Raw genomic sequence first — 230,686 nt, 5'->3', positions numbered from 1 at the left:
AAGGTCTACGAGCTCATCGCCAGCATGGTGGCCTGGTCCGACCACGCGCTGGGCGCCGGGGGGCTGCCGCCGCCGGGCGACCGCGCGAGCTGCGACGGCTGCAAGCACGAGCGCACCGGGGCGTGCGTCGCGGAGCTCGGCCCCAAGGACGGGGGCGCGTGGGACCGCCGCTGGACGGCGCTCGAGGCCACCCGCGGCGGCGGCGGCGCGCGCGACGCGCAGGAGGAGCGCGAGCGCGTCGCCGCCGGCGCGGCGGCGGACGGGCCGGCGGCCGGCGAGCCGATGGCGGACGAGCCGATGGTGGAGGACGATCCCGAGCTCGAAGAGGCGCTGGCGGTCGTGAAGCCGGCGGGCGAGCGCCCGAAGCCGGCGCCGGCGATGAGCCGTGGGCCAAAGGCGCCGGCGGAAGCGCCGCCGAGCGGTGAGCGCGCGACCCCCGCGGAGCTCGACACGAGAGCGAGGCCGCCGGGGGCCCGGGCCGCGGACGTCAGCGGCATGCTCCTCGGATTCGACGACGGCGGCTCGCCCGTCTGCATGGACCCTGCGGTGCTGCGGACGCACGTCTCGGTCGTCGGCGCTGCGGGGAGCGGCAAGACCTGGATGGCCAAGATCATCGCGGAGGAGGCGCTGCGCGCCGGTGTTCCCGTCCTGGCGATCGACCCCCAGGGCGATCTCGTCCAGATGATGGAGGCGCGCCCGCCCGCCGACGTGCCGGCGGAGCTGCGCCGCGCGTGGGAGGAGCTCCAGGAGCGCATGGAGCCGCGCATCCTCACCCCCGGGTCCTCGCACGGCCAGCGGCTCTGCCTCGACCCCCTGCGGCTCCCGAGCGCGAGCGAGCTCTCGCACATCGCGAACCCCGCGCTCCGCGCCGAGGAGGAGGAGGGCTTGCTCGTGGCGGTGGCGGCCAACCTCGTCAGCCTGTGCGCGTGCGGCGGCGAGGAGGAGTCGCAGCGGACGTTCCTCTATCAGGTGCTGCGGCACCTGCCGCGCGCGGCGCCGGTCCGGCTGAGAGACATCGTGGCTGCCGTCACCGCCCCCGAGGACCTGGGCATGGACGAGGTGGATACCCTCATCCGCAAGTCCGAGCGCGAACGGCTCGCGCGCCGACTCAACACGTTCGTGCAGGGGCCGTCGGCGCGGCTGTTCTCGGGGGGGACGCGCCTCGACTTCACCGAGCTGCTCCGGCCCTCGAAGCCGGGGCGCGTCCCGCTCAACATCGTTTACCTGAACGCGCTCAGCAACGACGACGAGAAGCATTTCTTCCTCGCGGCCCTCGCGACCGAGCTGTACCGCTGGATGATCACGACGGTGGACGCGACCTCCGGCGGCGTGAACCTGCTCTTCTACATCGACGAGGCGCGCGACTGGATCCCGGCCGGCGGCAGCAAGCCCCCTGCCAAGCAGCCGCTCATCCGGCTCTTCACGCAGGGCCGGAAGTACGGTGTGGGTTGCTTGCTGTGCACCCAGAGCCCTCGCTCGGTCGATTACAACGTGTTCGGCAACACGAGCACGAAATTCATCGGGCGGCTCGAGGCGTCCCAGGACGTGGATCGGGTGATCGACTGGTTCACGCTCGAGGGCGGGGCTCCTCCCTGGGTCGCCGCGCGCAAGGGGGCGCCGAAGGGGAGCTTCGTCGCGCGCTGGCCCGACATGCCCGCGGAGCTCGCGGGCCGCGCGTTCAAGGGGCGGACGCTCTTCACGCGCCACGCCGGCGCGTGGTCGCCCGACCTCGTGGAGCGGGCGGTGACGGCGGCGGGGCTCCGCGGGGCGGCCGGCGGGTGAAAAGCGCGGCACCGGATCATCGAGCCGCTCGGATGCCTTGGGCAGCGGTAGAACTTCGACGTCGCGCGTCGCGTGCATCACGAGAAGGTGTCTCACAGCGTCCGGCAAACTCGCGAGATCACCGGCCTGGGCAGAAGGCGCATCACGGCAGCGGGCGCTCCGGCAGAGGCGGCGGTGGGCGGCCGAAGAAGAGGTGCCAGTAGTTCCAGGACTTCGGGTCCATCACGCCCGGGGGAGCGTGCTCCAGCGCGTCCAGCAAGGCCCGATCGCCCATCGCGCGCCGCACGGCCCTCACGTCCTCCGCCGTTCCGAGCGTCATCACCTGACAGAGAAAATGATGCGGGCGGGCGAGGGTGACCGAGGGCGGTTGCCACCAGACGTACCTGGCTGCAAGCTCACGGAGCTCGGCGTCGGTGCTCACGAACCAATCCTACCGCGTTGCGGCCCATGCGGCCACTGCATGGCGGTGCTCCTGCTCCGGCCGGCAGCAGGAGACCGAGGACACGATGCGCCTGCGGGGCAGGTCCGGGTCGCCGATCTGCAACGGGCTGGGAGGACGGTCACTCGGTTGTGCAGTCGGGCGCCGCGCTCGGGTCGGCTACCCACGCCGCGAGGCGCGCGGTTCCGGCATCGCCCCACGCATCGTGCACAAGCTGGTTGAGCCGGCACCACTCATGGCGTGTCTGCTGGATCGCGAGCGACTTCGCCGCCTCATGCTGCGCCGTGCGATCCGACAACGAGCTCTTGTCCTTGCTGAGCTCGTCGTGCGTCATCGCGACCGGGGCCGGACAGTAGTCCCCTGGCTCGTAATGGACCGTGCCCGAGACGAGCCCATAGGCGGTCGTCCTCCGGTGGCGGACCGTCACGATCGCGTACTCCGGGTACGGGGCCTCCGCGTCGCGAACCAAGGCCGTCTGCCTCGGCTTGTCGCCCTGCACGACGACGAAGCCCGTCGACGGAATCACGGCGTACGGCGTGAGCCGGGGGAAAGCGGTGAGCGACTGATCCACGAGGGCGTCGCCGCCGAGCTCGACCCAGTTCGTGTGGGAGTAGAAGTCCTGCACCGCGTGCAGCGAACGGGAAAAGGCCAGCAGGGCCAGGGCATCTCCATCCAGCAGCGCGATACCCGGGCCCAGCGCTTTCACGGCCCTGGCCTGGTACTCGGCCACGAAGGCGGCGCCGCCGCTGAAGTTGCAGTCATCGAAGTGGGCGGCATTGAAGAGAAGGAATGTGGGGTCCGTGGACACGTTGCCGGCGATCAGGGCCTTGAGCACGGCAGGCTTCAGGAACGCCAGCGCCGTGCCGGTGATCTCTTCGTGGTTCGGCTCCCCCGGCGCCGTCGAAAATTCATGGGCGCTCTCTTCGAGCGCCTCGACCGTTCCAGTCTCGCCGGCGCAGCCGAGCGTCAGCGCGAGACCCATGACTCCCAATCCGAGCGCAGCGTGTTGATTCATGCTCCGCGCAATTGCAAAGCGCGATCCAGGCGTTCGAGCTGAGCGTTGGCTGGATGAAACGCACGCGAGGAGTTTGCACGAGCGCGCCGGCGGCCGATGACGGCACCTCATCCCCCGCCGTCATCTCCCACGCGCGACCTGCACACCTGCCCCACTGCGACATTTCGCCACGCGCTTCCGCGAAAGACACGATGTGTGAGAGTCGGCGTCCACCGGCGGCCCATCGCATTCGATGCGAGCATCGTGGAGCGGCTACCGTCCGCCGCGATCGACAGGACAACGCTGCGGGACGCGCTCACCTCCGACGGACGGCGTGGAGCCCGCGCGCTGCTGCGTCGGCCTCCTTGACAAACGGGGACAGCCGTAAGGTACGCTGCCTTGCCATGAGGCGTGGTGACGGCGCGACGGAAAGAAGGCGGTGGCCTCTCGCGCTGATCGCAGCGCTCTGCGGATGCCGAGGAGCGTCCATACAATCGAACGAGACGCCGGTCGCGAGCGCGACCGCCCCGGCCAGCGGTACGAGCGCCGTCGCGACGTCGCACGCTCCACCGGTCACGGGCCAGGCAGCGCCTTCCAGAGACGAGGTGGCCAGACGATTGGCCGACATCGGCCCGGGAGAGGAGCGTGAAATCGGCGAGGGCGTCCTCATGACAATGCACAGGCTGCAGGCCACACAGCCGGTCGGAGATGGATGGCACCACGCCCAGTCGACCGAAGGCTCGTTCTCCGTGGAGTTGCCACTACCTTTCAACGACTTTCGAGTGCGCTCCCAGGCGACCGACAACGTGGAGATGCGCACGCATACAGTGGGCGGAAAAACCCCTGGACTGCTCGCATGGTCCGCGAGCTGCCTGGCGCGGCGTGACGGAAAGCTCGGGCCGGAGGCTCGCGCGCCCGGGCCGGACAAGATCGCGGTGAAGGGCACGCCGCCGGTGGCACACTCTCGGTCGGTGGATTTCGACGACATGACCTGCATCCTCATCGTCGAGGCCCAGGGCTCGGATCCGCTGCCGCCCGAGGCCGATCGGCGACGCTTTCTCCATTCACTCCAGCGGACGGGAAGACCGGCCTGGTGAGGTGAGATGGTCGGCGAGACCGGCCGGCGATAGCGCTCCGGTCGGGGCGAGTGCTAAACACCTGCCCGTGACCTCACCGCTGCTCTCTCCCTTCTCCTTTCCGAACGGCCTCACCGCCAGGAACCGCGTCTGGCTCGCACCGCTCACGAACGGGCAAAGCCACGACGATGGCTCCCTGGGCGACGACGAGCTGCGCTGGCTCTCCTGCCGCGCGCAGGGCGGCTTCGGCGTCGTCGAGACCTGCGCCGCCCACGTCGCCGAGGACGGCAAGGCCTGGCAGGGCGAGCTCGGCGTCTTCGCCGACCGGCTGCTGCCCGGCCTGCGCCGGCTCGCGACCGAGATCGCCGCCCCCGGCGCCCTGGGCCTCGTCCAGCTCTTTCACGGCGGCCTCCGCGCCAATCCCCAGGTGTCCGGCGTGCCCACGTGGAGCGCCAGCGCCGTCGCCGAGCCGGACCTCCCCGTCCCCCGCGCCGCCACCGAGCAAGACATCCTCCTCGCAATGGACCGCTTCCGCGACGCCGCGGTGCGGGCGCTCTCCGCCGGCTTCGCGGGCGTCGAGCTGCACGGCGCCCACGGCTACCTCTTCGGCCAGTTCCTTTCCGCCACCCAGAACCGCCGCACCGACCGCTGGGGCGGCGCGTGGGAGAGCCGGGCTCGTCTCCTGCGCGAGACCCTCCGGGCGGTCCGCGCCGCGGTGCCCGCGTCCTTCGTGGTCGGCGTGCGCCTGTCGCCCGAGGACTGGGGCCAGGCCAGGGGGCTCGACCTCGACGAGAACCTCACGCTCGCCCGCTGGCTCGCCGAGGACGGCGCCGACTTCCTCCACCTCTCGCTGTGGGACTGGAGCAAGCCCTCGCAGAAACGCCCGGACACGCACCCGCTGCCGCTGTTCCGCGAGGCGGTGGGGGCGAGCCTGCCGCTCGTTGTCGCCGGCGGCGTCTGGACGCGCGCCGAGGCCGAGGCGCTCCTCGACAAGGGCGCCACCGCGGTCGCGCTGGGGCGCGCCGCCATCGTCAACCCCGACTGGCCGCAGCGCATCGCCGACCCCGCCTGGCAGCCGCGGCGGCCGCCGCTCACGCGCGCCGAGCTGTACGAGCGCGGCGTCTCCGAGACGTTCGCCGGGTACCTGCGGCGATGGAAAGGCTTCGTGGCCGACTGACGGCCCCCCTCACCCGAGACGTCGACCGGAGGGAGTGAGGCCCCCCCGCGCGCGATCCGCCGTCACGTCCCGCAGAACGTGTGCTGCACGCGCTCGTCCGGCTGCGGGGGCTCGCTCAGGTGGGCGTTCTCCGGCTGATCCTCGTACGGTCGCGCGAGCACCCGCACGAGCGTCTCGAAGGGCTCGAGGTCGTTCCGGAGAACGGCAGCCTGGATGAGCGCCTCGATCCGATGATTGCGCGGGATGAACGCCGGATTGACGAGCCGCATCGCGCTCGCGCGCGCGCTGTCGTCGACGCGCTCGACGTCCTCCCTGGCGAGCCGCCGGCGCCACCCCTCGGCCCAGTCGCGGAAGGCGCCGGGCTCCGCGAACAGCGAGGCCACCTGCGCGTCGGCGGCGGGGTCGGCCGCGGAAGCGCAGAGCCGGCGAAAGAAGACCGTGTAATCGACGCCGTTCGACGCGAGCCGCTCCAGCAGATCGGCGGCGAGCGCGAGGTCGTCGTCTTCCTCGCGCGCGAGCCCCAGCTTGGCGCGCAGGACGCGCTCGTGCGCCTCCACGAACAGGCCGGTGAAGCGCTCCACGCGCTCGGTCGCCACGCGGACGGCCTCCTCCTGGTCGTCGGCCAGGAGCGGCAAGAGCGCCTCGGCGAGCCGCAACATGTTCCACTGGGCGATGCGCGGCTGGTTCCCGAAGGCGTAGCGACCGCCCCGATCGATCGAGCTGAACTTCTTCGCAGGATCGTACTCGTCGAGGAACGCGCACGGCCCGTAATCGATGGTCTCGCCGGAGATCGACGTGTTGTCGGTGTTCATCACGCCGTGCACGAAGCCGACGCCGAGCCAGCGCGCGACGAGGTTGGCCTGCGCCTCGACGACGCGATCGAGCAGCGCCAGCGCGTCGTTGCCGCTGCCCACCGCCTCGGGGTAGTGCCGGGCGAGCGCGTACGAAGCGAGGGTGGCCAGCGCCTCGCGGTCATTGCGCGCGGCGAAGAACTGGAACGTGCCCACGCGAATGTGGCTCGCGGCCACGCGCGTGAGCACCGCGCCGGGGAGCACCTCCTCGCGATAGACCGGCTCGCCCGTCGTCACGGCGGCGAGCGCGCGCGTCGTCGGCACACCGAGCGCCGCCATGGCCTCGCTCACGACGTACTCGCGCAGCACGGGCCCGAGGGCGGCGCGCCCGTCTCCGCCGCGCGAGAACGGCGTCCGCCCTGCGCCCTTGAGCTGGATGTCGCGTCGCCTGCCGTCCTTGCCGACGACCTCGCCGAGCAGGATGGCCCGGCCATCCCCGAGCTGCCCCACGAAGCTGCCGAACTGGTGCCCCGCGTACGCGAGCGCGATCGGCTCGGCGCCCTCCGGCAGCGCGTTGCCCGCGAGCACCTGCGCCCCCTCCGCCGAAGCGAGCTGCTCGGCGTCGAGCCCGAGCACCTCCGCGAGCGCGCGGTTGACCTTCACGAGGCGCGGCTCGCGGACCCTGGCGGGCGAGACGCGCGCGTGGAAGCGGTCCGGGAGCCGGGCATAGGTGTTGTCGAAGGCGAACTTCATCGGCGAACCTCGTGGCGGGTGGGAGCCAGCGGCGTCATTCGAGCCGTCGTTCTACAGCAATCCGCGCGTCCGCGCCGCCCGGCAAACGAGGGAGCGCAGCAGCCCCCGCCCGCGCTCACTCGTACCACGTCGGCACGATCGCCCGCACCTCGGGCAGCGCGGCGATGCGGCAGACCTGGTCCCACGCCGCGTCCGAGAGCGCGCCATGGTGCGCGACGCACTCGGCATCTCCCGTGGGGAAGAGGTACAGCGTCTCGGCGGGCACATCGCACCCGGCGCGCCCTCGCGACGAGCCCGCCTGGATCGTGGGCGCGATGTCCCGCACGCGGGCGAGGAGCGCCTCGTCGCCCGTCGGCAAGCAAAACTCCACGGATCCATCGTTCACGCACCCCGTGTCCCTGGTGAATGCGAGCTTCTCGCTCGGACACGACGCCGCGGCGGGAAAAGGCTCCTCGGCATGCCCCTCACCCGGCGTGGACGGCGGCGCGGACGTACAGCTCGACAGGCACGTTACCAGCAAGCTGGAGATGGCGAATCGTCGCATGGCGCTCCCTCGGCGGCTGAGCATGCCACGCCTGCGCGCGCGGCGCCGGCAGGGTGTTTACCCGCCTGCCACGGAGGATCATCGCGGTCGGCCCCTGAAATGCCGAGCGCACCGCCTCGAGCGGCTCGCGGGGCGCGGGGCGCGCCCGGCGGGCGGCTCGGGGAAGCACGCCGGTGCGGTGGTCGTCAGCCGGCGCCCGGTCTGGTAGCGTACGCGTCGAGGTGCCTGTGCTCAAGCTGCCGAAAGATCTCGTCGCCGATCCGCGCCACGACGCGGTGTCCACCCTCCTCACGAAGCATGCAGGTTTGCTGTGGGAGAGCGGTCGAAACCGGGTGGCGAGCCTCCCGATGACCGAGGCGCTGGCCACCGAGCTTCGCCACGCGCTCCTGGCCGAGCACGCCTGCCACGGCCTCGAGCTCATCGCCGACAAGCTCGCGAGCGAGCAGAAAGGGCTGGATGCGCTGGCCAGGAAGGCCCCGGAGAATCCGCAGAACGCCCGCGCCTCTCGCCTCCTCTTTCTCGCGAACGACGGCAGCACCCGCTTCTATCGCGACTGCGACGCGCTCCTCTCCCGGTACAGGCAGCGCCTCATGGCCTGCCGGCTCGAACTTCCGGGCGAGGCGCTGGGCGAGAAGATCACGGGGAGCCCGAGGCTCATCCGGAGCGTGCTCGTCTTCGACAAGAAGGTCACCGCCAGGGCGCTGCTCGCCCTGCTCCCGCCAGGCTGACCCTGGGCGACGGGAGAGCGACAGGCGAGCGACGTCAGTTCGACGTGGTGACCGGGTAGCGGTAGAAGCCCTGCGCCCATTCGATGGTCCAGATGGCGGGCTCCACGTACACGTTCTTGTCCTCGCCCAGGATCATGTCGCGCTTGATCTTCGCCATCGCCGCCAGGAAGCCGCGACGGTCGTCCTCCATCTTCGGCCTCATCACGCTGGAGGGGGGGTACAGCTCCCTGACCTGCGCCACGGTCTGCTCGTCGTCGATCCACCGGTCGACCCCGCGCTCCCCGGCCGGGAGCGGGCCTCCGCGGTCCAGCCAGTCGCGCAGATCGTTATCCCCGCGGCTCACGCCGTCCGCGTGACAGCCGATGCACGAGCTGCCGACGTTCTGGCGGCGGTCCGGGATGGTATGGCCGATCTCGCTCGCCAGCTTCGCGTCCGTGAGGCCCCGGTGGAGGCGGGGATCTCGCACGGCGTTGACCATCGAATCGATCCGGCGCTGGCCGAAGCCGCCCCAGAGGGCGTACCCTTGCAAGCCGTTCGGTAGATCCCAGATGACCTCCTCCTCGGACTGCTGCATCCCCTCGGTCCCTGTGTAGTAGCGGCAGTTGGAGAACTGCGCGCCGGCGTAGCTCGGCTGCGGGTCGCACCCGGGCGGTGTTGAGTTGAACGGCTGCGCCAGCGTCGCGATGAAGCTGAACGTCTCCGCCAGCACGCCGCCGCCTGTCCCGCTGACGAACTTCGGGATCGGGTGCGCCCAGAAGGGGAATCGGATCTGCCCCGTCGCGTACGCTTCCTCGATCGTTGTCACGCCGTCCGCGAGCTGCCCGGTCCAGACGTCCCACGTCTTCCAGTAATATCCGCCGCTCGTCGTCCTGGCGCGCCAGTACATGCGGGAGTCGATGGGGTGGGCCTCCTTCGTCACCATGTACTCGTAGGACTTCATGCCCTCGTCCTTGATCACGCCGAGCTCGGCCTCGAGATCCTGCGCGTACCAGGGGATGGCCATGATCGCGCTGTACACGTCCGGACGGGTCAGCGTGAACACAAGCTGGCTGGCCTCGATGTAGTCCGTCTTGAACCCATCGACGAAGGGCGGCAGCGGCTCGCCGGTCGAGGCGCCCTCGACGTTGCCCGCGAGGACGCGCCCCCACACGAGCCGCGCGAAGCTCGGGTCTCGCTCGACCTCCGCCGTGTAGCTGTATTTCTCCTTCGTCGTGACGTCGCTGCCGACCGGCTCGCCCAGGTAGTTGACGGTCGTGTACCCGAAGAAGACGTCGTCGTCCGAGCCGCCGAAATGGAGCTTTGTGACGCCCTTGTTGTAGCCCCAGTAGTCGCGGGTATCGAAGCGGTACACGATGCCCTTGCCGTTGATGTCCGCCGGGTTCGCGACCTCGGGCGCCCAGCGCGCGGTGGAGTTCAGCGCCTTCGACAGCGCCACGCGAGCCACGTTGAGCTCGTCGGCGGAGACGCCGGCGTTGTGGAGCTCGTGCAGCGAGGCGTACTTGATGAACTCCGCGTCCGCCGCCGGGATCCCGGCTCTGTCCGCCTCGATCCAGCCCGTCACGTCCGTCTCGGAGATCTCCTCGTCCATCGGGACGGGGCGCGGTGTCTCCGGGAGGCCCGGCGCGACAGCGGCGGCCCACGCCTGGACGGCCTCGAGCATCTGCTGGTTCGCATCCATGCAGTCCGATCCGAAGCAGGCGTGCCGGTCGACGCCCATGCGGACGACGAGCTTGGAGTCCGCCGGCTGCTTGAAGTTCACGCGCGTGAGCGCGTATTCGTGCGCCAGCTTTGCGTCGACATCGGCGATGAGGGGCGCGGTGGCGCGGGTCTCGGTGCTGTGGCAGCTGGAGCAATTCGCGCGCAGCAGCGGATAGATGGCCGACGTGAAGGCCAGGAGCGAGACCGATCTGTCCACGAGCAGCGGGCAGACCTGCTCGACGTTCACACCGCCTCTTCCATCGCTGATCTCGTTGTACCCAGCCTCGCAGTCCGAGATCTCCACCGCGCCAGCGCCTGCGCTGCCTCCGGTTCCCGGGCCGCTCCGTGTGCCGGTGCCATGGTCACCGCCGCCGCCGCCGCCTCCGTCATTGCCGGCGCCATAGCCCAGGATCGAGATCCCGCACGCAGCGTTGAGCAGCGCGAGCGCCGAACAACAGCCGAGTGAAGTCAGGGCATGAAAGAGCCTCATGACAGAGCCTCCTGCCCGATCAATCTCCGAGCTTCTTCCTCGGGATCACGCTCTCGCCGCGCGCGTTGATGCCGGCTGCCGATTCGACACGATCGGCGTGAGGGCTGCCTGGATGCGCCTGGAGGAAGCGCCGCGCCGCCGCGTTTGCGCCCGCGCGATCTCCCTTGCTCGCCAGCGCCTCGACGCGGATCACGGCGGCCTCGTCGGCGAGCTGAGGGTCGGCGAACTCGCGCGCGTGGCGCGCCAGCAGCGCGAGGGCGGCCGCCGGATCGCCGCTTCGCAGCGCGCGCCGCGCCTTGTCGAGCAACGAGAGCTCGGAGGCCAGGGTCCGCGCGCTCCTCTCGCGCGCCCGGGGGCTGCCCGCCGCCGCGGCGGCGGGCGGGGGCGGCTCCTCGGCCGCGCGCTCCTCCGGGACGCGCGCCGGCTCCGTCCTGGCCGCGCCGGATGCGGGCGGCGCGGCGAGCGATGCCGGCGCGCCGAGCGCTTTCCGAGCCTGGTTCGCCGGCGCCGGCTCCGGCGCGTCGACGCTCGTCCATTCCACGACCCCGAGCGTGAGGATCCCCGCTACCGCGCCGATACCGAATGCGCTCAAGAGCCCGCCCAGGCCCGCCAGCTTCAGCGCGGAGGCCGCGCCCGCCACGACGCCGCCCGCCCCCGCAGCGCCTCCTGCCGCGACGCTGCCCGCCCCCGCAGCGCCGCCCACCCCTGCGACGCCGCCCACCCCTGCGACGCCGCCCACCCCTGCGACGCCGCCCGCCCCTGCGACGCCGCCCACCCCTGCGACGCCGCCCGCCCCCGCAGCGCTGCCCGCCCCCATCGCCGCTGCCGCGCTGCACGCGCCCGTCGCGGCGGCCGTGACGCCGAGCGCGACGAGCGTACGCCGGGTCAGGCCGATCGGCGGGCTCTCGTCGAGCGCCGCGCGGAGGAGCATCGTTTGCAGCTCACTCTCCTTCTGGTCCAGGAGGCGCTCAGGATCACTCATTGCACTCACCTCGAAAATGGGCCCGCGCCTCGAGCCGCCGCACGGCGGCCTGGAAGTGCTCGCGCGCGCGGCGAAGGCGGGAGGCGACCGTGCCCGCCGGGAGCTCGAGCATCACCGCGATATTCGCCATCGTCATCTGCTCCAGCTCGAACAGCACGAAGACTGCGCGCAGATCGAGCGGCATCGTGTCGAGGATCGCATCGAGCGCCGCGCGGGCGCGGGCGCGATCCATCATCTCCTCGGGATCCGGCGCCGGGTCGACGCTGTCGCGGGGCTCCTCCTCGAGGACCTCCCGGCGCCGCTGCTGCGTCCTCCGCGCGCGCGAGGCGACCCGCAGCGCCGTGCCGAACAGGAACGCCGACTCCCGGCCGAGCTCGATGTCCCCCAGCCTCCGGGCCACCACGAGGAAGACCTGCTGCACCGCGTCTTCCGCGTCGGCGCGCGGCACGCCGAGCCGGACAAGCGAGCGCCACACGAAGGCCGAGTGCTCCGCCACGAGCGCGGCGAGGCGCCCCGCCGCCACCCGGCTCTCGGGTGGAACGGCGGCAGGGAGATGCACCACGGTCAGCGCTTCGCCACGGCTCACAGCTCCTGCAATCTCCGGATCACGGCCTTCTGATCATCAAATCGAAAGGCCGGCGCCGATGTAGGGCGTCCAGGTGACCTCGGACACCTCCTGGACGCGCTGCGCCAGGCTCTCGACCACGAACATCGCCGCACCAGCGGCAGCGGAAATTGCGGTCCCTCTTGCGCTCTGAGCACGGACACGATCCGCCGATACGGTCTCGCATGCCGATCGTCCTCCGGGGGCGCTTGCTGAAAGCCGCCCGGGTCGACGTAGGCGAGCGGGTTGTTCAACACGTACGTGTACGGTTTCCACCTCTGCCCGAAGGCCGGAATCGACACGATCGGGTCCGTGGTCAAGAACCGCCCGATCCTGGGATCGTAGATCCTGCCCTTCAGGTTCACGAGCCCGAGCTCGTCGTCGCTCTCGTGCCCCGTGAACCCCTGCGTCGTCTCGCTGGAGAACGACGCAGGCACGCGCTCTCCCCAGACGGGGTTCCTGCGCTGCCCGAACGGGTCGTAGCTCCGTCGTTCGATCACGTCGCCGTCCTCGCACCGCTTTGCGTCACCATGTGCCGCAGGCGCTGCTTGTCGGCGAAGTAGCTCCGCTCCGTGACGGCGCCGTTGCCGAACACCTCCTCCCGGAAGCGCCCCGCGCGGTCCACGTCCGTCAAGCGCCAGTAGGCGGCGTCATAGCGGGTGATCCCGCCGGCCGCATCGGTGATGGCCTCGGTTCGCCCCAGCGGATCCTGCTCGGTCACGGTCACGTGATCGAGCGGGTCGGTGACGCGCGCGAGCGAGCCGTCGTACTCGGCCGTCGTGACCGCGTTCCACGGCGTCGTATGGCGCACTTCGCGGCCTACGGCGTCGTAGTCGTAGCGATCGTACAGGATCGCGCTCTCCGGGGTATCTTCCCTTGAACACCTGGTCATAGCCGTTCGGGTGCCTCAGCTCAGAACCCTTTCGAGGCCATCCTTGAGAGCCGTTCGACTCTCGGGCGCGAAATCAACCACGAACCCGCCCTCGACGCCAAGGGCCTCAGCAGCCCTCGCGTCGAGTAGGATTTTTAGCGAACTTTGTGTCAGAGTCCAAGACATGACGCCGCCGTAGTGCGTCGCTCCTTCCTCCGTACACAGGCAGTACGTATCTAGTCCGAGCCGCCGGTCCTGCTCGTCTGATGATAAGGGCTTCTGAATCTCCAGGCGCGCCCCGCTGCCGTCGGCATGCTCAGCTAATATCACCACAAACGTATTAATATCTGGATGCTCCGCTGATACCAGCGTTTTCGCTTCGAATCTACGCATGTTACTTTCCTCCAGCCGTCCAGCGCTGATTCTCCCAGAAGTAGTGGATCTCGGCACCCGACGACGATGCCGTGTTCCTCATTGCGCCCTTGCATGAGGGGCAAGGGGGGTACTGTCCCTGGATGATCATCGTGTCGCCAGCCTGAAGCGGAATTCGCACAGCACGCGCCTCTGTATGTGTCGCCAACGATGATCTTGGGAAACCTAGGGCGGCTTCTTCAGCGGTCATTCCGCCGCTCGACAAGGTGTCGGCGAATGTAACATGTCCGCGTCGGTAGACCGTCACATCGGCGACGTGGGGCGGCCGCCCAGAACCGAATGCTGCCCCCCTTGCGGCTCCCGCCGCAGCCGCCGACCCCTCCGCGAGCGCCCCGAGCCCCCTTCCCATACCGAACACCGTGGCCGCGCCGAGGAGGGTCGCCTTCACCCCCGCCGCCCCCGCGGCTCGGTAGTCGCCCCGGTCAATGGCGAGCGCCGTATCGGCCCCGTTGCGCCCAATCTCGTAGAGCGGGTTGACGGCGTTGACCGCGCCGAGGAAGCCGCCTTCCTGGTAGCCGTCCCACATCGCGCGGCCGAGCGCGTAGGTGCCGTAACCGCCGAGCGTCATCGTATTCAGGACCAGCGATTGCGCGAGGCCGACCGCCAGCTCGCCCGTCCCCTCGGCAGCGCCGAGCAAGGTGTCGCCGACCAGGCTGGCGGGGCTCGTGGCCTCCGCCGACGACAGCGCCGGCTCGGGCACGAAGCCCGAGCTGGTCCCAACCACGCTGACGTCGTTCGGCGCCACGGCGCCGCCCGCCTCGGCAGCCATGGTGTTGATATCGGCGTCGGCGCGCGCCTCGTGCTCCGAGGACGGGACGACGATCAGCTCGAGTCCGATCGGCGACAGGTCGAGCACTTCCAAACTGAACTCCGCGCCGGCCGGCAGCGGTGAGCGAGCCCCATCCTCCGGGAGCGCTCCCTGAAAGCCGCTCGGGTCGACGTACGCGAGCGGGTTGTTCAGCACGTAGCTGTACGGATTCCAGCTCTGCCCGAAGGACGGAATCGAAACGATCGGGTCCGTGGTCAAGAACCGCCCGATCCTGGGATCGTAGATCCTGCCCTTCAGGTTCACGAGCCCGAGCTCGTCGTCGCTCTCGTGCCCCGTGAACCCCTGCGTCGTCTCGCTGGAGAACGACGCCGGCGGGCGCTCTCCCCACACGGGGTTTCTCCGCTGCCCGAACGGGTCGTAGCTCCGCCGCTCGATCACGTCGCCGTCCTCGTCGGTGAGCGCATCGACGGAGCCGAGGTGATCGACATGCACGTAGCGCGTGCCGTCGTCCGGGCCTCCCCGGGTCACGATCGCCACCACGCGCTCCGGCGAGTGGACGTGGTACCGATGCTCTACCGTGCCCGACGCCGCCTCGGTGACCCGCTCGTACAGATCGCCGAAGTGGAGCGTCTCCTTGTCCGGCGTGGTCTTGCGGATCCGCTGCTGGTCGCCGTCGTAGGCGAACGTGACGGTGCTCGTGCCCTGCGTGATGCGCGCCGGGAGGTCGAACGGCGTATAGCGCACCGTCGTGCCGCCGGGGCGCGCGCTCTGATTGCCGAGCGCGTCATAAGAGAAGCTGTCCGTTCCCGCGCTTGTGACCGCGTGCGGGTGCACCGGGTCGTCGTAAAGAAGCGTTCCGACGTCCGACTTGAAGGTGAGATTGCCGTTCGGCGCGTAGTCGTAGCGGAGCGCGCAGGGCGCCGACGCGCTCTCCACCTCGCCGAAGTACGCGCAGGTCAGCCGGTGGATCGCATCGTACCGGAAGCGCTCCGTCGTGTTCTGAGGCTGGAGCGCGTCGGTGCGGTGGGTGAGATTCAGGCGATCGTCGTAACCATAGTCCAGGTCTTGCACCTCGCCCGCGCCGCTCTGCGTCACCATGTGCCTCAGGCGCTGCTTGTCGGCGAGGTAGCTCCGCTCCGTGACCGCGCCATTGCCGAACACCTCCTCCCGGAAGCGCCCCGCGCTGTCCACGTCCGTCAAGCGCCAGTACGCGGCGTTCGTCTGGCTGTCGCGCACGGCGAGCACATGGCCATGCGGGTCGTGGTCGTGGGCCACGACGAACGACGCCGCGCCGGAAGGCGCAGGATACGTCACCGTATCGATCCGGCCGAGATCGTCGTAGCCCAGCTTGGCTTCCAGGGGAGCGCCCTCTCCATCGATGCGGAGCGTGATCGTCTCGGTCTGGCTGAAGCGGGTGTACTCGTACGTCTTGTCGCCATCGGGGCTCGCGAGCCTGTGGAGCTTGCCGAGCCCGTGCGCGGCGGTGTCCCAGGTCCACTTCGTCGTCAGAAGCTCGGCGCCGTGCTGGTCCACGCGCGTGTCGGGTCGGCCGAGCGCGTCGTACGTCCACGTGATCTCGCGTCCGAGCGCATCGGCCTGTGACATCGGCTCGCCGAAGCCGTCGTGGACCGAGACCGTCGTGCCCCGATCGGGGTCGTCGAGCTGCCGGACGCGGCCGAACGCGTCGCGCGTCGTGCGCGTCACCGCGCCGCCTGGATCGGTGACCGTGTGCAGCATGCCGAACGGGCCGTAACCATAGCGGGTGATCCCGCCGGCCGCATCGGTGATGGCCTCGGTTCGCCCCAGCGGATCCTGCTCGGTCACGGTCACGTGATCGAGCGGGTCGGTGACGCGCGAGCAAGCCATCGTACTCGGCCGTCGTGACCGCATTCCACGGCGTCGTATGGCGCACTTCGCGGCCCACGGCGTCGTGCTCGTAGCGGTCGTACAGCCGCTCGCGCTCGGGCGTATCCTCGCTGACCGGCACCGAGCGCCGCGCGATGTGCTCGCCCAGCGCATCGTAGCCGATCTCTTGCAGGATGCGCTTCGCCTCACCCCAGCCCTGCGACGGTTCCGGCTCGGGCCCGTACCACCACGACCGGATCGGGCGGCCGAGGCTGTCGTACTCCACCGTGTCGTCGGAGCCGCCGGTCGTCGTGCTCTGCTGCATCACGCGCCAGGCATCCTGGCTCGGGCCGCCGTCCTTTGTGCGCGAGAGCGTGACCGTCGTCGTGGTGCCGTCCGGGCGCGTCTCGATGCCGAGGCGCCCGAAGCCGTCGTACTTCCACTCCGTGACGAGCTGATTCGGATCGACCCGCTTGAGGAGCACGCCGAGCGCGTCGTCGTACTCCACGATCGTCGTGTGCTCGGCCGCGTTCACGTACTTCTCGGGGAACAGGCCCTCCTCGTCGAGCTCCGTGGTGGATGTCCGCTTGTGGCCGAAGGCGTCCTCCGCCGTGACGCCGGTGATGTTCCCGAAGTCATCGTGCGTGTAGGTGAGCGACAGCTTCGTGTCGGGCAGGCCGTCGTCGCTCTCGGTCGACTCGGTATCGACCTCGCCGTAGATCGTCGTGGTCCGCGTGAGGGTCCGGCACTGCGACAGCCCCGCCGCCGCGCTGCACTCCTCCTGCGTCTCGAGCTGGCCGAGGACCCAGCGCTCGGTGTCGTTCTTGAACGTCCGCGTGACGTTGAGCGTGAGGTCGACGCCGCTCGTCGAGGCCTCCTCGGCGCGCACGTTCCCGAACTCGTCGAACTCCGCCACCTTCGACATCGAGTCGCGCAGCAGCATCGCGCCGTCGCCGCCGCCCTCGACCTGACGCACGTACGTCTCGATCGAGGGCGTCGCGCCGCTCGGGGGAGGATAGACCCCTTGCGCTCGCCTCATCCGGCGCTCGGTCGGCAGCGTGAAGTACGTCGCGCCGTCGTTCGTCGGAACGACCGTCCGCTTCACGTCGAGGAACGAGAGCTCGATCTGCTCCGGGCTGGGCTGACTCGGCAGCCCAGGAGCCCAGCGCCACGTCCGTCGGACGTGCCCTGCGAAGGGGAAGACCTGCAGCTCGTCGTCAAAGGTGACATGGTCGTAGACGTCGATCCTCGCGGCGCCCGTATCCAGATCGGTGACGATCCGCTCCCCGAACCCGAGAAATCCCCGGCCCAGCCGGTGGTAGCGCCCGTCCCGGTAGCTGACCTCGAAGCGCCGCGGTCGATCCGCGCCGCTATTGAGGGCGTACGCGCTGACCACCCGACGAGGCCCGACGACGCAGCGCCGCGGATAGCCGCAGTCGTCCGCCGCGCCGGAGCGGGCGAGGTAGAGCGCGCTCTCCCGCGACGGATCCTCCGCTGCGCCTCCGCTCGTGACCGACGCATCGCGCAGGTGGCCGTACGAAATGCTCACGTTGGGCACGAAGTCCGGCTCGGTCGGGTCGTGCGCGTTCATCCCGTCGGAGACCGCGACGAGGAGATCCTGATCGGCCGAGAGGTTCTGGAAGATGTTGAATACGCCGCCAAGCGGCAGGATCACGTCCTGGGCGCCGTCCCCATTGACGTCGCCGGTGCGCGCCCCGTGTGGATCGGCCAGCGTGACGGCATCGCCGAGGCTGGCCGCGAACGGCACGCCTGCATCGACGAGCTTGAACGGCGGCCCCGCGCGGTCGCCGGTTGCCTGCAGGACGGCCCAGGATGGGAGCGCGTCGGAGCCGCCCAGCAGCATGCCTGGTGGCACGGGCATGAGGAGATCCTGCCGCCCGTCGCCGTTGAAGTCGAGCGGCACGGCGAACCGGAAGAACGCGTCTTGATCCGACAAACCCAGCAAATCACCGAAGCTGAACGCGCTCACGGTCCGGAACGACGAGGCCACGAACGTCGGTCCGGTGTTGAGATAGGTGATGAGCTCGTGGTGGCTGAAGCCGGATTCGACGGCATCGGGTAGGCCATCGCCATTCACGTCGAGAAAGACGACGCGACCCCCGCCCCACACGACAGGGAGCTCGGTGTCGATCACCTCCCAGCGCCCGTTGCCCCGGCGCATGATCGCGTCGTAGCTCTCTCCGAGGAGGACCGTCCCGTCACCGAACCGCCGCAGGGACGGCACGAGGAGATCGATCTTGCTGTCGGCGTCGACGTCGAGCGTGTGCAGCTCCGTATCGCAGGGATACCCGGTGAGCAGCTCGATCGATTCGCCCGTGGGGTCGAAGCCCGCGGGCGTCGCGCCGCGCACAGGCCGCCAGAGGTGGACGGTCCACACGGAAGAGGCCGGAATCGGCGATTGCCCCAGTCGGTCGTGGTCCTCGCACTGGAGGAGATCCGACATGCCATCGCCGTCCAGGTCGGCGAGGTGCATCGAGCCGCCGGGGCTGCTCAGGCTCGGCGGCGCGGGCGTGACCCCGAGCGGGAACGGCCGGCGGATCCCCGTGTCATGAAGCGCGAAGGTCCGGTCCGGCCGGGACAGGAGCACATGCCACGTGGTCTTGGCATCGTAGGCATCGTGAAGCAAGACGTCCCTCCGCCCATCGTCGTCGAAGTCCAGGACCGTCCCGAGCTCGGGCTGGAGAAGGGCCGGGTCGGAGGGACCAGCCGGATCGGCGACGAACAGCCAATCCTCGAGGAAGGCGAGCTCCGCCGGTGCGAGGTAGGTCGGTGAGCTGCGCGGTCCTAGGTTTCGCGCCACCCGCCACGCGGTGATCGGATTCGACGGCGTGCTGAGCCCCGCGACCATGTCCGGAATCACCAGATCGTCGAGCCCGTCGGCGTCGATGTCGAACACCATCGGGCTCGCCAGCTCGGAGACTGGCTTGTCGACATCCGTCGTCAGCCGCTTGAATCCCGGCTTCCCATGACTGTACTGAAAGCGGGTGGGAGGCTTGCAGACCCGATCGCTCGCGCACTCCTCGACCTCAGTCAACAGCGTCCGGGTCGTCGTCGGGCTGAGCTCGTAGCGGAATCCGTAGCTCCGGACCAGCGCGTCGCCCGGACCGAGCATCTGGATCTCCTCCAGGCGAAGCGAGCGCTGGAGCGCCATGCCGCCCGAGTAGCCCGTACGAATAGCGGCCGGGTCCTTGGTGCCATACACGAAGCGCACCGCCCGGGAAGGCGCGAGCGACGGCGTGCCCTCGAAGCCCGTGTAGCGGATCTCATCCACCGCGTACTCGGCGGCATGGCCGTCCTCGGTCTCGGTCTCGGCCTCGGCGAGGCAATATGCGTACGTCATGGCGTTGCCCCGGCCGTCACGGACCTTTTCCGCGAGCCACGCGCGCGGGACGCCACCCCGCGCGAACGGCTTGCTGCCCTCGGTGCGCCCGTACTCGACGACGCGGCCATTCGGCAGGTAGGCCTCGAAGAAGAGCGCTTCGGCGGGCGCACCGCCCTCCGGAGGGTAGTGCCCGACCACCTTGACGAAGGTCTCCGGGAACGTCCGGTACTCGATGGTTCCCGGTCCCTCTCCCACGGGGACGAGGCGCTGGCCGTCGAGGCAGACCTGGTCATCACCGTCGTACCGCACGCCGCGGATCTCGCCGTCCTGCGCGAGGCTCTTCGGACATCGCGTGATCGCGGAGAGCCCTGCGATGGAGAAGCCGGCGCCGAGTACGCCGTCGCCGCCATCGCTGCGATAGGCGAGTTGGAGCCGAGGTCCCATGCCCGCGCGGGAGGGCACGGTAGCCAACTCCATGGTGTACACGGCCTCGCCGGTGCTCGTGATCGAGAACGTCCCCGGCAGGGTGCCGGCGGCGACGGTCTCGACCTCGGGCGTGGGGCGGGACGTGGCAGGGCCATGCGCGCGCTGGGTCCGGCAGGCAATGAGGCCATGAGACGGATCCATGGGCGGGTCGCCGCGCACACACTGGCATCCCCCCTGCGCGAGCACGCAAGCGAGAAACATGAAGAGCGGGATCCACGCCCGGAGAACGCGTCGCAGAACGAGCGCCATCGCAGCCTCCCTCGCACCGAGGAGGCCATGGCGCGGCGGCCCGCGTCAAGCGATGATCTGGAGTCGCTCCCGCTTCCCTATGCTGAGCTCAAGGCATTCATCAGGGTGCCTGTACGCGGCCAGCGTGCACGCGGCAACAGGGATTGCGCTGTGTTCATACGTCCAGTAACACCCGGCGGCGCGGCGCTACGATCGGTAACGCGCGGCTCGCAGCGCGTCGCGCGGCGCGGTCGACCGGCGGCTCAGGAGCGCGGCCGAGGGATACCGAGGCGCTGGCGCCGCTCCCAGAGGGCCTTGCGGCTGATACCCAGGCGGCGGGCGATCTCCGTCTCGGTCAGCTCGTGCTGGTGCTCGAGGACGAAGCGGCGGAAATAGCCCTCGAGCGAGTCGGACGGGGGCTCGCTCTCGTGCGCGGCCGAGGCGGGAGCGGGCGCGGCGGGCTGCGGCGCGTCGTCGAGCCCGAGCAGGGCCACGCCGATCTGGCTGCCCTCGGCGAGGACCATGGAGCGGTGGATGGCGTTCTCCAGCTCGCGGACGTTGCCCGGCCAGGGGGCCGCCGCGATGACGGCGCGCGCCTCCGGCGACAGCGCGAGCGGCAGGTGGCCCGTCGTCCGCGCGCGCCGCGTGAGCAGCGACTCCGCGATGCGCACCGCGTCGCCCGGCCGCTCGCGCAGCGGCGGCAGGCGGATCTCGAGGACCCGCAGCCGGAAGTAGAGATCGCTCAGGAACGACCCCTGGCGCACCATCGCCGCGAGATCCCGGTGCGTCGCGGCGATGAGGCGCACATCGACGCGCCGGGCCTGCGTCGCGCCCACGCGCCGCACCTCGCCCGTCTGCAGGAAGCGGAGGAGCCGCGCCTGGACCCGCGCCGGCAGCTCGCCGATCTCGTCGAGCAGGAGCGTCCCGCCCTCCGCGGCCTCGCAGAGCCCCGCGCGCGCCGAGAGCGCGCCCGCGAAGGCGCCGCGCTCGTAGCCGAAGAGCTCGCCCTCGATCAGCCCCTCGGGGATGGCCGCGCAGTGGACCCGGACGAACGCGAACTGCCGCCGCGGGCTGAGCCGGTGCACGGCGCGGGCGAGCGTCTCCTTGCCGGTGCCGCTCTCGCCGAGCACGAGCAGCGTCGCCTCGCTCGGCGCGACCTTGCGCACCCGCGCGAACACCTCCCGCATGGCCGCCGAGCCGCCGATCATGCCCTCGAGCTCGTCGTCGTCCGGGACGGGCGGCATGGAGGCCGACGCGGGCGGCATGGAGGCCGACGCGGGCGGCATGGAGGCCGACGCGGGCGGCATGGATGAAGGCGGGTACGAAGGCGCGGGCGACGACGGGCGCGCCGCGCTCTCCGCGGGCGCGCTCTGCCCGGAGCGCACGCCGGCGAGGTGGTGCTCGACGAGGGCGACGAGCTCGGCGTGATCGAACGGCTTCGAGAGGTAATCCGCGGCGCCGCGCTTCACCGCGTCGACCGCCGCCTTCACGGTGGCGTAGCTCGTCATGAGCACGACCGGCGCGCCGCCGCACCGGCCGACGAGCTCCGTGCCCGGCGCGCCGGGCAGGCGCACGTCGGCGAGCACCAGATCGAACGCGCGCAGATCGTCGGCCGCCTCGGCCTCGGCGATCGACCCCGCCTCGACAACGTCGTGCCCGTGGCGCGCGAGCAGCCGCCGGAGCTCCGTCCGGATGACCACCTCGTCCTCGACAAGCAGGATCCGGCTCACGGCGCCACCTCGGGCCCGCGCCGCGCCCCGGGCGCGCCCGCGTGGACGCCGCGGCGCAGCGCCTCCCGGACGAGCGGCGCGAGCTCGCGCATCGCGCCGGCGTCCGCGTCGTGTCCTCCGCGCATGCGACCCAGGCTACTCAGGACCGGAACGGCTGAACACGTGCGGAAATACGCCGCAGCGCGTCAAGGCGGAGCAGATCGGTTTCCTGCGTTACAGATCGTAGCGCGAGGTCACCGGGTGTTACCGATCGTGGCGCCACGCGAGGGCCGAGGCGCTTTCCCCGCCGGCGGAGCGGGGGGTCTTCAGCCGGACGCGCGGGAGCTCGGAGCTCCGCGCGCCCGACCGGGCTCCCCCCGCGCTCGGCCTCCGCTTTACTTGCTTGTGAACAGCGAGAGGTCGACGGCACCCGCCATCGCCTCCAGGCCAGTCGGGTTCAGGTGCAGCCCATCATCCTCGAAGTCGAGGCTATCCTGCAGCTTGGTAGGATCGCTGGGGTCGACGACCGCCGGATCCATATCGATGACGGCGTCGAACTTGTCGCTCGTGCGGATCCAGGTGTTGACCGTCTTACGGGTGGCCTCGTGCGCGTCGGAGTAGTACCCGTTGCCTTTGAACGGCAGGATGGGCACGCCGTAAACGAGCATCTCTTTCGCGTGCGCCTTGTCGATGAACTCGCCATAGGCCGCGATCAGACCGTCGGCGACGGGCGGCGCGCTATCGTTGCCGATGTCGTTCACGCCGATGAAAATGATGACCCAGCGAGCCCCGCGCTGGTCCAGGATGTCGCGCTGGTAGCGCAGTTTGGCGGTCGGCCCGAGCCCGCCGGCCAGCACGGTGCCCCCGCCGATCCCCAGGTTCAGCACGGCGACGTCCTCGGTCCCGGGATTGGCCCGCAGCCGGCGAGACAGGAAGTCCGGCCAGCGCGTGTTGCCGTCCGTGACCGAGCCGCGGCCGTCCGTGATCGAGTCGCCGAGGATGGCGATCGACGCGGCCGAGGGATCGGCCATGACGTCGAGGCCCGTGATGTAGTACCAGTGAGCGGTGCTCACCGGCGACGACAGCGTCGGCGACGAGACCCCATCGCCGGTCTGGATATACGAGTTCGTCCGTGAGCCCGGGTGCCCGGTGATGCCGGCCGGGACGCTGCCGAACCGGATGGTCACCGCGAGCTTGCTGATGGGCTTGAGCGCGTAGTCGATCGGATCGGAAAAGACGAACTTGCCCGCCGGGATGGTCACCGAATCGGCGCCCATGAACTTCAGGGCCTTGTCGGTGCTCGCGTTGATGCCATCGGCGGTCGTCGAGTCCGCGATGTGCACGGAGCTCATCGTCACCGGCCCGTCGCCGAACTCGTTCGAGAGCAGCAGCCGTACGTTGCTGCCTCCAATCGAGGTGTACACGACCTGACGCAGGGTGTTGTTGGCGAGGCCCGGCTCGGGCGGGTTGTTGTGCGTCTCGGTCAGCTGCGGACCGGTCGTCCAGGTCCCGACCCAGCGCTTCTCACCGTCGCCGCCGCCGCCGCCGCCGTCGCCACCGTCGCCGCCGCCTTCGCCACCCTCGCCACCCGCTCCGCCGGTCCCGGTCGCGGTCGAGCCGCCCCCTCCGGCGTCGTTGCCGCCAACTCCGGTGCTGCCGGAAGCCGCCGTGCTGCTGGAGCTCGCCGTGCCTCCCGAACCGGTCGTCGTGCCGCTCGTCGCCGCGGTTCCGGGCGAATCATCGCCGCAGGCGGTGATCGATAGAAACAGAAGTGCGTAAAGAATTTTCCGCATGATCCTCATCCAATGCTATGACACTTACACTCGCCGCCCACGGTGCCACAACGGGGCTCAAGCGACTACATGTTTAATTCCCGGGAGACGCGCGGCTGATCTCGATGCCACGATGTGGCGTTACGATCGGTAACACCCCGGCGAGATCGCGTTGCGCTCGGGGCCCCGCCTCGCCGGCATGTGAACGATCACGCCGCGGCGCCGCGTGACGCCGGCGCGGATGCCTGATGAGATAGGGGGATGCCCCCGTGGAACGACGACGACGCCGCAGCCACCGAGCTCCTGCCGGGGCCGATGCGCCCCGCCGCGGCCGCGGCCGAGAGCTTCGCCCTCTCCGTCATGGCGGGCCCGGACGAGGGCCTCCGGTTCACCGTGGCGCCGGGGCTGCCCGCGCGTGTGCTCGCCGGCACGAGCCCCGCCTGCGACATCCCGCTGACCGACCGGCTCGTCTCGCGCCGCCACGCCGCCTTCGAGCTCGCCGGCGCCCGCCTGCGCGTCACAGATCTCGGCTCGACAAACGGCACCTTCGTCCAGGGGATCCGCGTCGGCGACGCATACCTCCAGGGCAGCGAGCTCGTCAGGATCGGCGAGACGGTGCTCCGCGTCGAGGCGCTCGGCGTGACGCAGGCGGCGGAGCTGTCGCGCGCCGTGCGCTTCGGCAAGCTCGTCGGCGCCAGCGAGGAGATGCGGCGGCTCTATCCGCTGTGCGAGCGACTCGCGGCCTCGAGCGTCCCTGTCGTCATCGAGGGGGAGACGGGGACCGGCAAGGAGGTGCTCGCGGAGGCGATCCACGAGCAGGGGGTGCGGGCGGCCGGGCCGTTCGTCGTGTTCGACTGCACAGCGGTGCCGCCGACGCTCGTGGAGTCGGCGCTCTTCGGTCACGAGCGCGGCGCCTTCACCGGCGCGAACGAGGCCCGCCGCGGCGTCTTCGAGGAGGCGCACGGCGGCACGCTGCTGCTCGACGAGATCGGCGATCTCGATCTCGCCCTGCAGGCCAAGCTCCTGCGCGCCATCCAGCGATCGGAGGTGCAGCGCGTCGGCTCGAACCGGTGGATCCGCGTCGACATCCGGGTGCTCGCGGCGACGCGGCGCGATCTGGAGCGCGAGATCCAGGCGGGCCGGTTCCGGGACGATCTGTTCTTCCGGCTCGCGGTGGCCCGGATCGAGCTGCCGCCGCTGCGCAAGCGGCGCGGCGACGTGACGGTGCTCGCGCACCACCTCTGGCGGCAGCTCGCGGATCGCGGGGCGCCGTTCCCGCAGGGGTTCAGCGAGCGGCTGGAGGACTACGACTGGCCGGGCAACGTGCGCGAGCTCTACAACGCGGTGGCGCGCCGCGTGGCGCTCGGCGAGGCCGCGCCGATCGAGACCACCCGGGCCGGGCTGACGTCGGCGGGCGCGCCGGCCTCGTCGGCCGGGCCCGCGTCGACGCCCCAGCCGGCCCAGGCGGGCGGGCCCGCGTCGACGGCCCAGCCGGGCGGGCCCGCCTCCGCGGCGATGCCGCCGTCCACGCCCGTGCCCCCGGCGTCGGCCGCGGGCGCCGGGGCCGGCGAGGGCGCCGAGCCTGCGACATCGGACGACATCATCGAGGAGATCCTCGCGCTCGACCTGCCCTTGCCGCGCGCGCGGGAGCGGATCGTCGAGCACTTCGAGCGGCGCTACGTGCAGCGCGTCCTCGCGCAGCACGGGGGCAATGTCCGGAGCGCGGCGGCCGCGTCGGGCATCGCGCGGCGGTACTTCCAGATCCTGCGCGCGCGGCGTTCCACCTGAAGATGCGGCGCGCGCGGCGCTCGACCTGACATGTCGCCGCGGCCTCCGCCTCGGGCGTGGTATCGTCGCGTCGATGTTGCGGGCCCAGGGCGGCGCGTCGGCTGTCGTCCGCTACTTGCTCTTCGACGAGATCGGGGCCGGCGGGATGGCGACGGTGCATCTCGGCCGCCAGCACGGCGCGGCCGGGTTCCGGCGGACCGTCGCGGTCAAGCGGCTCTACCCGCAGTTCGTCCGGGATCCCGAGCTCGTGGCCATGCTGCTCGACGAGGCGCGCGTGGCGGCCCGCATCCGGCACCCGAACGTCGTCTCGACGATCGACGTCGTGTCGAGCGGGGGCGAGGTGCTGCTCGTGATGGAGTACGTGCACGGCGAGTCGCTGGCGCGCCTGCTCCGCGCGGCGACGAGGGACGGCGGCGCGCCCCCGCCGCGCATCACGTGCGCGGTGCTCGCCGGCGCGCTCCACGGGCTGCACGCGGCGCACGAGGCCACCACCGAGGACGGCGCCCCGCTCGGCCTCGTGCACCGCGACGTGTCGCCGCACAACCTGCTCGTCGGCGAGGACGGGGTGACGCGCGTGCTCGACTTCGGCGTGGCCAAGTCGGCCGGGCGCGCGGAGATCACGCGTGATGGGCAGATCAAAGGGAAGCTCGCGTACATGTCGCCCGAGCAGATCGCGGGCGAGCCGCTCGACAGGCGCGCGGACGTGTACTCGGCCGGGGTGGTGCTGTGGGAGACGCTGACGGGCGAGCGCCTGTTCGAGGGGCGGGGCGAGGCGCTCTCCATCCTGCGGCTGCTGCAGGCGGGCGTGGATCCGCCGAGCGCCCGCCGGCCCGGGGTGCCGCCGGAGCTGGAGGCGATCACGCTGCGCGCGCTCGCGCACGGCCCCGAGGACCGGTTCCCGACGGCGCGCGCGATGGCGCTCGCGCTGGAGGCGACCGGCCTCGCGGCGTCGACCTCGGAGGTGGGCGGGTGGGTGGCCTCGCTCGCGGGCGAGCCGCTGGCGCAGCGCGCGGCGCTGATCGCCGCGATCGAGCCGAGGGCGTCCACCCCGAGCGCGGCGCCGGAGCTCGGGACCGGCCCGGCGGAGGCCGCCGCAGGCCCGGCGGAGGCCGCCGCGGGCCCGGCGGAGGCCGCCGCGCCGAGCGCACCGCAGGCCGCGAGCCGGCGGCGCTGGGGCGCGGTCGCGGCGACGGGCGCGCTGCTCGCCATCGCGGCGGCGGCGATCGGCCTCGCGCGCGCCGAGGCGCCGCTGCGCATGCGCGCGAAGGCCGGCGTCGCGGCGGCGGCGGCGGCGCGGGCGCGCGGCGCGGCGCGGCCGGATGCGCTCGCGCGTCAGGCGCCGTCCGTGGCCGGCGGTGCCAGCACGGGCGTGCCGGGGGCGCGGGCCGCGGTCGTGGCGCCGGGCACGTCAGCCGAGCCGGGCACGTCAGCCGAGCCGGGCACGTCAGCCGAGCCGGGCACGGCGAGCGCGCCGGCCGCGCAGGCCGCGTCGGCCGCGTCGACCGCGCAGGCCGCGCAGGCCGCACCCGCCGCGCGGGCCGCGCCGGCCGCCCGCCCCGGCCCGCGCCGGCCGCCGCGCCGCGAGCCGGCGCGCGACGGGTGCAATCCACCGTTCGTCATCGATGGACAGGGCCACAAGCGCTACAAGCGCGAATGCTTCTGACGGAGGCCGGATGAACCAGCGCACCCCTCGCCGCTCCCTCGTCGCCGCCGCCGCCCTCTCGGCCCTCGCGTGCCTCCACCCGGCCCGCGCCCTGGCCGGCGACGCCGAGGCATGCTTCACGGCCTCCGAGGAAGGCCAGCGTCTGCGCGACGAAGGCCGGCTGCGCGAGGCGCGGGCGCGCTTCATCGCGTGCGGCGGCGCCGCCTGTCCCGACCTCGTCCAGTCGGACTGCGCGGGCTGGCTCTCCGACGTCACCTCGCGCGTGCCGACGCTGATCGTGAGCGCCCAGGACGAGCAGGGCCACGACGTGGCCGACGTGCGGCTGACGATCGACGGCGCGCCCCTCGCCGCGCGGCTGGACGGCAAGGCCGTCGAGGTCGACCCGGGCGAGCGCGTGCTCCGCTTCGAGCGCGCGGGCAGCGCTCCCGTGGAGCTGCGGCTCGTGGTGCGCGAGGGCGAGAAGCTGCGCCGCGTCTCGGCCCGGCTCGCCCGCTCCGCCGCGCCGGGCAGCGGCGCGGCCACGCCGGGAGCGGGCGCGATCGCGCCCCGCGAGGACGGAGCCGCGTCGTCGCCCGCGAGCGCGCTCTTCCTGCCCATCGCGCTCGGCGGCGCCGCGGTCGCCGGCGGGGTCGCCTACGCAGCGCTCGGCCTGAGCGCGCGCACCGACGCCGAGCGCCTGCGGACGACCTGCGCGCCGCGCTGCGCCGAGGCGGACGTCGACGCCGTGCGGACCAAGGTCCTCGCCGCGAACATCGCGTTCGGCGTCGGCGTGGCGGCGCTCGGCGGCGCCGTGGCCACGCTCCTGCTGCGCCGCCCCGACGCCGCCGCGCCCCCCGCCGCCGCCGTGCATGGGGTCCTCTTGCCCGGGGGCGCCGCCGCGGCGCTCAGCGGCCGGTTCTGAGGGGCGGCCGCTCGGCGTGCCGCGAGCCGTTCAATCGAGTTGACCGGCGGGCCACCTCCGGGAGCCAGCGCGCGTCCCATTTCAGCGGATCGACGTGGCCACGTACAGCATTGCGCTGCGGCATCGCCGATTTGCGATAAGCGGCCCGCGGCGGCTCTTCCCTGTCTTCCCGGCGGAGCCGTTTCGCCCTCTCGATCCGACCTCGGGACAACCCCTACGCGCTCGCGCGGTCACTTGCGACAAGGGAGCCGTAGCTCAACCTGATGAGCGTCGACAATGCGCGCCCTCGTCGATGAAATGCGACGTCTATCGTCATTTCCCGCCGCGCGCACCGACGATCAACAAGGTCTGTGCACAGGAGGTTCGACCATGACAAATCGATGGATCATCTCAATCGTGGCGCTTTTCTCCGCGCTGGGGATGGGCGCCGCGGGCCCCGCAGCGCACGTGGAGGAGCCGACGGCGAACAGCCCGGCATCCAGCGAAGTTCCGTCAAACGGCGCATCGGCGGACACCCCGAGCGTTGATTCGCCGATCGAGACGCCGGACCAGTCGTGCAAGCTGGACAACTGTCTCCGCCGTCATGACCCCTGCACGTGCAGCAATACAGGGTGGGCGGGATACTGCGGCACCGGCCCGCACCACCCTGGGTGTCTCTACTGCCGCTGCGATTGACAGGGGCCGGTGGGGTCGGGCGAGGGCGGCTCACTCCGCAGGGGACCGGGGCGCCTTTGACGGTCGACGCCCTTCCGGCACGATGGTTTCACCGCGCGCCAGCATCGCCACAAGATCCGCGATCTTCTTCGCGCGCCCCGCGGGCGTCTTCATGTTGCTCACGCGGAACGCCAGCGCGAACAGGTTCGGCCGCCCGAGCGTCCGAAACGTCTTGTGGGCTCGTGGGTCCGCCTCGATCGCGGCGCGAAGATCGACAGGGAGGGTGTCCTCGGTTGCGCTGCGCATCGGCGCGTACGCCGCGTCCCAGCGGCCATCGGCCTTGGCCGCGTCCACCTGCCGCTGCCCGTAGGGCGTCATGCGCCCCGCGGCGGTCAAGCGGGCGATGTTGTCGCGGTTGATCTGACTCCAGACGCTCCGCGCCTTGCGCGGCGAGTACCGCTGCAAGAACGAGGCTTCATCCAGGGCCTTTCGAATTCCGTCGATCCATCCCCAGCACAGCGCCACGTCGAGCGCTTGCGCGTTGGTCACCGTGGGCACGCCGGAGCCCTTCTTGTAGATCCTCAGCCACAGCTCCGTCTCCTGCGCGTGGTTTGCGGCCAGCCACGCCTCGAACTCGGCTTCGGTACGGAAGCTCTTGATCTTTTTCTTGTCGGGAACGATCGGCGCCATGCGGTTTACCTCGCAACGCGGCCATCCTACGGCGAAGCCGCCGAAGCGGCCAGCGCCGAGCGCGTCGAACGCCGGATCGCCCGAGCTCGTGGAGCAGGGGTGAGGCATCATCCCTGGCAAACTTTGAGCAGGAGTGGCACGACCTGCTCCGATTTCCGCGGAATTGGGAGCCTGGCACACTCGGGCTGGTCGTCGAGAGACTCCGTTTCGTCACGATCCTCCGAGCGTCCCTGCTCCGACCCGCGCGCCGCAGGGCCCGCCCGCGACGCGTCCACCCGCGTGGCCCGTCCATCGACGACCCACGGCTCGCCCCGTCAACCCCCCCAAGCGCCGGCGGCCGGGTGCCGTCGGAACGGGCGCCCGGGTCGCCGGAATCGCTGGCCGGGTGCCGTCGGAACGGGCGCCCGGCTCAGGCCGGAACGCGCGGCCGGATCGCGCCGGAATACACAATCACCGTTGACGTCGCCTTTCTGCTGGACGAACGATGCGCGCATCCGGAATCGGGAGGAAGACATGGGGTACGGCTTGAAGCTGAAGGCGAGCGCGCTCGTGCTGTGCGGCGGCGTCGCGATGATGCTCGCGTCGGCATGCGACTTGTCCTATACCTGCGAGACAGTGGAGTCGGGAAGCGCCGGTGCTGGATACCCAACAGAATCTGTAGGGGCCGGAGATTACCTCAGAGATGGGGACGAAGGCGGAGGCGAAGAAGTGGATAGCGAATCGCTCGCGCTGATGGCAGGGTGCGTTCCGGTCGCTCGATGTACCGAGATGTTCGACGCCTGCTGGGACAAGGGTGGGGCTTGCACGCGTGTAACTACTTGGGGCCACTCCTTTTGTACCGTCTGTCGGGACTTTTGCCAGAGGAATGAGCCCTATCCAACCAGAGAGTGCCACAGTTGTGGGTTCTATTGAGATCACAGATGTCGCTGCTGTTCGCGGGGCGACGCATGTCGCCTTCGACCCTTGGACGGCAGAGCGTCTCATGCAAGTCGGTGCGATCAACGTCTTGCATGAGCCGGACTGTCTCGTCATCGGACCGTCGCGTCGGGACATCCTCGAGCATGCTCGGATGCGTCAGGCGTGGTGGAATTCGACAGAACAGTGGGATCGGCTCACTCTGTCGAAGGTCCGCTGGGATCCGCCGGTTGTCGTGTGGGTGTCGACGAGTCTTTATCAGCGGGTGAACCTCTGGAGGACATGTGGCTGGTTGCGTCATCTGGGGATCTCCCACCGTGATATCCTCATCCTCGAGTTTGATCCAGTTCAGCGCCAAAGGACAAGGACCCCGGAGGAACCGACGCCGCCGTTCCACTGCTCCGCGCTGGTCTCCGAGCACCCTGATGAGGTTCTTCTGGACCGCCTCGAGAAGGCGCAACCCTGGTCGGCTGAACGCTACGATCGGGCCATTCGCCTCTGGGACAGCTACGTCGACGAGAACCCTTTGCCGCTCGTCGAAAACTGCATTCGTGGCGTTGAAGGGTTTCCAGAGCTCGCTCACATGTGGGCGTTTCTCTCGTGCTTCTTCCCAAGAAGGACCATCGAAGGAACGCTACGTCTCAGTCGATTCGACGAGCTGCTTTTGACCCTTCTGTCAACGGAATGGCAAACTCCGCTGGCATTGGCCGTCGGTGAGTCGGAAACGCGAGCAAAGCTGTGGCATCTCCTCTCCTGCACAGGCGATCTGTTTCTGCCGCGCCGGCTGGAGCACTGGGCAGACCACGTTGTGAGCGCGGCTGTGGAGCGGGCGCCTGGCCCGAGGCCTGACGTCCCGATGAAGTCGCTCGTCTATCGACTCACCGAACGCGGCATGCAGCTCCGAGACAGGGGACTCGATCAGCTCGCGGACGCGCCACGCCTGCCCATCGCCGGGACCGAGGCGTACGCGCCATCAGCCCCTTGGGCGTTGCTCGAGGAGGGGCGGCTCGTTTGCTTGTGAGGATGACCACCGGCAGATGCGGGACGGCCAGCGCCGCCTGATCGGGGGGACGCCAGTTCGTCGCCACCACCACGCCCGAAACGATCTCGGTGCCCCTGGGGGGCAACGCGAGCCGTTCAGTTGCGCGAACGTTACAGCGTCACGCAAATTATTCGATGCGACGGCGACCTGGAGCCTCCGGGTTGAGTTTCAACTCTCCCGGGAGGCTCTCGACAGCCTCCGGGTTGAGTTTCAACTCTCCCGGGAGGCTCTCGACAGCCTCCGGGTTGAGTTTCAACTCTCCCGGGAGGCTCTCGACAGCCTCCGGGTTGAGTTTCAACTCTCCCGGGAGGCTCTCGACAGCCTCCGGGTTGAGTTTCAACTCTCCCGGGAGGCTCCCAGCACGCTTTGCCCCAGATCCGGCTTCTTGGGCACCATCGCGAGGCGGGCGGGCGGCTTGTAGAGCACCGATTACGCTGATCAAGCGAGAAGTAAACCGCCAAGACACCCCCCGCGCTGCTCGGAGAGCCGGCGAGCACGGGCGTCATCGTGCAGTTCCAGGCGCGCCGCCGTCGGCGCGACCGTCGCCGCGGCGCTCTCCGAGGCGCCCACGGAACCGCCAAAGCCGAGGGCGCTCGAGTTCCCGGAGCCGCCCGCCGGGACGGTCACGGCGCCGGCCAGAGCCTTGCCGAGCGGACGCGGGTTCCCGCGGCGGGTCGGCTCCGCACCGGCTGCGCCTGTGGCCCCCACGGCGCCCGCAGCGAGCGAGCTGGAGCCGCTCCCACCGTCAGAGCCATCGCCTACGCCGGGGCCGTGCAAGAGGGTGCAGCTGCCCGGCCTCCGGTCCCCGCCGACACGCCTTCGCCTTGATCGGTTCCGTCCCGCCCGCGTAACGTCGGCATCGTGCCGATCGTGCAGAAGCGAACCGTTCTCGAACACCTCACCCGCGACGAGCTGATCTCCATCGCCGACGCGTTCGATGTCCACGTCCCGGACCGGCGGAGCAAGGAGAAGCTTGTGGAGGCGGTGGCGGCCTCCAAGAAGGCCACGCTGGCCGCCTTTCTGCCGTCGTACTCGCGGGACCGGCTGAAGGAGCTTTGCCGGGCCCTGCAGCTCGATGACGGCGGCCGCGAGAAGGCCGTGCTTGTCGCGCGGCTCGCCGGGGGGAAGGCGTCCGAGCCGCCGGCGCCTTCGCGGGCGAACGGGGCCGGGCGGGCCGTGGCCGAGCAGGTCGAGCTGGCCCTCGGGGAGAAGCTCACGATCGACCGGCTCGAACGGCATCTCTGGTCGGCCGCGGACATCCTGCGGGGGTCGATCGACTCGAGCGACTACAAGAACTTCATCTTCGGGCTCCTCTTCCTGAAGCGCCTGAGCGACAGGTTCCACGAGGAGGTCGAGGCGCTGAGGGGCGTGCCGAACGCCAATCCCGAGGACCCGGACGAGCACGACTTCTTCGTGCCGAAGCGGGCCCGGTGGTCGGAGCTGCAGAAGGTCGCGAGCCAGGTCGGCGACGCGCTCAACAAGGCCGCGTCGGCGCTGGAAGAGGCGAATCCGCAGCTCGAAGGGGTGATCGCGGGCATCGACTTCAACGACGAGCGGAAGCTCGGCGACGCGAGGAACCGGGACGTGGTGCTGGGGCGGCTCGTGCAGCACTTCTCGAAGCTGTCGCTCAAGAACGCCGAACTCTCCGAGCCGGACATGCTGGGCCGGGCCTACGAGTACCTGATCGAGAAGTTCGCGGACGACGCCGGCAAGAAGGGCGGCGAGTTCTACACGCCGCGCAGGGTCGTGCGGCTCATCGTCGAGCTCCTGGAGCCCAGGGCGGGGCTGCGGATCTGCGACCCGACCGCCGGCTCGGGCGGCATGCTGATCGAATGCGCCCATTATTTGGAGCGGCACGGGCAGAACCCGAAGGACCTGTCGCTCTTCGGCCAGGAGAAGAACCTGGGCACGTGGGCCATCTGCAAGATGAACATGCTGCTGCATGGGATATCTGCAAGGATCGAGAAGGGGGACACGATCCGCGATCCGAAGCTGCGGGACGGCGAGGGGCTGATGGTGTTCGACCGGGTGATCGCCAATCCGCCGTTCTCGCTCGACGAGTGGGGGCGGGACGTGGCCGAGAACGATCCGTACCGGCGCTTCCATTTTGGGATGCCGCCGAAGACCAAGGGGGATCTTGCGTTCGTACAGCACATGATCGCGACCACCAATGATAAGGGCAAGGTGGGGGTCGTGATGCCGCACGGGGTGCTCTTCCGCGGCGCCGCCGAGGGAGAGATCCGCAAGGGCATGCTGGAGGAGGATCTCGTCGAGGCCGTGGTGGGGCTGCCGACGAACCTGTTCTACGGGACGGGGATCCCGGCGGCGGTGCTGGTGCTCAACAGGAGCAAGCCGGCCGGGCGAAAGAAGAAGGTGCTGTTCATCGAGGCGTCGCGGGATTTCAAGGAGGGGTCGGCGCAGAACTACCTGCGGGAGGAGGACGTCAAGAAGATCGCGGCGACGTTCAAGGCCTTCAAGGACGTGGACAAGTACGCGCGGGTCGTGGGGCTCGAGGAGATCGAGAAGAACGACTTCAACCTGAACATTTCGCGGTACGTCGAGACGACCGAGGCAGCGGAGCGGGTCGAGGTGGCGCACGCGCTGCTGAAGCTGCGCGAGCTGGAGAGGAAGCGGGGCGAGGCCGAGGCGCGGATGAACGCGTATCTCAAGGAGCTGGGGTATGATGCATGACCCGCCGTGGCCTAGTGCGCGACTCGGAGAGGTCGCTCAGATTCAAACCGGACTGGCCAAAGGAAAGCAACCGGAGGAAGGTAAAGGTATCCCTGTACCTTACCTACGTGTGGCCAATGTCCAGGATGGCTACGTTGACCTAACGGAACTCAAGACTGTAATCGTAGAGCCACAAGCACTCCATCGGTATTCACTTCAGGATGGCGACGTTCTGTTCACTGAGGGGGGCGACGCCGACAAGCTCGGCCGCGGATGTGTTTGGAAGGCACAGGTTAAGCCCTGTCTTCATCAAAATCATGTATTTGCCGTTCGAGCGTCTCGGAACGTTCTGCTGCCATCGTTCTTGGCGGCATATGCGGCGGGACCGATCGGAAAAAACTATTTCCTCAACTGCGCAAAGCAAACAACCAACCTTGCGTCGATCAACTCGACGCAGCTGCGGAATTTCCCGGTTCCCGTTCCTCCCCTCGGCGAGCAGCGGAAGATCGCCACCATCCTCTCTTCCGTGGACGACGCCGTCGAGGGCACCCAGGCGGTCATCGACCAGCTCCAGGTCGTCAAGAAGGCGATGATGGCCGAGCTGCTGACGCGAGGGCTTCCCGGGCGGCACACGCGGTTCAAGAAGACCGAGATCGGGGAGCTGCCTGAGAATTGGACGGTCACGCCATGCGGCGATCTATTCGATGTTCAGCTCGGAAAGATGATGAGCGCGGAAGCGCGACAAGGCAAGGACCAGTTGCCATATCTCCGCAATGAGAATGTACACTGGCTTCGCTTCGATCTCTCCGACGTCGCCACGATGCACTTTGACACCAGGGAACGGGTGAAATTCCTCCTGCGCACAGGCGACCTGTTGGCATGTGAGGGTCGACACATCGGGCGGTGTGCTCTCTGGAGTGGTGATCTAGATGAGTGTTACTACCAGAAGGCGCTTCATCGCCTACGTGCCAGATCAGGCGCTTTGACCACAGAATACATGCAGTTCTTCATGCTACTTCGCTTTGGTCACATGAAAGATCTTGTCGCCGAAGCGAATGCGACATCGACAATACCACATCTCCCGCGCGAGAAACTTCTTGCGCTTCCAGTTTGGTATCCTCCGCGAGAGGAGCAGGATGAGATCGTCTCGGCGCTTCGCTCTTTGAAGGAGAGGCAAGATTCCGAAGAGCTCGCGTTGAACGCATACCGTAGTTTGAAGTCCGCCCTCCTCTCCGCCCTCCTCACCGGCGAAATCCGCGTCACCCCCGACCCCGATGAGGCCGCCCCGTGACCCCACCCGGTAACGCCTGGAACGAGGCCTCCCTCTCCGAGGACCCCGCCGTCGCCCTCCTCCAGAAGCTCGGCTTCCGCTATGTCGCCCCCGAGGTCCTCGAGGCGGAGCGCGAGAGCCTCAAGCAGCCGCTCCTCCCCGCCCGCCTCGCCAGAGCCCTCAAGAAGCTCAACCCCTGGCTCTCGGACGACAACCTCCACAAGGCCGTCCGCTCCGTCGGCGCCGTCCAGTCGGCGACGCTCATCGAGGCGAGCCAGGAGGTCTACAACACCCTCGTCCACACCCGCTCCTTCGAGCAGGACCTCGGCGACGGCCGCAAGAGCCACGACGTCCGCTTCTTCGACTTCGATAGCCCCACGAACAACGACCTCCTCGTCACCCGCCAGTTCGCGGTGAAGGGCGCCAAGAAGACGATCCGCCCCGATATCGTTGTCTTCGTCAACGGCATCCCCCTCGTCGTCATCGAGTGCAAGAACCCAACGCTCGGCGAGGCCTGGAAGCACGAGGCGATCGACCAGTTCAGCCGCTACCAGGAGCTCGACGACAAGTACCGCGAGCTCGGCGCGCCCAAACTGTTCGAGACCGTGCAGGTCCTCATCGCCACCTGCGGCCAAGCCGCGGTCTACGGCACCGTCACCACCCCGCATCGCTTCTTCGCCGAGTGGAAGACCGCCTGGCCGATGACCCCGGAGAAGCTCCCCTCCCTGATCGGCCGCGAGCCGACCGCGCAAGACGTCGCCCTCGCCGGGCTGCTCGCCCCGCAGAACCTCCTCGATCTCGTCCGGAGCTTCGTCGTCTTCGAGCCCGACCGCGACACGGGCCGCACCCTCCGCAAGCTCTGCCGCTACCAGCAATTCACTGCTGTCAACAAGGCGATCGAGCGCGCCCGGACGGCCAGGAAGCCGGCCGACCGCGGCGGCGTCGTCTGGCACACGCAGGGGTCGGGCAAGAGCCTCACCATGCTGTGGCTCGCGCTCAAGCTCCGCCTCGACCCGCTGCACGAGAACCCCACGCTCGTGCTCGTCACCGACCGCAAGGACCTCGACGCGCAGATCACCGGCACCTTCCAGGCCTGCAAGTTCCCCAACCCCGAACGCGCGGAGAGCGTTCGGCACCTGCGCGAGCTGCTCTCGGGCCCCCCCGGCAAGACCGTGCTCACCACCGTGCAGAAGTTCCAGGAGCTCGCCGCCGCCGGCGGGAAGCCCGGAAAGCGCGCCGCCCGACAGGAGCACCCCGTCCTCTCCGACGCGCACAACCTCTTCGTCCTCACCGACGAGGCCCACCGCACCCAGTACGGCGGGCTCGCCGCGAACATGCGCAAGGCGCTCCCCAACGCGGCCTTCTTCGGCTTCACGGGGACGCCGATCGACAAGAAGGACCGATCGACCCTCTCGACCTTCGGCACGTACATCGACACGTACACCATCGAGCAGGCCGTCGCCGACGGGGCCACCGTGCCCATCTTCTACGAGGGCCGGCTCCCCGCGCTGCGGATCCTCGGCAACACGCTCGACGCCCTCTTCGATCGCGTGTTCGCCGATCGGTCGACCGAGGAGCGCGAGGCGATCAAGAAGAAGTACGCGAACGAGCAGACGCTCGCCGGGGCGCCAAGGCGGGTCGAGACGATCTGCCTCGACCTCATCGACCACCATGCAAAGGCCATCCAGCCCGGCGGCTTCAAGGCCCAGGTCGTCGCAAGCTCCCGCGAGAACGCCGTCCTCTACAAGGAGACCCTCGATCGCCTCCACGGGCCGCCCTCGGCGATCATCATCTCGGAGTCGAACAAGGACGCCGCGCACCTCGTCCGGCACCACACGAGCGAGAAGCAACGGGAGACCCTGATCGACCGCTTCCTCGCGAAGGACGACCCGCTCACGATCCTCGTCGTCTGCGACATGCTGCTCACCGGCTTCGACGCCCCGGTCGAACAGGTCATGTACCTCGACGCCCCGCTGAAGGAGCACACGCTGCTCCAGGCGATCGCCCGCGTGAACCGGACCGCCGAGGGCAAGAGCTACGGCCTCGTCGTCGACTACTGGGGCGTCTCGGAGGCGCTCACCGAGGCGCTCGCGATCTTCGCCCCCGCCGAGGTGAAGGGCGCCATGACGCCGAAGACCGACGAGCTCCCGCGGCTTCAGGCGCGGCACGCGGCGGCGGTGAGGTTCTTCGTCCGGGTGAAGGACAAGGACGACCTCCAGGCGTGTGTCGCCGTCCTGGAGCCGGAGGACGTCCGGGCCGAGTTCGACGCGGCCTTCAAGAGGTTCTCGCAGAGCCTCGACATGCTGCTGCCGGATGCGAGCGCCCTGCCCTACGTCGCGGACGCGCGCTGGATCGGGAAGATCCGGCAGTCGGCGGCGGCCAGGTTCCGCGACGCGAAGATCGATATCTCGGACTGCGGGGCCAAGGTCCGGAAGCTCATCGAGGAGGCGGTCGCGGCGGACGGGATCGAGATCCTTGTCAAGCCCATCTCGCTCTTCGCGCCGGAGCTCGAGGACAAGCTCAAGAAGCTGAAGACCCCGGAGGCGCGGGCGAGCGAGATGGAACACGCGCTGCGGCACGAGATCCACGTCCGGCTCGACGATGACCCCGTGTTCTTCACGTCGCTGCGCGAGCGCCTGGAGCAGATCATCGAGGACCGCAAGGCCAGGCGCACCGACGCGGCCAGGCAGCTGCAGCTGTTCGACGAGATGCAGAAGAAGATACGCGGGCGCGCGGAGACCGCCGAGACGCTGGGCCTCTCGGCGACGGGGCTCGCCATCTACGGGCTCATCTCGGAGCGCAAGCCCCTGACCGCCGCGGAGAGCACGGGGAACGCTCACGCCAAGGTAGATGAGTCCAGGAAGGAGCTGGCCTCGCTGCTGGAAGAGCAGCTCGAGCCCAAGGTGTCGCTCGTCGACTGGGTGCACAAGGACGATGTGCAACGGGAGATGCGCAGACTCATCAAGCGGCAGCTGCGGGCGGCGGGGTTCGCCGACGACAAGAAGCTCGACGCGACGGCGGAGAGCCTCGTCGACCTCATGAAGCGGCGCAAAGGCCGGTGATGCGGCCGGAGCGGTCCGAGGTGACGTGGGGCACGACGCACCTCGCCTACGAGATCCGGCGGAGCGCCCGGAGATCCACGGTGTCGATCGCGATCGATCCGGCCCTCGGGCTCGTCGTGACGGCGCCCGAGGCGACGCCGGTCGCGCGCCTGGACTCGGTGGTACTGTCGAGAGCCCCCTGGATCGTCCCGCGGCTCAAGCGCCGGAGCGAGAGGCCGCCTGCCAGCAGCGCGCGAGAGTTCGTGAGCGGAGAGTCGTTCCTTTACCTCGGGCGGCAGCTCCGGCTCCGCTTGCTCCCCGAGCAGGACCCACGTCCGCTGGCCCTCCACGGCGGATGGCTGGAGCTGCCGCTGCCGCGGGGGCTCGCGCCCGAGCACCGCGGCGCGTACGCGCGCGCCGCGCTGATCGACTGGTACACCCGGCATGCCACGGAGCGCCTGCCCGCCTGGGCCGCGCCGTGGGCGCAGAAGCTCGGCGTGGCGTTCCAGCGCCTCCTCGTGACGGACCAGGCGAAGCGCTGGGGCAGCTGCTCCCGCGGCGTCCTCCGGCTCAACTGGCGCATCGTGCAGGCGCCGAGACCCCTTGTCGATTACGTGCTCGCGCACGAGCTCGCGCACCTGATCCATGACGACCATGGGCGGGAGTTCTGGGCAGCGCTCGGCAGGATGATGCCCGACTACGAGGCAAGGAGGGCCCGCCTGGGAGAGCTCGGGCCAGCGCTCCTGTGGTGATGGAGTCTGCCGCAGTCGGTGTTCTCCGTGCTCTCTCCGAGCCTCTGGGCTGCATGGAAACTCGCGCCGGAGGTGTCGATGGACGAGAGCACACGCACCTGGCGCATACCCGCTGCCCGCCGCCTCGACGTCACTGACCTCCCTGCCCGGCCGGTGATGTGTCACTTTCTTTCAACGCCCGCACGCACCGTTCCGCCAGAGTATGGATCTCTTGAGCTGCTTGACGCGCTTCGTCGCTGTCGAAGCCCGGTCCAATCAGCCGATTGATCCGCTTGACCAGCTCGAGATTGCCAGCCGAGAAGTCGGCCGTTCCGACGCCGATCTTGCCCGCCGCATGCAGTTCGATGAGTCGCTCGTACGCCCTTTGGAACGACGCGAGCCTCTCAAGGACGGCCTGGCGGTTTGCAACCACATAGGCCCACGCGGTAACGACATCGAGCGTGTGCGCCCCGTTGTAAAAATCAACCAGCAACTCCTCAATATCCATCACATTTTCCCTCAACACTGTCCCGCTTTAGATATCTCACCCAGTCCACAGCAACATGGCCAACACACACCAGCTCTAATCATCGCCGGAGTAGGAACACACCTTCGGAAACGGCAGCCCGAATGGATAATAACAATCATCACCATTTGGATAATGGTATCCGCACATAAATCCAATGGTCAAATCGTTACACGAGAACAACTTTCCAATTCCACCATCAACTTTTTTGGATGCACGGCGAGCGCAACGCATCCGATTCCTTTCGCCAAGCAGCGCTCTGAACATGTGGCGCCGTGGTCCCGCTTGGTGCAGAACACCTTCAGACCAGCTTCATACGGAGCGTCAGGCTGCGACGGAGCGTCAGGCTGCGACGAGGCGCCCCCTGGCATCGGCGCCGATCTGGATCCCGCCCACGCTCACGCCACCGCTGAACTCGAGAGCCCTTGCCGGCGCCGGAACAACGACCAGCGCACAGGCACAGCCGCACAGCATGAGCGCGCGCGCCTTCACCTTCAGCCGGTGCCTCATGTCCTCTCCCCGAATCCCGATGCTTCTCCTGCCGGACGGCGCCGTCAACAGTAATCCAGGGCACACTACGTCCCTACTGTTCTTGCGCGGGCGTGCCAAGTGCGGCGGCTCGTGTCGCTGGATCGGAGCGCCTGCCAGCAACCACGGCGCCGTCTCCGACCACAGGCTGACCGAGTACCACTGCCCGGGCCTCGCGAGGCCGCCTGCCGGCGCTTACGGCATCGACGATGATCCGGTGCCGGGGATCCACGTCCTCGCTGCCTAACGCCTCGATCTAGCGGGCACGGGCAGATGGATCGCCATGCCGCTCGACGGCTCCGGTGCCGTCGGCCCGTCTCGGACGGCGTGCTGCGGTCTTGCGTGGGACAGGCGTGTGCCAACGAGGTCGAGCCCTTCGCAACCAGCGTCCTATAAACCTAGCTTCCGCCAGGGGATCGAGCTTTTCTGGGCCTGCCGCGCTTGATCCTGTCGCTCGCGGCTACCGGCCTCTCGACACACGAGATCGCCGCCTCCCTCGCGCTCCCGCGCCCCACGGTGGCCACCCGCCTCCGCCTCGCGCGCCGCCTCTTCGCCCGCTCGCTCGCCCGCTTTCGGAGGTGGCCCCGATGAGCAGCGCCCCTGTCGACGCCCCCGCCGAGACGGCGGCCGAGATCCCGACCGCGACCGAGGCTGCCCTCATCGAGATGGTGCTCGGCATCCCCGGCGTGGCGCCGCGCATCCTCGGCGCGGCCGCCCTCCCGTCACTCGTCGTGGATCAGATACGCAAGCTGCGCCGCACGTGGGGACCGAGCGCGTGCTCTTCGTCGGGCGTCAATCGTCGTAGCTGCATGCGCTCCTCGAACACAAGGACGAGGCCGCAGACGCAGACGCAGTAGTTCCCGGGCTCGGCGTCGATCAGTCGGATGCGACCGGCGCGGGAGAACACCCGGCCGCTTGGAGCTACCCTACAAGAGGGGCAGATGGCTTGGATTCGACCGGTCATCGGTGGCACCTGCGGGTGACCATAGCCGGATCGCCGACCGTGTCGAGGTGGTACCGCGGCCATCTCGCTCAGGATGTGCCGGCTTCCGCTGCTCCGCGTGCATTACGGTGAGCGAGCTCAGTTTGCCTCGCGGATCGGCGTTCGGGACACGAGCCGCTCGCGATGCGGTAGCCGCGGGGGCATCCACCCTGTGCGTGCGCCGCGGCGCCGACGTCGCCGGCGAGCAGCGCGAGCTCGCGGCGGCCGGGCCCTTACCCGGTGCCCGGCGCCCGGCTTCGCGCGTGCTTCGGGTCCTTGCCGGCCGGGGCGTGCCGCCTCGCCCTCGTCAAGCCCGAGGGGAGCGCGGCGAGCCGCACTGGAGCTCGCCCTGCTCGCCCGCCAGAAACGAAGGAAGCGAGCGATGGCGGCGCTGCGTCAGCCGGCCATCGCTCGCTCGATTCGTCCGCTCCCCGGACAGCACGGCCGCCGCCGCGCGGCGTGCGCTCAGAACAGGTCGTACGAAGCCCCGTCGCCACATGTCGATCCTCGCTCGTCGTTTCGCGCCCATCGAGTACCGTGGTGCGCTTGCAGCGGCGTCTTCGAAGCAGTGGCAGAGCAGGCCACGTGCCTGGGGGGGCTTCCAGCGGCTTCAGCCGGACGTGGCCGAGCCGCACGTAGAGACTGCCACCGGAGGATCGTGCTACACAAGGGGACAGGCACAGGCGTTCCCAGGCCGAGCCTCCGGGCACCCCCCAGCCCGCCGCCGACCCCACCCTGATGGTCAAATTCAATCTCCTCCCCGCCGTCGCGACGCAAGCTCGCGAGCTGACCGACGACGAGGTCGCCCAGCTCCGGGAGGACCTTCGCCACGGCCCCGTGGACGACGGCACGTTCGACGCGATCTACGCCGCGCCGATCCGCGAGAAGTCCAGGCGATACTGGACCACCGCGGAGGTTGCCCACCAGGCGGCCTCGCTGTTCGCGCGCTACAACGCCCGACGGGTGCTCGACATCGGCTCCGGGCCCGGCAAGTTCTGCCTCGTCGCCGCGTGCGCCCGGCCGGACCTCGACTTCACAGGTGTCGAGCACCGGGCTCACCTCGTCGAGGCCGCCTGGACGGCTGCGCAGCGCCTCGGCCTCGACAACGTCCGGTTCTTCCGGGCCGACGCGACCGACCCCGCCTGGTTCGGGTTCGACGGCTTCTATCTCTATAACCCGTTCGCCGAGAACCTCTATTCGGCCGACGATCACCTCGACGATACAGTGGAGCTCTCCCGGCGCCGCTTCATGAACGAAGTCGGGCGAGTGACTCGCTGTCTCGCCAACGTGGCGATGGGCACGTGCGTCGTGACCTACAACGGCTTTGGCGGACCGATCCCCTCGGCGTTCGAGCTCATGCACGCCGAGCCGGCGGGCTGCGACTGGCTCCGCCTCTGGGTGAAGCAGCACGAGACGGCGGATCCCGGGGGTTACTACCTGGAGGAAGACGACGGCGTGACGCTGGTCCGTGGTGAGCTGTCGGACCTCAAGGAGAGGATCGCCGAGCTGCTGTGAGGGCGGGGCCGCCCGTGAGGCGCACGGAGCCGCGGCCCCCCGCGTGCCGCCACGTCACGCGCCGATCGTGGAGGGCTCGTAGCGCGTCACCCAGACCTTGAAGTGCAGCTCGCCGAAGATCAAACGAGGCGCCACGAGGCCTGCCTGGGCGAGGAGCGCGAAGACCTCGGCCTCCGAGGCCGGGACCCGCAACGACGCCATGGCCTTTCGTCGTTGCTCCGCCACCTCGGGCGGCAACGCGACCGCGGAGGACCGCCGCTCCTCGACGGCCATCAGCAGCGGATCACTCCCAGCCCGACAGCCGATCACGAAGGGCGCCCCCGGCTTCAGCCGCCCGGCGATCTCCCGCAAGAGCTCCAGGCGAGCCTCATCCCCCGGGAGGTGGTGCAGGACGCCGATCATCTGGGCGCCGTCGAACAAGGGCCCGCGCGCGAGATCGCGCAGCTCGCAGGCATGCAGGCTCGTCCGCTCCAGGAGGCCTTCCGCCGCGAGCCGCTCTCTCGCCACGGCGAGCATGTCCGCCGAGGGATCGACGCCGGTGAAACGAACGCCGGCCCCCACGTAGCGCGCGAACGGCGTCACCTCGCTCCCGGTCCCGATGCCGACCATCAGCAGCGACGCGGCCTCCTTGTCGGGGAGCGCCGCGACGATCACCTCGGCGACGATCTGGTGCATGGCGCCATAGCCCGCCCACATGCTGTGCACGTGGCCGTCGTAGCTCGATGCTCGCGCCCGATCGAAGGTCACTGCGTGCTTTCCGTGCTCGTCCGTCTTCATCACGTCTCCTTCGCTGGCGGCCGCACGGACCGCCTGCAGCCAAGGAGTACCGCCCTCCGTGCCGCCCCGACAGGGCGAGGCTTTCGATCCGGTCGGCGGGGCTTTCGATCCGGTCGGCGGGGCCCTCTGTCGCGATCCCCCCGAGATTTCAGGCCCTGGCGCAGGTCCCGCAGTCGAGGCTTGACATTTTTAATCGACTTGGATTTCCTTCCACTTCAGGGGTACTTTGACGTCCAACTTTTTACCCGGACAGCGCCGCGTCTCGTTCGAACCGACGCGCGTCGATCTGTAGATCTGGGAGCATGGATCTATTCCAAGTCTCGGCGGCGCTCCTCTCGCTCGCCGCGGTCTTCAGCTTCGTGAACCATCGGTTCCTGAAATTGCCGACCACGATCGGGCTGATGCTGATCGCGATGACGGCGTCCCTCGTCATGGTGGCCGTCGGAGAGCTGTTTCCGGCGGTGGAGGCCAAGGCGAGAGAGCACCTCTCGGGCATCGACTTCAACAAGACGTTGATGCAGGGGATGCTCGGCTTCCTGCTGTTTGCCGCCGCGCTGCACGTCAACCTGGCGGATCTGAAGAAGCAGCGGCTCATCATCGGCATCCTGGCCACGGGGGGCGTGCTCCTGTCCACCGTGCTCGTGGGCGGCATGACCTACGCCCTCATGACGCTGATGGGCGTGGAAGTCCGGCCGGTCTACTGCCTGCTCTTCGGCGCGCTGATCTCCCCCACCGATCCCATCGCGGTGGTCGGGGTCCTCAAGCACGTGGGGGCGCCGAAGGAGCTCGAGATGAAGATCGCCGGGGAGTCGCTCTTCAACGACGGCGTGGCGGTGGTGGCGTTCATCGGGCTCCTGGAGATCGCGTCGGGGACGTCGGGCATCGATCCGCAGAGGCTCTCGCTGCTGTTCCTGCAAGAGGCGATCGGCGGCGTGGTGTACGGCCTCGCGCTCGGCTTCGTGACGCTCGCCATGTTGCGGAAGGTCGACGACTACAAGGTCGAGGTCCTGATCTCGCTGGCGACCGCGGCGGGCGGCTACGCCCTGGCGTACGCGCTCCATGTCTCCGGCCCCATCGCCATGGTGGTGGCCGGGCTCTTCATCGGGAACGAGGCGCGCGCCGGCGCCATGAGCGAGAAGACCCGCGAGCACCTGGACGACTTCTGGGAGCTGATGGACGAGATCCTGAACGCGGTGCTGTTCGTCTTGATCGGGCTCGAGCTCCTGATCGTCGCCTTCGACACCCAGTCGCTGCTCGCCGGGCTCCTCGCGTTCCCCGTCGTGTTGATCGCGCGGTTCATCGCTGTCGCGCTGCCGGTGAGCCTCATGAAGAGGCGCAGGGTCTTCACCCCGGGGGCGATCCGCATCCTCACCTGGGGCGGCCTGCGCGGCGGCGTCTCGGTGGCCCTCGCGCTCTCCATCCCCGGAAAGCTCGCGGACGGCACGCTCGTGCCGGAGCGCGAGATGGTGCTGACCATCACCTATGTCGTGGTGGTCGTCTCCATCGTGGTGCAGGGCCTGACCATCGGCCCCTTGCTGCGCCGGACGATCGCCGCCGCCGCCGCCGTCGAGCCGGAGGAGCGGCTCCCCGCGAAGACCGCCTGAACGACCTGGAGGAGGCGCGACCTCCATCAGGGCACGCAACGAGCTCGGACGACTGACACAGCGCTACCGCGGCACGCGCACCACACGACCGCCGTCGGCCTCGTCGACCGCGTAGACACAGGCGCCCTGCACCGCCACGGCCGCGGGGCGCGTCAGGCCCTCGGCGAGCACCTCGGGGTAGCCGGGGCAGCCCGCGGCCGGGCAGCGCAGGACCGTGCCCGCGCCGCGGTCCGCCCAGTACGCGTCCGCGCCGTCGATCACGAGCGCCGCGGGCTCGCGCAGCGGCCGCGCCGGCTCGGTCTGCGGCGCGAGCGGCTCCGCGGCGCACGGTTCCACGAGGTCGCAACGGGAGACGCCGGCCGCCGACCCGTCCGGGTGGGCCCAGGTCCAGAGCACGTCGGTGTCGCCGAGCGCGATCTGGTCCGGGAAATCCAGGAGCACCGCGATCTGCGCCGCGAGGGCGCCCGGCGGAGCGCCCTTGTCGAGGCGGAGCACCTGGCCGAAGGCGGCGCCCGTGCCGTGCTGGACCCACACGACGTCGCCCGCGTCGCCCGGGGCGACCGCCACGCGGCGCGGGTGGGACTGGCTCGGCGCGAGCAGCTCCGGGGTCGCGCCGCAGCCCTCGGCGACGGGGCAGCGCAGCAGCTCGCCGGCGGTGCCGCTCGGCTCGTCGCGCGTCCAGTACACGTGCCGCCCGTCCGTCGCCAGGCCGCGCACGGCCTCGGCCTCGCCCGGCGCGAAGGCGAGGAGCGACGTCGCCCCCGCCGCGCAACCGTCGGCCGGGCACCGCCAGAGCCCGTCGGCGGCGACCCAGACGACGAGCCCGCCGGCGGCCGCGAGCAGGCCCGGCGACGGCGTGAACGACACGAGGTCCTCCACCGCGCCCGTCGCGGGATCGAGGCGGCGGACGCGATCGCCCGCGCGGCTCGTCCACACCACGTGCGGCCCGGCCGCGGCGATCGCGGCAGGAGCGCCGGCCTCCTCGGCCGCGGCGACCACGCACGGGCCATCGCAGTCCGCCGGCGCGCAGCGACCCGGCTCGCCGGGGCCGGCGCCGCCCGTGGCCCCGCCGGCGCCGCCCGTGGCCCCGCCGGCGCCGCCCGCGGCCCCGCCGGCGCCGCCCGCGGCCCCGCCGGCGCCGCCCGCGGCCCCGCCGGTCAGGCCGCTGAGATCGATGTAACAGCCGGGCAGCAGCGCGAGGAGCGCCAGCGCGGCACCCCGCTGCGCTGCGGTCGTCGAGCCGCCCCTCACCTCACCTGACCGCCCGCCCTCGACCCGACGCGTCCGGATCGAGGACCGAGGTGCGGCTGCCGCGGCCGCGCGTGTCGAACGTCCTGAGCTTGACGACGCCGCTCACCGCCACCGGCCCCTGATAGAGGGTCGAGGCGGCGTCGGGCTCGGCGCCGTCGGTCGTGTAGCGGATCTGGAGGCCCGGGAAAGCGACGTTCGCCACGAGCTGGCCGCCCTCGATGCGCGCGCCCGGCAGCGGGAGCCGGTAGTCCACGCCGCCGCCCAGGTGGTCGAGCCGCGGCAGCTCGCGCTGCCCCAGGCTGTTGGCGAAGCGATTCCACGCCTCGGCGAGCAGGCTCGCGCGCGCCGCCCCGTCGTCCTCCGCCGCCCACGCCGGGTCCGGCGCCCAGGCCCGCTCCGCGAGGCCGAGCAGCTTCGGGAAGATCAGGTACTCCATCGCTCGCTGGCCCTTGGCGTTCTCGCCCCAGAGCTGCCCCTGGATGCCGAGGATGTTCGCCCGGCCGGCGTCGGTCAGCCTGACGTGGTCCCGGAACATCGCCGCCTGATCGATCGGATTGCCCATGCGATCCGCGTGGGCGCTCCTGTAGACGTCGAACGGCACGAACTCGTAGGGCTTCCGCGTGTCCACGAACCCGGCCCAGTAATACCCAGGCTCCGAAGGATCCTTGTCGTAGGCGAGGTCGAAATACAGGTTCGTGGCGTTGGAGAGGACCACCGGATAACCCGCGTTGGCGAGCTTGTAGCCGTTGTCCTCGTCCCCCCAGCCCCAGACGTTGTTCCACACGTACGGCCTGAAACGGCTGCTCAGGAACTCGGGGTTGGCCTCCTTGTCGACGCCGCCCTCCACCTGCACCTTGCTCAAGGCGATCTCCTCCCAGCCGCCGGTCACGAGGTCGTGGGACGCGAGGATCGCGCTGACCTTGCGGAGGAAATGGCTCGCCAGATCGTCCACGGAGTCGACGCCCTCCTCCTGCGCCTCGGCGAGGAGCGCGCGGCACGAGGGGGACTGCTCCCAGACCCCCTCCGGCACCTCGTCGCCGCCCGTGTGGAAGGTGGTGAGCGGCGCGCCGGCCTCGGCGTACATGGCGACGATGTCGTCCACGACGACCTTCAGGAACCTGTAGGTCGACTCCCGGCAGGGATTCATCACGTTATCGTGCCACATCTGCACGGACATGTACCGGGACGCGTCCTCCAGATCGCCGAGCAGGAACTCCTCGGCCTTCGCGAGGTCGCCGGCGGCCGCGAGCCTCGCATGACGCGACTCCATCGCCTTGACCGCCGCGCGGGCGTGGCCCGGCATGTCGATCGCCGGGATCACCTCGATGTGGCGCGCCCTGGCATGACGCAGGATCTCCACGAACTCGGCGCGGGTGTAATGGCCGCTGCCGCTCGACGCAGGAGAATCCGGGTCCGGACCGGAGCCGAACGAGGGGACGAGCTTGTCGCGATCGTCCAGGGTATGGCCGCGCCGGGCGCCGACCTCGGTGAGCTCGGGCAAGCCGCGCACCTCGAGGCGGAACCCCTCGTCGTCGGTCAGGTGGAAATGAAGCTTGTTCAGCTTGTAGAAGGCCATGACGTCGAGCAGCTTCAGCACGGCCTCCTTGCGCTGGAAGTTGCGCGCGACGTCGAGGTGCATGCCGCGGTACGCGAAGCGCGGGGCGTCCTCCACCGTCACCGCGCCGATCGCGAGCTCCGGCTGGGCGGCCCGGTAGGCCTCGACGGGCGCGAGGGCGCGCAGGCTCTGGATCCCATAGAAGACACCGGCCGCGTCGCTGCCCACGATCTCGACGCCCTCCCCGGTGACCGTGAGGCGATAGGCCTCGTCGCCCGCCTGCTTCGGCTGGCCGCCGACGTCGAGCGCGCCCGTCGTCAACACGATCGCCGCCGTGCCCGCGGGCGGCGCGCCCTCGCGGACCTCCGGCGCGCCGCCGAGGAGGACCCCGAGCGCCTCCGCCAGAAAGGCCGCTTCGCCCTGGAGCCCCGCGGCATGAACGACGGGCACGGCAGACGACAACACAAACTCTCCGGCGCCGGCCTCGAGGAGCACCGGCGAGGGCACGATCCTGTCGACGTCGCCCGCCGGGAGCAGGCGGACCGCCTGGTTCTCGTCATGGCGAGACGCCGCCGTCGGCACGGGCGTGATGTCGCCCGGGAAACGGTCCGTCTGCTTCTCCTCCAGGAACGGCTGGACGGTCTCGGAGCCAACCGCCTCCGGCGCAGAGGCCACGCCCTCGGCGTCCGTGAATACGAAGTAATAGCCCGCGGGGGCGTCCGTCTCCTTGATGGCCCAGTACGATCCATCGAAGGGAATGACGACGCTCTGCCCCGGCTCCACCGGCTGGAACGCCTCGGTCGGCTCCATCTTGAAGAAGTCGCCGTTGATCTGGGTGACCTTCACCCCCGCCGGCAGGCTCTCGGGGAGGATCGCCCGGACGAAGTTGAAATAGAGCGTCCAGCCGCCGTTCCCGAGCGGGACCGTCCCATGGTTGGTGATCGTCAGCTCCGAGCCGAAGCTCACCGCGGGGTTCTTTGTGTTGTCCAGCACTCCCCAGCTCACGGCGAGATCGGCGCCCGACGGGCGCTGCTTCGCCGAGCCGCCCGCGCCGCCGTCCCCTCCGGCGCCACCGCCGCCGCCGCCACCGCCGCCGCCACCCTCATTGCCCGTGCTGGTGCTCATCGTGGTGCTCCCGGCGGACGAGGGCGTCCCGTCGCCGGCGCACCCTGCCACAAACAGGGCGGCGGTGAGCAGCCCAAATCGGAAAACAGGCCTTCTCATGACGGACTCCTACAGTGTTTTCGTGACCTTCTTGAGCCGCCTCGGCGCGTCGGGATCCAGCCCTCTGGCCTCGGCCAACGCAGCGGCGGCCAGATAGAACGCCTGGATCTGACAGAGCGGGTCGAGCAGCTCGTGGGGAGACGCGGGCACCACGAGATCGACCCCCGGCAGCCCGGCCGGACCGACGAGGATCACCTTCGCGCCCTGCCCCCGGAACGCCTCCGCCATGCTGGCGAGGCCGGCCTGCGCCGGGCCCCGCGGGGCGAAGATCAGGAGCGGGAACCGCTCGTCGATGAGGGCCATCGGCCCGTGCTGCACCTCGGCGACCGTGAACGCCTCGGCGTGGACGCCGCACGTCTCCTTGAACTTGAGGGCCGCCTCCAGCGCGATCGAGAAGCCCGGGCCCCGCCCGAGCACGAGCAGGCGCTCCTCGCCGGCCAGCGCGCCCACGAGCGGGCTCACGTCGCTCTCGCTCGCGGCAGACAGGGTGTCCGGCAGCGCCTTCAGCGCGTCGAGCAGGACGGCGTCCTCTCTCCAGCTCCCCACCACCCTGGCCATGGCGCTCAGGCTGGCGATGAAGCTCTTCGTGGCGGCGACGCTGCGCTCGAGGCCGGCGCGCAGGGGGATCGTCGACCCGGCCGCCTGGGCGAGCGGCGAGCCGAGCTGGTTGACGAGGGCCGCCGTCACCGCGCCCGCGGCGCCGCACGCCGAGAGCGTGGTCACGACATCCGGGCTCTGCCCCGATTGCGACACAGCGACCGCCAGGCTGCCCGGGAGCCGCAGCGGCGCGCGGTAGAGGGTCACCACCGACGGAGGCAGGCTCGCGACCGGACAGCCGACCTGCGTCATCACGAGGTAAGCGAGGTAGGCCGCGGCGTGATCCGAGCTGCCGCGGGCGATCGTGACCACGGACGGCGGCGGCGCCGCCCGCAGGCGGGCGCCCAGGTCGCGGTAGGCAGGCTCGTCCTGCGCGAGCTGCTGCGCCACGATCTCCGCGGCGGAGCGGGCCTCCTCGGCCATGATCGAGCTCGTTCGATTACTCAAGGGGCTCCCCTTCCACGAGGACCTGCCGCAGGGTGAGATCCTCGTCCAGGACCAGCAGATCGGCGAAGCAGCCCGGCGCGACGCGCCCTCGATCCTCGAGGCCGAGGTGCTCGGCCGGAAACTGGCTGCACCGGCGCGACGCCTCCGGCACGGAGAGCCCGAGGCCGACAAGGTTCTTGAAGGCCTGGTGCATGGTCAGGCAGCTCCCTGCCAGGGTCCCGTCGGGGAGCCGCACGCTGTTCTGGCACTTCGTGACGGCGTGCGCGCCGAGCCGGTACGGCCCGTCCGGCATCCCCGAGGCCGCGGTGCCGTCGGTCACGGCGTAGAGCCGGGGGATGCAGCGCAGGGCGGCCCGGATGGCGCCCGGATGCACGTGGACGAGATCCGGGATCAGCTCGGCGAAGTCGCCGTGGGCCAGGGCCGCCCCGACCGCGCCGGGCTCGCGGTGGTGCAGCCCGTTCATCGCGTTGAAGAGGTGGGTGAAGCCGCTCGCCCCCGCCTCGAGGGCCGCCACGACCTCGTCGTAGCTGGACAGCGTGTGCCCGATCTGGACCCGCACCCCGAGGGCGGACAGGTCGCGGATGAGCGCCAGGTGGCCCGCGAGCTCCGGCGCGAGCGTGAGCACGCGGATCGGCGCCACGGCGTGGAGCGCGAGCGCGACGCCGAGATCACCGCCCACCACGCTCGGAGGCTGCGCGCCCAGCCGACCCGGGTTGAGGAACGGGCCCTCGAGGTGGACGCCGAGGACGCGCGCCTCGCCGCGGCGGCGGGCGTTCATGGCGGCCCGGATCGCGCGCAGGGCGGAGACGATCTCCGGAAGGGGCGCCGTCATCGTTGTGGCGAGCAGGCTGGTGGTCCCGGTCGTGGCGTGCGCGCGGGCCATCACCCGGGCCGCGTCCCCGCCCTCCATGACGTCCCGGCCGCCGCCGCCGTGCACGTGCAGATCGATGAAGCCGGGCAGGATCCGCGGCCCCCGGGCGGGCTCGGGGGCCGGCGCGCCCTCGATCTCCTGGACCCGCGCGTCGAAGCAAACGCGCCCGCGGAGCCAGCCGTCCGGCGTGAGGAGGTTGCCTTCCAGCTCCACGCCCGTCACCCCTCGAGCTTCCGCGCGAGCGCGGCGGCGTAGTGCGGCGCTTCCGGGCCGACAAGCAAGTGGACAACCCGGTCCGGGATGCGCATCACCCCCATCACGTCCGCGGCCTCCAGCGCCGCGTCGTCGACCCGGTCCACGTCGGCGAGCTCGACGCGCACGCGCCCGCTCGAGAACCCCTCCACGGACCGGATGTTGGCGGCGCCGCCGAGCGCGGCGAGCCAGCGCTCGATCTGCATTGCCGGCTGCGCCGCGGGCGCGCCGGGCTGCATTGCCGGCTGCGCCGCGGGCGCGCCGTCCCTGAGCTCCCGCATCTCCCGGGCGATCGACTCGGCCATGGGGCCGAGGATCACCTGCAGGCTGTCGGTCCCCGGGCGCACGACGCCCTTGGCGCCGAGCGCCTTCAGATCCGCGTCCTTCACGCGATCGCGGTCGACCATGACAAGCCGCAGGCGGGTGATGCAGGCGTCGATCTCGCGGAGGTTGCCGTGGCCGCCCAGCGCCCGCAGGAGCTGCCCGGCGAGCCCGCCGGCCTCGGCCCCCTCCCCCGGCGCGCCCTCGGACGGGACCGCGGAGGGCTCCGCCGCGGCCTCGCGGCCCGGCGTGGCCAGGTTGAACCGCTCGATGAAGACGACGAAGAGACCATAATAGACGACCGCGTAGGCGAGGCCGACAGGCACGATCATCCAGCCCTTGGTCGAGAGGCCGTAGTTCAGCGCGTAGTCGATGAACCCGGCGGAGAAGCTGAAGCCGTGCCGCACGCCGAGCACGTCGAGCAGCGCCAGCGAGAGGCCCGTCAGCACGGCGTGGACCGCGTACAGCGCCGGCGCGAGGAACATGAACGCGAACTCGATGGGCTCGGTGATGCCGGTCAAGAAGGCGGTCAGCGCGGCCGAGAACATCACGCCGAAGGTGGCCTTGCGGTTCTCGGGGCGGGCGGTGCGGTAGATCGCCAGGCACGCCGCCGGCAGGCCGAACATCATCACCGGGTAGAAGCCGGCCATGAACACGCCCGCCGAGGGATCGCCGGCGAAGTAGCGGTTCAGATCGCCGGTCGCCGCCCCCTTGGCGCCCGGGAACGAGCCGACGACGAACCACGCGAGGTTGTTGAGGATGTGGTGCAGCCCGGTCGGGATGAGCAGCCGGTTCAGGACGCCGAAGCTGAAGGCGCCGATCGGCCCCGAGGCCACGACCCAGCCGCCCAGCGCGTCGATGCCGGCCTGGATGGGCGGCCAGACGAAGCCGAGGACGAGCGCGAGGGCGAGGCTCGCGCCGCCGGTGACGATGGGCACGAAGCGGCTGCCGCCGAAGAAGCCCAGGAAGGAGGGCAGCTTCGTGTCGCGGAAGCGGTTGTACATCGCCCCCGCGAGGACGCCGGCGAGTATGCCGGCGAGGACGCCCATCTTGACCTTCTCGTCGATGCTCTTCACCCCGTTCGTGATCACCAGGTAGGCGATCATCCCGGAGAGCCCGGCCACGCCGTTCATGTCGCGCGCGAGGCCGACCGCGATGCCCACGGCGAAGATCAGCGCCAGGTTGTCGAAGATGGCGCCGCCGGCCTGGGCGACGAACGCGATGTCCAGCACGTCGGGCTGCCCCAGCCGGAGCAGCAAGCCCGCGACCGGCAGCACCGCGATGGGCAACATCAGCGCCTTGCCGACGCGCTGCAGCTCGTTGAATCCTCTCATCCGAAGCTCCTTCTCCGTGAAGCGGGGCGGTTTTCGCGTCGCGCTGGCGGCGGCCCCCGGCCTGCGTGCCGCGCGGGTGAGATCATCCGGATCGCGCGCCGGGCGAGAGCAGCGCCCGCACCTCGGCCGCGGTCCCCAGATCGAGCGCGGCCCTGGCGATCTCGCGGCACCTCGCGGCGTCGAGCTCGCGGATCCTCGCCTTCACCTCCGGGATCGCCTGGACGCTGACGCTCAGCTCGGTCACGCCGAGGCCGATCAGCACGGCCACGGCCTCGGGATCGCTCGCCACCGCGCCGCAGATCGCCACGTGGCGCTCGCGCTTCTTCGCGGCCTGCACGGTCGCGTCGATGAGCCGGAGCACCGCCGGGTGCAGCGCGTCCTGCCGGCCGGCGAGCCGCGGGTGCGTGCGGTCCATGGCCAGCGTGTACTGGGTGAGATCGTTCGTGCCGATCGAGAAGAAATCGACCTCCGCCGCGAACCGGTCGGCCTGGACCGCGACCGACGGCACCTCGACCATCACCCCGAGCTCCACCGGGGGCGATCCGGCGCGCCGGCGCTCCTCCTCGAGCACCTGCCTCGCCTCGTTGAGCTCCTCGAGGCTCGCGACCATGGGCAAGAGGACGCGGTGCCCGGCCGGGGCCCGGACCGCCAGGATGGCGCGGAGCTGGCTCCGCAGGATCGTCGGGTGGAGCGCGCCGATGCGCAGGCCGCGGATGCCGAGGAGGGGGTTGTCCTCCGCGGGCAAGGGCATGTACGAGAGCGGTTTGTCGCCGCCGACGTCGAGCGTGCGGATGACGAGGGGCCGCTCGCCCAGCGCGTCGGCGATCTCCTGGTACGCGGCGGTCTGATCGGCCTCGGTCGGCGCGCTGTCGCGATCGAAGAACATCAGCTCGGTGCGCAGGAGGCCCACGCCCTCGGCCCCGAGCCGGACGGCCTTGCGGGCGTCGTCGGCGCTCGCGATGTTGGCCAGCACCGCGACGTGGACCCCGTCGCGGGTCACCGCGCGCTCCCCCGCGGCCGCCTCCTGCCGCTCGCGCAGCGCCTGGCGCGCGCCGAGCCGGCCGCGGTAGGCGTCGAGCTCGGCCGCGCTCGGGTGGAGCAGCAGCACCGCCTCGTCGGTGTCGAGCACGGCCGCCGCCCCCGCCTCGACGGCGAGCAGCGACGGCGAGGCGCCGACGAGGTACGGCACGCCGAGCGAGCGCGCCAGGATCGCGGCGTGCGAGGTGGTGCCGCCGAGCACGCTGGCCAGGCCGGCGATCCGCTGGTCGGCGAGCCGCACGACCTCGGAGGGCGTCAGGCTCTCCGCGACGACGATGCTGCCGGCCGGCACGGCCTGGGCCTCGTCGACGCCGGCGAGGTGCCGCAGCGCGCGGCCGCCCACGTCGCGCAGATCGTTGGCGCGCGCGGCGAGCAGCGGGTTCGAGAGGCGGGCGAGCTCCCGGTACGACGACATCACCGCCTCGCGCCACGCGAACGCGGCCGACTTGCCCTCCACGATGGCGACCTCGGTGCGGGTGATCATCTCCGGATCGTCGAGCATCGCGAGGTGCGCGCTGAAGATCTGGGCCTGCTCGACGCGCTTGCCCGACGCGGCGACGAGCTGCTTCAGCTCCAGCCGGGTGTGCAGCAGCGCCTTTTGCAGGCGCGCGAGCTCCGCCTCCGTGTCGGTCGCGCCCTCGTCGACCGGGGCGGCGAGCGGGTCGATCGTGCAGATCGGGCCGATGGCGAGCCCCGGCGAGGCGCTCACGCCGTGGAGGTGCCGCGCGTCGTCGCTCGGGCGCGGCGCGGCGGGGGCGGCGCGCCCGGGATCGGCCGGGGGCGATGGAGGACGCGCGGCGGAGAGATCCTCGCCCAGCCCGCTCCGGACGAGCTCGACGAGGCGGGCCACCGCCCGCGCCGCCTCGCTGCCGCTCGCGACGATGCGCAGCTCGGCGCCCGGGCCCGCGCCGAGCTTCATCAGCGCGCCGACGCTCTTCGCGTTGGCGTTGCGGCCGGCGAGCTCCACGCTGATGTCGGCGGCGAACGACTTGGCCTCGGTGGCGAGCACCGCGGCCGGCCGCACGTGCAGCCCGTGCGGGTTGGGCACCACGACGAGGGCGGACGTGATCCCGACCGTGGCCCGCGGCGGCGGCCTGGACGCGCTCGTCTCTCCCGCGCTCGACGCCCGTAGCGCTTCCCCGCCGGCCCGCCGCCTGGGGCTCACCGTCATGAGGCGGCTCGCGCCGGCTTTGGCCACGCCGCTCGCGCGCTCGACGATGGCGCTCGTCTCGCCGCTCAGGACGATGATCTGCGTGAGCAGGCTGGGCGCGTTGCGGAGGAGGTGATCGGCGTCGAACTCGATGAGCGCCTGGCCGGCGGAGACCCTGTCTCCCTGGCTCACCCGTGCCCTGAAGCCCTCGCCCTTCAGGCCGACGGTGTCGATGCCGACGTGGATCATGATCTCGACCCCGCCCGCGGCGCTCAGGGTGATGGCGTGCCGCGCCGCGTGGAGCTGGGTCACCGTCGCGTCGCACGGGGCGAGCAACGTCTGGGAGGTCGGATCGATCGAGATGCCGTCGCCGACGATCTTGTCGGCGAAGACCGCATCGGGGACCGACTCGATCGGCACGATGGGACCGGACAGCGGGGCGAGGAGCGTCAGCGGTTCGCTGGTGTGCATTTCGACCGCGATCCTATCCGGATGTGGCTCGACAGGTTCCTGGCCGAGGGGCTCGATGGTTCCATCCACGGATCCCGACAAGAGCAAGCGTCGTGCCCTGCTCCGGGGCCGCCTGCTGCGGGAGGGAGGAAGCGAAGAAGAGCGCTGCGCCAGGCGATCTCCGGGAGATCTCCCGGGGATCGCCGGGCGGCCCCGGGGGCGATCCGGGCGCTCTCCCGCGATCGGGGGGATCGCCCGGCGATCTCCCGGATCGCCCCCCGTGCGCGCCGGGATCGCCGGGCGCGATCGCGGCGAGTGTCCTCCTCTGGGAGCGCAAAACGCGCTGAGGCGGCTCATTGACATCGATCATCGAGGTCATCGCCGCGAGCGGTACGCCGATTGCTGATGAGGTTTGCAACGACCGAAACCGACACACTCAAGGAGATCTGCCATGAAGCTTTATCCTCTCACGACCCTGCCGCTCTTTGCTGTGATGGCTCTGGCCGCGTGCGGCGGCCTCGATGGCGACGACGTGGGGCGCATCGGCCCGGATGGAGCAGAGATCGAGGAGACGGAGCAAGCCGCCCTCGCCGCTGCCTGGGCGCCGTACACCGCGTATGCCGTGAACTCCGAGGTGACCTACGGCGGCGTCACGTACAGTTGCATTCAGGGGCACACGTCCCTTCCGGGCTGGGAGCCGCCGATCGTCCCGGCGCTGTGGCGGGTGGTCAGCGGCAGCGGCACCACCACCAGCACGAGCAGCAGCACCACCAGCTCCAGCACGAGCGGCGCGGGCGGCAGCGGCGGCTCGGGCGGCAGCGGCGGAGCCGGCGGCGCAGGCGGCAGCGGCGGCTCGGGCGGCTCAGGCGGCTCAGGCGGCTCGGGCGGCGAGGGAGGCAGCGGCGGCGCTGGCGGCGACAAGAAGGTGATTGGCTACTTCGCGGAGTGGGGCATCTACGGCCGCAACTACCACGTCAAGAACATCGACACGAGCGGTTCGGCCGCCAAGCTCACGCACATCAACTACGCCTTCGGCAACGTGGTGGGCAACCGGTGTGCGCTCGGCGACACCTATGCCGATTACGACAAGGCCTACAGCGCCGCCGACAGCGTCGACGGCGTCGCCGACACCTGGGACACCGGCGCGCTCCGCGGCAGCTTCAACCAGCTCCGCAAGCTGAAGCGCAAGCACCCGCACCTCAAGGTGATGATCTCGCTCGGCGGCTGGACCTGGTCCGCCGGCTTCTCCGACGCCGCGCTGCCCGCGAACCGCGCCTCGTTCGTCTCTTCGTGTGTCGATCTCTTCATCAAGGATCCCCGCTGGGCCGGCGTGTTCGACGGCATCGACGTCGACTGGGAGTACCCGGCCGCCTGCGGCAGCACCTGCAACCAGCGCCCCGAGGACACCCAGAACTTCACGGCGTTGCTCGCCGAGTTCCGCAGCCAGCTCAACGCGGTGCGCCCCGGGCTGCAGCTCACCATCGCGGCGCCCGCCGGACTCGACAAGATCGAGAAGATCCAGGTCGGCGCGATCCACCGGCACCTCGATTTCATCAACCTGATGACGTACGACATGCACGGGGCGTGGGAGCGCACGACGAACTTCCACTCGCCGCTCTACAACTCCGGCTCGAACCCCGCGAAGGCCCTGAAGTACAGCACCGACGAGGCGGTCTCGGCCTGGCTGAACGGCGGGACGCCGGCGAGCAAGCTTGTCGTCGGGGTGCCCTTCTACGGCCGCGGCTGGACCGGGGTCACGAGCGCGGGCCAGGGAGTGTGGCAGTCGGCCGCCGGCGCCGCCCCGGGCACGTACGAGGCGGGCATCGAGGACTACAAGATCCTGAAGGCCAAGGGGCACCCCGGCTACACCCACCCGGACACGAAGGCGTTCTACACCTTCAATGGCACCGAGTTCTGGAGCTACGACACCCCGGCGTCGCTCGGGGTCAAGATGCGTTACATCAAGGACAAGGGGCTGGGCGGCGCGATGTTCTGGGAGCTGAGCGGCGACACGACGAACGGCGAGCTCGTCTCGGCGGTGAAGAGCGGCCTGCGGTGACGCCCTGAAGGACCGAGGGGCGAGCTTTGCGGACGCTGGGCTAGCCAGCTCGCCCCTCCGCGAGGCACAGGCATTCAGGTCGTCGCCGGCTTGTGGGTGGCGAAGGAGAGGCCCGGCAGCACAAGCGCCGCGCCGAGCCAGTGGTGGACGGCAAACGCCTCGCCGAGCAGCAGCCAGGCCATCACGGCGGTATAGACCGGCGACAGGTAGAGCAGCAGGCCGGTGCGGCTCGGGCCGAGATGCTGGGTGATGTAGCCGTAGGTGGCGTAGGCGGCGACGCCCGGCACAAGGACCAGGGTCAGCACGGCGGCGACGGTGCGCAGGTCGAAGGTCGGCGGACCGCGGGTGGCCAGCTCCCAGCCGAGCAGCGGCAGCAGCACGATCACCCCGGCCAGCGCGATCGCGGTGAGCCGCGCGCTGACCCCCAGCGGAGCGGGCCAGCGCTTCAGCAGCACGGTGTACAGCGCCCAGGAGATCGCGGCGACGAGGATGACGAGGTCGCCGGTGCTGAAGCTGAGCGCCAGCAGCGCCGCCGGGTCGCCGCGCAGCACGATGACCAGCACACCGGTCAGCGCCAGCCCGGCGCCCAGGCCCTGGCGCCGGCTGAGGCGCTCGCCGAACATGGCCCGCGACAGCAGGAGGATGATCACCGGCGACGCGGCGTAAATCAGGCCGATATTCGTGGCCGTGGTGCTGGCGGCGCCGTGGTAGACGCCGGCGCCGCAGATGCCCATGCCGAGCAGGCCGAGCAGGGCATACCGGGCCCAGTCGCGCCGCAGCGAAGCGCGGCCGCGCCACAGCTCGCGGCCGCAGAAGGGCAGCAGCACAAGCACGACGCCCAGCCAGCGCAGCTCCGCCAGCGCCACCGGCGGAATGAAATCCGCCGTGGCGCGCGCCAGCACCATGTTGGCCGTGAACAGCGCCGGGGTGACGAACAGCAGGACCTGGGCGATGCGCTGGTCGCGGGACTCGGCGAGGCCGAGCGGGGTGGAAGAAGCCATCGGCGGCGGACACTAGGCAGGATCCGCTGCCATGGCCAGAGCTTGCCTCACTTCCAGTTGACGGTGGCCCATCCGTGGGCAGGAATGCTGAACTGGAGCTTCTTGCTCGCCACGCCGAGGACTGTCGTCTTCTCTGCATTGCCGGAGTTGTAAAGAATCGTGACGAGGGTGCCGTCAGGGTTCTTGAAGGCCAGCGCATCGCCGCCGGTCGTGCCGACGCGCACCGCGCCGGGATCGACGTATCCGGAGACGTGGCGAAAGACGTGGTAGGCGGGGGTCACGTTCAGCGTGCTCGTCGCCGTGTTCACGATGAGAAGCGCGTTCTGGGGCCACGGCCGCTGCGAGTCCAGGTTCTTCCCCGCCGTGTCCAGCACCATGTTCCAGGCGCTGTACGAGGTCACCCCGGCCTGGATCCAGTCGCGGATGAGCTTCCAGCTCTCCTCGGCGTAGGCGTGATCGTTCGGCGGCATATCCTCGTTGAACCGCGGCATGCCCGCAGGGTTCCAGGGGTAGTTGCCGCACTTGTGCTCCGTCTGCACGATCGGCAAGTCGCGCGACCGCAAACCGGAGACGCTGCTCAGCATGTTCCACTGGAGCCCGAAGCCCTTGACGTACTTCATCGCGGTGGAGTCGCCGGTCACGGCGCTGAGGATCGTCCCGTCTTTCCCGCTGTCGGCGTTGGACATCGTGCCGAGATAGATCTGGGTCGTGAGCCCTCGTTCGTCGAACGTCGGCCCGAGGTAGGAGCCGATGAACTTGGCCATGAGCGGCCCCGTCCACAGGCAGCTCGGGTACCTCGTCTCGTAGTTCGGCTCGTTCTGAGGGTGAACCGCCTCGATGGTGATGCCCTCGTCGGCGTACGCCTCCACGAACTTCGCGAAATACAGGGCATACGCCGCCAGGACGCTCGCGTCGTCCTTCATGCGGCCGCCATCCATCGCGCCGTTGCTCTTCATCCAGGTGGGGGGCGTCCAGGGGCTGGCCCAGAGGTGGAGGTCGGGCCTCACGGCGAGCGCCGCCTTGATGTACGGAATCAACCTCTCCCTGTCCCGAGCGACGGAGAAGCTCGCCATCGTTGTATCGTTCGGCGTCTCGTTGAGGGTATAGCGATCCATCGCATAGTCGCTGGCCCCGATCGGGATGCGCCCGTAGGCGAACGCCGCGCCCTCCTGCGTGTCGAAGAGCAGCTTGATGGCTCGCCTCCTCTCGGCATCGCCGAGCATCGAGAGCACGTGCCATCCCGCCTCGTTGAAGGTGCCGCCGAAGCCGTCCCATGGCTGGTACGTCGTCGCGTCGTTGACGGTCACGTCGGCATTGCCGCTCGTCACCTCCGTCGGCGCCCCTGTCTTCCAGTAGTCGTTCGGCCCCGAAGTGACCAGCACGGGCTCGATCACGGGGGGCCCGCCTCCGGTCGACGAGCCGCCAGCGCCGCCGTCTCCGGTCGGATCGCCGCCGGCACCGCCCGAACCGGTCGGACCGGTCAAACCGCCCGCCCCTGTTCCGTCCGAGCCCGTCGAGCCGCCCGAGCCGGTCGAACCGCCCGCCTCCGCCCCCGCCCCCGAGCCGCCCGCCCCCGCCCCCGCCCCCGAGCCGCCCGAGCCCTCAGGTTTTGTCGTGCTGTTCGAGGAACCACACGCCACGAAGAAAAACGCGAGCAATACGCCGGTCGTCGAACCTCGTGCCCTGTTCATCGCTGAAATCCTCAATCGTAGGGGTGCGGCCCGTGGCGGTGCCCGAAGCAGGCGCCCGCTCGCGGGCGTCTTATATGCCCGAGAGGCCCCGCGGTGATCCGAGCAGAGCCACGTTTCCTCGCAGTGCCACTCGCGCGAGCCCCGCGGGACGCGGTGCGTCAAGCAGGCGACGTGCCGGAGCGTCGCCTGCGTCGCGAAATACGTGCCGCGCGACGCCGCGAGGCACAGGTCCAACCTGCCTGCGCGCCGCCCACGAGCGGCTGTTCACCAAGATCGGCCCGCGCGGTAGCGTGGGGTGATCCCGGAGATCGCCCCCCGGAGCTGGCCGAGCCATCTCCGCCCGGGGGGGTGATCGCGCGGATCCACCCTTCATCGCGCCGCATCGCAAGGATCCGCTGAGCCGGTGCTCCGCGAGCGCACGGGCCCCGTTCGCCGGCGGCATGCATCCTGCTCTGTTCGCGAGCTGCGGGACGGCGATGGATCTGGAGCTCGAGGAGACAAGGCGCTCCACCGCGTCCATCCTCTTTCAACGTTCAACCTTTGCGGTTCGAATGAATCGCATTCGCTTCGAGGGAGACATCATGATCCGGAACCCTGCAAGCGGCTGTGTCTTTCTGCTGGTGGCGTGCGGACTGCTGGTGGGCGCCTGCGGGGCCCCCGACGACGGGAGCCCGACTGAAAGCGCGCAGAGCGATGCGGAGCCCGTCATCGTCTCGAATGTGACGGACGGCACGTACATTCTACGAGCGGTCCATGCCAGCAAGTGTCTCGACGTCTCGGGCGCCAGCAAGGCCGACGGCGCCAGGGTGCAGCAGTGGTCCTGCAACGGGACGGGCGCGCAGCTGTTCCGGGTCAGCTCGGTTGGAGGCGGCCATTTCAGCATCACGAACGTCAACAGCGACAAGGCGGTCGAGATCGCCGACGGGAGCACCTCGGAGAACGCGCAGGTCGTGCAGCGGCAGCACCACGGCGGGCAGAATCAGCGGTTTTCCTTCGTGAACCGGGGCGGCAACGAGTTCAGCATCCACGCGGCCCACACCGGCATGGCCCTCGACGTCACCTGGGGGCGCGCCGCGGACGGGACGTCGGTCGTCCAGTACCCGTATCACGGCACGAGCAACCAGCGCTGGACCCTGGACAAGGTGAGCGGCGGTGACACCGCGGGCGACGGCGGCGCGGGCGGGCCGTGGCGCACGGCCACCTTGACGTGGTTCGAGTCGTACCCCGACCCTGGCAGCGAGGAGTGCATCGAGTACAACGGATGCACGTGGGCAGGTCAGTTCGCGGCCCTCGACGGCCAGCAGCCCGAGAGCTGGGTCAGGGCGAACAACATCGCCGCTGTGCACTCCAAGGACTTCGAGGCGTACAGGCTCAAGACCCTGCGCCTTCGCAAGAGTGGCAGGGAGATCGACGTCAAGGTGTACGACATGTGCGCCGACTCCGACTGCAGCGGATGCTGCACCCGGAACGCCCGGCCGTCGGGGAACCTGATCGACCTCGAGAAGCACACGGCGGAGCGGTTCGGCGTGCCAGCCGAAGGCCAGGTGGAGTGGAGGTGTCTCGACTGCGACTGAGGGCCGCGGCTCAGGCGCCGTGGGCCGCACGCGGCCCAGGCGCGCTCGCTTCGACCCCCGGCCGGCTCACCTCAGGTAGTCGCTGATCGCGTCGTACCAGACGCCCGCCATCCGGGCGTAACCCGCCTGATTGGGATGGACCCCGTCGCCGAGCTCGGACGTGGGGAAATCCGCGAACTGGTCGACGTAAACGATGTGCGCGCCCGCGCTGGCTCGCGCCTCGACAAGCCCGGGGACGGTGGCGTTGAACGTATTGACCGCGCTTGCGCCGCTCGGAAAAGGAATGATGTTGCTCACGACGATCAGCGCGTCGGGCGCCTCGGCGATCAGCTCGTCCAGGAGAGCGCCCAGGCGGGTGTCGGCGCCGTTCGGGGATTGATACATGTCATTTGTGCCCGCGTGGAGCAGCACGATGTGCGGCACCTCATTGAGCGCCGGGCTCGGCACACGACCGGCGATCTGGGCGATGGTCTGTCCGCTGATCCCCTCGTGATTGCGGGGGAACGGCGCGCCGTCGACCATCGCCGGTCCGTTCATCTGCTGCGTGCCCGTGAAGGTGATCTCGTGGTCGTCTTTCCGGGCCAGGCGGAAGAGCTCGACCCGGTACCCGCCGTCGAAGCCGAGGCCGAAGGTGATCGAGTCCCCGAGGGGCAGGACCTTGCAGGGGCCCGTCGCGGGGCAAGGCTGGAACCCTGGATCGGTAGAGCCCCCACCCGCGCTCGAGGCTCCCGTCGCGCCGCCGCTGCCTCCTCCGTCCCCGCCCCCTCCGGCACCGGCTCCGCTCGAGCTGCTGGAAGCGGAGCCACCGGTCCCCGTCGTGCTGCTCGCTCCGCTCGTGGTCGAGACGCCTCCCGAGGTCCCGGCCCCACCCCCGCCCGTCGTGGCGCCGCCGGAGGAGGCCTGTCCAGACCCACCCGGGCCATCGGACGACCCATCCGAAGAGCTGGAACAGGCCACGGAGCCGACAAGGAGAAGGCTCGCGAGCGAGATCCCGCGGGCAAAGGCGCCGGAGGCACCACGGCGGACGAGCAGCGGAGAGGTCGAGGTAGACATGTGAGCAGAGCTCCCGGTCGCAGGCGACCGAAGGTAGAAAATTGTATTTTGAACAGAAGATTGGCGGGCGCCTGGCTCGATGCCACACCACCCGCGCGGCCTCTGTGAGGAAGTGGCCGAAAGCTATGCGGCGCTCGCGGCGACGTCGTTCGAATTCCCGGCGAAGGTTTTCAGGATCTCGACGCGCGGGCACCGATCCGCTCGACGCTGGCGCGCCGAGGTGCGGGCTGGGGCACGTCCCGTGCCTGAAAGGCTTGACCCCTGTGTTCCTCGAGGTCGACGATGCGCTGGGTCGACCCCGGGCATGACAGCGGAATTTTCAGCGAAGTACGGAGCGGCTCTCACCGGATCGGACTGGGTTGGGCTGCCTCTCCGGATCGGGTACATGCCCGAAAGCGGCCGGGTCGAGGGACTCTCCAACGAGTCGGATGCGGTCCTGGTCTGGGCGGGAGGCCCCTCGCAGATCGACATTCGCTTCGTGGAGCCGACCTCGGGGGAGGTTCGGGAGCATTCCTTCGAGCGGCTCTCGGGCATGATGGACCTCTTGCCGCGGAGGACCAGGCTTCACAGCGTCGAGTGGCGGGGGCGGCCGTCCGTGTGCACGTCGGTGAACTTTCCCGAAGCGTCCATGTCCGCTCTTTGTTCGTCTCCTTCCGCCGTCCTGGTTCCGGAGCGGGGCCCACGGTTTGGTTTGATGGACGCCCACGTTGTCGACCTGGTTCATCGCCTGCAGGCGCAGGCCGAGGGGCAGGAGTACTTCGGCGCCGTCTACGTGCAGTCGCTCTCCCTGGCGCTGGCTTCCTACCTCTCGGCTCGGTACGGCGCGGGGGCCAAGGCGGAGATCTCGCTGCGCAACGCGAGCCTCTCGAGCAGCCAGCGCGCGCAGATCGAGAAATTCGTGGACGGCGAGCTCGCCTCGAACTTCGGGCTCGTCGATCTGGCGGGGCTGGTGGGCTATTCGCCGGACCATTTCTCGCGCTTGTTCAAGCACGCATTTCACCAGACTCCCTATCAATACGTGCTCTCACGCCGCATCGAAAGGGCGATGACGATGCTCCGGGACGAGCGGCTGTCCATCGCCGAGATCGCCCTGGAGTGTGGCTTCTCCAATCAAGGGCACCTCACGACGGCGTTCAAGCGCCGCACGGGAACGACGCCCGGCGCGTATCGAAGGAAGTGATCGCCCGGCCGGTCCCGTCCCAACCCCGGTCGGGTCGCTGTTGGCCGTCCGGCTCAGGGCGGGAACGCGAGCAGATCGGTGTGGCCGACCACTCCGCCGGTACGCCTGAGCCGCGACCAGGCATCGAGCGTTCTGGCATCGAGCGCATCGAGCGCGTCGAGGGTGCCCACGTCGCTGACCGCCTGCGCGAAGCCGCTCTGCAGCTCCTCGAGGAGCGCCGCGTCGGCGGCGCCGAGCACCCAGGGGCTGTCGCCCTCCAGCACCTCGTAGCCCTGCCGCCGGAGCTGCTCGGCGAGGTGCTGCGGCGCCGCCGGACCTGCGGCCGCGCCGAAGCCCTTGTCCGTCCTCTGATGGCGATGGAACGCGGCCGCCATGGCGCTGTCCGCGGGATGGCCCGGCGACCAGCGCTGGACGCCGTTGTAGGTGAGCGCGACGTAACAGACGGCGCGGCGCGCGGCGACCTGAGCAGCGAAGTGGACGATGCGCTCCGGGGAGACGAGATCGAGGAAGGCCGACGCCGTGACGAGGTCCGGCGCGCGGCCCAGCGCGGCGGGGAGATCGGCGGCGAGGTCGGCGCGCTGGAACGAGACCGTGATGCGTCTGCCCGCCTTCTCGACGACAAGCGGATCGCCGTCCTCGACGGTTGTCTCGGCCCATCGCGTGAGCGCCGCCCGCGCCGCCGCGAGGTGCGCGCCGTCGTGGTCGACGAGCGTCCAGCGCTGCTCAGGCCCGAGCAGCGGCGCCGTCGCGCGCAAATTGGAGCCGGTGCCGGCGCCGAGATCGACCACGGAGACCTCGGCGCGCGCGCCAAGGCGGGCGGCAAGCGCGCTCGACAGGTCCCCGCTCCGCGAGCGATGGTCCACCGGCTCCCTCAAGGCAAGCCACTCGACAGCAAAGCCACGCATGCATCCCTCCCCCGGTCGATCGCGGCGACGTGGCGCGCGATCTCGGCGGAGGATCTGCCGCGCCGCGGAGACCTGTCAAGCCGGGCCCCTCCCGCGTCACGCTCCGTCGCAGCTCGCGCTGCGGCGAACGCGCGCGCCGAGCTCCTCGAGCCGCGCCATCACGCTCGCGGGGTCGAGCACGCTCTCCGGGTGGTAGAGGCCCGGGCCGACAGGGGGACCGCCCGCGAGCCCCAGCAGGCGCTCTGTCGCGATCGCCGCGCCGTACGCGCTGAGGCGCGAGAGGCTGTCCGCGTCGATGATGTCGTAACGCAGCCGCGCGACCGATCCGTCGTGACGCCGCCCCGACACCTCGACGATGAGGTCCGTCACGTGCCCCGCGCCGCTCGTCGCCCTGTCGCGCGCGGCCATGTCGGTGCGGATCGATCGCGCGTCGGTCGCCGCCGCGAGGCTGACCACGTCGAGGAGCGGCAAGGCCTGGCCGACGTGCGCCACGCCCTCGGCGTCCACGATGCGCCGAGCCGTCGCGTCGCCTCGCATCCAGGTCCATTTCCCGTCGTCGAGGAGAAGCGCGGCCCCCCCTGTCTGCTTGAGTCGCTCGAAATCGGCGTGCGCCGCGGGTCCGCCGCCGTCGTTTGCGTCGATCACGCAGGCGATCGCGATGGCGTCGACGCTCCGGAGCTCCTGCGCGAGGTGCAGCGCCGCCAGCGTCGCCGTGCCGCCGAGGGTGTGGCCCAGCATCAGGAGGGGAGCGCGCGTCGGCCGCGCGACGTAGTGGGCGACCACGGGACCGATCTCCGAGACGAAATCCGAGAAGGCGACGTACGGCACGCCGTCCGCCTGCGCGCGCTTCAACGCGTTCGACCCCTCGTCCTTGACGAACGCGACGACGGCGCTGAACGACGCGCCCCGCTCGAGGCCGAGGTCGTCCCGGCCGACGTCGACGGTCGTCGCCGTCGTCGGACCGCCGACCTCCGCGGCGACCGCCGCCGCCCTGCGCCCGTCGCGTCCGGCGATCGCGATCGGGAGGTCCGGATGCAGGCGCCGGAGCGCCGTCGCCGCGCGCGCGCCGACCTGACCTGAGCCGCCGATCAAGAGAGCTGGTGACATCGTTCGTATGGCCATTGGAATGGACTCCTCCCGCCGGGTCGCGCGAGCGCCCGAGGCGTGATTGACATAACCTACCATCAGTAAGTTACCTTTGGTAATATGCGCCGACCCGTGGTACTGTCAAGGCGCATGGCGAGGACGAACGCAGCGCGACCCGCGACCCGGCCGAGGGGCGAGGCCTCCGGCAAGCGCCTGCCGAAGGCGGAGCGCCGCGAGCAGCTGCTCGGGACGGCCGAGACGATCCTGCGCGAGGAGGGCACCGAGGCGCTGACGCTCGGCCACCTCGCCGAGCGCGCGGGGGTCAGCAAGCCGATCGCGTACGAGCACTTCGAGACGCGGTACGGGCTCCTCATCGCCCTCGCGCGGCAGATCGACGACCGTCAGGTCGCGGCGCTGCTCGACGCGCTGAAGCGGACGCGCCGGCGCCTCGAGGACGTGGCGCGCGTCGTGAGCGCCGCGTACATGCACTGTTGCGTGACGGTCGGCCCCCAGTGGCACGCGATCCTCGCGGCGCTGAAGGGCGACGAGCAGATGGACGCCGTCGAGCGGGAGCTCCTCGATCGGTACGTGACGATCTACCGGGACGCGCTCGCGCCGTGCGTCCAGCTCTCGAAGCGCGAGCTGCACCTCCGCTGCGTCGCGATCATCGGCGCCGCCGAGGCGCTCGCGGCCGAGATGTTCCACGGCCGCACCGACGAGGCCGCCGCCGCGAAGGCGCTCGAGTCGCTGATCGTGCAGTGGCTCTCGAAGGGCGGCTGAGCGCCGCGACCCGCGAGAGGCGCGCGTTCATGACAGCCATCACAAGAAGGGGCGAAACCCCGGTCAGAACCGATAGAGGACGTTGCCCTTGTCGCCGGAGACGTAGATCGCGCCCGACGCGCCGACGGCGACGCTGCTCATTCCATAGGTCGGCACCGTCCCGGTGATCGCCTCGAGCCCCACCGCGAGGTGCTTTGCCACGATCGAGGTGTGTCCCGTCGACGGGTCGACGCGCAGGAGGCGGCGCCTGCCGCTCTCCACGACGAGCAGGGAGCCGTCCAGATCGACCGCCATTCCCTCGGGCTGCCACAGGCCGGCGGCCACCTCGAGCGGCGGAGAGAGCGTCACGCCGCCGGACACAAGCTGGAGGACCGCGCCGGCGGCCCAGTCGGCGGCCCAGAGGTCGCCGCCCGCGACGGCGAGGCCCGACGGGACGGCCACCGGCGCGAGCGTCACGCGCCCGCCGCTTGTCTGGCGGACGACGCGCCCCGCGCCCGGCCCCGCGCCGAGCTCGGCCACCACGAGATCTCCCTGGAACCGGACCGCGTTGAGCGGCGTCGCGAAATCGCTGTAGGTCTCGACGACCGAGGCCGTCGTCGTGTCGTAGACCTGAACCACGCTGGCGAACCACGAGCTGAAGATCAACTCCGCGCCGTCGGCCGACACCGTGGAGGGCCCGTGCAGCTCCGAGAAGCCCAGGAACGACGGCTCGACACCGAGCTGCTCGCCCGTGTCGCCGTCGAACGTCCGGAGCGAGGCCGTGTCGCCGAGATAGACCGACTCGGCCCCTCCCTCGCTCAGCACGGCCAGGCCGCCGGGCAGGACAAGGCCGCCCCGGAGCAGCGTGCGCACCTGCCCGTCCGGCGCGATCCGGACGACGAAGCCGTCGGCGGCGCTCGAGACATAGAGGTTATCCTGCGCGTCGAAGGCGAGGTTGTCGAGGCCGACCGGGAGCACCGCGAGGACCTCCTTGTCGCCGGTCGCGACGTCGATCCGCACCACCTCGCCGTCCTGATCGATCGCGTGGAGCCGGCCGAGCCCGTCGAACTTGACCGCCGCGGGGATGAAGAAGCCGTCGGCGACCGTCTGGAGATCGCACTCCACCTCCGGGTCGACCGCGCCGGTGCAGGAGTCCACATCGATGCTGACCACCCTGCCCTGCGTCCAGATCGGCCCGTACAACCTGCCGTCAGGACCCCAGTCCATGCCGTTCAGGAAGCCGAGGTTCCCCGCGATGAAGCGCGGCGGATCCGACAGATCCGGATCGAGCTCGTAGAGCCCGTCTCCGAGGAAGTCGAGCGCCACGAAGAGCCTCCCCGTATCGGAGAAGGTGATGGGATTGACCCCCAGCGCGACGTGCTGCTGGGTGATGGCGCCCGACGGCGAGCGCCGCACGACGTTCCCGGTGAGGAGCGACGTCCAGTAGAGCGAGCCATCCGGGCCGAACGTGAGGTCGTCCGGACCGTCGACCCCGTCCGACCCGTCGAGCCGTCCCACGACGGCCCCGCTCTTGCGGTTCACGACGGCGATCTCATTGCCGAGCAGGCTCGCGACGTACAGCCGGCCGTCCGGTCCCACGTTCATCCCGTTGGCGCCGTGCAGCCGCGCCCCCTCGACAAGGACCGACGACGTCGCGTGTGCCGGCGACGAGATCCCGAGAACTACCGTACCAGCAAGCACGAATGCAAAGGACCTGAGCATGGCTCTCCTTTCACCGTGGTGTCACCGTCGCGCGTGGACCGCAGACCCCAGGATCACGATGATATCAGGCGCGGAGCCGGCGTGACGGCGCGAACCCCCGGTGGACTCTTGAATCAAGAAGGCTGACTTGACACGATAGCACGTTTCGTGAGCGAACTCCAAGGACAAGGACCCTTCAATGGTTCGCGCGGCGTGCGCCACCGGGGCGCCTCGACCCGGCCAGGCGGCGCCAGCCAACCCTCTCCTGGTCTTGTCCTGCTCTTTCCAGCGGCCACGCCTTGGCGGGCGCTGCGACAGCTCCGGCTAGGGCCCTCGATGTCCGAGCTTCCGGACGAGCCTCACGAGGTCCTCCGGGTTGACCGGCTTTCCGAGGTGCTCGTCGTAGCCCGCCTCGAAGGCGAGCCGCTGGCTCGCGCCGCCCGTGTAGGCCGTGAGCGCGATCGCCGGCGTCTCCCCCCCGGCGTCCCGCGGCATCGCCCGCACGCTCCGCAGGAACGTGTAGCCGTCTTGCTCGGCCATGCCGATGTCGCTCACGAGGACGTGCGGCCTCGCCGCGGCGAGCGCGCCGAGCGCTTCGGACGCGGAGCCCGCGACGTGCACCTCCGCCCCGCGCTGGCAGAGCACGGCGTGGATGAGCTCGCGCGCGTCCGGCTCGTCGTCCACGACGAGCACGCGGAGGCCGTCCAGCCGCGCTCGCGTCGGCTTCCGAGCGGCCGCCTCGGGAGGGGTGTCCGGGCCCTGCTCGGCGAGGGGCGCCGCCGCGCGCACGGGCAGCGTGACGAAGAAGCTCGCCCCCCGGCCCAGCCCGGCGCTCTGGGCCGAGACGCTGCCACCGTGGAGCTCGACGATGTGGCGGACGATCGACAGCCCGAGCCCCAGCCCGCCCAACCTGCGGGTGATCGAGCTGTCGGCCTGCCAGAACCGCTCGAACACGTGGGGGATCATCGCGGGCTCGATCCCGCGTCCATCGTCGTGCACGGCGAGGTCGATGCTCGCCCCGACCTGCTCGAGGCGCACGCGGACATGTCCCCCCGTCTCGGCAAATTTCACCGCGTTGGACAGGAGGTTCCACACGACCTGCTGGAGCCGCGCCGGGTCGCCGAGGAGCAGGAGGGGGCGCTCGGCGCCCTGCACCGAGAGCTCGATGCTCTTCGCGTCCGCGGCCGGGCGGACGACCTCGAGCGCTTCGGTCACGATGGCCGCGAAGCTCGTCGGCCTCGTCTCGATGCGCATCTTGCCGGTGATGATGCGCGAGACGTCGAGCACGTCCTCCACGATCCTGGCCTGCGCCTGCGCGTTTCGCCGGATCGTCTCGAGGGCCTTCGCGGTCTCGGGGTCGGTCACGCTGTCGCACAGGAGCGACGACCACCCGAGGATCGCGTTGAGCGGCGTCCGGAGCTCGTGCGAGACCGTCGCGAGGAACTCGTCCTTCATGCGATTCGCCTCCTGCTCCTGCGCGAGACGGAGGCGCTCCTGCTCGGCGCGGCGCCGCTCGGTGAGGTCCCTCGTGACCTTCGCGAACCCGACGAGCTCCCCGCCGGGGCCGCGGAGCGCCGTGATGACGACGTTGGCCCAGAACCGCGTGCCATCCTTGCGGATGCGCCATCCCTCATCCGCTACCCGCCCATCGCGGTCGGCGGTCGCGAGCTCCCACTCGCATTTGCCGGTGCGGACGTCCGCCTCCTGGTAGAACCGCGAGAAATGCTGGCCGACGATCTCGTCGGCCGTGTAGCCCTTGAGCTCCTGCGCCCCGAGGTTCCAGGTCGTGATGACGCCCTGCGGATCGAGCATGAAGATCGCGTAATCCTTCACGCTCTCGACGAGCAGCCGGAAGCGCTCCTCGCTCCGGCGGAGCGCCTCCTTGATACCGGGCTCGGGCAACGCGCTCGGCTGTAATAAAACAGACATGGCGCAGAGAGGATGCTCTATTCACGCGCCGTCGGCCACTTTCGGGAATCTCGTGAGCCGCTCGAGTGGCAACGCTTTCCCTCCGGAAGCCGTGTCCCGCGCAGCTCCCACCTCGAAGCGCCGCGGCATGCCGCAGAGCGGCAGCGGTCGCCATCAATCCGCTCTGTACAGAATATTCAACACCCACCGCAGGGCTGCGCGGCGCGCGGCCTGCAGCTCCAGCAACAGCAGGCCGGAGCGCGGAACTGGCGCCATGACGGGCGGGGAGCTCGCGGCCAGGGTGAAGCGCACAGAGAGCAGCCGCCCTCGTCAGCGCGGCTCTGGCGCCGCGACATGGACAGGAGAGGAGATCCAGACACGAGGACGCGCAGGGTGGCAGAAGGCGTGATGAAGGAGAGAAGAGGCAAGATGGAGGTTGCCGGCGTCCTCTGCTCTCATGAGGCCCGGATCGAGCGCGTCACCGGAGCGAGCGATTGTTGAGGCGACGCGGGCTCAGGTGCTGGAAACGCTCCGGGGAGAGGACGGCGTCTTCCTCCGGCCCGTCGCGCTTGCCGTCGCATCGGCGCCGCCACGGATGGCGGCTCGGTGTACCCTGCCCCGCCGTGCGACTGTTCGAGAGCGCCGTGCTCCACCCGCGCTGGCTCGCAGCCGCCGTCATGCTCGCCGGCGCCCTGGCCGGGTCCGACGCGCGCGCGGAGGTCCAGCACCTGCGCATCGTGTACGAGGCCCACGAGGGGTGTCCCAGCGCCGAGGCGTTCGTGCGCGAGCTGCGCGCGCGCACGAGCCGCGCGCGAGCCGCCGCGCCGGACGAGGCGGCGCTCGAGGTGCGCGTGCGCATCACGCGGAGCGGGGGCGCGAGCCGCGGCCGGATCACCCTTGGCAAGGAGGAGAGGGCACGCGTCCGCGAGGTCGGCGGCGCCACCTGCGCGGAGGTCGTCGCGGCGCTGGCGCTCATCACGGCCCTCCGGATCGACCCCACCGCTTCCCTCGACCCGCAGGTGCCGGCCGCGGAGCCGAGCTCGTCCGAGGCTCCGGAACCCGCCGGGGCGGTGGATCCCGCGGCGAACCCCGCCGCGGCGACGAGCCCCACGAGGGATCCCGCCGCGGCTGCAAACCCCGCCGGGGCGGCGGCTCCCGCAGGCGGTGAAGCGGCGGGACCGGCGAGCCCGCCGCGCGCCGTGCCGCCGCCCGCCGCCCCGCCGGCCCGCCCAGCGTCACCGGCCGCCGTCGCCCCGCGCTCCCCGCCGCTGCCGGTGGAGCGCCGGTGGACGCTCGGCCTCCAGGCGAGCGCGGCGTCCGGGGTCGCCCCCGAGGTTCTGCGCGGCGGGGGAGTTTTCCTCGAGCTGCGCGCCGATCTTGGCGTCAGCGCCTCGCTCCGCGTCGCGGCCGAGATGGCCGCCTCCGGCGCCGTCGACGCCGGGCCGGGCGGCGCCCGCTTCACCCGCGGCATCGGCCGGCTCGACGCCTGCGCGGACCTCTTTCGCCCGGCGCGCTGGCTCGCGCTCGCGCCCTGCGCGGGCGCCGAGGCCGGCTTTCTCCACGGTAGCGGGCTGGTCGGCGAGGCGATCGTCGAGGTGAATGAGGTCACCGTGCCCTGGGCCAGCCTCGGGCTCCTCGCGCGCGTGACCGTCTCGCCCGGCGCGCTCGTGCGCGTCGACGTGCAAGGTGGACCGCAGTTCTCGCTGGTGCGGCGCTCGTTCGTGTTCGAGAGCCCGACGCAGCTCATTCACGAGGTGCCCGCGGTCACCTGGATGCTCCACCTCGGCGCCGGCCTCTCGTTTTGATGATCAGGCCGCTTCGAGCCGGAAATTGCACGGAGCGTCCACCGTGGTGAACCGCTGATCTCGGGGCGGGTCGCCGGGATCGACGCCGCGAGGAGGCCGTCGGGGGTCCTGGAGGCGCGCCCACGGGCGCCAGGCTATCGGGCCTCGTTGCGATAGGACAGGAAGCGCCGGAGCCCGTCCTGGAGGCTCGCGAAGATGGGAACGTCGTCGAAGCCGAGATCGCTGTCGATCAGCACTTTCGCCATGGCCGGCGAGATACCGACGATGACGCACTGCGCGCCCAGCAACGAGGACGCGCGCACCGTGTCACGCAGGTGATGTGCCCCGTCCGCGTCCACGAAAGGCACGCCGGTGACATCGATGATCACGTGCTCCGCCCGCGTGTCGACGATGGCCTGGAGCAGCACGTCGAGGATGCGGGCGGCGCGAGCGGCGTCGATGCGGCCGACGAGCGGCAGCGCGAGAATGCCGTTCCAGAGCCGGAGCACGGGCGTGGACAGCGCGGCGATCGCGCGCTGCTGCTCCTCGCTCACGCGGAGTTGCTCCTCGATCCGCCGGGTACGCTCGTCCACCGCGGCCTCGAGCTGCGCGGTCTGGGCCCGCAGCTCATCCTCGGTCTGCTTGATCTCGCCGATATCCACGTGGATCTGCAGCACCTCGCGCACGCCGCCCGCCGCGTCGTGGATGGGATGGAGCGAGGAGGCGACCCAGCGGGCCGCTCCCTTCTGGAGCGGTTCCGCCTGGACCGGATCATAACGTATGGTAGGCAACGCCGTGGACTCGCCCCGCAAGAACGCTCGCTCGACGAGGGGCATCGATCCATTGGCGGATACCTGCTCATCCGCCAGCAACCGCCACGCGGTGAGATCCCCGAGGCGCAAGTTCCAGAGCTGCTCCCACCGACGATTCACCTCGATCGCGCGGCTCTCGCGGTCGTAGATCATCATGCTCACGATGCCCCCGTCGAGCAGCGCCTGATAGCGGCGCGCGGGGATCTCCAGCTCGGCAACGCGCTGCCGCAGCGCATCAATCTCGTGCTCGAGCTCGGCGATCGTCGGAGTTGTCTTCATATGAACCGCTCTGGGCAAATGACGGCACCCCCCACGTCAGGCGCGATACGAGCGCACGCCGAGGATACGAGATGTAAATATTTGCTGCAAGCGGAAGCAAGCGGCACGACTCTCGGGGTGCATTCGACCCGCCCCGAGGTGCCGTCTGGCGTCACGCGCGCGCCGTGGGCGGGCGCCGGCGTCCCCTCGCCCGTCGAGCGCCAGCCTGTCCACGTACTGTGGATGAGGACGCTGATTCCATGGATTCATGGATCACGCCGGAGGAAACCTCGTTTCGGGTAAGCTCGCCGGCCGGCATGCCCACCACGACACTGACCCGAAACGAGCTCAACCGGGCCACGCTCGCGCGACAGATGTTGCTCTCGCGGGACCGGGCCACGGCCGTCCAGGGGATCGAGCGGCTGGTCGCCCTTCAGGCCCAGCTGGCGCGGCCGCCGTTCATCGGGCTCTGGTCGCGGCTGGCGGGGTTCCGGCGCGAGGAGCTCCTCCAGCGGGTCCTGCGCCGCGAGGTCGTCCGGGCGCCGTTCCTGCGCGGCACGCTGCACCTCGTGAGCGCGAAGGATTACCTGGCGTTGCACCCGGTCATCGCGCCGGTGCTCCACGCGGCGGCGCGGTCGATCCTCCGCGCCCGCGTCGATACGCTCGAGGTCGCGCGGCTGGTCGCCGAGGCGCGCGCGTATTTCGACGAGGAGCCGCGGACCATGGATGAGCTGCGCGACCACCTGGCCGCGCTCCACCCCGAGGGCGACGTGCGGGCCATGGCCCTGGCGGTTCGCATGCACCTGCCGGTCGTCCAGGTGCCCGCCGAGACCCCGTGGGCCTACCCGGGAACGGCGGATTTCGCCCCGGCGGCGTCCTGGCTGGGCAAACCGCTCTGCGAGGACGGCGGACCTCGGGCGCTCGTGCTCCGTTACCTCGCGTCGTTTGGTCCGGCGACCGCGACCGATGTGCAGACGTGGTCCGGCCTGACCGGGATCAAGGACGTGCTCGGATCCCTGCGGGAGCGGCTCTGCACGTTCCGCGACGAGCGGGGCCGGGAGCTCTTCGATCTGCCCGACGCGCCGCGCCCGCCCGTGGACACCGCCGCGCCGGCCCGGTTTCTGCCCGATTACGACAACCTCCTGCTCGCTCACGACGACCGGACGCGGGTCATCGCGGGCGAGCATCGCGCGCGGATCGTCCTGTCCGCCAACCTGCGCATTCTGCCGACGTTCCTCGTGGACGGCTTCGTGGCCGGCACGTGGGGGATCGAGCGGAAAAAGGGCCTGGCCACGCTCGTGATCGAGCCGTTCGAAGCCCTCTCCAGGGCGGCGCGCGGGGAGCTCGCCGAGGAGGGGGAGGCGCTCCTCCGCTTCGTCGAGGAGGACGCCGGCGCGTTCGATGTGCGCTTCGAGAAGGCTGGACCCGCGAAGACGCCTGCGGCCCGGGCGAAGGGCGATGGCGCCGCGAAGACGCCTGCGGCACGAGCGAAGGGCGATGGCGCCGCGAACGCGCCGGCGGCACGGGTGAAGGGCGGAGCAAAGGAGCAGAGACGACGATGATCTTGTATCGCCCCGTGGGCCTCACCGAGCTCCGGCTGATCGCCGGGGCCGGTTTTCGGACCTTCCCGCCGCGCCTCTCGCGCGAGCGCTGAACGGGGCCCTCCGCGCGCAGGAACGCGCAGGAACGCGCAGGAAGAAGCCATGCTGGACAGGATCTGGGATCGTTACCGCGCCGCCGGGCTCGACGAGGCGGCCGCCGTCGCCGCGCCGTCGCCGGAGGACCTTGGCTACCTCGCGATGCTGGCGTTCTCCGACGAGCGCTACGCGGACGCCGCGGCCTTCGCGGCGCGCGCCCGCGAGGCCTCGCCGGAGGATCTCTTGTTCCAGGCAGCCGCGGCGCACCTCGAGCGGGTCGCCCGGGAGGGGAAGCGCAACGTCTACGTGTCCGCGGAGGGATTCGCCGCCTTCATCCGCGGGGGCGGCAATGTGCCGCTCTACCGGGAGACCAGCGCGGCGCTGGCCAGCCAGTACCCGGAGGCGCCGTTCGATCTGCTCGATATCGGCGCCGGCGATGGAATGGCGCTGCTGCCCGCGCTCACACCGGCGGTGCGACGGGTGACCGTGGTGGAGCCGGCGGCTCCGCTGCTCGAGCGATGCGCCGCGGCGCTCTCCGCGCGAGGGAGCGAGTTCGAGACCTTCGGCGGGCGACTCCAGGAGCTCGCCGCGGATCCGGACATGGCGTCGCGGCGCTGGGCGGTCGCGCAGGCGACCTTCTGCCTGCACGCGATCGCCCCGGCCGAGCGGCCGGCGCTGCTCCGCTGGGCGCGGGCACATTGCGATCGGCTGCTCCTCGCCGAGTTCGATGCGCCGCGCATGGACGAGCCGCTCGCGCCGGACACCGCGCGGCACGCGCTCGAGCGCTACCGCGATGGGCTGGCCGAGTACGCCGGCGCCGACCTCGACACGGTGGCGCAGGGCTTCCTGATGCCGGTGCTCTTCGGCTATGTGGACCGCGGCGCCACCCGCACCACGTTCGAGCACCCCATCGACGACTGGGCGGCGCTGCTGCACGAGGCCGGCTTCGCGCAGGTCGACCGCCGGCTGCTCCACCGGTACTGGTGGGCGCCGGCCTGGATGCTGGCAGCGCGCTGAGGCGCCCGGCCAGCAGTTGACCTCAGCCGGACCCAGAGACGACGGCGCTCAGCCTACGGCACCGCCGGGGCTCCGCCGGCCAGAGCAGCCCCAGGAGGGCGCGCGCCGGAGCTCTGCGCTTTTTTCTGGACTATGCAGTCCATAAATCTCATGCTCTCTCCGTGGCCCGTCCCAGGGAGTTCGATCGCGACGAGGCGCTCCGGCGCGCCATCCCCGTCTTCTGGGAGAAGGGCTTCGCCGGCACCTCGACCGAGGATCTCGTCCGCGCGATGGGGATCGGCCGCCAGAGCCTCTACGACACGTTCGGCGACAAGCGGCGGCTGTTCCTCGAGGCGCTCCGCGCCTACAACGCCGACAGCATCGCCGCGGTCATGAAGAAGCTCCGGGCCGGACCGACCGCGCTCGCGGCGCTCGAGCGCGTCCTCGTCGACCTCGCCGAGGCGCGCGACACGGCGCGATCCCTCGGCTGCATGGGCGTGAACGCCGTCTGCGAGCTCGCCCGCGACGACGACGAGGTGCGCGCGCTCACCGCGACCAGCGCCGCGCTGCTCGAGGCCGTGCTGAAGGACGTCATCGACGACGGCAAGGCGAAGGGCGACATCGGCGGCGCGACCGACAGCCGCGCCGCCGCTCGCTTCCTCGCGGCCACGCTCAGCGGGATGAAGGTGCAGGCCAAGGCCGGCGCATCGACCGATGCGCTCCGCGACGTCGCGGCCTTCGCGGTCCAGAGCCTGCGCCCGCGCTGATCGCGCGGCGCCCGCCCGGGATCGCGCCCTCGCCGCGCGCTATTTTGGACTGTTCATTCAAAAATTGGCAGCGACAACCAACGACGCAGAGGAGCTGAACATGAACGACGACATCGGGCCGCTCGCAGGGAAGAAGGCGATCGTCATCGGCGGATCGCGCGGCATCGGCGCGGCCACCGTGAAGCGCCTCGCGCGCGAGGGCGCGGCGGTCGCCTTCACCTACGTGAGCAGGCCGGATCGCGCGCGAGAGCTCGTCGCGGCCGTCGGGTCCGAGGGCGGGCGCGCCATCGCCCTCCAGGCCGACAGCGCCGATGCGAGCGCGCTCGAGCGCGCGATCGCCGAGGGCGCGAGGGCGCTCGGCGGGCTCGACGTCCTGGTGAACAACGCCGGCATCCTGATCTTCGGCGAAGTCGACGCGTACCGCCTCGAGGACTTCGACCGGATGCTCGCCGTCAACGTGCGCGGCGTGTTCGTCGCCGCCAGGGCCGCGGCGCGCCACCTCCCGCGCGGCGGGAAGATCCTCGTCATCGGGAGCAACACGGCCGAGCGCGCGATGGTCGCCGGCTCGGCCGTCTACGGGATGACGAAGGCGGCGGTCGCCCGGCTCGTGCGCGGGCTGGCGTGGGATTTCGCCCCGCGCGGCATCTCGGTCATCAACGTCCAGCCCGGTCCGACGACGACCGACATGAACCCGTCGGACGGCCCGCACGTCGACTGGGTGCGCAACGCGAGCCCCGAGAAGCGCATCGCAGACCCCGACGAGATCGCGCGCTTCGTCACCTATCTCGCCCGGCCCGAATCGACGTACATCAACGGCGCGAGCCTGACGATCGACGGCGGCTTCTCGGCGTGAGCGGGCGGCGCGGCACGCCCGCGGGCGCGGCCGCGCGCGGCGGCGGGCGCAGGCGCAGGCGGCCCTCAGCGCCGATCGGGCGCATTGCGCGCCCGGTAAGCGCGCTGCTGGCAAGCCCGCGAGCAGTAAGCCCGCGGCCGCCCTGTGGCAGGCCGGGCGATCTCGCCGCCGCACTGCGCGCACGCCGGCCCCTCGTCACGCCGAGGGACCTCGCCGGGAGTTTCGTCACGATCGCGCGCCGTAAGGCGTGACGCTTCGGGACTTTCGTCACACTGACCGGAGCGCGACCGGACGAGCGCCTCGATGCCGTCGAGCACGCGCTGCAGGCCGAACAGGAAGACGTCCTCCGCGAAGGGGTGCGCGTCGAAGGCGCCCGAGCGCATCAGCTTCGCCATCGTCGGGAGGCGGCCCGGGTCGAAGAGCTTGTCCCAGAAGTACGCGCGCTCGGACCACCACTGCTCGTCGGTGACGCCGGTCTCGTGCTCGGCCTCGACCGCGTCCACCGAGAGCCTCGCCGCGCCTCGGGTGTACCCGTCGACGAGGTGGACGGCAGCGAGCACCTCGCGGTCGGTGAGGCCGACCCCCGAGACCGCGCGGAGCTCCGCGTCGTACGCCGCCATCCCGTTCGGGCCCATCACGGGGCGCACCGGCGTCACGAGCAAGAACCACGGGTGACGGTGGTAGAGCGCCCAGTCCGCGAGCGCCGACGCCTCGAGCTTGGCCCGCCATCCCCCGGGGACGCCGTCGACGAGGGGTAGCTCCGCCGCCACGGTGTCCAGCATGAGATCCAGGAGCTCGGCCTTGCTCGGCACGTACCGGTAAAGCGACATCGTGGTGAACCCGAGCACCCCGGCGACCCGCTGCATCGACAGCGCAGAGAGCCCCTCGCCGTCGGCGAGCTCGATCGCGGCCCGCACGATCTGATCGAGGCTCAGGCCAGGCTTGGGCCCCCGGTTCGGCCGCTTCCTGACCCCCCAGAGGAGCTCGAGGCTGCGCACGGCGTCGCCGCCCCCGCTGTACTCCGTCGCCGTTTTCCGACGCCGCTTGGGTTTGACAGCCATCGCTCAACTGCGTATACCACACACGGAACCGTGTACATTATACACAGTTCAAGGAGGCTCGCTTGACGCAGCACGACTCGAGGCGATCGATGCGAACGACGACCCTGCCCCTCCACGCGCGCGGCCTCTCGGCCGTCGTGCCGCTCGCGTTTTCGCTCGGATGCGCGGCAGAGGAGCCGGAGCCGGCGCCGGAGCCGACGTTCTGGCAGGACGTCGCGCCGATCACGGCGTCCAAGTGCACCGCATGTCATCAGGAGGGCGGGCTCGCGCCCTTTCGCCTGGACGACTACGTCTCGGCGAAGGCGCGCGCCGGCGCGATCGACGACGCGGTGCAGGGCGGTCATATGCCCCCGTTCCTCGTGACGCACGACGGCTCGTGCGGCGACTTCGAGGACGAGGAGACGCTCACCGCCGAGGAGCTCGACATCCTCCATCGCTGGGCGACCGGGGCGCGCGCCGAGGGGGATCCCGCGGGCGCGCCGCCCGCCCCGCCCGCGCCCACGCTCGAGGGCGGGGTCGACTACATGACACCGCCGATAACCCCCGTGGCCGACCCTGAGAACCCCCTCGCGGCGCACGACGAGTGGAGGTGCTTTCAGGTGGACCCGGGCCTCGACGCCGACCGCTTCATCACCGGATATCAGGTGACGCCCGGGGTCCGGGCCATCGTTCATCACGTCACGATCTATCGGGTGACGCCCACGGAGGCGTCCCTGGTGGAGGGCAAGACGAACCAGGATGTGATGACGGAGCTCGACGACGCCTCGCCGGACCGGCCCGGCTGGGAGTGCTTCGGCGGGCCGGCCGAGGGGATGCCGTTCCAGCCCTTGCTCGCCTGGGCGCCCGGACAGGTCGTCGTCGATTTCCCCGGCGGCACCGGGGCGCCGGTCAGCGCGAAGGACCATTTCGTCGTCCAGGTGCATTACAACCTCCACGATCACGCGGGCGCCGGAGCCGAGGACTCGACGCGCGTCCGGCTCCGCTACGAGGACACCGTGGAGCGGCGCGCCGTGTTCATCGGGGACGACGGCTTCCTCACGACCCTCTTCGAGCCGGACGGCCCGGACTCGCTGCCGCCCGGCCAGAAGGACGCCGCCACCACGTGGCGCAGGACGCGGGCGGAGCTCGCGCTCGACCCGGCGCTGCCCCCGATCGAGGTGCTCGGCGTGATGCCGCACATGCACGAGCGCGGGCGCACCTTCGACACGCGCGTGACGTCGGGAGAGCAGGAGAGCTGCATCGCGCGCGTGGAGGACTGGGACGTCCACTGGCAGGGCATGTACTGGTACCGCACGCGGCCGCTGCTCGACCCGAGCTCGTCGCTCGAGGTGACATGCACCTTCGATACGCGCGACGCCGAGGAACCGGTCCTCCCCGGGTGGGGCACGCAGAACGAGATGTGCAACCTGAACATCCTTGTCGCGCTGCCGATGACGCCGTGACGTCGCGGCCGCCCCATCCCCCGCGGCGACCCGGAGAAGCGCAGGTCACCGCGAGGTCTGCTCAGCCCGCGCCAGCCCCTCCCCCTCCGCGCGCAGCGCGCGCGCCCCGCGCCGCCCCGGCCCACAGCAGGCCGAGCGCCGTCGCCGACATCGCCCCGCCCGCCGCGCACACCCCGAGCCACCCCCAGCGCGTCCAGGCCGCCGTGCCGAACCACGCCCCGGCCGCCCCGCCCACGAAATAGGTGGTCATGTAGATCGTGTTCATCCGGCTGCGCGCCTCGGGACGCAGCGAGTACACGCGCGCCTGGTTCGAGATCTGGTTGGCCTGCGCCCCCAGATCGAGCAGCACCACGCCGAGCGCGATGCCCCACAGCCAGGATCCGAGCCAGAAGAGCACGCCGAAGGACGCGAGCAGCACCCCGATCGCAAGGGCGTTGATCCGGCGATCGCCGCGCACGTCCGCGTACCGGCCCACGAGCGGCGCCGCGGCGGCGCCGGCCACGCCCACGAGGCCGAAGAGGCCCGCGACCTGCGGGCCGTGGCGCTCAGGCATGCTCTGGAGATAGAGCGCGAGCGTCGCCCAGAACGCGCTGAAGGCGCCGAAGGTGAGCGCGCCGAGCGCGGAGTGCAGCCGCAGCACGGGCTCGGTCCGGGCAAGGCGCCCGAGCGAGCGCAGGAGCTCCGGATACGACATCGCCGCGACCGGCGGCTGCGCCGGCAAGGCCAGGCGCAATATCGGGCCCTGGGCGAGCATCAGCCCCGCCGCCACCCAGAACATCGCGCGCCAGCCGAGCTGCGTGCCGACGAAGCCGGCCACCGTGCGCGACAGGAGGATGCCAATGAGCAAACCGCTCATCACCATCCCCACCACGCGCCCGCGCTGCTCGTCCGGCGCGAGCTGCGCCGCGAACGGCAAGAGCAGCTGGGGCACCACGCTGGTGATGCCCACCGCGAAGCTCGCCGCGATGAGCCACGGCAGATCCGGCGCGAGCGCCGCGCCGAGCAGCGCGAGGCTCGCCAGCGCCGCCATGACGACGATGAGCCGCCGCCGCTCGTGGCTGTCGCCGAGCGGCACGAGGAGGAGCATCCCCGCCGCGTAACCCACCTGCGTCATCGTGGGCACGAGCCCGAGCGAGCCGCCCGAGGCGCCGAGATCACGGCCGATGTCACCGAGCAGCGGCTGGTTGTAATAGAGGTTGGCCACGGTGGCGCCGGAGGACGCCGCCATCAGCCAGACCAGCCCGAGGCGCAGCGACCGGGGAGGAGGCGTGGAAGAGGTCTGCATGGGAAAGGAGGGCAGCGCAGGCATACGCCGCGCGCCCTCCCGGTTCAATCGCCCAGACCGCACCCACCGGTCCGGCGTTCCGTGTTCAGGCGGGGACGAGGCTCTTCGGGGGAACCCCGCGAAAGAAGAGATACAGGACCTGTCGCGTCGGCGTCACGGGAGGCGCGGCGCGGCCGGCCCCTGTCGGCGCTCGCTCACCGGCGCTCAGGGCACTCGCCGAGCAGCGCCACCGACACGCCCGCCGCGTGCGCGTTGCACTCGTTGCTGTACGTCTTGTCGTCGCAGCCGCAGACCGGGGTGTAGTCGTCCGTGACGCACACCTCCGGGATCGTCTCGCAGACGCCCGTCTGATCGGCCGCGCCGCAGAGGGCCTCCAGGCTGTAATTGCAGAACTCCCCGCGGTCGCACTCGAGGCCCGCGATGCCGCCGCAGTGCTGCACCGGAGCCGTCTCGCACTCGCCGCGCGACGCCACCGACATGCCCGCCGAGGCAGCGGAGCACGCGTTGCCGTACGTCTTGCCGTCGCAGCCGCAGACCGGATCGTACTGGAACGTGCACGCCTCCGGCATGGGCGCGCAGGTGCCCGGCTTGTCGGAGATCCCGCACTCGGCCTCGGGCGGGAAGCTGCAGAAGAGCCCGGGCCCGCACGCCTCGGCGCCGCGGGTGCCGCACACCGCTCCCGGAGCCTTCTCGCACTCGCCGGGCGACGCGACCGAAATGCCCGCCGCGTTCGCGACGCACGCGGTGCTGTAGGTGTTGCCGTCGCAGCCGCAGACGGGGTTGTACTCCTTCGTGCACACCTCCGGGATGGGCGCGCAGCTGCCCATCTGATCGGCCGCGCCGCACATGGCGTCGGGCGCATAGTCGCAGAAGAACCCGGGGTCGCACGCGAAGCCCGCGATGCCGCCGCACTGCTGCGCCGGGGGCGGCTCGCACTCGCCGCGCGACGAGACCGACACGCCCGCCGAGTTCGCGGCGCACTCGTTGCCGTACGTCTTGCCGTCACAGCCACAGACCGGGTTGTACTCCTCCGTGCACGCCTCCGGCATGCGCTCGCAGGTGCCCGTCTGATCGGCCGCGCCGCACATGGCCTCGAGCTCGTAGTCGCAGAAGAAGCCCTTCTTGCACTCGAGGCCGAGGAGACCGCCGCACGCACGGCTGCCGCCCCGCACCTCGTCGGAGTCGGAGCCGGTGTTGTCGCCGGTCATCTCGACCTGACAGCCCACCGCGAGCGGGATCATCGACAGCGCGAGCCAGAGAACGGAACCGATACGGCTGCTCTTGATGCGATTCTGAACGTTCATGATGTTCCTCCAACATGGCCTCGCCGTCACCGGCGAGGCGAAAGACATGCACGAGCCCCTCCCCTCGCGAGGAAGGGCGCCTCTGCGCCGCGCACGGGCGCGGCGCGTGATCCGTGGGTCGCTGCCCCGACCGCTCAGTCGGGGAGCGTGAGCGTCAGCGCGCGGCGCCCGGGCTCGGGCGCCGTGACGTCGAGGAAGAGCACGTCCTCGAGCTCGCCCCCGTCGCCGTCCGCGCGCACGGTGACGACGGTGGACCCGCCCGCCGGCACGACGAACGGCGCCTCCGGGCTGACGCTGAACGGCCCATCGCCGCGGCGCAGGCGCGGCGCCTCGATGGACACGTCGCCGGCGCACGCGTTGCGGACAACCACGTCGCGGGAGCCGCCAGCGCCCTCGAACGAGACCCAGGCGGCCGGCTCGACCTCGAGGCACAGCAGGTGATCGAGCGTCTTCTGGGTCCCGCTGATGGGCGACCCCGCGAGCAGCAGATCCGCCGGCTCGGACCGGAGCTCGCCCTGCTTCACCTGCATCCGCAGGACCTGCTCCGTTCGGGCGGTCAAGATGGCCACGAAGCTCCCGTCGGGGTTCACGTCGGCGAGCACCGGCGCGTCGAGCGCGTCGAGGTTCGTCACCACGATCACGCCCCCCGCCGGCGTGACCGCGCCCGCCTGGCCCACGAGCCGGATCTGGTCAGCCAGAATCATGACGTCGCCCGACACGCCGACGAGCCCCCCGTCCAGGATCGGCTCGCGAACAGGCGGGCTCGGCTGTGGGCTCACGACACAGCCGCCGAGGAGCACCGCGAGGAACGCCGAGACGACCGCGCCCCGCCGGTCCCCGTGTCTGCCTGTCGTCCGCGTCGCCATGCTTACCCCTTCAGCAAACACGATGCCGAACGCGGTTACGACGGAAAAACAGCAGAAATCATCGTGAAACCTCAGGCACAGGTGTCTCATAAACCGTCTCGCTGTCTCAGGTGGCACATTCGTGAGACACTGTGCGGATGATCCCAGCCGAGGGGACGCTTGTCGCCCGCCGCTACCGCCTGCTCCGCCCCCTGGGGCGAGGGGGCCTGGCGACGGCGTGGCTCGCGCGCGACGAGGCGCTCGGGCGCGATCTCTGTCTCAAGCTGCTCCGGCGCGCGCGCACCGCGGAGCGGGCGGCGCTCCGCGGCGAGTTCAGGATGCTGGCGGGCCTGTTCCATCCGCACCTCGTCCGGGTGCACGACTTCGGCATGCTCCGGGAGACCGGAGAGGCGCGCTTCTACTTCACGTCGGAGGCGGTGCTCGGTGCGCCGCTCGACGAGTACGTGGCAGGCCGGCGCTTCGAGGAGGTGCGCGCCGCGATCGTCGACGTGCTCGACGCCCTGCGCTTCCTCCACCGAGCGCGCATCCGGCACGGCGACGTGAAGCCGGCCAACATCCTCGTCGGCGCGTCGGGGCGCGCGGTCCTGATCGACCTGTCGTGCGCGGCGCGGGTCGGCGGGAGGACCGACGACGGCGTCTCCGGCACCCAGGGCTACGTGGCGCCGGAGGTGATCCGCGGCGAGCCGGCCGACGGCCGCGCGGACCTGTTCTCGCTCGGCCGCACCCTCGGCGCGATCGCCCCGCTGCTCGCGGAGCCGCTGCCGGAATCAGCCTCCGCGCTCGTCGAGCGCCTCGTCCGGCCCGAGCCGCGCGACCGCCCGGCCGACGCGGGCGAGGCGCTCGACTGGGTGGGCGCGTCGCCGCGGGCCGTGGCGCCGCCGCCGCCGGAGCCGCCCCACCTCGTGGGCCGCGACGCCGAGCTGCGCGCCGTCGCCGAGGCGCTCGCCGCGCTCGAGCGCGGGGAGAGCGGGCCGCGCCTCTGCGTGATCGCCGGGGAGCCCGGCTGCGGGAAGAGCCGCCTGCTGCGCGAGGCGAAGTGGAGCGCCGAGCTCAGGATGGAAGCGGTGGAGGGGTTCGCGCGGGCCGGCGCGCCGGTGGCCTCGATGCTCGGCCGGGCGACCGGCGAGGAGGCGCTCCCCACCGGCGCGCTCGGCGCCCTGCGCGCGCACGAGCGCCTCACGCGCGCGCGCGCAGGCACGGGGGCGGAGCCGCTCGTGCTCGTGCTCGACGACGCCGACGAGGTGACCGGGGCGGACCGGGAGATGCTCGAGGCGCTTGTGCGGCTGCTGGGCCCCGACGATCCGGTGCTTGTCCTGGCGGCCGAGCGCATCCCGCACGGCGGCGGCCGGGCGCCGCTCGCCGCCGTGGCCGCCGAGGCGGGGCGGAGCGCCCGCGAGGTGGCGCTGCCGCCGCTCGGGCGCGAGGCGGTGCAGCGCTGGATGGACGACATCGGGCTGGGCGACGCGACCGAGGTGGTGCTGCGGGCGAGCGCCGGGTGGCCCGCCGACCTCGTGGTGATCGCCGGGCGGCTCGCGGAGAGCGGGGACATCGCGGGGCTGGACGCGACGACGCCCGGGGCGAGCGCGCGCTACGCGCTGCGGCTGCGGGGGCTGGGGCGGCCGCTGCGCGACGCCGTGGCCACGCTGGCCGTGCAGGGCGGCGCGGTCGCCGACGAGGAGCTGCCGTCGCTCGGGCTGCCGGTCGCGCACCTGGCCGAGCTCGCCGCCCGCGGCGTGGCCGCGCGCGCCGCAGGGGGCTGGACGCTGACGCGCGCCGGGCCGATCGCGGCGCTGCTGGCGGCGCTCGGCGGCGAGGCGGTCCGCGCGGCGCACGCGCGGGTGGCGGCGGCGTTCCCGTCGCGGGTGGAGCAGCAGGTGCTGCACCTCGCGCTGTCAGGCGACGCGGCGGCCGCCGAGCGGCTGTTCCTCGGGCGCCGCGCCGAGCGCGAGGCGGACCCGGAGGTGTGGGCCGCGGCGGCCGAGGCGCTGCTCGAGACGGCGACGGGGGCGGAGACGCGGCTGGAGATCGCGTCCACGTTGCAGCGCGGGGGCCGCGCGGCGCGGGCCCGCGAGGTGCTGGAGCCGCTGCTCGCGGAGGGCCAGGCCGCCGCGCTCGGGGCGCGGCGGGGGCAGGCGCTCGTCCGGCTGGGCGCGTGCCTGCTCGAGCTGGGCGATCCGACGGCGGCGCTCGCGCGGGTCGACGAGGCGGAAGCGGCCTGCGGGGAGGCGTCGCCGCTGTCGCCGTTCAGTCCGCGCGAGCGCGCGGGCCTCGCCGACCTCGCGGGCCGGGCGCTGCTGCGGCTCGGATCCCACGCGGAGGCGCGGGCCCGCGCCGAGCCGGCGCTCGCCTTGTGCGACGACCCGGAGGTGCTGGCGAGCCTGCACGAGGACGTCGGCGTCGCGGCGAGCTACCTGGGCGAGCGGCGGCTCGCCGGGCTGCACCTCGGGCTCGCCGCCGGGCTGCACCGCGACCGGCGCGCGCCGCGGGCGCTCGTGCGGGCGCTGTCGTACCAGGCGATCGACGCCTTCCGCGCGGGGGAGGTCGAGGCGGCGCTCGCCGGCTACCGGCAGGCGCTCGCCACGGCGGAGGAGCACGGCCTCGGCGACCTTGTCGCGCGCTGCAGCCTCAACGTGGGTACGGCATGCCACCAGTCGGGCGAGCTGGGCGAGGCGCTCGCCGCTTACGAGCGCGGGGCGCGGCTCGCGTCGGCCCTGGGCCAGGCGGACCTGGTCCTCGTGCTCGACTTCGATCTGGCGAAGCTCTGGGCGGACGTGGGGGCGTTCGAGCGGGCGGCGCGCGTGGCGTCGCGGGTGGAGGCGGAGGCCGCGCGGCGGGGGGCGCCGTTCTTCGCGGCGGCCGCGGCGTCGGTGCTCGGGGACTGCGCGCTCGCGGCGGGCGACGCCGAGGAGGCGGCGCGCTGCTTCGAGCGGTCGCGGGGCGGCTTCGAGGCGCAGGGCGCGCAGCGCGAGGTCGTGGAGGAGGAGCTGGAGCTCTGCCGGGCGCACCTCGCGCGGGGCGCGCTGGGCGACGCGCGCGCCGCGCTGGCCCGGGCGCGCGAGCACGGGGCGGTCCGGGAGGCGCCCGACCTCGGCGCGCGCGCGGCGCTGCTCGAGGGGCGGCTCGCGCTGCTCGACGGCGAGGGCGACGGCAACCCCGGTCAGGGCGGCCTCAACCTGGGTCAGGCCGCCAACCCCAACCTGGGTCAGGCCGGCGCCAACCCCAACCTGGGTGGGCCCAACCCCGGTCAGGCCGGCCTCAACCTGGGTCAGGCCGGCGCCAACCCCAACCTGGGTGGGCCCAACCCCGGTCAGGCCGGCCTCAACCTGGGTCAGGCCGGCGCCAACCCCAACCTGGGTGGGCCCAACCCCGGTCAGGCCGGCCTCAACCTGGGTCAGGCCGCCAACCTCAACCCCGGTCAGCCCAACCCCGGTCAGGGCCTCGCCGCGGCCCAGGAGCTCCTCGAGCGCGCCCTCGGCCTCGCCGAGCGCGCGGCTCAGCCCGACCTCGTCGCGGACGTCCGCCTCGCGCTCGCCGACGCCGCAGAGCTCGCGGACGCGCCCGTGGCCGCGGCGGCGCAGCGGGAGCGCGCGACCGCCGCCTGGAGCGCCATGGCGCGCTCGCTCCCGGAAGCGCTCCAGCACGCCTTCTGGATGCACCCCCGCCGCCGCGCCGCCCGGCCCGCGCCGGCCGAAGCAGCGGCGCCGCCCGGGGCCGCCGACGCGCAGGCGCAGCCCGCGGCGGAGCGCGCGGCCAAGCTCGAGCGGCTCCTCGCGATGTTCCGGAAGCTCAACTCCTCCGTCGAGATCGCCGACATCCTCGCGATGGCCATGGACGCCGCCATCGACCTCACCGCCGCGGAGCGAGGGTTCCTGCTGCTCGAGCAGCCGGGCGGCGAGCTGCGCGTGACGGTCGCGCGCAACGTCGACCGCGAGAAGGTCGGCAGGAGCCACCTCAAGTTCAGCTACAGCATCGCCGAGCGCGCCATCGCGACGCAGGAGCCCGTGGTCACCGTCGACGCGCAGGACGACCCGCGGTTCCGCGAGCACGCGTCGGTGCACGCCATGCGGCTCCGGTCGGTGATCGCCGTGCCGATCCGCTCGCCGGACGGCGTGCTCGGCGCGCTCTACCTCGACAACCGCTTCCGGCGCGCGCGCTTCGCCCCCGACGACGTCGACCTGCTCCTCGCCTTCGCCGACCAGGTCGCGCTCGCGCTGCGCAACGCGCGGCTCGTCGACGACCTGCGCCGCCGCACCGTGGAGCTCGAGGCCGAGCGGCGCCGCGTCGAGGAGCTCCTGCGCGGCCAGGCCGCCGAGATCGACCGGCTGCAAGAAGAGGTGCTCGTCCGCCAGCAGGCCCTGGAGCACCGCTACGACTACGGCGCCATCGTGGGGCGCGGCCCCGCGCTCCGCGCCGTGTTCGCGACGCTCGACCGCGTGGTCGACACGCCGGTCAGCGTGCTCGTGACCGGCGAGAGCGGCACCGGCAAGGAGCTCGTCGCGCGCGCCATCCACTTCGCCGGCCCGCGCAAGAGCGGCCCGTTCATGGGGATCAACTGCGCCGCGCTCCCCGCCGCGCTGCTCGAGTCGGAGCTCTTCGGGCACGTCCGCGGCGCCTTCACGGGGGCCGACCGGGACCGGACCGGCCTCGTGGTCGCGGCGCGCGGCGGCACGCTGTTCCTCGACGAGCTGGGCGAGATGCCGCTCGAGGTGCAGGCGAAGCTGCTCCGGGTGCTCCAGGAGCGGGAGGTGCGCCCGGTCGGCAGCGCCGAGGCCGTGCGCGTGGATTTCCGCCTCGTCTGCGCCACGAACCGCGACCTGCTCGCCGAGACCGCGCGCGGGCGCTTCCGCGAGGACCTCTACTACCGCGTCGCGGTGGTGCAGATCCGCCTGCCGCCGCTGCGCGACCGGCTGGAGGACCTGCCGGAGCTCGCGCTCCACTTCGTGCGCCGCGCCGCCGAGCAGCTCGGCCGCCCGGCCCCGCAGCTCTCCCGCGAGGCGCTGCGGCGCCTCGGCCAGCACGGCTGGCCGGGCAACGTGCGCGAGCTGGAGAACGTGATCACGAAGGCGGTGGTGTTCTGTGACGGCCGCAGGATCAGCCCCGGCGACGTGGATCTGCCCCGCGCGCGGGAAGGCAGCGGCCGCGGCGCGCCGCGCCCCCTCCAGGACGAGCGCGCCGCGCTGCTCGCGGCGCTCGAGGGCACCGGCTGGAACGCGCTGCAGGCCGCGCGCGAGGCGGGCATGTCGAGGGCGACCTTCTACCGGAAGCTGCGGCGTCTCGGGATCCACCGTCCGACAGAACGTCCAGCGGACCGCTCAGCGGAGCGCCCGGCAGAGCACCCGAGCGACCGCCCGGCGAGCCCTCGCGACGACTGAGCGCCTCCGCGCAGGTCCGTGTCCGCCGCAGGCATAACAGCGCACCTCGGTTTCGTCCGAGAAGTCAAGATCTCCTGACTTGGCGCGGCCGGCACGGGGCAGTTCGCCTCACCTGGGGCAGTCCCGCCTCGATCCACGCAGAGGCCACGCATGAGGCCACGCATGAGACTGCCAGTCGCTTCGCGTCGCTGCCACGCGCGCGGGCGACGCGTCCACGGTGCAGCGCGACAAATACAACTCATGATCAGAAGTGACGGGGTTCATGGTCCGCCCCGACCGCAGCCGTGCACCGACAGGCGCCCTCTGCCCGAGGTGGCCCGGGCCTTGCGAGGGCACCGGGTCATGGACACAGTGAAACTCTTCTTCATGACGTCTCTCTCGATCGCCGCGGCGGTCGGCTGCGACAGAGCAGAAGGCACGCCTCGTTCGGACAACAACACCGCGACGGTGCCGGGTGAGGTCGCCCAGCGGGCGAACAACCCGACGCCGGCGGCCGCCGACAACACGGAAAAGAACGATCGCGATCGCGACCCGGCCGCGCTGACCCCCGGGGATCAGGGCGAGAACGAGGCCGACCGCACGATCACGCAGAAGATCCGTCAGGCGGTGGTCGCGAGCGACGCGCTGTCGATGAACGCCAAGAACGTCAAGATCATCACGAGCGGGCAGGTCGTCACGCTGCGCGGCCCGGTGAAGAGCGACAAGGAGAAGGCCGATATCGCCGCGATCGCGCAGGGGATCCCGGGCGTCCAGCGGGTCGATAACCAGCTCGAAGTTGACGTTGACTGAACCAGTCCGAAAGGAAGACACCATGGCAACAAAGAAAGCGGTCCTGGGCCTCGTGAGCACGCTCGCTCAGGCAGATAGCATCGTCGGCGAGCTCCAGCGCGCCGGCTTCATGACCAGCGATATCTCGGCGCTGTTCCCCGACAAGCACGGGACGCGGGACTTCGCGCACGAGAAGAACACGAAGGCGCCCGAGGGCGCGACCGCGGGCGCCAGCGCGGGCGGCGCGCTCGGCGGGACCATCGGCCTGCTCGCCGGCATCGGCGCGCTCGCCATCCCCGGGCTCGGCCCCTTCATCGCGGCCGGCCCGATCATGGCGGCGCTGAGCGGCGCCGCGGCGGGCGCGGCGGTCGGCGGCGTGACCGGCGCCCTCATCGGGCTCGGCATCCCCGAGGTCGAGGCCAAGCAGTACGAGGGCAAGATCAAGGGCGGCAACATCCTCATCTCCGTCCACGTCGAGGACAGCAACGAGCGCGCGCTCGCCAAGCAGGTCCTGGAGCGGGGCGGCGCGACCGACGTCGCGGTCCTCAGCGAGGAGGGCATCTCGTCGAAGCAGCGAGCGCTCGCCTGAGCGTGACGCCCTGACGCAACACGTGACCTCGGGCAGCTGCCCGCCGGACGCCCGGCCCCCCCGGAGGCGTCAGGCGGGCAGTCGCTCGAGGTCGACCTCGTCCGACGGCGTGATGTCGGCCTTGAGGAAGCGCTGCATCTGGTGGAGCGCATAGCCGTTGTCTTCCTCGCTCTCCGAGGCGATGCAGTCCGACGGGACGAGCAGCCGGTAATCGCGCATGTAGGCGTCGTTCGCCGTGAACAGGACGCAGATGTTCCCCGCCATGCCGGTGAGGATCAGCGTCTGCACGCCGAGCGACTCGAGCAGGATCTCCAGCGTGGTGCCGTAGAAGCCCGAGTGCTTGGGCTTGAGCACGAAATAATCGTCCTCTCCGGGCCGCAGCAGCGCCGCGATCTCCCGGCCGCGGGTGCCCTCCTCGAGGCAGTGCTCGATCTGCCGGTGGAAGTTGGATTGCCAGCGGCCGAAGTTGTCGTTCACGTAGACCGTGGGGATGCCGGCGTCGCGACACCGCTGCTTCAGCGCGCGGATGCGGTGCGCCATCGGGAGGGCATGGGCGAGCAGCCGGTCACCTTCCGGGAAGTCCAGGTCGTTGATGACGTCGATGAGGAGGAGCGCGGTCCGGCTGTTGTCCGGCGCAGCTCCGTGGAGGTCGTGGGCCCGGCGCGGCATGTCGATCGCTGTTTATACAGCGGGCCCAGACAAGCGGGGCAGCAATCGCCACGCCCGAGGCCCGCTGTAGCGAAACGCGACGCCGGGCCCCGGCGGCGCCGCGGCGCGGCCGACGCCGAGCGGCCGGGACGGGCGCGACGCGCGGGCTCGAGCCGTCGGCCGCCGGCTTGCATCGTCTCCTGTCACGGACCTGAAACGGACCTCTTGGGTCGCCTCTTGGGTCGCCTCTTGGGTCAAAGGAGAGCGCATGCCTCGCAGCATCTGGAAAGGGAGTATCAGCTTCGGGCTCGTGCAGATCCCGGTCGCCCTCTACGCCGCGGAGGAGCCCAACGAGCTCCACTTCACGCAGCTCGACAGGCGCAACATGACGCCGATCCGCTACGAGCGCGTGAACCGGGAGACCGGGGAGCCGGTGAGCTGGGACGATATCATCCGCGGCTATCCCTACGAAAAAGGCGAGTATGTCGTCATGTCCGACGAGGACCTGCGCCGCGCGAACGTGGAGGCGACGCAGACCGTGGATATCCTCGACTTCGTCGATGCCTCGGAGATCGACCCGATGTACTACGAGAAGCCGTACTACCTCGCCCCCGCGTCGCCGAACAGCAAGAAGAAATCGTCGGTCACGGCGTACGTGCTCCTGCGCGAGGCCCTGCGGAAGACGGGCAAGGTCGGGATCGCGAAGGTCGTGATCCGGACGCGCGAGCACATCGCCGCGGTGCGGCCGCACGGCCGCGCGCTCGTGCTGAACCTGATGCGGTTCGCGCACGAGCTCCGCTCGGATGAGGAGCTCGACCTGCCCGAGATGGATATCGAGGGCAAGGGGCTCGGCAAGCGAGAGCTCGAGATGGCGGAGCGGCTCGTGGCCGAGATGGCCACCGAGTGGAAGCCGGAGAAATACAAGGACGAGTACCGCGACGACGTGATGAAGCTCATCGAGAAGAAGGTGAAATCCGGCCAGACCACGACGCCCGCGGAGCCCGAGGAGGAGGAGGACCACCGCCGCGACACCGGCACGGTCGACCTCATCGCGCTGCTCAAGAAGAGCCTCGGCCAGAAGGGCGCGAAGCTTGCCAACGTCGCAAACGACGACAAGCGGGCCGACGACGCCGGCTCGAAGGTGCGAAAAGCAGCGACCCCGAAGAGAAAGGGGAGCGGCTCGCGCCGGGCCGCGTGAGGCCACACGGCTCGCCTCGTAACGATTCGTGAGAATTCATGACAATACCGGCCTGCGCAGGCGTCGCATGGTAGCGCGCCGCGCTGCGACGCCGAGAACGAGCCCACGTGCAGCCCGTCGGCCTGACCGGCGGCGCTCGGGATGATAGAACGAGCTCATGCGCCTCAAGTATCCTGCGGATGTCACGGCCGCATTTCTCGAGCTGCAGGAGCAGCCCGAGCTCACGGCGCAGAAGCCGGCTGGCGCCGCCAGCGTCGCCCCCGACGCGGCGTCGCCGCCCCCCTTCGCGACGGTCCTGACCGAGCTCATCGAGACGATGTTCTTCGCGTCCATGGCGACGGAAGAGGGGCGGCTGAACCCGGTCGGCATCGTGTTCGCCGAGAGCCTCGCCGACCTCGAGCTCGACGAGCCCGCGTGGGATCTCGTGCGCTTCGGCTCCGCCATGGCGTTCGACGTGGAGCACGTGGCCAACTTCGCCTCCGCGTGCGCATGGCCGCGCTCCTTCCTGTCCGTGGTGCCGCTCGACGGGTCGCTCGTGATCGCCGGCATCGCGACGCCGCACGGCCGGCGTTCGTTCGACAGCGATCAGCTCGTGCGCATCGTCGTCCCGAAGCCCGGTGTCGTGGCCGTGTACCGCGGTGAGTGGGAGATCGTCCGCTACGAGCGCGGCGCCGTGCGGACATGGATGTCCAAGAGCCGGCCACAGCTGGACTCCATCGCGAGGACCGTCCTCGGGGACCACGGCAGGCCGCTCGTCCGCCAGGTGCGCAGCTATCTCCTCCGCATCGTCGACGGGATGGTCGAGCTCGGGCGCGGCGGGCTCGTCGCCGTCCTGGGCCCGGGCGAAGGCCTGCCGCAGCTCTTCGGCGAGGAGGGGAATCAGCTCGACACCGAGGTCAAGCGGCTGGATCCCGCCCTGTGCCTCGGCGCGGCCATCCTCGACGTCCACGAGAGCCATCCGCCGAGCGAACGGCGGCAGGCGCACGGAAAGCAGCCCGCGACACCCGGGCAGGCGCGCGGCTCGGACCACGCGATCAAGGGCGCCGAGCGCATCAACCGGCTGCTCGACCTCATCGTGCGGCTGACGACCGTCGACGGCGCGGTGGTGATGAGCCATCCCCTCGACGTGCTCGCGTTCGGGGCGAAGCTGCCCCCGCCGAGGGCGATCATCTCCGAGGTCTTCGCCGCGACCCCCGACCAGAGGATGGATGCGAGCCTGAGCCTCGACGCGCGCGGCACCCGCCACCGCGCGGCGGCGGCGTTCGTGGCGGGGTACCCGGAGCGGATCGCCTTCATCGTCTCCCAGGACGGCAACGCGGCCACGTTCCAGGAGATCGAGGGAAAGGTCGTTTACTGGCCGCTGTGACGGGCGCGACGCGCGACGTCACGCGCCGTCAGAGGTGCCGCACGATGGCCGCGGGCATCTCGTCGATCGACGCCTGCGCCGCGGCGAGCCCGGCCTCCAGCACGCGGCGGGGCATGCCGTAGACGACGCAGGACGACTCGGCCTCGACGAGGATCTTCCCGCCGGCTTTGTGGATCGCCCGGGACCCCTCCAGGCCGTCGTCCCCCATGCCCGTCAGCACGACCCCGAGGACGCCCGACCCGAACTCGGCCGCGGCGCTCGCGAAGAGCAGATCGACCGACGGGCAATAAAGGGACGCCTTGGCCGCCTGGGCGAAGCGGACGCTGGCGCGCTCCCGCTGGCGCCGGACCTCGAGGTGCGTCCCCCCGCGCGCGATGACCGCGAGCCCGGGCCGGAGCTGGAGATCGTCCGATGCCTCGACGATCGAGAGCGCGCTCCCGTCGTTGAGGCGGCGCGACAGCGACTCCGTGTAACCCGGGGGGATGTGCAGCGCGACGACGAGGGGGGCCGGGAAATCGCCGGGCATCGCCGCGAAGAGCCGCGTCAACGCTTGAGGGCCGCCGGTCGACGTGCCGACCACGACGAGGCGCGTGCGCGGCAGCGCGGGGATCGCACCCGGCAGGGGCGGCGGCCGCGGGCGAGGCGCTGCCTGGTGGACCCTCGCCTCGGCCGCGGCGAGCACCTTGCGGACCAGCTCGTTCGAGAGCTCGAAGAGACGATCGGTCGCGAGCGACGTCGGCTTCTCGACGAGATCGACCGCGCCCTGCTGGAGCGCCTCGACGCCGAGATCGCTGTCCGCCTCGGAGTTGCTGACCACGACGACCCGCGGCGCGCCGTCGCGCGGCAACGACCTGAGCACGCCGATGCCGTCGAGGTTCGGCATCACGAGGTCGAGCGTGACCACATCCGGCTTGTAGCGCTCGATCTTCTCCAGCGCGTCGAGGCCGTCCATGGCCGTATCGACGACCTCGATCGAGGCGCTCGCGCCGAGGACCTGCCGCAGCACCTTGCGCACGAAGGCAGAGTCGTCGACCACGAGCACGCGGACAGCCGGGATCTTCATTGCGCGGTCTTCCGGTAGAAAAACACGCCGCCCCGCTCCTCGCAGCGGAGCGCGGTGCCGAGCCGCAGCAGCGACTCGGAGACCCCGACCAGGAGGAACCCGCCCGCGGCGAGCGCCCCCGAGAGGTGATTGACCACCCACCGCGCCGTGTTGTCGTGAAAATAGATGAGCACGTTGCGGCAAACGATGACATCAAACTGCCCGAGCGACGTGACGTCGGGCGCCGCGAGCAGGTTGATCCGCCGCCAGTCGATCGCCCCCTGGAGCTCGGGCCGCACGACGACCCGATCGGGCGTCACGTCCAGCCACCGGCCGGCGAACGGAGGCGGCCGGGCGTTGCTCCGGAGCGAGCGCGGCCCGAACACGCCGGCCCGGGCGCGCGAGAGCGCCCGCTGGCTGATGTCGCTCGCCACGAGATCGACCTTGTCACGCAGGCCCCGCTCGGCCAGGAGCATCGCGATCGTGAACGGCTCCTCGCCGCTCGAGCAGGCCGCCGACCAGATCCGCGGCCGCCCGCCCGCCGCCACGCGGGGCGCGATGAGCTCCGAGACCGCGACCTCGAGCTGCGCGAGCTCGCGGAAGAAATACGTCTCGCCCACGACCAGGGCGTCGATCAGCGCGTCCATCTCGGCCGCGCCCGCCGGGTCGTAGCGGAGGAAGTAGTAGTAATCGAGCAGCGAGTCGAAGCCGGCGTCGAGGGCGCGCACCGCGAGCTTGTCGCCGAGCAGCTCGCGGTCGCCGGCGTCGTAGTGGATGCCGATCTTCTCGGCGATGAGGGCGCTGAAGATCGCGAAGATCTGCGGAGAGATGGGGAGGCGGCTCGTCATGCCCACGGCGTCATGCCCACTGCGAGAGGACGGACGCGGCCACGCGTCGCACCTCCGGATCCGGATCGGCCCGCGAGGTGAGCTCGACCGCCGCGAAGCCCTCCCGCGTGGCCACCGCGGCGAGCGTCGTGGCCGCCGCCTTCCGCGCCGGCGCGTGCGGCAGCCGGAGCGCCTCGAGGAGCGCCGCGTGCGCCGCCGGCAGCCGCATCCGCGCGAGCGCCGCGGTCAGGACGGGCGCGAGCTCGTCGTCCGCCGCCGCGAGCGCGTCGAGGAGGCCCTCGATGCGCCCCGGCACGGGCGTGGACAGCGCGGCGGGGAGCGGTCCCTGGGCCTGCGAGGCGGCGAGCAGCGCGATGAGGCTCCTCGTCGCGTCGACCCCGGGCCGCCCCGCGATGAAGCTGGTCGCCGCCGCGCGCACGCTCTCGTCGGGGTCGCCCGCCGCGCGCACGAGCGCCGGCAGGACCTCGGGCGACGAGAAGCCGGAGATCGCCGAGACCGCGACGAGCCGGGTCGCCACGTCCGGGGACGAGAGCGCGCCGAGCAAGGTCGGCAGCGACGCCTCCCGCCCGGCGATGCCGAGCCCGATCAGCGCCGAGCGCCGCATGTCCGTGTCGCTCGCCCGGGCGGCCTGCTCCAGCGCCGAGAGCGCGAGGTCGCCCTTGATCGCCGACAGCGCCTCGATCGCCGCCACGCGCACCTGGCCGCTCTCGTCCCGGAGCCGCTCGGCGATGAGCCCGGCCGCCGCCTCCCACCCGAGCTTTCCCAGCGACTGGCACGCGTAGTAGCGGACCCACGCGTCGTCGTCGCGGAGCCCCACGAGGAGCGCCTCGACGACGCGCGGCGCCCGCTGCGACTGCCCGAGCGCCCGCATCGCCACCGCCCGGACCCGCTCCGAGGCGTCGGCGGCGAGCACGACGAGCGCCTCGATCGCCTCCGGCTGCGCGAAGGACGCGAGGCCGTGGATCGCCCGCTCGCGCGCCCGCAGATCGGGATCGCGGAGGCCGTCGAGGAAGATCGGCAGCGCCGAGGGGGGCGCGAAGTAGCCGAGGATCCGCAGCGCCGTCCGCCGCGCGGCCGGGGTCCCCTCGCGGGCCGCGGCCAGCGCGAGCGCCTCGACGTCGGGGCCGCCCAGGCACTGGATCGCGGTCGTCGCGGCGTGGACCACGCGGGGGTTCGGGTCGTCGAGGAGCTGGAACAGCGCGCGCGCCGAGCCGGGCTCCGAGATGCGCGCGAGCGCGTCGCACGCCGCCGCGCGGACCTCCGGGTCCGGATCCGCGAGGCACTGCTCCACGTCACCCGCGGCCGCGACGCCCCGGACGAGCGGCAGGAGCAGGAGCCTGCGGGAGCTGTCGCCGTCGCGCAGCGTCGCGAGCACCCGGGAGTCCGCGCTCCGGGAGAGCTGGAAGAGCGCCTCCGCCGCGGCGCTCGCGACGGGGGGATCGGCGTCGAGCAGGCGCGTCAGATCGAGCAGGACGTCCTCGCCCCCGATCGCGCCGAGCACGCTGCAGATGACGGCCTGCTCGGCCGGATCCGCCCCGGCGAGGCTCTGCGAGAGCCGCCGCGCGGCGCCGGGCGCCGGCGCCTCGCCCCGGAGCGCCTCGTCGATCGGCGCGGCCGTCCCGTAGCGCTCGCGGTACCGCTCGCGCAGCTCGGCGAGCGCCACCGCCGCGACCCGCGCGACCGCGTCGCTCGGGCGCCCGAGGAGGCGCATCAGCGGCGCCACGGCGCTCCGGCTGCAGGTGCGGCCGAGCGCCCGGGCCGCCTCGAGCAGGTAACGCGGATCGTCCAGGAGAGCCACGAGCGGGCCGATCGCGCGCGGGTCGCCGCTCCGGCCCAGCACGTCGATCGCCGGAAAGACACGGAAGAAATTTCCGCTGGTGACGGCCTCCACGAGCGCGTCGACCGCCGACCTGCCGCCGACGCGGCCGAGCGCCTCGATCGAGGCGACCGCCACGTTGTCGTCGGCGTGCGACGTGAGCTCCGCGAGCCGGGAGACCGCCTTCGCGCAGCTGCGGCGCCCGAGGACCTGCGCCGCGTCGGCGACGATCGCGGGGCGAGGGTCCCGCGTCAGCGCGAGCACGGCGTCGTCGACGTCGCCGAGCGACGCGACGAGCGCGTCGACCGCGGCGGCGATGCGCGTCTCGCTGTCGCGCCGCGCGGAGAGGCACGCGCAGAGCGGCGCCACCGCCGCGTCGCCGAGCGCGGCGAGCGACGCGACGACAGCACGCCGCACGGTCCAGCTCGGATCCGCGAGCATCTCGACGAGCGTCGGCACCCCCAGCGTCCCGGAGGCGGCGAGCCGATCCACCTGATCGACGCGCCGCCGCTCCGCCTCCGAGACCGCGAGCGCGGGCCGCCGAGAGCTCACGAGGTCTCCGGCGCGGCGTGGGGCTGCCTTCCGTTCGCCCTGAGGTGCGCGATCGCGGCGGCGACGCCCGCGACCGCGTCCACGTGCTCGGCGCTCGCGTGCCGGATCCTGCCGACCTGCTCGAGCACGTGGCCGGCGTCGGCCGCGACCGCGCCGGATTCCCTCGCCTGCCTGGCCGCGGCGGCGACGATCTCCCGGACCGGGTCGCGCAGGCGGGCGAGCGACGCGGCGTGCTGCTCGCTCCTGGCCGAGAGCTCGGCGGCCCCCCTGGCGATGCCCTGGAGCGACGACGCGTGCCGGCTCGCGCCCGACGCGAGCGCCGCGACGGACTCCGCCTGATCGGCCACCGCCCGCGCCGTCTGCTTGGCGATCCGGCGCACGGACTCCCCCTCCTTCGCGAGGGACGCCGTCGCCTTGCTCTGATCCGCCGTGGCGGCGGTCACCGCCGCCGCGAGCCGCGCGACCTGGCGGGCGGACGCCTCCAGCTGCTTCGCGGCCCGCGCCTGCTCGCCGCTCCCGCGCGCCGACTGGACCGACAGCTTCCGGATGTCATCCATGGCGCGCGACACCTCGGTCGCGCCGCCGGCCTGCTCGGCGAGGCCGGCGACCATCCGCTGCGACGCGCCCGAGACCTCCTGCGTGAGCGCCGTGATCCCGGCCAGGGCGCGGGTCTGCTCGACCATGGCGGTGCTGGTCTGATGGGTCAGCGAGCGCATCTGCGCGGCGACCTTCGCGAGCTGCGATGCGCCCGTGGCCTGCTCCTCCATCGCCCGCGACACCCGCTCGGCGCTCGACGTGAGCTGCGCGTTCACCTTCACGGCGTCGCGCAGCGCGCGCGCCTGCTCGGCGGTCGCCTCCTTCGTCTGCCGGGCCATGCGCCGCATCTCGGAGCTCGCCTGCGCGAGCGCCTGGACCGCGTTGGTCTGCTCGGCCGCGGAGCGCGCGACCGTCCTGCCCTCCTCGCTCATGCGCGACGCGGTCTGGGTGAGAGAGCCCACCGCCTGCACCTGATCGGCGTTCGCCCGGTCGATCTCGCGGATCGAGCGGCCGAGCTCCTCGACCCCCTGCAGGATGGACGCGAGCGCCCGCTCGGCGTCGCCCGCGAGCCGGGTCCCCTCGTCGGCCACCTTCACGCCCTCGGTCGAGGCGGCCACCGCCTCGCGGGCGCTCGACTGGAGCGCGCGGACGATCTTGGCGATCTCGGCGCTCGAGACGGCCGCGCGGTCCGCGAGGTTCCTGATCTCCTCGGCGACGACGGCGAAGCCCCGGCCGTGCTCCCCTGCCCGCGCGGCCTCGATGCTCGCGTTGAGCGACAGGAGGTTCGTGCGGTCGGCGATCAGGTTGATCGTCTGGACGATGTCGCCGATCTCCTCGGCCCGCTTGCCCATCTCCTTCATGACCGCCGCGGAGTCGGCCATCGCCTGCCGGATGCTCCCGAGGCCGGCGATGGACCTGCCGACCGTCACGGCGCCCTGGCGCGCGGTCGCGACGCCCTGCTCGGCGGTCGTGCGCGCGGTCTCGACGATGGAGACGATCCGCCGCGTGGAGGCCTCGACCTGCGACGAGGCGGCGGCGTTGCCGGCCGCGAGCCCGCTGATCTGCTCGGCGCTCTGCGAGACCTGCTGCGCGGTCCGCGCGAGCTGCTCGGCGGCGACCGCGTTGGCCTCGATGGTCGCCGCGTTCTTCTCGGCCGTGGCCGCGACCTCCTCGACCGAGCTCGCGATCTCGGTGATCGTGCTCGCGGTCAGCGAGGCGCTCGCGTCGAGCGCCTTGGCGCTCTCCGCCACCCCGCGGATCGACCGCGCCATCTGCTCGGCGGTCGCGGCGGTCTCCTCGACCGCGCTCGCCATCTCGACGGCGTCCCGCGCCACGCGGTCGAGGGAGCCGCTCACGCCCGCGACGGTGCCGGCCATGGTCGAGATCTGCGCCCCGACCGCCCTGGCGTCGGCCGAGAGGCGCGCGACGCCCTTCGACATCTCCTCGATGGTGGCCCCGATCTCCTCGAGCGCCGCGGCGCTGCTCTCGCCGCGGGCCGCCGCCTCGTCGGCGGCCCCGCTCGTCACCGAGACGGAGCCGAGGAGCTCCTCGCTGGAGGACGCGAGCTCCTCGGCGCTGGCGCTCACCGCCTTCACCGAGCGGGCGAGCTCCTCGAGCGCCGCCGCCGTCGTCTCCGCGGAGCCGGCGAGCGCGTCGGCGTCGCCCTTCACGCCGGCGAACGCGGGGGCGAGCGCGCCGAGGCCGCTCGTCATCACCTCGGACCCCTGCGCGACCTCGGCGACGGCGTCGCTGATCCGCTGCCCCGATCGGGCGAGCGCCTGCGCCGCCGCCCCCGCCTCCTCGAGCTCGCCGGCGAGCGCCCCCGCCGCGGCACCCTGCTGCCTGCCGGAGGTGGCGTGCTCGGCGCCGGCGGCGGCGAGCCGCGCGGCCGCCTGCTCGGCGCCGGCCACGGCCGTGGCCGCCTGACGGAGCGAGTGCTCGGTCTGCTCCGCCCGCGCGAGCGCTCCGTCGATGTCCGCGATTGCATCAACTGCCATGATCCTGCTCCTCACCGATGATCCTGCCGACGTCGACGAGCATGACGAGCCGCTTCCCGAGCTTCGCGACCGCCCTCACGAACCCGGCGCTCTCCTCCGCCATGACCTCGGGGGGCATCCGCAGCTCGTCGGCGCCGATGTGGACGACCTCCCGCGCGCTGTCCACCAGGAGGCCCACGGTGCGGCCGCCGCTCTGGACGACGATGACCCGCGAGTCCAGCGTGGGCTCCACGGTCGGGAGCCCGAAGCGGGCGCGCAGATCCACGACCGGCACGACGCGGCCCCGGATCTGGATGAGGCCGCCGACGTACGACCGCGTCCCCGGCACCCGGGTCGCCCCGGTGAACGACTCCATGTGGAGCACGTCCGCCGCGGAGATCGCGTACTCGGTGTCCGCCACCTTCAGGACCACGTGCAGATCGTTCATGAGGCCACCCGGACGAGGCCGGCGCGGCCGCCATGGCCGGAGGAGAGCCTGCCGCTGAGGTTCACGAGATCGAGGACGAGCGTGGGGCGCCCGTCGCCGAGATCGGTCGAGCCGCACACGCCCGGCACCTTGACGAGCGGGTCCTCGAGCGGCCGCACGACCACCTCTTGCTGGCCGAGCACGCGGGTCACGCCGAACGCGAAGGGCGCGCCGCTGCGCCGCACGACGAGCGCCCTGCTCGCGGACGAGGCCCCGAGCTCGAAGAGCGCGGCGAGGTCGACGAGCGGCACGACCTCGCCGCGGCGCTCGATCAGCTCGGTCCCGCCCCGGGCGCGGCCCGCGGCGGGCCCCCGGTCCCGGCCCGCGGCGGGCAGCTCCGCCCCGCCCCGGGTCGCGCCCGCGACCGGGCCGCGGAAGATGCGGGCCGCGTCGATCTCCAGGACCTCCTCCACGCCGGCGACGGGCGTCACGAACGGCTGGCCTGCGCACAGGAAAGAGAAGGCGTCCACGATGGTCAACGTGAGCGGGATCCGCAGGGTGAAGGAGGTGCCGGCGCCGCGCGCCGTGCTCACGGAGAGCTCGCCGCCGAGCTGCTCCACGGCGATGCGCCGCACGATGTCCATCCCGAGGCCGCGGCCGCTCGTCTTCGTCGCCTGGTCGAGCGTCGACAGCCCGGGCAAGGTGATGAGATCGAGCAGGGCCGCGTCGCCGTCGGGCGCGGGGCGGCCGGCCCGCGCCGCCACCCGCGCGCGGTCGATGCCGCGCCCGTCGTCGGCGACGCTGAGCTCGAGCTGGTTGTTGGAGCGCTCGAAGCAGGAGACCCGGACGACGCCCTCCTCGGGCTTGCCCAGCCGCCGCCGCTCGGCGGGCGGCTCGATCGCGTGATCGACCGCGTTGCGGAGCAGGTGCACGATCGCCGGGAAGATGCGCTCCGCGACCGCCTTGTCGAGCTCCGCCTTGCCCGCGTCGATCTCGATCCGGACCTGCTTGCCCGTCGCGCGGCCGAGGCCGCGGACCACGAGCGGCACGCGCTCGAGGAGCTCCGTCACCGAGATCATGCGCGCGCGCATGATGGCGCCGCGCAGGTCGCGCAGCTGGCGGTCGTGCTCGCGCAGGATCTCGGAGAGGTCGCGGGTGTCCACCCCGCGGGCGCGCAGCTCCGCGGCCGCCCGGGCGAGCCGGAACCGCGTGACGACGAGCGCCGACAGCTTGTCGAGCGCGTCGTCGAGGCGCGCCACCTCGACGCGGACGACGCCGCGGAGCTGGGGCTCCCGGTCCGCCGGATCGTCCGGATTGTCCGCCGTGAGGGCAGCGACGGCCAGCGGGACGGGGGGCTCCACCGTGAGCGCGCGGACGCCATCGGCGCCCGCCGCCCGCGCGAGCTCCTCGTCGGTCGCGCTCGTGAGGACGAGGAGCGCGAAGGTGATGCCGCCCGGGGCCCTGTCGCTGGCCGGGACCGAGAGCGGGACGACCTTGACGATCTCGGCGAGCTTGCCGACGCGCTCGCGGACGGTCGTGATGTTCATCCCCTCGGCCGTGCGCGCCGGCGACGGGATGAAATCGACCCGCAGCGCGCGCCGCCCGCCGGCCACGCCCTGCGCGAGCTGCACCCGCTCGCCGGGCCCGAGCTTCGCGAGGATCTCGGGATCGGCGCCGATCGTCGGCCCGGGGGGCGACGGCGAGGCGGCGAGATCGAGCGCGGAGAGCGCGTCGAGGAGCGCGGGCGCCGCGGGCGGCACCGGCTGCTTGCCGGCGAGGGCGCGGGTCCGCTCCTCGATGGCCCTGAGCCCGCGGAGCAGCACCTCGATCGACGACGTGGAGAGGCTCCCGGCCGCCCTGTCCGCCGCCCGGAGCACGGTCTCCATCGCGTGGGCGATGTCCACGATCGGCTCCACGCCGACCATGGCGGAGAGGCCCTTGATGGTGTGAAGAGACCGGAAGAGCTCGCGGATCGCCCTGGGGTTCGACTCCCCGGAGCGGAGGGCCGCCTCGACGGCGAGGAGGTTCGCGGTGGACGCGGAGAGGTGCTCTTCTACCTCGACGAGGTAGCCGGCCACGAACTCGTTGACGTCGAGCGCGTCGCTCATCCGGTGCTCGCGACGCCCTCCCCCAGGAGCGCTCGCACGCTGGCCAGGATGGCGTCGGGAGTGAAGGGCTTCGTCATGAACTCCGAGGCCCCCGCGCCGAGCGCGCGGACCCGGGACTCCTCATCACCCCGGGTGGTCACCACCAGAATCGGCAGGCTCCGCAGCTTGTCCTGGCCCCGGATGAACTCGATGACCTCGAGTCCCCCGATATCGGGCATGTTCAGGTCGAGCACCACGAGATCGAACGGCCTCAGCGAGAGCGTCTCAATCGCCTCGAGCCCGCTCGCCGCGTGCGCGAACCTGTACGGCTCGGCCCGCAGGCAGGCCACGACCATCTCACGCATCACCCGGCTGTCATCGACGACGAGGATCTCTGCCACAGCGGTACTCGGTCGAGGGAATAGCTGGCATGCACGCTGGGTGTCAATTGCCCACCGGAGCACACCCGAGCGAATCAGGGAATTCCTGTCGGATCGGCCCCGAGCGCCGCGATCGAGGCGCGGCGGAGACGCGCTCGTCGGGCGGCGCGTCCGGCCGGCGCCGGGGGTGAAAGGGCGCGTTCTGCTACGTGCCGCGCGGCGCGCGGCGGACGCGAAACGTAGCAGAACGCGACAGCACGCATTTCAGCGCATCGGGCTTGCGTCGCCGCAGGCGCTCGATCAGATGAGATTGGGCGGCCACGACTCTTGGAAAGCCAATGCCTGATCCGCGCCCCGGTTCAATCCGGAGAGCGGCTCCTCAGCGGGAGGAGGTGGAGTCTCACGGCCCCTGCTGCTCCTGGAGAACGATGAATCGGCCGACAACGATGGATTCCGTGCTCGCCGACGCGACGCGCGAAGCGAACGCCACGCCGCGGCGCCACGCGGCTCCGGCCGCGCGAGGCGCCCGGGGCGGGGGCACGGAGCCGCCTCCGAGCGAGCGCGCGCCGCGCGCGGTCGTGTGGATCCTCGACGACTCGCCGCTGGAGGCCGAGATGGCGGCGTGCTCGCTCGCGGCCGGGTACGAGGTCCAGGTCTTCACGGACGCCGCGGTGATGCTGGAGCGCGTGACGGGGAGCGATCTCCCGGACGTCCTCGTGCTCGACCAGGTGATGCCGGGCATGTCGGGCACCGAGATCTGCGGCCTGCTCCGGTCGCGCCCCGCCACGGTCGGGCTCCCGATCCTCATCTTGACCGTGGCCGGGCACGAGCAGGACCTCGTCGAGGGGCTCACCGCGGGCGCCGACGACTACGTGATCAAGCCCTGCCCCGCGGCCGCTCTGTCGGCGCGCGTCGGTGCGCTCCTGCGCTCGAAGCGGCTCCGCGAGCGGGCCGAGCGCGCCGAACGGATCGCGGCGGTGGAGCGCGATCTGCTGCGCGCGCTCATCGAGCAGAGCGGCGACGGCATCATGGCGACGGACGAGCGCGGGGCGCTGCGCATCTGCAACGTGGAGGCCCAGCGGCAGCACGGCGTGTACGCGCGCGACGCGAGCGCCGCGATCGAGGCGCTCCGGGCGAACGGGCTGCTCGCGCTGGACGGCCGGCCGCTGCGGCCCGACGAGGATCCTCTCTACCGCGCGATCCGGGGCGAGAAGGTCGAGAACGCGCGCTGGCTCGTGACGCGCCCGGACGGCTCGATCCGCGCGCTCGCCGGGACCGCGTCGCCGCTGCGGCACGCCGACGGATCGCCCGCCGGCGCCGTGCTGATCACGCGCGACGAGACCGACGCGCTCGAGGCGGAGCAAGCGCTCCGGGACAGCGAGGAGCGCTATCGCGTGATCATCAGCGCGCTCGAGGAGGGCGTCACGCTCCAGGACGAGCGCGGGGTCATCCGCACCGCGAACGCGAGCGCCGAGCGGATCCTCGGGCGGCCTCTGGCGCAGCTCGTGGGGTCGACGCTGCTGGATCCGTCGAGCAAGATCGTGCGCGAGGACGGCTCGCTGTTCCCGTTCGAGATGTACCCCGCGCAGGTCGCGCTCCGGACCGGCGCGCCCCAGTCGGCCGTCCTGCTCGGCATGGAGCGGGAGGACGGCTCGGTCCTGTGGCTGTCGGTGAACGCGCAGCCGCTCCGCAGCTCGGACGGCGCGGTGGTGGGCGTCGTCTCCTCGTTCTTCGACATCACCGCGCGCAGGCGCGCCGAGGAGGAGCGGCAAGGCCTGCTCGCCGCGGCGCAGACGGCGAGGCAGGAGGCCGAGGCCGCGAGCCACCTGAAGGACGAGTTCCTGGCGACGATGAGCCACGAGCTTCGCACGCCGCTCACGGCGGTCCTCGGCTGGATCCGGATGCTGCGTACCGGCAAGCTCGCCGAGGATCGTCGCGAGAAGGCGCTGGAGACGGTGGAGCGCAACGCGCTGGCGCAGGCGCAGCTGATCGACGATCTGCTCGACATCTCGCGCATCATGGCCGGCAAGCTCCGGCTGGAGGTCCAGCCGATGGATCTCGTGGCGGTGATCGACGCCGCGCTCGAGGTGGTGCGCCCGGCCGCCGACGCCAAGGGGGTGCGGCTGGAGCCGCTCCTCGATCCCGGGGTGGGCCCTGTCGCGGGGGACGCGGGCCGGCTGCAGCAGGTCATCTGGAACCTCCTCAGCAACGCGGTGAAGTTCACGTCGCGGGGCGGGGTCGTGCGCATCCGGCTCGAGCGCTCCGAGGCGTCGGCCGAGATCGTCGTGTCCGACACCGGTCAGGGCATCGACGCTGCGTTCCTGCCCTTCGTGTTCGAGCAGTTCCGGCAGGCCGAGAGCGGCACCACCCGCAAGCACGGGGGGCTGGGCCTCGGGCTCACGATCGTGAAGAGCCTCGTGGAGATGCACGGCGGCACGGTCCAGGCGCTGAGCGACGGGGAGGTGCGGGGCGCGACGTTCATCGTCCGGCTGCCGCTCGCGGTGGTGCCGAGCCACGCCCGGGATCGCCGGATGATGTCGCTGCCGGGCACCCCCGGCGGGAGCGATCGTCCTCCGGAGATCGAGGGGCTGAACGTGCTCATCGTGGACGATGAGGACGACACGCGCGAGCTCCTCGTCACGATGCTGGAGCAGTGCGGCGCGCAGGTGACGGCCGTGGCGTCGACCGCCGAGGCGCTGCTCGCGCTCAAGGCGCTGCGGCCCGACGTGCTCGTGTCCGACATCGCCATGCCCGGCGAGGACGGCTACGCGCTGATCCGCAAGATCCGCGCGTTCCCGGCGAGCAGCGGGGGGCGGACCCCGGCGATCGCGCTCACCGCCTATGCGCGCACGGAGGACCGCATGCGCGCCCTGCGGGCCGGGTTCAACACCCATGTCCCCAAGCCCATCGAGACGGCCGAGCTGCTCGCGGTGCTCGCGAACATCGCCGGATCGAGGGGGGAATCTTGATAGGCCCCTCGAACCCACGCCGGGCTTCACCCATCATGCCGAGCGGATCTCCCGCCCCGGTCGGCCTTCCAGGCGCTGGCGGCTCAGTCTCTCCGGCAGCTCCGCTCGATGGTGTCCATCAGCTTCAGGACATCGAACGGCTTGCTGATCACCGCGTCCGCGTCGATCCCGGCGCGGTCCGTCCCGCCGCGCGCGGTCATCACCACGATGGGCATCGAGGCGAGCATCGGGTCGCTCTTCTGCTCGGCCCGGAACTGGAACCCGTCCATGACTGGCATCATCAGGTCGAGCAGGACCAGCGAGATCGACGACGGATCGTCCCGCAGATACTCCAGGGCCTCACGCCCGTTCGCGACCGACGCGACCCCATAGCCCTCGTCTTCCAGGAGCTCGCTCAATGTCCGGCGGATCGCGGCGTCGTCATCGACGATCAAGATACGCTTGCTGGGGCGGCTCATCGTCATGCGCAGTCGCTCTCTTCCCGAAGCAGCAGGGTCCAGCGGCGCTGCGCCCGCGGGCGGGCCGCGAAGCCCGCTCGCGAAGGTCGCCTCAGCCGATCCCCGAGCCCGGCCGGCTTCGCGGGCCCGAGGCGCCAGGGCCGGCCAGCGGCAAGGTGACCTTGAAGGTCGAGCCCTCGCCCGGGACCGAGCTCACCTCGATCGAGCCGTCCAGCGCTTCGACCAGCTGCTTCGTGATGTAAAGACCCATTCCCAGACCGCCATAGTGCCGCGCCGACACGGCCCGCTCGAACCGCCCGAAGATCCGCCCGACGTGCTCGGGCGCGATCCCGATACCGTGATCCGCGATCGTGAACGTGGCCATCGAATCCGTCGAGGTGACGGCGATCTCGAGCGGTTTGCCCTGACCATACTTGAGCGCGTTCGAGACGAGGTTGTCGACGACCTGCTCGAGCCGCAGCCGATCCCAGTTGCCGGCGGCGTCGTCGTCCGCGCTCACCGTGACCCGGGAGCCCGACTCCGCGATCTCACCGCCCTCGTGGAAGCGGGACACCACCTGCCGGACGATCTCGGACAGCCGGACGGGCTCCAGCTCGAGGGCGATGCGCCCCGCGGAGATGCGGGAGATGTCGAGCAGGTTGTCGACGAGCCGCCTCAGCCGCTCGCCCTGACGGCGAACGAGCCCGAGCCGGTCCGTGAGCCACGCGAGGCGCTCCTTGTCGGGGCACAGCTCCGGCGCCCGGCGCGTCAGGATCTGGATCTGCAGCGAGAGCGGGGTGAGCGGCGTCTTCAGCTCGTGAGAGGCGATCGAGAGGAACTCGTCGCGCAGGGCGATCGCGCTCTGGGCGTCCTTGTACAGACGCGCGTTGTCCACGGCCAGCGCGCAGCGGCGCGCGAGCTCCTCCGCGGCCGAGAGGTCGTCCCGGGTGTACCGGCGCCCGGATTGCGCGGCGATGAACGTCAGCGTCCCGAAGAGCCGACCCCGCCGCGCCAGCGGGACGCACATGGACGAGCGCCCCCCCATGGCCTGGATCACCCGGAAGTGCTCCTCGTTGTGCGCGATGGCGCGCATGTCCTCGTCCGTGAAATGCTCGATGAGCAACGACTTCCGCTCCACGAACACCCGGGTCGGCGGGTGCTCGCGGCTGCCGTCGAGCCTGGGTGTGAAGCGCTTCGCCTCCTCGGCCAGGGCGGACTGCGCGGGATCCGCGCAGGCCACACCCACCCGCCGGAAGGCGCCCTCCTCCTCGTCGAGCAGGTCGACGAGGCAGAAGTCGGCGAGCACGGGCACCGCGAGCTGCGCGACCCGGGCGAGCGTCGTCGGATAGTCCAGCGAATCGGCGAGCACCACGCTCGCCGCGTCCAGGAAGCGCGGCAGCTCCAGCGCGCGCTCCCGCTCCGCGGCCTCGGCCGCCCTCCGCCGCATCCGCGCCATCTCGATCTGCGTCCGGACGCGGGCGAGGAGCTCGCGCGCCGAGAACGGCTTCACCAGGTAATCGTCCGCCCCCATGTCGAGCCCCTCGACGACGGCCTCGTCGCCCGCGCGCGCGGACACGAGCACCACGGGGACCATGCTCGTCCTCGGGTCGGCCCGGAGCTCCCGGACGAGGGCCACGCCGTCGAGCCCTGGCATCATCACGTCGCTCACCACGAGGTCCGGCGGGCGCGCCAGCGCGGCCGCGAGGGCCGCCCGCCCGTCGGAGGCCACCTCCACGCTCCACCGGGGCGCGAGGAGGTGGACGAGGTACTCGCGCATGTCCGCGTTGTCGTCGGCGACGAGGATCCGGCCCTCGCCCTCCCGCGGGCCCGGCCCCGGCGCGGCCACGGCGCGCGCGTGCGCGTCGAGCCCCGCGGGCGCCGCGCCGTCGCAGCCGCGCGGAGACCACTGCGACGCCTCGATCACGTGGAGGTTCGTGCTCGCCGGCGAGGGCGCGGGCCCCGCCGCCGCGGCGACGCGCTCGGGCGGCAGGTGCGCGCGGCCCCTCGGGATCGACACGGTGAACGCGCTCCCCCGCCCCGGCTCGCTCGAGGCGCGCAGGGAGCCGCCGTGCACCTGGACGAGCTCCTGCACGAGGGCGAGCCCGAGCCCGGTGCCCTCGATGCTCCGGCAGCGCGCGCCGTGCACACGGTGGAACCGCTCGAAGATGCGCGGGAGCTCGTCCGCCGGGATCCCGGTGCCGGTGTCGCGCACGCACAGCTCGACGTGGGCCAGCTGGGGCAGGAGCGAGACCGCGATCTCCCCTTCGAACGTGAACTTGAAGGCGTTCGACACGAGGTTCGACACGATCTTCTCCCACTGCGCCCTGTCGACGTAGACGGGCTCCGGCAGCGGCGGGCAGTCCACGACGAGCGACAGGCCCGCGCCCTCGACGAGCGAGCGGAAGGAGCTCGCGAGCTCCTCGGTGAGCCGCGCGAGGTCGGTGGGCTCGAACGACCTCTGGAGGCGCCCCGCCTCGATGCGGGAGAAGTCGAGCAGCGTGTTGACGAGCCGGAGGAGCCGGAGGGTGCTCCGGTGCACGGCGGCGAGGGCCTCGCCCGAGAGCGACCCCGCCGGGCGGGACAGGGCGTCCTCGACGCGCCCGAGGATGAGGGTGAGCGGGGTGCGGAACTCGTGGCTCACGTTGGCCACGAACTCCGTCTTGAGGCGATCGAGCGTCGCGAGCTCGTCCCTGTGCCGCGCCACCTCCCGCTCGAGCCGCCGCTGCTCGGTGACGTCGCGCCCCTCGGCGATCATGAAGACGACGTTGCCTTGACGGTCCTTGACGGGCTTCAGGTTGAAGTCGATGGTGATGATCTCCTCTCCCTCGCTGCCCCCGAGGATCTCGACGTCGTACCGGACGAACTCGCCGCGCGCCGCGCGCCGCACCGCGTCCTTCAGCCGCTGCTGGGCCTCGGGCGCGCCTTGCCACCAGCGGCAGTCCCAGAACGGCACTCCGTGCACTTCCCTCCGCTCCACGCCGGCGCCGCGGACCGAGGCATAGTTCGACTCCCAGTTCGTGCCGTCGGCGTCGAGCAGGCCCCAGAACTGGAAGGCGCAGTTCATCGCGACCCGCGCCGCGAGGAGCCGCATCAGCCCGGACTCGCGCCCTGAGCTCGCGCGCGTGAGCTCCTGCTTCAGGAGCTCGGTGTCCTGGAGGAGACGTTCCTCGGAGTCGTCCACGGGTCTCACGATCGTGAGGTCTTCCAGGCGTTCGATGAAGTCGCGCCCTTCCGCTCGTTCCTCGCTGCACCGCTGTTTCATCCCGTCGCTCATCACGCCTGCGGTCTCTCCGTACGCAGGGAACAACCCATCCTGAAACGCATAGTGGAGATGGAGAACCGCGCAAGGTCTGATCGGCTTGCTCCGGGCGGGCGAGCCTGTGTGGAGTTGGCCTGCGCCGAGGGGCGCGGGCGGACGGGGCTTCGGGGCGCGCGGGCGGGCCGGCGGCCTGGCGGGCGGCCTGGCGGAGGCGCGTAGTCCCTCGCCGCTCACGGGCGAGCGGGCTCAGTCAAGATGCGTCGGAGAGTCTTCAGGGTCGGCGCAGGGGTAGGCGCTGACCACGAGGCTCACGCCGTGCTGTCCTACCGCGCGCAGCACGCCCGGATCGAGCCGGATGGATCTCGCGCTCATGGCCTCGATGAACAGCGCGAAGTCGACCTCGGCCGTCGCCCCGGATTGCACCAAGGCAGCGATCCGTGGCGCGAGCGAGAGAAACACACGCATCGCCTCTTCGACCGCGATCAACGCATCTTCGTTGTCCGACAACAGAAGGTTGAACCCGGATGTGGCGCTGATTTTGCTGCCAACTCGCCTCTCGCCCACGCGCCAGACTGCCTCGATCGCCGTCTCTGGAATCCACGTCAGACACTGCTCCACATCGAGGTGTTCACCATCAACCCTGAGCACGACCATGGTCAACTTGGCACCTGAGCTTCGGGCGGGCATCCGCAGGAGGCAGGATTGAGCAGGCAGATCGGCGCGGGCGGGAACGGGATCAGCCAGTCGAAGAGGTCGCCGCGGCCGCCAAGACTGTCGCCGCCGTCGCGGTCACGCTTGCCGCGGGACCTCTTCCTGTCCGGACCAGGCTCGCCGAGCTCTTTCCAGTGCTTGTAGAGGTCATCCGCCTCCTCCTTGCTGAGATCCGGGAAACCACGGCCCTTACTATCCCTGTGGTCCCATTTCCAGAACTTGTTGGCCGGCGCGAGAGGGGCGCTGAGCTTCATCTGGGCCTCCGGCGTGGCGGGCGGCCCGGCGTCCGGCCGATCCGGCGGATTTCCTCCGCGGTGAGCCGTCTTGCGACGCTGCCGTGACTTCAAGGGGTCCGGTCGGCTCACGAGGCGGCATGAGGCGTTCGGTCATTTCCAGCGGAGCCCTACGATCATGGTGATGCGCGCCCGAGCCCTTGCCCCCCCTCGACGACTCGGCGTGGTCGCCTATGCGAGCGACGAGGCGCTCGTGGAGGGTCTCCGCGCGAGGCATCCTGCCGCGCTCTCCGTCTTCCACGAGCGCTTCTCCGGGCACGTGCTCCGCGTCCTCGGCCGGCTGCTCGGCGGCAGGCGCGACCTCTCCGACGCTCATCACGACGCCTTCGTCCGCGCGCTGTCCTCCCTCGACACCCTGCGCGATCCGGCCGCGCTGAAGGCGTGGATCACGTCGGTCGCCGTGTTCACGGCGCGGACCTGCATCCAGCGGCGCGCACGCCGGAAATGGCTCCTCTTCTTCGCCCCCGACGAGCTCCCACCCCTCGTGGAGCGCCCGTATGAAGGCGAAGCGCACGAGGCGCTGCGCGCGACCTATCGAGCGCTGGAGCGGCTCCCGGCCGACGAGCGCATCGCGTTCGCATTGCGGCGCATCGAGGGGATGGACCTCCAGGAGGTCGCCGACGCGTGCGGCGTCTCGCTCGCGACCATCAAGCGAAGGCTGGCCCGCGCGGAGGTCCACTTCCTCGAGGCGGCGCGAGACCAACCCGCCCTCGAAGAGTGGCTGAAATGAGGCCCGTCATGCGCGATCGTCCCTCGCTCGATCGTCTTCGTGAGCTCCGCCGCGCCCAGGACGAGGAGCTCGCGGCGCAGGATCTCGATGGCGCGCGCGAACGATTCCTGGAGAGCGCTGCCGGCGGATCCACCCGCCCCGGGGCCGCCCGCCTCGGACCCTCGCGCCCTCGGTGGATCGCGCCCGCGGCCTTCGTGGCCCTGGCAGGGGCCTGTGCGGTGCTGCTCCTCGTCCTGCTCCCCTCGTCGAGGTCGCTCTCGTTCGCGGTCGGATCGGCGCAAGGGCACGTCGGGACGTGGATCGCCGCCACCGCGGAGGCTCCTCTGCCGGTCCGCTTTTCGGACGGCACGTCGCTCGCGCTCGACGCGAACGCCCGGGCGCGCGTGGTGGCCGCCGACGCTCGTGGGGCGCGGGTGCTGCTGGAAGGCGGCCGGCTCACGGCGACGGTGACCCACACCGCGACGAGCGCCTGGAATTTCAACGTCGGTCCGTTCGACGTGCTGGTGACCGGCACGCGCTTCGAGCTGAGCTGGTCCCCGGTGAACGAGGAGCTCAAGCTTGTGCTGCGGGAAGGATCGGTGTCCGTGTCGGGGCCGCTCGTGGGGGGGCGGCGCACCGTCGTTGCGGGAGAGACGCTCGCGGTCTTCTGCAAAGAGCAGCGCTTCGAGCTCACGCGCGGGGAACCGCGCGCCGACGCCCCGCCTCCGCCGTCTTCCGCGCCCATCGCTCCGGCGGCCTCCGGGCCGGCCCAGGCGGCGACCGGCGACAGCGCGAGGGTCGCGAAGGCCGCGGACGCCTCCCCGCGCCGGCCGAGCTGGCGCGACCTCGTCGCCGCCGACAAGTACAAAGAGGCCATGACGGCCGCCGAGGCCGAGGGCTTCGACGGGCTCGTCGCCCGCGCGAGCGCGGCGGATCTGCTGATGCTCGCCGACGCCGCGCGCTTCTCCGGGAAGCCGGCGCGCGCCGCGGCAGCGCTCACCGCGACGCGGAGCCGATTCGCGGGCTCGGACGAGGCGGCGAAGGCCGCCTTCCATCTCGGCCGGATGGCGTTCGACCAGCGGCGATCGTACGCCGAGGCCGAGCGCTGGTTCGGCGTGTACCTCGGAGAGCAACCGGACGGATCCTTTGCGCAGGAAGCGCTCGGGAGGGTCATCGAATGCCGGGAGTTGATGGGCTCGGCCAGCGGGGCCCGCGAGGCTGCGCGCCGCTACCTGGCGCGCTATCCGGCGGGGCCCCACGCCGCGCACGCCAAGGGTCTTCTCGAGGAGGAGTGAGTGCGACCTCGAAGGCCGGCTCGCGCGGCGCACGGCGGTGCCTGGGCGCTCGGGCTCTGTCTCCTCATCGCATCCGAGGCGCGCGCCGTACCACCGGAGCCTTCACGCCCGAAGGTCGTCCTGATCGCCGATCGCCGGACGGACCCCATCATGGCCCGCGTCTACGCCGAGCTCGCCACGCTCGGATTCACGGTGGTGGTCGTGCGGGGCGGCGCCGATCCGCCCTCACAGGGGCCCATCGAGGCGAGCGCGGGAGAGGACGGAGCGGCGGCGGTGATCCGCGCGACGGAGGTGCCGGGTGGCGTCGATCTCTCGATCGCCGATGGTGCGACGGGCCAGTCGGTCCAGCGCACCGTGATGGCCGACGATCCCGCCACGGTCGCGATTCGCGCGGTGGAGCTCCTGCGCGCGAGCCTCCTGGAGGCGCGCTCGCCGCAGCCGTCGCGGGGCGAGGTCGACGCCGATCCGGAGGCCCGCACCGCCGTCGACGCGCAGCGACCGCCGCCGGCCAAGCCTGCGCCCGTCGCCGCCGCGCGCCCGCGAGCCGGCGGCACCTCCCACGCGCCCCCTTCTCCGCCATCCAGGCCAGGCGCGACCCGAAGAGCACCGACGACGTTCGGCGTCGGGGCGGCGCCCGCGCTGCTGTGGAGCGCGGGCGGCCTGGGCGCCTCCCCGATGCTGGACGTGTCGGGATACGCGATGATCGGGCCTCGACTGGGGCTCTCCACCTTCGTCCAGATCCCGCTCGCCAGCGTGCGCCGCGAGGGCAAGGAGGGCGCGCGGCGCGCGCGGGTGGCGCTTGCCGCCCTGGGGGTGCGCGTCCCGGTCGGCCCCACCGACGCAATGTGGCTGCCTTCGGTCGGCGCGGGGCTCGCCGCCGCCTGGCTGCACGTCGAGGGCGAAGGCCGCTCGCCCGAGTACGTCGGCACGTCGAAGGACGCGTTCGCGCTCGCGCCCTACCTGCGCGCGGGGCTCTCGTTCGCGCCGATTCCGCGCCTGCGAATCAGCGAGCACTTGCTCGCCGGGATCGCGGCGCCGCGCATCGTGATCGACGCCGCAGGTCGTGCGACCGAAACGTGGGGTCGCCCGTTCTTGGGCGCGTCTCTCGGGGTGGAGGTCGTGCTGCCATGAGCCGAAAAGGACAGCTGCCGTGACCTCAGCGCAGGACATCTTGACGCCGGGCGCTCCGGCGCTCGGCGTGGAGGACCCAATGAAGATCATGGTGACGAAGCTCTGGACTCTTGGCTTGTCGATGGCCTTCGCGTCCGCACAGGCGGCGTGCGTCGACAGCCATGTCGATCCGATCGTGGAAGTTCACCTGGCGACCTCCGTCGAGGGGGCTACCGAAGGGCCGTGGGCTGCCTGCGTTGCTCCCGGGGGCGAGGACTTCCTCCCCACCCATTGCCCGGATCCCGGACCGGGCGGCGCAGAGCGCGCATGCATGGTGTCGAGCGTGACCGAGAGACAGGACGATGGATCGACGTGGTGCGATGTGGCGGCGCTCTGCATCTACGAGTGCGAAACGGCGGAGGACTGCCCGCAGCCGCAGAGCGGAACCGCCAGCCCCGCGTGCAACTCGATCTGCTCGTTGCCCTGCGACGAGAACGCCACGTGCCCGAATGGAATGACGTGCTGGCACCAATACCACGGGTCCGGTCTCACGGACGAGCAGGGCGTCTGCATGTGGAAGTACGAATGTGACTGAAGGTCGAGGTCGACGAACCTGGCGAATCCGTCTCGGTCCGCCCGCGGACCCGCGCTCGCCCCGCCCGGCCGCGTCGTCGTGTCGCGCCCTGCAAGGGCAGCCTGGTGCGCTCGTGCAGCGCGCCCGGCTGCCGTTGCGGTCGAGGCCGGGCGTCGGCGCTCCGCGACGGCGCGCCGCGCGATGGGGCGGACGCCGCGCTGCGGCGGGCGGTCGTGCGCGGCTTGGTCCACGGCCGACGTGTCGGCGAGCGCGCGGGGGGCCGACTCGCCCCAGGATCTGCCGCAAACCCGCAAGAACGGCTCCCGGGGAGGGGCCAGTTCTGCTAAGAGCTGCCTGTCGCGCCGGAGCGCTGATCTCGCTCCGGCGCAAGCAGCGGTTTCACTCAGGCCTGCCGGCGAACGCGCCGCGCTGCTGCGCTGCGGCAGCGCGCATCTTCGGTGACGGGTCCCTTCACCTTCGAGTATTCACATGACTTTTCATCGCGAGACTGCACGCTTTGCTTCGGGTTGGATCTCCTGTGTTGCCCTCGTCGGGGCGATGTCCGTCGCGGCGGGCTGCGACGGCTCGGGCGACGGAGGGGACGGCGGCGCCGGCGGCGCTGGCGGCTCCGAGAGCGTGAGCTCGGGCACCCCCGTCGCGGGCAGCGGCGGCGGCGCCAGCAGCGCCAGCGGCAGCGGCAGCGCCAGCACCGGCACCGGCAGCGCCAGCACCGGCACCGGCAGCGCCAGCAGCAGCAGCGCCAGCGCCAGCGGCAGCGCCAGCAGCGCCAGCAGCGGCTCGGGGGGCGCAGCCAGCACGTCGAGCAGCGGCACCGGGACGCCGACCGGCGCGTGCCCGCCGAGCGCGACGTTCTGCTCCGGGTTCGAGGATGCGGGGCTCCCCGAGGGCGCCACGTACCGCCCCTCGTACCAGGCGGATCAGGCGGCGACCAACATGGTGATCGACACAGCCACCTTCCGTGCCGGCGCGAGCTCGCTGCACGTGAAGCCGGGCGTCAGCGGATACGACTGGAGGATGCTCTCCGTCGATACGCCCGGGCCGACGTTCTGGGTCCGGCTCTACGTGCGCAGCAGCGTGGATATCGGCCAGTCCGGTCACAACGCCTACTTCCAGGCGATGACCGGCGACGGCGATCCCAACGCGGGCGACAACGTGGAGATCGCCGAGCAGTTCTGCCAGATCCTCTTGAACCTGCACGACGAGCTCGTCCTCTCCGAGGGGGCCACCGCGATGTGCGGGAGCGGCACGAAGCTCCCCAAGGACACCTGGCATTGCATGGAGGCCTACTTCGACGGCCCCCAGGGCAACGTGCAAGTCTACGCCAACGGCGACAAGATCATCGACAAGGCCGGCTGGAAGAAGCACGATTTCAAGACGTTCAGCTTCGGCTACCTCGGCTTCCACGGCCCCTCGCGCTCGATGTGGTACGACGATGTGGCGGTCGCGTCGGAGCGGATCGGCTGCGCCCCCTGACCCCACACGCATAGCCTCGTGCAGCCCCTCGCGGCGGAGCAGCTCGCCGAGCTGCGTGGCGGATCACGCCTTGCAGAGGGGAGGCGCATGCTTTGGATCGGACGCGCCTTGTCGCGCGCAAGACGCAAAGGGCCGCGCGCAAGGCGCAAAGGATGCGTGTCCCCGGCGCGCAGCGCCGCAGAGATTGCGGTTTTCCTGCTGCTCGTGGCCCTGCTCGCCGGTTGCGGCGAGGAAGTCGCGCCGCCGGACCTCCGGCAGCCGGCGGGCTGGGACGACGCGTTGCGCCTGCCGGACGCCGAGGACCACGACCCCGCGCCCGATGTTGTCGAGGTGCACCTCGAGGCGAAGGCGGTCGAGCTCGAGGTGATTCCGGGGCTCACGACCGAGGTCTGGACCTACAACGGGATGCTCCCCGGTCCGACCCTCCGCGCGAAGAAGGGCGACCGCGTGGTGGTGAAGGTCCAGAACCACCTGCCCGAGGCGACGACCGTCCACTGGCATGGCCTGCGCGTGCCGGCGACGATGGATGGGACGGAGCACATGCAGAAGCCCATCGAGCCGGGTGAAGGCTTCGAGTACTCCTTCGAGGTGCACGACGCGGGCACCTTCTGGTACCACCCGCACATTCGCTCGAGCGCCCAGGTCGGCGCAGGCCTCTACGGCGCGTTCATTGTCGAGGAGACCGCGGAGGAGGCGCCGTTCGGCGACGATCTGCTGCTCGTGATGAGCGACATCAGCATCGAGAAAGACGGCTCGCTCGCCCCTGCCGACGAGAGCGGATGGTTCGGCGATTACTTCGGGCGCGAGGGCTCGACCGTGCTGGTCAACGGGAAGATCCTGCCGACGGTCGCGGCGCGGGCGGGTGTGCCGCAGCGCTGGCGCGTCGTGAACGCGGCGCGCGCCCACTACCTCCGCTTCGCCGTGCCCGGCCAGCCGCTCGTGCAGATCGGCGGAGACGGGGGCCTCCTGGAGCGCCCGCTACCGGTGGACGAGGTGACGCTCGTGCCGGGGGAGCGCGCGGAGCTCTACATGCTGCCCGTCGAGGGCGAGTCGGTGGTGCTCCCGCTCCTCGACGCGAACCGATTCCACCTGCCGATCGAGGAGCTGCCCAGGGAGCTCATGCGTCTCGATCTCGTCGACGAGCCTCCGGGGCACGGCGCGCCGCCGCTTCCCGAGCGCCTGACCGAGATTGCGTCGATCGGCACCACGGGCGCGCGAGGACAGGCGGTGGAGTTCATGGAGCAGGGCAGTCCCGACGGATCGGTGCTCGGGATCAACGGCCAGACCGACGGCTCGCTCATGCTGCTTGCGGAGACGAACACGGTCGAGGTCTGGACGCTGACCAACACCACCAACTACGATCACCCATTCCACCTGCACGGGTTCTTCTTTCAAGTGCTCGACATCGACGGCGCCGCGCCGCCCGTGCGCGCATGGCGCGACACCGTCAACCTCGTGCCTGGAGAGACCGTGCGGATCGCCATCCCGTTCGACGACCGCGCCGGCATGTGGATGTTCCACTGTCACATCCTCGACCACGCGGACATGGGGATGATGGCGATGCTCCACTTGATGCCGTGAGCGGCCCCTTCGCGGCCGCTCGAGGCGGTCAGCGCCCCTCGTCACCGCATGCCGACAGGTCCTCCGCGCCGTAGCGGAGCATGGCTGACGTGGCGGGGCTCATCACGGCCGCGCGCGCCTCGGCCTGCCCCGCCACCACCGCGCCTTCACCACGAGCACCCCGTACGCGAGCAGGAGCGGGACCACCGCGAGATACGACAGCAGCGCGAGCACGAAAAGGACGCCGTTGACGCCGTCGTCCGCGGTCTCGCCCCGCTCGCGCAACCCTCCCATGATCGAGATCACACCGTCGGCGAGGTTGAAGTACGTGAGGCCCATCACGATGAGCGCGAGGGGCAGGAGCGTCGCGACGATCACCGCCGGCCAGCGCAACCCCACGCCGCGCGAGAGATAGCGGACGAGCAGCGCGACGCGCCAGCTGGCGACCACCGCGAGGAACCCGAGGTTCACCTGGATGGCCGCGCTCATGGAAATGAAGCGCTCGACCGGGATCGCATAGAGCGCCGCCGGGGGCGCCGTCATCGTGATGAAGGTCAGGAGCTTCGTGTACGAGAGCCACGGCTCGCCCGGGCGCCGGAGCGGCGCCACGACGATCCACAGGAAGGCGCACAGGACGGCAGCATAGACGATCGAGCCGAGGCCGGATTTGCGCCAGGCGCTGGCCACCGGGTCGTCCCAGTACCGCCCGACGCCGACGAGCCAGGTGCAGGCCAGGCCGAGCGCGAGGTGCCGCCCGTCGAGGCGCGCGAGCTCCTCGCGCGAGAGCCGGAAGGTGAGCAGCAGCCCCGCGGCGCGGGCGAACGAAGGTCGATCAGGGTTGCGCATGTCGTCCTCTGCGGGCGCGCGTGGCGCGCCGAAACCGGCTCCGCCGGCGCGCGGTCTCCTCCGGACTGTAGAGCTCGCCCATCAGCCAGCGGAACCCCCGCTCGAGCTCCTCCACGCTCATCCGCGCAGGCCTGAAGGTCACGTCGAAGAGCGTGCACGCGTCCCAGAACACGGGGCGGAGCAGCCGCCCCTGCGCCGCGAGCGCGCGGTGGAGCGCGGTGCCCGGGAACGGCGTGAGCACCGTGATCTGCACCTCGGCGAGATCGCACTCGCGGGCGAACGCGAGCGTGCGCTCGAAGACGCCGCCGTCGTCCTCGTCGAAGCCGAGCACGAAGCAGCCGTTCACCGGGATCCCACGCTCCTGGATGCGGCCGACCGAGTCGACGTAGCGGGCCCGCTCGGCGGCCTTGAACCCCCGCGGCTCCGCGGCCCGGAGCGCGGCGGGGTCGGTCGACTCGAGGCCGATGAGCAGCTCGGCGCAGTTGGCCTCGGCGAGCAGGTCGAGGAGCTCCGGATCGTCGGCGACCGAGATGTCCGTCTCGGTGAACCACGCGATCGCATGCGTGCGCCGCGCGTTGTACTCGGCGAAGAGCCGCGCGAGCTCCCGCGCCCAGGGCTTCTGCACGAACGTGTTATCGTCCGCGAGCTCGATGAACGGCCGCGGCCACACCTCGACGATGGCGTCGAGCTCGCGGCGGATGAGCGGTATCGGCTTGCGCTTGTAAGGGCTGATCAGCCGGGAGGCGGCGCAGAAGGTGCAGGCGAGCGGGCACCCGCGCGTGGTCTGGAGCGTGAGCCGATTGTACCGCCCGATATCGAGCAGGTCGTAGCGCGGCGCCCGCGCGTCCTCGAGCCGGAACGCGGGCGACGCGCCGCTCCGGGCGCTGTAGCGCGGGCGCAGCCGGCCCTCGTCGAGGTCGTGGAGCAGCGCCGGCCAGAGCAGCTCCCCCTCGCCCTGGACGACCGAATCGGCGTGCTGCGCCGCCTCGTCCGGGAGCGCGGAGGCGTGCAGGCCGCCGAGGACCACGGTCACGCCCTCGGCGCGCAGCCGGTCGGCGAGCGCGTACGCGTCGAGCACGCGCGCCGCGAGCGACGAGACGGCGATGACATCGTACCGGCCGTCCACGAGCTGAGCGACGTCCGCCTCGGTCACGGCGTCGAGCTCGCGGTACTCCACCTCCCAGCCCTCGGGCGTGTGCGCGGCGAGCGTGAGCAGCCCCAGGCTCGGCAGCGACGCGATGACCTCGCTGCGCTCGACGAAGCCCGGCAGCGTCAGCCCCAGGCGCGCGAGCTCCTCGTCCTTGACCCGCACGCCGCTCATCGCGAGCAAGAGCGCGCGACGCGACCTTCGCCCCGTCCTCCGCATGGAAGGCATGTCTCGCTCCCTCCCGGCGGAGACTACGGCACAATGACGAGTGGTGATACGGTAGGTCCCCTTATGGATGTCGTCTCCGCCGGGTCGCTCCCCGTCGCCTCGCTCCTCTGGCAGGCGCGCGCCTCGACCTGGGTGCTCACCGTCGTCTGCAAGGCGACCTTCACGCTCGCGCCGACCGAGTCGCCGCTCGCGCCCGCGCAGGAGCCGATCCGCTCGCGCGACGCGCACCGGGACGACGACCCCGCGCGGAGCCTGATCGAGGCGAGCGATCTCGCGCCGTTGAAGCAGGGTGCCGACGTCGTCCTCATCGGCCACGCCCACGCGCCCGGCGGCAGGCCCGCGCGGTCGCTGGTCGCGCGGATGGTCGTGGGCGAGATCGATAAAGCCATTCAGGTGTTCTGTGATCGCCTGTTCACCCAGGAGGGCGAGCTCCAGGAGGGCGCGCGCTTCACCAAGATGCCGCTCGCCTACGAGCGCGCCGCGGGCGGGCCCGACACGGAGAACCCTGCGGGCCTCCATCGCGAAGCGCGCGACGACCGCGGCAGGGCCACCGTCCCCAACCTCCTTCCCGTGGATCAGGTCGTGGCCAGCCCGGACGACTCCATCGCGGAGGTGGGCTTCGGGCCCATCGCCCCCACCTGGCCATTGCGGCACCGCAGGCTCGGCAATCACGCGGTGGCCTGGTCGTCGGGCGCGCTCCTCTCGAACCTGCTGCCCGAGGATTTCGATCGCTCCTTCTTCAACGTGGCTCCGCTCGATCAACGCCTGCAGGAGCTCTGCGACGACGAGCGCATCGTGCTCGAGAACCTCCATCCCAGCCACCCGCGCCTCGTCACCAGCCTGCCCGGCGTCCGCCCGCGGGCGACCGTCACCGGCCGCGCCGGCGGGCCGCGCGATCTCGTCATGCGCGGCGACACGCTCGTGATCGACACCGATCGCCTCCTTTGCACGGTGACCTGGCGCGGCCAGCTCCCGCTCACGAGCCCCAAGGAGGCCGGGCAGGTGCGCGTCGAGCTGGAGCGGCCCGCAAAGCAGGCCCCGGCCGAGGCAGCCACCCCCTCTGCGCCGGGGCTCCAGGCGCCGCCGCGGGTGGCGCCGGCCGCTCCCAGGGTGAAGCCTCCCTCCCTCGGCGCATCGACGCTGACCATCGACGCCTCGGCGCCATCACCCGACGCCCCGCAGGCGCCGGTCATGCCCTTCCGCGCGGGACCGCCCACGCCGCCGCCCCCTCCCGCGCCGCCCGCTTCGCTGCCGTCCGAGCCGCCCGCGTTCCGGCCGAAGCCAAGCTCGATCGGGAAGGCGACGCGTGAGCTCACCGAGACCGTGTCGAAGGTGCCTCTCCCCTTCGTCGCCTCGCCTTCGGCGCCGCCCCCCTCCGCCCCATCGGACACCGCTCCTCCGAACACCGCTCCTCCGATGTCTGCCCCGCCGATCGCGAAGGTCTCGCCCGGCGAGCCGGTGAGCCCCTGGGCGGCCGCCGCTCCGCAGCCCGGATCCAGCACCGCGGGCATGATCCCGCACGCGCCGGCGGCGCCGCGGACCATCGGCGCGTTGCTCGCGGGCGCGGGCGCGGCAGCGGACGCGAGCGCCGCGATCGCGCCGGCGGCGACGCAGCGGGATGCGCTGGCGCTCGTCTGGTTCGACCGGAAGAGCGTGCCGCGCATCGTCCGCAAGCCGGCCTGGCAGCGCCTGCTCGACGCGATGGAGGCCGAGCCCCTCGACCCGGAGGCCGACGATCCGGCCCTCTCCGACGAGCCCGCCGAGATCGAGGATCGAGCGCAGATCTTCGAGATCCTCGATCGCGGCGCGGCCATCAACGTCGAGGGCGTGCACGCGGCGTTCGCCCGCGCCGGCGGCAAGCGCGGCACGCCGGTGCCGCCGCTCGAGCTGGTCGAGGGCGAGCTCTCGTTGTCCTTCGACGAGGTCGAGGCGCTGAAGGCGCTGATCTCCACCGCGACGCCGCTCGCGGCCGGCGACGAGGCGCTCGCGACCGCGCTCGGGGTCGCCGAGAAGTTCCTCGGCACGCCGGGCGTCTCGAGCGCGCCCGCCGTCGCCGAGGCGCTGTGCGGGAGGATCCGCGAGGCGCTCGCCCACGGAAAGAAGGGCCGGGCGGAGCTCGCGAACGAGCAGGTGGAGCGCGCGCTCCTGGAGCAGCGCCATTACCAGAAGCGCAGGGTGCTCGGCGGACCGCACCTGCGCGCCCTCCTGCACGTGACGGGAGAGAAGCAGCCGCTCGTGATCTACCTGCCGGCCTCGATCGCCGAGGATCTGCCGCTCGCAGCGCGCTTCCGGGCGCGGGTCATCGCGGCGGTGCACCCGGCGATCGACGAGCGGGAGGCCGAGCCGGCGGCGCTCCAGGCGGCGGCGCTGGGGCGGGTGGTGCAGGTCAGGCAGCGGCGCGCCTCCTGAGGGTTCGACAGCGGGAGACGCGCGCGCGGCGGGCGGCCGAAGAGGAGCGCGAGCAGCGCGGCCACCGCGCGCACATCGGAGCGGCGAGCGCGGACCGCGCCGCCAAAGTCGACAACGCGCGCGCTCGCTGGGCTACCATTCGCGCCCCCGCCCGGCCCTGCGCCCTGCGGCTCCACCGAGGAGCGTCCAGCATGCCGACCTTCGATCTCGCGTTCGAGTCCGGCGAGACCTCGCTCTCCGTCCGGCGGTTCGCCGTGCAGGAGGCCGTCTCCGAGCTGTTCACCGTCGCCGTGCTCGCGATGTCGAAGCGGCCGGACCTGGACATGGATTCCTTCATCGGCCAGACGGCGTCGCTGCGCATCGAGACGGGGATCCTGCACGCGACGCTCGACAAGCGGCTCTGGGAAGGCGTGTGCAGCCAGGTGGAGCAGGTGCAGCCCGAGCCGACCGGGCTCTCGACGTACTCGCTGACCATCGTGCCGAAGCTGTGGCTGCTCACGCAGCGACGCGGGCAGCGGATCTACCAGCACCTGTCGATCCCGGAGATCGTGGACAGGCTCCTCGCCGAGTGGGCGATCGTCCCCGTGTGGAAGGTGGATCGCGCCGCGTGCCCGAGGCTCGAGATCCGGATGCAGCACGGCGAGAGCGACTACGCGTTCCTCTCGCGGCTGCTCGAGGAGGCGGGGATCGCGTTCACGCTGCCCGACGACGGCGGGACGAACACGACGCTCACCTTCAGCGACAAGCTCCACGTCGAGCCGCCGCAGCGGGCGCTGCCGTTCGTCGACAACCCCAACGAGACCTCCGGGAAGGAATTCGTGACGAAGGTCCGGCTCACCCACGAGGTGCGGCCCGGCCAGGTCACGATGCGCGACCACGAGTTCCGAAAGCCGAGGCTCGAGCTCTCGGCCAGCGCGCCGCTCGCGCCGCCGGTCGGACCGGAGGCGAAGCTCGAGCAGTTCCGCTTCGAGCCCGGGTCGTTCCTGGCGCTCGGCGCGGGAGGCGGGACGCCGCTCGCCGACGACAAGGGCCCTTACCGGCACGAGGAGCGGCACGGGAAGGACCTGTCGGCGCGCGTGCTCGCCGCGATGCGATGCGACAGGCGCGTCGTGAGCTTCGAGACCAACGTCGTCGATCTCGCGCCGGGCCGCGTCTTCACGATCGAGCCCCACCCGCACACCGAGATCGACGCGGGCCGGCTGCTGGTGACGGCGCTCGCGATCACCGGCTCGCCGGACGAGGAGTGGACCGTCCAGGGACGCGCGGTCTTCGCCGACGTGAAGGTGCCCTACCGCCCGCCGCGCAAGACGCCGAAGCCGCAGGCGCTCGGGCTCCAGAGCGCTGTCGTCGTGGGCCCGCCGGGCGCCGAGATCCACACCGACGAGCACGGGCGCGTGCGCGTGCAGTTCGCGTGGGACCGAGAGGGCCGCTTCGACGACAACAGCTCCTGCTGGATGCGCGTGAGCCAGGGGTGGGCGGGCGCAGGATACGGGATGTTCCTCCTGCCGCGCGTGGGGCAGGAGGTGCTGGTGGCGTGCCTCGACGGCGATCCGGATCAGCCCATCGTCGCGGGGCGGGCCCACAACGGCCAGCAGGTCCCGCCGTACAAGCTGCCGGACCGCAAGACCGTGAGCACCTGGAAGAGCAGCTCGTCCCCGCACACCGGCGGATACAACGAGATCAAGTTCGAGGACCAGGCCGGAATGGAGCTTGTCTACACGCAGGCTCAGCGCGACAAGCACGAGCTGGTCAAGCGCGACCAGGTGGAGCGCACGGGTCGCAACAAGCTCTCGACGGTGGTGGGCGACGAGGACCTGGTGGTGAAGGGCACGCGCAAGCGCCTCGTGATGGGCGGCGAGCACGTCCACGTCATGATGAACCGGAGCGAGCAGGTGAGCGGCAGCGCGTCGCTCACCGTGATGGTCAATCAGCACGAGCGCGTGGGGCAGAGCCACGCGCTCGACGCCGGCGCGGCGATCCACCTCAAGGCGGGCGCGACGATGGTGCTGGAGGCCGGGCTGCGCCTCACGATCAAGGGCCCGGGCGGCTTCATCGACATCCACCCCGGCGGCATCGACATCGTCGGGACCCTCGTGAACATCAACAGCGGCGGCGAGGCGGGCTCGGGCCCCGGCGCGAGCCCCTCCCCGCCCCAGAAGGCCGACGAGGCGCACCCCGGGGACACGCCGGTGCCGTGACGGGAGGAGGCCGCTCGAGATGCGCAAGCTCGCCGAGATCCTCGCGGCGGGCGCCACGCCCGTGGCCACGTACGAAGGACAGGCCGTATTCTCATGGGACCGTGGCCGCCACCGCGCCATTCCGCCGAGCCCGACGAGACGAGACGAGACGAGAGGAGACCGATGCCGCCCGCCGCCCGCCTGACCGATCTGCACGCGTGCGTGGCTGTCCAGGCCCCGTCGCCCATCACCTCGGCCGCGACGACCGTGAACATCGGCTTCTTGCCCGCCGCGAGGGAGGGCGACGCCACGGCGTGCGGGGGCGCGATCGACGACGGATCGAGCAACGTCTTCATCGAGGACGAGCCGGCCGCGCGGCTCGGCGACAGCACCGCTCCGAAAGGGGTGATCGTGACCGGGTGCCCCACGGTCTTCATCGGCTCGACGCCGGAGATCGACGCGCTCGTCGCCGCGGCGAAGACGGGGATCCCGTTCCTCGAGTGCAAGAGCTGCCAGCGCGCGTGGGCGGCGTCGCAGGCGGGCTCGGGGCGATGAAGGCGCTCTTGCACGTCGCGTCGGGGTCGCTCGCGGGGCGGCGCGTGCGCCTCCGGGAAGGGCAGGAGCTCCGCGTGGGGCGCACCGGGCGCGCGGACCTCGTCTTCTCGCAGGACGCGCAGATGGCGCCTGTGCACTTCGAGCTCGTGTGGGACGGGCAGGCGTGCCGCCTCCGCGACGTGAGCCGCCGCGGGACGACGGTCGACGGCGAGCCTGTGGGCGAGGCCGTGCTGCGCGACGGCGCCATGCTCGTCGCGGGCGAGATGCGCTTCCTCCTCCGGATCCAGCCCGACGACGTGCGCGCAAGGCTCCCGCCGGTGCTGCCGGGCCGCCCGCCGCCGGCGGCCCTCCTCGCGGCGCGCGCGTCGGCGCTCGAGGCGCTCCGCGCCGAGGCCGAGCCGCTGTTCGCGATCCTGGACGCCGCGCGCGATCGGCGCATCTACCCGTTGCTCCTCGCGTGCGAGGACGAGCACCGCTCGCTGTTCGAGGGCGCGCAGGGCGAGGCGATGGCGCGCGCCGCGCCGCACCTCGTCCACCTCGACCGGGGATCGGAGCTGTTGCCGGTGCTCGTGAACGAGGGCTGGGGCGAGAGCTGGGGCGTGTTCCTGACGAGCGCGCGGCCGCTGCGCGAGGTGCGGCAGCGGCTGCGGCGATCGCTCGTCGTCACGGCGCAGGAGACGGGGCAGGCGCTGTATTTCCGGTTCTACGATCCGCGCGTCCTGCGGCCGTTCTTGCCTACATGCTCGGCGCGGCAGCGGAGCGAGATCGGGGGGACGGAGATCCAAGGCTTCCTGTTCGAGGGCGAGGCGGGCGAGGTGCTGCGGGGCTGAGGGCCCGTCAACGCGCGGCTCCGGCCCTCAGGACAGGTGGCGCGAAAGGAGCTCCGCCTGCGTCGCGGCGTCGATCTCGCCGGTGCTCTCCAGGCCCCGCGCGCGCTGGAAGCGCTTCAACGCCGCCCGCGTCAGGCCGCCGAGCGCGCCGTCCTCCTCGCCGCAGTGGTAACCGAGGTTGTTGAGCCGGGCCTGGGCGCCGCGGACGGTGTCCGCAGAGTCGATGCACCCGAGCCGGAGCTCGTGCTCCTCCTGGTCCTCGCCGGCGCCGAGCAGGATCCGCCCCGTGGCCGCGTCCGGCGGGATGCTCTCTATCAGGAAGCCGTCGCCGTCGGTCTGGCCAGCTCGATCTTCGATCGTCTTTCCGCCGGCCGCCGTCAAGCTGAGCACGTAAGGCTCGCCTTGCCTGGGCTCGTCGCCGAAGGTCAGAAAGCGGATGCGCAGGATCTCGGGCCAGCCCTTGCGTCGCAGCCAGTGGCGCCATCCCGCGCGCGCCGGCTCCGCCCTGCGCCTGCGCGCCGGGATGATCACGCGATCGCCCGGATTCAGGACGTTCTTCGATCGGCGGAGGCGCCGCAGGAGCGCGTTCTCCGGGATGCTCCAGAGCGTCTCGGGGAAGAAGCCGTGGCGATCCGCGATGCTCGAGATGCAGTCTCCCTCCACGACGACATGGCAGCTCGGCGCACCGCCCTGCGCCCAGGCGCTCCTCCAGCTCGCCTGGCCCCGGCTCTCCGGATCCGGCAGGGTGGCTTGCCGGATGCGCACCCAGGCGTCCTCGTCCAGCTCGTGGAGGCAGATCGTGAGAGGCTCGTCCTCCAGCCCTTCGAAGCGCACCTGGCCGTCGCGGCCGGTCCTCTCGTAGAGCACCTGGCCCTTGCCGTTGCGAAGCTCCACGGACGCGCCCGACAGCGGCTGATCGCGCTCGTCCAGCACCACGACCTCGAGCGAAAGCTTCTCCCGCGGAGGGCTACGAGTGCCTTTCTCCGGCGCGCCGGCGGTCGTCGCGCTCGGGGCAGGCGCCGGCGTCGGGGGCACCTCGGCGCGGGCCTGCGGCGCGTCCGCGGCCGGGTAGACGGGGAGATCGAGCGCGGGCCGGAGGCGCGCCTGGAGCTCCTGCCGGGCCGCGAGCCGCGCGGCGCGCGTGAGCCTCCCCGGGCGCGGGCACCCGAGGACAAGCTCGCCGGCGGGCGGCGCCGGCGTGTCTCCGGAAGTCCCGGGATCGTCTCCGCCGGTCCGCTCGTCCTGCTGCCGTCGTCGCGCCTTGGCGAGCGCGGCCAGTTGATCTTTCCGAAGGTGGAGCATGGCGGTCTTTCGCGACGTGCCTCGCCTGGGCGGCGAGGCGGCTGTTTACTGGCTGAGCAGCATGCCCTCCGATTCTTCATCGTCATCGCCCGGCGGCTCGTCGTCCTCTTCGCCGTCCTGCACGTAGAAGGGAAACCGCTCGGGCTCCACGACGACAAGGCCCACCTTTGTCCGGAGATCGCTGAGGAACCCGTTCAGTATCTCGAAGACCTCGTCGGGGTCCGGCGGAGGCGCCTCCAGGAGATCCAGGAGAGGCTGCTCCAGGACGCTGGCCCCATCTTCGTCCATTCCGAGCACCTCCGCCGCACGCACGGCGAAATCGCTCGCGACGATCGTGTATCGTTCCTCGCTGTCCTTCTCGAGCCACCAGTCATCCGGGCCGCGGCCGCCGCCCAGCATCTGGCAGGCGTCGATCATGTGCCAGATGGCCATGGCCCAGCGCTTCTCCGCGTACAGGTCCTCGTCCAGGGCGTCCACGAAGACGTGCCTCACGGCGAGGTCGTGGGCTCGCGTCGAGAAACGGGCTCCGACAGGGAAATGATCGCTGATCGTGCGCCACGTCACCGTCGAGGGCAACGTGACGCCTCCTTCGGCGTCGTGCTTCTCGTCCTCGACGCGAAGCAGGCCCTTCTTCGCATGGTGGAACAGGCCCAGCTCGGCCGATCCCCAGCCCTTCGAGGCGACCACGAAGTCCGCGATGCGAAACGCTGTGTACTCGATGACCTTATTGTCCACCTTCGCGCTCGCGTGCACGTTGGTGGCCCAGAGGGTCTGGTAGATGTGGAAGTGCTCCTTGAGCTGGTCGGCGAACCTGAGCCCCATGCCTTTGCGCAGCCGCTGCTCGGGCCTGGCCGAGAGGAGGAGGTTTCTCGCGAAGTACGATTGTGTGCTCAGGTATTCGTCCCTCTCCTTGCCGGTCTTGCCGGTTCCTCCGGCCTCCTCGTCCTCCGCGACTCCCACGCTCTTCTTGACGTTGCGCTCGAAGTCGATGATCTGTCCCTTCAACTCGGCTACATCGACGGATCCCTTCTTGAGCGTGGCCGTCATGGCGCGTAAGAGGAGGTGGGTGTCGCATGGCTCCTCGTCCTTCAGGCGAAGCTTGCCTGCCTGGAGCGCCGCGAGCCGCTCGAGGAGGATGAGGCCGCTGCGGGCCTTCCCTACATCGGCCTCGATCTTCCAGATGCTCACGCTGCCTTTGTTTCCCTCCCACTTTTCCGTCGCTGCCGTCAGCACCTTGAGGAGCTCCTCGAGCTTGGCCCGCTGACCCTCCATGGCATCTTCGCAGAGCTTCACTCCTGTCGCCTTCAGGTTCGCCAGCTCGCTCGCGCCTCCGGCGCCGTCCGCCGGCGTGAGGCGGCTCGTCCGGGCCCTGCGCATCGGCTCGTCGATGGCGCCGAGCGCCCGCTTCAGGGCCTCGATCTTGCCGACGAGGATCGCGCGCCGGGCCTGGAACGCCTCGGCGATCACATCCGTGGCGATCGGGTCTTCCCGGTCCTTCCACGAGCGCACCTTGGCCATTTGGTACCCCTTCCCTGCCTCGCTGGTCACGACGGACTCGTCGAGCAGGTAGAAGTCCCCCGCGATCAGCCACAGGGCTTCGACCCCGTCCGGCTGCCATCCACTCGCCACCTTATCGAAGAATTTTTCGAGCTGGCTGTAGACCATCTTTCGCTCGAACTCCGTGCCGCCAGGCGTGGTGTGGACGATCCCCACGTTGACGGACTGTTTTCCCCCGACGAGCAGGTGGTGAATGACGACGGGGCGATAGAGGCGGAGTCTGACTTCCTCGATGATGGCGCTTCGCTGCTTCGAATTCAGCTTCCAATAGCTGGCGCGAACCACGTCTATTCTCTTTACGAGATCGCAGCGATAGACACCTTTCTTCATCGCTTCGAGGCACTCGCATATCGTCCGGGCCAGCGCGTCCCTCTCCCTCGTGCGGTCGGCCTTGCTCTCGGCCTCGCTCCTGCGCCCGGCGTTGCTCCTGGGCCCGGCGTTGCTCCTGGGCCCGGCGTTGCTCCTGGGCCCGGCGTTGCTCCTGGGCCCGGCGTTGCTCCTGGGCCCGGCGTTGCTCCTGGGCCCGGCGTTGCTCCTGGGCCCGGCGTTGCTCCTGGGCCCGGCGTTGCTCCTGCTCGGGGGCGGCGCATCCTTCGGGGTCGTCGCAGCGAGGAGCTTCCGCATGGCGACGACAGCTCCGCTCATGTTCTCGTCCTCGAGCTCGAGGTGCGCCAGGGCGCTCGCGGCGGCCTCACCGCGAGCTCCGATGGCCTGCTTCGCCTTTGCCGCCCGCTTTCCCTTCGAGCCCCCCTTGATCGTCTCGATCAGATAGATCAGCTTTTCGGCGGCTTTCACGACCGCCTCTCGATAGGCAGCGTCGCTCTCCGCTTTCTTGAGGTTCTCCTTCTTGATCCACTTGACCTCCTCTCCTTGCGCCACCTTCTTGTGGCTGGCGGCGCCGGTGGAGAAGAACACCGAGCAGCCCTGATGCTCGATCTTGAACCTCCCCGGCCGATCGACGATCAGCAGCGGATAGTACTCGTGTTGCCCGGCGCCGAGCTGCTCGCCGACCGAGATCAGGTGAGGTCCATCGTACAGCGTGCACTTGGGGCTCGTCCACTGTGCGATCTCCTCCTTGAGGAAGCCTACGCCCTTGTTGACCTCGTTGAGGGCCACCACGTCGAGCCAGTCCGCGTTGCGCTCGATGAGCGCCCTCAGGGCGTCGACCTTGTTCTGCGCGCTGTTCGCCGTCTCGAGGTCTTCGGGAGCGCCGTCTCCGGCTGGCTCTGGCTGGTTCCTTCTCCGCTTCTTGGGCGCTGGCTCCGAAGAGGGTTGGCTGTCCCCCTCCTCCCCGAGCGTGGGCTCCAGAGACGGCTGCGGGCCGTCGTCCCTGGGGCGCTTTCTGCGCGGCGGCGCTGGCACGACGGCCAGCGGCGCCGGCTCGATCCGCCGCCTCTTTGTGGGCCTGCCCTCGGAGGGGTCGTCCGGGACGTCTTCATCCCTTGTTCGCTTCTGCCCCTTGGACTGCTCGCCGAGGTGGTTGAGGTTCCACACGCAGAGGCCCAGTCGGAGAGGCGCCACACGGGTGTTGGGCTCGTGGCGCGCGGCGGACGTCGCCGAGACCGTGTCGATCGGAGGCGCGCTGTGGAAGTGCATCGGAGCGGACCATTCCCACTCCCTGAGACTCGTCGTCGCGACGCGCACGTTGGAGCGCCAGAGATACGGCTGGTAGTGAAGATTCTCGCAGCAAAGGAGGAGGGTGTTCTCTCGCCGCTGATCGTTGTCCACAAGAGACCCCGCGACGGTCTCCACCTCCAGCTTCCACAGCTCCCGCAGGATCCTCTCGTAAAATCCGCTCTCGCCTTCGAGCACGATCACCCCCCAGACGAGACAGTTACGGAGCAGCGGCTCGCCCCCCTTTTCATTCACCAGCCACGTGTTGATGGCGTCCACGGTGGCCGAGCGGTCGCTGGTCAGCTCGTCCATGAGGCCCCACCGGAGGAAGAGCGCCACGAGCAAGGGGCGGCTCGCCGGGTCTCGCCACTGTCCCTCCCACGCCTCGTAGACGGCGCTGCTGATCCCGTCGAACGCGAACTCCAGGGGCTCCAGGAGCTCGCTCTCCTGGCGCAATGGAAGCTGCGATATCGCCTCCAGGTCCCATTCCCAGCCGCCTTGGACCTCGTCGAGCCCGAAGATCTCCTTCGCGGCGTGCTGCATCATCGCCGCCCTCACGCTCCCGGCGTCCCACTCGCCATCGGGTGACTCGCCTATCTCTTCGTGGTTCAAATGCCTGGCCACGGAGTCGAAGAAGCAGTCTCCGCCATTGGCGACTTTTTCCAGGCGATAGGGCATGGGTCTTCGTCCCGAGGATACCCGCAGGCGCCCCGCAGGGCGAACCTTCCATCCGGGGCGCCGCCGAGCCGCTCGCTGCACGGCCCGCGGGCGGCGAGGCGCGCGCTCTGGTCCGCCGCCGGTCCCCGTGACGGCAGGTCCGCCGCCGGTCCCCGTGACGGCAGGTCCGCCGCCGGTCCCCGTGACGGCAGGTCCGCCGCCGGTCTCGCCCGAGGTGCCGTGCGGGGCGATCTCGACGAAGCCGCAGGCGGCGAGGGCGGAGGAGGGGAGATGGAAAAAGAAAATGATTCGAAGAGGTCAAGATCGAAGCGCCGCTCGTCTCCGCTGACAGAAGCAGGTGTTTCTCTCGTCAAGACGTTTCTGCCGGCCGAGCGAGGGGCGGCGGGCCCCAGGGGCGCTGATCGCGCAGCATCGCGTCGAGCATGGTCAGGAGCTTGTGCATGCAAGTCACCAGGGCGACCTTCGGCTCCTTGCCCCGCGCAGCGAGCCGCCCCTTCCCATCTCCCCGGCCACGTTGCCGCTCCGTGTCCCGCCTCCGCCCCCCAGGGCGACCCACCGCCCGTGTCGAGGCCTCCTTGCCACGACCGCCGGCGCCCTTCCCCAAGACGCCGGCGCAACCGTCCAGAGCGCGTTCCGTCGCGAAGGGACGCGTCGAGCGGCACCCCACCTCGCGAGCTGTCGCACGGACGGCCCGGCCACGCCGCCGAGCCGCTGGCGACAGCGATCCTGCGCTTGCCGCAGCAGCCGATCACCACCGGCTGCTGCCGCGGCAGCAGCGGAGCACCACCCACCGCTCCGCCACGCCGGCGACCGCACTGGCCCGATTGGTGCTTGGGCCCGCCGCTGCGGATCCCCGATGAGCACCCCTGCAGCGCTGTCCCCTCCCCTCGCCTCCGAGACCGACGACCTCGCCGACGTGCTGGTGATCGGCGGCGGCCCCGCCGGCGCGTGGGCCGCGCTCGCGGCCATCGCGAGCGGCGCGCGCAGCGTGGTGCTTGTCGACAAGGGGTACTGCGGCACCTCGGGCGCCACGGCCCCCGCGAACACAGGCGCCTGGTACGTGACGCCCGAGGGCGCCGCGCGCGAGCGCGCGATCGAGGCGAGGTTCGCGCGGAGCGGCGGGCTCGCCCACCGCGAGTGGATGGCGCGCGTCCTCGACGCGACCTGGGAGCAGATCAACCTGCTCGCCGCGTGGGGCTATCCCTTCCCGCTGGACGACAGCGGCCTTCAATACCGCGCCAACCTGCGCGGCCCCGATTACATGTACTTCCTGCGCCGCCAGCTCCGGCGCGCGGGCGTTCGCATCCTCGACCACTCCCCCGCCCTCGAGCTGCTCGTCAGCGACGGCGTGGTCGCCGGCGCGCGCGGCCACGCCCGCCAGCAGGACGCCGCCTGGAGCCTCCGCGCCGGAGCCGTGGTGCTGGCCAGCGGCGGCTGCGCGTTCCTGAGCAAGGCGCTCGGCTGCGACGTCAACACGGGAGACGGCTACCTGATGGCCACCGAGGTGGGCGCCGAGCTCTCCGGGATGGAGTTCTCCGCGCAATACGGGATCAGCCCGGCCTACGCCACGGTCACCAAGGGACTCCCCTACTTCTGGGCGACCTTCACCACCGAGTCGGGCGAGGAGATCGACAGCCGGGGCAATCGCATGCTCGCGGTGGCCAGGGCGCTGCGCAACGGGCCTGTGTACGCGGTGCTCGACCGCGCCGGCCCCGAGATCCAGCGCTGGCTGCGCGACGGACAGCCGAACTGCTTCTTGCCCCACGACCGGCTCGGGATCAACCCGTTCAAGCAGCGGTTCCCCGTCACCCTTCGCTCGGAAGGCACCGTGCGCGGCAGCGGCGGGATCCGCATCGTCGACGACGCGTGCGCCACCAGCGTCCCGGGGCTCTACGCCGCGGGCGACGCGGCCTCGCGCGAGCTCATCGTCGGGGCGTCCAGCGGAGGCGGCAGCCCCAACGCGGCCTGGGCGATCTCGAGCGGCACCTGGGCGGGCCGCGCCGCCGCGCGCTTCGCGGAGCGCCTCGGCGACCGGGCGGCGTCGAGGGCCGTGCGCGCCGCCGGGACCGTCGGCCTCCGGCCCGGCGGGACAGCGGGCGGGCTCGGCACCAGGGAGATCATCGACCTCGTCCAGAAGGAGGTGCTGCCGCTCGACAAGAACCTCTTCCGCCGGGGCGATCGGCTGGCGGCCTCGGTCGAGCGGCTCGATGGCGCGTGGCGCGACGCCGAGGCACACCTGCACGCCGCCGGCGCCGCCCAGATCCGGGCTCGCGAGGCGGCCGCGCTGCTGGCCACCGCGCGGTTCTGCTACCGGAGCGCCCTCGCGCGCGCCGAGTCCCGGGGCCTGCACCAGCGCACCGACGTGCCGCACACCGATCCCGACCAGGCCCATTGCCTCACCACCGGCGGACTCTCGTCCATCTGGGTCGCGCCTCACCGGCCTCCGCACCGACCCTCCCCATCGGCCCCCCACCAAGGAGACCTCGCGTGATCGAGCTCTTGAGCGACGCCCGCTGCATCGACTGCAACCTCTGCGTCAAGGTCTGCCCCACCAACGTCTTCGAGGCGAGGCCCGGCGCGGCGCCTATCATCGCGCGCCAGGAAGACTGCCAGACCTGCTTCATGTGCGAGCTCTACTGCCCGACCGACGCCCTCTACGTGAGCCCGCTCGCCGAGCTTCGCGATCCCGTCGCCGAGGAGCGGCTCGAGCGGGACGGCCGCCTGGGGAGCTACGCGCTCCACCTCGGGTGGCACGCCGCGAGGCCGGGCGGCACGGACCGCGACCCCACGTTCCGGTTTCGCGCCGTGACGGCCGGGCCATGAGGGCCGCGTGACGCTCCCCGCGCCGGCGCTCTCCCCCGCGCGGGGCGAGCTCCGCCAGGAGAGCCAACGACCGTCGGCTCATGAGGGCGCGCTGGGCGCCCAGGACAACTCGGTGGAATCCAAGACCTCTCTGCAGCGCGCCCCCGGCGCTCCGGCGCTCCCGGACACGCCCTTCCGGTTCATCGTTCACTTCGTCGGTCGTTACCGCGCCTGGTATCTGGCGATGTTCGTGTTCGAGTCGGCCCACGCCTCGTTCGGGATCATGATCCCCTACGCCATCGGGCAGGTCATCCAGGGGGTGACCGAGGCGCCGGACGCCGGCCGGGCCGCGCTGAGCGGCCGGCTGCGCGACGCGCTGATGCTGTTCGTCGCGCTCATCGCGGGCGAGTTCCTCTTCAGCCGCGCCGCGGGGCTCTGCCAGATCCTCGTCGGGCCGTGGCAGCGCCAGAACGTGACCCGCAACCTCTACGCCTACCTCCAGCACCACTCCCATCGATATTTCAGCGACAACTTCGCCGGGGCGCTCGCCCACCGCATCAGCGAGACGTCGATGGGGGTCTCGCAGACGCTGTGGGCCATCCTGTTCGACTTCTGGCCCATCGCCATCGTGTTCTCCGTCTCGATCGGCCTGCTCTACCGCGCTCACCCGGAGCTCGCGGCGCTCGTCTCGGTCTGGGCGGTGCTGTTCGTCGGCATCTCCTACTGGCTCGCGACCCGCTGCCAGCCGCACGCGGTGCGCGCCGCGGGCGCGCGGAGCGAGACGACGGGCAAGCTCGTCGACTCGGTCGCGAACCTCACGAGCGCGCGGCTCTTCGCCCGGTTCGGCTTCGAGCGCGAGTACCTGGACGAGCAGCTCGCCAGGGAGCTCCGGGCGGTGCGCAGGTCGAACTGGTACTCCGAGCGCGTGCGCTGGTTCCAGTTCGCGTCGGCCGCGCTGCTCAAGGTGGGGACGCTCTACTACGCGCTCAGGCTCTGGCAGCGCGGCGCCATCGGCGTCGCCGAGTTCGTCATGGCGACCAGCCTGTCGCTCCTCATCATCAACGAGGCGCGCAACCTCAGCCGCCGCTTCCTCGAGTTCTTCGAGTTCGTCGGCAACGTCGCGAACGGGGTGAACACCATCGTCCGCTCCCACGAGCTCGTCGACCGCCCCGAGGCCGTCGCGCCGAGCCTCGATCGCGGCCGGATCGAGCTCCGGAACGTGACCTTCGGCTACACGCCCGATCGCCCGATCTTCGAGGGCCTCGACGTGACGATCCCGCGCGGCCAGCGCGTCGGGCTCGTCGGCTTCTCCGGCTCCGGCAAATCCACCTTCGTCAACATCCTCCTGCGCCTCTACGATATCAACTCCGGTCAGATCCTGATCGACGGCGTGGACCTCCGCGACATGACGCAGGACGCGCTGCACGCGCAGCTCAGCCTGATCCCGCAGGACCCGAGCCTCTTCCACCGGACGCTCCTCGACAACATCCGCTACGGGCGCCTGGACGCGACCGACGAGGAGGTCGTCGAGGCCGCGCGCAAGGCGCGCGCGCACGATTTCATCCTGCAGATGAAGGAGCACTATCGGTCGATGGTCGGCGAGCGCGGCGTCAAGCTCTCGGGCGGCCAGCGCCAGCGCATCGCCATCGCGCGCGTCATCCTGAAGGACGCGCCGATCCTCCTCCTCGACGAGGCGACGTCGAGCCTCGACTCGATCACCGAGAAGGCCATCCAGGACACGCTGGACGGGGTCATGAAGGGCAAGACGGTGCTCGTCGTGGCCCACCGCCTCTCGACGATCGTCCACCTCGACCGCATCCTTGTGTTCGAGGACGGCCGGATCATCGAGGACGGCACCCACGCCGAGCTGCTCGCGCGGAACGGGGCCTACCAGCGGCTCTGGAGCAAGCAGTCGGACGGCTTTCTGGTGGAGAGCCCCACCGGGGAGCCGGTGCCGAGCGACGCGCCGCCGAGCGAGGCGCCGTCTGTCCGCTTCCACGAGGCGCCGCGCCCGCAGCCGGCGGCCGGGAGCGCCGACGGGCTACCGCTGTCCTCGCCCCTGAAGGCCTGGGAGGCTCCGCTCGCCTGAGCGGCGTCGGCCCGAGCAGGCCGGGAGCCGCGGGCGCCTCGGGCGGGGCCGCGCCCCGGCGGTCGGCCTATCGTCTCCGCGTCCGCGTGCCGGTGGGATGGGCCGAGCTCACCTGAAGCTCCACGGCTGCGGCTGGTCCATCCGGGCCCGGAAGCCCTCTTCCCAGCGGACGAGCCGAGGCGTGAGCCACGCCACGCCGACGGCCAGAGCGACGCCGGCCACCACGTCGACCGCGTAGTGCCAGCGGAGGAGCATGGTGGAGATGATGATGTTCAGGGAGAAGAACGCGGCCACCACGGCCGGCCAGAAGAGGCGCCTGTCCGTGCGGGCGCGGTGGAACGTGTACAGGGCGAACCAGAGCGGCGCGGCCGTGTGCAGGGAGGGAAAGACGTCCTTCATCGCGCCGCCGGCCTGCACGACGCTGCTCACACAGCCCCAGAAGAAGCCGCCGTCGAGCGGCCCCTGATAGAGGTGGCTCAGCGCCTGGATGGGACCGTAGGCGGGGACCGCCATGTAGCCGAGCTGGCCAATGCAGTAGACGAGCGAGGTGCCGACCGCGTACTCGGTCGTGCCGCGGCCGAGGCGGGCGACCCAGACCGCCAGCGCCATCGAGAGAAAGCAGATGAAGAAGTAGCTGAAGTAGAAGAAGGAGAACCACTCCACGACCGGACGCGTGTTGAAGCGCTCCATCCAGAGCGCCGGCTCGACCTGGAAGAGGAGGAGGTCGAGGTGGAGGAGCTCCGCGTCGAGGCTGTCGCTCCGGACCGTCGGCAGGATGGTCCGGAGCGAGAGGTAGTTGAGGAGGAAGGCGCCGACGAGCGAGAGGCGGTAAACCACGCTCCGCAGCAGGCGAGGGACGAACGTCGCGCGGCGCACGAACACGCAGAGGGACACGAGCGCGGCGATGCCGGCCAGATTGCGGAGCACGCACTCCGCTCGCACCGCGCTCGGCGGCGCGCCGAGCAAGCAGACCGTCGTCACGACGAGATAACCGATGAGGATCGCGTCCTGGAGGGTGAACATGGCGACCAGGCCGCGCAGCGCGTCCCTGAGGAGCGCCCCGGCGCGCTCGACGTCGACCACGCCGCGGGAGCCGGCGTCCTTATCACAGTCCGTTGTAAGCCTCTCTTGCATACGGGAAGGTTCCAGGGATGGCGTGGTGCGCGCGCGGGTCGCTTACGTCAGTTGGCGCCAGTTGGCGTCAGGTGCGTCAGGTGGCTCTGTATCACGTGTGGCGTCGCCGTGACATCCGCGACGCGCCAGCAACTCGGGGAGCAACCCGGAGGCCACCCGGTCGTCGAGTTTTTGACGGGCTGCTTCGCGCTGCGTGACAGCCGCAAGGCGCCGCCGCGCTCCGGAGCGTCGCCCCCGGCGCAGCCTACCGCCGCGGCGGCAGGCCGCGTGCGCGTTCGCACGCGCACGACCCCGCTTCGCGCGCGTGCGAACGCGGCGACGCAGCGGAGCCGCTGCTACGCGTGTCACCCCTTGCTCTCTCGCTTCCGGCACCGCGCTGCCGAGCGCCAGAGCGCGCAGAATCTGCGCGACGGCGCGCTCCGCAGGATCTGCGCGCATGCTGCACCCACCGCGCCAGTCGGAGGCCGGTGATGGAGAACGCGAACAGCTCAGTGACGTCTGGATCACCCCGTTCGCGGCGACGCCGGCCTCCTCCCATCGGCCGACCGGCGCGCGCATCGAGGTGGACGGCGAGCCCCTGCCCCACGAGATCGTCAACGGCTCCTGGGCGATCCCGGTGACGGCGGCGCTGTGCAACGTCCATTGTTTTGAACAGGGCAGGAGGGTCCGGATGCGGGTGAGACTCCGATGATTTCATCTCTTACCGCCTTCTCGCCTTCATGTGAGATCTCTCCGGGCGAACGACCGAGCGCCGCGACTGCGCGGCGCCGATGCGAGCGGATGGCCGGGCTCGTCTGCCCCTGAAGAGCGCTGAAGGCCAAACGACATGCGCTGAGCTCGCGAGCTCGGGTGCATCCGCTCGCCGCGGATCTCGCGGCCGAGCGCGCTGCGGAACGAGGCGCGATGGCCCGCGCGCCCAGGGCCGGTGAGGCAGTCTGCCGCGCGGCGGATCCTTGGCTGGAAACCGGGATCAGCCAGGCTGAGCAGCGCATGGTGCAAGCTGAGCAGCGCAGGCCGGCGGCGGGATCGCGATCTGGGCCGCGACGCGCTTGCGCCCGCACGCAATCTTGTCGTTCGAGGCGGGCGGGACGCATCCTGGACGCTCGCGAGCTCGCACGGAAATCCGGGGCGCCTCGCAGGATCTGCGCCGGAGAAGCCCAGTAACCCTGGGGTCTTCTCCATGGCATCCACGTTGCAGTCACCCCTCCCGCCGACATCGTTCAGCGGAGATCCGACGAGGCACGCCACCTGGGTTGCCCCGTGACGGTGCTGAGCGATACGCCAGACACCAAGGAGACATCTCATGGCACAGCAACAAGGGCAGAGCAGCAGTCGTGGGTTCGCGGCGATGGATGAGAAGCAGCAACGCTCGATCGCGAGCATGGGCGGCAAGGCCGCGCACGAGAAGGGCACGGCCCACGAGTTCAGCTCCGAGGAGGCGCGCGCGGCCGGCCGCAAGGGCGGCGCGGCCGTGAGCCGCAACCGCGAGCACATGGCCGCGATCGGCCGCAAGGGCGGCGCGGCCGTGAGCCAGAACCGCGGGCACATGGCCCAGATCGGCCGCAAGGGCGGCGAGGCGCGGGGCGACGGCGCGAGCGCCGCGCAGGGCGAGGACGAGCGCGAGCAGGGCGACAGCGACGAGCAACACGTCGAGGCCGGCCCGCAGAGCCGCGCCCACTGATCCGCGCGGCCGCCCGGCGGACGCCGGCGCTCGGGTGCGCGCGGCAGCTGGATTCACCAGCGGCTCGCGCGCACCGCCGCGAAGCGGCGCGCGGGGCGCGCGGCAGCGCCGCGCCCTCGATCGGGATGCGTCAGGGCGAGAGGGTGACGAGGAAGACGTCGCCGTTGCCGCGATCGCGCGCAGGCGCGCTGTGATCGAGGGCGGGGAGGCCTTCGCCGAGCTCGAGCCGCTCGCCGAAGAAGAGGCCCGCCACGACCGTGTTCCCGCTGCCGGTGATCGCCTGAGCGGTGGTGTACGAGAAGAACTGATCCCGGTAAACATCGGACCAGAGCTCCTCGGAGAAGTCCGGGCTGAGCTTCGCGACGAACGCGTCGCTCGTGGCGGGCGCCCCGATCGAGACGGGCGCTCCGCCGAGCGCCAGCGACCTGGTGAAGTAGCCGCTCAGCACGTGGTTGCCCCAGGGATCCTGCGAGAAGCCCCAGACGAACTCGTCGCCGTCGGACAGGAACGCGCGCGCGGCGAGCGGCTCGCCCGCCGCGGCGTCGAGCCGGGCGACGTAGAGGTCGTATCCCGCCGCCTCGGTGTGCTCGACGTCGGTCGAGCCGACCCGGAACGCCGCCCCGTGGTTGCCAAGGACGACGGGATGGCCGTCGAGGCCCACGCTGACGAACTTCGCGTACTGCTCGCCGGCGGCGCCCAGCGGGCGCGCCCAGACCAGGCTGCCCGACGCCAGATCGAACCGGACGACGAGCCCGTCGATGCCGTAGATCGGCTCGACGCCGCCGCCCCCGCCGCCTCCGGCGCCGGAGGTCTCGCCGTCGACGGCGCTCTCCACGATCTGGCCGTCGATCTCGAGGATGCCGCCGAACGCGCCGGTCGCGTAAAGGGCCGAGTCGCTGACCGCGATGCTGCGGAAGCGCTGCCAGCTGTTCGCAGACCCGAATCGCTTGCTCCAGAGGTGGCCGCCGGCGGCGTCGAGCTTCGCGACGACGACGTTGGCGCTGCCGGTGCCCGTGAGCGCGGCCCCGGGATCCTCGCTGAAGTTGATGGCGCCGTCGACGATGCCGAGGACCACGATCTCGTCCTCCGCGGTGACGGCCACGGCCGTGGCGGACTGGCCGAGCGCGTCGCCGAAGCGCTTGCTGAAGAGGTGGTTGCCGTCGGGGTCGAGCTTGGCGACGAAGAGGTCCCGCCCGCCGGCGCTCACGAGCGCCGTGCTCGGGTCCGCGCCGAAGTTGAGGGTCCCCTCGAACTCGCCGGCGACGACGACGTTGCCGCTCGAGTCCGTGGCCACCGCGAGCGCGTACTGTTCGGACCCGTCGCCGAAGCGCTTGCTCCAGACGTGGCCGCCCGCCGCATCGAGCTTCACCACGAAGATGTCGTGTCGGCCCTCGCTCGCGAGGCGGTCGCCGTCGCCGCCGAAGTGGATCGCCGACTCGAAGCCGCCGACCAGGACGACGTTCTCGTCCTGATCCGCCGCGATCGCCTCGATGCTCTCTTTCTTCTCCTCGCCGGCGCCGAACCCCCAGAGGGCCTCTCCGAGGAACGCGGGAGGCTCGCCGCCGCCGCTGCCGCCCGCGCCCCCTGCGCCGCCGCTGCCGCCCGCGCCGCCGACGCCGCTCGGCCCGCCGGCGCCGCCCTCACCTGCGCCGCCGCTCCCGCCTTGCCCGCCGGCGCCCCCTACGCCGCTCGGCCCACCGGCGCCGCCCTCGCCGCCTTGCCCCCCGGCGCCGCCGCTCCCGCCTTGCCCCCCGGCGCCGCCTTGCCCCCCGGCGCCGCCGCTCCCGCCTTGCCCGCCCTCCCCGCCGGCGCCGCTGCCGCCCGCGCCCCCTTCGCCGCCGACGCCACCTTCACCGCCCTCCCCGCCGGCGCCCCCGGCGCTGCTCGACGACGCGGTGGTTCCGCCGCCAGGCTCCGAGTCGCAGCCCTCGCAGCCCAGCGGGAACCCCATGCTCGTCAGAAGAGCAATCTGGGCCACTCTCGTCACGATGTGCTCTCTCATCATTCCTCCATGTCTCGACGAAGAACCCGCGCCGCGGGGTGTTCGGTGGAGCCGAGGATGGTCCGGTACCCATCGCTGTGGGGTGTCGAACGTCCTATCCGCTGTGTCGTGGAGCTGGAGTACGCGTGCCCGCCGATCGAATCAACAGCTGTCTCGGCGAAATCCGGGGCGACAACCTGCTACCTCCCGGTTCCGCCTCCACAGCACGTCCCGTCTCCACAGCGCGCCCCGTCTCCACAGCGCGCCCGCGCGTTGCTCCCCACACAGGCGATGCGCTCCGGCGCGCGACAGGCACGTGCGTCCCCGCCCGGTACAGGTTTGTCTCATCGTGGCGGAATGCCTCACCACGGGCGCGCGACGAGCGCGGCGACTTCGGCCGAGCGCACCGTGCTGGAGCAGCGGGCGGTCTCGGTATGCGATCTGCATCGTCCAGCAGCCTGATGCAGACGGCTTGGCTTCAGCGCGCGACGATCCTCTGTGCGCTCGCGCTCTCGGCGTGCAGCGGCGACAAGAGCCGCGCCCGCGAGAGCGTCGGCGCCCCCGAGGGCGGCGTCGCGCCGCAGGCCGGAGCTCCGGAGGACGCGGCGCGAGAGAGCGCCGGGCCAACGCGGGCGTCGCCGTTTCGCGTGGCCACCTACAACGGCGGGCTCGCGATGGGTGTGCTGAAATATGTCGACGAGCGGGCGGAGCCGCTCATCCGCGCGCTTGCCGAGCAGCCCGTGGACCTGCTCTGCGTGCAGGAGTTCTGGCTCGAGGAGCACTGGCAGCAGCTCGCCTCCGCCACGTCCAGCACGTTGCCGAGCACGTTCAGGCTGCCCCCTGGCCACGAGGACGGCGGCTGCACGCCGCAGGAGACCGATCCGCTCGTCGCGTGCGCCGCGAAGAGCTGCGCCGGCTTGACCCAGCACGCCTTGCTACCATGCCTTCTCCAGCGCTGCGCGGCGGGGCTCACCAGCCTGTCGCCCGGTTGCTTCAACTGCCTCTCTGCGAACCCGCGGCAGGGGCCTGACGAGCTTGCTCGAGCGTGCCTTCGCGCGCGAACGAACAGCAGCGCCGCCGGCGCGCGTCCCCCCGCGCGCGCCGGCGGCGCGGCGGCCGTGGAGGCCTACTCCGGGGCCTCCGGCACCGCCGTCCTGACGAGCGCCGAGATCCTCGAGCGGGACGCGCTGGTGCTCCCGTCCGCGATCGATCGCCGCGCCGTGCTCTATACCCGGCTCTCGCCCCCTTCCGTCGGCGAGCTCCACGTCTTTTGCACCCACCTCACGGCGAGCCTGGAGGGCGTCCCGCACCCCCGCAACGCGTCGTGGCAGAAGGACCAGTCCGCGCAGATCGACGCGCTCCTCGACTACGTGGACCGCAAGACGGGCGGCCGCGGCGCGACCCTGCTCCTCGGCGATCTCAACACCGGCCCCGCCATCGCGCCCTCGATCTCGGCGCGCCTGCCCGCCCATTACAACCGGCTGCTCGCGCGCGGCTTCGCGAACCCCTACGCGTCCCAGGGGGACGCGCAATGCACGTATTGCTTCGACAACCCCCTCGACGGGGGGAAGGGCACCCGCGGGCTGCTCATCGACCACGTGCTGCTGCGCGGCTTCGAGGGCGACGCGTACGGAGCCCAGATCATGCGGTCGAGCCTCACGATCGAGGCGGGCAAGAAGAAGGTGAAGAGCGGCTATTCCGACCATTACGGGCTGCTCGTCACCCTGTCGAGGCGCGACTCATGACGCGCCCGGCGCGCCGCCAGGGCATTCTGCTTCACCGCGCCTCCCCGGCGGCGACAGAGCACCACGCCTCGCGCGAGGCGGGCGAGACGACCGACCACCGAGACCGAGCGCCGGGATGCAGCCCTTGGCGTCCATACGCGGAGATTTTATGACGGATCGAGCCTGCGACAAGAACACCGCCTGGACCCACGCCGTTCTCCCTCCCATGGCCCCCCTCGCGACCGACCACACGGCGGACGTGTGCGTGGTGGGCGCCGGGATCGCCGGGCTGACGACGGCGTATCTCCTCGCGAAGGCCGGCAAGCGCGTCGTCGTCCTCGACAACGGCGCGGTCGGCGGGGGCGAGTCGGGCCTCACCACCGCGCACATCACCCACGCGCTCGACAGGCGCTGGGCCTCGCTCGCGAAGCTCCACGAGGTGAGCCGGCTGCGCCTGGCCGCGCGGAGCCACACGGCGGCCATCGACACCATCGAGCGCATCGTCAAGGAAGAGGAGATCGACTGCGACTTCCGGCGCGTCCACGGCTATCTCTTCGCGGCCCCGGGGTCGCCCTCGATGACGCTCCGCGACGAGATCGAGGCCGCGCACCGCGCCGGGCTCGGCTCGACCCATTACGTCGACCGGGCCCCGCTGCTCGATTTCGACACGGGCCCCGCGGTCTGTTTCCCCGATCAGGCACAGTTTCATATCCGCAGGTACCTCGCAGGGCTCTCGCGGGCGATCGAGCGCGACGGCGGCAAGCTCTACACGCTGGCGCACGTGGTCGACGTCGACGAGGACGCGGTGCCCCACAAGGTCGTCGTCAGGACGGCGCGGGGCCTCGAGGTGGTCGCGAGCCAGGCGGTGCTCGCCACGAATTCCCCCTTCATTCCGCGCATTCGCGTGCACATGAAGCAGGCGGGATACAGGACCTACGTCATCGGCCTGCGCATGCCCCGGGACGCCGTCCCGCCGGGCCTCTACTGGGACACGACCGAGCCGTTCCATTACGTCCGCCTGGCCAACGTCGACGGCGCCGACGGCCCGGACGAGGTGCTCATCGTGGGCGGAGAGGACCACAAGACCGGCCAGGCCAGCGACGCGGACCAGCGCTACGCGCGGCTCGAGGCGTGGGCGAGAGAGCGCTTCACGCAGGCCGGCGAGGTGCTGCACCGCTGGTCCGGCGAGGTGATGGAGACGGTCGACGGGCTCGCGTACATCGGCCGCGTCAAGAGGGACTCGAGGATCCTGATCTCCACGGGCGACTGCGGCAATGGCATGACGCACGGGACGATCGCCGGGCTCGTGATCTCGGATCTCGCGCAAGACCGGGAGAACCGGATGGCGTCGCTCTTCGATCCGTCGCGCGTCAACCTGAGCCTGGCCGCGGTCTCCGAGTTCGTGAAGGAGAATGCGAATGTCGCCTGCCAGTATGCCTCGTGGCTCGGCAAGGGCGATGTCGGCGACGTGGCGCAGATCGCGCCGGGCACCGGCGCCGTCGTGCGCAGGGGCCTGAAGAAGCTCGCCGTCTATCGCGATCCGCAGGGGCAGATCCACGAGAGGTCGGCCATGTGCTCCCACCTCGGCGGCATCGTGTCGTGGAACCCCGCGGAGCGCAGCTGGGACTGCCGCTGTCACGGCGCCCGGTTCGACGCCATGGGCCGCGTCCTCCGCGGGCCGGCGACGGCCGATCTGGCGCCCGTCGCGCCGGTCGAGGCGCCCGCCGGCGCCGGAGAGTCCGTGACGCCGCCGAGGGCGCCGGAGGTCGTCGCCGTCCCGGTGACGGCCGTGAGCCTGCCCCAGAGTCGCCCGGCCAGCTGATCGGCGAGCACGCGACACACGACATTGGATGAGCGCGCCACGAGCGCTTGAGCGCGGCATGAGCGTCATGAGAGATTGCGCGCGATGCGCGGGCGAGGGCGCAGTTGACCCCCGCGCGAGCCGCGTGCGATCATGACCAGGTGATCCGGGACGGTCCCCGGCAGCTTGGTGATGAGATGAAATTGCTGCGCCCTCGTGCCTCCCGCGCCGCAGGCATAGCCCTGGCTGTCCTCTCGGTCGCCGGGGCGCTTCCGGCGTGGGCCGAGCCCTCGGCGGCCGATCGACAGACAGCGCGGACGCTCCTCATCGAGGGGCGCAAGAAGCGCGACGCGGGGGACGTCACGGCCGCCCGCGCGGACTTCCAGGCCGCCCACGCGCTCGTGGGCGTCCCCACGACGGGGCTCGACCTGGCGCGCGCCGACGAGGCGCTGGGCCGCCTGCTCGAGGCCCGCGAAACGGCGTACGAGGTCGTCCACCTGCCCCTCGCGAAGGACGAGCCCCCGGCGTTCACGCAGGCGCGGGCGGCGGCCGCGGCCATGGTCGAGCAGCTCGACGCGCGCATTCCGTCGCTCGTGCTGCGCGTCGAGGGCGCGTCGCTGGACCAGCTCGATGCGCGGGTGGACGGCCAGCCGATCCCCCGCGCGGCGCTCCCCTACCCGCGCAAGCTCAACCCCGGTCGCCACGAGGTGGTGGTGGCGGCGCCCGGCTTCCAGACGGAGCGGCGCGAGGTCACGCTGAAGGAGGCGGAGCGCGCGCCGGTGGAGGTCCGCATCGCCCTCGTCCCGGGGCGCGGGGCCGAGCCGGAGGCCGGCGGGGGTGGCGGGCAGCCGCCGCCCGAAGGCGCGCCGCCGGAGCCCCGCGCGCCCGTGCCGATGTGGGTGTGGGCAGCGGGCGGCGTGGGCCTCGCGGCGCTCGCGGGGAGCGCGGCGTTCGCGATCGACCACGCGGCCGCGCGCGACAAGGTCGAGAACGACTGCCCCGGGGCCGTGTGCGATCGGCGCGCCCACGACCTCGAGAGCATGGAGGCGCTCCGGGGGCGATGGAACCGGAGCCTCGGGCTGTCGGTGACGCTCGGCGCGGTCGGCCTCGCCGGCGTCGGCGCGGCGCTCGGCGGCATCCTGCTGCGGCCCAGGACGGGAGACGAGCGCGCGGCGGCGTCGCTCGTGCCGCTCTTGACCCCCACGACGCAGGGCGTGGTGTGGCAGGGAGCGTTCTGATGTTGACACAAAATTCCATTATAATTGCAATCACGACGGTATTCGGCGGCGTGGTGCTCGGCGGCGCAGCGCTCGGTTGCGCGCCGGACCTCAGCCTCTCGGCCGCGACGGGCTCCGGGGGTGCCGGGGGCTCCGGGGGTGAGGGCGGCCACGCGCCGCAGTCGGGCGGCGAGGTGCAGTGGGCGCGCGCGCTCGAGGGCGACGGGGAGCAGGCCGGGGCGAGCGTGGCCGTCGCGGACGACCGCAGCGCGGCGCTCCTCGGCCGGCTCACGGCGGCGGAGGGCGTGGCCCTCGACGACGAGCGCGTGACGCCGATCGGCGTGGAGAACGTCTTCTGGGCGCGGCTCGCGGCGAGCGACGGGGCGGGGCTCGGGCTGAAGCGGTTCGGGGCGTTCGATCCGCAGATCGTGAACGGGCTCGCGACGGACGGGAACGAGGGCCTCCTTGTCGCGGGCGAGTTCTCCGGCAAGCTGGAGTTCGGCGGCGCGCCGCGGACGAGCGCCGGCGGGCGGGACGGCTACGTCGCGCGGCTCGACGCCGAGGGGCGGGAGCTGTGGCTGCAGCCGCTCGGGGGCATCGGCTTTCAGGCGGCGACGGGCGTGGCGGCGAGCGCGACGGGGCGCATCGTCGTGACCGGCCGCTTCTCCGGCGCGCTGAGCCTCGGCAAAAACCGGCTCCAGAGCGCCGGCGGCAGCGACGTGTTCGTGGCGAGCTTCGAGGCCGACGGGACGCCGCTCTGGAGCGAGCGGTTCGGCGACGGCTTCGATCAGCAGGCGCGCGCGGTGGCGATGGACGAGCTCGGCAACGCGATCGTGGTCGGGGACTTCGCCGGGACGCTCGACCTCGGCGGCGATCCGCTGAAAAGCGCCGGGGATCTCGACGTGTTCGTGGCGAGCTTCGACGCGCTCGGCAAGCACCGCTGGAGCAGGCGCTTCGGCGACGCGGCGCTGCAGCGGGCCAGGGCCGTGGCGGTGGACGGCGCGGGCAACGTGATCGTGGGCGGTGAGTTCGGCGGGGCGATCGACCTCGGCGGCGGCCCCCGGGTGGCCGGAGAGCGCCCGGCGGTGTTCGTGGCCAAGCTCGATGCCAGGGGCGAGCACCTCTACAGCCGGGTCATCGGCGAGGAGGGCGCGACGCTGGGCCAGCTGCTCGTCGACGGGACGGGGGACGTGCTCGTGGCGGGGGGGTTCCGCGGGGAGGCGTCGCTCGCGGCGGGGCCCGTGACGAGCGCGGGAGACGACGACGTGTTCGTGGCCAAGCTCGATCCGGAGGGCGGCTACCGGTGGAGCCACCGTTTCGGCGGGGCGGGCGCGGACCGGGCGACGGGGGTGGCCATCGACCGGGAGCGGCAGGTGTTCGTCACGGGGGCGTTCACCGGCAAGGTGATGTTCGGGGAGAAGCAGCTCGAGGGCGGCGAGGGCACGGACGTGTTCGTGACCAAGCTGTCGCCCTGAAGCGGCTGTCGCCAGGAAGGATGGAGGCGCGATGAAACGTGCGATGACAAGGGGCGTGCGGTCGCGCGGGCGACGGCTGGCGATGGGGCTCACGGCGGGCGTGTTCGGGCTGATCTTGCCGGTCGCGGGGTGGGCGGGGCTGGATGCCGACTCTGACGGGGTCGCCGATCCGAACGACAACTGCCCGTCCGTGGCCAATCCGGATCAGGGGGACACGGACGGCGACGTCTTCGGCGATGCCTGCGACAACTGTGAGCGCGTGATCAACCGGGATCAGCGGGACTCGGATGAAGACGGCCTCGGCGACCTCTGCGACAACTGTCCTGTCTCGGTGAACCCGGACCAGGGGGATGCGGAGGGGGACGGCACCGGCGACACCTGCGACGACGATGACGACAACGACGGTGTCATCGACGCGGACGACAACTGTCCTGTCACGGCGAACGCCGACCAGGCGGACGCCGATGGAAACGACATCGGAGATGTCTGTGAGTCCGGGGACGACGACGGCGACGGCATCGCCAATGACGTCGACAACTGCCGCACCCTCGCGAACCCGCGCCAGGAGGACAGGGACGACGACAAGCTCGGCGACGTCTGCGACAACTGCCCCGCGACGCGCAATCCGAACCAGGAGGACCGCGACGGCGACGGCACCGGCGACTTCTGCGAGCCCGACGTCGACGCCGACGGCGACGGGCTCGTCAACGCCGAGGACAACTGCCCTGCGGATCGGAACCCGGACCAGGAGAACACGGATGGCGACAGCCTCGGGGACGCCTGCGATCCGGACAGCGACGACGACGGCCTGGTCGACGAGGAGGACAACTGCCCCGTCGACGCCAACATCTTCCAGGAAGACACGGACGGCGACGGCATCGGCGACGCCTGCGAGGAAGACGACGACAACGACGGCATCGCGGACGAGCGCGACAACTGCCCCCACGTGTCGAACCAGGATCAGTCCGACGGCGACGCCGACGGCCGCGGCGACGCCTGCGACCTCGACGCCGAAGCCGACGTCGACGGCGACGGCATCCCGAACGACGTCGACAACTGCCCGGAGGTCCCGAACCCCGATCAGACGGACGCCGACGAGGACGGCGTGGGCAACGCCTGCGCGGACGGCGACGGCGACGGCCTGACCGACGCGGCGGACAACTGCGACGAGGAGCACAACCCCGATCAGGCCGACAGCGACGGCGACGGGCAGGGCGACGCCTGCGACGAGGACGACGACAACGACGGCGTGCCCGACGCGGCGGACAACTGCGGCGCCGTACCGAACGCCGATCAGGCCGACGGCGACGACGACGATCTGGGCGACGCCTGCGACGTCGATGACGCGGACGACGACGATGATGGCGTCCCGGACGGCGACGACAACTGCCCGCTCGCGACAAACGCGGATCAAGCGGATGGCGACGCCGACGGGCTCGGTGACGTCTGCGACGGAAGCGGCGGCGTGGGCGGCGGCGGGACGGGCGGCGGCGAGATCGCGGCGCCGGAGGTCTCGTCCGGCCTGGTCTGTGCGATGCAGCGAGGCGAAGGCGGCGGTGCGCTCGTCGGCCTCGTGACGCTCCTCGCCGGCGCGCTGGGCCTGGGCTCCCGCCGGCGTCGCGGTCGGGCGGCGTGAGCGCCGTCGCGCGCGGCGCAGCGGCGCAGCGGCGCCAGGAGCCTTGAAGGGCTGTCGGCGCGCGGCATGGCAGCTCCGTCATCTGGACACGAGGGCGAGAAGGTAGGAGTTACACCAGCACCGTATCGTCCACGCTCGTTCCTTGTTTCCTGAGAGAAGAAACCACAAGGCACAGAGGATACAGAGGAGAGAACAGGGAAACTCTGTGTCCTCTGAGCCTCAGTGGTTCAAATTCCTCCCTATCACATGACCAGGAAGAGGGGAGCGACGCGAGCGCCCGCTCGGTGGCTACCTGGGAATTGCTGCAAGCACGGGATGGGTTATCACCCATCCCCCCACGCGGGTTCCGGGCGGGCTTTGCCAATGATCTCGGTCCGCGCATTTTTCTGAGCCGTGACGTCGCGTCGGTGTAACTGCTCCGACTGAACGCGCCGGTACGCCCGCTGCGCAGCCTGCGCTGCGGGCGGGGGCGGCTTGAGCCACCTTTGGAGACACCATGCGCCTTGCTCTCCCGCTCTCTCTTTCATTGCTGATGACCACGCTGTTCGGAGTCCCCCTCGTCGCCGGCTGCAGCGACAGCGCCGTGGATGGCGCCGCCCCGTCCGGCGGCGCAGGCGCAGGCGACAGCGGCGGAGGCGCCGCAAGCGGCGGGGGCAGCGAGAGCGGCGGGGGCAGCGAGAGCGGCGGGGGCAGCGCGAGCGGTGGCGGCGGGGCCGGGGCCGGCACGGGCGCCGCGGGCGGCGGAGGCGTCGCGCTCCCGACGAGCATCGTGAAGTGCCAGGGCAAGACGTACCAGTGCGGGGATCTCATCGACAACGATGAGGACGGGCTCCTCGACGTGCAGGATCCGGACTGCCTCGGCCCGTGCGACAACACCGAGGACAGCTACTACGGCGGGATCCCCGGCCAGGCAGGGCCGGCGTGCACCGTCGATTGCTATTTCGATCAGGACTCCGGGGCCGGCAACGACGATTGTCGCTGGAACCATCAGTGCGATCCGAACGAGGTCGCGCCCGGATATCACCCGGAGTCGAGCAACGGGGCGATGTGCGCCCATGACCCTGGCGCCTCGACGCCGGGCGCCGACGGCAAGAGCTGCAGCCAGCTCAAGATGGCGCAATCCGATACCTGCCACGACGTCTGCGGTCCGCTCACGCCGAACGGCTGCGACTGCTTCGGTTGCTGCGAGCTGCCGGCAGGCAGCGGGGCGTATGTCTGGCTCGGCTCCGACGCCGACGGCACCGGCGAAGGCTCGTGCTCGCGCGACGGCATCTCCGATCCGAGCCGCTGCGAGCCGTGCATGCCCGTGGACGCCTGCCTCAACGACTGCGGCCGCTGCGAGCTGTGCCTCGGCAAGGACACGCTGCCCGCCGACTGCTTCGAGGCTGGCACCGGCGCCGGCGCCGGCGGGGCCGGCGGCGCGGCCGGGACCGGCGGCGACGGCGTGGGCGGCGGCGCGGCCGGGACCGGCGGCAGCGGGACCGGCGGCGACAGCGGAGGCCAGTGCGCGCCGGGGGTCCAGCCGTGCGGGCTCGCCGGCCAGGAGCCTTGTGACGCGTACCACTACTGCATCACCGGCTGCTGCCAGCCCATCGTGAACTAGCGAGCGTATCGCCCACGATCATGCCTGGTTTCGTGAGCGAAAAAGTCTGAACTATAGAGACACAGAGTACACGAACGCCCTCGTTCTCTCCTCTGTGCTCTCTGTGCTCTCTGTGCCTCTGTGATTCCTTCCCTCTGTGGTTCCTTCCCTCGTGAAACCAGGGAGAACCATGAAGAACAGAGAATACACAGAGGTTTGTTTTCACGCTCCGCTGTTCCCGCTGCGCCTCCGTGGTGTAGTGCCTCCGCACGGACCGGAGACGAGCTTGGGGGACGCAGCGCTGAACGCCCGCGAGCTGAGGCGTTGTGCCTGCGGTGACGACACTTGGTTTGAAAGGAGACGAGTCAATGGGGATGCGCTCGATGGCTGTTGGGATGCTCTGCGCCGTGACGGCGATGGGGTGTGGCGGCGACGACGACGACGACCAGCCGAAGAGCTGCTCGGTGGCCGAGCAGACGGGGTGCACCGCGCCGCAGGTGTGCGAGGAGGTGGAGGGCGCCGAGCCCGCTTGCTTCGACCCGGTGACCCTGAAGGGCCGCGTCTACAACTCGCTCGACGACAAGGGCATCGCGGGCGCGCGCGTGCTCGCGCGGGACCCGAACGACGCCGTGATCTCCCGGGTGGCGGTCACGGGGGCCGACGGCAGCTACGAGCTCGCCGTGCCGGCGCGGCGCGACGCGAGCGGGGCTCCGGTCAAGGCCGATGTCACGCTGCGCGCCGACGCGCTCGCTCACGAGACCTTCCCGAAGGCGCCGCGGGTCGCGTTGCCGATCGACCTCGCGACCGCGTCGGGCAAGCCGCTCGCCATCGCGTCGGCGGCCACCGAGATCGCGCTGTTGCCGCTGCCGGACAGCGAGGGGCTCGGCTCCATCTCCGGGGTCGTCCTCGCCGAAGAGCCCGGCGGGACGCTGGTCGTCGCGGGCGGCGCCACCGGCGCGGCCGATCTCGACGGCAGCTACACGATCTTCAACGTGGCCGCGGGCGAGGTCACGGTGAAAGGCTATGGCGCCGGCCTCGCGCTCGACACGGCGAGCGCCACCGTCAGCGCGGGCAAGGAGACGGCCGGCGTCGATCTGCACGCCACGGGTGACGCCACGGCGATCGTGAGCGGCAAGGTCGAGATCGTGAATGCGTCCGGCGGGAGCGCGACCTCGGTCATCCTGGTCGTGGCCGATACGTTCGATGAGATGACCGCCCGCGGCGAGACCCCGCGAGGGCTCCGGCAGGGCGACGTGACCGGCGAGTTCTCGATCGCCGGGGTGCCTGACGGCGAGTACGTGATCCTCGCCGCGTTCGAGAACGACGCGCTCGTGCGGGATCCTGACACGTCGATCGGCGGGACCGAGATCGTGCGCATCACGGTCTCCGGCGAGGACCACCCTGTTCAGGAGTCGTTCAAGGTGACCGGCGCGCTCGCCGTCGTCTCGCCCGGCGCGAGCTCGCTCGACGAGGTGAGCGGGACACCGACCTTCGTCTTCGAGGACGACTCCAGCGAGGATCTCTACGAGGTGACGCTGTTCGACGCGCTCGGGGCGAAGATCTGGGAGAACCTCGAGGTGCCCAGGGTGTCGGGGAGCGAGAACGTCTCTGTCGCGTACGACGGTCCAGCGCTGGACCCGGGGATGATCTATCAGTTCAGGGCCACCTCGAAGAAGGACAGCACGCCCATCTCGCAGACCGAGGACCTGAAGGGGGTCTTCCTCTACAAGTGATCGCGGGGGCGCGCGGCGCGGGGGCGCCGCTGTCAGCAGCGACGGCGGCGGGCGCGGCGCGCGCTGCCGAGCGAAAGGAGGAGGCCGAAGAGCGCGAGCGCGCGGGAGGTGCCCGGCGCGTGCTCCGTCTCGCCGCCCACGGCGGCAAGCATGCAGTTGAAGCTGAAGCAGCAGCTGCACGCCCCCGGCGGCGCTCCTCCCTCGGCGTGGTCTCCTCCCCCTGCCCCGCCCGCCGCATCCCGGCCTCCGCCGTCGCCGCCGACGCTCGCGTCGCCGCCCACGCCTGCGTTGCCGCCGCCTGGCGCATCCCGGCCGCCACCGACGTCACCGCCGCTCACGTCGCCGCCCACGCCTGCGTTGCCGCCGCCTGGCGCGTCACGGCCGCCACCGACGTTGCCACCGCCCGCGCCGCCGCCAGTCCCGTGAATGGGAATGTCCGGCGCCGTGATCGGTAGATTGCGGCAGCCGAAGAGAGGGAGACACTCGTCCGTGGTCGTCAGATCCCCATCATCGCAGTCGAGGGGGATGTCGCTCACGCAATTCCCCTCGAAGCAAAGCTCGATGCCATTGCAGAGGTCGAAGTCGCCGCAGATGGCCCCGTCCGGCAGGACGACGTCCGCGGGGCAGCGCCCGGCGCCGTCGCAGTACTCCCCGGGATCGCAGGACGAGCTCGCGATGCGGCAGAGCACCGTCGTCGGCTCGGCGGCGCACAGCGCCGAGCAGCAGTCCCCGTCGAGGAGGTTGCCGTCGTCGCACGGTTCACCCCGCCCGAGCACGCCGTCCCCGCAGATCGCGGGCCTCACCGTGAAGGCGGTGGGATCGGTCGCGCCGGCGAACAAGGGCTCGTCGGTCAGCACGCTCGACTCGTTGACCCCGTCCGAGTCGGCGTCGAAGGAGATCGTGCCCTGGTTCGTCACGACGAGCCCGTCGGTGAGCGGCCGGAGCGCCGCTTGCATCGTGAGGATCACCCACTCCCCGGGCGCGACATCGCCGTCCCAGCCGATCGTGTTGGTCACGGGATCGGACGTGACCGCGCCCTTCTCCGCGACAGCGCCCTGCAGCAGGACCTCCGGCGGGAGCACGTCCACGAACTCGAACCCTGCGTTGTCGCGCTGCAGGCGGCCGCCCGTGTTGTTGATGAGCAACGTGTAGGCGACCTCCCCGCCGGCGGTGCGCTCGCTGAGCACGGTCAGGAAGCCGATCAGGCGCGTCGGCACGGAGACGGTCGTCTGCGTCTCGCCCTCGTTGTTCTCCGGCGCCGGATCGTGCTCACTCGCGGTGACCTTCGCCTTGCCGTCGATCTCGAGGGCGACCGCGGGCGGGGTGAGCGCGGGCGCGACAAGGGTGACCGCGATCGACGAGCTCTCCGCCGCGGCGAGCGACGCGCGCCGGCACACGAGCCCCTCGGTGGCCGGGTCGCACGTCCAGCCGGTCCCGGAGGCGCTGGCGAGGCTCGCCCCGGGCGGCAGGACGTGCGTCACGACGAGGTCGCTCGCGTCGCCCGGCCCCTCGTTGGAGACGCTGATCGTCGTGACGAACTGCGCGCCGGGCGACACCGGATCCGGCGCGTCCGCCAGCGTGATGGCGAGATCCGCCCCGCAGGCCCCGGACGCGACCGGCACCGCCGCGAGCACGACGTTGTCGATCGCGACGCCGCACGGCCCGGGACGCCCGATGTCGGTGCAGACAAGGCTGTCGTCCTGCGTGTAGTCGAAGCGGAGCTGGACGGTCCGCCCGCGCAGCCCCGCGCCAGGGAAGCGGATCGACACGCGCTTGCTCCCGCCGGAGCTGCCGGACCAGACCGAGTGATCCGCGAGGTAACCCGGGTCGTCCCGGGCGGGCAGGTGCTTGGGGAAGTGGTGGCTCGCGCCGGTCATGATCCGCTCGGCGAACGCCTCGGCGAGGACCGCCCGCGGCGTGGCGCCGGCCGTGAGATCTTCCAGGCGCAAGGTCAGGCCGTCGAACGCCTGGACGAGCCGGTGCGGATCGTCCTCCAGCTCGTAGGTGAGATCGAAGTCGAGCGTGACATGGGATTCCCCGGGGCTCTCCGGGATCGTCACGGCGGGAGACACCAGCGCGACGTGCGACGTGGCCGGCTCCTCGCCGTGAAATGCCGCGTTGTTGCCGGGCGTCAGCGTCTGCGCGACGACCCACGGCGCGACGGAGGCCGGTCCGCCGTCGCGCACCGACTGCCAGCCGGAGGGCAGCGCGGGCGCGCTCGCGGCGTCGAAGTCCTCGCGGAGCAGGACGTCCGCGGCGCCCGGCACGCCGGTCTCGAGCGCGATGGGGAGCGCGATCGTGCCCTGAGCGGAGCGCACCGTGAGCGTCAACTCGATCGGCGTTCCCGGGGTGAAGTCCCGGGTCGTGGAGAGGAGGAACGGCGCGTCGCTGGCGGCGACGCGGAGCGGATCGAGCTCGGGGTAGGTCGCGCTCGCCCTCACGACGGTCACGGAGGGTGTCTCCGTGGCGAGCGTGGCCGTGATCTCGGAGAGGGTCGTCCTGCCGGAGACCGGGTTGGCGACGTAGTTCTCCAGGTAGACGCCGACCTCGATGAGCTCTCCCGGATCGATGCGCTCGTTCGCGAGGGCGCCGCACGCCGTATCCGCAACCCGGGTGCCGGCGGCGCGCAGCGGCGGGACGCGCGCGAGCTCGTCGAGGACATCGAGGTGAACGTTCGGCGCGATCATGGAGGTCGACGTCGGCTGTCCCTCATCGAACCGCGGTGGGGCGGCCGTCCTGCTGAAGACGCTGTAGAGCTCGCCGGCGAGCGCCACGCCGCCGATGCGATCGCCGAGGTTCTGCCGCGAGGCGTCGTTGCCGTGGCCCGCGTGAAACGGGCGGTCCGAGATCGGCGCAGGCGGGCTCCAGGAGGCGCCTTGATCGCTCGACGCGGTGTGCATGAGCTCGGTGAGGTCGCCCGAGCCGGCGACATCCTGGTCGTAGTAGACGACGTGCGCGGTGCCGGTCGCTCGGTCGACGGCGACAAAGGGGAAGAACTGGGCCCGATCGCGCCCTGGATCGCTGTTGAGGAGGACGGCGCTGCCGGCGGCGCACCGTTCCGTGAAGGAGCGCAGGGCGATGTCGCCCGTCCCCCCGTCGCCGCTCCGCTGGTAGACGACATAGACCTGCCGCGTGGCCTGGTCGATGTCGATCGACGGGGAGCTCCTTGCGTGGTCGACGCCGAGGACCTGGTCTTCAGGGGGGTAGCTCGTCGCATCGAGGAGGACGAGCGGCTCCCAGGTGACGCCTCCGTCGGTCGAGCGGCGGCATCCGAGGTTGCGCAGCGAGGTCCCCGGCTCCATGGAGCGGAAGACGGCATAGACGACCGAACCCCGGTCGGTCGTCCCGGGGAGGATGCGCGCGCCCGGCCCGTCGAGATCGCCGCCGGCCGGCGCCTGGGCGAGCACGGCGGCGGGCGACCAGGTCAGGCCGAGGTCGTCGGAGTGGCTGTAGAGGATCCTCGGCGACGCGCCGCCGCGCTGGACCCAGGTGACGGACAGGCGCCCGGTCGCCCCGTTGACGTCGATGGAGGCCTGCTCGGCGCTCTCCCCCGCGACGAACGTGGGAGCGACCTCCACCGGCGCGGACCACGAGGTCCCGGCCGCGCTGCCAGGGTTCGAGCCATGGATGCAGAGGCCCTGGAGTCCATCGGCCGGGCGAACGTAGGTCGAGGCGCTGATGAAGACGTCGCGGCCCGGATCGTGGACGACGCGGGGCGCGCCGAGCACCTGGCCGCCGGGGGCCGAGGGCAGCGCGCGCTCGCCGTTCGGGCCGACCACCTCGGCGAAGGTCCTGCCCCCGTCGGCGGATCGCGCAACCCCGGACAGGCTGGGCGGGCTCGCGAGCGCGCCGCGCGGATCGGTATAGGTCGCGACGAGGAGGCTCGCGTCCGCGTTCGCGGCGATCGCCGCCTGGTTCTGGGCTCCGAGCGCGTCGGAGGAATGCACGGCGCGGTCCGCGTTCGCGGCGATCGCGAGCCGAGCTGCGCCGGGCGCCTCCGGTTCGTCGCTGCCGCAACCCACGCCGGCGGTGAGCAGCCCCCCACCGAGCAACCAAGCGACCCTGCGTCGCGCGCGCATAAGCACCTCCGAACCGAAATAGATGCCGCGAGCTCGCAGGACGTGCCGATTTCCCCGACATCGCACGGCCCGTCCAGCGGCGGGGCCCGATGCGCTGCGGTCGTTTTCGGGCAACATCGACGCAGGCCGCGCGTCGGCGCGGCAGATGCGCCCGGCGCGAAGGCTCGCCTCGACGCCCTTTCCCGTTTTTCCCGGCCGTGGAGAGCGGGGCGCCCCGTGCGTCGCGCGCGGATGGCGGGTCGGGTCCTCGGGCGCCGGCGGTTGCCTGAGGGGGCCGGCTCAGGCGCCGCGTGGCGGGCCGCGGCCGTCGATGGCCTGCGCGGCGGGCGGGTCGGGGGGACGGGCAGGGAGCACGAGATCCGCGAGGCGGCGCGCCGCGGCGAAGGCCACCTCCTCGTCCGGGGCGAGGTCCTGACCGAGGTTGGCGGGGTCCTGACCGAGGTTGGCGGGGTCCTGACCGAGGTTGGCGGGGTCCTCGCCGGGGTTGACGGGGTCCTGACCGAGGTTGGCGGGGCCCTCGCCGGGGTTGACGGGGCCCTCACCGAGGTTGGCGCGCCCGCTCAGCGCGAGCATCGCGATGCCGTGGAGGCCCGCGAAGAGCACGTGGGTGTCCTCCGCCGGGCACGCGCTGCCGTAGCGGCGCAAGAGCTCGACGAAGCCGCTCCACAGCGGGCGCGCGAGCCGCAGGCGCCCCTCCTCGCGCAGGCGGGCGCGGTCGAAGCGGCGCTCGGCCATCAGCCAGTACAGATCCGGGTGGCGCAGCGCGAACTCGACATAACCGACGGCGAGCGACCGCGCGTCGGCGCCGGCGCGCGCCCGCGCCTCGAGGAGCTCCGCGAGCCGCCGCCATCCGGCCCCGTCGACGCGGATGAGGAACCCGTCGAGCGAGCCGAAGTGGTGATACAGCACCATCGTCGTCTGGCCCAGGAACGCGGCGATCTTGCGGGCAGTCAGCTCGTCACGCGCCAGCCGGCCATCGCAGAGCGCCTGGAACACGCGCTCCACCGGCTCATCTGCGTCCATCACACCCATACCCACGATCCTGCCACGTCCGCGCTCCGCCTGTTGACGCGCTCAGCATAACACTGTTATCCTTGGAGGGTATGGGGTTGCTTTGCGACGAGGCGGCGGCTTCCGGGGCCCAGCGCGGCTGCCGCGGCCTGGCGGTGGGGTTGGCGCTCGCGGTGGGCGCGCTCTCGGGAGCGTGCACGTCGCGGCCGCCGGTGGCGGACGAGGCGCCTGCGGGGCCGTATGAGGTGGTGGACGGGTGGCCGCGTGTCCCGGAGGGGATGGTGTTCGGACCAGCGCTCGACGTGGCGGTGGACGCGCGCGGGCGCGTGCTGGTGAGCCATGCGGCCGGGCGCACGTCGGGGAACGACGCGCCGATCAGCGAGGCGACCATCCTGGTATTCGATGCCGGGACGGGGGAGCTGCTCGATGCGTGGGGAGAGGGGCTGTTCGTTTATCCGCACGGGATCGAGGTCGATCGGAACGACTTCGTGTGGGTGACGGACTCCGAGCAGAACCGGGTGTTCAAGCTGACAGCGGAGGGGAAGGTGGTGATGACCCTCGGCGAGGCGCCATGAAGGGACGAGGCGCGTGGATCGTCGTATCGCTCGCGGGGCTCGGGTGCGCGGCGAGCCCGGAGCAGCTCGACCGGCCAACGAACGTCGCCTTCGGCCTGGACGGCGACGTCTACGTGGCGGACGGCTACAACCATGCTCGCATCGCGCGCTTCTCCGAGGACGGCGAGTTCTTGATGGAGTGGGGCGAGAAGGGGTTCGGGCGGGGGCAGCTCGACACGCCCCACGGCATCGTCACCGACGACGAGGGGCGGGTCTACGTGGCGGACCGGGAAAACGCGCGCGTGCAGGTCTTCAGCGCAGACGGCGACTACCTTGCGCAGTGGAAGAGCGCCGCGCTGGGGCGGCCATGGGCGATCGCCTTCGGGCCCGATCGGCACATCTACGTGGTCGACGGGGGGGACCAGGATCCGGAGCGGCCGCGGGGGCATGTGGTGCGGATCAACCTCGATGGAGAGATCGTGGACCGGTGGGGAACCTCGGGGGACGGCCCCGGGGAGATCGACTGGGGACACGGGATCGCGGTGGGGCAGGACGGGAGCGTCTACGTGACCAGCCTGCGGGGTCGCGGCGTGCAGAAGTTCAGGAGGACGAGGTGAGCGGGCGCACGCTCGCGTTGACCGTGGTTGCCACAGTAGGCGCCCTCGCGGCGGCGCCGAGCTGGGCGCAGGGGACGGGCGAGTTGCCGGAGCGGCTCGAGGACCGCGGCCATGTTGCGCTGTACGGCATATTTACGGCCTCGCCGCAGGACAGGGAGCTGGCGACGATCCATGTCGCGCCGCAGGTGTCGGCCGGCATTCGTCTGAACGGCTGGCTGAGCGCAACCACGGACGTGACCTCGGCCTGGACCACCTTTCAGGTAGAGGGCGAGGCGAGGCGCTCGTCGTTTCGCTTCGGGAACCCGTTCGTTACCGTGCAGGCGGCGTTGGTCGAGGAACGCCAGCGCTCGTTCCGCGTCGGGATCGGGGTTGCACCGCCGTTGACGACTTTCCCTGGCACGATCCCGGAGAATACGGAGACCGAGTACAACTACGCGGTCGCGACGGCGGCGCGCGGGTTCGCGGATTACTGGCTGTGGGCACCGAATGCGATCCCGATCGCCTTGCTGCTCCGCAGCCGGATGGATCTGTCTGCGTCGGTGGTCGTCGGCGCCGAGCTGGATCCGGCAGTGCTCATTTCCGTGAACTCCAATCCGTCGCGGCTGGCGATGGTGGCCGCCGCATACGCGGGCTTGAGGATGGGTCCGCTGACGCCCGGGCTGCGGGTGCAGATGTTCGCGCAAACGGCGCCGCTCGCCGGACGGGATTTCTCGCAGTGGGCAGCGATCTTGTACGCGAACGCAGAATTCGAGGCGGTGTTCGTGCGCTCCCAGGTTGCCGTCAACCTGGACGCCCCCTCCGGGCTGGCTGGCCAGCGAGGAGCCACCGTGTGGGGAGCGTCGCTGGGAGGCGGGGTCCGCTTGTAGAGAAAGGCAGGCCGGGGGCGCGGCGCAGCGCGGTCGACCCCGGATCCTCGCGGATCCTCGACCCGGATCCTCGACCCGACCCACGTTGCGCGGATCCTCGACCCGACCCACGTTGCGTGTGCCTGTGCCCGTTGCGTGTGCCTGTGCCGGACCTGCCGGACCCGACCCACGTTGCGTATGCTGCCGTGCGCGACAGCGGCGATAGCTGGCGGAAAGGGTGGCGGCCGCCACCCGCCCAAGCGCGGCAGTCGCCCGGAACAGCCGCATTCTCGCATGGCACGGCTCTTGATGTCGCCGATGAACATGAGCCAGCCCCGCGCTATCGTCCCCGGCGCTACGTACCTCCTCACCCGCCGCGTTCTGCGGAGACATTTCCTCCTCCGCCCCGATTCCGCCATCACACAACTCGTGATCTATACCCTGGCGCTCTCGGCCCAACGTTATGGGATCCTCGTGCATGCGCTCTGCGTGATGTCCACGCATCTTCATCTTGTCGTCACAGACACGCGTGGCGAGCTCCCACGATTCCTTCAGCGGTTTCACCGCCTCGTCGCGCTCGGGACCAAGGTCCTGCGAGCGTGGGAAGGCCCGGTATGGGACCACGGGGCGACAAGCGCGGTACACCTAGCAACAAGGGACGCGCTGGTTGAGAAGATCGCCTACACGCTCGCGAATCCGGTGGTCGCCGGCCTCGTACAGCATGCACACCAATGGCCAGGGGCGAAGGTGCTCGTGGGAGAACTCGGCTGCGGTGCACTGCGAGCCCAGCGCCCTGAGATATACTTCAATTCGAAAAACGCCGAATGGCCGGAGGAAGCTGCGATTTCGATCACAATTCCACCTGTGATCGCGAACAGCGAGGCTGATGGGTTTCGTCACGAGATCGCGGCAAAGCTCGATCAATACGAGCAACGGGCTCGCGCGACCCTGGAACAACAGGGGCTCGGCTTCCTCGGACGTGCACGCGCGAGCAAGGTTTCCCCTTACAAGCGGGCGAAGACCATCGAGCCGCTTCGCGAACTCAATCCGACATTCGCGGTTGGCCGCGGACGAACCGACGCGCTAAACAATGCCATCGCCGCCGTGCGCGCCTTCCGCGCAGCTTATCGCAAATCACTCGAGCAATGGCGTGCGGGCGCGCGCAGCATAATCTTCCCTGCAGGGACGTGGTGGATGCGTGTGTTCCACGGAGCTGCCGTTGATGAGGGCGAGCGCGCTGCAGCATAGGCACAGAGCGAGCACGGCTCGAAATCGACGGGGGTAAGCGGATGCCACGGGTGGTACCTCTCCCGTCGTACAACCAGGGCCCGGGTCGTATTGCCGTACTGTAGGGGTGGTGCGCAGGGCCCACCCGTTCACGCTCACTTGGGCTTGCTCACGGGCTCACGACGTCCGTTTCAGGCCGCGTGATCACAGCGGGTCGGCGTAGCTACCCGTTCGCCTTACTCGGTCCGGGCACTGGTATCGGGACTGGGCTCGGCGTAACGAGGCTGGCTGGCTCGGCATAACCACGGTCTGTTCGGATCCCGGATCCGGATACCGGTCCTACACCACGCCGCGATGCCCCAAGCATGGTCGGTACGTGCGCGCGACGCGGCACTTGCGAGCGCCGACCACAATTGGCCTCCAGTTGCGATCGCGATCGCCATAGGCCGCGACATGCGTCCGTGCCCGACGGGTCGCCGACGAGGGGTCGCAACCACGGTCGGACGGCACGCGACGGGTCGCCGACGAGGGGTCGCAACCACGGTCGGACGGCACGGGCGGCGGCGAGGTCGAGTTCGAGTCGCAACCACGGTCGGGTGGGCCGGGTTGGGTGCAACCACGGTCGGGTGGGCCGGGCCGGGTTAGGTGACGGTCGGGTGGGCGCGATCGGGTCGGCAACGGCGCAACCACGGCCGGGTCGATGCGACGGGCTGGCTCGGGGGCAAGGTCGACCCCCTCGGCTCCGGTCCAGCCGTACCCACGCCCACGCGCCCAGCACGGTCAGCTCACGGCTCACGGCTCACCCTCGCCATGCTAGACCGCGCTGCGCCGATGCCCCCCGAGCGCTCCCTCCTCTCCTCCACGAACTCCCCACTCACCGCCACGATGGGCGAGCTCGCAGGCGACCTCGACGAGCTCGCCTCGAACGACACCGCCGCCAGCGGCCCCCCCGCCTCCACGCCGGGCGACCGCGAGCCGCTCCCGTCGTTCGACCTCCCCGCGGACCGCCGCGTCGTCACGCCTCGCGATCTCGCCGCAGAGCTCGCCGCAGCGCCGCCTGGCACACGCCACGTGACGGGCTCGGCCGGCTCGGCCGGCGCCCTCGTCATCCGTCGCCTCGCCGCAGCCGCCGTCGGCCGGCCCATCGTCGCCTTCACCCCCGACGTCGACAGTGCCCGCGCCCTGGCGGCGGACACGTCATTCCTGCTCGCCGACCGGGACGCCGACGCCGCCGAGGCCGCCGGCGCCACGGCATCCGGCCGCGTCCTTCTCTACGTGCCCAACGAGGCCAGCCCCTACGCGGACGTCAACCCCGACCGCCGCGGCGCCCAGACCCGCCTCGCCACGCTCTTCCACCTCGGCATGGACCTACCGTGGTTGGTCCTCGTCTGCCCCATCGCCGCGCTCGCCCGCAAGGTCGTTCCCAAGGACGAGGTCACCGAGCACGCCGAGCTCGTCATCGCCGAACAGGAGATGGATCGCGACGCGCTCTCGGCCCGTCTCGGCGCCTCCGGCTATGTCCGCAGCCCCCTCGTGGAAGACCCCGGGACGTTCGCCGTCCGCGGCGCCCTCCTCGATGTCTGGGCGCCCTCCGCCGAGCTGCCGGTGCGCATCGACTTTTACGGAGACGTCATCGCGTCGATCAAGACCTTCAACCCCGACGATCAGCGCACGGTCGCCGATGTGAAGGAGGTCTGGCTCCCGCCGGCGCGCGAGGCAATCCTCACGCCGGACAACGTCGAGCGCGCCCGCCAGCGTGTCCGCGCCGCCTGCGACGCCATCGACTTTCCCTCGACCAAGGCGCGCGCTCTGGTCGAGGACGTTGCCAGCGGCCGCGCCTTCTTTGGGGCCGAGGGCTACCTGCCCGCCTACGTCGACCTCGCGCCCTTTGCCTCGTACCTGCCCAGCGAGGCGCTCGTCGTCCTCGAGGACCCGGCCTCCCTCACCGCCGCCCTGCGCGACGAGCTCGGCCGCGCCGCCGCCGACCGGAGCCACAAGGATCGCGAGCCGCACTTCCCGCTCGGGGCCTTCTACGAGGACGAGGCGCACGTCGCATCGTGGCTCGGGGACCGCACCGGGGTTGCGCTGCACCGCACCGGGGTTGAGGGTGCCGCGGAAAATCAGGATTCGCTAGAGCGCTTCGAGGTGGTCCCCGAGGACGCCCCCTCGCTCGCCATGCGGGACCAGTCGGACCTCGAGCGCGCCATCAAGGCGACCCGCGCCTCACGCGGCAAGCACGGCGCCCTGGACCCGCTCGTCCGCCGCGTGGTCGCCTGGCAAGAGGCGGGCCTGCGGGTGCTCATCGCCGCGCGCGCACAGACCCAGGTTGAGCGCCTGGTCAGCCTGCTCCGCCACCGAGACGTGCGGGTGAAGGCCAACCTCGGTCCGTTCGACCCCGGGTTCCTCGATGGCAGCAGCTCGGCTCCTCCGCGCGACACCGCCCTCGTCGTCACGGGCTCCCTTGCGCGTGGCGTCATCGCTCCGGCCGAGGGGCTCGCTCTGGTCACGGAGGAGGAAATTTTCGGGGCCCGCGCCCACCGCCGCGCCGCTCGCGCCGCCGCCTCGTCCACGAAGCCCGCGCAGGCCTTCCTCGAGGACCTCCGCAACCTGGGTGTCGGCGACTACGTCGTCCACGTAGATCACGGCATCGGCCGGTATCTCGGCCTCGTCCACAAGCAGGTCGGCTCAACCACGGTCGACCTCATCGCCGTGGAGTACGCCGGGGGCGACAAGCTCTACCTCCCGGTCTACCGCCTCAACCAGATCCAGAAATTCAGCGGTGGCGAGGGCGCACCCAAGGTCGATCGGCTCGGTGGGCAGACCTTCGCCAAGACGAAGGCGCGGGTCGAGAAGAGCGTTCGCAAGATGGCCGACGAGCTCCTGCGCCTGTACGCCGAGCGCCGCGCCGCCACCGCCGAGCCCGTTCCGCCCACGGACGACGATTACCACGCCTTCGAAGCGACCTTCCCCTTCGACGAGACGCCCGACCAGGCCCGGGCCATCACCGAGGTTGCGGCCGACCTCGAGTCCGGCCGTCCCATGGACCGCCTCGTCTGCGGCGACGTCGGCTTCGGAAAGACCGAGGTTGCCATCCGCGCCGCCTTCCGCGCCGCCTGCGCCGGCAGGCAGGTCGCCGTCCTCTGCCCAACCACGGTGCTCGCGCAGCAGCACTACCTCAGCTTCAAATCCCGCATGGCCTCCTACCCCATCGAGGTCCGCGCCATGTCCCGCTTCCAGGGCAAGCAGGAGCAGGACGAGGTCTCCCGCGGCCTCCGGGACGGCAGGGTCGACGTCGTCATCGGCACGCACCGCCTCCTCTCCAAGGACATCCACTTCAAGCGGCTCGGCCTGCTCGTCGTCGACGAGGAGCAGCGCTTCGGCGTCACCCACAAGGAGCGCATCAAGGCCCTCAAGACCAACGTCGACGTGCTCACGCTCTCGGCCACCCCCATCCCTCGCACCCTCCAGATGGCGGTCTCCGGCCTCCGCGACATGTCGATCATCACCACCCCGCCGGTCGACCGCCGCGCCATCCGCACCGTGGTGACCCGCCACGACGAGGCCGTCATCCGCGAGGCGGTCCTCCGCGAGCTCGGCCGCGGCGGCCAGGTCTTCTACGTCTACAACCGCGTCGAGGGCCTCTACGAGCGCGCCGCCCGCCTCGCCGAGCTCGTCCCGAGCGCCCGCATCTGCGTCGCGCACGGCCAGATGAGCGAGCACAACCTCGAGCAGGCCATGCTCGACTTCGTCGAGGGGCGCTACGACGTCCTCTGCGCCACCGCCATCATCGAGAGCGGCCTCGACATCCCCCGCGCCAACACCATCCTCATCGATCGCGCCGACATGTTCGGCCTCTCGCAGCTCTACCAGCTGCGCGGCCGCGTCGGCCGCGCCAAGGAGCGGGCCTACTGCTACCTCATCGTCCCGCCCCCCAACGCCATGACCGACGAGGCCCGCGCCCGCATCGAGGCCCTCGAGCGCCACACCGAGCTCGGCTCCGGCTTCCACATCGCCTCGCTCGACCTGGAGCTGCGCGGCTCCGGCGACCTCCTCGGCGCCGAGCAGAGCGGCACCGTCGCCCAGGTCGGCTTCGAGCTCTTCTGCCAGATGCTCGACGAGGCCGTCCACGAGCTCCGCGGCGAGCCCGTCATCCACGACGTCGACACCGAGCTCTCCTTCGACGCCGACGCGCTTCTGCCAGAAGAATACATTTCCGACGTAGGCGTACGCCTCTCTCTCTACAAGCGGTTCGCCGGCGCCGGCTCGGCCGAGGACGTGCAGGATCTCGCGGTCGAGGTGGAGGACCGCTTCGGCGCGCCGCCGATCGAGGCGCGCCGGTTCGTGCATCTCATGCGGCTCAAGACCGAGCTGCGCCGGCTGAAGGCGCTCGCGTGCGAGGCGAGCGCCAAGGGGGTCACGCTGCACCTGCGCGAGGACACCCCGCTCGACCACGCCAAGGTGCTCAGGTTGGTCCAGCCGAAGGGCTCGCCCTACAGGATCTCGCCCGACATGCGGCTCTCCCGCCGCGCCAGGGACGGCGAGGTCTTCACGAGCGGGCTGGAGGCGACCGACAAGCTCCTCAGCGAGCTCGCCAGCTGCCTCAAAGACGGCGCCTGATCGCGCGCCGCCGTCGCGGCCTCCCGGGTCGTCCGGCTTACCCGGGTGAGCTCGCGTCGCGCGATTGACAACGATGCCGCCGCGCAGCGTGGCGGCGCGCGGGGCGGAGGCGACGCCGCGCTCCGGCGGTGATAGCGTCGAGCGACGGGGAGGGGATAGATGACCGATCGCCCGGATCACGAGCAGCTCGAGAGGCTCCAGGGGAGCTCCATGACGAGCTGGTACAGCCCCTTCCAGCTGGCCCGCTCTGCGCTCGACATGGCCGTCTCCCACCTGATGGGCGCGCGCGGCGACTTCCGGCTCATCGAGGCGATCGCCGGACCGCAGCCGCCCTTCGACTATGCCGTCCGAAACGGCCTCCCGCGCGACGAGATCTGGATCGATTACGTGGCGGACATGGGCGACGGCTTCAACCCCACCTACGCGATCGCGAGCCTGCTCGCCCGGCCGACGATCTCGCTCGGCGGCCGCGAGACCACGCGCGGAGAGGTGCTGATCATGGGCGGGGACCAGGTGTACCCCTCGGCCACGCGCCAGGCGTACTGGACGCGCCTCGTCGAGCCCTACGCGGCTGCGCTCCCGAAGGCCGACGTGAAGGAGGCGCCGCACCTGTTCGCGATCCCCGGCAACCACGACTGGTACGACGGGCTGATGAGCTTCATGCGCCTCTTCGGCCAGAAGCGCACGCTCGGCGCGTGGAAGACGCTCCAGTCGCGGAGCTACTTCGCGCTGAGGCTCCCCCACGGCTTCTGGCTGCTCGGCGTGGACATCCACCTGGAGTCCGACATCGATCAACCGCAGATCGAGTATTTCTGCAAGCTGGCGAGGCACGACATGCGCGACGGCGATCGCGTGGTCCTCTGCACCGCCGAGCCCGACTGGGTGAAGGGCGCCCTCTACAGCACCGATCTCCAGAACAACCTCGCGTTCTTCGAGAAGCAGCTCAAGGTCGCGCGGCCCGGGGTCGAGGTCGTCGCGCGCATCGCCGGAGATCTGCACCACTATCGACGCCACGAGTCCGCGGACGGCCGGCAGAACATCATCGCCGGCGGCGGCGGCGCGTTCCTCCACCCGACCCACGGCGAGCCGGTCGCGGTGGTCCGCTCCGGCGAGGGCGCGGACGAGCGCCCCTATACCCTGAAAGCCTCGTTTCCGTCAGAGTCGGAGTCGCGCCGGCTCACCTGGCGCAACCTCCTGTTCGCCCGGTACAACCTCGGCTTCTGGCCCGCCGCTGCCTTCGTCTACATGCTCTCCTCGCTGACGCTGCCCCGCCCCGGTCCGGGCGCCGTCGCGTGGGTCCTCGTCGTCATGCTCGTGTTCATCGTCTTCACCGACACGCACAAGAGCTGGTATCGCTACCTCGCCGGCTCGCTCCACGCGCTCGCGCACCTCGCGGCCGCGCTGGGGCTCGCCTACGCCGGCGCCGCGCTGCTGGGCGTCGAGGTCTGGGATCTCCAGTCCATGTGGAGCCTCGTCGGCGTGATGCTCTTCGTCGGCGTGACCGGCGCCGTGGTCGGGTCGACGCTGATGGGCGTCTATCTCCTGATCTCGCTCAACCTCGCGCGGCGGCACGGCAACGAGGCGTTCTCGGCGCTCCAGATCGAGGACTACAAGAACTTCTTGCGGATTCACGTCCACAGCGAGGGGCTCACCTTCTACCCCGTCGGACTGAGAGCGGTGCCGCGCACGTGGAAGGTGGCCGAGGATCGCAAGCCCGGCGAGCCGCGCTTCGTCCCCGCCAGCGGCGCGCTCGCGCCGGAGCTCATCGAGCAGCCCGTCACGATAAAGGCCGCGCCGCAGCATCGCCGGACCCGCCAGTCCACCCCCGCCGCCGCGACCGCCGGGCTCCGCGAGTGCCCCGCCGGCGAGCCGCGGAGCCGCCCCTCGACGGCCGGCTCGACGGCGGAGGCCGGCGCGCCCGAGCTGTAAGAGGGACGAGAGCCCCAGGCGATCGATCCTGCTGCATGAGGCAGTTCGCCTCAGCCGGGACATTCTGCCTTTCTGTGGCGAACACAGCCGTGTGCGGCCGGCTCACTGCATGAGGAGGGCCTCTCGGCTGCTGCGCTCGGGGTGAGCTCCTGCGCCCGCGCGAGCGGGCGCGTCCGGAGGCGTTCTCCGGCGCGCCACCGGCGGTCAGGGCGATGCGGCGATGTTGGGCATCGTCGGCGGAGCGACCTTGGGACAGATCTCGCGTTGCTCGCCGGGGGGCGCGAGCGGATCCTGGCCTTCCCTCGGGCACGAGCGCGGGCCGTTCGCGATGGCGTCGTGCTCGCGGTCGTCCGGGGTCCATTCGCGGTTGATGCTGGGCGCGTTCGCGAGCCCCTCGGCACACGCCGCGGAGGCGACGACGAGGAGCAGCGCGAGCGCGCCGCGGATCGAGGAGCCAAGAGAGCGTTTCATAGGCACATCCCATCTCCCCGCGGCGCCGGCGCTGGCCGCGCCGGTCCACGGAAGCTGTCAGGGTTTCCCGACAGGGTTCACGGTCCGTGCCAGGTCGAGGTTGCCGGGCCGGTCGCGCCGCCGGACCGCCGCTCCCGGCCGCCAGCCGCGGCCCCCGCGGGGCGTCGAGCCGAGCGCGGCCAGGGCGGCGCCCGGCTCGGCTCGCGGCCTGCGCACGGCTTGCGTCCCCGCGCAAATGCCCAAGGTGGTCGGTGAGGGGGACCGTGCGCGGAGCGCGACCCCGGAAGGAGTGTCGATCATGGCGAGAGACGTCATCGAGGTGCTCAACGATCTCATCCAGCTCGATCGCGACGCGATCGCCGCTTACGACCAGGCCATCGAGGCGTGCGAGCACGCTCATACAAGGCAGATGCTCGCGAGGTTCAGGGACGATCACGGGCGTCACGTGGTGGACCTGAGCGCGCATGTGGCGTCGCTCGGCGGCATCCCGGCGCAGACCCGCGACCTCAAGGGCAAGCTCATCGAAGGGTTCACGGCGATCACGAGCATGGGAGACCAGAGCGCGCTGCTCGCGATGCGCGGCAACGAGGAGCTCACGAACCGGCAGTACCAGGCGGCGCTGGACGAGACGCTCACGACCGAGGCGCGCGCCATCGTCGAGCGCAACTACGGCGATGAGCAGCGGCACCTCGCGTGGATCAAGGACGCGCTGTCGAGGAAGGTCTGGGAGCAAGCCGCGTAGTGGGCGATCGGCCCGCGACGGTGGCGAACACGATCGGAATCAGGTTCCACGGTGGGGGTAATATGAAATCGAATCGGTCCATCCAGCTCGCGCTCGCCATGGGCGCGCTCGCGGTCGCGCCGGCGCTCGCGGCCGCTCAGACGGGCAGCACGAGCCCGCCGCAGCAGCGCGAATCGGGCGCGCCGGGAGCGCAGCAAGGCGGCGCGCAGCAGGGCGGCGCGCAGCAGCGGCAGGGCGACAAGCCTGGCGCGAGCAACGGGCAGCGCGCGCAGCAGCAGCAGCAGCAGCAGCAGGGGAAAGGCCAGAAGAAGCAGGCGATGAAGCTCCAGGAGCAGATCGCGTTTCAGGTCGAGGAAGGGTGCACCTACACGGCCTCCGTGAACGGCCGGATCGAGCCCGCCGCGGCGGGCAAGGCGCAGCAGCCGTCGGGTGGCCAGCCTGGTGGCGGCAGCCAGGGACGAGGCGGCACGGGTGCGCAGGGCCAGACCGGCGGCGCCGCGCAAGGATCTGCGGGCGGCAGCCAGGCCCAGGCCGGCGGCGCGCAGGATCGCGACCGCGACACCGGCGGCAGCCAGGCCCACGCAGGCGGCGCTCAAGGCGGCAGCCAGGCCCACGCAGGCGCCCAGGCCGGCGCTGCTCAAGGCGGCGGCCAGGCCGGCGGAGCGCAAGGCGGTGGTCAGGCTGGGTCAGGGGCTGGCGATCAGGAGCGGGTGAAGCCCAACCTCACGGTCTCCGCCTCCATGAGCTGCCCGAATGCGCCCGAGCTCCGGGTCACGGACACGCTGAAGACGGACACCGCCGTCACCCGCTCGGAGCTCGAGGGCATGATCTCGCGTCGAGCGAGCATCGCGACCGAGAAGGGCGGCCGCTTCTGCATGTATGTGCCGCAGTTCGAGCTGACGCGCGAGAAGCTGAGCGGGAAGGGCATCGCCCAGCTCTGCCGCGTGCCCGCGGCAGATCAGAAGCAGGGCATGCGATAGGCAGCGTCTGACGGGGCACGTCGTGCCACGAGCACCGGTCTCGGACCGCTCGCGGCGTTCGTCAGAGAGAGCCGCTCCGGAGAGCGTCTGTTCCCGCCGGAGAGGACGCCAGAGCGCCATCCAGGAGGCGCGAGCCTCCTGGAACGCGCGGCGACGCAGCTCGTGGAGGAGAGGGTCAGATTAGGGGAGAGGACAGGGCGTCACCCGACCGATCACGTAGGGCCGCGTCGTGGGCTCGTAGACGGGCGCGCCCGAGGTGACGCTCCAGGTGTGGCCCTGGCCCGTCAGCGTTCCCGACCCGCCCACCAGAGTTCCCGAGAGGCCCGACAGATTTCCCGAGAGATCGCTGTAGATCCGCATGAACGCCGTCCCCGTCCCCGGGGTGAACGTGCCGCCGGCGCAAGTGCCCGTCCACCGGCTGTCAGGATACGTGGCGTTGCAGCCATGGACCGAGTTGGTGGAGTCGGCGATCGGCAGCGCCCACTGCTTCGTGTTCGTATACTTCGGATTCAACGCCGGGTTCGCCATCGTATTGAGCTCGAGCGCCACATCCGTGATGATCACGGTGTGCCCGCTGTACGATCCCGTCGTGCCTCTGCCCACGACGAGGACGTCGCCCGCCGCGATACTGCTGGCGTTCGTGATCTGCGTGACGTTGGTCCCGGCGACGAATTTGGCGTAGTAGTCCAACGAGCTCGGGCTGTTCTTGCCCCAGAGGTTGAAGATATCCGCGTCCACGAGCGAGAACACGTTCTTCTGAGTCAACGTGAAGAGCCCAGCACCGACGCTGACCGGCGGGTGATTAGGGTCATTGAGGACGGCATCGATGATATCGAGGGCGCCGTCGGAGATATCCGAGCACGCCTGGGCGGGCGCGGGGCCGAGCGCGACGAGAGAAGCAGCAGCAGACACCATCAGGAGACGAGCAGCATTGCTGATCATGAAGTACCTCGGTTAACGGTTACTACGTTGCCGTTCCGCAGGCCGAGCAGATTCGGTTCAGGAGGTCGATCGTGTACAGCAAGAGAATCGCACCTGGTCGGGTCGAGCCTAGCATCCACTGTTTACTGTTAATACACGGTATCCGTCAACATACTTCGAACGTTTCCCGATTCATTGGCTCATTTTCATGTGCTCATGTAGGACACAAGAGCTCTTCAGCCGGCACCGCCGGATAGTGTCCACCGCATGATGGCGACCCCGAGCCATCGACTGAGCCATCTCGCGCCTGACGCTGCGCGCCAGCGTCCGTGAGGGACGACTTCGGGAGCCATCCGTCCCGGAAGCTCGTCCTGCTGGAATCCAGCAACACTCCACTCGCTGAGCGCTGGGGCTCAATGGATCTGCGATGGGGTGGGTCCCGGGATGCAAGAGGAGCGAGGGGCGGTTGACGGTGAGCCGCGCGCCTCCAGGTCGCCGAAGAGCGCGGCTGCCGGGAGCGCTGCCAGGAAGGGCGCCGCGGCGAGGAGCACGGCCGGGAACGGCGCCGCCGCGAGGAGCTCGGCCAAAGCGCGGCGCGAGCTCCCGGTCAGCGGCGCGCTCCACGTGCGCGGAGGCACGGAGCGTCGCGAGGCGGCCTGCGACAGCCGCCCCGCCCGTCTCTCCTTCCTCAGTACGGCAGCTCATCCAGCACGGGCACCTCCGGCGGCCGTCCCCGCGCGCCGTTCATCCCGAGCCGCGCGGTGGTCGGCACCCCCGCCCCGGGCTGCGTCGCATCGCCGTCGTCCTCCAGCCCCGGCGGCGGCTGCGCCATGGACCGGCGCCCGGTGAAGCGGAGATCCCGCGCGATCACCTCGGTGCGGTAGCGCCGGATCCCGTCCTTGTCGTAGCTCGACGTCCGCAACCCGCCCTCGATGAGCACGCCGTCGCCCTTGGTCAGCACCTTCGCGAGCGCCTCGGCGCGCGGCCCCCAGAACACGATGTTGTGCCACTCGGTGCGCTCCTTGGACTCCTTGTTCTTGTCGACGAACGACTCGTTCGTCGCCATGCGCAGCTGGAGCACCGGCGTGCCGTTGCCGGTGTAGCGCAGCTCCGGATCCGAGCCGAGGTTGCCCATGAGAATCACCTTGTTCAGTCCTTCGTTCATGACGTGCTCCAGATCGTAACGTTGTTGTCGTTTGCCGTCGTTTGAAGTCGTTGCTGTCGTTTGCCGTCGTTTGCTGTCGTCTTCCGCTCGCTCGGGCTCATGCATCCATCGCCGGGGCGGCGCCGGGGCGCGGCGCCGCCGCGTCGACGGCGGCGCGGAGCGACGTGGCGAGCGTCGGCTTGCCGATCAGCGCCTCGCGGGCGCGCTCCCTCCCCTGCCCGATGTGCTCGCCCCCGAACGACAGGTGCGCGCCGCTCTTCTCCACGACCCCGAGCTGACAGGCGTAGTCGATGAGGTCCGCCGCGCTGTCGATGCCCGCTCCCCAGCGGATGTCGAACTCGGCTTCTCGGAACGGCGGCGCCATCTTGTTCTTGACCACCTTGACCCGTGTCCTCGATCCTATGGCCTCATCGCTCACCTTCACCGGACCCACCCGGCGCACGTCGAGCCGCACGCTCGCGTAGAACTTGAGCGCGTTGCCGCCGGTCGTCACCTCGGGGTTGCCGAAGACGACGCCGATCTTCTGCCGGAGCTGGTTGATGAAGATGAGCGTCGTCTCCGTCCGGTGGCATATCCCCGTGAGCTTCCGCAGCGCCTGGCTCATCAGCCGCGCCTGGAGGCCCATGTGCGAATCGCCCATGTCTCCCTCGATCTCGGCCTTGGGCGTCAGCGCAGCCACCGAGTCGACGACGATCACGTCGACGGCGCCCGAGCGCGCGAGCATCTCGACGATCTCGAGCGCCTGCTCGCCGTTGTCCGGCTGCGAGACGAGGAGCCTGTCGATGTCGATGCCGACCGAGCGCGCATACGTGACGTCGAACGCGTGCTCGGCGTCGATGAACGCGGCGACGCCGCCCATCCGCTGCGCCTCCCGCATCGCGTGGAGCGTGAGGGTGGTCTTCCCCGACGACTCCGGTCCGTAGATCTCCACGATGCGCCCGCGCGGATAGCCGCCGATCCCGAGCGCCGCGTCGAGCGACAGCGATCCGGTCCGGATCAGGCCGATGTCCCGGGTCTCGTTCTCATCGTTCAATATCATGATCGCCCCTTTCCCGAACTGCTTCTCGATGGTGCCGACGACGGTCTTCACGGTGCGGAGCTTCTCAGCGATCTCGGTCATCATCTTGGTCTCTTCCTTTCGACGTGCGTTCATTACGTGTTGCGTGTTGCGTGTTGCGTGTTGCGTGTTGAACATGCGCGCCCCCGAGCGCGCGAACCGCCGATTCAGCGCGGCCGTCGGGGCGGCCGCGACCGCGCCTGCGTCGCCGCGGGCGCAAGGGTCTTGGATCGCGCGGCAGGCTCAGGCGCCCGCTGCAGCGGTGGCAGGCGGCGGGCCGGAGGCGGCCTCGCGGTCGAACAGCCGCGCGCCGATCGCCTCGGCCACGTGCGCTGCGCGCACGGCGCAGGTCCTGTCCATGTCGGCGAGCGTCCGGGCGACCCGCAGCACCTTGGTGTACGCCCGCGCCGAGAGGCCGAGCCGCTCCACGGCCGACGCGAGCACGCGCGCGCCGGAGACGTCCGGCATGGCGACGCGCGCGAGATCGCGCGGGCCGAGCTCGGCGTTGTGCGTCGCCGCGACCTCCCCCGCCTCGAAGCGCGCGCGCTGCGCGGCCCGGGCCTCGACCACGCGCGCCCGCACCGCCGCGGAGCTCTCGGGCGCGTGCAGCGACGACCGGCCGTCGGCCCCAGGCGCCCGGAGCGGCGCGCACAGGTGAGCGACATCGACGGGAGGCAAGGCGATGTGCAGATCGATGCGATCGAGCAGCGGCCCGCTCAGCCGCGCGCGGTAGGCGCGCACCCGATCGAGCGAGCAGACGCAGCGGTTCCCGCGATCGCCGTAGAAGCCGCACGGACAGGGGTTGATGGCGGCGACAAGGACCGGACGCGCAGGGAAGATGACGCGGGCGCGGGCGCGGCAGAGGGCGATCGTGCCCTCTTCGAGGGGCTCGCGCAGGGCCTCGAGGACGCCGCGGCGGAACTCGAGGAGCTCGTCGAGGAACAGGCAACCATGGTGGGCCAGGGAGACCTCGCCTGGGCGGATCGGATCTCCTCCCCCGACGAGGCCCGCGGCGCTCACCGTGTGGTGCGGGGCGCGGAAGGGGCGAGTCGCGACAAGGCCCCTGTCCGGGGAGAGCAGCCCGGCGACCGAGTGGATCGCCGTGATGTCCAGCGCCTCGTCGTAGGACATCGGCGGCATGATGGTGGGCAGTCGGCGAGCGAGCATGGTCTTCCCGCTGCCCGGCGGGCCCATCATGATGAGGTTATGTCCACCGGCAGCCGCGATCTCGAGGGCGCGGCGCGCCCCGTGCTGGCCGCGGACCTCGGCGAGGTCCACCGCCGCGGCGCCCGGCTCGGCGGCGATCGTGGCCATGGATCCGGCGCCGGGAAGGGCCTTTGTGCCGCGGAGGTGAGCGACGACGTGGCCGAGGTGCTCCGCGATGAGCACGTCGACGCCGGCCACGCTCGCCGCCTCGCGCGCATTGCCGTGGGGCACGATCGCGCGCAGGATCCCCTGCTCCGCCGCGCCGCGCAGCGCCGGCAGGACGCCGCGCACGGGGCGCACCGCGCCGCTCAACGAGAGCTCGCCGAGCAAACCGATCTTGTCGAGCCCCTCGGCGGGGACCTTGCCGAGCGCCGCGAGCGCGGCGATGGCGATGGCGAGGTCGTATGCGCCGCCGCTCTTCTTGAGGTCTGCCGGGGCGAGGTTCACGGTGATCACGTATTCGTCGAGCTCGACGCCGAGTTGCTGGAGCGCGGCGCGGACGCGCACGCGGCTCTCGCGGACGCTCGCCTCGGCGAGGCCGACCATCTGGAAGAACGACGGACCGCGGCCCGAGTCGACCTCCACGCGGATGGGGTGGGCGTCGAGCCCGAGCAGAGAGAACGTGAGCGCCGTGGCCTGCATGCCGGACCCCTTTCGCGAACAACGTGCCAGGCGGGGATGAACGCGATTTCAGGGACTTACGGGGCGGCAAGGGTGGCGGACGCGGTGGAGGGGGTGGCGGCCGCCAGGGGAAGTCGCGGTGACCGAGGCGCTCGTCGGCCCCTGTCGGCGAACCAAGGATGGCTTCGCGACAGAACCGCGGAGCTCGATCGATGGAACGGTGCGCTCACCCCCCTGATCATCAACGCCCTCATCGAGCGCATCCAGGAGACCACCGGCTCGCGATGACCCGCGCGCCGGGCGCACCGCGCCACCTCGATCGGTCGCCGCGATGCTCGATCCCGGCCGCCCCGAGCCGCCCGCGCGCGCTGCTCGGGCGCTACTCGGGCGCGCGATACCTCGCCACGACGATCGTGATGTCGTCGTCCGGGCTCGGGCACCAGCCCGCTACCTCCTCGAGGATCCGATCGCGGATCGCGTCGACGGGCGCCGTCTGGACAGCCTCGATGACGGCGCACAGCCGCTCCAGCCCGAACTGCTCGTGATGGGCGTTGCGCGCCTCCGTCACGCCGTCGCTGTAGAGCACGAGCACGTCCCCGTCCCCCAGGAAGAGCTCGTCATCCCGCGTCATCGCGCCGATCTCGGGCAGCGCCCCGATCCAGACCCCGGAGCTCGGGATGCACGCGCAGCGCCGCGTGCGCGCCGAGCACACGATCATGTCGTCGTGCGCGCCGGCGAACGTCACGCGCCCGTTGCGCTCGTACCGGAGCAACACGAGCGTCGCGTGCTCGTCGCGGTCCAGGCGATCGCGGACGTTCTTGTAGACCGCCTTGTTGAGCACAGCGACGATCCTCGCCGGGCTCGCGCTCGGGTCGTTGCACGTCAGCGCCGACACCATGCTCTGGATCATCAGCATGATGAGGCCCGCCGCGAGGCCGTGCCCGGCGACATCGCCGATCCCGAGCCACCCGCCCCCGGGCGTCGCGATGACATCGTAGTAGTCGCCGCCGACCTCCGCCGCCGGCCTCATCACCGCGCAGAGCTCGAGCCCCTCGATCGAGAGCTGCTTGGGCACCAGCGTGGTCTGGATGCGCGCCGCGACCTGGCTCTCCTGGCGCACCCGCTCCTGCTCCAGGCGCTCGCGCAGCTCCACCTCCCGCACGACCTCCCGGTGCAGCGCCGCCGCCTTGACCGCGGAGCCGAGCTGGAGGCGCAGCACGTCGTAGCTCATCTCGCTGGCGTGGCTGTCGAGCACCGCGACGCCGAACTTCTCCACATCGCCGAACGCGACCGGAAGGAGGACCATGCTGCTGCGCTCCGCGTCGTCCAGGAACCCCGGGGGCGCGAGGTGGCGCGCCGGGAAGCTCACCGGCGGCGCCTCCACCTCGCGGCCTTCCTCCATCAGGAACAGCGGCTTCAGCGTGGCGCGCTGGGCATCGTCGTAGAGCGACACGGCCACCTGCGAGAACTGCATCCTCGGCAGCTCCGACGCCAGCAGGCCCTTGAGCACGGGCAGGCTCAAGCACGCGGAGAAGCCCCGCGCGCCGTACGTGACGTCGATCGCGGCGAGCTCCACGCTCAGCCGCTGCTCCCCCTCGACGTGCACGGACTCGCTCCCGATCAGGATCCGCGCGGCGTGCCAGAGCTGCTCCAGGGCCGCCGCGTCGCCGCCCGCCGGCGACGGGTGGACCCGCGCGCGCAGGAGCGAGATCACGGCCTGGAACTGGTCGAGGAGCACGCCCTCGCGCCTCGCCTCGTCGAGCAGCTCCTGGAGCGCGCGCAGGAACCGGCCCCTGTCGCCCGCGAGCTCCTCCTCCAGCGCGGCGAGCAGATCGCCCGCCCAGCCGTCGAGGGCGCCGATCGGGATCGCCACGCTCCTCCTGAGCGCGCTCTCCAGCGACGCCCGCTGCTCGGCGACCGCGCCCGGGTAGCCCCGCGACGACGGAGCCGGCGGCAGGCCCGTGTCGCCCGCGTGAACCCAGCAGCCGCAGGACTCGCGCCGCGTGAGCTCGACCGGGACGAGCTCCAGCGCCGGGACGGGCTCGCCGCCGATCATGCGGAGGACCGTGCTCACGGCGATCCTCCCGAGCCGCTTGATGGGCTGGTGCACGGTGGTGAGCGACGGCTTCGTGAAGCGCGCGATGCCGACGTCATCGAAGCCGCACACGAGGACGTCCTCCGGGATGCGGTGCCCCTCCTCCTTGAGCACCTCGATCGCCCCGAGCGCCATCCTGTCGTTGGCGGCCACCACGGCGTCGAAGCCGACCCGGCGCGCCAGGATCTCGCGCATCGCATCGCGCCCGGTCGGTATCGTGAACGCGCCGACCGCCATGAGGCGCTCGTCGCACGGGAGCGCCCGCGTCGAGAGCGCCCTCCGGTACCCGCCGGCGCGCAGCTGGGCTTCCTCGCTGTTGAGCGGCCCGCCGATGTACGCGATGCGCCGGCGCCCGTGCTCATCGGCCAGGTGCGCGACCGAGATCTCGCTCCCGAGCGCGTTGTCGACCATGAGGCTCGGCACGCCGTCGATCGCCATCCCGAGGCTGCACACCGGCAGCGGCGCGAACGACCGGCAGAACGCCCGCATGACGTCGACGCCGCCGTAGTGGTGGGAGAGCGTCGACGAGGCGACGATGACGCCGTCGGCCGTATCCTGGCCGATGAGGTGATAGAACGTGCTCCGGTCCGCCTCGTCCGGCCGGAGGCCGCTGGACGGGTCGCCGAAGGCCGTGAGGAGGTTGACGTCGTGCGCCTCGGCGGCGCGCTCGACCCCGGCGCGCAGCTCCGACTGGTAGTCGCCGACGACGTTGTTGATCAGAAACGCGATCGTCCGGCGCTTCCTCGACATGACCTCAGGCTCTCGGCTCATGCGTCGGCGATCGAAGATCTTGGGTCCGGTGGTCGATACGAGCCCTCCAGCCTACGGCGTCCTCGGGCTGGATCCAATCCCCTCCTGCAGACGCCGCCGTTCGGAGCGCCTGGGGGGGACGCGCGCCGGAGCTCCCTCGGCCGAGGCGCGCCCCGTGAACGCCATCCGTATTCCCCATCACAGATGAGCCCGCCCCGCCCCGCCGCTCTGCCGGTGCCCCACCGCGGCCGGTAGGCGGCGGGGCACAGGCGACTCGAGACGGGACACCGGCGATCCGTGCCGCGCGCGGCCGCGCGCGCGACTGACATGTTGATGAGCAACCGCGCCTCCGCACCTCCGCGCCTCCCGCCTCACACACGTGACCAGCCGCGATGACGCGTCATTCCTGTCGACGCCTACATCAGCGGCGTGGATGTGGAAGCGGACATGGAAGCGGACATGGAAGCGGACATGAAACGACGCGAGATCGCTCACTTGCAAAAATGCGCATCGCGCTTCGTTGCATGCTTGAACAATCATTTGAATTTGTCTTACAGTCTTGGATTGTCGTTGCTTGGCCGCGGAGCCACTCGACACACGGAGGCATCCATGACTCGATTGCCCGGTTCACCGTGGGCGACGTTAGGCGCTCTCGTCGCATCCCTGACTGCAATATCGCTCTCCGGAGCGCCGGCGCTCGCGGCGCCGTCGTTCACCGCCTTCGAGAGCGGCCAGGTTCGCCCGCTGGCCATCTCACCGGACGGGAAGCTGCTCTTCGCCATCAACACGCCGGATAACCGCCTCGAGGTGTTCCGCATCGGGAGCGGTGGCCTGGAACACCGAACGTCGATATCGGTCGGCGTGGAGCCGGTGGCCGTCGCCGCCCGCAGCAACAACGAGGTCTGGGTCGTCAACCATTTGTCGGACAGCGTGAGCGTCGTCCACCTGGGCCTCGGCGGCCACACCGGGCGCGTCGTGCGCACGCTCCTCGTGGGCGATGAGCCGCGCGATATCGTGTTCGCCGGTCCGGGGCGAAACCGGGCCTTCATCACGACGGCCCACCGCGGCCAGAACAGCCCCCTCGACCCACAGCTCACGACGCCCGGCGTGGGGCGCGCCGACGTCTGGGTCTTCAACGCGGCCCAGCTCGGGTCGTCCCTCGGGGGGAATCCGCTCAACATCATCACCCTCTTCAGCGACACCCCGCGCGCCCTGGCCGTGACCCCGGACGGCAGCAAGGTCTACGCGGCGGCGTTCCACTCCGGCAACCGCACCGCCGCCGTCAACGAGGCGCTGGTCCCCGACGGCTTCGGGCCGAACGGCGTGCCCGGCCCCAGCACCAACGTCGAGGGAGAGCCGGCGCCCGAGACCGCCATCATTGTCAAATACGACGGCGGGCACTGGTACGACGAGCTGGGTCGCACCTGGGACGACCAGATGAGGTTCTCCCTGCCGGACAAGGACGTCTTCGTCATCGACGCCAACGCGAACCCCCCGGCGTGGATCAGCGGCAATGAGGGCTTCTTCGCCGACGTCGGGACGATCCTCTTCAACATGACCGTCAACCCGGTCAGCGGGAAGGTCTACGTCGCGAACACCGAGGCGTTCAACCAGCAGAGCTTCGAGGGGCCCGGCATCTTCGCCGGTGAGACAGCGCGTGGCCACCTGCATGAGAGCCGGATCACCGTCCTCAGCCCCGGGGGCGTCGCGCCGAGGCACCTCAACAAGCACATCAACTACAGCACGTGCTGCGCGCCGATCCCCAACGCCGAGAACGCGAAGAGCCTCGCCTTTCCGCAGGAGATGGCCGTGACGAGCGACGGCTCGACGCTGTACGTCGCCGCGCTCGGATCGAGCAAGATCGGCGTCTTCAGCACCGCCGCGCTCGAGAACGACACGTTCGTGCCGAGCACCGCGAACCAGATCCCGGTGAGCGGCGGCGGGCCGACCGGCCTCGTGCTCGACGAGAGCAAGAATCGCCTCTACGTGCTGACGCGCTTCGACAACTCGATCTCGGTGATCAACACCACATCGAAGATGGAGGTGGGGCACGTCGCGATGCACAACCCCGAGCCGTCCAGCATCGTGAACGGCCGCCGCTTCCTCTATGACGCGTCGTTCTCGTCGAGCCACGGCGACTCGGCCTGCGCGAGCTGCCACGTGTTCGGCAACCTCGACGACCTGGCCTGGAACCTCGGCAATCCGGACGGGTTCGTCGTGACGGATCCGGGCCCCTTCCCCTTCGGCCTCTACGACGTCATCTTCCAGCAGGAGATCACGGATCCCATCTTCCACCCCATGAAGGGGCCGATGGTGACGCAGAGCCTCCGCGGCCTCGCCAACCACGGCCCGATGCACTGGCGCGGCGACCGCACGGGGGGCAACCTCGAGCCGTCCACCCAGCCGGACGACGGCGCCTTCGATGAGCGCGAGGCGTTCCGGCAGTTCCAGGCGGGGTTCACGGACCTGCTCGGACGCAGCGAGTTCCTCGAAGAGGAGGACATGGAGGCGTTCACCGACTTCATGCTCCAGGTCACCTACCCGCCCAACCCGATCAGGGCCCTCGACAACTCGCTCACGCCCGATCAGCAGGCGGGAAAGACCTTCTTCAACGGTCCCGTGGTCAACTCGATCGCGAGCTGCGGCGGCTGCCATGTGGTCGACCCCGACGCGAACCCGGGCGACGACTTCCCCGGCTTCTTCGGGACCGACGGCAGCTCCGTCTTCGACTTCCAGACGCAGCTCTTCAAGATCCCCCAGCTCCGCAACGTGTACACCAAGGTCGGCGCCTTCGGCCTGCCGGATGTCCCGTTCGTGTTCTTCCCGCGCGACACAAACCACGTGGGAGACCAGATCCGCGGCTTCGGTATCCTGAACAACGGCACGGTCGACACGATGTACCGCTTCTTCTCGGCGATCGGGTTCTCCGACCAGTTCACGAACAACCCCACGGGCATCCCCTTCACCCCCGCGGGCGACGTGCTGCGCCGGCAGCTCGAGTCCTACGTGCTCGCCATCGAGAGCAACATGGCGCCCGTCGTCGGTCAGCAGGTGACGCTCAGCCATTCGAACGGCACGGTGGCCGCGCCGCGCATCGACCTGCTCATGGATCGCGCCGATGTCGGGGAGTGCGATCTCGTGGCGAAGACCCAGGGGTTCCTGCACGAGATCGGGTTCCTCTACGTGGGCAATGGCCACTTCCTCTCCGATCGGCAGATCCTCCCGCCCATCAGCGACACGGTGCTCCGCCTGCTGGCCACCCAGACACACCACCATCTGACGTACACCTGCATGCCGCCGGGCTCGGGCGCGCGCGCCGGCATCGATCGCGACAGCGACGGCTTCCTCGACGGCGACGAGCGGGACGCCGGCAGCGACCCCGCCGATCCGAGCAGCACGCCCTGACCCACCCCCGCCGGCGCTGCCGCGCGCGTCACGTCGACCGCGCGCGGCAGCGCTGCGCGGTCACGCCTGCCGCGCCGCCCCCGCCCGCCGCCCGACCGAGCCCGACAGCCCCTTCGGCCCCAGCGCATACGCGATGCTGCTCTGCAGCGTCCCCATCGTCACGATCGAGCCGAGCAAGACGTTCTGCTCCACAAGCGCGCGGGCCACCTCGGGCCGGACCCCCGAGAGCACCGTCCTGGCCCCGAGGAGCTGCAGCGCCTTGGCCGTCTTGATCAGCGCGTCGGCCACCGTCGCGTCGACCTGCGCCACGCCGGTGATGTCCAGGATCACCACCTTGGCCTGCCTCGAATGGAACCCGTTCAGCGCCGTCTCGAGCACCTGCTGAGCGCGCTCGCCATCCATCGCTCCGACGATCGGCATGACAAGCACGTCGTCCGTGATGGGGATGATCGGCGTCTGCCGGCGCAGCATCTCCTGCTGCAGGAGCGCCCGCTCCGCCTCGGACGCCACGCGCAGCTCGAGCTCCCGCTGCAGCTGGTCGTTCGAGCGCTGCAGCGCCTCGGTGCCCGCGCGGATGCTCGCGATGAGCAGCGCGTTCTCCAGCGCGATGGCCGCCTGCGAGGCGAGGAGCCCGCAGACCTCGACCCTCCCCGGCGTGAACGCCCGCTGCACCACGTTGTTCTCCAGGTACAGGAGCCCCGCCGAGCGCCCCTGGTGCGCCATGGCCAGGCACAGGATCGAGCGCGGCCTCCGCTCCGCGACGTACGGATCCGCCGCGAAGCGGCTGTCCTGCCGCGCGTCGTTCACCACGGCGGGCTCGCGCGTCCTCGCGACAAGCTGGACGACGCTCGTCGCGACCTCCTTGCTCTCGAGCGCCGGGATCGACAGCCCCGTCTCCACCGCGTCGGGATCGACGCGCATGGAGGCCACGATCACGAGCTTCCCGTCGCGATCGAGGATCAGCGCGCCGCGCTGCGCCCCCGCGTTCGCGACCACGCTCCGCATCAGCCGGTCGAGCAGCCGATCGAGCACGTTCTCGCTCGCGACCGCCTGCATCGCCTTGACCACCGTCGCGACGTCGAACGACTCGGTGCTCCCCCTGCGCGTCACCGTCGTGCCGACGACCCGGGTCTGCTGCGCCTCGCCGAGGGACGCCGGGTCGAGCAGCTGCTCGTGCTCCTTCGCGAGGCGATCTGCCTTCGCCGTCGCCCCCCACCGGAGGTACGCCCTGTACGCGTCGGTCATGTGCCACCGCGCGATCCGATCCCGCCCCCGCTGCAGGTAGAACCGCGCGCACAGCTCGTTCGCGAGCGCCTCCTGGTGCGTGAACTGGCTCTCCCGCGCCCCCTGGATGGCCTGATCGTAGAGCTCCGCCGCCTCCGCGTCCTTGCCGAGGACGCGCGCCATCTCCGCCCCGATCAGCCGCTCCTTGTGCGCGTAGTTCTCCGGCGCGTGCTGCGCCCAGCCCGCGATCTTCGCCCGGTGCCCCGCGACGGCCGCGAGGTGCCGCTCCCGCTCTTCCTCGGTCGCGGTCGCGCACAGCGCGAGCAGCGCGAGGCTCAGGTAGAAGGGGATGTCGTTCGCGAGGAACAGGCCCATCGCGCTCGCGCTGTGCTTCTCGGCCCGCGCCGCCATCAGCAGCGCGCCCGCGGGGTCGCCGTACAGCACCGCGAGCACGAGCATGTTCACGAAGTACCAGCACCTCGGCAGCTCCTGCGCGGGCGCGAGCCCCGCGAGGAACGCGCCCTCGTCGAACGCCCCGTCGCTCAGGCTCTGGCGCCCGTTCGTCCTGCCCTCCAGGCACGCGATCATCTGCTGCGCGACGACGAGCACCGGCGTGCCGAGCGGGTCCTGCGTCCGCTGCAGGAACCGCAGGTACCCGGTCAGCTCCTCGCGGAGCGCGCCGAGCTCCTGGCCCGAGGAGAGCAGGATCGTCACGATGTTCAGGCAGGCGTACGCCCCGAAGCTGAAGTCGCCCGAGCTCAGCCCGGCCTGGTACGCCTTGGCGAGGCACGCGACCGACGCGCGGACCGGCTCGAAGAGGTGGGACGGCGCGCCGCACACGACGTACGCCTTGCACTGCAGCTCCACCCCCTCCCCGCGCTCGCAGAGCGCGAGCGAGACGCCCTGGAACTGCCGCGCCGCCTCGGGCCTCCCCATCCCCCCCGCGAGCAAGAGGCAGTAGAGGCCGTACGCGCACGCCGCCGCGGGCGAGTTGCCGTACTTCAGCGAGAGGTTGACCTGCGTGACCGCGATGAGCGCGAGCAGCGCCGGGTTGAGCGTGTACGCCCCGGGGATCATCGCCGCCAGGAGCCGCAGCGCCGCCAGCTGCTCGTCGTCGCCGATCCACGGCGCGTCCGCGAGCTCCTCGACCCGGCGCCCGGCCAGGTGGATCGGCACCTCCGCGAGCGCGGCCCCGAACGCCGCATGGATCGCGTCGAGCGGCTCCGGCAGGTCGATCCCGAAGAGCGCCACGCCCTCCCGGCCGACCCGCAGCACGTCGGCGAACTCCCCGCGCATCGTGTGCACGAGGATCCGCAGGTTATAGACCTCCGCGCGCTCCAGGCGCGAGCGCGCGTGCCCGAGGAGCTCGTGGATCGAGGCCTCCGCCTGCTTCTCGTTGCCGCTCAGCCACTCGGACTCGGCCCGCTCCCGGTGCAGGGCGAAGCAGAGCGCGTAGTCCTCCTCCCATCCCCCCGGCCCGAGCAGCGACAGGCCCGTCTTGAAGTGCTCGGCCGCCGCGGCGTTCGCCATGGATGCCTTGGCCCGCTTCCCCACGGCCAGGTTGAGGCGCGCGAGCTCCAGCTGCTCTGCCCGGTCCTCGATCAGCGCCGCGCCGAGGTTGCAGTGGCTCACGACCTTGAACAGATCCTCGTCGCGCGGCTCGCCGCCCAGCTGCGCCCGCGTGAGCCGGCCGATCCGGAGGTGCACCTCCTGCTTGCGCGCGTCCTCGATCAGGCTGTAGGCCGCCTGCTGCCCCCGGTCGTGCAGGAACCGGTACCTCACCGAGAGCGGCAGCTCCGCGGGCGCGCCGTCGGACGTGTGGAGCAGCCGGTAGTCGGAGTCGAGCGGCAGCACGAGCCCCTCGCGCAGCGCCTCCCAGAGATCGGCCGCGATCTCCGCCGGCGGCACCTCGCGCACGGTCGACAGCGTCTTCAGGTCGAACTGGTGACCGATGCACGCGGCGAGCTGGAGCACGAGCTGCGTCGCCGGCGCGAGGCGCTGCATCTTGTCGACGAGCAGATCGTGCACGTTGACCGCGCCCCAGCGCTGCCGGATGGGCTCGAGGTCCCACGTCCACCGCCCGGCCCCCGGATCGAAGGCCACGAGCCCCGCCGCGTACAGCTCCTTGAGCAGCTGGCTCAGGAAGAACGGGTTGCCCTTGCTCGTCGCGTCCAGCACCTCCGCGAGCGCCTGCACCTGCTCCGGGCGCGCGCACAGCGCGTCCGCGACGAGCTGGCGCACGTCGGCGAGCGAGAGCGGCGGGAGCAGGAGCTCGCGCCGCGGGACGCCCGCGGCCCGCAGCTCCCCGAGCCAGGTCATGAGCGGCTGCCCTGCGATCGCCTCCTGATCGCGGTAGGCGCCGATGATGAGCAGGTAGGCCCCGCCCGGATCGGTCAGGACGACCTGCAGCAGCTTCAGCGAGGCCGGGTCGGCCCACTGGAGGTCGTCGAGGAAGAGCACCACCGGGTGCTCTGCCGTCGTGATGACGCGCAAGAAGTCCTGGAAAACGAGGTTGAAGCGGTTCTGCGCCTCGTTCGGCCCGAGCTCCGCCACCGCGGGCTGCGGCCCGAGGATGAGCCCGAGCTCCGGGATGAGCTCCACGAGGATGCGCGCGTTCTTCCCCGCGGCCGCGAGGAGCATGTCTTTCCATGGCTCGAGCGACTCGGCCGGCTCGGTCAGGAGCTGCCGGACGCGCTGGCGCAGCGCGCCCGCCACCGGCGCGTGCGGCATGTTCCGGCTCAGCTGATCGAACTTCCCCTCGATGAAGTGCCCGCGCCGCTGCGCGACCTCCTTCTGGATCTCGTTCACGAGCGCCGATTTCCCGATCCCGGCGCCGCCCGCGATGAGCAGGAGCTCGCACCTGCCCGCGCGCGCCCGCTCGAAGGCCGCGAGCAGCTCGGCCATCTGCGCGTCGCGTCCATAGAGCCGCTGCGGGAGCCTGAGCTCGCTCGCGATGTCGCGTGACCCCAGCTCGAACGGCGCGATCCGGCCGGTCGCCTCGAGCGCCGAGAGGCACGTGTCGAGATCGACCTTGAGCCCGGTCCCGCTCTGATACCGCTCCTCGGCGACCTTGGACATCAGCTTCTGCACGATGTCGGACACCCCCCTCGGGATGTCCGGCGAGCGCTCGCACAGCGGCGTCGCGATGCGCGCGATGTGGCTGTGCATGAGATCGACCGGGTCGGTCGCCTGGAATGGGAGCACCCCGGCGAAGACCTCGTAGAGCGTCACGCCCAGCGAGTAGAGGTCAGTCCGGTAGTCGATGACGCGGTTCATTCGACCGGTCTGCTCCGGCGACATGTAGGCCAGAGTCCCCTCGAGGAGCTCTGGGCCCTCCGTCGCCAGCGCCTCCTCCGAGAGTCGCGTCGAGCTCCCGAGGTCCGTCAGCTTGACCTGCCACGTCTCCGGGTTGACCAGGATGTTCTGCGGCTTGACGTCCTTGTGGATGACATGCTTGCCGTGCACCGCCGCCAGCGTGCCGGCCAGCGACGAGGCGATACGCAGCTTCGTCCTCAGGTCGAGCGGCGTCGAGCGCGCGAGCTTGTCGAGCGGCACCCCGGCGAAGTACTCCATGACGAGCGCCGCCCCGCCCGGGATGCTCTCCAGTCGGTGGGCGCGAACGACGCTATCGAGGTTGAGGTGGCGCGAGATCTCGAGCTCATGCCGGAGCTGCGCGACGTGCCGCTGACCGGGGTGCTCACCCTTCATGACCTTGATCGTCACCGGGGTACCGTCTGCGTCGCGTTGTGCGCGGTAGATTACGGTATCAGCGGTTTCGTACATCAGCTCGACCAGTGTGAAGGGCAGATCTCCGATCCTGGTCTTGCGCATGGTTTGTCGATGGTTGCATGGGCGGAACGCCTGTGGCAAGAGTGTAAGTTCGCTCCGGCAACGCGGGTGATGTGCGCTGCGGTGCGGTCATCGCGAGTCCGGTCGGCGCGATACCGCGGCTCGCGGAGCGTGGGTGAGCCAGAGAACGGTTGGCCTCGGCTCGAGGCGAGTGAGCACGTCGGAGAGATCGGTCGCGCCGAGGATCACGCCGGCGCTCTTCGCCGACGGCTCGCGCGCGGACAGACCGGAGCACACACCCGCGCCAAGCGGGCGAGCCGGCTCACCCGGGCGCGGCTTACCCCGCGCCGGCGGCGCGGCGTGGGCCGGCGCCGATCGGGCCGCAGCCGGCGCGAGGGCCGGTCGCGCGCGCCGCGATGGCGGCGGGGGAGTATTCGCGCGATCGACAATGCTAGGCTGCGCGCCCATGGGAGTCCGGATCATTCCTCTCGGCGGCCTCGGCGAGGTCGGGATGAACGCGATGCTGATCGAGGAGGGGGGCCGCCGTGTGCTCGTCGACTGCGGCGTCATGTTCCCCAACGACCAGGTGCTCGGCGTGGAGGTCGCGATCCCCGACCTCAGCTACGTGCGCGAGGCGGGCGGGGTCGACGCGGTGCTCGTGACGCACGGCCACGAGGATCACATCGGCGGCCTGCCGTCGCTGCTGCGCGAGTTCCCGGTCCCCGTGTACGGGACGCGCTTCACCCTCCGGCTCGTGCGCGAGCGCCTCGTCGAGCACGGCATCGAGGTGCCGCTCCGCGAGGTCGAGCCGCAGCAGCACTTCACGGCGGGCCCGTTCCGCGCCGAGCCCCTGCGCGTGACCCACTCCATCCCCGACGCGGTCGGCTTCGCGATCGAGACGGGCGAGGGCATCGTCATCCACACCGGCGACTACAAGATCGATCTCACCCCCGTGGGCGGCGACCGGCTCGACCTCGGCCGCTTCGCCGAGTACGGCCGCGCCGGCGTGGTGGCCCTCCTGTCGGACTCCACCAACTCCGAGCGCGACGGCTGGTCGGTGAGCGAGACGACCGTGGCCGAGGGGTTCGTCCGGCCGTTTCGCGAGGCGAAGGGGCGCATCCTTGTCGCGCTGTTCGCCTCCAACGTCCACCGGGTCCAGAGCGTCCTCGACCTCGCCGCCCAGCTCGGCCGCAAGGTCGTGCTCGCCGGGCGCAGCCTCGCGACAAACACGCGGATCGCCCAGGAGATCGGCATCCTGACCATCCCCCCCGGCGTGCTCGTCGACGACGCCACGGCGGCCACGCTCCCGCCCAAGCGCCTCATCGTGCTCGCCTCGGGCGCGCAGGGCGAGCCGAACAGCGCGCTCGCGCGCATGGCCGTGGGCGACCACCACCGGCTGCGGGTCGACCCGGGCGACACGGTGATCTTCTCGTCGCGCGCGATCCCCGGCAACGAGATCGCCGTCAGCCAGCTGGCCAACCGTCTGGCGAGGCGCGGCGCCGTGGTGATCGATCGCGGCCTCGATCCGATCCATGCGAGCGGCCATGCCCAGGCCGAGGAGCAGAAGATGCTCCTCGACGCGGTCCGGCCGGAGCACTTCGTCCCCATCCACGGCGAGTACCGGATGCTGCTCGCCCATGCGCGCACGGCGCTCCGGATGGGCGTGCCGGCGTCGGGGGTCTTCGTGATCGAGGACGGCGAGTCGCTGATCATCGAGGCCGGCCAGATGCGCACCGGGGACGCGGTGAAGAGCGGGCGGGTGTGGCTCGACGCGCGCGGCGGGCTCGACGTCTCCCAGATCGTGCTGCGCGAGCGCGAGCAGATCTCGGATCAGGGCCTCGTGATGGTGCTCGTGGTGGCCGACCGCAAGACGGGCGAGGTCCTGCGCGGCCCCGAGCTCCTCGGGCGCGGCGTGGCGCACTTCGAGGAGGGCGGCCCGCTGTTCGCTGCCGCGCTCGAGAGCGCGCGCGACGCGCTCGCGGCGCTGTCGCCGGCGGCGCGCACCCTGGGACCGGCGCTGGAGGACGCGCTCAGCCGCGGCGTGCGGCGGGTGTTCCGGCGCGAGGCCTCGCGGCGCCCTGCCGTGCTCCCCCTCGCCGTGCTGCTGTGACCGCCGGCGGCGCTCGATCGGGCAGACCAAGGCGGACGCGGACGCGGACGCGAGCGCGCACGCGTACCAGGAGCGACCTGGCGCGGGGCTGCTCTGGCAGGCAATCTGGAGCCTCCTTGCGCTGGCCCCTTTCCCGAACGCGGCGAATGATTACGGTGCACGGACCGGCGGAGCCCCTTTGCTCTGCCGTGGCACGGCCGGCGTCGTTTGGTGGTTCCTCCTGGGGATTGTCCTCCAGGGCTTCGTGCTCCGGTGAGAGGCCGGGCGGACCACCGCGACGCGGCACCATGGTGGAGCGATCGAGATGAAGGAGAAGCCCATGAGCTCGCTCCTGGCGGGCGAGACCGAAACGACAATTCCAGAGGAGCGGGACGCGCGCGCCAAGGTGCGGCTCGACGCCGGGTTCGGCCGGGTCGCGCCGTCGCGACGGGAGGCGCCTGCTGGCGGGCAAGCTGCGCCGTCGGCGCGGCCGGGCGAGGACGTGACCGAGATCTACCTCCAGGAGATCGCGCGCAACGCGCCGCTGAGCCGGGATCTCGAGGTGGAGATCGGCCGGCGGATCGAGTCGGCGGATCGCGCGGGGATCGAGGCCTGGGTCGCGTCGCCCGTGGCGCTGCGCGAGCTCGCGGCGCTCGCGGACGACCTGCAGGAAGGTCGGTTGGGCGCGAGCGATCTGCTGCTGAACGCGGACGCGGACGACGAGCTGCGCGACGCGGCGTCCGTGCGGCTCGCGCGGCTGCTCGGGCTCGCGCGGTCCGCGGCGGAGGCCGGCCAGGCCGAGCCGGGCGGGCAGCGCGCCCGGGCCGACCTGTCGGCCGGGCTCACCGACGTGCGCCTGGGCCCCGCGGTGGAGGAGCGCCTCGAGCGCGCGCTGTGCGAGGCCGCGGCCGCGGCCGACGGGCCCGGCCGGGAGGCGATCGAGGGGACGCTGGCGGCGATGCGCGGCGCCCGCCGCGCGGCGGCGGCGGCGAGGGCGGACATCGTCCGCGCGAACCTGCGGCTCGTGGCGGCGGCCGCCCGGCAGCTGCGGCACCGCGGCGTGCCGCTGCTCGACCTCATCCAGGAGGGCAACCTCGGGTTGATGCGCGCGGCGGAGAAGTTCGATTACCGGCGCGGCTATCGGTTCAGCACGTACGCCACGTGGTGGATCAAGCAATCGCTCGCGCGCGCGTTGCTCTATCAGGGCCAGGTCATCAAGGTGCCGGTCCACTTCGCCGAGACCCGTCGCCGGGCGCTGCAGGCGCGCAAGGAGCTGGAGCAGGAGAACGCGCGCGAGGCGGCGCCGGAGGAGGTCGCCGAGCGGAGCGGGCTGTCGATGGACAAGCTCCAGACGTTGCGGGAGATGGCGTTGCCGCTCGTGTACCTGGACGCCCCGGTCGGGGACGACGACGACGGCGCGCGCGCGGGCGACTTCTTCGCGAGCGACGATGCGGCGCCGGACGAGCTCCTTGTCCACCGCCGCCTGCACACGCAGGTTCGCTCGCTGCTCGAGTCGCTGACGCCGCGCGAACGCCAGGTGCTGCGGCTCCGGTTCGGCCTCGACGGCGAGCAGACGCACACGCTCGCCGAGATCGGGGGCATGTTCTCGGTGAGCCGGGAGCGGGTCCGGCAGATCGAGGAGAACGCGCTGAGCAAGCTCCGGACGCTGTCGCGCAGGCAGGCGCTCGACACGCCGCTCGGGGGTTGACGATCCGGGCGAGCGGGTGCCGCGGGGGTGCTCCGCTGCACGAAGCCCGTGAACAGGAGCTCTCCTGCGGGTGATGGTTGCGCTCGCTCACCCGCAGGACGCTCATGAAGGACATCCTCTCTGCTTGCCTGTCTGCTTGCCTGGAATCACGCGCTTTCTCCGCCGACGCATAGGGCACTGCAGCTGAAAGAGCCGCCAGCAGTTCGTTAGCCACCTGGACGCGAGTTGGCGGGAGTACGACCGGCTTTACGCTCACCCGTTCAGATGCTCCTGGACGCGGCAGAAGATGCACCGCTGGGTTGAGCGGCATGCTTCGTGATTACGTTAACGTAAAAAAACTTATCGAACAGTCCACCACGGAACAAGTGGAGGCTTGAGCTCGGTGAGAGCTCCTGTCGCGGCGCGCGAGCGGCCGGGCGTGGGCAGCGCCAAGCCCCCATGGTGCGGCTCAATTCCTGTGCCAAGCCTCCCCTCCCGCAACTATTTGATCGCGTGAGCTGCATTATGCTGGCGAGCGAGCAGGGGTGTCGATGATCGTCGGGACAGGCTATGCACTCCGCGAGAAGATCGAGGAAACCGCCGATTTTAGCCTAATCCGCGCGTGCCGCGAGGGTGAGGACGTCCCGGTCTTGCTGAAAGTCCTGCGCGCGGAAAGAGCCACTCGGGCCGAGGTCGCGCGCTTCAAGCATCAGTGCGAGCGCGTCGCGCAGCTCGCCTCACCCCGCCTCGTCGCGCTGCGTGGCGTCGAGGAGCTCGCCGGCGCCCTGATTGTCGTTCTCGAGGACTTCCCGGGCCGCGATCTCGCGCGGATCCTCGCCGCGCGCCCGTCGTGCAGAACGCCGATCTGCGAGGCGCTCGATCTCGCAGCGGCGCTCGCCGAAGGCCTCGCCGCGGTGCACGCGGCGGGGCTCATCCACCGCGATATGCGCCCGCACAACGTGCTCGTCGGTGCGTGCGGCGCGGTCAAGATCACGAGCTTCGGCGTCGACGCCGAGATCACCCGCGCGCACGAACGGCTCTACGCGCCGGCGGTGATCGCCGACGTGCTGCCCTACGTCTCCCCCGAGCAGACAGGCCGCATGAACCGCGGCGTCGACTACCGGACGGACCTCTACGCGCTCGGCGTCATCCTTTACCAGATGCTCACGGGTCAGCGCCCCTTCGAGTCCCTGGACCCGATGGAGCTCATCCACGCGCACCTCGCCCTCGCGCCCGCGCCGCCGTCTCGCGTCGACCCGACGATCCCCGAGGCCGTGTCCGGCGTTGTGCTCAAGCTGCTCGCGAAGAACGCCGAGGACCGCTACCAGAGCGCCGAGGGCCTGCTCGCCGATCTCGACCGCTGCCGCGAGGCCTTGCGCGGCACGGGGGCGATCGAGCCCTTCGTCGCGGGCCAGCACGATCGCCAGGACCTGTTCCGGATCCACCAGAAGCTCTACGGCCGCGCGCAGGACATCGAGGCGCTCACCGCCGCGTCCGAGCGCGCGCTCGAGGGCAGCCGCGAGAGCGTCCTCGTCTCCGGCTACTCGGGCATCGGCAAGACCTCGCTCGTGCTGGAGATCCTGCGGCCGCTCGCGCGGCAGAAGGGCTATTTCACGAGCGGCAAATCAAATCAGTACAACCGCGACGCGCCCTACAGCGCGGTGATCCAGGCGTTCGACGGCCTCGTGCGGCAGATCCTCAGCGAGAGTGAGGCGCGCATCTCCCGGTGGCGGAGCGCGATCCGCGAGGCGCTCGGGCCGAACGCGCAGGTCGTCTGCGACGTCATCCCGTCGCTCTCCCATGTGATCGGCGCGCAGCCGCCCGTCCCGACGCTCGGCCCGCTCGAGGCGCAGCACCGCCTGAACCGGTGCTTCTTGCAGTTCGTCTCGGTGTTCGCGCGCCGCGCCCATCCGCTCGTCCTGTTCCTCGACGATCTGCAATGGATCGACCCCGCGAGCCTCGGGCTGCTCCGCGAGCTCCTCGCCGACACCTCGCTCGAGGCGCTCTTCTTCTGCGGCGCTTACCGCGACAACGAGGTATCGCCCGCGCACCCGTTCGTTCGGGCCATCGAGGAGGCCGGGCTCGTCGTATGCAACATCGTCCTCGGCCCGCTCGCGCGCCCGCACCTGATCGAGATGCTCTCGGACAGCCTCAAGCGCAGCGACTGCGGGCCGCTCGCCGATGCGGTGCAGACGAAGACCGGCGGCAACCCGTTCTTCGTCAAGGAGTTCGTCCGGTCGCTGTACGACCATGGCGTCCTCGCATATACGACCGGATCGGGCTGGCGCTGGGACCTCGCCGCGATCGACGCGCTCGGGTACACGGACAACGTGGTCGACCTCATGGTGCGGACCATCGCGCGCCTGCCACCGGCGACGGTGAAGGCGCTCAAGCTCGCCGCGGCGATCGGCAACCGGTTCGACCTCGACGTGCTCGCCGCGGTGAGCGAATGCTCGCCGAAAGACGCGTACTCCCGCCTCGATCCCGCGGTGAGCGAGGGGCTCGTGATCGCCGGGCGCGAACGCTACCGGTTCGCCCATGACAAGGTCCAGGAGGGCGTCTACGGGATGATCCCGGAGGCGGACCGGCCCGCGTTCCACCTCCGGATCGGCCGGCTGCTCGCGGACAAGCTGGACCTCTCGGAGAGCCAGAGCCTCTTCGACGTCGTCGGCCACCTGAACAGCGCAGGCGACCTCGTGTCGGACCCCGCGGAGCGCCTGCAGCTCGCTCGCATGAGCCTCGAGGCCGCGGGCCGTGCCGCGGACTCGGCGGCCTTCGGCGCCGCGCTGCGCTACCTGCAATTCGGCCTCCTGCGCCTCCCGGAGGACGCCTGGGCGTCGCAGCCCCCGCTCCGCCTCGAGTACGCGAAGAGGACCGCGCTGATGCTCTCGCTCAGCGGCCGGCACGACGAAGCGCTGGCGATCCTCTCCGACTGCCTGGAGCGGGTTGCGAGCCGGCTCGATCGCACCGAGGTGCTGCGGCTCAAGATGAACGTGCAGGTGCTCAAGAACGACCTGCCCGCCGCGCTCGAGGAGGGGCTCGCCGCCCTGCGCCCGTTCGGGCTCGACCTGCCCCTCTTCCCCGACCAAGCCATGGTCGACGCCCAGATCGACGCGACGATGGAGCTGGTCCGGGAGCGGACGCTCGAGGCGCTACGGGGCCTGCCGCCGCTGCGGGACCCGGAGATCGGCGCCATGCAGGACGTGCTCCTGGAGCTGTTCGTTCCCTGCTACTTCCTCGCCTCGCGCAACTTCGGCATCACCGTCGCCAAGATCCTCGATAACACGCTCCGCCACGGGCTGTCGGAGACCTCGATCTACGGCTGCGTGAACTTCGGGATGTTCCTCTGCGCGCGCGGGGACATCGAGCTCGGCTATCGACTCGGGCGAATCGCCGTGGAGCTCGCCGAGCGGTACCCGGACAAGAAGTCCGAGTCGATGCTCTGCAACATGTGGGGTGCCTTCATTCAGCACTGGAAGGAAGGTTACGCCGCCTACAGGGAGACGCTGCGCGTCGGCATGCACGCCGGACTCGAGACCGGCCAGTATATCTGGGCGTTCTACAACACGGTCAACCTGAGCACGAACAGCCTCCTGCGCGGCCTCCCGCTCTCCGACCTCCTCGCCGAGACGGAGGGCTACCAGCCGATACACCGGCTCGACGAGTCCAACGCCATCACCTGGGTGACCGGCGCGGTCGGACAGCTCGCGCACCAGCTCTCGGTCGAGACGGCGCGCCCGGCCGCGCTCAAGGGCGAGTGGGTCGATATCGACGAGGTCGTGGAGGAGGCCCGCCGGATCGACAACCAGGCTTCACTCTTCTTCGCCCACTTCTTCGTCGTGCTCCTCGGCGTGTTCCAGGGCGCGTTCGAGGACGCAGCACGCCTCGCGCTGACGCTGAACATCGAGATCCCGGCCGTGGCGGCCTGGCACGCCAACCCCGCGTTCCATGGCTACGCCGGCATCGCGCTCACACAGGCGGCGGACAGGGTCTCCTCGGCCGAGCGCGCGCTCTTCCTCGCCCGCGCGGAGCTCTTCGCGGAGAGGCTCTCGCGCTGGGCGAGCCTGTGTCCGGAGAACCTGGCGCACCGCAGCGTCCTGCTCGGCGCCGAGCTCGAGCGCGCCCGCGGTGACGCGCGGGCCGCCGGCGATCGCTACGACGAGGCGATCGCCCTCGCGCAGCGCGGCGGCTACCTCCATGACGAGGCGCTCGCCAACGAGCTCGCCGGCCTCTCCTTTCGCGCTCTCGGCAAGACCACCCTCGCCCGCGCCTACCTGACCGAGGCCCACCGGCTCTACGGCCGCTGGGGCGCGACCGAGGCGATGCGGCGCCTCGAGCGCGCGTACCCCGACCTCGTCCCCAGCGAAATCCTCCGCGGCGCGACGTGCCCTGAGGCCGCCGCGCCCGCCAGCACCGCGCTCGACCTCGGCTCGGTGCTCAAGGCCTCCCAGGCCATCTCGGGCGAGATCGTCCTCGACCGCCTGCTCGACGCGCTCATGCGCATCCTGGTCAAGAACGCCGGCGCGAGGCGAGGCTGCCTGCTCCTCGCCCGCGCCGAGACCCTGTTCTTGGCTGCCGAGGCGAAGGCGGAGGGGCCCCAGATCGAGGTGCGTATTCCCCACGAGCCCGAAGCCTCCCCTTCGGACCTGCCGGCGTCCCTCCTCAACTACGTCCGGCGCAGCCGGGAGAAGGTGATCCTGGACGACGGGACGGCACGGAATCCGATCATCGCCGGCGACCCCCTCTCTCGGCGCCCCAAATCCGCGCTCTGCCTGCCCATCCTGCGGCAGGCGGAGCTCGTGGGGCTGCTCTACCTGGAAAACGACCTCGTCGCCGGCGCGTTCACCCCGGACCGGCTCTCCGTGCTGGAGCTGCTCTCGGCCCAGGCCGCCAACTCGATCGCCAATGCCACGCTCTACGCCGACCTGCTCCAGGAGAACAGCGAACGCCGGCGAGCGGAGCAGGCCGTGCGGGACAGCAAAGAGCTGCTGCAGTCGATTGTAGACAACTCGACAGCGGTCATCTACCTCAAGGATCTCGAGGGGCGCTACCTGATGATCAACCGGCGCTACGCCGAGGTGTTCCACGTCGGTGAGCAAGCGATCGTCGGCCGGACCGACTACGATGTCTTCCCCAGGGAGCGGGCCGATGCCTTCCGCGCCGTCGACCAGGAGGTGCTGGCCACCGGAGCGGCGCTGCAGGCCGAGGAAGAGGTCCCCCAGGACGATGGGCTGCACACCTACCTCGCCCTCAAATACCCGCTGTGCAACGCGGCGCAGCAGCCCTATGCCGTCTGCGGCATTTCCACCGACATCACCGAGCGCAAGCAGGCCGAAGCGGAACGCCAGGCCCGCAAGACGGCCGAAGCCGCGAGCCGTGCGAAGACCGAGTTCCTGAGGAACATCAGCCACGAGCTGCGCACGCCACTCAACGCCATCCTCGGCTATGCCCAGATCCTCAAGCGCTCCGTGGGGCTCGAGAGCCGCGAGGCGACGGGGCTGAATACCATCCAGCAGAGCGGCCAGCACCTCTTGACCCTCATCAACGACCTCCTGGACCTGGCCAAGATCGAGGCGGGCAAGCTCGATGTCTGCCCCGAACCGATCCATCTCTCGACCTTCGTCACGGTCGTCGCCGACATCATCCGCGTCAGAGCGGAGCAGAAGAGCCTTTACTTCACCTACGAGACCACGCCCCACCTGCCCCAGGCGGTGCTGGCCGACGAGAAGCGCCTGCGTCAGGTGCTGCTCAACCTCCTGGGCAACGCGGTGAAATTCACCGATCGGGGGCGGGTGCGCTTCGGGGTGCAGGGGCTGGCCCAGGATGGGACCGCGGCGCGCCTGCGCTTCGAGGTGGAGGATACCGGCGTCGGAATGACGCCGGAGCAGCTGGCAAAGCTCTTCCAGCCCTTCGAACGGGTGGGGGATGTGCGGCGCCGCGCCGGGACCGGCCTTGGGCTGATGATAAGCCGCCATCTGGTGCACCTCATGGGCAGCGAGATCCACGTGCAAAGCCGGCCCGGCGAAGGCAGCCGCTTCTGGTTCGAGGTGACCCTGCCAGTGGCCGAGATCGCAGCACCCCTCCAGCCCTCCGAGCGGGACGCCATCGGCTACGAGGGGCCGCGCCGGAAGGTGCTGGTCGCCGACGACGTGGTGGGCAATCGGGCGGTGCTTTCGGACCTGCTGAGCGGCCTCGGCTTCGAGGTCTGCGAGGCGACCAATGGCCCGGAGGCCCTCGATCAGGCGATGGCGGCGTCGCCGGATCTGGTGGTGATGGATCTGGTCATGCCGGTGATGGGCGGCCCGGAAGCCATCCATTGCATTCGTCGCGATCGCCAGGCTCGGGGGCTCGCGCGGCTGCCGTTCATCGCGGTGTCCGCGAGCGCCAACGAGGAAGACCAGACCGAGAGCGTCGCAGCCGGCGCCGACGCCTTCCTCGCCAAGCCGATCGACCAGGAGAGCCTGCTGCGGATCATCGGCGCCCAGCTCGGATTGACCTGGGTCTATGGCAGACCGGCCGAGGAGCGAGCCGGGGATGGGGCGGACGCGGAGCTCCTGGCGCCGCCCCGAGAGGAGATGGAGGTCCTGCATGCCCTGGCCCTGAACGGCAACATGCGCGACATCCGAAAGCGGGCGGCCTACCTGACCACCCTCGACGAACGCTATCGCCCCTTCGCCGACCGCCTGCATCGCATGGCGCAGGGCTGCCAGTCCAAGGCGATCCGCAGCTTGGTCGAGGAGCACCTGCAGGGGGTGGAACCGACGGCGAGGCTGGGGGTGGAGCCGCGGAGCATCAGGGGCGACCAGCGACCATGAGCCGAGCCACAGCATCCGATGCTCGCACCTACACTATCCTGATCGTGGATGACGTGCCAGCCAATCTCAACTTGCTGATGGGTCATCTGGAATGCATGGGTCACCAGGTGCTCATCGCCGAGGACAGTGAAGAGGCATTGGAGCGGGCCCGCCTCATGCAACCCGACCTGATTCTGCTGGACGTGGTGATGCCGGATATCGACGGTTTCGAGACGTGCCGGTGCCTGAAGGCGGCGGAAAGCACCCGAGACATCCCGGTGCTCTTCATGACCTGTCTTTCCGACGCGGCTGACAAGCTCGTGGGGTTCGAGGCGGGGGGCGTCGATTACATCACCAAACCATTCGAGATTGGAGAGGTGATAGCGCGGATCAAGACGCACTTGAGCCTGCGCGAGACGAAAAGGGAGCTCGAAGAAAGGAACGCGGAGCTGCAGCGTACCCATCAAGAGCTGGAACAACGGGTGCGAGATCGCACGGCCGAGCTGGCCAGATCGAACGCCGCTCTCCGCGAGAGCCAGCATCTGCTTCAGGCCATCGTCGACAACACGACCGCCGTCGTCTTCGCCAAGGACATCGAGGGGCGCTACATGCTCGTCAACCGCGGGTTCGAAGAGCTCTTCCAGATGCGCCGCGAGCAGGTCATCGGCAAGACCGACCGCGACGTCTTCCCACGCGAGCAGGCCGATGAGTATCGCGCCAACGATTTTCTCGTCCTGCAGCAGAATCGGACCGTCGAGCTCGACGAGCTGGCCCCCAAGAGCGACGGCGTACGCACGTACATTTCCCTCAAGTTCCCGCTCCGCGGCCCCGCCGGAGAACCTGAGGGCATTTGCGGTATCTCGACCGACATCACCTCCCGCAGGCACGCCGAGGACGTGCTGCGCCATTCCTATTCGCTCCTCGAGGCTACGCTCGAATCGACGGCGGACGGCATCCTGGTCGTCGACGGCGCGAGGCGCATCGTGCGCCATAACCACAGGCTCGCGCAGATGTGGCGCATTCCCACCGATGTCCTCGCCAGCGGATCGGCCGACGTGTTCCTCGCGTTCGCCGGCGGCCAGCTCCGCGAGCCCGAGCTATTCCTGCAAAGCGTCCAGGACCTCTACACCGATCCCGAGGCGAGCGCCTTCGATACGTTCCCGCTCCGGAACGGGCAGATCTTCGAGTGTTATACGCAGCCCCAGCGCCTCGGAGGGCGCGTGGCCGGGCGGGTCTGGAGCTTCCGCGACATCACCGCGCGCGTGCACGCCGAACAGCAACGCGATCGGCTCCTCCTGGACGAGCGCCGCGCGCGCGCGGCGGCGGAGGAGGCCATCCGCCTGCGGGACGAGTTCCTCCTCATCGCCTCGCACGAGCTCCGCACTCCGATCACCACCCTGCAGCTCTCTATTCAATCGCTGGGGCAAAGGCTCTCGCGGGGCATGGACGTCGCGCGTGTGCGATCGGCGGTCGCCCTCTCCGGCCGCCAGATCAAGCGCCTCGCCAACTTCGTCGACATGCTCCTCGACGTCTCCCGGATCCAGGCGGGGAGGCTCGAGCTCGACCGGGCGCCCGTCGATCTGCGCGAGCTGGTCGCCGAGATCGTCACCCACCTCGGCAACCAGCTCGAGCAGTCGGGCAGCGCGCTCGCTGTGCGCGCGGAGCAGCCGGTCACCGGCTGGTGGGACCGGTACCGCCTGGAACAGGTCGTGACCAACCTCCTGACCAATGCCATCAAGTTCGGGGAACGCGCGCCGATCGAGATCACCATCACCGCGGAAGGTGGGGTCGCACGGCTCTCGGTGACGGATCACGGGATCGGGATCCCGGCCGAGGTGCGGACGCAGCTCTTCGAGCGATTTCGCCGCGGCGTCTCGTCGCGGCATTATGGGGGGCTCGGGCTCGGCCTCTTTATCGCGCGCACCATCGTCGAGGCGCACGGCGGACGAATTCGCCTGTCGAGCGAGGTCGGCCTGGGCTCGACCTTCTGCGTCGAGCTGCCGCTGTCGACCGAGGGCGCGGGGCACCACTACGCATAGCCAGGGCACTCAGCGCTGCGCGTCGCCGCGGCGGAACTCCGCCGTCGCCTCGTCGAGCCGGGCCTTGAGCTGCGGATCGAGCGCGAGCTCGGCCGCGGCGAGCGTGGCGTCCAGCTGGTCGGGCCGGCTGGCGCCGATGATGGCCGAGGTGATGACCGGGTTCGCGAGCACCCACGCGACGGCGACGGTCGTGAGCGACTGGCCTGCTTCGGCGACGATGCCCTCCAGCTTCTCCACGGTCGCGAACGCGCGCTCGTTCCAGTAGCGTTGCTGGTAGTTGCTCGCCGCCGCGCCGAGCGTGAAGCGCGTGCCCGGCGTCGGCTCGCCGCGGCGGTGCTTGCCCGTGAGGAACCCGCCGGCGAGCGGGTTGTACGGGATCACGCCGAGGCCCTCCTCCTGCGCGAGCGGGAGCAGCTCGCGCTCGATCTCCCGGAACAGCAGCGCATAGCGCGGCTGCACGGACACGAGCTGCGCGAGCCCGCGCGCCTCGGAGCGGCCGAGCGCGCGCGCCAGGCGGTACGCCAGGTAGTTGGATACGCCGATGTACCGCGCCTTGCCCGAGCGAACCACGGTGTCGAGCGCCTCCAGCGTCTCGTCGATGGGCGTGTTGCGGTCGTCGGAGTGGAGCTGATAGAGATCCACGTAGTCGGTGCCGAGCCGGCGCAGCGAGGCGTCGATGGCGTCCAGGATGTGCTTGCGCGAGGCGCCCTGATCCCACTCGTTCGGGCCGACGCGGCCGACGCACTTTGTGGCGAGGATGAAGCGGTCGCGCTTGCCCTTGAGCCAGCGGCCGACGATCTCCTCGGTGCGCCCGGCGGTAGGCAGGCCGCCGCCCAGCGGATAGACATCGGCCGTGTCGAGGAAGTTGACGCCGGCGCCGGCGGCCTTGTCGAGGATGGCGCGGGAGGTCTCCTCGTCCGTCTGGAAACCGAACGTCATCGTGCCGAGACACAGGCGAGAAACGGTGAGGCCGGTACGGCCGAGGCGGGTGGTCGGGAGGGTCATGGTGTTCCGTGATTTCTTCGGGAGTTGCCCGTACAGCTTCGGGCAGGGTGGCTCGGGATGTCAATCGGGCACGCCGAGCGGAGTGAAGCGCTTTGGGAAGAAAGGAGAGAGACAGATTCAACCACAGAGGCACGGAGGGAGAGAGGGAGAAATACCGAGACCTGTGCTCTCCATGCCTCTGTAGTTGATCCGCCGGGGCGCCGTGCCGCTCGGCGTCACGGTCCCCTCGATGGCCGAGCGGCGGCAGATCAGTAATAGATCGGCCCGACGCTCCCGCCGCCGGCGACGACGGCATCGCCGTTGATCGCGACGCTCCTCGGCGAGGCGAGGAACGTGACGACCCACGCGACCTCGCGGGCGTCCACGATGCGGCCGATGCTCACCGAGGCGGCGAGATCCTTCTCGGACTCGGACCGGGTGCGCTCGGTGCGCGTCGCGCCGGGGTGCACGACCGTGACGTTGATCCCCTTCGGGCCCAGCTCATCCGCGAGGTTCTTCGTGATCGCCGCCACGCCGACGTTGCGCAGGGTGGCGACCGGACGGCCTGTCTTGCGCACGGCCAGCCCGCCGATGTTGATGATGCGGCCCCAGCCGTTCGCGATGAGGTGCGGCGCGACGGCGCGCGCCGTCCGCAGATAGCCCACGACCTTGATGTTGATGTCCTCGATCACCTGCGCGTCGACGATCTGGTCGAGGCGGGTGGCGGGCGAGATCCCGCCCGGCAAGGCGGCGTTGTTGACCAGGATGTCCACGCCGCCCAGCGCGGCGACGGCGCGCTCGACGAGCGCGTTGACCGAGGTCTCGTTGCCTGTGTCGACCACCAGCGGGACGACGCGGCGGCCCGTCTCCGCCGAGAGCTCGGCGGCGGTCGCCTCCAGCTTGTCCTTGCCGCGCGCGGCGATCACGACGTCCGCGCCCTCGCGCGCCAGCTCCCGCGCGATGGACTTGCCGATGCCACGGCTACCGCCGGTGACGATGGCCCGCTTGCCGGTGAGTTCGAGGTCCAAGATCAGCTCCCTTTCATCCGCAGACACGACGCCTGGGTCTTCGCGCGTCGCGGGAGCCGTGGCAGAGCATGTTTCATTCCATTCTCTTCTCACCCCACCGCCGCAGGTGGGATGGCGCACGCCGGCCTGCGCGTCGCCCTGTCGTCCTGCGCCCGGCGCGCCTCCGGGCGACGTCGCGCGACGCAGGCCCGCCCGGCGGCTCGCCTGTTTCGCAGGCAGCAGGCTGCTGCCGCTGTGCTGCGGGAACAGCAGCCCGCCTATCGCGATCGGAGCCGGTCGACGGCCGCGAGCACGCCCGCCGCGATCGCGAGGATCGGCGCCAAGACCACGCCGCCGAACCACGAGAGCACGTAGGCGACGCCGAGCGAGGCGTCGCCCCCGCTGCCGGGCGGGGCGGTGCCGCTCAGCACGGAGACGTGCTCGCGCAGGCCGAGCAGGTGGCAGGCGGCGAAGGCGGCCACGAGCAGCGCGGCGCCGAGGGCGAGCAGGCGGCTCACGGGGCGCCTCCCGCGGCGGCGATCCGCTGCCAGAGCGGGCCGAAGCTCAGCGCATAGAGCAGCGCCGCGTCGCCGACCTGGTTGCTCGCGGCGTAGCGCAGCCGGCCGCCCTCGCGGATCGGGAACGCGGCCAGGTCGAGCGAGGTGAGCAGCGTCCCGAGGTACGGCGCGTCGCCGAAGGCCGCTGCGCCGAGCAGCGCGAGGCCGCTCGAGCCGGCGCTGGCCCCGACGAGAGGCACGATCGGGCCCGAGTCCACGTCCTCCGGGCCGGACCAGGACCGCGGCCACTCGCGCGCCCAGCCGAAGCCGAGGAGCTCCGCGCCGAGCTCACGGCGCGCCCGCGCGTACTGATCGCGGGCGAAATCAGGGTCGATCAGGAGCAGCGCGTGCGCGACGAGCCAGAGGGACGATCCCTCCGGGCCGTCCAGGATCCTGCCGTCGTGGGTGTAGCTCGACACGAGCAGCCCCGTCCTCGGGTCCACCAGGCGGGCGCGCGCCGCCGCGAGCCAGCGGCGGCCGAGATCCAGGCCTCGGCGCTCGCCGCGCAGCGCGTCGGCCATGCGCATCGCGCCGAGGGCGAGCGTGTTGCAGAAGGTCCAGCACTCGTCGGGGTAGCTCTCGGCCGACAGCATGGGGCTCCGCTCCATGCGGGACCGCATCTCGGCGACGCGCGCGTCGAGCTCGGCCTCGAGATCGGCGCGCCGCGCGACAAGCGCGCGGGCGCCCAGCATGAGCGCGATCTCGCCGTCCACGAAGAGGCTGCGCGCAGGCTGCTGCACGAACGGCCCCCGCGTGGCGTAGGGCATCATGAAGTGCAGCATCCCCCGCTCGCGCTCGAGCGCGAGGGTCTCGTCGACGATCCGGTCGATGACGGCGAGGTGGCGCGCCTCGGCGCCTGGATCCCGCAGCGCGGCGTTGGCGAGGCCGAGGACGAGGAAGGTCCGTCCCATGAAATCCCACTCCGCGTTCGTGGCCCGCATCCGCGCGAGCGCCGCGTCCTGCGCGGCGCCGTCCTCGTCCCAGAGCGAGAGCTGATGCGCGAGCAGCGCCTCTCCGCGCGGCGAGAGCGCGCCGGAAGCGCGGTGCTCGCCCGGCTCGTGCCGGAAGAAGAGCTGGAGACTGGGAAGCCAGATGGCCGTCGCGACGAGCAGGGACAGCGCGGCGGCGCCGAGCCGGCGCAGGCGGCCAGCGGCCCCCGGGCGGACCACGACGCCGGTGGGAGAGAGGTCGGTCATGAGACGGAGCGTGGCGCGGCGCCGTGGCCGGGCCGCGCGCGAGATGTGGCGGATCGGAGGAGGCCCCGGGGATTTTCGCACCGGATGGCCGATCCCGTACAGCGCAAGGGTGGCCGGATGGGAGGATCGCCTGTTCCGCAGGGCCATCGCGCCGCCATCGCGATGGGCTATCGAGCGTCGGGCGGCGGATTGACGGGGGCGACCTGGCGGAAGAGCTTCCTCGCGACCGCGCGGGTCATGGCGAGGAGGTTATCGCTCGTGAAGCGGAACCAGAAGCTGACGTAGCAGCCGTTCGTGCGGAAGCCCGGGTTGACCGCGGCGTAGCGCCTCGCGGCCGGGCGGTCGAAGTAGCGCGCTGGATAGCGGCGCAGCGTCTCCTCGGTCATGAAGATGTCGACGAAGACGAGGCCGGTCTCGTCGTCCACGCGGTAGTCGCTCTCCCTGGCGAGCGTGAGGAGCGCCTCGCGCACGGCCTCGTCCTCGGCGGTGCCCCGGCGCTTCGGATCGAAGAGCTCGTAGCGCGCGAGCGCCTCGGTGATGGAGACGAACCCGAAGAGGCTGGCGAGCGAGAGCCGGTACAGGCGAGTCCGCGGCGCGCGGCGCTTCGTCTCGATCAAGAACAGGAGTCCGGAGGCGAGGTGCAGCCCGCGGGTCCGGAATTCGGGCGAGATCCGCAGCTTCCCGCCGACGATGGCCCGGCTGCGAGGCAGAGCGAGGGGCGCGGTCTTCCAGAACTGGAATCCGACGATCGCGCCCGAGTCGACGCGGCGGAAGACATGGACGACATCGTTGGTCTCGGCGTGGACGCGGAAGTGGTCGAAGTCCTCGGCCATGAGCGCGTTCGCGAGGGCGTGGAGCTCGCGCAGGCGCTGCTCGGTGAAGTCGCGCCGCTGGACGGTCTCGAGGCGAACGGCGGGGCGGAGCGGGGAGAGGCGGAGAAGGGTGTTCAGCATGGCTAGGGAGAGCGGCCTTCAGCGCGGTAGCCCATGTACTTCAGGAAGCCGCGCGTGCCCTGGGTCCAGTTCTTCGGCCGTCCCGCATAGAGGTGCTCGATGCCGTGACGGGCCATGCGGTCGCCGAAGTCGAGCCACGTCGTGTCGCCCGAGACCAGGTAAGCCGCGCCGAAGACGTGGGAGATGAGCAGGTTGAGCGTCGCCCACGCGCTGCTCTGGTACGCGACGTCCTCGCAGCCCCAGAGATACTGGAAGGCGACGCCATCGCGGTTGATCGCGTGGTCGCGGTACCACGCCGCGGCCCTGACCACGATCTCGGGGATGCGCGGATCGCGGAGGAGCAGCCACGCGTCCATCAGGCCTTCGACGACCAGCGAGGTCATGAACGGCGAGCCCCCGCGCGGGCCCCGCCCGCACTCCTCGGGATCCGGAGCGTGGATGTCGTGCTCGAAGGCGCCGCTCCGGCTCGCGCGCTGCCACGCGAAGGCCGTGCCGATCAGCGCGACGAGCGCCTCGCGCACGTCGGGGCGCGGCTCGGCCGCGTAGTAGCTGGCGAGGCCCATCAGCGTCCACGCGAGGTTGCGCTCGGTGCCCTTGATCTGCGGCTTGTCCCCTGCCCTCAGGGCGGGCAGGTTCCGCAGGTACGCCTCGCCCAGCCCGCGGAGCGCGCGGAGCGCCTGCGGATCGCCCGTGAGCAGGTAGTCGTCGAGCATCCCCTGGCCGAGCATGTTGCGCAGATGCCTCCAGTCCATGGGCGTCGCCGGGTCCCAGCGATCGGCGCACGCGTAGAGGGCCACCTCGCCGCCTGCGAACCAGCGGAGCTCGTTCCCGCGGTACCAGGTCGACTCCTCGCGCGCGCGCCGGTACGCGCCGGGCGTGCCGTGATGGATGAAGCGCTGGAACAGCGCGTGCGGCGCGTCGTAATAGGTGCGCTCCATGGCCGTCGCGCCGCAGCCGATGCCATAGGCCTGCCAGGCGGGCGTCATCTCGGCGAGGTAGCGCTCGCTCTTGTCCTCCCAGACCTTGAACGCCGTGTTCTGGTCCGCGGTGATCTGGTAGCCGATCACGCGGCTCCTCGCGTACCAGGACGGCGGCAGCCGGGCGACCGCGGGGCCGTCCGGGCTGGGCGCGAGCGCGCCCGCGTCGCGGCGGCTCGGCGCGCCGTACTCCAGGGAGAAGGTCGCCGAGGCGCCCTGATCCAGGGAGGCGCGCCACGCCACCAGCACGGCGCGCTGCGAGCCGTCCGCGGGCCAGGTCGCGATCGAGGCGGCGTGGAGGCTCACCTCGACGCCGGCGGGGTCGAGGACGCGGAGGAGCGCCGGGTCGAGGAGCACGCCGGGCGGGAACGGCACGCCCAGGGAGACGATGCCGTCGCGCAGGACGCCGCGGTCGGCCGTGACCGTCACCGGCACCTGACCTCGCTGCCCCGCGGGCCTGCTCCCGGTGAGCGCTGCGCGATCCGGATGGCCGGGGGCGCTGCTCGGGCTCGCGGCGCACCCCGCGAGGAGCACGGCGAGCAGGGCGAGCGCCGGTGAGCCGGGCCCGGGGCGCGTGCGCTTGCGTGGGGTCGACATCGGCCGGGCGGCGTCTAGGATAGCCAAGATGCCGCGGGAGAATACGGCATTCGGTCATCCCTGGTCTCTGCCCGGGCTCGCGCTGGTCGGTCTCGTGGGCTGCGCCGCGGCCCGGCCCTCCACGGCGGCGTTCGTGGACTCGCGGGCGATCATCCCGCCGGAGCGGCCTCTCTTCGAGGTGAGGGTCGGCGAGTTCTTCTGCCGGTTCCACCACGGCGATCGCGAGGAGCCGCGGCTCCCGTGCCGGATCACCGATCCGGGCGATGGTGGGCGGCGGCTCGAGAGCGTCGGGGAGCCCCGGCGCATCGACGGGGCGCTGACCCCGATCGATCACCGCAGCATCCGGTTCGAGGGCACGTTCGCCCCCGCGCCGGGCGCCGCGGCCGAGGCCGTCACGGCCACGTTCGAATCGGTGGACTACCACCTGTACCGCGGGGCGATGCGCGCGGCGGGGGGCGAGACCTGGGTGACGCTCGAGTACCTGCCCACGCCGCAGGACATCCGCGGCCGATCGGCGGCGGCGGCCGGGCCCGGGGCGCGGCCGGAGAGCGCAGGGCGGCGCTAGAGCATCGAACCGTTGAACGTCGCCTAGCCCCCGTACATGGCGAACAGCGCCCGGGTGGCCTCGTCCGCGGCGAGGTTCGCGGGGTTGACCAGCGCCGCGTCCATGCCGAACGTCGTGCGCAGCGGCCGCTGGCCGTGCGGCATCTCGAGGAGCTTCAGCAGCACGTCCGCGAGCTCCGCCGGGTCGGGTCCCTTCAGGGTCTTGGCCACCTCGACAGCGGCGCGCGCCACGCCGCCGAGCGCCCCGTACTCGGCGGCGCGCGCCTCGTCGTCGTTCAGCCAGGCGTTGTCGAAGATCTTCGTCTGGACCAGGCCCGGCTCCAGGATCACGACGTCGATCCCGAGCGACCCGAGCTCGCGCTGGTAGCCCTCGGCCATCATCTCCATCGCGGCTTTTGCCGCGCAGTAGTGCGCCGACCGCGGCATGAGGATGCGCCCTCCCATGCTGGACGTGAAGGCGAGCACCCCCGTCTTTCGCCGGCGCATGTGCGGCAACGCGGCGCGACAGATACGCTGCGTCCCGAAGACGTGCGTCTCGAAGAGCCGTCGCAGCTGATCGATGCTGCTGCACTCGGTCAGCCCGATCAGGCTGTTGCCCGCGTTGTTCAGGAGCACGTCGATCTGCCCCGCCTTCTCCACCACCGTCGCGACCGCCGCGGCCACGGAGGCGTCGTCCGTCACGTCGAGCGCGACCGCCTCGATGGGGACGCCCGCGGCCGCCAGGCCGGCCACCTCGTCGCGCGCCGCCCGGTTCTTGCCATCGGGATCGCGCATGCCCGCGAAGGCCACATAGCCGTTCCGCGCGAGCGCCTCCGCCACGCTCCGGCCGATCCCCGTGCTCGCGCCCGTCACCAGCGCCACTCTCTTCGCCGTCATCGGTCCCTCACCTCCTCGAGCGCCGGGGCCTTGACGGCATCCGGCGAGAATTGAAACTCAAACCAGAGCCTGTCGGGGGTAGTGGTCAAATGCTCTACGCCACGTCTGCTCTACGCGACGTCGAAGCCGGCGCTCAGCAGGTCCTGTGGCCGGGACGACGCGCCGATGTGGACGCGGAACTCCCCCGGCTCCACCACGCGGCGCCCCTCGGCGTCGATCAGGGACAGCGCCGAGGCGGGGACGTCGAACCGCACCGTGCGCGCCTCGCCCGCGGCCAGGCGCAGGCGGCGAAAGGCCTTGAGCTCCTTCAGCGCCCACGTGGACGACGTCACCCGATCTTCGATGTACAGCTGGGCGATCTCGACCCCCTCGCGCTCTCCAGTGTTGGTGATCGTCACCTCGAAGGAGGCCACGCCGTCTCGCCCCACGCTGGGCGTCAGGACCTCCAGGTCGGCGTACGCAAAGCGCGTGTAGCTCAGGCCAAAGCCGAACGCGAACGCCGGCTCCTGCGTGAGGTCGGCGTAGCGGCTCCCGTGCTGGCCGCGGGCCTGGTTGTAAAACACCGGCTGCTGGCCCACGTGGTAGGGAAACGAGATCGTCAGCTTGCCCGAGGGGTTGATCCGCCCGAACAGCGCCTCGGCCACCGCCCGCCCGCCCATCATCCCCGGATTGAACGCCTCGACGATGGCCGACGTGCCGAGCACCGAGCGCGGCATCACCAGCGGCTTGCTGTTGACGAGGACCACGACCGTGGGCACGCCCGTCCTGGCGATCGCGTCCGCCAGGGCCCTTTGCCCGCCCATGAGCTCCAGGGTCGCCGTGCTCTTCGTCTCGCCGATGAGCTCGATCCGATCCCCGACGACGAGGACCACCACGTCGGCGCCCCGGGCCAGCTCGACCGCCGCGGGGATGCCCGACTCGTCCTCGCTGACGACCGAGCACCCGGCAGCGTGGACCACCTCGCACCCCGGGGGCGCGAGCTCCCGTATCCCCTCCACGATCGTGACGATGCTCGAGCGGGGGTGCTGGGGGCCGTTGCCGCCGCTCATCTGGCCCGACCCGAGCGACCAGTCGCCCAGCTGCGCGATCGGGTCGTCCGCGTTGGGTCCGATCACCGCGATCCGCCGCAAGGGCCCCGGCGCCGCGCCCGCCCCGCGAGCGGCGTCGCTCGCCGCCGGGGAGCCCGCGCCGTCCGCGAGCGGCAAGAGGCCGTCGTTCTTCAGCAGCACGAGCGACGCCCGCGCCACCTCCAGGTTGAGCTCCCGGTGGGTCGCGCACCCGATGATCTCCTTGATCCGCCGCTCGCTGCTGTACCCGGGGTCCTCGAAGAGCCCGAGGGAGAGCTTGAGCGAGAGGACGCGCCGCACCACCGCGTCGATCTCGGCCTCGGCCAGGAGCCCGCGGCGCACCGCCTCCTGCGCCCCCTCGTAGAACTCCGGGGTCGCCATCATCAGGTCGTTGCCGCTCCGGATCGCCACCGTGGCCGCCTCGGCCATGTCCTTGCAGACCTTCTGATCGAGCACGAGATTGGCCACGTTGTTCCAGTCGGTCACGACGATCCCCTCGAAGCCCCACTCCTCCTTGAGGACCTCGGTCAGGAGCCAGCGGTTGGCGGTGGCCGGTATCCCGTCCATGGACTGATATCCTGTCATGAACGCCATGCAGCCGCTCTGCGCGGCCTTCTCGAAGGGTGGCAGGAAATACGAGCGCAGGTAGCGCCGCGAGATGTTCGCCTCCGAGGCGTCACGGCCGCCCAGCGTCTCCGAGTAGCCCGCGTAGTGCTTGGCCGTGGCCAGCACCGCGTCCGGATCGTCGAGGCCCTTGCCCTGATAGCCCTTGACCATCGCGCACGCGAGCTCGCCGATGAGGTAGGGATCCTCGCCGAACGTCTCCCCCACCCTGCCCCAGCGAAGATCACGCGTCAGGCACAGGACAGGAGAGAACGTCCACTTGAGCCCGGTCGCCCGCATCTCGGCGGCGGTGACCCGGGCGACCTGCTCCAGAAGACCTGTGTCCCAGCTGCACGCCATGCCGAGCTGCGTCGGGAAGATCGTTGCGCCCGCCCAGAAGGAGTGACCATGAATCCCGTCATCGGCCATCAGCACCGGAATGCCGAGCCGGGTGTCCAGCGCGCGCCTTATCGCCGCGTCCGCGTCCTTCCCGTTGCAGTGCAGGAGGCTGCCGACCTTCATGCGCCCGATCGCGTCCTCCAGATCTCCCTGCGCGTCCAGCTGCATGAGCTGGCCGACCTTCTCGTCCAGGGTCATCCGACTCAGGAGGTCTTCCACCCGCTTGCCCACGGGTTGCTTGGCATCTTTGTAAAGGGGAGCGTCGATCATGAGTTCTCCTGAACAGGACGAAGGGCGCACGATAACAGGTCCCCCCACTGGCGCAAGACGGGGGACTCCTATCGTGCGGGGCCGGGCGTGTGAGGTTGGGTGAGCACAACAGACGATCGCGCGCCCTGCGCTCGACCGCCGCCGCGCACTTCATCGCTTCTGCCGCGACAGCCTCGCTCCCCCCGCGGCGGCGGGCGGCGAGCTCTGCATCCTCCAGCCCCGCGCGCCCGCGCTGACCGTCGCGCGGGTCGGGACGCTCTGGCACGAGCGGCTCGAGGTCGAGCCGGGCACGCGTGGCCCCGCAACGTCCATCGCGGAGGTCGCGGCGCGCGCGGAGGACGTCGCGCGCGGACGACACCTGCTGCGCGCGCTCCGCCCTCGAGCAGCCGTTCAGCGAAGCCCGGCGCGCACCGCATCGACGCGCGCGCCGGGCGGGCCGCGCTCGGCCTCGCCCCGGTCGAATCACATGCGGACGACCGCGCTGCCCCACGTGAGCCCGCCGCCGAGCGCGCACAGCAGCACGTGATGCCCGGGCAGGATCCGCCCGTCGCGGAGCGCTTCGTCGAGCACCATGGCGACCGAGCCGGCGTTGGCGCCGGCCGCGCCCTCGCCGTCGAGCGCGCCCAGGACGCGCTGCCGCGGGCACCCGAGGCGATCGGCGAGGTGCGCGGCGAGCTGGGGGTCGGCGTGGTGCGGGATCACCCAGTCGACGTCCGCGGGCGCGAGCCCGGCCGCCGCGAGCGCCGCGAGGGCCTGCGCGCCGAGGTGCTCCTCCGCCGCCTGCCGCAGCTCGGGCTGCTTCACGCGCAGGTACTGCCGCCGGTCGGCGAGCCGCTCGAGCGTGAGCGGCTCCGCGGATCCGCCGCCGGGCACCTGGAGCACGTCGGCCCTCTTCCCGTCGGCCCGGAGGCTGACGCTCAGGATCCCGCGCCCGTCGCCGGCCGCCGGCCCGACCACGACCGCGCCGGCGCCGTCGCCGAGGAGCTGGACCGAGGCCCGATCGCGCGGATCCATGCGGCGCGAGATCAGGTCCGCGCCGATCACGAGGACGTGCTTCATGGTCCCCGCCATGACGAACTGGCTCGCCACCGACAGCCCGTAGAGGAGACCCGTCAGCGACGCGGAGAGGTCGAACGACGGGATGAGCTCTGCGCCGAGCTTCTGCTGCACGTACACCGCCGTCGCGGGCATCGGCGCGTCGCCGCTCGACGTGGCGAGGATGATCATCTCGAGGTCGCGCGGCCCGAGGCCGGCCGCGTCGAGGGCCGCCTTCGCCGCCCTCGTCGCCAGATCGCTCGTCGTCTCGCCGGCCGCGCCGCGGCGCCGCGCGTCGCCCGGGCCCGCGCCGCCCGCCGCGCCCGCGCTCGCGCCGCCCGCGCTCGCGTCGCGCGCCACGCCGTCCGCCGGCGGCGCGCCTGCGGGCGCGGCGCTCTCCGGGGCGGCAAGCGGCAGGGACCGGCCTGTGCCGAGGATGCGCGCGCGGGGATTTCTGGCATCGAAAGTCATCGGGAGCGCAGCCTACATCATGGGCTGCGCGTTGGGACCGGCGATCCGCGCGCCGGGCCCGGTACACGGAATGCTTGAGTCGCGGACGCGCTCCGGTACATAAAGCGCCGCGATGGCTACGAGCTCCGAAGACAAAGACCGCCCCGACACGGACGACGCACCTTCCGGCGAGGCCGACGCGCAGGACACCAGCAGGGAGGAGGACGACGGCGAGGGCCGCGCCGACGCAGCGGCCCCCGCCAGCCCCGCCAGGGCCTCGCGCCCGGCGAAGCAGGCGAGCGCCGCCCGGCGCCCGGCGGGCAAGAAGCCCGGGGCGCGGCCGCGAGCGGCCACCCAACCGCAGGGCGGATCGCTCGGCAAGAGCATGATCCTGTTCCTGATCATCATCGGCGGCCTGGCCGCGGCCTTCGCTTATTTCGGGCGCGAGCCCGCGCCCGGCGCGGCCGGCCCCAAGTGGAAGCCCGGGGACAAGGCGCAGGTCGAGATCACCCTGGTGTCCAGCGACATCAAGGAGCTCGCTTGCTGGTCGACCGAGGAGGTCGCCGGCCGGCACTGTGCGTTCGAGTCGGCCACCAAGGGCTGGTCCAAGGGGGATGCGGACGACAAGAAGCTGCTCCGTCCTTACACCACGACCGACCGCGTCCAGTTCCTCGCCGCCGGCCTCTGGAGCGAGCCCGCCCTCACCGGGGGCAAGCTGCCGTCCGCACGGTTTGCGGTGAAGTGCACCTACACCGTCGAAGGCAAGATGAAGCGGCCCGGCATCCGCTGGACCAGCGAGGGCGCATGGCTCGACCGGACCGATGACTGGTACGCGGGGCTCTTGTCGGATTGCAAGCTCATCAACCCCTGATGTCGCAGGCGCTGCTGCGTTCGCCCGCGTCATGCGCGGCGCCCGCCGCGCGACGCAGCGCATACAGCGCGCCGAGCGTCCTGCGCCATACCCCTCGTGTGACCGCGACCCGCCGTGGTAGTGTCATGGTTGGTTTGGAGGTGCTCATGCCCTGTCATCGGGTGATCGCATTGGTGTCGTTGGCCGCGTTGTTCGCCGTTGCTGGATGTGAAGCTGACCCGGGCACCGTGAACGTTCTGCCGAACTACATCAGCGTATCGAGCTCCTCCGGCGGGGGCGCGGGCGGGGAGGACGTCGGGACGACCACCAGCGTCTCCACGACGAGCGCGGGCGGCGAGGGCGGCGCGGGAGGCATGGCGTGCACGTGCGAGGCCGGGCTCTCGTGCTGTGGCCCGGCCTGCGTCAACCTGGCCAACGATCCGCTCAACTGCGGCTCGTGCGGCACGCGCTGCGCCGAGGCGCAGGCGTGCATCCAGGGCGAGTGCAAGGATCCCTGCGACCCCGACTTCGGGTGCGAAGAGGGCATCTGCTGCGGGGTGACGTGCTGCACCGACGGCACGATCTGCTGCGACTACGGGACCAGCGCCGAGGCGCCTGACGTGCACTGCCAGGCGCCGGTGAACGGGACCTGCCCCCTTGCCTGCAGCGGCTGCGAGAGCTGACGGACATCGATAGCGACGCGGCGGCGCGCGGCGTGCCCGGACGATCCGGGGGCGCAGCGCGTCGGCGCATTGCGTGCCGTGCGCGGGCCTCCCGGCCTGCTGCGCGCGCCGCGACGGCTTGTCGCGCGCGCCGCGATGGCCTGCTGCGCGCACGCAGCGCCCCCGTCCCGCGCGCGGCCCTCGCGCGCGGGTAGCTCACTTTTCCTGGAAGAGCTTGCCCGGGTATTTGCGCTCGAAATGGACCACGACGCCGCGGCCGATCGCCTCGATCGTGAGCCCGGCGATGCCCATCTTGATGGCCGGCCCGATCAGGGGGACGAAGCCGACGGCCCGGGTGACGAGGAATTTCAAGCCTTGCCCGAGGATCGCGAAGCTCCCGCCTGCGGCGGTCGTCACCACGGATCCGACGGTCTCGCCGTAGATCTCGCCGACCATCGCCATCATGTGGGTCTCGATCGCGACGAGCCCGGTGGACGTCGAGATCGGGAGCGGGAGCGCGGCGAACGCAGCGCCGCCGATCGCGTAGCGGTGAACCCAGCGAAGAGCTTCATCTCTGCACGTCTTCATGCCTCGAGGTTGCCGCAAGTCGCGCCGTCCGTCCATCGCGCACCGCGCTGATGCAGCGGGCGCGACGATCGGCCCGGGCGCACGCCGTGGCCTCTGTGCGCTGCCTTCCCGGCCGGCGGGAATCGCGCGTGCAGGACGCGTCGTCCGGCTCGACCTCCGCGCTCACGCCGGAGGGCGGGGCCGAGGCGAAGCGACCCCGCGAGGGGATGGACAACCGTCGGAGCCCGCGTCGATCGGAGCTCCGGCGACGTACCCATGACCGCCCCGTCGACGCTGCGCGCGAGGCGGCGGCGCTCCGGGCGAGCTCGTCCGAGAGCGCCGGCGTCACGATCGGCAGGAACCGCGCAGAGGACCTGCTCGAGATCGCCTCGCTCCCGGAACCCAGACAATGGCTGGTCGCTCCGCGGCCTCGAGCACAGCCTGCGCGCACAGGGCAGGGAAGAGGAGGCAGCCGCCGCACACGAGCGCTTCGAGCACGCCTGGGCGCGCGCCGACGTGCAGCTGTCCGGGTCACGCCTGTGAATGTCCGGTCTCGAGCGGCCGGGAGCGACGAGGAAAAGAGCGCATTACCGGCATGCGCATCGGTTCATCTGCTACGTTGATGGGGTGTTGTGCGCAAAGCTTGGACTCTCAGCGCTCCTGTGTCTCTTCTCTTTCACTGTCAGCCTGTGCGCCGCATCGCTCCTCGGTTGCGAGGGCTCCGAGCTCCCACCGTATTCTCACGTGCCGGGGGATGACGCCGGCGGACCCGGGTGTGCACCGGGGCAACTCAGCGGCGTGAGCGGATGTGTCTCGGTGGGCATTCAGGGCTGCGCCGGCGACTTCGTCGGAGAGGACGGCTTCTGCCGTCCGGCGCTCGAGAAGTGTTCGCCCGGGACGATCCCGAGGGTGGACGAGGGTTGCGTCGACGTCGGGATCCCCGGCTGTGCGGCGGAGTTCGTGGAGGGCGGCGGCTGTCATCCCACCATGGCCAGATGCCCGGAAGGGACCTTCGCAGTCCCGCAGAGGGGGTGTCTCTCCATCGACGGCCCAGACGGCTGCGGCGCGGGGCCGTGGGGCCCAGTCGTCGAGGTGCCCGGCGACATCCATGTCGATCTGACCTACGCGGGTGGGGACGGCGACGGGTCGCGGGACAGGCCGTTCACGACGCTGGCGGGGGCGCTCTCGGCGGTGCAGGCGGGGGGGCGCGTCGTCCTGGCCGAGGGCGAGTACGACGAGCCGGTCGAGATCATGAAGCCTATCGAGCTCGTCGGGCGGTGCGCGTCCCGGGTCGTGCTCCGGGGCGAGCAGGGCGATCCGAGCGGCAACGTCAGCGCGGTCTGGATTCATGATGTCGAGGGCGCCGGCGTGCGCGGCGTGAGCGTGCTCAGCCCTTCCATCGGGCTGTTCATCCAGGCAGCGGAGGTGTCGGTGCGCGACGTCCGCGTGACGGGCGGGAGCGGCAACGGCGTCGTCGTCGCGCTCCCGGGCGCGAGCCTCGACATGTCGCGCAGCCTGGTCCAGGCGTCGTGGGCGGGCGAGGGCACGGGCGATCTCTGGACGAACGTGCTGGTCGCATCCGGGGCGCGCGCGCGGCTCACGGAGAACGCGCTGGTCGACGGCACGGTCAGCCTGCGGATCACCTCCGAGGCGGCGGAGGTGGTCGCGGAGGGCAACCTGCTGGAGGCCACCGCCCTGCAGACGGAGACGAGCGACGCGGTCGGCGTGCTCCTCGACGCGGGCGCGCTCCGGCTCGACGCGAACGCGCTCGTCCACCACCGCCTGGGCGCGCTGGTGACGGGCTCCGGCGCCGAGCTCGTGGCGACGCGCAGCCTCATCGCCGCCCCGCCCGAGGGGGCGCTGGAGGCTGGCGACGTGATCGTGGAGCAGGGCGCTCGCGCGACGCTCGAGTCCAGCGTGCTGTCCGGCGCGTGCGACGCGCAGCTCGTGGTCGCGGACGCCGGCACGGCGGTCGAGGTGTCCGGGACCCTCTTTCAGGGCGCGGCCGCCGCGGAGGAGGGCCGCCTCGGGTACGCCATCGAGCAGCGGGGCGGAGCGCTCTCGCTGTCGTCGAGCCTCGTGCGTCAGGCCGGCGACGCGGGCGTGTTCGTGTCGGGCGGGACGTTCTCGGCCAGGGGCGTGGTCATCGCGGGCACGCGCGCGCGCCCGATCCACCGGGATCGCGCCGCCGGCGTGGTGGTGCAGGGCGCGCGGGCCACGCTGGCATCGACGTATGTGCTGGAGGCCCATGTCGCCGGCGTGAGCGCGTCCCGGGGCGCGGAGCTCGAGCTCACGGACAGCCTCATCGAGCGCGCGCTGTCGGAGGAGCGCGACGGCACCGGCGGCATCGGCCTGCTGAGCGCCGGGGCGGCGGGGGTCGTCGTCCGGAGGTCGGCGGTGCTGGAGAGCCGCGTAGCGGGCATGCTGCTGCTCGCGTCGCCGAGCACGGTGGAGGACACGGTCATCCGGGGCGTCGAGAGCGGGACGTTCTCCACCTCGAGCGCCGACGGGCAGGAGGGATCGGCACCGGACATTGGCGACGGCCTCCTCGTCCTCCGCTCGGCGGCGCAGGTGAGCTCGGTGCAGGCGGAGGGCTGCGCGCGCGCCGGGCTGCTCTTCAGCGACAGCCACGGCGCGCTCGCGCACTCTCGCTCCACGGGCAACCGGTTCGGCCTGGTCCTGCAGGGCGCGCGGGCGCCGAAGCTCACGCAGGACAACACCTTCGAGGGCAACCAGGAGAGCGATCGTGTCACCGCCGGCGCTCTCCCCGTCCCGAGCAGCGCCGCGCCCGCCCCGTGACGCGCCCCCGCCGTGTGACTGCTCGGTGGGGCGGCGGGGGCGCGTGCCCCCGCCGTGTGACTAAAGCGAGAAAAATTGCCGGATTTTGCCGAGGAGCGCGGTCGTCTTGGCCTCCTCCGCGCCGGCGCGGGCGCGGCGCACCGACACGTTCTCGTCGAGCGCTGACTGGCGCGCGACCAGCACCTCGGTGATCTTCTCGGCGAGGCCCGGCGCCGCCGCCAGGATCTCGTGGAAAGCCTCCTTGTCGACCTTCACGAGCTCGCAATCGCTCACCGCCTGGATGGTCGCGCTGCGCCGCTCCCCGGTCATCAGCGACATCTCGCCGAAGAACTTGCCCGGGCCGAGGCGCGCAACCTCGGCCGTGCTGCCCCCCTCGCGCCCCACGATCACCGAGACCTCGCCCGACTGCACGATGAACAGCTCGTGCCCCGCGGCCCCCTGCCGGATCACGACCTCACCGGTCATGTAGCTGCAGGTCGTCGACAGCCTCGCGAGCTGGTCGAGGAGCGGCGGCGGGAGCGCGGCGAGAAAGTCGACGACGCGCAGCGACTGCAGGCGGCGCTGCCGCTCGTCGGCCTCGCTGCGCGCCTGCGACTCGGTCGACGTCTCGGCCATCCGGACGGTGCGGGTTGGGAACGGGACCGCGATGCCCTCGCGCTGGAACGCGTACCAGATCCGCTGACGAACATCCGAATCGACGCGGTCGCGGCGGGCGAAGTCGTCGGTGAAGAAGCAGACCTGGTAGCCGATGCTGCTCTCGTCGAACCTCGCGGCGAGCACGAAGGGCGGCGGCGCGAGCAGCACCCCCGGCGCGGAGGCCACCGCGCCGAGCAGCGCCTGCTCCACGAGCCGCGGCGACACGTCGTAGGGGCCCCGCACCTCGATCGTCCGCCGCGCGGTCACGGTGGGCTTCGTGAAGTTCCGGATCGTGCTCTTCGCGAGCGCGCCGTTCGGGATCGTCAGCTCGATCTGATCGTTGGTGAGGACCTTTGTCGCGCGCCAGTTGATCTCGATGACCTGCCCGATGAGCCTCGGATCAGGCTCGATCTGGATCCAGTCCCCCACCTCGAACGGCTGCTGCGCCTGGATCGCGAGCCCGGCGAACAGGTTCCCGAGCGTCTCCTGGAGCGACAGGCCGATCACCGCGGTGAGCAGCGCGGAGGTGGTGAGCAGCGAGCCCGGCTCGACCCCCGCCGCGCGGAGCGTGATGAGCGCGACGCTCGCGTAGACGAGCCCTTGGAGGATGTCGCGGATGATCCGGGACATCGGCCGCCCGAGGCGCGCCACGAAGATCAGGTCGACGACGAGGAGGAAGGCGGCGCGACCGAGCGCGGTCAGGAGAAAGAAGAGCGCGACGGCCGAGAGCCCCACGCGAAGCGACGAGGTCGGATCGAGCGGGAGCCGGGCGAGCAGCGCTGCCACGTGGAGGCCGAGCAGCGCGACCGGCAGGCGCAGCTTCCCGCGCTGCGCTGGCGGCATCAGCAGCCGCAGCGCGAGGAGCAGCGCGGCGGCGATGCCGATCCCGATGGCGCCCGACGACGCTACCCGCACGAGCACGTCCGAGATGGTCGCGGCATCCCGCATGGCGGCCGATGGTAGAGCGCCGCCGGCCCCTGTCACAATCGCGTCGCGAGGGGGCCGTGCGGGCGTCATGGCGCGCCTCGTCGTCGGCAGGGCGGACGGGGCCGCGTCCTGTCGAGGTCGCCGGGAGCGCGCCGCGATCGCCCGGCGCGCTCCGGGGCGCTTCGCGCAGCGGCGGAGGGCGTCGCCGAGAGCTTGCGTCGATGTCGCCGGAACGACGTCGGTCAGGTCGCACGATGGCGCCGATGACGACGATCGCGCACCTCACGGATTTTCATCTCCTCGAGGCGGAGCACGACCGCCGCCGCGGCGCCGAGCGGTGGCGGCTTCGTTATCTGAGCTTCGGCCGCCCCATCGACGCAGCGCAACGCCGCCGTCGCGCCCTGGCCGTGCTGGTCGAGGCGTGGCGGAGCGGGGCGGACCACCTGGTGCTCACCGGCGATCTCACGGAAGACGGGACGCCTGCCCAGTTCGAGGTGCTCGCCGCGGTGCTGGCGGAGAGCGGCTGGGACCCGGCCCGCGTCACGCTGGTGCCTGGCAACCACGACGCGTATGCCGGGAGCGACGCGTGGGAGCGCGCCCTTCGAGGCTGTCTCCGCCCCTTCGCGGCCACGAGCGGGCGTGGGACGGCGGTCGCCCTCCCTGGGGCCCTCGTGGCCGCGGTGTCGACGGCCATGATGCAGCCGGTGACCCGCTCGGCGGGGGCGATCGCGGCCCGCGAGCTCTCGCGCGTCGCCGCGCTCGCCGCCGAGACGCGCCGCTCGGGCGACGCGCTCGTGCTCGCCCAGCACCATCCGCCGCTCCGGCATTCGATCGGCGCGATGCAGTGGCTGGACGGGCTGATCAACAGCGCCGAGCTCATGGCGCTGCTCCACGAGCACGACCATCTTCACGTGATCCACGGCCACACGCACCGCGAAAATGACGCGCCGGTGCGCGCCGGCGCGCCTCCTCGCATCTTCGGCGCACAGGCGCTCGTCGACGGACCTTCTCCGCTGCGGTTCTACCGTGTGCGTCACGGGCGCCTTCTTTCGGATCGGACGCGCGTTCGGCGCGGCGCGTCGGCGTTCGCGCTGGCGTAGAATCTCTCACATGCACTGGAGGCGCGGTGCCCCTCACCGCCCTCTTTTCGCCGGAGACGTGGCTCGTATAGAGTCCTCGCCGGATCATGAAATTCATTGGCTTGCTCAGGGACACGGTCCCCCTCGTTGCTGTCTCGGCGTTCGCGGCCCTCCCGGGTTGCGGCGGCGCCGACCCCACGCCCGCGACGCCGGTGATGCGCGACGCCGAGCCTATCGAGGCGTCGCGCGCGACGATGAACTCGCGGTCCGAGATCGGCGGCATGAACGAGGAGAAGGTGCAGGCGGCGTTCGAGCGCGCCGCTCCGCGGCTCTCGCGTTGCTATCAGAGGGGCGTCCAGCGGCTCCCCTATCTCGGCGGCGAGATCCGCTTCAAGGTCCGGGTGACCGAGGAGGGCACGGCGCGCTGGGCGTTCGTGAAGGACTCGACCCTGGGAGACCGCGAGACCGAGACGTGCATGCTCGGCGTCCTGAAGGCGGCGCGGTGGCCGAAGCCGGTCGGCGGAGAGGGCCTGGCGGAGAACAGCTTCACCTTCGAGCCGAGCAGCGACGAGCGCCCGCCGGTGCCGTGGACGCCCGACCAGCTCGGGACGCCGTACAAGAAGGCGCGGCCGGCGCTCAACTCCTGCCGGAGCCAGGCGGGCGGCACCCAGCTCAAGGCGACGCTTTACATCGACACCGACGGCAAGCCGCTCAGCGTGGGCGTCTCCAGCGCCGACGAACGGGGCGAGGAGGCGGCCGAGTGTGTCGCCGGCGCGCTCCGCGAGATCACCTTCCCTTCCCCTGGCAGCTACGCCTCGAAGGTGAGCGTCGACATCGACTGACGCCGCTCGCAGCCGTCCGCCCGCCCGCTGGCCCGCGCCGGCGGAGGGGCCGGCCAGCGCGCCGCCTGCCGCTGTGTCCCGGCCCCGTCCGGCGCGGAGGGCTGTCGCTGGGCCTGTCCATCGGGCGCGAAATCTCCCGCCCTTGCTGGGGGCGCGCGCCACGGGACTGAGCTACGCTCCAGTCGTGGGCAAGGTCCTCCGGCAGATCCTGGTGCTCTTGTGGAAGGTGGCTCGCCTCGTCCTGTGGAGGTGGCTGAAGCCGCGGCTGACGAGGTTCATGATGCTCACCGTGGCGCTCGTCGGGGTGATCCTGCTCGTCGTGGCCGTGCTCGGCAGGCTGTAGGGCGGTTCTCCTGGGACAGGCGGGCGGCGCGGGCGCCGCTGGCTTGTCCGCGGCGGCTTCCGGCAAGTAGTCTCTCCCGCTTGCATGGCTAGCTCACCTTCCTCCTTGCTCCTCGCCGCCCTGGCGTGCGTGATCGCGTCGGGGGGCACCGCCGCTTGTTCCGAAGAGAGCCCCGCCTTGGCGGCGCCGGCCTCGCTCGAGGCGGACGCGCCGCGCGCCGCCGCCGTCGAGGCGCCGCGCGCCGCGGTCGTCGAGGCGGTGCACCTCGCGACGGCACCCGCCCCGGTCCAGGCGGAGGCCGGCGCGACGCCCTCGCCGAGCGCGGTGAAGGAAGGCGCGCGCATCCACTCGAAGGCGCGGTTTGCCTGGATCAACCCCGGCCCGTACCCGACACGGGGCTGGAGCGGCTACCTGGGGCTCGGCGGCTCCGTCGCGCTCCGCGGCGGCAGCGTCGAGGCCGCGCGGACGCCCGGCGAGGGCTGCGACGCGTGGTACGCCGTCGAGCCGCGGGGCTACGTCTGCGCCGGCGCCAGCGCCACGGTCGACCCGAACGACCCGGTCGTCGCCGCGCTGCGGCCGCACGCGCCCAGGATCGACTCGCCGTGGCCCTACGACTACGCGGAGTCGACCGGCGCGCCGCGCTACCGGCAGCTCCCGAGCGCGAAAGAGCAGCGGCGCTCCGAGTGGGACATCGAGAAGCACCTCGCGAACGCCGCGAAGGTACGCGCCGCCGAGGGGTTGAGCGACGAAGCCATCGGGGAGATCGACCAGTCCCTCGTCGGGGTCGATCTGAAGCCCGCGGGCGTCGCCGCGCCGGCGCTGTTTCCCTTCGGCGATCTCGTGCGCGAGGGGCGCGACAGGATCGTGAACGGCTCGACGGTGGCGTTCACCCGGGTGTTCGACGCGCAGGATCGGACCTGGGTGGTGACGTCGGACCAGGCGTACATGCCGAAGGATCGGCTGAGGCCGTACCCGCGCTCGAGCTTCCAGGGTGTGTGGCTGAAGGGCGAGCGTTCGCTCCCGCTCGCGTTCTTCCGCAAGGCCGATCGACCGAAGTACCAGCGGGGCGCCGGCGGCCGCTTCGAGCCCATGGGCGCGTCGTTCGCGCGGCTCGCCTCGGTCGGGCTCACGAGCCGCGCCGAGGTCGAGGACGGCGAGCGGTTCCTCGAGACGCAGGAGCCGGGGGTCTACGTGCACGCGGACGACGCCGTGGTGATCGAGGCGGCGAAGCGCTCGCCGCTCGAGGGCGAGAACGAGCCCGCCTCACCGCCGCGCAAATGGATCGAGATCAGCGTGCTCGGCGGCTGGTTCGTTGCCTACGAGGAGCTCACCCCGGTCTTCGCGACGCTCATCTCACCGGGGCGCGGCGGCGTCCCGCAGAAGGGCATCCCCGCCATCGAGACCGCGGCGACGCCGACGGGGCGCTTCCGCATCGACGGGAAGTTCGTGACGGCGACGATGGTGTCGAGCTCGAACGACAACATCGTCCACTCCGAGGTGCAGTTCGTGCAGAACTTCCACGGCCCTCACGCGCTGCACGGCGCGTACTGGCATGACGCCTGGGGCGAGCTGAAGAGCGGCGGCTGCGTCAACCTCTCCCCCATCGACGCGAGGCAGATGTTCGCCTGGACCGACCCGCCGGTTCCGGAGGGGTGGCACGGCCTGCGGGCCTCTCGCGACGCCGGCCGCTCCACGGTCGTCCTCATTCACCGCTGATCGCGCGCGCCATCCGGTCCACGAGCCGCGGCGCGGCCTCCGCGAACACCTCCGTCTCGAGCAGCAGGCCGACCACGAGGAAGCCGTCGCGCGGCATGTCGAAGAAGTAGCCGGGGTGGACGATGATCCCCTCGTCGCGCACGAGGAGCTCGACCCAGCCGTCCTCGTCGTGCACGCGCGGGACCTCCAGCGTCGCGTACCATCCGCCGTCGATCGGAAGCCGCCGGACCGCGCCCCCCGCGCGCGCCGCGATCGCCGCGTCGAGCGCCGCCAGGTTGGCCTGCACGCGCGACAGGATCGCGCGCTGGACGGGCGCCTGCGCGGCGAGGATCTCCGGCAGCGCGAGCTGCACCGGGGTGCCGACCGAGAGGTAGGTATCGGCGATGATCTCGAGCCGCTCCACCGCCGCGGCGGCGAGCTCCGGCGGCCCCGAGACCGCGATCCAGCCGAGCTTGAGCTGCGGTAGCGCCATCACCTTGGAGAGCCCGCTCAGCACGAAGGTCAGCGCCTGCCGCCTTCCGGCGAAGCTCGGCAGGCGGTCCTGAGCGAGGTCTCCGTGCGCGTAATCGCCGAAGACCTCGTCGACGATCAGCGCGAGGCCGCGCTCCCGCGCGCACGCCTCGAGCGCCGCGGCGTCGTCGCGGCGCACGAAGGAGCCGGTCGGGTTGTTCGGGTGGACGAGCACCACCGCGCGCGTCCGTTCGCCGGCGGCGCGCTCCAGCGCGCCGAGATCGATGCGCCACCCCTCTTCCTTGAGGAGCGGGTACGGCGTGAGCGCGACGTCCTCCAGGCAGGCCAGGTACTCGAGCAACGGGTACGACGGCACCGGGACGAGCACGTCGTCGCCGCGCTCGGCGAGCAGCTTGAGCAGCCAGCCGTACGCTTCACTTGTGCTGGCCGTCAGCACGACGCCCGCCGGATCCACGTCGAGCCCGCGCTCCTGGTAGTAGCGCGACACCGCGGCGCGTGCGGCGGGGTCGCCGAGCGGTAGCGGCGCGTACCTGGAGCCGCGCGGCTCGCCCAGCCGCGCGATGAGGGGAGCCGTCTCGATGATCCCGCATCGCGTCGGGTTCGACTCGGTGAAGTCGACGAGCGCGCGCCCTGCCCGGCGGGCCTCGACGAGGACGGACGCCAGCAGGTTCTCCGAGAGATCCCAGCCGGTGCGCGCCGCGAACCGGAGCGGCCTCGGCGCCGGCATGCGCCCCGTGTCCGCCTCTGCCGTGGGAGGTCGATCTGCGCTCACCTGTCTCTCCATGGTCCCTTGATCCATCGTCGTCGTGGTCTGCCCTGCCCTGCTGTCTGCCCGGCCACGGTGACACGGACGCCGCCGGACTGCAGCCGGGCGCGAGCTCCTGCGGCCGAGGTCGAGCGCTCAGCCGCGGCGCCGCCGTCGCGCCGCGAACGCCGCTGCGAGGGCGCCTGCGAGCCCGACAGCGATGCTGCGGCTCGATGGCAGCGCGCGGTCCGCACCGGCGACAGCGCAGGCGCACGCGCCGCTCGTTACCTCGAGCTCCCCGTTCGCCATCCACACGTCGCTCCCGACCGGGAGCTCGTGCGCGCCGAGCGAGGCGCCGTCGTAGAGCACGTCGACGGCCAGCGAGGTTCCGCCGGAGCCGCGCGGCGCTGCGACCGCGAACCGCCACAGCCCGCGGCGCACCTCTCTGAGCGGCGTGTGCATCACCCCGCCGCGGAGCGCGACCGTGAGCTTGTCGGCGGGGACCCTCACCGGGGCTCCGTCCGCGCGCCGCAGCTCGATCGTCCCCCAGACCGGCCAGGACGGGTCGGGTCTCGCGTAGGTGCTCGACAGGACGTACCAGCTCTTGTCGAGCGCCGGCGCGGTGTCCCCGGTCTCGGCGGCTTCCAGCGCGAGGCGCGCGCCCTCCAGATCGAGCACGCCGGGCCCGAGCTGCGCGTCGAACGGCTCGGCGTCCTCCGCGCGCCGCGCGCCGGCTTGGAGCACCTCCGTGACCTCTACCTGGCTCAGGTTCGGGTTGTTCTGGAAGAGGAGCGCGATCGCGCCTGCGACCTGCGGCGCCGCCATCGACGAGCCCGACGCGATCGCGTGGTAGTCGTCGACGACGAAGCAGGGCGTGTTGTCGGGGCACCCGGGCGTATCGAACAGCCCTCCGGGTCCGTCACGCGGGTCGACCTCGCTCCCCATCGCGGCTGCGACCAGGCCGCCGGGCGCGCTGATCTCGGGCTTGGCCACCCCGAACGGCGTGGGGCCGGTCGCGCTGAAGTAGCAGGCGCTACCCTCCTCGATCGCCTCGCCGTCGAGGCTCGCCAAGCGCACGATCGTGGAGCTCTCGTACGGCTCCCAGCGGACGCGGTTGATGGTGCATCCCACGGCGAGCAGGCCGGGGTGGCTCGCGGGCACGTTGATCGTCCCCTGCTGGATGCCGCGCGTGAACTGGAGCCCGAGATCGTGCGATACCGAGACGTCGCCGAGCCCCGTCACCCAGAGCTGCGCGTCCCCGCGGCCTTGCAGGCGGATCGCGAACTCGCCCGCCTTCCACGCCCCGCTGAAGGCCACGACGGCGCTGTTCGTGTCCGCCGTGATGGGCGACTTCCCGTTCGCGAGCCGGTTGATCACGGCGCCGGTCGTCTCGCCGTCGTCGCTTGTGTAGCCGGCGTCTTCTCCGGGCTCGACCAGGCCGATCCACGTCTCCCCGCCCGGCCCCTCGAGGCCGACCGACACCTCGTCCCCGGGCCTGAAGGTGATCCAGACGTACCCCTGCCCGTTCGACGCGCTCGGCGTGCGGATGCGCACGCGCGTCTCGCCGTACTTCGAGACGTGCGCCTCGGTGTGGATCCCCATCGGTCCTTCGCCGTCGAGCTCGTACATCGCGCCGCTGTTGCCGGCGGCGACGACGATCGCGCGTCCCGGGTGAGCGTCACCGACCATCGCGGCGAGCCCTGCCTCGAGCGGGCTCGTCCCGTCGTGGGGCCCGAAGTCGCTGCCGACGCTCAGGTTGACGACCGCCGGCATGCCGAGCTCCTCGGCGCGATCGAAGATGAACCTCACCGCGTTGAGGATGTCCGGATCCTCGAAGCCCTCACCGGGCCGCGACGGTGCGGCGATGATCAGGGTCGCGGCGGGCGCCACCCCGACGTACCGCGACAGCTTCGGGAGCATCGGCCCGCCGTTGCCCGCCGCGATGGAGGCCACGTGCGTACCGTGCCCCGCGATGTCGCGGAGGATGCCCGTATCCCCCTGCGCGAGCAGGGCGTCGATGTCGGCGCCGGAGAAGATCGCGCACGAGGACTGCTCCGGGTCATCGCACCCGTAGTGCTGCTCGAGCGATTCGTGCACCCCTCTGGGGCGCCCGGCCTGCAGCACCCATTGGATCCGTGTCTTGCCGTTCTTGTCCCGAAAATCCGGGTGCGCCACGTCGATCCCGGTATCGACCACGCCGACGATCACCCCCTTGCCGTCCGCTCCGGTGGCCTTCCGGTACGGCTCGAGGCGGATCCACCGCTTGGATCGATCGAGGAGGGGCTGTCGGGGCGGTCCCGTGAGCAGCGAGAGCTCCGGGTGCGCGGCGGCGAAGGCGCCGACGTCGCCAGGTGCGAGCCGGACGGTCCCGAAGCCCGGCGCGACCGGGAGCAGCCCGAGCGACCGCGCGTCGGCGCCGGCGGGAAGCGGCACCAGCACGGGGATGCGCCCGCGCGGATCGGCGAGCGGGTGCCGGCCAAGGCGCGAGCTGAGCAGGCGCGCCACCGCCGGGGCCGGGACGTCGGCGCGCGCATCCCCCGCCGCGAGAGCGAGGCCGAGCAGCGCCAGGGGGAGCGGGAGCCTGCGGGCAAGCACGCGACGACTCTACACCACCTTCTTCCCACGCGGCCGGGCCTGCGGAGCACGCCGCCCTCGCGGCGCGCTCTCCGGATCGCGCCGCGGAGCCACGCGCAACGCGCGGGCGCGCCGCTCACACCGGCGGGACGAGGTGCTTCTTGCGCGGCCGCTCTTCGACCTTGCCGGCGTATCGCTCGAAGCGGCGCGCCACCTCGCGGCGGAGGTTCGCCGTCGGGATGATCGCGTCGATCACGAGCTCGCTCGCGAGCTTCTCCAGGTCGACGTCGGCGCGGTACTCGTCGCGCAGCTTCTGGACGAGCGCCTCGCGCTCGGGCCCCGCCGGGATCGCCTGGATCTTGTTGAAATAAACGGCATTCACCGCGGCGCTCGGCCCCATCACCGCGATGGACGCCGAGGGCAGCGCGATGCACTCGTCCGGCGCGAACGCCGGCCCGCACATCGCGTAGAGCCCGGCGCCGTACGCCTTGCGCACAACGACGGAAAGCTTCGGCACGGTCGCCTCGCTCACCGCGGCGATCATCTTCGCGCCGGCCCGGATGATCCCCTGCCTCTCGACGACCGTCCCGATCATGAAGCCGGGCACGTCGGCGAGGTACAGCAGCGGGATGTTGAAGGCATCGCACAGCCAGATGAACCGCGCGGCCTTGTCGGCCGAGTCCACGAACAGCACGCCGCCCTTGTATTTCGGCTGGTTCGCGACGATCCCGACCGCGCGCCCCTCGATGCGCGCGAGCCCCGTGACGATCTCCTTCGCGTAGAGCTTCTTGATCTCGACGAAGCTGCCCTCGTCGATGACCGCGTCGATCACGGCCATGATGTCGAATGGCTTGTTCTCGTCGGCGGGGATCACCTCCTCGAGCGGCCGCTGCCCTGGCTTCTCCGGTCTCGGCTCGACGCGGGGCGAGGCCTCCGCGGAGCTCTGCGGCATCAGCGCGAGGTAGCGCTTCGCGAACGCGATCGCCTCCTCTTCGGTCTTCACGAGCACGTCCCCGCACCCCGAGACCGAGCAGTGCATGCGCGCGCCGCCGAGCTCTTCGAGCGTGACCTTCTCGCCGATCACCATCTCCGCCATCCGCGGCGAGCCCAGGTACATGCTCGCGTTGCTCTCGACCATGCACACGACGTCGCAGAACGCCGGGATGTACGCGCCCCCCGCCGCCGACGGGCCGAACAGCAGGCAGATCTGCGGCACCATGCCGCTCAGCTCGACCTGGTTGTAGAAGATGCGGCCCGCGCCGCGCCGCCCGGGGAACATCTCGATCTGGTCGGTGATCCGCGCCCCCGCGGAGTCGACGAGGTAGAGCAGCGGGCACCGGAGGCGCCGCGCGGTCTCCTGCACGCGCAGGATCTTCTCGACGGTGCGGCGACCCCACGAGCCTGCCTTCACCGTCGAGTCGTTCGCCATCACGCAGACGGGGCGTCCGCCCATGGTGCCGGTGCCCGTGACGACGCCGTCGGCCGGCAGCTCGGGATCCACGGCGTTGGCGAGCGCCGCATCCTCGATGAAGCTCCCTTCATCGAGGAGCAGCGCGACGCGCTGCCGCGCGAACAGCTTGCCCTGCTCCGCGTTCTTGTCGTGGTACTTCTGCGCGCCCCCCTTCTCGATGCGCGCCGTGAGCTCCCTCAGCTTCTGATCGAGCGACATGGCGCGACCCATAGCCCTAAGCGCGCCGGGCGACCACCTCCCGCGCCGCCGTTTCGAGCTCCCGCGCGGTCCGGGCCACCAGCACCTTGGTCGACGCTGCGGCGTAGCGCAGCATTGCGCTGTCTCCCGTCCCCCAGGCGCCGGGCCCCTCGGGGCACAGCCAGAGCAGCGCCCGCGCCCGGTCGCGGAGCCTCCTGACGGCCTCCGCCTCGTCCGCGAAGTAGTTCGTGCGCCCGTCGCCCAGGATCACGAGGGTCACCCGCCGGTCCACGTCACGCCCGTACCGCTCCTCGAAGGCGAGGAGAGCGCGCCCGTAATTCGAGTTGTGCGCGCGGCTCACCACCTCGCCGCGCTGGATGCGCTCGAGCGCCGCGCTCGCCGGCATCGCCGCGAAGAGCTCGGTCGTCTCGGCGAGCTCGCTCACGAAGACGAACGATCGTGTCCGGTCGAAGAGCTCCTGCGCCGCGCAGACGAACTCGAGCATGAAGCGCGCGGCGACGCGGACCGAGTCCGACACGTCGCAGAGGACCATGAGGCGCGGCTTGTCGCGCCGGCGCGCCCGCCGGGCCGGCTGGAAGGGCACGCCGCCGGTCTGGAGGCTGCGCCGCAGCGTCCGGTGCGGATCGATCCTGCCGCGCCGCGCCCGGCGCCTCCGGAGCCGCTCGGCGCCCCGGAGCCTCTGGGACAGCGCCCTCACGGCGCGACGCACCTCGTCCATCTCGCCTTCGCTGAGCGAGGCGAACGGCACGTCCATGCGGCCGAGGGCCGCGGGCTCTTCCCCCTCGAGGCGCCGGAGCGCCAGCGTCACGTGCTCGCGCACGCGGTGCCGCATCCGCTCCATCTCGGCGGCGAGCGCCTCGGCGAGCGCCTTCCCCCGATCCTCGCCGAGCGCCTCCTCGAGCGCGCTCCGGATCCTCCGCAGCGCACCGGCGACGGCCGGTACCCCGAGCTGATCCATCACCCGCTGCGCGAAGAACCCGACCTGGAGCGAGCTCGTCATCGGCGCGAGCACGCGCGCGATCCCCGCCGACCGGAGCGCCTGGTCGAGCTCCCCTGCGGTCCCCGCGAGCGCCTGGAACCCGATCGCGTCGCCGAACGCGCCGCTCCGCTCCGCGGCCGCGCTCAGCAGATCGCGCAGGGCCGAGAGCTCCCCGTCCGAGAACCCGCGCTCCCGCAGGCGCGCCCACAGGTCGCCGACGTGCTCGCCCTCCGGTGAGAAGAAGCGGTCGAAGGAGGCGTGGTACCGGCGGAGATCGGCGGCGCGCTCGACGACCACCGCGCCGATGGTGTCCCGCAGCCGCGCGCGGTCGCCGAACCCGACGAGGGCGCACGCGCGCGCGACGTCGATGGCCTGCGCCGTCGACACCGCGAAGCCGTCGCGCCGCAGCGCCCATAGAAATTCGTCGATGGAGAGGAGCATGGGGGAGCTAGCGGTCCCGCGCGGCCCCGCGGCGGCTACGGCGCCGGCGCAGGCTCCGCGAGCAGCGCCTTGAGGAGCTTCTCGATCTCGGCGTGCCGGGACGGGTCGTACCCGACCACCACATCGCGGATGACGCCCTTCTTGTCGATCACGAACATCGTTGGGAGCGCGTTGACGCCGTACGCCGCGGAGGTCGACTCCGAGGCGTCCGCGGCGACCGCGTAGCGCATGGACAGGGCCTGCGCTGTCTTCGTCGCGACGCCCACGCTGTCGCTCGTCAGGCCGATGACCCGAAGCCCCTGCGCGGCGTACGTCGCGTGCCACTTCGAGAGCTGCGGGGCCATCAGGCGGCACGGCGCGCACCACGTGGCCCAGAAATCGAGCAGCACCACGTTTCCACGCAGGGCCCCGACGTTCGCCGGAACGGCCCCCGCGACGGTGGCGAGCGGCTTCCAGGCGGGCGCGAAGGTGCCGATCTTGTCGAGGCGAAGGATCTGATCGCGCCCTGGGAACGGCACCAGCGTCGGCGTGACGTCCCGCTCTTGGCCGCCGCGCCGGATCCGGAGGTTCACCACGTTGCCTGGCCCCTTGAGCGCGACACGGGCGACCAGCTGCTTCGGTTCTTCGAGCGGGACGCCATCCGCCGCGACGACCTGATCCCCGTCCACGATGCCGGCCTTGGCCGCCGGCGAGCTGGTGACGACGTGCTTCGCGAGCACCCCCCCGGCCGGCCCGGGCTCCAGCTCCACGCCCAGCCAGGCGCGGCGGGACGCCTCCTCGGCGGCCGCCTGTGAGGCACCTCCCATCAGCGCGGCGCCCGACAGCGCGACAAGCGTCGCAGCGAAGAGGGCGCGCCAGGCGCGGCCTCGCCTGGAAGGGGCCAGGTGCATCCTGGCAGTGTAGCATCTCGACCGGTGCGGTCCCGACCCCGCCTCTCTGCGTGGAGCGCGCTCGCTGCGGCGGCCCTGGCCTTGCCGATGCTCTCGACGGAGGCGCGGTCCCCCTGGGGGTGGGCTCCCTTGCCGCTCGGGTGTGCGCCGACGCGTTCCCGGACGCACCCCGAGGGGGCAACGGCGTGGATCGGGCGCGGCTCCAGCCCCGCCGTCGAGCCGCGCGCGTTGGCCGTTGCGCCCGCTGCGCCTGCGCCCGCGGCGCCTGCGCCCGCGGCGCCGTCGGCCTGGGAGCTTGCCGGCCAGCTCGCGAGCTTCACGCTTGCCACGGGCCGGGCTCGTTCCCAGCACTTCACCGGCGAGATGGAAGCCGAGGTGCGGATCAACGCGGCCGCCGCTCCCTACCCGGCGCTCGGCCCGGCTCGCGTTCTCCCGCCCGGCGCGGCCGTCGTCGAGCTCCACTACCCGGCGGGCGCGTCGGAGCCGGTGACGCTGCTCGCCATGGTGAAGCGCTCGACCGGCTACGACCCTGACGGCGGCGACTGGGAGTACCTCGTCCTCACACCGCAGGGCACGTCCACCCACCGCGGCGCCTTACCCCTCTGCAAACGTTGCCATGCAGACGCCCCGCACGATCGTCTCTTCGGAGGCCCGCGATAACGCGTCGCATCGCAACCCGCTGGCAGCCGGTGGCTCAACTCCGCAAAGATTGCGAAGCATGGCGTCCAGCGCGACATCGCCGCCCGAGCTCTCGTTGGAGGGGATTCCGTGACCACCGAAGAAACCGCGGTGAAACGTGATTATTCCGCCGGACGTTCCGTGCCGAGCGCGCACCGGGGTCGACGCGGCGAAATGGCACGGAGGCTGCTCAAGGCGGAATTGACCGTGTTCTTCGCTGTGGGCTGCAGCGTGTCGCGGTCCTCCTCCCTCCTGACGGGCCTCATTAGCTTGCGCTTGGTCGTTCAGCTGGCGCTCTTTCGCCTCGTCCATCGCTCAGCTGCTGCTTGGCTTACGCCTTCTACCGTTCTGTCTGCTTGGCCTGCTCGCCCCTTCTAGCGCTTCAGAGCTTCGCTTGCCTTCGAGAGCGTGTGAGAGCGCGCGGCCGTTCCGTGATGGAATCGCCGCGCGCCATTGTTTTTGTCCTCCGGTCGGCTGCCCCGGCGGCCGGCTCCGTGCGCATCGCCGACGAGGGGACTGCGCGGACCGCTCGCTCGCTCGCTCGCTCGCTCGGTCGGGCGGACGGCTCAACGACAAAGGCGAGCTCCGCCATGGGGACATGGCCCGCCACGAGGCGGGAGCAGAGCAACCCGAGGGAGCGGCGAAAAGAGCGACATTTGCCCGCGAAAGTCACGCACCTGAGCGAGCGCCCTCAGGCTCCGATCACTTTTCCTTTGACAGGCCGCTCGGGGGCGTATAAACGCCGGCACTCACTTCGCGCAAACGAGCGCGACGCGAGGAGCGCGGTGGCGTAGCCACGTCGTGCTGCTTGTCTTCACCAGAGCGCCCATAGCTCAGCTGGATAGAGCATCGGCCTACGAAGCCGGGGGTCGGAAGTTCGAATCTTCCTGGGCGCGCCTGATCGGTTGTGTGACAGATTCTGAGACCGTCATGATGGATGACGGAGCCGATGTGCTCTTCTCCGCCGTACCGCGATCGGAGGGTGCCAGCGACGAGGGTGCCGGCGGCATTGATGCGCTGCGGATGCGCGAGGCGCTCGCGGAGGCCGAAGCTGCGGCAGCTGCCGGCGACGTGCCCGTGGGAGCGCTCATCGTCGATGCGGAGGGGGTCGTGCTGGCGCGCGGCCGTAACCGGCGCGAGATCGATCAGGATCCGACCGGGCACGCCGAGGTGGACGCGCTGCGGGCCGCGGCAAGGCAGCTGGGTCGGTGGCGGCTCGAAGGGGCGACGGTCTACGCGACGTTGGAGCCGTGTCCCATGTGCGCGGGCGCGCTCGTCAATGCCCGGATCGCGCGGCTCGTTTACGGTTGTCCGGACCCGAAGGCAGGAGCGGTCGACACGCTCTTCGCGATCGGGCGCGACACCCGGCTCAACCATCGCTTTGCGGTCACCTCGGGCGTGCTCGCGGACGAGTGCGCCGCCCTGCTCCGCGCGTTCTTCGCGAAGCTCCGGACCGCTGCCCAGAGGCGCTGACGTCCAGGCCCGCCCGGGCGCGGGTCAGGGCGCCATCCAGGCGCCGCCCTGCTCCTCTTCTGGCCGCTCGTCGGCGGCCTCGCTGCCCTCCCCGGTGGGTTGCCGGGGCGCAAGATGGGGCGCGGGGGAGCCTCGCACGACCGTCTCCTGGAGCCCCTTCTCGAGCTCCTCGTCGGAGATCCGATGGCGCCTGTGCGCAATCTGCATGAGCTTGCGCAGGTACCCGCTCCACGCGGGCGTAACCTCGCCGCTGGCATTGAAGTGCTGCACGCTCGGGTTGGGCAGGATCGACCCGATGTAGAGCGCCTGCCCGAGCGAGAGCTGCGCCGCCGACGCGTTGAAGTAGTGCCGCGCGGCGGCGCCGATGCCGTAGACCAGCGGCCCGAACTCCACCACGTTCAGGTAGAGTTCCATGATCTGCTCCTTGGTGAGCTCCTGCTCGAGGTACATCGTGAGCAGGGTCTCCTGGAGCTTGCGCGCCACGCTCTTGGTCCTCTCGAGGTAGAGGTTCTTGGCGAGCTGCATGCTGACGGTGCTCGCGCCCCGAACGAACCGCCTCTTCCGGAGGTTCTCGCGGATCGAGTTCTTGATGGCCTCCTCGTCGAACCCGTGGTGCCGATGGAAGCCGCCGTCCTCCGTGGTCAGCACGGCGACCTCCATGAAGCGGGAGATGTCCTCGTAGGGCACCCACTCGGCGGTCCCCGGCCCCGACTCGATCTCGACGCGCTGGCGGCCTGGCCCGTAGACCAGACGCCGGAACGCGCGCTTGAAGCGGTCGACGCTCAGCTCCGGCGGCATCTCCGTCACGCGGCAGGTGTTGGAGACCCCCCAGTCCAGCGCGAAGGTCCGATCCAGGTTGGCGGTGTCGAAGCGGAGCTTCCCTTCGATCCCGAACGAGCCGGCGAGCCTCATGCCGTGGAGCTTCGCCACGACCCCCTTGGGGGCCGAGTCCAGCATCGACTGGCACGCCGAGAGAGGCACCTCGAAGCTGCCTCGAACCCGGTGCGAAGCCCCGGCGTGCTCGTACTCGCCGCGCGCGATCAGCCTCAGCGCGCCGAGATCGATCTCGGCGTCCTCGGCGACGAGCTTGGACCCGTCGAGCTTGCCGTTCGCCTTGGCTCGCCACGCCAGATCGAGCCCGGCGATGGGCTCGTCCGCCAGGGCCGTGCTCCGCAGGGAGAGGTTCTTCAGCCTCCCTTCGCCGTCGACGCCCAGTGTCTGACCGTCCGCCGACAGGACGACCCGCGCGCGGCTCACGATCGAGGTCCGCGCCACATCGAACAGCCCCATGTCGCCCTCGTGAACGCCGAGGGTCGAGAGCCAGATGGGCCCCCCCTGCACGTCGGCGACGATCTCCTGCGGGGTCTCCTTTGCGTCGCTGATGGGCACGCGAAGCCGG

At 71.3% G+C, this 230,686-nt stretch carries 154 protein-coding genes, 1 tRNA gene and 6 pseudogenes (2 of these 161 running past the window's edge); 77 read left to right on the top strand and 84 right to left on the bottom strand.

Annotation, left to right across the window (positions count from 1 at the left end; genetic code table 11):
* On the top strand, positions 1-1,782 hold the 3' portion of the coding sequence (locus tag WME75_RS13615) for a helicase HerA-like domain-containing protein (RefSeq protein ID WP_437490388.1). Its footprint begins 735 nt before the window's first position; only the last 1,782 of its 2,517 coding nucleotides appear in the window; the start codon falls outside the window, past its left edge; its stop codon occupies positions 1,780-1,782.
* Positions 1,783-1,924: 142 nt separating this feature from the next.
* On the opposite strand, the gene WME75_RS13610 is transcribed toward WME75_RS13615, so the two are convergent.
* Both WME75_RS13610 and WME75_RS13605 read right to left on the bottom strand, forming a co-directional pair.
* Positions 1,925-2,203 (bottom strand): hypothetical protein, encoded by a 279-nt coding sequence (locus tag WME75_RS13610; protein ID WP_437490385.1) that lies wholly within the window; start codon positions 2,201-2,203, stop codon positions 1,925-1,927.
* A gap of 139 nt (positions 2,204-2,342) precedes the next feature.
* Entirely contained in the window at positions 2,343-3,203 is an 861-nt protein-coding gene (locus WME75_RS13605) for a hypothetical protein (protein WP_437490384.1), read from the bottom strand.
* A gap of 629 nt (positions 3,204-3,832) precedes the next feature.
* On the opposite strand from WME75_RS13605, the gene WME75_RS13600 reads away from it, so the two are divergent.
* Both WME75_RS13600 and WME75_RS13595 read left to right on the top strand, forming a co-directional pair.
* Entirely contained in the window at positions 3,833-4,312 is a 480-nt protein-coding gene (locus WME75_RS13600) for a hypothetical protein (RefSeq protein WP_437490381.1), read from the top strand.
* A gap of 67 nt (positions 4,313-4,379) precedes the next feature.
* Positions 4,380-5,468 carry a HisA/HisF-related TIM barrel protein gene (locus WME75_RS13595; RefSeq protein ID WP_437490378.1) on the top strand — a complete coding sequence of 363 codons (1,089 nt, stop codon included), beginning with the start codon at positions 4,380-4,382 and terminating at the stop codon, positions 5,466-5,468.
* Between the two features lie 62 nt (positions 5,469-5,530).
* On the opposite strand, the gene WME75_RS13590 is transcribed toward WME75_RS13595, so the two are convergent.
* Positions 5,531-7,012 carry a protein adenylyltransferase SelO gene (locus tag WME75_RS13590; RefSeq protein ID WP_437490375.1) on the bottom strand — a complete coding sequence of 494 codons (1,482 nt, stop codon included), beginning with the start codon at positions 7,010-7,012 and terminating at the stop codon, positions 5,531-5,533.
* 115 nt (positions 7,013-7,127) lie between these two features.
* Positions 7,128-7,382, bottom strand: coding sequence for a hypothetical protein (locus tag WME75_RS13585; RefSeq protein ID WP_437490373.1), 255 nt, complete (start codon positions 7,380-7,382; stop codon positions 7,128-7,130).
* Between the two features lie 401 nt (positions 7,383-7,783).
* Between WME75_RS13585 and WME75_RS13580 the strand changes: the two genes are divergently transcribed.
* Entirely contained in the window at positions 7,784-8,284 is a 501-nt protein-coding gene (locus tag WME75_RS13580) for a hypothetical protein (RefSeq protein WP_437490370.1), read from the top strand.
* A 34-nt stretch (positions 8,285-8,318) separates the two neighbouring features.
* Here WME75_RS13580 and WME75_RS13575 read toward each other — a convergent pair whose 3' ends face one another.
* From WME75_RS13575 to WME75_RS13525, 11 genes and pseudogenes are all read right to left on the bottom strand, one after another.
* On the bottom strand, positions 8,319-10,472 hold the full coding sequence (locus tag WME75_RS13575; RefSeq protein WP_437490367.1) for a hypothetical protein: 2,154 nt from the start codon (positions 10,470-10,472) through the stop codon (positions 8,319-8,321).
* Positions 10,473-10,491: 19 nt separating this feature from the next.
* Positions 10,492-11,454, bottom strand: coding sequence for a hypothetical protein (locus WME75_RS13570; protein WP_437490364.1), 963 nt, complete (start codon positions 11,452-11,454; stop codon positions 10,492-10,494).
* Positions 11,447-12,040 carry an RNA polymerase sigma factor gene (locus WME75_RS13565; protein ID WP_437490361.1) on the bottom strand — a complete coding sequence of 198 codons (594 nt, stop codon included), beginning with the start codon at positions 12,038-12,040 and terminating at the stop codon, positions 11,447-11,449. Before WME75_RS13565 ends, WME75_RS13570 begins: the two co-directional genes overlap by 8 nt.
* Positions 12,037-12,558 (bottom strand): RHS repeat domain-containing protein, encoded by a 522-nt coding sequence (locus tag WME75_RS13560; protein ID WP_437490358.1) that lies wholly within the window; start codon positions 12,556-12,558, stop codon positions 12,037-12,039. The genes WME75_RS13565 and WME75_RS13560 overlap by 4 nt, the downstream gene beginning before the upstream one ends.
* On the bottom strand, positions 12,555-12,950 hold the full coding sequence (locus WME75_RS13555) for a hypothetical protein (protein ID WP_437490355.1): 396 nt from the start codon (positions 12,948-12,950) through the stop codon (positions 12,555-12,557). The genes WME75_RS13560 and WME75_RS13555 overlap by 4 nt, the downstream gene beginning before the upstream one ends.
* A 15-nt stretch (positions 12,951-12,965) precedes the next feature.
* Complete coding sequence (locus tag WME75_RS13550) at positions 12,966-13,322, bottom strand: Imm10 family immunity protein (RefSeq protein WP_437490353.1); 357 nt, start codon at positions 13,320-13,322, stop codon at positions 12,966-12,968.
* A 1-nt stretch (position 13,323) separates the two neighbouring features.
* A pseudogene (locus WME75_RS13545) lies at positions 13,324-13,581 on the bottom strand (hypothetical protein); the annotation flags it as partial.
* Positions 13,582-13,640: 59 nt separating this feature from the next.
* Positions 13,641-20,053 (bottom strand): annotated as a pseudogene (locus WME75_RS13540) (RHS repeat-associated core domain-containing protein); the annotation flags it as partial.
* A gap of 242 nt (positions 20,054-20,295) precedes the next feature.
* On the bottom strand, positions 20,296-21,762 hold the full coding sequence (locus WME75_RS13535; protein WP_437490350.1) for a sigma-54-dependent transcriptional regulator: 1,467 nt from the start codon (positions 21,760-21,762) through the stop codon (positions 20,296-20,298).
* The gene (locus WME75_RS13530) at positions 21,759-21,887 is read right to left on the bottom strand and encodes a hypothetical protein (RefSeq protein WP_437490347.1); all 129 of its coding nucleotides are present in this window, start codon (positions 21,885-21,887) and stop codon (positions 21,759-21,761) included. The genes WME75_RS13535 and WME75_RS13530 overlap by 4 nt, the downstream gene beginning before the upstream one ends.
* 249 nt (positions 21,888-22,136) lie before the next feature.
* Positions 22,137-23,534 (bottom strand): SGNH/GDSL hydrolase family protein, encoded by a 1,398-nt coding sequence (locus WME75_RS13525; RefSeq protein WP_437490344.1) that lies wholly within the window; start codon positions 23,532-23,534, stop codon positions 22,137-22,139.
* A gap of 240 nt (positions 23,535-23,774) precedes the next feature.
* Here WME75_RS13525 and WME75_RS13520 point away from each other — a divergent pair, with 240 nt between their 5' ends.
* From WME75_RS13520 to WME75_RS13510, 3 genes are all read left to right on the top strand, one after another.
* Complete coding sequence (locus WME75_RS13520) at positions 23,775-25,301, top strand: sigma 54-interacting transcriptional regulator (RefSeq protein WP_437490342.1); 1,527 nt, start codon at positions 23,775-23,777, stop codon at positions 25,299-25,301.
* 73 nt (positions 25,302-25,374) lie between these two features.
* Positions 25,375-26,964, top strand: coding sequence for a serine/threonine-protein kinase (locus WME75_RS13515; RefSeq protein ID WP_437490339.1), 1,590 nt, complete (start codon positions 25,375-25,377; stop codon positions 26,962-26,964).
* A 10-nt stretch (positions 26,965-26,974) separates the two neighbouring features.
* Complete coding sequence (locus WME75_RS13510; RefSeq protein WP_437490336.1) at positions 26,975-27,865, top strand: hypothetical protein; 891 nt, start codon at positions 26,975-26,977, stop codon at positions 27,863-27,865.
* A gap of 705 nt (positions 27,866-28,570) precedes the next feature.
* Here WME75_RS13510 and WME75_RS13505 read toward each other — a convergent pair.
* Positions 28,571-29,209: a YdeI/OmpD-associated family protein gene (locus tag WME75_RS13505; RefSeq protein WP_437494814.1), complete on the bottom strand. Its 639-nt coding sequence runs from the start codon at positions 29,207-29,209 to the stop codon at positions 28,571-28,573.
* Between the two features lie 898 nt (positions 29,210-30,107).
* Here WME75_RS13505 and WME75_RS13500 point away from each other — a divergent pair.
* A complete protein-coding gene (locus WME75_RS13500) occupies positions 30,108-31,145 on the top strand; it encodes a hypothetical protein (RefSeq protein ID WP_437490333.1) in 1,038 nt (345 codons plus the stop codon).
* 148 nt (positions 31,146-31,293) lie between these two features.
* Here WME75_RS13500 and WME75_RS13495 read toward each other — a convergent pair whose 3' ends face one another.
* A complete protein-coding gene (locus tag WME75_RS13495; RefSeq protein WP_437490330.1) occupies positions 31,294-31,506 on the bottom strand; it encodes a hypothetical protein in 213 nt (70 codons plus the stop codon).
* An 836-nt stretch (positions 31,507-32,342) separates the two neighbouring features.
* Here WME75_RS13495 and WME75_RS13490 point away from each other — a divergent pair.
* From WME75_RS13490 to WME75_RS13475, 4 genes are read left to right on the top strand one after another with little or no spacing between them, the layout of a single operon-like run.
* Positions 32,343-33,857 (top strand): type I restriction-modification system subunit M, encoded by a 1,515-nt coding sequence (locus WME75_RS13490; RefSeq protein ID WP_437494812.1) that lies wholly within the window; start codon positions 32,343-32,345, stop codon positions 33,855-33,857.
* Positions 33,847-35,127, top strand: a complete 1,281-nt coding sequence (locus tag WME75_RS13485; RefSeq protein ID WP_437490328.1) for a restriction endonuclease subunit S — start codon at positions 33,847-33,849, stop codon at positions 35,125-35,127. The genes WME75_RS13490 and WME75_RS13485 overlap by 11 nt, the downstream gene beginning before the upstream one ends.
* Positions 35,124-38,168, top strand: coding sequence for a type I restriction endonuclease subunit R (locus WME75_RS13480; RefSeq protein WP_437490325.1), 3,045 nt, complete (start codon positions 35,124-35,126; stop codon positions 38,166-38,168). The genes WME75_RS13485 and WME75_RS13480 overlap by 4 nt, the downstream gene beginning before the upstream one ends.
* Positions 38,168-38,899, top strand: a complete 732-nt coding sequence (locus tag WME75_RS13475) for a M48 family metallopeptidase (RefSeq protein ID WP_437490323.1) — start codon at positions 38,168-38,170, stop codon at positions 38,897-38,899. The genes WME75_RS13480 and WME75_RS13475 overlap by 1 nt, the downstream gene beginning before the upstream one ends.
* A 130-nt stretch (positions 38,900-39,029) precedes the next feature.
* Here WME75_RS13475 and WME75_RS13470 read toward each other — a convergent pair whose 3' ends face one another.
* Positions 39,030-39,386, bottom strand: coding sequence for a hypothetical protein (locus tag WME75_RS13470; protein WP_437490320.1), 357 nt, complete (start codon positions 39,384-39,386; stop codon positions 39,030-39,032).
* A gap of 360 nt (positions 39,387-39,746) precedes the next feature.
* Positions 39,747-39,914, bottom strand: coding sequence for a hypothetical protein (locus tag WME75_RS13465; protein ID WP_437490317.1), 168 nt, complete (start codon positions 39,912-39,914; stop codon positions 39,747-39,749).
* A 605-nt stretch (positions 39,915-40,519) separates the two neighbouring features.
* Here WME75_RS13465 and WME75_RS13460 point away from each other — a divergent pair.
* Both WME75_RS13460 and WME75_RS13455 read left to right on the top strand, forming a co-directional pair.
* Positions 40,520-40,660 (top strand): annotated as a pseudogene (locus WME75_RS13460) (JAB domain-containing protein); the annotation flags it as partial.
* 992 nt (positions 40,661-41,652) lie between these two features.
* Positions 41,653-42,429: a methyltransferase domain-containing protein gene (locus WME75_RS13455; RefSeq protein ID WP_437490314.1), complete on the top strand. Its 777-nt coding sequence runs from the start codon at positions 41,653-41,655 to the stop codon at positions 42,427-42,429.
* Between the two features lie 54 nt (positions 42,430-42,483).
* On the opposite strand, the gene WME75_RS13450 is transcribed toward WME75_RS13455, so the two are convergent.
* Positions 42,484-43,206 (bottom strand): SAM-dependent methyltransferase, encoded by a 723-nt coding sequence (locus tag WME75_RS13450; RefSeq protein ID WP_437490312.1) that lies wholly within the window; start codon positions 43,204-43,206, stop codon positions 42,484-42,486.
* 302 nt (positions 43,207-43,508) lie between these two features.
* Between WME75_RS13450 and WME75_RS13445 the strand changes: the two genes are divergently transcribed.
* Positions 43,509-44,810, top strand: coding sequence for a cation:proton antiporter (locus WME75_RS13445; protein WP_437490309.1), 1,302 nt, complete (start codon positions 43,509-43,511; stop codon positions 44,808-44,810).
* Positions 44,811-44,873: 63 nt separating this feature from the next.
* On the opposite strand, the gene WME75_RS13440 is transcribed toward WME75_RS13445, so the two are convergent.
* The 6 genes from WME75_RS13440 to ptsP form a co-directional block, all read right to left on the bottom strand.
* Positions 44,874-46,061: a hypothetical protein gene (locus WME75_RS13440; RefSeq protein WP_437490307.1), complete on the bottom strand. Its 1,188-nt coding sequence runs from the start codon at positions 46,059-46,061 to the stop codon at positions 44,874-44,876.
* A 1-nt stretch (position 46,062) separates the two neighbouring features.
* Entirely contained in the window at positions 46,063-48,840 is a 2,778-nt protein-coding gene (locus WME75_RS13435; RefSeq protein WP_437490304.1) for a family 20 glycosylhydrolase, read from the bottom strand.
* A 9-nt stretch (positions 48,841-48,849) separates the two neighbouring features.
* Positions 48,850-49,860: an SIS domain-containing protein gene (locus WME75_RS13430; protein WP_437494810.1), complete on the bottom strand. Its 1,011-nt coding sequence runs from the start codon at positions 49,858-49,860 to the stop codon at positions 48,850-48,852.
* Between the two features lie 16 nt (positions 49,861-49,876).
* Positions 49,877-50,977 (bottom strand): N-acetylglucosamine-6-phosphate deacetylase, encoded by a 1,101-nt coding sequence (nagA, locus tag WME75_RS13425; RefSeq protein WP_437490302.1) that lies wholly within the window; start codon positions 50,975-50,977, stop codon positions 49,877-49,879.
* A complete protein-coding gene (gene nagE, locus WME75_RS13420; protein WP_437490299.1) occupies positions 50,974-52,662 on the bottom strand; it encodes an N-acetylglucosamine-specific PTS transporter subunit IIBC in 1,689 nt (562 codons plus the stop codon). Before nagE ends, nagA begins: the two co-directional genes overlap by 4 nt.
* A gap of 82 nt (positions 52,663-52,744) precedes the next feature.
* Positions 52,745-55,321: a phosphoenolpyruvate--protein phosphotransferase gene (gene ptsP, locus WME75_RS13415; RefSeq protein WP_437490297.1), complete on the bottom strand. Its 2,577-nt coding sequence runs from the start codon at positions 55,319-55,321 to the stop codon at positions 52,745-52,747.
* Between the two features lie 430 nt (positions 55,322-55,751).
* On the opposite strand from ptsP, the gene WME75_RS13410 reads away from it, so the two are divergent.
* Positions 55,752-57,359 (top strand): glycosyl hydrolase family 18 protein, encoded by a 1,608-nt coding sequence (locus WME75_RS13410; protein WP_437490294.1) that lies wholly within the window; start codon positions 55,752-55,754, stop codon positions 57,357-57,359.
* A 74-nt stretch (positions 57,360-57,433) separates the two neighbouring features.
* Here the strand turns inward: WME75_RS13410 and WME75_RS13405 are convergent, their stop codons facing one another.
* Together WME75_RS13405 and WME75_RS13400 are read right to left on the bottom strand one after the other, a co-directional pair.
* Complete coding sequence (locus WME75_RS13405) at positions 57,434-58,360, bottom strand: DMT family transporter (RefSeq protein ID WP_437490292.1); 927 nt, start codon at positions 58,358-58,360, stop codon at positions 57,434-57,436.
* 47 nt (positions 58,361-58,407) lie between these two features.
* Positions 58,408-60,051, bottom strand: coding sequence for a glycoside hydrolase family 30 protein (locus WME75_RS13400; RefSeq protein ID WP_437490290.1), 1,644 nt, complete (start codon positions 60,049-60,051; stop codon positions 58,408-58,410).
* A gap of 581 nt (positions 60,052-60,632) precedes the next feature.
* Between WME75_RS13400 and WME75_RS13395 the strand changes: the two genes are divergently transcribed.
* On the top strand, positions 60,633-61,625 hold the full coding sequence (locus WME75_RS13395; protein ID WP_437490287.1) for an RICIN domain-containing protein: 993 nt from the start codon (positions 60,633-60,635) through the stop codon (positions 61,623-61,625).
* Positions 61,626-61,691: 66 nt separating this feature from the next.
* Here WME75_RS13395 and WME75_RS13390 read toward each other — a convergent pair whose 3' ends face one another.
* Positions 61,692-62,678: an SGNH/GDSL hydrolase family protein gene (locus tag WME75_RS13390; protein ID WP_437490284.1), complete on the bottom strand. Its 987-nt coding sequence runs from the start codon at positions 62,676-62,678 to the stop codon at positions 61,692-61,694.
* 694 nt (positions 62,679-63,372) lie between these two features.
* Between WME75_RS13390 and WME75_RS13385 the strand changes: the two genes are divergently transcribed.
* On the top strand, positions 63,373-63,858 hold the full coding sequence (locus WME75_RS13385) for a helix-turn-helix transcriptional regulator (protein WP_437490281.1): 486 nt from the start codon (positions 63,373-63,375) through the stop codon (positions 63,856-63,858).
* A 53-nt stretch (positions 63,859-63,911) separates the two neighbouring features.
* Here the strand turns inward: WME75_RS13385 and WME75_RS13380 are convergent, their stop codons facing one another.
* Complete coding sequence (locus WME75_RS13380) at positions 63,912-64,721, bottom strand: class I SAM-dependent methyltransferase (RefSeq protein ID WP_437490278.1); 810 nt, start codon at positions 64,719-64,721, stop codon at positions 63,912-63,914.
* 138 nt (positions 64,722-64,859) lie between these two features.
* The gene (locus WME75_RS13375) at positions 64,860-65,870 is read right to left on the bottom strand and encodes a hypothetical protein (protein WP_437490275.1); all 1,011 of its coding nucleotides are present in this window, start codon (positions 65,868-65,870) and stop codon (positions 64,860-64,862) included.
* 129 nt (positions 65,871-65,999) lie between these two features.
* Between WME75_RS13375 and WME75_RS13370 the strand changes: the two genes are divergently transcribed.
* Entirely contained in the window at positions 66,000-66,629 is a 630-nt protein-coding gene (locus WME75_RS13370) for a TetR/AcrR family transcriptional regulator (protein ID WP_437490272.1), read from the top strand.
* Positions 66,630-66,692: 63 nt separating this feature from the next.
* Here the strand turns inward: WME75_RS13370 and WME75_RS13365 are convergent, their stop codons facing one another.
* Both WME75_RS13365 and WME75_RS13360 read right to left on the bottom strand, forming a co-directional pair.
* The gene (locus tag WME75_RS13365) at positions 66,693-68,330 is read right to left on the bottom strand and encodes a hypothetical protein (RefSeq protein WP_437490270.1); all 1,638 of its coding nucleotides are present in this window, start codon (positions 68,328-68,330) and stop codon (positions 66,693-66,695) included.
* A gap of 303 nt (positions 68,331-68,633) precedes the next feature.
* Positions 68,634-70,238, bottom strand: a complete 1,605-nt coding sequence (locus tag WME75_RS13360) for a hybrid sensor histidine kinase/response regulator (RefSeq protein WP_437490267.1) — start codon at positions 70,236-70,238, stop codon at positions 68,634-68,636.
* Positions 70,239-70,840: 602 nt separating this feature from the next.
* Here WME75_RS13360 and WME75_RS13355 point away from each other — a divergent pair.
* Positions 70,841-72,022, top strand: a complete 1,182-nt coding sequence (locus tag WME75_RS13355; protein ID WP_437490265.1) for a hypothetical protein — start codon at positions 70,841-70,843, stop codon at positions 72,020-72,022.
* Between the two features lie 134 nt (positions 72,023-72,156).
* Here the strand turns inward: WME75_RS13355 and WME75_RS13350 are convergent, their stop codons facing one another.
* Positions 72,157-73,092, bottom strand: a complete 936-nt coding sequence (locus WME75_RS13350) for an STAS domain-containing protein (protein WP_437490263.1) — start codon at positions 73,090-73,092, stop codon at positions 72,157-72,159.
* Between the two features lie 296 nt (positions 73,093-73,388).
* On the opposite strand from WME75_RS13350, the gene WME75_RS13345 reads away from it, so the two are divergent.
* From WME75_RS13345 to WME75_RS13330, 4 genes are all read left to right on the top strand, one after another.
* On the top strand, positions 73,389-74,633 hold the full coding sequence (locus tag WME75_RS13345; protein WP_437490261.1) for a winged helix DNA-binding domain-containing protein: 1,245 nt from the start codon (positions 73,389-73,391) through the stop codon (positions 74,631-74,633).
* A 141-nt stretch (positions 74,634-74,774) separates the two neighbouring features.
* Complete coding sequence (locus tag WME75_RS13340) at positions 74,775-75,725, top strand: class I SAM-dependent methyltransferase (protein WP_437490259.1); 951 nt, start codon at positions 74,775-74,777, stop codon at positions 75,723-75,725.
* Positions 75,726-75,886: 161 nt separating this feature from the next.
* Complete coding sequence (locus tag WME75_RS13335; protein WP_437490258.1) at positions 75,887-76,471, top strand: TetR/AcrR family transcriptional regulator; 585 nt, start codon at positions 75,887-75,889, stop codon at positions 76,469-76,471.
* 100 nt (positions 76,472-76,571) lie between these two features.
* Positions 76,572-77,324: an SDR family oxidoreductase gene (locus tag WME75_RS13330; RefSeq protein ID WP_437490257.1), complete on the top strand. Its 753-nt coding sequence runs from the start codon at positions 76,572-76,574 to the stop codon at positions 77,322-77,324.
* Between the two features lie 65 nt (positions 77,325-77,389).
* Here the strand turns inward: WME75_RS13330 and WME75_RS13325 are convergent, their stop codons facing one another.
* The gene (locus WME75_RS13325; protein ID WP_437490255.1) at positions 77,390-78,385 is read right to left on the bottom strand and encodes a TetR/AcrR family transcriptional regulator; all 996 of its coding nucleotides are present in this window, start codon (positions 78,383-78,385) and stop codon (positions 77,390-77,392) included.
* An 89-nt stretch (positions 78,386-78,474) separates the two neighbouring features.
* Between WME75_RS13325 and WME75_RS13320 the strand changes: the two genes are divergently transcribed.
* The gene (locus WME75_RS13320; RefSeq protein ID WP_437490254.1) at positions 78,475-79,827 is read left to right on the top strand and encodes a hypothetical protein; all 1,353 of its coding nucleotides are present in this window, start codon (positions 78,475-78,477) and stop codon (positions 79,825-79,827) included.
* Between the two features lie 61 nt (positions 79,828-79,888).
* Here WME75_RS13320 and WME75_RS13315 read toward each other — a convergent pair whose 3' ends face one another.
* From WME75_RS13315 to WME75_RS13305, 3 genes are all read right to left on the bottom strand, one after another.
* Entirely contained in the window at positions 79,889-81,112 is a 1,224-nt protein-coding gene (locus WME75_RS13315) for an MFS transporter (protein ID WP_437490252.1), read from the bottom strand.
* 194 nt (positions 81,113-81,306) lie between these two features.
* Positions 81,307-82,416 carry a Kazal-type serine protease inhibitor family protein gene (locus tag WME75_RS13310; RefSeq protein ID WP_437490250.1) on the bottom strand — a complete coding sequence of 370 codons (1,110 nt, stop codon included), beginning with the start codon at positions 82,414-82,416 and terminating at the stop codon, positions 81,307-81,309.
* Between the two features lie 134 nt (positions 82,417-82,550).
* Positions 82,551-83,282 carry a hypothetical protein gene (locus WME75_RS13305; protein WP_437490249.1) on the bottom strand — a complete coding sequence of 244 codons (732 nt, stop codon included), beginning with the start codon at positions 83,280-83,282 and terminating at the stop codon, positions 82,551-82,553.
* Positions 83,283-83,419: 137 nt separating this feature from the next.
* Between WME75_RS13305 and WME75_RS13300 the strand changes: the two genes are divergently transcribed.
* The 3 genes from WME75_RS13300 to WME75_RS13290 all read left to right on the top strand — a co-directional run bounded on the left by WME75_RS13300 (position 83,420) and on the right by WME75_RS13290 (position 90,011).
* The gene (locus tag WME75_RS13300) at positions 83,420-88,654 is read left to right on the top strand and encodes a sigma 54-interacting transcriptional regulator (protein WP_437490247.1); all 5,235 of its coding nucleotides are present in this window, start codon (positions 83,420-83,422) and stop codon (positions 88,652-88,654) included.
* Positions 88,655-88,996: 342 nt separating this feature from the next.
* Entirely contained in the window at positions 88,997-89,443 is a 447-nt protein-coding gene (locus WME75_RS13295) for a BON domain-containing protein (protein ID WP_437490245.1), read from the top strand.
* Positions 89,444-89,465: 22 nt separating this feature from the next.
* On the top strand, positions 89,466-90,011 hold the full coding sequence (locus WME75_RS13290; RefSeq protein ID WP_437490243.1) for a DUF3341 domain-containing protein: 546 nt from the start codon (positions 89,466-89,468) through the stop codon (positions 90,009-90,011).
* A 69-nt stretch (positions 90,012-90,080) separates the two neighbouring features.
* Here WME75_RS13290 and WME75_RS13285 read toward each other — a convergent pair whose 3' ends face one another.
* On the bottom strand, positions 90,081-90,680 hold the full coding sequence (locus WME75_RS13285; protein ID WP_437490241.1) for a cysteine hydrolase family protein: 600 nt from the start codon (positions 90,678-90,680) through the stop codon (positions 90,081-90,083).
* A 247-nt stretch (positions 90,681-90,927) separates the two neighbouring features.
* Here WME75_RS13285 and WME75_RS13280 point away from each other — a divergent pair, with 247 nt between their 5' ends.
* Both WME75_RS13280 and WME75_RS13275 read left to right on the top strand, forming a co-directional pair.
* Positions 90,928-91,857, top strand: a complete 930-nt coding sequence (locus WME75_RS13280) for a Ku protein (protein WP_437490239.1) — start codon at positions 90,928-90,930, stop codon at positions 91,855-91,857.
* Positions 91,858-92,014: 157 nt separating this feature from the next.
* Positions 92,015-93,223, top strand: a complete 1,209-nt coding sequence (locus WME75_RS13275; protein WP_437490237.1) for a putative sensor domain DACNV-containing protein — start codon at positions 92,015-92,017, stop codon at positions 93,221-93,223.
* Between the two features lie 28 nt (positions 93,224-93,251).
* Here the strand turns inward: WME75_RS13275 and cheB are convergent, their stop codons facing one another.
* From cheB to WME75_RS13240, 7 genes are read right to left on the bottom strand one after another with little or no spacing between them, the layout of a single operon-like run.
* The gene (cheB, locus tag WME75_RS13270; RefSeq protein WP_437490235.1) at positions 93,252-94,286 is read right to left on the bottom strand and encodes a chemotaxis-specific protein-glutamate methyltransferase CheB; all 1,035 of its coding nucleotides are present in this window, start codon (positions 94,284-94,286) and stop codon (positions 93,252-93,254) included.
* Positions 94,283-95,113 carry a CheR family methyltransferase gene (locus tag WME75_RS13265; protein WP_437490233.1) on the bottom strand — a complete coding sequence of 277 codons (831 nt, stop codon included), beginning with the start codon at positions 95,111-95,113 and terminating at the stop codon, positions 94,283-94,285. The genes cheB and WME75_RS13265 overlap by 4 nt, the downstream gene beginning before the upstream one ends.
* 10 nt (positions 95,114-95,123) lie before the next feature.
* Entirely contained in the window at positions 95,124-97,481 is a 2,358-nt protein-coding gene (locus WME75_RS13260) for a HEAT repeat domain-containing protein (protein WP_437490231.1), read from the bottom strand.
* Positions 97,478-100,015 (bottom strand): methyl-accepting chemotaxis protein, encoded by a 2,538-nt coding sequence (locus WME75_RS13255; protein WP_437490230.1) that lies wholly within the window; start codon positions 100,013-100,015, stop codon positions 97,478-97,480. Before WME75_RS13255 ends, WME75_RS13260 begins: the two co-directional genes overlap by 4 nt.
* Positions 100,005-100,442: a chemotaxis protein CheW gene (locus tag WME75_RS13250; protein ID WP_437490228.1), complete on the bottom strand. Its 438-nt coding sequence runs from the start codon at positions 100,440-100,442 to the stop codon at positions 100,005-100,007. Before WME75_RS13250 ends, WME75_RS13255 begins: the two co-directional genes overlap by 11 nt.
* On the bottom strand, positions 100,439-102,529 hold the full coding sequence (locus WME75_RS13245; RefSeq protein ID WP_437490226.1) for a chemotaxis protein CheA: 2,091 nt from the start codon (positions 102,527-102,529) through the stop codon (positions 100,439-100,441). The genes WME75_RS13250 and WME75_RS13245 overlap by 4 nt, the downstream gene beginning before the upstream one ends.
* Entirely contained in the window at positions 102,526-102,909 is a 384-nt protein-coding gene (locus tag WME75_RS13240) for a response regulator transcription factor (RefSeq protein WP_437490224.1), read from the bottom strand. The genes WME75_RS13245 and WME75_RS13240 overlap by 4 nt, the downstream gene beginning before the upstream one ends.
* 407 nt (positions 102,910-103,316) lie before the next feature.
* On the opposite strand from WME75_RS13240, the gene WME75_RS13235 reads away from it, so the two are divergent.
* Positions 103,317-105,857: a hybrid sensor histidine kinase/response regulator gene (locus WME75_RS13235; protein ID WP_437490222.1), complete on the top strand. Its 2,541-nt coding sequence runs from the start codon at positions 103,317-103,319 to the stop codon at positions 105,855-105,857.
* A gap of 83 nt (positions 105,858-105,940) precedes the next feature.
* On the opposite strand, the gene WME75_RS13230 is transcribed toward WME75_RS13235, so the two are convergent.
* The 4 genes from WME75_RS13230 to WME75_RS13215 form a co-directional block, all read right to left on the bottom strand.
* Positions 105,941-106,315 carry a response regulator gene (locus WME75_RS13230; RefSeq protein WP_437490220.1) on the bottom strand — a complete coding sequence of 125 codons (375 nt, stop codon included), beginning with the start codon at positions 106,313-106,315 and terminating at the stop codon, positions 105,941-105,943.
* A gap of 91 nt (positions 106,316-106,406) precedes the next feature.
* Complete coding sequence (locus WME75_RS13225) at positions 106,407-109,556, bottom strand: ATP-binding protein (RefSeq protein ID WP_437490218.1); 3,150 nt, start codon at positions 109,554-109,556, stop codon at positions 106,407-106,409.
* Between the two features lie 243 nt (positions 109,557-109,799).
* On the bottom strand, positions 109,800-110,213 hold the full coding sequence (locus tag WME75_RS13220) for a hypothetical protein (RefSeq protein ID WP_437490216.1): 414 nt from the start codon (positions 110,211-110,213) through the stop codon (positions 109,800-109,802).
* On the bottom strand, positions 110,210-110,518 hold the full coding sequence (locus tag WME75_RS13215) for a hypothetical protein (protein ID WP_437490214.1): 309 nt from the start codon (positions 110,516-110,518) through the stop codon (positions 110,210-110,212). Before WME75_RS13215 ends, WME75_RS13220 begins: the two co-directional genes overlap by 4 nt.
* A gap of 163 nt (positions 110,519-110,681) precedes the next feature.
* On the opposite strand from WME75_RS13215, the gene WME75_RS13210 reads away from it, so the two are divergent.
* The 4 genes from WME75_RS13210 to WME75_RS13195 are packed head-to-tail and all read left to right on the top strand — an operon-like array spanning position 110,682 to position 114,266.
* The gene (locus WME75_RS13210) at positions 110,682-111,287 is read left to right on the top strand and encodes an RNA polymerase sigma factor (RefSeq protein ID WP_437490212.1); all 606 of its coding nucleotides are present in this window, start codon (positions 110,682-110,684) and stop codon (positions 111,285-111,287) included.
* Positions 111,288-111,295: 8 nt separating this feature from the next.
* Complete coding sequence (locus tag WME75_RS13205; protein ID WP_437490210.1) at positions 111,296-112,561, top strand: FecR domain-containing protein; 1,266 nt, start codon at positions 111,296-111,298, stop codon at positions 112,559-112,561.
* A complete protein-coding gene (locus WME75_RS13200) occupies positions 112,562-113,692 on the top strand; it encodes a hypothetical protein (protein ID WP_437490208.1) in 1,131 nt (376 codons plus the stop codon). It begins immediately after the preceding gene.
* A gap of 19 nt (positions 113,693-113,711) precedes the next feature.
* Positions 113,712-114,266 carry a hypothetical protein gene (locus WME75_RS13195; protein ID WP_437490206.1) on the top strand — a complete coding sequence of 185 codons (555 nt, stop codon included), beginning with the start codon at positions 113,712-113,714 and terminating at the stop codon, positions 114,264-114,266.
* A gap of 476 nt (positions 114,267-114,742) precedes the next feature.
* On the opposite strand, the gene WME75_RS13190 is transcribed toward WME75_RS13195, so the two are convergent.
* The gene (locus WME75_RS13190) at positions 114,743-115,159 is read right to left on the bottom strand and encodes a hypothetical protein (protein WP_437495115.1); all 417 of its coding nucleotides are present in this window, start codon (positions 115,157-115,159) and stop codon (positions 114,743-114,745) included.
* A gap of 25 nt (positions 115,160-115,184) precedes the next feature.
* On the opposite strand from WME75_RS13190, the pseudogene WME75_RS13185 reads away from it, so the two are divergent.
* A pseudogene (locus WME75_RS13185) lies at positions 115,185-115,739 on the top strand (hypothetical protein); the annotation flags it as partial.
* Positions 115,740-115,895: 156 nt separating this feature from the next.
* Positions 115,896-117,320, top strand: a complete 1,425-nt coding sequence (locus WME75_RS13180) for a multicopper oxidase family protein (protein ID WP_437490204.1) — start codon at positions 115,896-115,898, stop codon at positions 117,318-117,320.
* 102 nt (positions 117,321-117,422) lie between these two features.
* Here the strand turns inward: WME75_RS13180 and WME75_RS13175 are convergent, their stop codons facing one another.
* Positions 117,423-118,145 (bottom strand): hypothetical protein, encoded by a 723-nt coding sequence (locus WME75_RS13175; RefSeq protein WP_437490202.1) that lies wholly within the window; start codon positions 118,143-118,145, stop codon positions 117,423-117,425.
* Positions 118,132-119,520: a B12-binding domain-containing radical SAM protein gene (locus tag WME75_RS13170; protein WP_437490200.1), complete on the bottom strand. Its 1,389-nt coding sequence runs from the start codon at positions 119,518-119,520 to the stop codon at positions 118,132-118,134. Before WME75_RS13170 ends, WME75_RS13175 begins: the two co-directional genes overlap by 14 nt.
* Before the next feature lie 63 nt (positions 119,521-119,583).
* On the opposite strand from WME75_RS13170, the gene WME75_RS13165 reads away from it, so the two are divergent.
* From WME75_RS13165 to WME75_RS13150, 4 genes and pseudogenes are all read left to right on the top strand, one after another.
* Positions 119,584-121,929, top strand: a complete 2,346-nt coding sequence (locus WME75_RS13165; protein ID WP_437490198.1) for a DUF2169 domain-containing protein — start codon at positions 119,584-119,586, stop codon at positions 121,927-121,929.
* Positions 121,930-122,120: 191 nt separating this feature from the next.
* A complete protein-coding gene (locus WME75_RS13160; protein ID WP_437490197.1) occupies positions 122,121-124,127 on the top strand; it encodes a type VI secretion system Vgr family protein in 2,007 nt (668 codons plus the stop codon).
* Positions 124,128-124,289: 162 nt separating this feature from the next.
* A pseudogene (locus WME75_RS13155) lies at positions 124,290-124,547 on the top strand (PAAR domain-containing protein); the annotation flags it as partial.
* A gap of 80 nt (positions 124,548-124,627) precedes the next feature.
* On the top strand, positions 124,628-125,491 hold the full coding sequence (locus WME75_RS13150) for a DUF4123 domain-containing protein (protein WP_437490195.1): 864 nt from the start codon (positions 124,628-124,630) through the stop codon (positions 125,489-125,491).
* 27 nt (positions 125,492-125,518) lie between these two features.
* On the opposite strand, the gene WME75_RS13145 is transcribed toward WME75_RS13150, so the two are convergent.
* The 3 genes and pseudogenes from WME75_RS13145 to WME75_RS13135 form a co-directional block, all read right to left on the bottom strand.
* Positions 125,519-126,793: a peptidoglycan-binding protein gene (locus WME75_RS13145; RefSeq protein ID WP_437490193.1), complete on the bottom strand. Its 1,275-nt coding sequence runs from the start codon at positions 126,791-126,793 to the stop codon at positions 125,519-125,521.
* A gap of 45 nt (positions 126,794-126,838) precedes the next feature.
* On the bottom strand, positions 126,839-130,642 hold the full coding sequence (locus WME75_RS13140; RefSeq protein ID WP_437490191.1) for a hypothetical protein: 3,804 nt from the start codon (positions 130,640-130,642) through the stop codon (positions 126,839-126,841).
* Between the two features lie 349 nt (positions 130,643-130,991).
* Positions 130,992-131,132 (bottom strand): annotated as a pseudogene (locus WME75_RS13135) (IS110 family transposase); the annotation flags it as partial.
* A gap of 366 nt (positions 131,133-131,498) precedes the next feature.
* Here WME75_RS13135 and WME75_RS13130 point away from each other — a divergent pair.
* From WME75_RS13130 to WME75_RS13120, 3 genes are all read left to right on the top strand, one after another.
* Positions 131,499-133,133: an FAD-dependent oxidoreductase gene (locus WME75_RS13130; protein WP_437490189.1), complete on the top strand. Its 1,635-nt coding sequence runs from the start codon at positions 131,499-131,501 to the stop codon at positions 133,131-133,133.
* Positions 133,130-133,465, top strand: coding sequence for a 4Fe-4S binding protein (locus WME75_RS13125; protein WP_437490188.1), 336 nt, complete (start codon positions 133,130-133,132; stop codon positions 133,463-133,465). The genes WME75_RS13130 and WME75_RS13125 overlap by 4 nt, the downstream gene beginning before the upstream one ends.
* A 112-nt stretch (positions 133,466-133,577) precedes the next feature.
* Positions 133,578-135,533, top strand: coding sequence for an ABC transporter ATP-binding protein (locus WME75_RS13120; protein WP_437490186.1), 1,956 nt, complete (start codon positions 133,578-133,580; stop codon positions 135,531-135,533).
* Between the two features lie 108 nt (positions 135,534-135,641).
* Here WME75_RS13120 and WME75_RS13115 read toward each other — a convergent pair whose 3' ends face one another.
* Positions 135,642-136,667, bottom strand: a complete 1,026-nt coding sequence (locus tag WME75_RS13115) for a phosphatase PAP2 family protein (protein ID WP_437490184.1) — start codon at positions 136,665-136,667, stop codon at positions 135,642-135,644.
* A 436-nt stretch (positions 136,668-137,103) separates the two neighbouring features.
* Between WME75_RS13115 and WME75_RS13110 the strand changes: the two genes are divergently transcribed.
* Complete coding sequence (locus WME75_RS13110; protein ID WP_437490182.1) at positions 137,104-137,358, top strand: hypothetical protein; 255 nt, start codon at positions 137,104-137,106, stop codon at positions 137,356-137,358.
* Positions 137,359-137,970: 612 nt separating this feature from the next.
* A complete protein-coding gene (locus WME75_RS13105) occupies positions 137,971-138,348 on the top strand; it encodes a KGG domain-containing protein (RefSeq protein ID WP_437490180.1) in 378 nt (125 codons plus the stop codon).
* Between the two features lie 130 nt (positions 138,349-138,478).
* Here WME75_RS13105 and WME75_RS13100 read toward each other — a convergent pair whose 3' ends face one another.
* A complete protein-coding gene (locus WME75_RS13100; RefSeq protein ID WP_437490178.1) occupies positions 138,479-140,335 on the bottom strand; it encodes a PE-PGRS family protein in 1,857 nt (618 codons plus the stop codon).
* 455 nt (positions 140,336-140,790) lie between these two features.
* Between WME75_RS13100 and WME75_RS13095 the strand changes: the two genes are divergently transcribed.
* The 7 genes from WME75_RS13095 to WME75_RS13065 all read left to right on the top strand — a co-directional run bounded on the left by WME75_RS13095 (position 140,791) and on the right by WME75_RS13065 (position 151,497).
* Entirely contained in the window at positions 140,791-142,074 is a 1,284-nt protein-coding gene (locus WME75_RS13095; RefSeq protein WP_437490177.1) for an endonuclease/exonuclease/phosphatase family protein, read from the top strand.
* A gap of 148 nt (positions 142,075-142,222) precedes the next feature.
* Complete coding sequence (locus tag WME75_RS13090) at positions 142,223-143,875, top strand: FAD-dependent oxidoreductase (RefSeq protein ID WP_437490175.1); 1,653 nt, start codon at positions 142,223-142,225, stop codon at positions 143,873-143,875.
* A gap of 176 nt (positions 143,876-144,051) precedes the next feature.
* Positions 144,052-145,092, top strand: a complete 1,041-nt coding sequence (locus tag WME75_RS13085; protein WP_437490173.1) for a hypothetical protein — start codon at positions 144,052-144,054, stop codon at positions 145,090-145,092.
* Between the two features lie 53 nt (positions 145,093-145,145).
* Positions 145,146-146,546: a hypothetical protein gene (locus tag WME75_RS13080; RefSeq protein WP_437490171.1), complete on the top strand. Its 1,401-nt coding sequence runs from the start codon at positions 145,146-145,148 to the stop codon at positions 146,544-146,546.
* Between the two features lie 31 nt (positions 146,547-146,577).
* Entirely contained in the window at positions 146,578-148,182 is a 1,605-nt protein-coding gene (locus WME75_RS13075) for a thrombospondin type 3 repeat-containing protein (RefSeq protein ID WP_437490169.1), read from the top strand.
* 496 nt (positions 148,183-148,678) lie between these two features.
* Positions 148,679-149,785, top strand: coding sequence for a hypothetical protein (locus tag WME75_RS13070; protein WP_437490167.1), 1,107 nt, complete (start codon positions 148,679-148,681; stop codon positions 149,783-149,785).
* A 362-nt stretch (positions 149,786-150,147) separates the two neighbouring features.
* Entirely contained in the window at positions 150,148-151,497 is a 1,350-nt protein-coding gene (locus tag WME75_RS13065; protein WP_437490165.1) for a hypothetical protein, read from the top strand.
* Positions 151,498-151,529: 32 nt separating this feature from the next.
* On the opposite strand, the gene WME75_RS13060 is transcribed toward WME75_RS13065, so the two are convergent.
* Together WME75_RS13060 and WME75_RS13055 are read right to left on the bottom strand one after the other, a co-directional pair.
* Entirely contained in the window at positions 151,530-155,576 is a 4,047-nt protein-coding gene (locus WME75_RS13060; protein ID WP_437490163.1) for a hypothetical protein, read from the bottom strand.
* Between the two features lie 279 nt (positions 155,577-155,855).
* Entirely contained in the window at positions 155,856-156,599 is a 744-nt protein-coding gene (locus WME75_RS13055) for a TetR/AcrR family transcriptional regulator (protein ID WP_437490161.1), read from the bottom strand.
* A gap of 80 nt (positions 156,600-156,679) precedes the next feature.
* Here WME75_RS13055 and WME75_RS13050 point away from each other — a divergent pair, with 80 nt between their 5' ends.
* The 6 genes from WME75_RS13050 to WME75_RS13025 all read left to right on the top strand — a co-directional run bounded on the left by WME75_RS13050 (position 156,680) and on the right by WME75_RS13025 (position 166,376).
* Positions 156,680-157,162, top strand: coding sequence for a hypothetical protein (locus tag WME75_RS13050; RefSeq protein WP_437490160.1), 483 nt, complete (start codon positions 156,680-156,682; stop codon positions 157,160-157,162).
* Positions 157,159-157,758 carry a hypothetical protein gene (locus WME75_RS13045; protein WP_437490158.1) on the top strand — a complete coding sequence of 200 codons (600 nt, stop codon included), beginning with the start codon at positions 157,159-157,161 and terminating at the stop codon, positions 157,756-157,758. Before WME75_RS13050 ends, WME75_RS13045 begins: the two co-directional genes overlap by 4 nt.
* A complete protein-coding gene (locus tag WME75_RS13040) occupies positions 157,755-158,624 on the top strand; it encodes a hypothetical protein (RefSeq protein WP_437490157.1) in 870 nt (289 codons plus the stop codon). The genes WME75_RS13045 and WME75_RS13040 overlap by 4 nt, the downstream gene beginning before the upstream one ends.
* A gap of 303 nt (positions 158,625-158,927) precedes the next feature.
* A complete protein-coding gene (locus WME75_RS13035) occupies positions 158,928-159,851 on the top strand; it encodes a transposase (protein WP_437494808.1) in 924 nt (307 codons plus the stop codon).
* Positions 159,852-160,640: 789 nt separating this feature from the next.
* Positions 160,641-164,447 carry a transcription-repair coupling factor gene (gene mfd / locus WME75_RS13030; RefSeq protein ID WP_437490156.1) on the top strand — a complete coding sequence of 1,269 codons (3,807 nt, stop codon included), beginning with the start codon at positions 160,641-160,643 and terminating at the stop codon, positions 164,445-164,447.
* Positions 164,448-164,606: 159 nt separating this feature from the next.
* Positions 164,607-166,376, top strand: a complete 1,770-nt coding sequence (locus WME75_RS13025) for a metallophosphoesterase (protein WP_437490155.1) — start codon at positions 164,607-164,609, stop codon at positions 166,374-166,376.
* 204 nt (positions 166,377-166,580) lie between these two features.
* On the opposite strand, the gene WME75_RS13020 is transcribed toward WME75_RS13025, so the two are convergent.
* On the bottom strand, positions 166,581-166,847 hold the full coding sequence (locus WME75_RS13020) for a hypothetical protein (RefSeq protein WP_437490154.1): 267 nt from the start codon (positions 166,845-166,847) through the stop codon (positions 166,581-166,583).
* Positions 166,848-167,145: 298 nt separating this feature from the next.
* Here WME75_RS13020 and WME75_RS13015 point away from each other — a divergent pair, with 298 nt between their 5' ends.
* Both WME75_RS13015 and WME75_RS13010 read left to right on the top strand, forming a co-directional pair.
* The gene (locus WME75_RS13015) at positions 167,146-167,589 is read left to right on the top strand and encodes a PA2169 family four-helix-bundle protein (RefSeq protein ID WP_437490153.1); all 444 of its coding nucleotides are present in this window, start codon (positions 167,146-167,148) and stop codon (positions 167,587-167,589) included.
* A 62-nt stretch (positions 167,590-167,651) separates the two neighbouring features.
* Complete coding sequence (locus WME75_RS13010; protein ID WP_437490152.1) at positions 167,652-168,569, top strand: hypothetical protein; 918 nt, start codon at positions 167,652-167,654, stop codon at positions 168,567-168,569.
* Positions 168,570-168,749: 180 nt separating this feature from the next.
* Here WME75_RS13010 and WME75_RS13005 read toward each other — a convergent pair whose 3' ends face one another.
* From WME75_RS13005 to WME75_RS12985, 5 genes are all read right to left on the bottom strand, one after another.
* Positions 168,750-169,511, bottom strand: a complete 762-nt coding sequence (locus WME75_RS13005) for a hypothetical protein (protein WP_437490151.1) — start codon at positions 169,509-169,511, stop codon at positions 168,750-168,752.
* Between the two features lie 667 nt (positions 169,512-170,178).
* Positions 170,179-170,655: a single-stranded DNA-binding protein gene (locus tag WME75_RS13000; RefSeq protein ID WP_437490150.1), complete on the bottom strand. Its 477-nt coding sequence runs from the start codon at positions 170,653-170,655 to the stop codon at positions 170,179-170,181.
* A gap of 97 nt (positions 170,656-170,752) precedes the next feature.
* Positions 170,753-171,778, bottom strand: coding sequence for a recombinase RecA (recA, locus tag WME75_RS12995; RefSeq protein ID WP_437494806.1), 1,026 nt, complete (start codon positions 171,776-171,778; stop codon positions 170,753-170,755).
* A gap of 177 nt (positions 171,779-171,955) precedes the next feature.
* Positions 171,956-173,560 carry a YifB family Mg chelatase-like AAA ATPase gene (locus WME75_RS12990; protein ID WP_437490149.1) on the bottom strand — a complete coding sequence of 535 codons (1,605 nt, stop codon included), beginning with the start codon at positions 173,558-173,560 and terminating at the stop codon, positions 171,956-171,958.
* A 358-nt stretch (positions 173,561-173,918) separates the two neighbouring features.
* Positions 173,919-176,405 carry a SpoIIE family protein phosphatase gene (locus WME75_RS12985; RefSeq protein WP_437490148.1) on the bottom strand — a complete coding sequence of 829 codons (2,487 nt, stop codon included), beginning with the start codon at positions 176,403-176,405 and terminating at the stop codon, positions 173,919-173,921.
* Between the two features lie 588 nt (positions 176,406-176,993).
* Between WME75_RS12985 and WME75_RS12980 the strand changes: the two genes are divergently transcribed.
* Positions 176,994-179,789 (top strand): beta-propeller fold lactonase family protein, encoded by a 2,796-nt coding sequence (locus WME75_RS12980; RefSeq protein WP_437490147.1) that lies wholly within the window; start codon positions 176,994-176,996, stop codon positions 179,787-179,789.
* A gap of 60 nt (positions 179,790-179,849) precedes the next feature.
* Here the strand turns inward: WME75_RS12980 and WME75_RS12975 are convergent, their stop codons facing one another.
* Complete coding sequence (locus WME75_RS12975; protein ID WP_437490146.1) at positions 179,850-184,796, bottom strand: AAA family ATPase; 4,947 nt, start codon at positions 184,794-184,796, stop codon at positions 179,850-179,852.
* A 472-nt stretch (positions 184,797-185,268) separates the two neighbouring features.
* On the opposite strand from WME75_RS12975, the gene WME75_RS12970 reads away from it, so the two are divergent.
* From WME75_RS12970 to WME75_RS12955, 4 genes are all read left to right on the top strand, one after another.
* Positions 185,269-186,912: a ribonuclease J gene (locus tag WME75_RS12970; RefSeq protein WP_437490145.1), complete on the top strand. Its 1,644-nt coding sequence runs from the start codon at positions 185,269-185,271 to the stop codon at positions 186,910-186,912.
* Between the two features lie 319 nt (positions 186,913-187,231).
* Positions 187,232-188,599 (top strand): RNA polymerase sigma factor RpoD/SigA, encoded by a 1,368-nt coding sequence (locus WME75_RS12965; RefSeq protein WP_437490144.1) that lies wholly within the window; start codon positions 187,232-187,234, stop codon positions 188,597-188,599.
* A 629-nt stretch (positions 188,600-189,228) separates the two neighbouring features.
* Positions 189,229-195,393 carry an AAA family ATPase gene (locus tag WME75_RS12960; RefSeq protein ID WP_437490143.1) on the top strand — a complete coding sequence of 2,055 codons (6,165 nt, stop codon included), beginning with the start codon at positions 189,229-189,231 and terminating at the stop codon, positions 195,391-195,393.
* Positions 195,390-197,411: an ATP-binding protein gene (locus WME75_RS12955; protein WP_437490142.1), complete on the top strand. Its 2,022-nt coding sequence runs from the start codon at positions 195,390-195,392 to the stop codon at positions 197,409-197,411. The genes WME75_RS12960 and WME75_RS12955 overlap by 4 nt, the downstream gene beginning before the upstream one ends.
* Positions 197,412-197,420: 9 nt before the next feature.
* Here the strand turns inward: WME75_RS12955 and WME75_RS12950 are convergent, their stop codons facing one another.
* The 6 genes from WME75_RS12950 to WME75_RS12925 all read right to left on the bottom strand — a co-directional run bounded on the left by WME75_RS12950 (position 197,421) and on the right by WME75_RS12925 (position 203,682).
* The gene (locus WME75_RS12950) at positions 197,421-198,416 is read right to left on the bottom strand and encodes an aldo/keto reductase (protein WP_437490141.1); all 996 of its coding nucleotides are present in this window, start codon (positions 198,414-198,416) and stop codon (positions 197,421-197,423) included.
* A gap of 248 nt (positions 198,417-198,664) precedes the next feature.
* Entirely contained in the window at positions 198,665-199,423 is a 759-nt protein-coding gene (locus WME75_RS12945; protein ID WP_437490140.1) for an SDR family NAD(P)-dependent oxidoreductase, read from the bottom strand.
* Between the two features lie 257 nt (positions 199,424-199,680).
* Positions 199,681-199,920 (bottom strand): hypothetical protein, encoded by a 240-nt coding sequence (locus tag WME75_RS12940; protein ID WP_437490139.1) that lies wholly within the window; start codon positions 199,918-199,920, stop codon positions 199,681-199,683.
* The gene (locus WME75_RS12935; protein WP_437490138.1) at positions 199,917-201,155 is read right to left on the bottom strand and encodes a hypothetical protein; all 1,239 of its coding nucleotides are present in this window, start codon (positions 201,153-201,155) and stop codon (positions 199,917-199,919) included. The genes WME75_RS12940 and WME75_RS12935 overlap by 4 nt, the downstream gene beginning before the upstream one ends.
* A gap of 167 nt (positions 201,156-201,322) precedes the next feature.
* Positions 201,323-202,108, bottom strand: a complete 786-nt coding sequence (locus WME75_RS12930; RefSeq protein WP_437490137.1) for a hypothetical protein — start codon at positions 202,106-202,108, stop codon at positions 201,323-201,325.
* Positions 202,109-202,110: 2 nt separating this feature from the next.
* Positions 202,111-203,682 (bottom strand): hypothetical protein, encoded by a 1,572-nt coding sequence (locus WME75_RS12925; protein WP_437490136.1) that lies wholly within the window; start codon positions 203,680-203,682, stop codon positions 202,111-202,113.
* A 28-nt stretch (positions 203,683-203,710) separates the two neighbouring features.
* Between WME75_RS12925 and WME75_RS12920 the strand changes: the two genes are divergently transcribed.
* On the top strand, positions 203,711-204,247 hold the full coding sequence (locus WME75_RS12920; protein WP_437490135.1) for a hypothetical protein: 537 nt from the start codon (positions 203,711-203,713) through the stop codon (positions 204,245-204,247).
* A gap of 23 nt (positions 204,248-204,270) precedes the next feature.
* Here WME75_RS12920 and WME75_RS12915 read toward each other — a convergent pair whose 3' ends face one another.
* From WME75_RS12915 to WME75_RS12905, 3 genes are all read right to left on the bottom strand, one after another.
* Positions 204,271-205,122 carry an SDR family NAD(P)-dependent oxidoreductase gene (locus WME75_RS12915; protein WP_437490134.1) on the bottom strand — a complete coding sequence of 284 codons (852 nt, stop codon included), beginning with the start codon at positions 205,120-205,122 and terminating at the stop codon, positions 204,271-204,273.
* 110 nt (positions 205,123-205,232) lie between these two features.
* The gene (locus tag WME75_RS12910; protein WP_437490133.1) at positions 205,233-207,461 is read right to left on the bottom strand and encodes a glycoside hydrolase family 3 N-terminal domain-containing protein; all 2,229 of its coding nucleotides are present in this window, start codon (positions 207,459-207,461) and stop codon (positions 205,233-205,235) included.
* 462 nt (positions 207,462-207,923) lie between these two features.
* Positions 207,924-208,967 (bottom strand): 3-oxoacyl-ACP synthase III family protein, encoded by a 1,044-nt coding sequence (locus WME75_RS12905; protein WP_437490132.1) that lies wholly within the window; start codon positions 208,965-208,967, stop codon positions 207,924-207,926.
* A 112-nt stretch (positions 208,968-209,079) separates the two neighbouring features.
* On the opposite strand from WME75_RS12905, the gene WME75_RS12900 reads away from it, so the two are divergent.
* The gene (locus WME75_RS12900; RefSeq protein ID WP_437490131.1) at positions 209,080-209,817 is read left to right on the top strand and encodes a hypothetical protein; all 738 of its coding nucleotides are present in this window, start codon (positions 209,080-209,082) and stop codon (positions 209,815-209,817) included.
* A 227-nt stretch (positions 209,818-210,044) separates the two neighbouring features.
* Complete coding sequence (locus tag WME75_RS12895) at positions 210,045-210,479, top strand: hypothetical protein (RefSeq protein WP_437490130.1); 435 nt, start codon at positions 210,045-210,047, stop codon at positions 210,477-210,479.
* 195 nt (positions 210,480-210,674) lie between these two features.
* Here the strand turns inward: WME75_RS12895 and WME75_RS12890 are convergent, their stop codons facing one another.
* On the bottom strand, positions 210,675-211,046 hold the full coding sequence (locus tag WME75_RS12890) for a hypothetical protein (protein ID WP_437490129.1): 372 nt from the start codon (positions 211,044-211,046) through the stop codon (positions 210,675-210,677).
* Positions 211,047-211,823: 777 nt separating this feature from the next.
* Here WME75_RS12890 and WME75_RS12885 point away from each other — a divergent pair.
* The gene (locus WME75_RS12885; protein ID WP_437490128.1) at positions 211,824-213,824 is read left to right on the top strand and encodes a DUF1565 domain-containing protein; all 2,001 of its coding nucleotides are present in this window, start codon (positions 211,824-211,826) and stop codon (positions 213,822-213,824) included.
* A 60-nt stretch (positions 213,825-213,884) separates the two neighbouring features.
* Here the strand turns inward: WME75_RS12885 and WME75_RS12880 are convergent, their stop codons facing one another.
* Positions 213,885-215,408 (bottom strand): cyclic nucleotide-binding domain-containing protein, encoded by a 1,524-nt coding sequence (locus tag WME75_RS12880; protein WP_437490127.1) that lies wholly within the window; start codon positions 215,406-215,408, stop codon positions 213,885-213,887.
* Positions 215,409-215,641: 233 nt separating this feature from the next.
* Between WME75_RS12880 and WME75_RS12875 the strand changes: the two genes are divergently transcribed.
* The 4 genes from WME75_RS12875 (at position 215,642) to WME75_RS12860 (ending at position 219,367) form a co-directional block, all read left to right on the top strand.
* On the top strand, positions 215,642-216,487 hold the full coding sequence (locus tag WME75_RS12875) for a metallophosphoesterase family protein (protein WP_437490126.1): 846 nt from the start codon (positions 215,642-215,644) through the stop codon (positions 216,485-216,487).
* A gap of 86 nt (positions 216,488-216,573) precedes the next feature.
* Positions 216,574-217,308, top strand: a complete 735-nt coding sequence (locus WME75_RS12870) for an AgmX/PglI C-terminal domain-containing protein (RefSeq protein WP_437490125.1) — start codon at positions 216,574-216,576, stop codon at positions 217,306-217,308.
* 184 nt (positions 217,309-217,492) lie between these two features.
* The gene (locus WME75_RS12865; protein WP_437490124.1) at positions 217,493-217,651 is read left to right on the top strand and encodes a hypothetical protein; all 159 of its coding nucleotides are present in this window, start codon (positions 217,493-217,495) and stop codon (positions 217,649-217,651) included.
* 84 nt (positions 217,652-217,735) lie between these two features.
* Positions 217,736-219,367 (top strand): L,D-transpeptidase, encoded by a 1,632-nt coding sequence (locus WME75_RS12860; RefSeq protein WP_437490123.1) that lies wholly within the window; start codon positions 217,736-217,738, stop codon positions 219,365-219,367.
* Here WME75_RS12860 and WME75_RS12855 read toward each other — a convergent pair.
* The 5 genes from WME75_RS12855 to WME75_RS12835 form a co-directional block, all read right to left on the bottom strand.
* Entirely contained in the window at positions 219,354-220,610 is a 1,257-nt protein-coding gene (locus WME75_RS12855) for a pyridoxal phosphate-dependent aminotransferase (protein WP_437490122.1), read from the bottom strand. The genes WME75_RS12860 and WME75_RS12855 overlap by 14 nt on opposite strands.
* A gap of 129 nt (positions 220,611-220,739) precedes the next feature.
* Positions 220,740-223,178, bottom strand: coding sequence for a S8 family serine peptidase (locus WME75_RS12850; RefSeq protein WP_437490121.1), 2,439 nt, complete (start codon positions 223,176-223,178; stop codon positions 220,740-220,742).
* A 115-nt stretch (positions 223,179-223,293) separates the two neighbouring features.
* Entirely contained in the window at positions 223,294-224,826 is a 1,533-nt protein-coding gene (locus WME75_RS12845) for an acyl-CoA carboxylase subunit beta (protein ID WP_437490120.1), read from the bottom strand.
* Positions 224,827-224,842: 16 nt separating this feature from the next.
* Positions 224,843-226,246 (bottom strand): VWA domain-containing protein, encoded by a 1,404-nt coding sequence (locus WME75_RS12840; RefSeq protein ID WP_437490119.1) that lies wholly within the window; start codon positions 226,244-226,246, stop codon positions 224,843-224,845.
* A gap of 35 nt (positions 226,247-226,281) precedes the next feature.
* Positions 226,282-227,136 carry a redoxin domain-containing protein gene (locus WME75_RS12835; RefSeq protein WP_437490118.1) on the bottom strand — a complete coding sequence of 285 codons (855 nt, stop codon included), beginning with the start codon at positions 227,134-227,136 and terminating at the stop codon, positions 226,282-226,284.
* Between the two features lie 228 nt (positions 227,137-227,364).
* Here WME75_RS12835 and WME75_RS12830 point away from each other — a divergent pair, with 228 nt between their 5' ends.
* From WME75_RS12830 to WME75_RS12820, 3 genes are all read left to right on the top strand, one after another.
* A complete protein-coding gene (locus WME75_RS12830) occupies positions 227,365-227,796 on the top strand; it encodes a hypothetical protein (RefSeq protein WP_437490117.1) in 432 nt (143 codons plus the stop codon).
* Positions 227,797-228,636: 840 nt separating this feature from the next.
* Positions 228,637-228,710 (top strand) — tRNA-Arg (locus WME75_RS12825).
* Positions 228,711-228,744: 34 nt separating this feature from the next.
* Entirely contained in the window at positions 228,745-229,287 is a 543-nt protein-coding gene (locus WME75_RS12820; RefSeq protein WP_437490116.1) for a nucleoside deaminase, read from the top strand.
* 24 nt (positions 229,288-229,311) lie between these two features.
* On the opposite strand, the gene WME75_RS12815 is transcribed toward WME75_RS12820, so the two are convergent.
* Positions 229,312-230,686, bottom strand: partial view of a biosynthetic peptidoglycan transglycosylase gene (locus tag WME75_RS12815; RefSeq protein ID WP_437490115.1) — the 3' portion only. 1,001 nt of this gene lie beyond the right edge of the window; the window shows 1,375 of its 2,376 coding nt (coding positions 1,002-2,376); its start codon lies beyond the right edge, outside the window; it ends in the stop codon at positions 229,312-229,314.

This window comes from Sorangium sp. So ce1014, from assembly GCF_051521505.1.
Taxonomy (GTDB): Bacteria; Myxococcota_A; Polyangia; order Polyangiales; family Polyangiaceae; genus Sorangium.
The sequence above is the reverse complement of the archived record's forward strand: the minus strand, read 5'-3'. Positions and strand labels throughout refer to the sequence as shown.

Bases quoted from the DNA above. Each gene is read 5' to 3' on its own strand.
- WME75_RS13605 (WP_437490384.1), bottom strand. From the start codon at position 3,203: ATGGGTCTCGCGCTGACGCTCGGCTGCGCCGGCGAGACTGGAACGGTC.
- WME75_RS13590 (WP_437490375.1), bottom strand. From the start codon at position 7,012: ATGAAGTTCGCCTTCGACAACACCTATGCCCGGCTCCCGGACCGCTTC.
- WME75_RS13575 (WP_437490367.1), bottom strand. From the start codon at position 10,472: ATGAGGCTCTTTCATGCCCTGACTTCACTCGGCTGTTGTTCGGCGCTC.
- WME75_RS13570 (WP_437490364.1), bottom strand. From the start codon at position 11,454: ATGAGTGATCCTGAGCGCCTCCTGGACCAGAAGGAGAGTGAGCTGCAA.
- WME75_RS13555 (WP_437490355.1), bottom strand. From the start codon at position 12,950: ATGACCAGGTGTTCAAGGGAAGATACCCCGGAGAGCGCGATCCTGTAC.
- WME75_RS13550 (WP_437490353.1), bottom strand. From the start codon at position 13,322: ATGCGTAGATTCGAAGCGAAAACGCTGGTATCAGCGGAGCATCCAGAT.
- WME75_RS13530 (WP_437490347.1), bottom strand. From the start codon at position 21,887: ATGCGCGGAGGACACGACGCGGACGCCGGCGCGATGCGCGAGCTCGCG.
- WME75_RS13525 (WP_437490344.1), bottom strand. From the start codon at position 23,534: ATGCGGAAAATTCTTTACGCACTTCTGTTTCTATCGATCACCGCCTGC.
- WME75_RS13520 (WP_437490342.1), top strand. From the start codon at position 23,775: ATGCCCCCGTGGAACGACGACGACGCCGCAGCCACCGAGCTCCTGCCG.
- WME75_RS13515 (WP_437490339.1), top strand. From the start codon at position 25,375: ATGTTGCGGGCCCAGGGCGGCGCGTCGGCTGTCGTCCGCTACTTGCTC.
- WME75_RS13510 (WP_437490336.1), top strand. From the start codon at position 26,975: ATGAACCAGCGCACCCCTCGCCGCTCCCTCGTCGCCGCCGCCGCCCTC.
- WME75_RS13505 (WP_437494814.1), bottom strand. From the start codon at position 29,209: ATGGCGCCGATCGTTCCCGACAAGAAAAAGATCAAGAGCTTCCGTACC.
- WME75_RS13485 (WP_437490328.1), top strand. From the start codon at position 33,847: ATGATGCATGACCCGCCGTGGCCTAGTGCGCGACTCGGAGAGGTCGCT.
- WME75_RS13475 (WP_437490323.1), top strand. From the start codon at position 38,168: ATGCGGCCGGAGCGGTCCGAGGTGACGTGGGGCACGACGCACCTCGCC.
- WME75_RS13470 (WP_437490320.1), bottom strand. From the start codon at position 39,386: ATGGATATTGAGGAGTTGCTGGTTGATTTTTACAACGGGGCGCACACG.
- WME75_RS13465 (WP_437490317.1), bottom strand. From the start codon at position 39,914: ATGAGGCACCGGCTGAAGGTGAAGGCGCGCGCGCTCATGCTGTGCGGC.
- WME75_RS13455 (WP_437490314.1), top strand. From the start codon at position 41,653: ATGGTCAAATTCAATCTCCTCCCCGCCGTCGCGACGCAAGCTCGCGAG.
- WME75_RS13450 (WP_437490312.1), bottom strand. From the start codon at position 43,206: ATGAAGACGGACGAGCACGGAAAGCACGCAGTGACCTTCGATCGGGCG.
- WME75_RS13445 (WP_437490309.1), top strand. From the start codon at position 43,509: ATGGATCTATTCCAAGTCTCGGCGGCGCTCCTCTCGCTCGCCGCGGTC.
- WME75_RS13435 (WP_437490304.1), bottom strand. From the start codon at position 48,840: ATGAGAAGGCCTGTTTTCCGATTTGGGCTGCTCACCGCCGCCCTGTTT.
- WME75_RS13430 (WP_437494810.1), bottom strand. From the start codon at position 49,860: ATGGCCGAGGAGGCCCGCTCCGCCGCGGAGATCGTGGCGCAGCAGCTC.
- nagE (WP_437490299.1), bottom strand. From the start codon at position 52,662: ATGAGAGGATTCAACGAGCTGCAGCGCGTCGGCAAGGCGCTGATGTTG.
- ptsP (WP_437490297.1), bottom strand. From the start codon at position 55,321: ATGCACACCAGCGAACCGCTGACGCTCCTCGCCCCGCTGTCCGGTCCC.
- WME75_RS13410 (WP_437490294.1), top strand. From the start codon at position 55,752: ATGAAGCTTTATCCTCTCACGACCCTGCCGCTCTTTGCTGTGATGGCT.
- WME75_RS13405 (WP_437490292.1), bottom strand. From the start codon at position 58,360: ATGGCTTCTTCCACCCCGCTCGGCCTCGCCGAGTCCCGCGACCAGCGC.
- WME75_RS13400 (WP_437490290.1), bottom strand. From the start codon at position 60,051: ATGAACAGGGCACGAGGTTCGACGACCGGCGTATTGCTCGCGTTTTTC.
- WME75_RS13395 (WP_437490287.1), top strand. From the start codon at position 60,633: ATGATCCGGAACCCTGCAAGCGGCTGTGTCTTTCTGCTGGTGGCGTGC.
- WME75_RS13390 (WP_437490284.1), bottom strand. From the start codon at position 62,678: ATGTCTACCTCGACCTCTCCGCTGCTCGTCCGCCGTGGTGCCTCCGGC.
- WME75_RS13385 (WP_437490281.1), top strand. From the start codon at position 63,373: ATGGACGCCCACGTTGTCGACCTGGTTCATCGCCTGCAGGCGCAGGCC.
- WME75_RS13375 (WP_437490275.1), bottom strand. From the start codon at position 65,870: ATGTCACCAGCTCTCTTGATCGGCGGCTCAGGTCAGGTCGGCGCGCGC.
- WME75_RS13370 (WP_437490272.1), top strand. From the start codon at position 66,000: ATGGCGAGGACGAACGCAGCGCGACCCGCGACCCGGCCGAGGGGCGAG.
- WME75_RS13365 (WP_437490270.1), bottom strand. From the start codon at position 68,330: ATGCTCAGGTCCTTTGCATTCGTGCTTGCTGGTACGGTAGTTCTCGGG.
- WME75_RS13360 (WP_437490267.1), bottom strand. From the start codon at position 70,238: ATGTCTGTTTTATTACAGCCGAGCGCGTTGCCCGAGCCCGGTATCAAG.
- WME75_RS13350 (WP_437490263.1), bottom strand. From the start codon at position 73,092: ATGAAGACAACTCCGACGATCGCCGAGCTCGAGCACGAGATTGATGCG.
- WME75_RS13345 (WP_437490261.1), top strand. From the start codon at position 73,389: ATGCCCACCACGACACTGACCCGAAACGAGCTCAACCGGGCCACGCTC.
- WME75_RS13340 (WP_437490259.1), top strand. From the start codon at position 74,775: ATGCTGGACAGGATCTGGGATCGTTACCGCGCCGCCGGGCTCGACGAG.
- WME75_RS13330 (WP_437490257.1), top strand. From the start codon at position 76,572: ATGAACGACGACATCGGGCCGCTCGCAGGGAAGAAGGCGATCGTCATC.
- WME75_RS13325 (WP_437490255.1), bottom strand. From the start codon at position 78,385: ATGGCTGTCAAACCCAAGCGGCGTCGGAAAACGGCGACGGAGTACAGC.
- WME75_RS13320 (WP_437490254.1), top strand. From the start codon at position 78,475: ATGCGAACGACGACCCTGCCCCTCCACGCGCGCGGCCTCTCGGCCGTC.
- WME75_RS13315 (WP_437490252.1), bottom strand. From the start codon at position 81,112: ATGCAGACCTCTTCCACGCCTCCTCCCCGGTCGCTGCGCCTCGGGCTG.
- WME75_RS13310 (WP_437490250.1), bottom strand. From the start codon at position 82,416: ATGAACGTTCAGAATCGCATCAAGAGCAGCCGTATCGGTTCCGTTCTC.
- WME75_RS13305 (WP_437490249.1), bottom strand. From the start codon at position 83,282: ATGGCGACGCGGACGACAGGCAGACACGGGGACCGGCGGGGCGCGGTC.
- WME75_RS13300 (WP_437490247.1), top strand. From the start codon at position 83,420: ATGATCCCAGCCGAGGGGACGCTTGTCGCCCGCCGCTACCGCCTGCTC.
- WME75_RS13295 (WP_437490245.1), top strand. From the start codon at position 88,997: ATGGACACAGTGAAACTCTTCTTCATGACGTCTCTCTCGATCGCCGCG.
- WME75_RS13290 (WP_437490243.1), top strand. From the start codon at position 89,466: ATGGCAACAAAGAAAGCGGTCCTGGGCCTCGTGAGCACGCTCGCTCAG.
- WME75_RS13285 (WP_437490241.1), bottom strand. From the start codon at position 90,680: ATGCCGCGCCGGGCCCACGACCTCCACGGAGCTGCGCCGGACAACAGC.
- WME75_RS13280 (WP_437490239.1), top strand. From the start codon at position 90,928: ATGCCTCGCAGCATCTGGAAAGGGAGTATCAGCTTCGGGCTCGTGCAG.
- WME75_RS13275 (WP_437490237.1), top strand. From the start codon at position 92,015: ATGCGCCTCAAGTATCCTGCGGATGTCACGGCCGCATTTCTCGAGCTG.
- cheB (WP_437490235.1), bottom strand. From the start codon at position 94,286: ATGAAGATCCCGGCTGTCCGCGTGCTCGTGGTCGACGACTCTGCCTTC.
- WME75_RS13265 (WP_437490233.1), bottom strand. From the start codon at position 95,113: ATGACGAGCCGCCTCCCCATCTCTCCGCAGATCTTCGCGATCTTCAGC.
- WME75_RS13255 (WP_437490230.1), bottom strand. From the start codon at position 100,015: ATGGCAGTTGATGCAATCGCGGACATCGACGGAGCGCTCGCGCGGGCG.
- WME75_RS13250 (WP_437490228.1), bottom strand. From the start codon at position 100,442: ATGAACGATCTGCACGTGGTCCTGAAGGTGGCGGACACCGAGTACGCG.
- WME75_RS13245 (WP_437490226.1), bottom strand. From the start codon at position 102,529: ATGAGCGACGCGCTCGACGTCAACGAGTTCGTGGCCGGCTACCTCGTC.
- WME75_RS13235 (WP_437490222.1), top strand. From the start codon at position 103,317: ATGAATCGGCCGACAACGATGGATTCCGTGCTCGCCGACGCGACGCGC.
- WME75_RS13230 (WP_437490220.1), bottom strand. From the start codon at position 106,315: ATGAGCCGCCCCAGCAAGCGTATCTTGATCGTCGATGACGACGCCGCG.
- WME75_RS13225 (WP_437490218.1), bottom strand. From the start codon at position 109,556: ATGAAACAGCGGTGCAGCGAGGAACGAGCGGAAGGGCGCGACTTCATC.
- WME75_RS13215 (WP_437490214.1), bottom strand. From the start codon at position 110,518: ATGAAGCTCAGCGCCCCTCTCGCGCCGGCCAACAAGTTCTGGAAATGG.
- WME75_RS13210 (WP_437490212.1), top strand. From the start codon at position 110,682: ATGCGCGCCCGAGCCCTTGCCCCCCCTCGACGACTCGGCGTGGTCGCC.
- WME75_RS13205 (WP_437490210.1), top strand. From the start codon at position 111,296: ATGCGCGATCGTCCCTCGCTCGATCGTCTTCGTGAGCTCCGCCGCGCC.
- WME75_RS13175 (WP_437490202.1), bottom strand. From the start codon at position 118,145: ATGCGCAACCCTGATCGACCTTCGTTCGCCCGCGCCGCGGGGCTGCTG.
- WME75_RS13170 (WP_437490200.1), bottom strand. From the start codon at position 119,520: ATGCCTTCCATGCGGAGGACGGGGCGAAGGTCGCGTCGCGCGCTCTTG.
- WME75_RS13165 (WP_437490198.1), top strand. From the start codon at position 119,584: ATGGATGTCGTCTCCGCCGGGTCGCTCCCCGTCGCCTCGCTCCTCTGG.
- WME75_RS13160 (WP_437490197.1), top strand. From the start codon at position 122,121: ATGCCGACCTTCGATCTCGCGTTCGAGTCCGGCGAGACCTCGCTCTCC.
- WME75_RS13145 (WP_437490193.1), bottom strand. From the start codon at position 126,793: ATGCTCCACCTTCGGAAAGATCAACTGGCCGCGCTCGCCAAGGCGCGA.
- WME75_RS13140 (WP_437490191.1), bottom strand. From the start codon at position 130,642: ATGCCCTATCGCCTGGAAAAAGTCGCCAATGGCGGAGACTGCTTCTTC.
- WME75_RS13130 (WP_437490189.1), top strand. From the start codon at position 131,499: ATGAGCACCCCTGCAGCGCTGTCCCCTCCCCTCGCCTCCGAGACCGAC.
- WME75_RS13115 (WP_437490184.1), bottom strand. From the start codon at position 136,667: ATGCAAGAGAGGCTTACAACGGACTGTGATAAGGACGCCGGCTCCCGC.
- WME75_RS13110 (WP_437490182.1), top strand. From the start codon at position 137,104: ATGCTGCACCCACCGCGCCAGTCGGAGGCCGGTGATGGAGAACGCGAA.
- WME75_RS13105 (WP_437490180.1), top strand. From the start codon at position 137,971: ATGGCACAGCAACAAGGGCAGAGCAGCAGTCGTGGGTTCGCGGCGATG.
- WME75_RS13095 (WP_437490177.1), top strand. From the start codon at position 140,791: ATGCAGACGGCTTGGCTTCAGCGCGCGACGATCCTCTGTGCGCTCGCG.
- WME75_RS13090 (WP_437490175.1), top strand. From the start codon at position 142,223: ATGACGGATCGAGCCTGCGACAAGAACACCGCCTGGACCCACGCCGTT.
- WME75_RS13085 (WP_437490173.1), top strand. From the start codon at position 144,052: ATGAAATTGCTGCGCCCTCGTGCCTCCCGCGCCGCAGGCATAGCCCTG.
- WME75_RS13075 (WP_437490169.1), top strand. From the start codon at position 146,578: ATGAAACGTGCGATGACAAGGGGCGTGCGGTCGCGCGGGCGACGGCTG.
- WME75_RS13070 (WP_437490167.1), top strand. From the start codon at position 148,679: ATGCGCCTTGCTCTCCCGCTCTCTCTTTCATTGCTGATGACCACGCTG.
- WME75_RS13065 (WP_437490165.1), top strand. From the start codon at position 150,148: ATGGCTGTTGGGATGCTCTGCGCCGTGACGGCGATGGGGTGTGGCGGC.
- WME75_RS13060 (WP_437490163.1), bottom strand. From the start codon at position 155,576: ATGCGCGCGCGACGCAGGGTCGCTTGGTTGCTCGGTGGGGGGCTGCTC.
- WME75_RS13055 (WP_437490161.1), bottom strand. From the start codon at position 156,599: ATGGACGCAGATGAGCCGGTGGAGCGCGTGTTCCAGGCGCTCTGCGAT.
- WME75_RS13050 (WP_437490160.1), top strand. From the start codon at position 156,680: ATGGGGTTGCTTTGCGACGAGGCGGCGGCTTCCGGGGCCCAGCGCGGC.
- WME75_RS13045 (WP_437490158.1), top strand. From the start codon at position 157,159: ATGAAGGGACGAGGCGCGTGGATCGTCGTATCGCTCGCGGGGCTCGGG.
- WME75_RS13035 (WP_437494808.1), top strand. From the start codon at position 158,928: ATGAGCCAGCCCCGCGCTATCGTCCCCGGCGCTACGTACCTCCTCACC.
- mfd (WP_437490156.1), top strand. From the start codon at position 160,641: ATGCTAGACCGCGCTGCGCCGATGCCCCCCGAGCGCTCCCTCCTCTCC.
- WME75_RS13025 (WP_437490155.1), top strand. From the start codon at position 164,607: ATGACCGATCGCCCGGATCACGAGCAGCTCGAGAGGCTCCAGGGGAGC.
- WME75_RS13020 (WP_437490154.1), bottom strand. From the start codon at position 166,847: ATGAAACGCTCTCTTGGCTCCTCGATCCGCGGCGCGCTCGCGCTGCTC.
- WME75_RS13015 (WP_437490153.1), top strand. From the start codon at position 167,146: ATGGCGAGAGACGTCATCGAGGTGCTCAACGATCTCATCCAGCTCGAT.
- WME75_RS13010 (WP_437490152.1), top strand. From the start codon at position 167,652: ATGAAATCGAATCGGTCCATCCAGCTCGCGCTCGCCATGGGCGCGCTC.
- WME75_RS13005 (WP_437490151.1), bottom strand. From the start codon at position 169,511: ATGATCAGCAATGCTGCTCGTCTCCTGATGGTGTCTGCTGCTGCTTCT.
- WME75_RS13000 (WP_437490150.1), bottom strand. From the start codon at position 170,655: ATGAACGAAGGACTGAACAAGGTGATTCTCATGGGCAACCTCGGCTCG.
- recA (WP_437494806.1), bottom strand. From the start codon at position 171,778: ATGATGACCGAGATCGCTGAGAAGCTCCGCACCGTGAAGACCGTCGTC.
- WME75_RS12990 (WP_437490149.1), bottom strand. From the start codon at position 173,560: ATGCAGGCCACGGCGCTCACGTTCTCTCTGCTCGGGCTCGACGCCCAC.
- WME75_RS12985 (WP_437490148.1), bottom strand. From the start codon at position 176,405: ATGAGCCGAGAGCCTGAGGTCATGTCGAGGAAGCGCCGGACGATCGCG.
- WME75_RS12980 (WP_437490147.1), top strand. From the start codon at position 176,994: ATGACTCGATTGCCCGGTTCACCGTGGGCGACGTTAGGCGCTCTCGTC.
- WME75_RS12975 (WP_437490146.1), bottom strand. From the start codon at position 184,796: ATGTACGAAACCGCTGATACCGTAATCTACCGCGCACAACGCGACGCA.
- WME75_RS12970 (WP_437490145.1), top strand. From the start codon at position 185,269: ATGGGAGTCCGGATCATTCCTCTCGGCGGCCTCGGCGAGGTCGGGATG.
- WME75_RS12965 (WP_437490144.1), top strand. From the start codon at position 187,232: ATGAGCTCGCTCCTGGCGGGCGAGACCGAAACGACAATTCCAGAGGAG.
- WME75_RS12955 (WP_437490142.1), top strand. From the start codon at position 195,390: ATGAGCCGAGCCACAGCATCCGATGCTCGCACCTACACTATCCTGATC.
- WME75_RS12950 (WP_437490141.1), bottom strand. From the start codon at position 198,416: ATGACCCTCCCGACCACCCGCCTCGGCCGTACCGGCCTCACCGTTTCT.
- WME75_RS12935 (WP_437490138.1), bottom strand. From the start codon at position 201,155: ATGACCGACCTCTCTCCCACCGGCGTCGTGGTCCGCCCGGGGGCCGCT.
- WME75_RS12930 (WP_437490137.1), bottom strand. From the start codon at position 202,108: ATGCTGAACACCCTTCTCCGCCTCTCCCCGCTCCGCCCCGCCGTTCGC.
- WME75_RS12925 (WP_437490136.1), bottom strand. From the start codon at position 203,682: ATGTCGACCCCACGCAAGCGCACGCGCCCCGGGCCCGGCTCACCGGCG.
- WME75_RS12920 (WP_437490135.1), top strand. From the start codon at position 203,711: ATGCCGCGGGAGAATACGGCATTCGGTCATCCCTGGTCTCTGCCCGGG.
- WME75_RS12915 (WP_437490134.1), bottom strand. From the start codon at position 205,122: ATGACGGCGAAGAGAGTGGCGCTGGTGACGGGCGCGAGCACGGGGATC.
- WME75_RS12910 (WP_437490133.1), bottom strand. From the start codon at position 207,461: ATGATCGACGCTCCCCTTTACAAAGATGCCAAGCAACCCGTGGGCAAG.
- WME75_RS12905 (WP_437490132.1), bottom strand. From the start codon at position 208,967: ATGACTTTCGATGCCAGAAATCCCCGCGCGCGCATCCTCGGCACAGGC.
- WME75_RS12900 (WP_437490131.1), top strand. From the start codon at position 209,080: ATGGCTACGAGCTCCGAAGACAAAGACCGCCCCGACACGGACGACGCA.
- WME75_RS12890 (WP_437490129.1), bottom strand. From the start codon at position 211,046: ATGAAGACGTGCAGAGATGAAGCTCTTCGCTGGGTTCACCGCTACGCG.
- WME75_RS12880 (WP_437490127.1), bottom strand. From the start codon at position 215,408: ATGCGGGATGCCGCGACCATCTCGGACGTGCTCGTGCGGGTAGCGTCG.
- WME75_RS12875 (WP_437490126.1), top strand. From the start codon at position 215,642: ATGGCGCCGATGACGACGATCGCGCACCTCACGGATTTTCATCTCCTC.
- WME75_RS12870 (WP_437490125.1), top strand. From the start codon at position 216,574: ATGAAATTCATTGGCTTGCTCAGGGACACGGTCCCCCTCGTTGCTGTC.
- WME75_RS12860 (WP_437490123.1), top strand. From the start codon at position 217,736: ATGGCTAGCTCACCTTCCTCCTTGCTCCTCGCCGCCCTGGCGTGCGTG.
- WME75_RS12845 (WP_437490120.1), bottom strand. From the start codon at position 224,826: ATGTCGCTCGATCAGAAGCTGAGGGAGCTCACGGCGCGCATCGAGAAG.
- WME75_RS12840 (WP_437490119.1), bottom strand. From the start codon at position 226,246: ATGCTCCTCTCCATCGACGAATTTCTATGGGCGCTGCGGCGCGACGGC.
- WME75_RS12835 (WP_437490118.1), bottom strand. From the start codon at position 227,136: ATGCACCTGGCCCCTTCCAGGCGAGGCCGCGCCTGGCGCGCCCTCTTC.
- WME75_RS12820 (WP_437490116.1), top strand. From the start codon at position 228,745: ATGATGGATGACGGAGCCGATGTGCTCTTCTCCGCCGTACCGCGATCG.